The following is a 225,251-nucleotide window of genomic DNA, read 5'->3' as shown; positions in this document are numbered from 1 at the left end:
GGAGACAGCCAGGTGTTCGGCTGGCCTCACATCGACAGCTGGATCGGAATGAGGGCAGACGGATACCACCATTTCCTCACACTCTCGGGCGACCTATGGAACGACAACGGATTTGAGCGTGTGATGGTCCCCCCGGGCGCGCTTCAAACCGGCAAGTTCACCAACGTGGTATGCGAACAAGACGGCCTGCACTGATTCACTGCGGCGGGAGGGCGGAGGGCTCTATGTTGAGGGCGCCTGAGTGGAACGGCGTGACCTCGACGGGGCGGCGCCCGAACCCCGCGGTGGCCACGGCCTCTGCCAGGCCCGGCAACGCCATGACCGCTCGCACGGCCGCGGCGTCCACCTCGACGCGCACAGCGTCGCCGAGATCGCGGACACGGAGATCAGAGGTTCGCAGGCCCGTACGGTGGAGCAGCGCTCGTATCGCGGTCTCGGCGCGATCGACGCGGGCCAGCCGGTAGGAGCTGACCTCGATGCCGTAACGGATGCGACTCGCCAGGCACGGCGTCGCGGGCTTGTCCCAGGTGGGCAGGCCCCACCGTCGGCTGACCAGGCGGACGTCACGCTTGGTGAAGCTGGCGTCGCGCAGAGGCGTGTGGACGCCGCGCTCGGCACCGGCCTGGATGCCGGGGCGGAACGGGTCGGCGGCGTCGTCCGCGTTGGTGCCCGTGGCCATCTGGTCGAACCCGTGGGCGGCGGCCACATCCGCGATCACGTCCAGCACCTCCGACTTGCAGAAGTAGCAGCGGTCGCGGCCGTTGGCCCGGTATCCGGGACGGCTCAATTCATGCGTGCGCGGCGTCAGATGGCGGACTCCCAGGGATGCCGCGAGCTCCGCGGCGGGGGCGAGCTCGGCGGCGGCCAGGCTCTCGGACAGGGCTGTGATGGCGAGCACCCGTTCCGGGTCGAGGGCACGCACCGCGGCAGCCAGAACGAGTGCGGAATCGGCCCCGCCGGAATAGGCGACGGCGATCGGACCGATGGTCCGTACGCGCGCCAGAAGGGTCTCCTCCAGCCCTGGGCCGGCGGACTGCTCGGGAACCTTCCCGGTCGGTTTGGCGGCGCTCACCGGGCTTCCCCCTCGTCGTCCGCAACCCCGGCGCACGCCTGCAGGGCGTGCCGGGCGACGGTCCTCAGCGGCAGGCCGAGGCGGGTGGACGCCGCGGCGACATCGTCGTGTTCGGGCTTGGCGCCGTAGGGCCCGCACTTGACCCGGACGGCGCACCCGTTCACGTCGACAGTGCGGGTCGTCCGGGGGAGCACCACCCGGCCGGCCGCGGTCTGGCGGATCCCGAGGCTGCCGGTCTCAGCAAGGACGAGCCGACTGAGCTGGTCGGCGGCCTCCGGCGGCGCCATGACGTGCAGCACGTGCGCGGGACGGCCCTTCTTCATCACCGCGGGCGTCGCCCACGCGTCGAGCGCGCCGGCTTCCAGCGCCCGGGAGATCGTGTGGCCCAGCACTTCGCCGGTGACGTCGTCGAGGTTGGTAGACAGGACCACGACATGCTCGGCGGCTCCCTGCTGGGACTCGGCGGGGTGACCGATCGTCACGGCGGTGACGTTCGGACGGTCCGCCAGGCGCCGTGTGCCTGCGCCGTAGCCGGTCGCGGCAACCGTCATCAGCGGAGGTGGCCCGTACCGCGTGCGGGCCGCGACGAGCAGGGCTGCACCGGTGGGGGTGACGGTCTCCCCTGGGATGGCGGTGCCGGTGACGGCGGCTCCGCTGAGCAGCGCGAGGGTGGCGGGGGCCGGGCAGGGAATCACCCCGTGGGCGGAGCGGACCGAACCGGTGCCGAGCGGGAGCGGCGCGCAGACGACCTCGGGCGCGGCGACCTGCTGGGGCTGCGCTCGCGCGGCCGACTCGATGAGTTCGGCCGCGCGGCGTTCGGAGCGGTCGTCGGTAACGTCGACGTGAACGCGGGTGGCGGCCAGGCCGTGCTCGACCACGCGTGCGGCGGTCAGTTCGAAGCCGGTGAGGCCGGTGGACTCGACGGCGGCGCGCATCCGGTGCAGCGGCGCCCCGGCGTCGATGAGCGCCCCGAGCAGCATGTCGCCGGCCAGCCCTGTGAAGGGGTTGATCCAGCAGATCACCGGCGTCCTCCCGAGGCCAGGGCGATCCGGTGGACGGCGATGGCGGCGCCGAACCCGGAGTCGATGTTGACCACGGTCACACCGGCGGCGCAGGAGGCAAGCATGGCGAGAAGAGCCGTGACCCCTTCCAGGGACGCTCCGTAGCCCACGGAAGTGGGCACGGCGACGACCGGCGAGCGGACCATGCCTCCAACGACACTGGCGAGGGCCCCCTCCATGCCGGCGACGACGATGACGGCGTCCGCGGCCCGGAGTCTTTCCCGCACCTGCAGGACGCGTTCGATCCCGGCGACGCCCACGTCGTGGACGGCGGCGGTGTCGAGGCCCACGGCCGCGCACACGGTGGCCGCCTCGGCGGCCACCGGACGGTCGGAGGTACCGGCCGCCACCACCATGACCTTGAAACTCCCGATGGCCGTCGGCCGCCACAGCAGCAGCCGCGCCTCAGAGTCGTACGTGCCGCCCGGACTACAGGTGAGGATCTCGAGAGCCGCCTCAGGGGCCACGCGTGTGACCATGACCGGACCGGTGTTGTGCGCGAGCAGGCCGGTGACGATGGCCTTCACCTGCTCCGCCGTCTTGCCAGGCCCGTAGACGACCTCTGGAAGCCCTTGTCTCGCCTCCCTGCCGACGTCGACTCTGGCGAATCCGAGATCGAGCACGGTGGGTTCGTTCGTCGGGAGGGTCATGACGCCCCCGCGAGATAGGGAATCGTCTGTGGCCCCTCCGGGAGAACGCACGCGCGTGCCCCCGGCCCAGCCGCCGCCAGCGCGGCGGCGAGCGCGGTGGAGACGTCGCCTGTCTGTTCCAGATGCGCGGTGGCAAGGTCGGCGTCGCTCAGATACGACGTATGCATGATGACCCGGCTGCCGCACTGGATGCGGGCCTGGATCTGGACCTGCCACTGGTCGGGTACGGTGCCGGCCCGGGCCTGGATCTCGTTCAGCAGTGCGCGGGGCGATGGCGCGGAGGCCAGCACCTCGCGATAGGAGCCGTGGTCGGGGAACCCGTCGCGGCACTCGGCGGCGCAGATGACGGTGCCGCCCGGGCGGACCACCTGGTAGGCGGCGGACATGCCCTTGACGGCCTGGTAGAGGTTCTGGTCCAGCGGGAACCCGGAGTTGGTGGTCACCACCACGTCGAAGGGCTCCGGGACCGGTCGCATCGCCATGCGCTTGGCGGTCGCGGTCGCGGCGGCGTGCATCGGCAGCAGGTCGCCTCCGAAGGCCGCGACGATGTCCTTGTCGCGGTTGAGTATCACGTCGCAGGCGAAGGTGACCCCCGTGGCCGCCGCGATGGCCCGTACGTCGTCATGGACAGGGTTTCCGTGAGTGATCCCCCAGGTGGCTCGGGGGTTCCCGATGCGGCTCGCGTCGTGCAGGACCAGCACGGTCTCCAGGGCGGCGAGTCCGGGCGCCACGAGTTTGGGACCGCCCGAGAAACCGGCGAAAAAGTGTGGTTCGACGAAACCGGTGGTGATCCGCACGTCGGCCTCGACCCACTCGCGGTTGAGCCAGACGGGCACCCCGTCGCCGTGAGTGCCGAGCCAGGTGAGCCGCCCCGGATCGCGGGCGTCGTGGTTGACCACCCTGACGGAGTCGACGACGTCGTCTCCGAACATCTGGCGCAGCTCGGTGGCGCTGTTGCCCCGGTGGGTGCCGGTGGCGACCAGGACCACCACGTCGTCGAGATCGACGATCCCGTCGAGTTCCGCGAGGATCGCCGGAATCATCAGCTGCCGCGGCTGCGGCCTGGTGCCGTCGCAGGCCGAGATGGCCACCGTTTGCCCGGGGCGTACCCGCTCGCGCAGGGGCGGCCCGGACACCGGCTCGCGCAGCGCCCGCACCAGCATGGCCATCTGGTCGGGTGCCGCGTCGTGGTGCACGGGCTCGACCACCGTGGTCACCGCGGGGTCGACGTCGATATCGAGCCCGGATTCGCCGTAGGCGAGGCGGACCTTCATCCGTTCCTCCGTTTCGCGCCGTGGCGGCGCCGGGTGCCGAATCCGTAGACGCGGCCCCATGTGTCGAGCTCGTCCCACAGCGGCTCGGGAACGGTCGTAGAGGCGTGGGCGACGTTCTCCATGACCTCGGCGGGGGTCCGGGCACCCACCACCACCCCAGTAACGGCTGGGTGGCGCAGTGGGAACAGCAATGCGGCGGCCGCCAGCGGGACTCCGTGGGAGCGGCAGCACTCCGCCAGTTCCATGGCGCGCCGCAGGACGGCCTGCGAGGCGGGAGTGTAGTCATAGGTGGCGCCCGGACGCGGGTCCGCGAGCACGCCGCTGTTGAACACGCCCGCGACCAGTACGGAGACCCCGCGCGCCAGGCAGAGTGGCAGGAGTTCGTCCGCCGCGCCGCGGTCGAGGAGGGAGTAGCGACCGGCCACCATCACACAGTCGACGTCGGTCTCGGCGACGAAGCGGGTGAGCATCTCGCTCTGGTTCATGCCCACGCCTATCGCCTTGATCATCCCTTCGTCGCGGAGCCGGGCGAGCGCGGGGAACGCCTGGCCCACGGCCTGCTCCCAGTGGTCGTCCGGATCATGGATCAGCACCAGATCGAAGGCGTCGAGACCGGAGCGCTCCAGGCTCTCGGCGAGCGACCTGCGGACTCCGGTCGAGCTGTAGTCGGGTGTCCTGATCATGTCGGGGACGCCGAAGAACCCCTCGTCGCCGGACGTGTCCGGGCCTGGGTCGAGCAGCCTGCCGACCTTGGTGGACACGACGGCCTCAGCGCGGGGCCGGTCGGTGAGGAAGGCGCCGAGACGCCGCTCGGCGAGCCCCGCACCGTAGTGAGGTGCGGTGTCGAAGAACCGGATTCCGGCGTCCCAGGCCGCCGCCAGCGTCGCGGCCGCCTCATATTCGGACACGGGAGCGAACAGGCCGCCCAGCGGTGCGGTGCCGAGTCCGATGCGGCTCACGGTGACCTCGGTGCGGCCGAGCGGGACACACCCGGCCGCGCTCGTGCCCAGAGCCGACATCAGGCCTGTCCCACAATGTGGCGCTGGCGGCCGAGCCGGTCTATCTCGGCTTCGACGACATCGCCCGGACGCAGATAGGGAAAGTCGTTGGCCCCGAACGCCACGCCCGCCGGAGTGCCGGTGTTGATCACATCCCCTGGGTCGAGGACCATGAACTGACTGAGGTACCAGACGAGGTGGCGGGCCCCGAACACCATGTTCTTGGTGTGACCGTCCTGGCGGAGCCGCCCGTTGACCCACAGGCGCATGCCGAGCGCCTGCGGGTCGCCGACTTCGTCCGGCGTGACGAGCCAGGGGCCGAGCGGGTTGAACGTCTCGCAGGACTTGCCCTTGTCCCACTGTCCGCCGCGCTCGTGCTGGAAGGCCCGCTCGCTGACGTCGTCGGCGATCGTGTACCCCGCTATGACCGCGTCGGAGTCCTCCGGCGAGTCCAGGTAACGCGCGGTGCCGCCGATGATCACCGCCAGTTCGATCTCGTAGTCGGTCTTGACGCTGGTACGCGGCACGAGCACGGTGTCGTCCGGGCCGATCACGGTGTTCGCGGCCTTCATGAACACCACGGGCTCGCCGGGGACCGGTGTCGCGGTCTCGGCCGCGTGGTCGCTGTAGTTGAGCCCGATGCAGACCACCTTGCCGGGGCGCGCGACCGGTGCGCCGATCCGCTGCCCGCTGAGCTCGATCGGTGGCAGCTCGTCGGCCGCCAAGGCCGCGCGGGTGCGTTCGACGCCGTCACCCGACAGGAATCGGCCGTCGATGTCGGAGGCCAGCCGGGACAGGTCGCGGGGTCTGCCATCGGTGTCGAGAACGGCGGGACGCTCGGCGCCCGCAGGTCCCACACGCAGGAATCTCATCGTCTCTCCTGGGAGGTATATCAGGCAGTCACGGCCGACAAGGCTGTCGCGGCCGGTCCGGGAGTGTCGTATCGGTCTTGTGTCAGGGCCGGTCGGGCGTCGGGGTGGGTAATCATGAGGACGCTGTCAGGACGTCCGCGCGCCGCCGCCGACGGTCGACGTCTCGCTCTGCTGGAGGTATGCGCGCAGCCAACGCTCCGTTGTGCTGACGTGCATGCGCGCCGCGGCCTCGGCCAGCGCGGCGTCCCCTTCAACCAGCGCTTCGTAGATGGCCTCGTGTTCGGCGAGCGTGCGGGCGCCGGCGTTGCCGTCCACCAATCCGCGCCACACTCGGGCCCGCAGCGTACGGCTGGCGATGCCCTTGAGAAGGGTCGCCAGGGTCTGGTTGCCTGTGGCGGCGATGACCGCCTGGTGGAACGCGGCGTCGTGCCTGTTCAGCAGTTCGACGTCGTCGCGCGCCTCGCGCATGGCGTCGAGATGCCGCTCGACCTCGCCGAGCTGCTGGGCGGAAATCCGCATTGCGGCCAGCCCGGTGGCCACGGGCTCGAACAGCCGCCGCACCTCGGTGACCTCCAGAAGCGTGTCGCCCTGGAGCAGTTCGACCGCGCCGACGAGCCCTCCGAGCAGCAGGCTCGGTTCGAGGCTGGTGACATAGGTGCCGTCACCTCGACGTATCTCCAGGACCTGGGTGACGACCAGCGCTTTGACGGCCTCGCGCATGAGGTTGCGCGACAGGCCCAGTTCGGCGGCTAGCTGCTGCTCGGGCGGCAGCTTGGAACCGGGCGGCAGCTCTCCGGACTGGATGAGCTCGCGAATACGCGCGATGGCCTTGTCGGTCAATGACATCGACGGTCCCCCGGGGGCGGTCCGGCCTTCACAGGAGGAGATCCGGACATTGTGATCGGTTCGTCCCCGCAGCGTAGCAGCGACATCCCATGTCTGGAAAGCAGTAATCCCATGTCTTGCTGGGAGGACGGCACTGAAGGTTTCACCGTACCAACGGGATGAGCTGTGATGATGTCAAAAATCATGAGGCAAGCCTAGACACGGCATTCCCTGGCGCGTTTAAATCCATCCCATGTCGAAGCACCGACCTAACGCAACGTTCACGCAAACGAAACGCATTGGGAGTCCGGCACCGATGACCGTCGCGACCCATAGAGGTCGCTGGGAAGGCGTCGGCCGCCGTGACTGAAGTCATCAGCGCCGTCGAGGCGGTGGACGTCCGGTTTCCCACCTCACGCGATCTCGACGGCTCCGACGCGATGAACCCCGAACCGGACTACTCCGCCGCCTACGTGGTGGTCCGCACCAGCACGGGTGGCGAGGGCTACGGACTGGCGTTCACCGTGGGCCGCGGCAACGACCTCGAGGTCGCCGCCGTGAAGGCACTGGCGCCGCTGGTGGTCGGCCTGCCGGTGGAGGAGGTGCTCGCCGACCTCGGCGCGTTCTCCCGCAGGCTCACCGGTGACAGCCAGCTGCGGTGGCTCGGCCCGGAGAAGGGCACCATCCACATGGCGGCGGCGGCCATCGACAACGCCATATGGGATCTTTATGGCCGCCGTGAAGGCAAGCCGGTATGGCGCCTGCTGGCGGAGATGTCCCCGGAGCGGATCGTCGACCTGGTCGACTTCCGATACCTGCAGGACGCGCTGACGCGCGAGGAGGCTCTGGCCATCCTCCGGAGTGCTGAACCTGGCCGGGCCGAGCGGACGCGCCACCTGCTCGCGCACGGGTACCCCGCCTACACCACCACCCCAGGCTGGCTCGGCTACACCGACGAAAAACTCGTCCATCTGGCCAAACAGGCGGTCGCCGACGGCTTCACCCAGATCAAACTGAAGGTCGGCGCCGATCAGGAGACCGATCTGCGTCGCCTCGCACTGGCCCGCTCGGCCGTCGGTCCCGACATCCGCATCGCCATCGACGCCAACCAGGCGTGGGGCGTTCCCCAGGCCATCGAATGGCTTCGGCCGCTCGCGCCGTACGATCCGTACTGGATCGAGGAGCCCACCTCGCCCGACGACATTCTCGGCCACGCGGCGATCCGCCAGGCCGTGGCGCCGATGAAGGTGGCGACCGGCGAGCACACCCACAACAAGGTGATGTTCAAGCAATTGCTCCAGGCCGGCGCGATCGACATCCTGCAGATGGACGCGAGCAGGGTGGCGGGCGTCACCGAGAACGTCGCCATCTTGCTGCTCGCCGCCAAGTTCGGCGTCCCGGTCTGCCCGCACGCCGGCGGCGTCGGACTGTGCGAGATGGTCCAGCACCTCGCCATGTTCGACTACGTCGCGGTGAGCGGCAGCACCGAGGACCGGGTGATCGAGTACGTCGACCACCTGCACGAACACTTCACCGACCCGGTCCGGATCCGTGAAGGCCACTACCGCGCCCCGGTGACTCCGGGGATCGGTGCCCAGCTCCACCCGGAGTCCGTCGCCCGCCACCGCTATCCGGACGGCCCGGAATGGGCGACCACCGGATGAACGGCCCGCAGGAATTCGCGGGCCTGGCCGCGATCGTCACCGGCGGCGCCTCCGGCATAGGGCTGGCGACCGCGACGCTCCTCGCCGAGCGGGGCGCACGCGTCGCCTGCCTCGACCTGAACCCTGACGTGGTCGAACCGCTCGCCGGGCTCCACGCGGACGTCGCCGACGACGACTCGGTGCGCGGGGCCGTCGGCAGAGCCGCCGAGCTCCTCGGCGGGATCGACATCCTGATCAACAACGCGGGAATCGGCGCCCAGGGCGCGATCGAGGACAACGACGACGAGGAGTGGCGCCGGGTCTTCGAGATCAACGTGTTCGGGATCGTCCGGGTCACCCGTGCCGTGCTCCCCCACCTGCGCCGCTCCGCACAGACCCGGCCGGGAAAGGCCGCGATCGTCAACACCTGCTCCATCGCGGCAACGGCAGGACTGCCGAACCGAGCTCTGTACTCATCCACCAAAGGCGCCGTGCTATCGCTGACCCGCGCGAGCGCGGCCGACCTGGTGCACGCCGGTATCCGCGTCAACTGCGTCAATCCCGGCACCGTCGACACCCCGTGGGTCGGCCGGTTGCTGGAGGCGGCGCCGGACCCGGCCGCGGAACGCCGCGCCTTGGAAGCACGTCAACCCACCGGCCGGCTCGTGACCGCCGAGGAAGTCGCCGCGGCCATCACGTATCTGGCGAGTCCGCTCGCCGGGGCCACAACAGGAACCGATCTTGCCGTGGACGGCGGCATGAGCGGCCTGCGAATCCGTCCACGCAACTGACTCAGCACCGACTTCGTCCCTCGGCGAGACCGAGGTCAGCGGCAAGGAGAACACATGAAACTCAGGTCGGCAACCGTGGCTGGCATCGGCTCCTGCCTGGCCGTCTCCCTCCTCTCGGCCTGCGGTGGCGGCGGCTCCGGCACCGCGGCGACCAACGGCGGCGGCTCCCCCGTGGTGGGTGTCGACTACCCGCGCTCCGACACCGACTTCTGGAATTCCTACATCAAGTACACCCCCGAGTACGCCAAGCAGCTCGGCCTGGACATCAAGACCACCAACTCCCAGAACGACGTCGCCAAGCTGACCGCCAACGCGCAGACGTTCATGAGTCAGGGCGTGAAGGGCGTCGCGATGGCACCTCAGGACACCGCCGCCATCGCCCCGACCCTCCAGCAACTCGCCGCGAAGAAGATCCCCGTCGTCACCGTCGACACCCGACCCGACACCGGAGACGTCTACATGGTCGTCCGGGCCGACAACCGCGCGTACGGCGAGAAGGCCTGCCAGTTCCTCGGCACCAAGCTCAGCGGCAAGGGCAAAGTCGTCATGCTGCAGGGCGACCTCGCCTCGGTCAACGGCCGCGACCGCACCGAGGCCTTCAACGACTGCATGAAGAAGAACTACCCCGGCATCAAGGTCTTCGGGGAGGCCACGAACTGGGACGGCGCGATCGCCGCGCAGAAGCTGCAGACGGATCTGATCGCCAACCCCGACATCAAGGGCGTCTACATGCAGTCGAGCTTCGCGCTCGCCGGGACGCTGCAGGTGCTGCAACAGCGAGGCCTGCTGGTGAAGCCGGATGACCCCAAGCACGTCTACGTCGTCTCCAACGACGGCATCCCAGAGGAGCTCAAGGCCATCGCCGAGGGCAAGGTCGACGCGACCGTCTCGCAGCCGGCCGACCTCTACGCCAAGTACGCCCTGCACTACCTCAAAGCCGCGATCGACGGCAAGACGTTCCAGCCGGGCCCGACCGACCACGACAGCACCATCATCCAGGTCCGCCCGGGCCTGCTGGAGGACCAGCTCTCGGCCCCGCTAGTCACCTCAGACGGCGAAACCTACGGCGGCGTCAAGAGCCTGAAGAGCGACGACAAGTCCCTGTGGGGCAACAACCTCGGCTGATCGGAAGCCGGCGAGAGAAGGAAGGCGGCTGATATGGGCGATCGGGAGCCGGCGACGAGCTCCGGTCCAGCCCCGAGCGGCGGCGGGTGGCCCCCGGCTGGGCCACCCGTCGCCGAGGCGGCGGAGATCACCAAGCGGTTCGGTTCGACGTTGGCGCTCGACGGCGCCGGGATCACGATCATGCCGGGTGAGACACACGCGCTCGTGGGGCGCAATGGAGCCGGCAAGTCGACCCTGGTGTCGATCCTGACCGGTCTGCAGGCACCGGATGAAGGGGCGCTGACCTTCGGCGGGCAGCCCGCGCCACGGCTCGCCGACCGCGACGCCTGGCGGCAGCGAGTGGCCTGCGTTTACCAGAAATCGACGATCATCCCCGAGCTGACGGTCGCCGAGAACCTGTGCCTCAACCGGTACAGCCGGGGCCGCGCCGGACTGATCAGCTGGCGCATGCTCCGCCGCCAAGCCCGGGAACTGCTGGAGAGCTGGTCGGTGGACGTGAGCGCCGGAACCAGGGCGGGAGACCTCACCATCGAGCAACGGCAGTTCGTCGAGATCGCCAGAGCGCTGTCGTTCGGCGCGCGCTTCATCATCCTCGACGAGCCGACGGCCCAACTGGACGCCGCTGCGATCGCCCGGCTCTTCGACCGTATCCGTGATCTCCAGCAGCAGGGCGTCACCTTCCTCTTCATCAGTCACCACCTGCAGGAGATCTATGAAATCTGCGACATGGTGACGGTCTTCCGGGACGCGCGCCACATCCTCACCGCGCCCGTGGAGCGGCTGCCGCGCGCGGAATTGGTCGCGGCGATGACCGGCGAGGCCGCTGCGGCCGCGGCACAGCACGGGCATGAAGCCGCGCACCGGCCCGGCGGGGAGCACGTGCTCAGGGTCGATGCCCTGTCCGCGGAGGGCGCGTACGACGATGTGTCGTTCCAGGTCCGCGTGGGTGAGATCGTCGGTCTGGCCGGCGCGGCGGGCAGTGGCCGTACCGAGGTGGCCGAGACGGTCGTCGGCCTGCGCACTGCCGGCGCGGGCGCCGTAGAGATCGCCGGACAGCGCCCACGGCCCGGCAGCGTGTCCGCCGCCCTGGCGGCCGGAGCCGGGTTCGTCCCGCAGGACCGCCATGACCAGGGCTTCGTGCCCGAGATGTCCATCGCGGACAACAGCACGCTGACGATTCCCGAGCGGCTCGGACCGTCGGGATTCATCAGCGGGCCTCGCCGGGACGCCCTCGCCCGCTCCATGATCAAGCGGCTGGCGATCAAAACTCCCGGGCACGAGGTGCCGGTCTCCGGACTCTCGGGAGGCAACCAGCAGAAAGTCGTCATGGCTCGGGCGATGGCCAACGACCCACGGCTGCTTGTCCTCATCAACCCGACCGCCGGCGTCGACGTGCGGTCCAAGGAATTCCTCCTCGGCAAGGTCGAGGAGATCGTCCAGTCGGGCACGGGCGCGCTCATCGCGTCCGACGAGCTGGACGACCTGCGAATGTGCGACCGCGTCCTGGTGATGTTCAAGGGCCGCGTGGTCGCCGAGATGGCCAGTGGCTGGCACGACCACGACCTCGTGGCCGCGATGGAAGGAGTGGACCTCGATGCATGAGACCGCGACCGCGAACGCGGACGCCACCCCCGGCACACCGGGAGCCGACTCGCCCTCGGCCGACGGCACCCGGCGCCGGATCGCCTTCGCCCGCTTGCGCGATCTGGCGCTCATCCCCGCGATCATCGTCATCGGGGTAGTAGGACAGTTCGTCAGCCCGGTATTCCTGCAACCCGACAACATCGTCAACATCCTGCAGACCATGTCGGAGATCGCGATACTCGTCCTCGCGCAGACCATGGTGCTGATCGTCAAGAAGATGGACCTCTCGCTCGAGTCCACCATGGGGCTGGCGCCCGGGGTCGCCGCCTGGCTCACCGTCTCCGCCGGGGCGGGCCACGGTCTCGGCCTCCTTCCGGGTGCCTGGGCGGTTCCCGTCACCATCGCCGTCGGTCTGCTGGTGGGCGCCGCCAACGCGCTGCTCATCATCCGGTTCGGGCTCAACGGCTTCATCGTCACGCTCGGCATGCTCATCGTGCTGCGAGGCATTCTGACCGGGATTTCCGGTGGGCAGACGTTCTTCCAACTGCCCGAATCGATGATGTACCTCGGTACGACCCAGTGGCTCGGCGTCCCCGCCTCCATCTGGATCTGCCTGGCGCTGTTCGCGATCGGGATCGTGGTACTCGGCTTCACCGGCTTCGGCCGGTCGCTGTACGCCATCGGCGGCAACGTGAACGCCGCGAAGGCGGCCGGCATCCGCACCGACCGCGTGCTGTGGATCGTCATCGTCACGGCGAGCGTTCTGGCCGCGCTCAGCGGGTTGCTGCTGTCCGGCCGGCTGGCCTCTGTCGCCTCCGCCCAGGGCAACGGCTACATCTTCACGGTCTTCGCCGCTGCCGTCATCGGCGGCATCAGCCTGAACGGCGGCAAGGGGACGATCTTCGGGGCCTTCACCGGCGTTCTGCTCCTCTACCTGATCCAGAACGTGCTCACCCTCGCGGGCGTCCCCGCCCAGTGGATCGGCGCACTCAACGGCGCGATCATCATCATCGCTCTGGTCATCTCCCGCATCACCGGAGGAAAGGTCCAAGAATGACCAGGGGGATGGTTCAGCGCATCACCGGTGGCGGTTCGGCTCGATGCGCTTTTGCGGCGCCTGCCGCCCTCAAGGGTGCTGAACGTGCAAGATGTCGATGAGCAGTGGCTTCAGATGGGAGGGGCAACGAGGAATGACGGATTTCCTGTTGCGTCGCGAGGTCATCAGGTACGGGTGAGGGCGCTGCAGTCGGATCCCACTACGCCTTTCTGACTTGACCTGGAGTTCGCTCCAGCACCCAGGCTCTCTCTCGGGCCCGGATACGGCGGGCCGGACTGGAGAGACGGCATGAAATATCGAACGATAGGCACCGACTCAACGACTCGCCGTGAGGTGAGCGTGCTCGCCCTCGGCGCGATGCTGTTCGGCTCGGTGACCGATGAGAAGACGTCCTTCGCCATCCTTGACCGCTATGTCGAGGCCGGCGGGACGTTCATCGACACATCAAACAATTACGCCTTCTGGGTCGACGGCGGCCAAGGCGGCCAGAGCGAGGAACTCCTCGGGCGCTGGCGTCGCAGCCGGGGCATCGGCGACGAGATCGTGATCGCCACCAAGCTGGGGGCGAGGCCGCTCGCGCCCGGCACCAGCTATGCCGGCAACGCCGAGGGGTTGTCCGCCATGGCGATCCGGGAGTCGGCCGAGCGCAGCCGGGAACGGCTCGGCGTGGACAAGATCGACCTACTCTATGCGCACATCGAGGATCGGACAGTGCCGCTCAGCGACACCGTCGAGGGCTTCGGCGAGTTGGTGGCGGAGGGCACGGTTGGGCTGCTCGGCGTGAGCAACCATGCGATCTGGCGGGTGGAGCGGGCCCGCGCCCTCGCCGCTGCGGCGGGGGTTGCGGGGTACGAGGTGCTGCAGTACCAGCACAGCCATCTGCGCCCTCGCTTCGACGTACCCGAATCGATCTTCGAGGACGGTAGCCTCGGGCATGCCGGAGCCGAACTGCTGAGCTACCTACGCGCTGAGCCTGGCCTGACCCTGGTCGCCTACTCGCCGCTGCTAGGTGGCGCTTACACCAGGGAGGATAAGCCGGTGCCGCCGGACTACGACCACCCTGGAACTCCGGCCCGGATGGCGGTGCTGCGCCAGGTCGCCAATGAGAGCGGGGCGAGCGTGAACCAGGTGGTGCTGGCCTGGCAGATCGGCGGCCGGTTCCCGATCATCCCGCTGGCTGGTGCGTCGTCGGTGGCGCAGTTGGAGGAGAACCTCGCCGCGGTGGACCTGGAACTGACCGAGGACCAGCGGGCCCGTCTGGACGCGGTCCACTAATAGAGCACCGTCACCAGCCGAGGACCGCCGGCCTCCTGTATCCGCCGCTGCTCCGCGAGGAACTGGTGTGGTCAGCTTTCGGGGCTCGGCTGGGCGTCAAGCTCGGGCAATGATCGCAGGTCATGAGGCTTTATCAGGCCGACTACGTCCCGCGATGCATGGGACACGAATTGAGTAAGCAGGTAGTCGCTCTCCTTGGCCTTTGCGTCGAACTCCGGTCGTGACAGAGTGGGACGCATTTCATCGATCGTCGCCAGCACGCTTTGGGCGCAGGCCGTCACGGTGTTGTCGCCGGCGATGATCTGGGCGCGGAACAGGGCGTGCCGGGCTGTTCCTTGGGCGCGGTCGCTTTCGGCGCGAGCTTCGTGATAGGTCGGCCCTTGTGGGTCGTCCTGTTGTCTGTACCAACGCGTGATCCGCGCCTGTCTGTACGTGGTTGACGCGACGGCGAAGGCTCCATATGCCTCGATTCGCTCTTGCCGGAGGTTGCGCTCTCGGGACCGCATCTCCATCTGATCTGTCGTGCGGCGTTGTAACCAGTGCGTGACGATGGACCCCAGGAGAGTTCCTACTACGGCGACGGCTCCTGCCAGCACAGCTTCCATGGCCTCATGGCATCACATTCAGTCTCGTCGGTCTGCCGAATGTGCAGGGCTGGGTTACGAGGTGGGTGTACACAGCGTCGATCGCCGCGAGGCATGCCCTTTCACTCCGGGTGTGCCTGGCGGGGCTGCCCCTCCACCACAGGGCGTCCGAGCAGCTTGTCGATGCTGCGGCGTTCGCGTTTGGTGGGACGGCCCGCGCCACGAGCCCGGACGGCCACCGTCACGGCCTCCTCGCGGGGAGGAGGCGGAGGGCTCTTGTCGACGTAGCACTCGGTGGCCACGGCAGCGCCTACGCGCTTGGTGATGACGCGGGAGACGACCACGATGCGTTCGTGCCCATCGTGCCGCAGCCGGACCTCGTCGCCGACCCGTACGGCGTGCGCGGGCTTGACCCGCACCCCGTTGACCCGGACGTGACCGCCTCGGCAGGCGTCGGACGCGATCGAACGAGTCCTGGTGAGCCGCACTGACCAGATCCAGGTGTCCACTCGCGCACTCAGTTGCTCACCTGTCACCCCGCCACTGTACTGAGGCTGCCGCGCCGCCAGCAGGCCAGCACGTCACCGGTGGCGGTTTGGCTCGATGCGCTTTCGTGGCGCTTGCTGCATCCACATGGCGTCGCGGGCCAGGCGGGAGAGGAGGCGTTTGAGCGTGGTGGTGTCCTCCTCGCTCCAGTCGGCGAGCATCGTGTCGACATGCTGCTGGGCCTGCAGCATGATCCGCTCTCCGATCTCCCGGCCTCGGGGAGTCAGCGCGAGCAGTGTGCTGCGTTCGTCGGAGGGCTCGCGCACCCGTACGATGAGGCCCGCCTCGTCCAGGCGGTGGGCGATCTTGGAGAGGTTCGCCCGTCCTGTGCCCAGGGCCTCCGCCAGTTCGCTGGGGCGCATCGCCCCTCGATAACTGAGCTGGTTGACGACGAGGAACATCGACACGTCGTTCACGGGGAAGTCGACAGCGGCCATGACGGTCAGCCGCAGGGTGAGACTGTCGGCCCAGTGGATGATCGAAGCCAAGGAGACCCGCAGGTCGAGAGGGTCCGGCGCGATGGCGGGTGACAGGTCGATGTCCGGATCGTCCAGCTCGTAGCGTTGTACGCGCGCCACGATGTGCCTCCCCTATGGCGTTTGCAAAGTTCGTACTCGGCGAAAGCCTATGTGCTGGCGGTGCAGGCGCGGGCGACCGGTCAGGGCACGTGGTTGCCTGTGACGCGTCCGGTCGCCGCGCGGCCGGCTCAGCTTGTCGTCGCTTCCGGTGTCGCTTCCTGCAGCAGCCGCACCGGTCCGAGCAGCCCGTGGCCGTGCACCGTCGTCTGCTGCGTCTCGTTGCCGCCGGTGAAGCCCGCGATCACGTCACGGATGGCGTCGTAGTAGCCACGGGCGAGCAGCCGGTTGTTCAGCGAGCTGGAAACGCGGACCGTCACCCGGTTCTGGCCCGGCTGCAGGTCGCCGGTGACGTCCACCTGCGGGCAGGACGTGTCGAAGCCCTTGACCGCGCCCTGGTTGACCTGGACACAGCCCAAGGCGCCTGCAGTCGATCCGAGGTCGAGCAGGTACCTGGTTCCTTCGGCCGGGGCCTGGTCGAGAGCGAAAGTGGTGGTGTACTCGCCGACGCCGCTGACCTCGGGCCCCACCTCGGGGAGGTCTTTCCATGGCCGCAGGGGGCCGTGGCCGGCGTCGAGGCGGGTGATGGCCGTGGTGGGGCGCTCCTCGCGGGTCTCATAGCCGAGCCCGCGGTCCTCGGAGATCACTTCCAGGCCGCCGGCGTCCCAGCTCTCGACCGCGATCGTCCACTGGGGGATCTCCTGCGACGGCTCGGCCGTGACGGGATCGGATCCCGTCGGCTGCGACGCTGCGCGGTCGAGAGTGAACAGCGCCGTCTCACCTGGGGCCAGGGTTACGGTGACGATCGTCCGGCCCGCTTCGTGCCGTACGCCGCGATGGGGCCGGATGTCGCCGGTCCAGGCGTCGATCCGGTGTACGGCCGCGGTACCCGGAAGAGCGACCTCGACGGTGGTCGGCTCGCCGGTCTCGTAGAGGAAGTGGTAGAGGTACAGGTGCAGCAGGTCACCGTCCTCGCGCAGGTGGCTCAGGACATTGTGGTTGCCGGTGGCGAACTCGGCGCGTCCGGAGATGCCGAGGTCACGCAACGCCTGGAGGCTATGGGCGGGATCGTGCACCTCGGCGACGTTCGGGCACGCGCGCAGGTGCGCCATCGTCTGGGCGAGTTCCTCATCGCGGCCGTTCAGGCCCGGGGTGCGGGCCGCCGCCTGGTGATGGGTGGTGTGCTGGCCGGCGGTGAGCCATTTGAGTTCGCGGGCGCCGTTGACGATGACAAGCTTCAGACCCTGGCGCGCCCACTCCAGAAGCTCGGCCGCAACGTCCGCGTCCAGCGTCTCCTGGTAGACGATGAGCGCCTGGTAGCCGGGTCCGTCGGGCTGGACGAGCCCGCCGGTGAACGACACCTCATCGCGCAGCAGCAGCGATCCGTCGAAGAACTCGTACGTCCATCCGGCGTCCTGCATGCCCAGGTCCTGCCACCAGTGGTTCTGGCGGTCGCGCATCCACATGCGCCCGTAGGCGTCCTCGTCCGGGATACGACGGCCCTCCGAGTCCACCAGGGCCAGGCCGCTGGTGTTGTCGGTGAAGTGGTCGGTACGCAGGATCCCGACGTCGATCCGCGGCCTGCCCTGACGCAGGACGGCCTGGAATCGGCCGATCGCCTTGTTCCACAGGGGATAGAACTCGGCCGCGGGCTGCCGGGTGTCAAACCGCTCGGAGAACATCGGCCACATGCCCTCGTGCCCCGGCCACTGGGTGACGCCCTCGGCGCCGGCCGTGCTCGCCCAGCCGTGCAGCACGGTCTTGGTGATCCCGGCCGCCAGCTGGGTGGCGATGATCTGGTCGTAGAAGCGGTGGTCGAGGATGTGGTTGCGGGTGGTCGCGCCGGTCTCGGAGGAGTACTGCTTGCCGAACAGGTGGGCCGGCCCCGCCATCAGCCGGTACGCGTCGATCTGCGCCCCGAACTCCAGGGACTCGGTCTCGATGCCGTCCACCTCCGGCCCCGGCCGGGTGAGCTCGAACGGCAGCCCGTAGCTGATCTCGGAGCGCAGCGTGATCCCATTGTCGTGCAGGAATGTGGCGAACGGGCGCAGCATGTTCTCGATGTAGAGGTCGGTGAGCGTACGCACGTAGTCGAAGCGCACCTTCTCGACGGTGACGCGGTGCTCCTCGCGTACGTCGTAGTGATATGCCGTACTGACCGCCATGAACGGCACACTGCGCAGCAGGAAGGGCAGCCAGACCGTGATGTCGTAGCCGCGGCGGGCACGGAACTCCTCGGCGAAGGTACGCCCCCAGAACAGGCCGCCGGCGCCGTAGGTCGACAGCTCCAGGGAGTCCATGTACATCTGCACCCGCGGGTTGCGGCTGATCTGCTCGCGCAGCTCGGGGGTGAGCACGACCGAGGTCCAGTAGTCGATGACCGCCTCGACGCCGTCCCGGTCCAGGTAGTTGACGGTGTAGTTGACCGACGCCGAGGGCGAGGCGGTCTGCCCGGTGCCGTGCATCCACAAGACGAACAGTCGCCACGGGCCGTCGTCCGGGGCGCGCCACTCCAGCGTCTCGTCCCGTACCTGGTCGGTGAGGTCGACGACGGATTGAAGGTCGAGCGTGGTGGCTTCCAACACCCGCGCGGCCACGACGGCCACCAGATGCTGCTCGGTCACCTTGCCGCGATGACCGGGCAGCACAGTCACGGGCGCCTCGGCGTCGAGATCCACGCGGGGGAGCAGGCCGCTGCGCGAGCCGGCGGGCCCGAGGTCCTCGGTCACCACGTCGAGCTCCTGCGCCGCGGCCGGGTGATCGGGGGTGATGGTGGGCAGGTTGGCGTTCGCCCAGTTCGTACCGGAGGTGAAGCTCACCGCCATGTTCCGCCTGGTCGTCTCCTCCACCACCACATGGGAGTCGTGCGTCCACTCCTCCGAGCCCCAGCCGTAACGGGCATGGTCGATGCCGGCCTCGTCCATGGCCAGGAACTCCATCCCGCCGAACCCGAGGCGGTGCGCGGTGTCGACCTCGCGCAACAGCGTCTCGTCGGTGTGCAGGCCTTCTGCCAGCCACCATCGGACCTCAGGCCGGAACTCGATGGGCGGGTCGGTGACCAGGCGGGTGAGGTCGTCAAGTGACATGAGTACCCCTTCAAGATTGCATCGATTTAACTCGTTCTGCGGGCGCCGTTGGGTCCGACACTAGGCCCGTGCTGCGCGCAAAAGCAATGTCGTGAGGAAACTATAAATGTTGGCGTGGGCGGCTTCCTGCCGTGACTGGGTCCGGCGAGCCTCGCGACCCCTGTGCGATAGCCTCAGGCGCCAGGCGCCGCCATGCCTCGCACCCTCGCCCGTGATCGCCCCTTTTCGCGCATTGAGTTTAAAACGATTCACATCTTCGGGGCTCCCGAGCTTCCGATTCTCTTGGCCGAACGAGGCCGCCAGCGAGCTGCCCGACAGCGCTCGCCTTTTGTCCTGCCATGCCCCTCCGTCGCGCGACGGAGGGCGGTCGCGGACGGCGCCGGCCACCCCGTCCGGCCTCCGAACCTTCTTGCATGTTCTATGACATACGGCATAAGTTACTCATCGGTAGCGTCGAATGAAGGTCGGTGGCGGTGTGAGTCCCCGTAAGAGCGACAGCCGGGAGCGGATGGTCCTCAGCGCCGCCACCCTGCTGCGCGAGTACGGCGCCGGCGCGACGAGCATCGACCGTGTCCTCGCGCACAGCGGCGCTCCGCGCGGGTCGGTCTACCACCACTTCCCAGGCGGACGCGCCCAGTTGATCGACGAGGCGGTGACGCTGGCCGGCGACTACGTCGCGGGCCTCATCGACGCCGCAACGCGGGCCGACGACGTACTGGAGGCCCTCGACACGTTCTTCGCCCTGTGGCGGGACCGGCTGGTGGAGAGCGACTTCCGGGCGGGCTGCCCGATCGTGGCGGTAGCCGTGGAGACCAACGACGACGCCCCGCAACTCGCCCGCTCCGCCGCCGAGGTCTTCGCCCGCTGGCGAGAGGCACTGACCGGCCTGTTCCTCCAGAACGGCCTGCCCGAGGGGCGAAGCAGGAGGCTGGCCGCCTTCGTCATCGCCGCGGTCGAGGGCGCCGTGATCATGTGCCGAGCCGAACGCGGCACCGCCCCTCTGGACGACGCCGCCGCCGAGATCCACGACCTGCTGGTCCACGCCCTGAGGGACCGGCCCGACCCTGACCCCGGTCACGGCACCCGTCCGTGACCGCCCAACTCCGGTCACGGCACCCGTCCGTGACCGCCCAGCCCGAGGGAGCCGCGCCATGCCCGTACTCGACCGCCAGGACGACGTCTTCGTCCTCGACCTCGGCGACGGCGAGAACCGATTCCACCCCGACTGGATAGCCGCCGTCGACGCCGCCCTGGACGAGGTGGAGAAGGCGGACGGGCCGCGCGCCCTGGTGACCGCCGCGACGGGAAAGTTCTACTCCACCGGGCTCGACCTGGACTGGTACTTCGCCCATCCGGACCAGCACCAGGATTACGTGACCTCGGTGCACGCGCTCTTCGCGCGGCTGCTGTCCCTGCCGGTGCCCACCGTGGCGGCGCTGCAGGGGCACACCTTCGCCGCCGCCGCCATGTTCTCGCTGGCCCACGACTTCCGCGTGATGCGGGCCGACCGCGGCTTCTGGTGCTTGCCCGAGGCCAGTATCAACATTCCCTTCACGCCCGGCATGTCCGCCCTCATCCAATCCCGTCTGACGCCGCAGACCGCCCACGAGGCCATGCTCACCGCCCGCCGCTACGGCGGCCATGACGCCGTGGCCGCCGGCATCGTCGACCACGCCGTCGACGAGAACGCCGTACGGACGACCGCCGTCGAGATCGCGCGGGCCCAGGAGCCCAAGGCGGGCGACACCCTCGCCACCATCAGAACCCGCATGTACGCACCCGTCCTCGCCACCCTGCGCGACACGACCAGCCTCATGGGCTGACGTCGTATCCGCCACGGCCGACGAGGCGACGAGGGCATGACCCACTCGGCCAGCACCACACCCACCTGGCACAAGCCCGCGCCCTCCCGCATCGAAAGCCTCCGGGACTGACCGTCACCCGACGGCTCTATTAGCACCACCGCAAGGAGTAATCCGTGTCCACGACCGACTTCACCGCTCTGTCGGGCCTCGAACTGATGCGCTGGGTACAGTCCGTGCGCCCGACCGAAACCGACATCCCTTCGATCGGCAGGCTGCTCGGCATGCGGTTCGACGAAGTGGAGCATGGGCGCATCGTCATCTCGCTCGACACCCGGCCCGACTTCGCCAACCCCCTCGGTACCGTCCACGGCGGCATCGCGGCCACCCTCCTGGACTCCGTCATGGGGTGCGCGGTCCACACGACCCTCCCCGCGGGTGTCGGCTACACGACCCTCGAACTCAAGGTCAACTACATCCGGGCAGCCCACACCGGCGGCCAGACGCTCACCGCCGAGGGGAACGTCATCCACGCCGGCCGCCGTACCGCCACAGCAGAAGGCAAGGTCCTGGACGACCAGGGGAAACTGGTCGCCCACGCCACCACCACCTGTCTCATTATCGGAGGCAGCGACTGACCGTGGTTCGGAGCCTTGGTTCGGAGCCTTGGTTCACGCCGCAGGGCGAGCGTGCCGGAGGACACCGCTGCCGTACACGACCCGCACGGTGATCGTCAGGACGGTGACCGCGAGCGGTACCAGAGCCGCCGTGGGGGAGAAGAGGAGCGCCGCCACGATGCCGCTGTACCCCTGCTGCGGCGCCTGACCCCGAACATGGGGTTCTCGTTAAGAGTCGTACGGCGATGCGGGAAGTCTTCGCGACAGCGCGCGAGGGCTTCCCGGTGATCAGACGTCGAACTCGCCGTGGGTCGCTCCGTGCAGGAACGCCGTCCACTCATCGCGCGTGAAGATCAATGCAGGCCCGGTTGGGTTCTTGCTGTCACGCACGGCTACGACGTTCGGGATATTGGTTGCCACTTCGACGCACTGGCCGGTATCGCCACTGGCGGTCGCCTTACGCCACTCCGCTTGCTCCAGGTTCACTTCGACCATTTCCTTATCGCATCCCCTATTGCCCGTTGTGACACTGTTTGTGAGTGAGCATCCGCTCTAATGGTGTCATATCTCACCTTGATTTGCGCTACGGCGTCATGATCCCCAGTGACATGGCCGGACAGGATCGAGTCCGCCGACACCACCTCGGTTCCGTCATGGAGACGTGCCAGGGCGAATGCGCTCACCATGCCAACCACGCAGCCTGCTGCGACTGGCACCAATTGGATGGTGATTCGCGGGTGCTGCGTCAGTTCGTGCAGGTAGTGGAGCTGGCTCAGGAGGACTGCCGGCCCTCCAATGGGGCGATCGAGCACACTCTCGTCGACCAGGGCCAGAAACGTCGGAGGCGTCGGACCTTCGAAGATCTGCATGCGTCGCGTGCGCGCTTGAACCCGTTCCTCCACTCGGTCGGGAGGAGACGTTGTGGAGAAGAGCGCTCGCGCGTACTCCGGGGTCTGGAGTAGCCCTGGCACCAGGAGCGGATCCCACGACTGAAGGATGACCGCCTGCGGCTCTATCTCCTCCACCCAGCGTGCAAACCAACCGAGGGCGGGTGAATGGGCGATTTGCCTATATAGCTTTGCGAAATGCCCGTCAAGCCCGAAAGCCTGATCGGCCGCTTCGGCGAACTCCAGTGTGGGCGTCCGGCGCCCTCGTTCAACGTGGCTGATGAGGGAGGTATGGCATCGCATACGGGCGCTTAGTGATATTTGGGAAAGCTTCGCCTTCTTCCGGTAGTGCTCCAGATTGGAGGCGAAGCGCGCCCGCGGTGACATCTGATCGCTGTTGCCGGTATCCACCCTGCCCTCCGATCATCACGCTCTGCCGCTCATGGAATATCCAGGGCCGCAGCAATAGAACGACGGATGTGCGACAGATAATACAGGCTTTGCGTCTTCTTTTGTCATCCAGTTTCGTGAAGTGGAGGCTCTACCGGCCGCCAATATTGCTCATGCTTGGGTTCCACGCAACAGCGAAAGACGGAGCTTTCGTCGCATGCGGTGAACGGATTTCCAGGCCCATGGAGGTGGTCGACGAGATGGACGCGCATTGCTCAGCTCGTGGAGAGGTCGTCCGGCCCGTACATCCGGATCTTGATCGGCAAGAGAAAGGGGGCGCAGGCCATGAGCGGGAGATGTTGCCGACGCCGACCCAAGCGGGTGTGGATCCACACGACCGTCTCCGGGAGCGCGATATGGACGGAGCGGCGAAGGAAATGGCGAATCGACACAACTGCATAGAGCTACCCGCTTTTCCGGTATCTGTGTCGATTGCGCGTAGACATGTTGTGCGTGTGCTGAAGGGGTGGGGTCGCGAAGAGCTGGTTGACGACGCCCAGCTCATCATCAGCGAGCTCGTGACAAACGGCATAAAAGCCGTCGAGCCAAGCGAACATTCCCATGGAGAAGAAATCGGGATGTTCGCCTGGTGTGATCGACACGTGTGGATCGGCCTCCATCGGACGGTCCATGACGTGGTCATAGAGGTGTGGGATCCCAGTCGCAAGCCGCCGAAAATCAGCCACCCCAACGCGTCGGAAGAGGGCGGACGAGGGCTGCAGGTGGTCGACAAGACAGCCGCATGCTGGGGTTATCGATGGCCGAGCACAGGCGGGAGGATCGTCTGGGCCGCACTGAAGACCAACCAAGGGTCTGGAGCGCTGGATGAGCCGCGTTGAGGCCGTGGCCAACGAGAAGCGCGCGGCTGACGCCCCGGCTCCCCCCGAATGTCTGGAGACGAAGACATGGCCCTGCCCTGGACTCTCTCCACACCCACCCCACCGGACAGACAGCCCGAAGACCCTCCTGGAGTGGACCACGGATAAGCCGTCCCGCTACCGGATCCTCGACTACACCTGCTCATGCGGCGCGGTCGTTTACGAACTCCTGGCCTGCGGCGGCAACTATCGGATCCGCCGCACGAACCAGGCATTATCTCCTGGTGAGACATACGCCGGCCCGTGGCGCCGCCAGGTAGCGGAACGCACGTGGGCGCTGATCCTCTCGGGCGAGGCCAGCTTATGTTCGTGTCTCACCTCCGAAGCGTCCAGTAAGGCCGGTGAACGCCACCACGCCCCCTTTGGTATTCGCAGAGCAACCCCGCTACGGGGAACCTATGGTCGCTCGGGCCGTTTCGATGAAGCTCTTCAGCCGGTCACGGAACACCTGATGGGCGGTGTCGAAGCGTGAACGCGCTTCAGGGGCGCCTTGTGCGATGTACTACAGCGCTCCGTTGGCGTCCGTGGCCGCATGTTTGACGGCTTCTGCCTTCGCAGCGACGGCTTCTGGCCCTTCGAGGAGAACCACCCTGGCGCATCGTGCCAGCGGGTCGTAGGCGTTCCGCAGGGCAGTACGTAAATCCTGAATCTTCTCCAACTGCTCGTCCTGCTGCGTCAGTTGCATGTAGACGTCGCCGAGCCTGTAGCAGAACTCGCCCGTGATGTGGGCCTGCTCCAGGAACTCGAGGTAGGCCGTCCGACGTGCTTCACGAATCTGAGCATGCTGTTGAGCCTTAGCGGACGCCTCGGCTTGGATTCGTACTGAGCGAGCATTCCCCAAGCTGGTCACCCATCCCGCCAGGATCGCCGTTCCACCCGTTAAGATCGCAACCCACGCCGTGCTGTCCACACGATCTCCTGGTCAAGGTCGGCGGGTTCACTCGAAGGCTGCTGCGCCTACTCACGAAACGGCCTGTACAAGGACTCTTGCTCCGGTCTCGTCACCTCTGTGCATCCACCATCGCTGTTCGGCAGTGTCCAAACCAGGCCAATCTCAAGCGGAGGTCTTATCGAAGTCGAAGAGAGCCAGAGCGGCGGCTTGTACGTGTTCTTCCTGAAGGGGCGTCTCAGTCGCAACCCCGGCAGGGCACCGGTGCTCGTGCTGGGCACACTGTGGCCCGAGCACTGGGCCACCCTGACGGCCACGCCTTCTCCCGGTGCCGCTGATCCGCACGCCCACAGCAGAGCTCTGTTGAGCGGCATGGGAATCTCCATGCCCGAGTCGTTCCCCGACCAGGACCTCGACGCTCTACAGGCGATCTCTGATCCTCCACTGGAACTGGCCGGGCGACAAGCTTCCAATGGCCAAATCCCCCAGTTCCTCGCCGGTGTTCCCGTCCTAATGGAGCGATACCGCAACGCGCCGCCAAGGCACTGCGCCATGCGGCCATGGACGTCCGGCGGCTGGGACTCACCTTTCCGCTGTCTTACGAACTGCTCCACGACGCGGCACCGGGCTACCTTACAGGCCAGCGGTGGGACGAGGCCGGTGACGTCCAGAGTCTCGTGGCTCGCCCGGGATGAGATCGCGGACTCGACTCCGCGGCTCGACTGGCTCCCAGTCACAGCTCAGTGCGTACAGCTGCGCGCTCGTGGAGCTCGCGCACTCCACTCGGTTGGCGCGGTAGATCACCGGCTCATAGTCGAGTGGATGGTGGTGGGTGAGGTTACAGATTACGAGTTCACTGGATTCAAGCGGTCGCAGTTCCAGTTCCACCTCTGAACGCGCAAGCTCAGGATCGCCGCAAAGTGGGTTCTCGATGACAATTCCAGTAACCCACTCCCGCACTCGTATGTTGGCGATTGGCTCTGCATCTTCGTCGTCAAGATCGAAGTCTAAGTCGAACACATCGGGCTGAACGATGTAGGCCACTTCCCTGATATCGATATGCGTTCCCGAAGAGAAGCTCCGGGATTGGGTGATCGATCGGCCTTCCAAGGGCCGGAAGTACACCGCCTCATGAAGTCCGATGGCCTTACACAGTTGCATCAGCGGAGCTAGGTCCAGCGGGATACCTTGTAGCTGAAACGACAGATTGACTATCGACGCGAGCCGCGATTTGTGAGCGGCGAGTTTAGCCGTGAGGGTATAGAACCCGCCGTCGCACACATCGGTGTAGCAGAGCTCCTCAGAATGGTGAGAATCCTCGGACTCGGCTCGCTCTGCCCACCGGGGAAGCACTGTGGCGAACTCGTCTGTGCCAAGGCCGTGCCAGTTCTGGGAGGACTGCTGGATGCTCCAGCGCGCTTGCCCGGTCGCCCAGCCGAGGCTCGCGAGCGTGTCGATCAAATTTAGGATTGCCTGCTCGCTGAAGATCTCCGGGTACAGATCAAGTGTCACGCCGACGCCGGCAGCCGGTACCCAGTCGATGTCCGGGATCTCCTGGGTGAACACGAACTGCCCGAACCCGCCACGACAGTCCAGCACGCGGCTGCGATGACCGTCAGGCCACACGAACTCCGCAGGTGACACGGGCAGCGCCGTGGCCGACTTCTTGCGCCTCGCTGGCTTGGGTTGCACGAGCGGCGCGTCCAGCAGCACCTCGCCGTGGGTAAGCAGGGCATCCTTCTTCCGATGCAGGAGCCGCAGCAGCGACTCGCGATCGAGCAGGATTCGCTCAAGTTCGCCACCGGACAGAAGAATGACTGGTTGGGCGGCGTTCGCCACCACGTCTGCGATCACGGACTCAGAGAATCCCTCAATGCTGACCAGGAGCCCGGCTACATGCGCAGGTACTCGGCGTAGCCGCGACCGCAGACCATCGATATCACTGATGTCCAACTTGTCGCTTCGCCACTTTGTTTCGATCAGGTAGCTCTCCGCGTCTCGTGTCGCGAAGAGATCCACCTGTCGAGGCTTGGCAGCTCCAGCGTTCGGCGTAGTTTGAAAGTGATGAGCGCGGAACAGATCGACCATAAACCGTTCGAGGGCGTAACCACGCTGCGCGGGCCGTTTGATCGACGTGATAGCCCGGAACTCCTGCAATAGCCCACGTTTGGTCATAGGGCGATCATGCCAGGCTCATGTGACTGAATACAGCGGACCCGAGCGCCGCCAGCTACAGAAGCCGCGTCGCCAGCTTGAACGGCGAAGGAACGATCATTGCTCGCAAAGACGGTCGCTATGAGGCGAAGGTCCTCGTCCCGACCATGGCAGGGACGATCAAGCGCGTCAGCGTGTACGTCAAGACGCGCAAAGAATGCCACGCGAAGTTCGTCCGACTCAAGCGGCACGCCGACCGAGGCCCCTGTCACAGCTGATAGCCTTTCGCCCCCGCCCGACAAATGTCCGGCTGCTGTCCGGTTGCTGCCCTTCTGGTCTTACTGTCCCCGTGAAATGGTGACGTCGGAGAACTCGCCCGATATATGGAAGACAAGCAGTAGGAGCTGGCCTCCCAACTGCAGTCCGAGGGGGCTCCGAGCGACCCGCTGTTCGAGGTGTACGCGGCCAGCCCGATCAGCGACTTCGCCGGCCACGAGGCCTGCGGGAGCGGGTCCTGGATCAACCCCATCATGATCAACCCCAACGGTGAGGGCGACTTCCACGCCGGGGACGACCCGGCGACCTGCATTCCCTACCCGACCAACCCCTCCAACCCGCTTTGTCTGAGCCGGGAGTCATTCCACCCGAACGACACCGGGACGTCCGCGTACGCGGGGGTGCTAGCTCGGACCCTGTCCCAGATCGGATACCAGGGCGGTTAACGCTCATCCGTCCGTAATGAGAGGAACTCTTGCAGTGCTTACGAAGTTAGGCCTGCTGGCAACCCTGATCGGGCTGCCTCTGGCCATCACCCCCGCTGTCCCGCACGAGGCGCCGACCCCGCGCTCCGTGTACGTCACGAACATCCTGTCCAACAACATCACCAGGTTCGCGATCCAGCAGGATGGTGGCCTGACGGCGGACACCAAGCTGACGGCGACCGACGCGGCTCCCCGTGGAATCGTGATCTCACCCGACGCGCGCACGGTCTATGTCGCCAACGGCACGGCCGGCACGATCACGACTTACCGGGTCGGCGCTGACGGCGGCCTCACCGCACTGTCGCCGTCCACCCCCACCCCAGCGGACCCGGACGACGCCGTCGTCTCCCCCGACGGGCAGCGGCTGTATGTCATCAGCCGCAGCGCCGCGATGGTGACGATGTTCCCCATCGCGAGCGACGGCAGGCTCACCACGCCCGGAACATCCGTCCCGGTCCTGGGCGAAAATCCTCGGGGGATAGCCATGACTCCCGACGGTCGCAACCTGTACGTGACCACCGGCGACCCGGTGGCGGACACCGAACCGGATGTGCTGGTCAGATTCGCCGTCCAAGAAAAGGGCACGCTCAAGCGACTCGGCACGACGCCGATCGGCGCGGCGGGCGGCGCGATGGCCCTCACGCCCGACGGCAGGTTCCTCTTCGTGCCGTGCGCGGCGCGGCACGAGGGCGAGGCGTCGCACGAAGTGTTCGTCTTCCGCGTCGACTCGGACGGCGCCCTGACGCCGGTGCCCGACTCGCCGTTCCCCGCGCCCGACGTCCCGATCGCGGCCGCCGTCACCCCCGACGGTCGCAACCTGTACGTGACGGACGGCGGGCTGATCGGCAGCGGAAGCAGGCTGGTGTCGGCCTACACCATCCGCGCCAACGGCTCTCTTGACCACATCGCAGACGTCAAGGCGGGCAAGAGCCCGGTGGCGCTGGCGCCCGCGCCGGACGCCCGGTGGCTGTACGTGTCGAACCTCGACTCCAACGACGCCTCGGCATTCCGCATCAAACCGGGCGGCGAGCTGGAGGAACTCGACGGCAGCCCGTACCCCACCGGAGGCATGCGGCCCGCGTTCCAGTCGATCGCCGTACTGCCGAACCAAGGCCCTCAGGCGGCACTGGCCGTCGGTGAGACGACCGGACTCGAGGCCCGCTTCGACGCCTCGACCTCGTCGGATCCGGACGGCAACGTCGTCCGCTACGACTGGGCCTTCGGCGACGGAACCGTGCTCAGGGACGGAGGGCCGCGGCCCACGCACCGATTCCCCGCGCCCGGCACGTACCAGGTCACCCTGGTCATCACCGACGACCAGGGCTGCTCGACCGGCCTGATCTTCACCGGAACCTCGACCCAGTGCAACGGCTCCGCCCGGGCGAGCGCCCAGCAAGCCGTCACCGTCACGTCGGGCCTCGGAGGAGATCCTCAAGGAAGCCCCACGGGTAAGTGATCGTTGTAAAGATGGAGCATGAGGCTTCGCCGGTTCCGTCCGCTGTCGCGCCGCGTATCTTGGCCCAAGCGCTCCTTAGGGCGGTGGATCGTGGTCGCGCTCGGTCTGAGCGTGCTCGTGGTGGCCCTCGCCGGCGCTGCCGGCCCGTACCGGCAGACCAGGGAGTTCCGCGAGGTCGTGGCGTGCGATCGGGGCGTCGGCAACTGTTTCGGCAACGAGGCGGGATCCGTTGCCGGCCGGCGCACCTACACCACGACCTCGACGACGACGTCCACCGACGCCAACGGCCAAACACACACGAGCACCACCACGACCACCCACTACGAGGTCACCTGGCAGCGGGCCAACGGTGCCCGGCAGGCCCGCGACGTGTCCCCGAGCTTCTACGCCAAGGCCAAACAGGGACAACCGGCCACACTGCGGCTCTGGCACGACGAAGTCGTAGGGGTGGAGGTGATGGGCGGTGAGCAGTGGTTCCTGCCGAAGTCCGGCACAACGCTCGGCGGCTGGCTGTACCTGGCCTTCTTCGGCCTCGGGGTCCTGCTGTGGGGACTGCTGTTCGGCTGGTGGGACGGGCTCTTCATGCTCGCCTTCCGGACATTCGCCTGGATGTTCATGAGCTTCATGCCCGTGGACATCACGACGGACGCCCTGGCCTATGGCCTGGCCACCGGGACCGATCTCGTCGTGCAGATCGCGTTCGCCCTCTTCTTCACCGGGATCGCCGGCGCGTTACTCTTCGGCTCACTCGGCGGCTGATCTCAATCGTCGTGGGCGATGAGCATGAGCTGCCGCCACAGCAGCACCACGAACACCGCGGAGCCAGCGAAGGCGAACCAGCAGGGCGCCGCGACACCGAAGCGGGTGGCCAGGACACCGCCGATCAACGAGCCGACCACCAGACCGGCGTAAACACAGACGGTGTTGACACTGCTCACCCGGCCGCGCGCTGGCGGACGGTGACCGAGGTCGTGCCCCATATGAAGGCGTGCGCGCCGAAGGCCAGGAAGATGCTCCCGGCGACCCACGGCGAATGGGTCAGGGCCAGGCCCAGAAACGTCGCGATCAGCAGTGGGCCCGCGGTGGCCGCGACCCCGTCACCGAGATTCGTCAGCCAGCTCGAGGCCAGCAACCACCGAAATCCGGTCCCCAGCCGGGCAGGCAGGACTCGCTCCACCAGTGTGATCACGAGCGCAAAACCATACGTTTTGCGAGCATCTACGGCAACGCGTTTTCGCGTGGACGCGCTATGCGGCGACCTTGCTCAATGGCGACAACGTGAGCCGGGGTGATGGTCAGTGAGGCGGTCGAGGGCGGCGGCGGTGGCCTCGTCGGAGGCGAGGTAGACGAGCAGCCGCAGCTCGTCGGGGTCGGGCAGTTCGAGGCTCTCGTACGCCAGCCGCAGCTCTCCCACCTCCGGGTGCGACCATTGCTCGACACCGGTGCGCGCGGGCAGTGCGGCCGAGCCCTCGAACCGGTCGCGGAAGCGGGCGTCGGCGATGATCGTCAGCTCCTCGGCGAGCAGCGCCGCGTGCGCGTCGCCGAGCGCGGCCGCGGCCCGCAGCGCGGCGGCCCGCTCGCCGGCGACCGTGCCCCAGTCCGGGTGGGCGTCGTGCGCCCGCGGGTCGGTGAACGCGTACCGGACCAGGTTCGGTGGCTCGGCCTCCAGCAGCCCGGTCGGGCCGGCGAGCCGCGCGAACCCGGCCGTCCACGCGAGCAGGTCGCCGGGCCGGTTGACGACCAGCGCCGGCGCGGGCTCGAGCCGGTCCAGCAGCGCCTGTACGGTCGGGCGCACCGTCCGGGCCCGCGTTGCGGCGGCCCCGTCGCACGTGCCGCCGCCTGTGGTCTTCGCCAGCCGGTGCAGGTGAATCCGCTCGTCACGGGAGAGACCCAGCGTCTCAGAGAGCGCGGCGAGTATCTGGGCGGACGGGCTGCGGTCGCGCCCCTGCTCCAGCCGGGTGAGATACTCCACGCTGACGCCCGCGAGCGTGGCCAGCTCGGCCCGGCGCAGGCCGGGTGTGCGGCGCCGGTTCCCGTTCGGGAGCCCGACCGCGGCCGGCGGGACCGCCTCGCGGTGTGCGCGTAGAAACGCGCCCAGCTCTGTCTCCCTCATCGACTGCGATTGTATTCGCGGCGAGCCTGGCCTTGCCAGGGCTAGGAAAACCGCAGCCTGGCCCGACACGCCCAGCGTCGGGACGCTGAGCAAGCATGAGCACATTCACCGACGGTTAGGAGAAGGCCCATGATCCAGATCGCGATCATTTTGGGCAGCACCCGCCCGGGGCGCCGCGTTGAGGACGTGACTCGGTGGGTCGCCGAGGCCGCCGGCCGACACCCCGCCGTCACGGCCGGGGAGGCCGACCTCGAACTCGTCGACATAGCCGACTACGAGCTGCCGCTGCTGGACGAGCCCGCGCCCGCGGTCATCGGTTACTACCAGAACGCACATACCAAGCGGTGGGCGGCCACGATCGACAGGTTCGACGGGTTCGTGTTCGTCACCCCGGAGTACAACAGCGCCATCCCCGCCGCGCTGAAAAACGCCATCGACTACCTGTACGCGGAATGGAACGACAAGGCGGCCGGGATCGTCAGCTACGGGGTCTACGGCGGCACCCGCGCCGCCGAACAACTACGGCAGACCATGGGCGAGATCAAAATCGCCGACGTACACGCCCAAGTCGCGATCAACCCGTACTACGACTTCGACTTCGCCGACTCCAAGGCCGGCGTGTGTGCCCCCGGCGAACGTCAGGAAGCCGCCCTGACCCTCATGCTGGATGAAGTCCTCGCATGGTCCCATGCCCTCCGAGCGCTGCGGAACCCCACCGCGAGCGCCGATCCCCGGCCCGGTGGCGACCTCCACACAAGAAAGGACCCTGGATGAAGGTAGAGGTATACGGCGATATCGCGTGCCCGTGGTGCCGCCTCGGCACGCACCAGTTCCACCGCGCGGTGGCCGCGGCCGGTGCGGAACCGGACGTCGAACTCGTCCATCGTCCGTACCAGCTGATTCCTGACGCGCCCGAGGAGCCCCGGCCACTGGTGGACACGGTGGCTGAGATGTTCGGTCCGGAACAAGCGGAGGCGATGCTCGCGGAGATGACACGGCTCGGTGCCAGCGAAGGAATCGAGTACCGATTCGACCGTGCGATGGCGGTCAACACCTTGACCGCGCACCGGCTGCTGTGGCTCGCCCTGGACGAGTACGGTGCCGGGGTACAGGCCGCGTTGGCGACCGCCCTTTACGACGCGTACTTCCGCGACGGCGTGAACGTCGCCGACCACCCGCAACTCACCGAGTTGGCCGAGCGGGTCGGCTTGGCCAGCGACCGGGTGCGGAACTTTCTTGCCTCCGGGGAGGGGGTCGCCGAGGTACGTGAGCACGTGGCCGCGGCGCGGCGGGAGGGCGTCACCACCGTGCCGAGATTCGTCTTCGAGAACGGCGCGCTGATCGTCGGTGTGACCAGCACCGAGGCGCTCCGAGACGCGCTTCGGAAGGCCAGCACCGTTGGGGCCGACCCCGCCCAAGAGTCGCGTGATCAAACCCGGTGAGTGTTCGGGGTGGACTGCCGTCGTCGTCGGCGCGTCTGCTTCTGCGGAGCCGGGTCCTGCTTCGACGTTTCCGGACGTTCGATACGGGTGGGGTTGCCGCGTACGAGCTCATCGTGGATGCGCCAGCGGGCGGTGGTCACGGCGCGTCCTGCCGCCTCGTCGCCGTGCTCGATGCGCTGTCGCAGCAGCCGCATGGCGATGCGGCGGTTGAGGCTGAGCTGCCGCTCGGTGTCGACCACGACGACGAGCCCCGTGGGCCGGTGGATCGCCCGTACGGCCGTGCTGGCCTTGTTTCGATGTTGACCGCCGGGGCCGCCGGTGCGGCAGGCGACGATGTCGACGTCTGCTTCCGCGAAGGTCGTGTGCGGGGTGTCGACCTGGCACGGTTGGGCGATGACGTACCAGTTCTTTCGGCTGGTGTTGGCCCGGTATGGGCTGGGGGCCTGCCAGCACAGGGTTCCGGTCCACGAGGCGGCGAATGCCTCGGCGTCGTCTCCTGCGATCTGGATGAGGACCGATCGGTAGGTACCGGGCCGGTCACCGGGAACGGTCTGGGCTCGATGAGTCTCCAGGCTCTGCCGGGTGGCGTCGGCTTCCAGGCGGTGTAGCAGTTGGGCCAGTGCCCAGGTGCACTCCTGCGGGCCGCGCCCGGCCGACAGGAGCAGGTGAACGTTCATAGCCGGCCTCGCTTGCGGCGGTGGTCTCTCCCGAGGTCGGGTGTCTTGTAGGTGACCAGAGGGATCGTGGTGGCCACAGGCGTGGCCAGGTCATGGTCGACGAGGTCGGCGATCACCTGCTCGATGCGCTTGTAGGCCGTTGGCGCCTCCTCGAAGAGCAGTTGGCGGTCGCCACACACCACCAGCGATCCCACCGGTGTGCGGCGCAGCTCCTCGACCGTGTGCTTGGCCCGGCCCCGGCGCAGGGCGTCGGCACGCGACATCTTGCGGCCCGCGCCGTGCGCCACGGAATGGTTGGCGTCCGGCCCGGCGTGACCGGCCACGAGATAGGAAGGGGTGCCTCGCGTACCGGCGATGAGCACGTCACGGCCGTCGCCCGGCGCCGCCCCCTTGCGGTGCAGGTAGCTCCCGTCGCGGATCTCGACCAGGTTGTGGCACTGGTCGACGATCGGTTCGGTGGGCTCGGTACCCAGGGCATGAGCGACCCGGGCGGCCAGCAGCCGCCGGTTGAGCGATCCCCAGCGTACGGCGTCGTCATGCATTGCCAGGTAGGCGCCGGGATCAGGGGCGGGGCCCGCGCCGTTGACCTCGGTGTGCGCCCGCAGGATCCGCTCGCCCAGCCCGCGGGAACCGCTGTGGACGATGAGAACCAGATCCCCGGCGGCGAGCCCGAGACGGCTCGCGTGCTCCGGCTCGAAGACGGTCCCGATCCGCGCCAGCTCGACGAAGTGGTTGCCCCGGCCGACCGTCCCGAGGCCCTCGACGTGGCCTGCGGGAATATCGCCCTTGACCACGGCCCAGGCGGGATCGTCGGCATCCTGCTCGGGGTCCAGCGCGCGATCGAGATCGGGGAACCGGGCGGCGAGCTTCTCGGGTACGGCGCGCTTCAGCTTGACGGGGAACACGGCGATGCCACAACCGATGTCGGAGCCCACCAGGAACGGGTACAAGACGGTCGACGCCATGGCGGCGCCGATGGGGGCGCCCTTGCCGGGGTGCAGGTCCGGCATGGCGGCGACGTGCGTCATTCCGTCGAGGGCGGCCACCTGGTGGCATTGCGCGACGGCATCGGACTCGATCCAGCTTGTGGGGGAGGCGAACACGGTGACGGTGGCCGGGGTGGACAGCTCCTGCCGGGAGTGTTGCTGAGACAAAGACGCTCTCTTCGCTGAACAGGGTATGGGCGGGCGGCATTACGGAGTAGCGAGGGGGGCTGTCCGTCAAAGCATCATGGACATCAGATTCTCTGAGCCCGCCATTCGAGGCAAGCGGTTTTCGGTCGTACGGGCTTGCCTGCCTGCCGCCACCCTCACTCAACGACATGCGGGTGCGCTGTGGGGACGTTCGCCTGTTCTGGAGCGTTGTAGGGGAAGGCCATGGAGATGGAGCGCAGGTGTCCCTCTACGGAAGTCGTCACGTCACCGCGGTCAGTTTGACCGCCCTTTGTCTGGGGCTGCCGGTCGGTGCGGTCGTTCAGATCGCCGAGGAGGATGTCGCACTTCCGGCCGTCATCGGCGCCGTCCTTGTCTGGTGCCTGTCGGCTTGGGCGGGACGGTGGATTCTCAATAGGAAGGCCGCGTCGGCCGAGCCTGTCGAGTGGCTGGTGCGTGCGCATGTCGCGACCCGTAAAGGGCTGGTCCGGTGCCCCATGCTCAGGCTTACTCCGCTGGACGGCGGCAGAGGTTATTGGCAGCGGATCATGTGGCATCCGTGGCTGGACGACATGCCCGACGACGAGATCCTCTTGGTGCGGATCGGCGAGGGTCTCGCGCGGCGCGCGATCGTGGAATTTCCTGAAGGCACGCGCATCCTTCCCGCGGGACGCCTGCGTCGGTGGTCCTATCTCGGCTGGCCTGTCAGAGACGGCGCACCGGAGCGGGTCGATGGTTTCCCGTTCCCTCCGTGGTTCTGCATCGGCCTTCCGGTTTTCGGCGGGTTGCTCGGCGGATTCCAGATGTCGCCGGGAGAGTGGAGCGGGGCCGCGACGATGGTGCCGGTCATGCTGGGGGTTATTCTGCATTTTTGGGGATGGGTCGGAGGGTTGCCCCAGTCACCGGGCAATCGCCTATGAAGCGGAACCTCATCGCCGAGCGCTCCCGGACCATCCTGACATTGACCGAGAGGCCGGGAGCATCCCCGCGGGTGTGTAGGGGGCACCACAACTCCGGCGGGATGGACCGCATGCGCGGCGCCGGCGATCTTTCCTGATGCCTCGAGTGGCCCGTGTTCCCTTGGTGATAATCAGGAATGTGGACTGCCCCAGCCACAAAGCCGGACACGGCGTATCATTTCAGCCCGAATCGGAATCACTTTTGGACTTGACGCGCAACCCGTATCACGGTGGCCGGAAATTTTCTTTCTGGTGTTCCTGCCAGAACGGAAGTTAGCATGCGGTGACTCTGGCCATTCATTCGCTAAGGACAGATATGGCGTCGGAATCGGAGAACGGATCCGCTCGTCGCTTCGACGACATGGCTCACGCCATTGTCGCCGAGGTCGCCCCCAAAGAGGCGGAATACTTCCCGGCGATCGCCCAGGCCACCCGGAGAAACCCTCGGCGAGCCTTCCGCGGCGGCGGTGACGACCTTCTCGGGTTCTCGCTCGCGGACGCGGTGACACTCCTGACTCCCATCGTCCTGACCGTCCTGACCGGCGCGGCGACCAACACGCTCACCCAGGCCGTCGAACGTACCTCGAAACAGGTCTCCAAGAGCGTGTGGGACAGGCTCTTCCCGTCGCGCCCGGCGCCCATTGCCGGCTCAGAGACGTCGTTCCCGTTCTCGATCCCGCTCAGGTGAAGGAGACCGCGCAGGCGGTCGAGGAGATCGCACTCGCGCTGGGCGTGGACAAGTCCACCGCCCTCCGCCTGCGACAGGCGACCTTCGGGCACTTGTCGGGCGAGAGGTGACCGCGGCGGGCGAGATGGTGTCAGGCCGCAGGCTGAACCCGTTCGCGCTGCCGTCATCGACGACGTCCCGGTTCCTCATCCTGATCACCGCGACGATCGCCTGCTCCCTCTACCTTGCCCTGTTCCTGTTCGAGCTCCGGCTGCGCGTCGCCTATCTGCCCGAGCACGTCCGGCACGCGGAGTGCCTGTCATCGCTGCGTTTCGGCGTGCGCTCGGTCGAACCGACCCTGCTCGTGGACAGGTACGGCGAGTGCACCGCGGGAGTGACGGCGGGCGAGGCACTCCTGCCGATCGGGTCGCTCGTCGTGCCCGCGCTGTTCGCCCTGCTGCTCTACGCGTTTCACCCGCTGTGGGCGTTCCGCCGCGGACTCATGGCCCTCGCGGAGGTGAGCGGCGGCGAAGCCCACGCGGACCTGGTACGCAGGTTCACCTCCATCGCCGAGCAGGAGGCTCCCGGCAAGAACGTCAGGTTGCTGGTGGATCCGGGAAGGGGAGAAGTCACCGGGCGCGCGCTCGGCCTGCCCCGACGCCACATCGTGGTGCTGAGCATGGGGCTGGTCCTCGCGCACGCGCCGACGCCCGCCATGACCGAGGCGGTCCTGCGGCACGAACTGGCGCACATTCGCAACCGTGACGTCGGTATCGCGCACTTCACGGTGGCGATCTGGTGGTCGTTCCTGCTGACGGCCTGCGTGCCCGCGCTGGTCGCCACGGCGATCTGGATTCCCGGCGGCCTGCTTCCGCAGTGCGCCAGGCTGGCGGTGATGACCCTGGTGCTGTGGCTGGCCAGGACCGCGGTGTTTCGCGCCCGCGAGCACCACGCGGATGTCAGGGCGGGCGACACCGCCGAACGGCAGAAGACGATGGCCGCGGCGATCGAGACCGCCTCGTCGAACCGGCGTTACCCGGGGCCGCTGCGCTTCTTCAGCGGTCATCCCGCCCGGCGGTATCGCCTGGCCGTACTGAACGAGCCGGGCAGGCTCCTGCGCCTGGACCAGTGGGAGATGTTCAGCGCGGGGTCGCTGGCGGGCCTGGGTTTCGCACCCGTATACCACTCCTATTCCCAACTCGACACCGAGGGGGTGATCGACGCCCGCTACTTCGCGCCCGGGCTCATGTTCGGGCTGCTCATCTCAGGCGTCCTTGTCGTGGCCGTCTGGAGGGCGAGCATCGGGCGGCTCGCGGGACATGGTTCGCGGATGAGTCTGTGGTGGGCCTCGGCCAGCTTCACGGTGGGCGTCATCGCCGGCCAGTACGCGGCCATGATCCGCGCGGAGGTGTGGATCTGGACCCTCGCCTCCGTGAACCCGCTGGTCGGACTCACCTACTGTGTCGTGCTTCTGCTGATCATCAGGGCATTCCTCTCCTGGGCCAAAGCCTGCTCCTCGGCGTGGCTGGCCGTCTCCACCCACCCTCGGACGATCGCCTTGGCGACCGTTGCGGTGTCGGCGGTGGTGATCGGCCCGTGGCTGGGTTTCTGGTTCTATGGCATCGCCACCGTCGTCCAGGCCGGTGTCACGTGGGACCTGCTGGTGGTGACACTGGTGGCGATGGCCAGGTACACCCCACTGGTGCTCACCATCGCACTGGCCTGTGCCTACCTTGTGGCGGCCGGGACGCGAGCGCGGCCGGCACCGGGGAGCGGCCTGCGGCTTCATCTCGACGACGATGCCGCGCCCGTCCCGCTCCAGCGTCTGCCCGCCCAGCTTGTCCGGGCCTCCCTGCCGTTCGCCGTGGCCTGCTGCCTCATGGCGGTGGGCGGTTTCGCGCTGCAACCCATGCTCACCGCGGGCAGCAGACAGGTGGGTACGGGTCAGTTCCTCGAGGCCGTCTACGTGACCATGGGCGTGGCCGTGGGCCTGCTGGCGCTGGCGGCGCTGGCGGCCGGGATCCTGGTCGGCGGCCGCGGCTCGGGAACGTGGGCCGTCGCTCATGCGGGGATCATGCTCCTGACGGCGGCCGTTCCGATGGCCCTAGTGATCCTCGGCCACGTCGCCGTGGCCGAATGCGGGTGGGAGCGGGCCGGCGCCTGCTTCGCACAGGGCGCGCCGCTCCAGGTGGCGATCGGCAACTACGCCACGCTCACGTACGCGTACGCGATCTACCCCTCTCTTCTGCTCGCCGGGTGCGGCAGCCTCATCAAAGCTCGGAGGCGACCGCCCGTCCCCGAACCGCGTCGGGGCGTCAACCGCCCGGTCGTGGCGAGCGCGACGATCGTGATAACGCTCGCCTTGGCGGCCGGCATCTACGGCGCCCTGCTGAACTGGCGGCTGGCCGTCGGGGCCATCCCCGCGGCGCGCATGACCTGGCAGCGGCCGGTCATGGAGGCGGCCAACCAGCCGATCAAACCGGGCTCGGTTCCGCAGCTCGACGCCTGCAGCCACGCAGTGGGCGTGTTCGCCAGCCCGGGAGTGCGCGACGCGCTCAACACCGACCAGCGCTACTACGTGCTGGCGGCCGGGCTCATCAACCATGTCGCCTCGTCCGACGACCCCGCCCTGCGGGCGATGGCCCAGGCCGGATACGTCTGGCTGGACAGGGGTCGCGCGGACATGGTCACCAAAGTGGTCAGCAGAGTGCTGCACTACTGCATTCTCGTCGGGGGCGAACGCCAGGTCGATCTGCAGGCGAGCTAGGCCAGGCACGCCCTGACGCCGTACTGGACGCCGGTGTTGAACGCGTTGATCCGTTCGGTGGCGCTGCCGTGATCGCGCGGGTTCGTCCACGGCGTGTCACCCGACAGCCCCCGCAGCGTCGCCGCGATCTCTCGGTTGTCGCCCCGCTCCCACGTGAGCGTGCCGTCTCTCGACGCCCCCGCGAGTGCCGCCCCTCCCATGCAGTCAGCCTGCAGTTCGACCTGCGCCGCCAGATATCTGAACGGCATACGGTTCTGGACGGTGTGGCTCCATTCATGTGAGATGACCTGGTACACGAGCCCGTCGCCGTAGCTGTAGCTCATCCTCATCAGATTGATGTCCCAGGCGATGAAATGCTGGGTCATGCAGTAGGAGGCGTTGTAGGGCAGCATCTTGTGTCCCGAGCACGCAGGCCGGTTCGGGTTCCGCCCGTCGTAGGAACCCAGGACGCGGGGCGGCGAATATCCCCCAGGGAAGTAATCCGACCAGTGATCTGACCAGAATCGATGGACCGCGTAGACGGCCGTCCGGATGTCCTGCTGGAGGCTGTCGGCTTTCACTGCCGCCTCGGCTCCGCTCATGCCGCCTCCGTCGATCCACGTGACGGCGAGAATGGCCACCACGGCGCTGACATGGAGCCCTCATTTGTTGGTTGTTCGCTTCCGGCAGGCTCCGAACGATAAACGAGCGCATTCGCTGTGAATAGTCACCGCTATAGAAACATCACCGCCGCCCTCGCAGGCGAGCGAGCGTCAAAGGAAATGCAGAGCGCCATCACTGTGTGCGTGGCCGAGCAGACGCCAGCCTCCTGTCGAGGCACCGACAACGGGCGTCACGACTTCCTCTATGGTGCGGGGCTCAGCTGCTGGGTTCTGCGAGCCAGGTTTCGGGTTCGGCGACCCAGCCGGCGGTCAGGATGAGGCGGCTTCGACGGTCAACAGTGAGGAATCCGAAGGGATGGCTGAAGTCGAGGTCGATGTGCCTGACGCGGTAGGGAGGTGGCGGGGCTATTCCGCTTGCGACGGCGCCGATGGCGGTGATCGCGGCGGACTCGAAGCCGGTGGCTTGGAAGGTGGCGACGGCGTTCTGCTGGGCCTGGGTGACGGCGAGCGGTTGGGTGCTGATGCCGGGGAAGTGCCCGCGGCTCGGGTCCGTCACTGTTGACAGGCCGAAGACTTCGGGCAGGTTCAGCAGGTCGTGCGTGGAAGTGATGGTGAAGCGCGGGACCCTGACGTTCAGTACATCGTCAGGGGCGTGGTCGCGGACGTGGCGGATGGTCATTCCGGGGCCTGGGCTGCCCGCGCGCAGGAGGCCGGCTGGGGTGGCGGGGTGGAGTCCGGCCAGTACGTCGATGCCGGCCGTGAGGACGTGGCCAGGTTTCATCGAGTCGTCACCGAGAACGAGGTGGACGTCGATTCCACCGGTACCCATGACGCGAAGCAAGGTGAGCGGACCGGCGGGTGTGTCGGCGACTCTGGCGCGGTCGAGTACGTGGGTGCTGCGGCGTAGGACATGGATGTCCCGTCCGGCCCACGGGCCGGCTTCGAACAGGTCGATGCCGTCGGTGAACGGGCGTAGCCACGTGGTGCGAACGGTCAGCGCCATGGCCAGGACAAGGAGCACACGGTCGGTCAGCTGGAGGGGCATGGCGGGGATGAGCCCGCCGGTCTGCTCTTTGGCCCAGGTGTCGAGTCGGAGTTGGTCGGCTGTGGAGTCTGAGGTCAGTTCGCCGTACATGCCTGCGGGAAGCGTGGTGATCCGCAGGGGCAGGTTCGGCCGGGACCACAAGCCCAGTGCCGACCGGATCGCCGTGGATCCGTTCATGATCGACAGTACGGCTCGGGCCGCCTGGGAGGCGGTAGCGGCGTCTAGCCCGACGGCCTCCTGCAGTTCTTTGCGCCCTCGTCCCTCGGCGGCTGATGCCAGGTGGGCCAGCAGTGGCCAGGCGCCTGCGCCGGCCATCACGACCGATTCACCCGAACAGGTCTTCACCCATCGGGCGGTCATTGCGTTCACCGCGGTCACCGAGTCGTGCCAGGGCTTCCCGTTCATGCGGGTGACCGTACAAGGGTCAAAAGTTTTGGGCGAGGACATTTCTGGTGGCCGTCGTGCGGCCGATTCGGTGGCTCAGGCCTGTCGGGGGGAGCGGATCAGTAGGGTGGCCAGTGCTTCGTCTGGGCCGACAGTGCTGTAGATGTGTGGGACGTCGGCCTGCCAGGAGATGTGCTCGCCTGGCGCAGCCAGCAGAGGGGCGTCGGCCGGGCCGGCGCGCAGCACACCCGCGTGGACCGTGACGTGTTCGGTCACGCCGGGGGCGTGGGCTGGCGAGTGCTGCACGATGCCGGGGCGGACGCTCATCCGCAGCAACTCGAACGTCGCGGTCGGCTCCTCGAAGACCTCCAGCAGAGTGGCCGTTACGGCGGCGCCGGGCACGCTGACGGCCTCCGTGGGCGGTGCGCCGGGCTCCAGAACCAGCGTCGTCAACGGTATGCCCAAGGCTCCTGCCACCGCGTAGAGCGTCTCCAGCGTCGGGTTGCGGGTGCCCAGTTCCAGGCCGGACAGGGTGGCCTTGCCGATGCCGGCGCTGCGGGCCAGCGCCGACAGGGAGATGCCGCGGGCCTCCCGCAATCGCCGCAGTCGGCTCCCGATATCCGTGTCTCGGCTGTCCACCCGGCAATCCTTGCATTCCGCCGCCGGGCTTGTCCCGCGGTGGCCACGTGGCTATGGTTCGTTCCGTAGACGGAACGATTGCGAGTCTGAGGGGTTGGCGTGCGGGTGCAGGCTGTCATGGCGGGGCTGGTCAGCGCGGTGGTCGGCTACGCCAGTTCGTTCACCGTCGTGCTCGCCGGGCTGCGTGCCGTCGGGGCGACGCCAGGGCAGGCCGCGTCCGGGCTGCTCGCCCTCTGCTGCGGCATCGGGGCGGCGGCGCTCTTCCTTGGGCTGCGGTACCGCATGCCGATCAGTATCGCCTGGTCGACCCCCGGCGCGGCGCTGCTGGTGGCGACCGGTCCCGTGCCCGGTGGCTTCCCGGCCGCGGTCGGCGCGTTCATCGTCTGCGCCGGGCTCATCGTCCTCGCCGGCCTGTCGCCCTGGCCGGCTCGGGCGATCGCCGCCATCCCGCGTCCGATCGCCGGTGCCATGCTGGCGGGCGTCATCCTCAGCCTGTGCACCGCACCGGTCCGTGCCGTCGTCGACATCCCGCTGTTGGCTGTGCCCGTCGTCCTGACCTGGGCGGTGTTACAGCGGTACCTGCGGAAGTGGGCAGTTCCGGGCGCGCTCGTCGTGGCGATCATCGCCATCGCGGTGCACGGGCCCGGCACCGGCCTGTCCGGCGCGGCGCTGCGGCCCGCGGTCGAGCTGACCACTCCGACGCTGAACCCGTCCGTAGTGGTGAGCATCGCCATCCCGCTGTTTCTCGTCACCATGGCCGCGCAGAACGTCCCCGGTATGGCGGTCATGGCGACATACGGGTACACGCCGCCCCTACGCCCGGTCCTCGTCGCGACCGGCCTGGCAAGCGCGGCGGCGGCGCCGTTCGGCGGCCACGCCGTCAACCTGGCCGCGATCACCGCAGCGCTGACCGCTGGCCCGGACACCCACCCTGACCCCGGCCGCCGGTGGATCGCGACGGTGGCCCTCGGCGCCGGGCAACTGACGCTCGGCCTCGGCGCCGGCCTGGCCATGGCTCTGGTGCTGCTGTCCCCACCCGTACTGGTCACCGCGGTGGCCGGCCTCGCGTTGCTGTCGGCGCTCGGCTCGTCGCTGGCCAGCGCGGTGACCGAGCCGGAGGGACGGGAGGCCGCAGTGGTCACGTTCGTGGTCACCGCGTCGGGGATGACGATCCTGAGCATCGGGGCGGCGTTCTGGGGCCTGGTCGCGGGCGGCCTGACCGCGCTACTGCTGCACAGGCCGTTGGAACAGCAATCGTCATCCACCGCGGAAGCCGGGACGGAACGTCCCGAGGGCCGGGTGGCTGCTATGTCGGCTGATCAGCCGTCGTAGCGGAAGTGGTGGCGTTCTCCAAGACGGCCGAGCCTCGAAACGACGTCTCGTACGGCATCGTGGTCACCCGCACCCCGGGTGGTGGTTGCCCTCCGGTGCGGCCGAACATCGAAATCCAAGCTGGGCGTCGAGACAGGCCAGCGGGCATTCGCCGCGCCCAGGCTCGTGCGCTTAGCGTCGCGCGCCCGGGCTAGAAAGCGGTGGCCGCGCGGGCTTGGGGCCACATACGTTCGCCTCCATGGTTGACGCAACTTTCGGGCATCCGCGCCTCGCCGCCATCTACGACCCACTCGATCCGGACCGCAGCGATCTCGACGCGTATCTCGCGATGGCGGAGGAGTTCGGCGCGCGGTCCGTGCTGGACATCGGGTGCGGTACGGGCGTGTTCGCGCTGCTACTCGCCGAGCGCGGGATTACGGTCACCGGGATCGATCCCGCGCGGGCGTCCGTCGACGTTGCGCGTGGCAAGCCGGGCGCGGAGCGGGTGCGCTGGCTCGACGGCGACGCGGGGGACCTGCCGCCCATGCAGATCGACCTGGTGACGATGACCGGGAACGTCGCCCAGGCGATCGTCGATCCGCAGGCATGGCGTACGACGCTGCGCGGCGCGTACGAGGCGCTGCGGCCCGGTGGGCGGCTTGTCTTCGAGACTCGCGATCCGGCGCAGCGCGTGTGGGAGGAGTGGGCGGAGTGGACGCGCGAGACCACGTACTGCATGACGGACATCCCGGGCGTCGGCCACGTCGAGACCTGGGCCGAGCTGACGGACGTGAGCCTGCCGTTGGTGAGCTTCCGGGGTACGCACGTGTTCGCTGCGGACGGGGGAGTACTGACCTCGGAATCGACACTTCGCTTCCGCGAACGTACGGAGATCGAGCGGGACTTGCACGAGCACGGCTTCGTCGTCGAGGACGTACGCGACGCACCCGACCGGCCGGGCATGGAGTTCGTGTTCGTGGCGCGGCGCGGTACCGCGGAGCCCGTTCCTCCCGAAATGCCCTAGGGAGCGTGCGCACCCATCATCCAGGCAAAGCGTTGCAGCAAGGCCGTCGGCATCGAGGCCGTGCGTGCTCTGGCAGGGGTCATGGAAGACAAGCGTGCGACGAAGGGCATCCTTGTCACCACCTCATGGGTGGGTAACGACAGCCGCGATTTCGCCGCTCGTCATGGACGCATGCAGATAATCGAGTGTGAGGAGCTCAAGTTCCTCTGCAAGGAGCACCTTGACCTCGATGTGCTCATCAGCCTTCCTAAGTCGCCTCCAAAGCGTTCTTGACCAGCGGGATCGCTGGTCAAGCGCCCTGGCGCATGTCGACACCACCCGACGACTGCACGCCCTGCTGCGCACCTCCGGACGCCAGCGCAACATCGACACCTGGACCGAGCGGCTCCAGACGCTGTTCCGCTAGGAACACCTCCGCCGGCTGCCGCTGGTCGAGCAAGCCCTCGGCCGCCAGGCCCAGGCCCTACTGCTGCAGCTGGACGCGGCCTGCCGCGCCGCCGACGAACTCGCCGACGCCACCAGCCAGGCCTTCGGCCAGCACCCCTACGCCACCATCATCACCAGCTTCCCGGGCCTGGCCGACCTCACCGGTGCCCGGGTGCTGGCCGAACTCGGCGACGACCGCACCCGCTTCGCCGACGCACGAGCGCTCAAGGCCTACGCCGGCGCGGCCCCCATCACCAGCGCCTCCGGCAAAAGCCTGATCGTCCATCACCGCAAGGTGAAGAACCAGCGCCTGGCCGCCGCCGGCTACGTCTGGGCCTTCGCCTCCCTCCGAGCACCAGGCCTGCCCCAGAGTCCACTACGATCGGCGACGCGCCGAAGGCGATCGACACTCCAGCGCGCTACGCAACGCCTTCAATCGGATGCTCGGCTGCCTGCACCACTGCCTACACAAAGGCGTGACCTACAACGAACACGTGGCATTCCCGCCGCGGTCGAAGGCAACGGCTTGACAACTTAGGCAGATCGGATGTCTGCGGCACCCGCTTTAGAAGAGTGGGGGTTGTACGGCCAGCACACGCGGCCTGAGCTGCGCAGATGGTCCGAACCACCCGCATCCTAGAAAAGATCATCCCGCATATGTCCCTGCCATTCGGCGAGGCTGGCCACTGAATCGCCTCTGACTTGGATGGATACCCCGGGTGCCTATATCCGCTCCGAAGACGAGGCCGGCCAAGGGCTGATGCCGCCGAAGGGACGCACCTGGGCGCCGGTCCGCACTCGCCCGGTGGTGGCGGTGCGCGGCAAGGGCTCGGGCCGGGTGAACATGGCCGGCGTCGTGGCCTACCGAGACGGCGAGCGACCGCACCTGTTTCTACGAACTACACATCTACCGGGGCCGCGAGGGCGAGCCCAAGTCCTTCTGGATCGACTACCGAGACCTGATCGTGGCCATCCACCAGCAGCTGGGTACTCCGGTGGTGTGGTGCTTGGACAATTTGAACGTGCATCTGGTCGGCCAACTCGCCGACTTCGCCGCCGAGCACGCCGACTGGCTGCGCATCGTCCAACTGCCCGCCTACGCTCCGGAGTTGAATCCCGTCGGTCACGCACCTCCCTCCGAGTGAGTGAGCCCCGGCCTGGCGCAGCTTTCAGTTGAAATGTCCTAGGACCTCGATGGCCGTAAGTCAGCGTGTGCCGTCGAGAGGTGAGGTGCTCGTGACGTCCTGTGACCGGAGCTTGCTGTACACCGCATCGAAGGTGAGCCCTGCAGTGAAGGCGACCGGGATAACGAAGAACAGCAGGCGGCGCGCACCGGCTCCTTCCAGCAAGTCGGGAGTCGTCGCCAGTTGCGCGGCCACAAACAGCACGAAGGCGATAGCGCCTGCGGTGGCACCGAGGACGGTGGTCCTGATCCAGTCGCTGGCCTGGTCTGAGGCGTTACGGATGATCGCCCCGCAGGTGGCGGCGAACAGCGGCGCTATGAAGAGGGCGGCGAGCCCGGGCCCGCTGCCTGGCATCCACGAATACGACAAGGGAATCGTGCCCAGAGCCAGCAGAAGCAGGCCGAAGGCGATGATCAGGCTTTGGCTGGTGCGCCGGTGCGCACGCATGCGCTCCTGTTCGGCGAGCCGATGGGCGGACAGGCGGCGGGCGTGCTGATCGATCAGAGAACCGGTGATCGCTGTGGCCGATCTGGGATGCCAGGGCTCCGCCATGGTGGCTAGCTCAGCGGGGGTGGCGTGGTTGGGCTCCCGGTTCGCGTACGCCCAGACCTTCTCTCCGCCGCCACCGAAATGGGCGACAGCCACGATCGGGATGCGCCGTGACAGAGTGATCAGTCCGGCAATGAATGTCGACCGGCCACCACCGAGAAGGAGCACCCCGTCGGCGACGAGGATTGAGCGGTAGAAACTGACCTCCCAGTCCACGGCGGCGTCTGGTTGCATGTCGAACAGCTCGCGGTGATCGGCGACCTCGGGGAAGTGGCCGTCTTTGTGGCCGTAGCGCCCCCATGCGTGAATTGATCTGGGCGTCGCCTGGCCGGAGGCCACGTACCCGCGGACCACATGCCGCTCAATGAAGTCGTCCTGGCTCGAATGCACGATGATCGGGCAGCCGCGTACAGCCAATTCCCTGCCGATCTCGAAGGCGGCTTCCTCGGCTTTCTCGGTGTCTCGGATCGTCGCGGCGAAATCGGGGCTTGTGCGACTCCCGGTACTCCCGATGATGGCGATCTTGGGATTCATTTGCGAGCTACTCCTGGGGGATGAATCGAGCCATGATACGAAAGTGAACACGTGTGTTTTCGGTAGCGGTCAGGGATGTCTGGCATCGGCACCATTTTGAAGCGAAACTGGTGCCTGTGCAGTCGACGCCTATTCGAATCTTCATCAGCTACGCGCGCGCCGATTCATCACACGCATCGACATTTCGGACATATGCCGCGGCCCTGTTCTGCGAGCCTGATGTTGAAGCGTTTCAGGACGTTGATATCAAGCCTGGCCAGGACTGGGAACGCGTTCTTCTCGAGCAGATGGACACGGCCGACATCGTGGTCCTGCTGATCACGCAGGAATTCGTCGCGTCGGAGTTCTGTATGCGCCATGAGCTGCCGCGGGCGATGCAGCGCTCGCGAGACGGCCTGTGCCTGCTGCTGCCGGTGAACGTCGCGCCGTTTGTACCCGGACGCACGCCGCTCGCGGAGCTGCAGTGGGTGCCCAGCGGCCCGCCGATCACGACCAGCCCAGGTGCCCAACAGGCGTGGATACGCGCGGTCAAAGAGCTCGCCAAGCAGGTTCGCGCGCGCAGAGCCCTTGACCCGGCCGGTTCCGGCGGCGAACTCGAACTGTCCGTGCCGGTTACCGTGCCGCTGGGAACGCGGATTGCGCACGCGCTCTCCGGTCTGGGGCTCTTGGACTGGCTGGCGGGCGGCGCGACCAAGCGACTGCTGCGGGCGCAGGCGAATCTAGAACATGCCTTCGCCGACCCGCTGAACGTGCTGTCGCTTGACGACGCTGCCCGGGTGTACCGGCGCTCGGTCCGGCTGGCTCTGCGGCTGGGGCGGCAAACGGCCCTCGACTGGGTCCGTTCCTTCGACGAGCTCATCCCGTTGGATTGCTACGAGCTGGCGTTTCGCACAGCCGACGAGGGCTGGCTGGCTCAGGTGGTCCGTCAGGGCAACCGGCACTCCGTCGCCGCCGTGTTCGAGCTGGCCACCAGGCTGTCATCGAGGCCACTGCAGTTGTTTGCACGCGACCGGCTCGCCCACCTGCTCGCGACCGCGCGGGCCCCGGAGGCTTTGACTGCTCAGCTGCGCCGCTGGTACGAATTGGGCCTGCTCGACCGCCGGACGCTGGCGGACTCGGTCCGTACACACCTGACGCACACGCCACTCAGCACGCATGAGCGGTTGTGGACGGATCTGCTGGATGATCTACCCGAGGCGCTGCTGCCTGAGCTGTTCGAGGTGCACTGTCTGCTTGGCCGATGTCAGGCTGCGGCACCACTGGCCGACACGCGCGCCAAGGAAGCCAGCCTCCTCCGGCGCGCGGTGCATGTGCCCCGGCTTTCGGACGTGCTCGCGACGCTCCGGCTGCCGCAACGCCCAGAGCATGTCGAGATGTTTCGCGTCTTGAACGAACATGCCGGCGATCTCTATGTCGCTGCCGGACGAGACAATGAAGCACTCCAGCGCTATCAGGAGGCAAATCGGCACGACCGCGTCAGCGAGTGCCACGAGCGTCTTGGCGACGTCTCCCGTGCGCTGGCCACCTGCCCGGCGGTGCTGCCGGACCGGATGGCCCGGCTCGCAGGAGCCTGCCTGCCCGAAGTGGACGCCAGGGTCGAACGCGGGGAACTGACTGTGGCGGCCGCACGCACCCAGGACCTCCTCGCGCACCTGGAACGCGCCACGGAGATCACCGCGGCGCTCTCGGCTCGTCGCACGGAGATCACCGGAAGAAGGAAGGCCATCCTGGCCACCGGACGCCGGTATTTCGGTGACCTCATCCAGCGGCAGCCGGCCGCCGCCACCGAGCACTACAAGCGGTGGAGCCGCTTGGAGGAGGCGGCCGGCGAGATCGTCCCGGCGGCTCACCGCGCCGAGGACGGTAACGAGCCCGTCCGCGCCCACACCCTCTACTTCCAGGCCGGTAGAAACGGCGACGCCGAGCGAGTCCTCAAAAACGACGATTCCCCCGCCGGATTCAGCGCCCGCGCCCAGGCCCGCGAGGCCGGCGGCGACGTCTTCGGCGCCGCCAGGCACTATGAGTCAGCCAAGCAGTGGGAGCGGGCCAGCTCGCTGTACGCCCAAGACGGCTGGTACCACGACGCCGCACGCTGCCTGATCACCGCGCTGGGCGAAGACGCCATCGAGGATCCCCGAGTGGTCGACTACCTGCGGCGCGCCGGCGAGTTCGAGCAACTGGTCCGCCTGTGCCGTCAGGCCGTGGACCGTACGGGCGGCAACACCAACGCCGTCGCCGAGCTTCGCCACTTGCAGAAGGAACGATCCCTCTCGCCGCGGCTAAAAGGCAAGGTGGACCGGACGCTGAAGGCCGTGGACGGCCGTGCACGGCACGTCTTCGAAGAACGCGCGCAATCCTGGGTGAAACAAGCCAAGACCGAGATCGACCAGCGGTTCGCCGACACATGGGGGCTCGACCTCGGCACCACCACCTGCGTGGCCGCCATCTACGACACCCGCATCGAAGCCCCCGTCCTGTGCCCCTCTGCGGGCCAGGACCACTTTGTCTCCACCCTCAGCATCGACACACAGGGCAGCGAGCTAGTCGGAATAACCGGGGAGCACATAGCGAGCAACCGCATCCAGACTCACATCAGCGGCGCCAAACGCCACATGGGCACCGACCAATCCCTGCCCGAGCTCGGCACCGGGTCCTATCGCCCTGAGGAGGTCGCGGCCCGGCTGATCCAGCACGCCCGGCACCTGGTGGAGACCTTCCTCAAAGGCCAGGTACGCGAGCGCGTAGGCGAACTGGCCCGCATCGAGCTCGGCGAAGTGCGCCAAGAATGGCTGGCATGGACCGAACATCACCACGACCTGCGGGTCAACCGTCCCCGCGTGATCGTGACAACGCCGGCGTACTTCCCGCTCAAGGCCAACAACGCCACCCGTGACGCTTGCGTGATCGCCGGAGTGGAGGCTGTCCGCCTGATCCACGAACCGACCGCCGCCTGCATCGCCACCGCCCGCGAGAGGGACCTTCTCGGCGAGGTCCTCGTCGTCGACCTGGGCGCCGGCACTCTGGATCTCAGCCTGCTGGAAATCGAAGACGGGCAGGACGAAGACGGGCAGGACATCGATAAGCAGACCTTCCATGTCCAGCAGGTAGATGGCAATCACCAGTACGGCGGCAAAGACTTCGACGCGGCCATCAGCCATGCGCTTCGCCAACGGCTGCACAGCGACGGCGTGGAAATATCGGATGAGGAAACGCGCCAACGGCTTGACCTGGCGGCGGAATGGCTCAAGATCTCCCTGTCCGGCCAGTCCGAGGCCGAATACGAGCTCATCGGCTTTGCCGGTTACCGGAACGTCGTCCGGCTGCGGCTGACCCGGACGGAACTGGCCAGCATCCTGGCCCAGTCATTCAAGGTCCTTCGCGAGGTCTGTCAGGAGTTCGCCGAGAAGATCTCCCACACTCCTGAGCACCTGGTCCTGGTCGGCGGCCCCATGCTTTCACCGCTAGTCAGCGACCTGGTAGAGGAGATCTTCGAGGTCGAACGGACCCGAGTGGCCAATCCACGGACCGCCGTGGCCTACGGCGCCGCCCTGCAGGGGGCCGTTCTCGACAAGAAGCTCAAAAAAGCAGTACTGCTGGACGTGACCCCCTTCGCCTTGGGCATCGCGACCAGCAGCAGGGGAGGCGAGAAGGAGTTCACGCAGCTGATCGAAAGGAACAGCCTGATTCCATCCGTGCGCAAGAAGATCTGCACCACCTATAAGGACAACCAGCAGAATGTGCACATCCAGATCTTCAGCGGAGAGCTCGACCCGAAGTCGCGAATAGGTCAGTTCGTGCTGGGGGACATCCCGCCCGCTCCACACGGCATCCCAAAAATCGAGGTCACATTCTCCATCGATGAGAATTGCGTGCTCGAGGTCACAGCCCGCGATCTCGGCACCGAGAATGCCCGGTCGGTGAAGATCAGCGACACCACCATGCTGTCTCCAGAGGAAATCCGCCAGATGACCGAGCGGCATCGTCAGCTGGCGCGTCGGCGGCGGCAGCAGGCCGAACGGGACGCATATCGGGCGGAGATCGCCGAACTCGTCGACCTCGATCTCGGCGAGGAGACATGGCGAGAGTACTCCGGACGGCTTGCCACCTACCGGCCGGCCGGAGCACCGCACGATGACCAGACCGAACAGACTTTGCTGGAGATGTTCCGCACGGCCGATCAGGTAGAGGTGGAGCTCTCCCTGATTCAGGGGCCGCTGCGTGACCTGGTGGCGCTGGGGCGGGCCTATCTGCAGGAGGACGGTGGCTCAGATCTCGAACGCGACCTTGAACAGGCCGCTTACCTGGCGGCTAAGCTGCGTAACCAGGCAGACCTCCTTCAGCCCGTCGCCGCGAGGGTGGCCGAGTGGAACGACCTGCTCGCCTGGATCCATCCCGACGATCCCGAACGCCTGCGCCGCTTTCGCGCCCACCATCACAAGGGCGAACATCGGCGGGCCGTAGACGCGATCAGCCAACGAACCGCCCGGCTGAACGAGCCCGCCGACATCGAACGCTACCTGTGTTCACTGGCCGAGATCGGCGACACCGCCCGCTACCGGAGCACACTCACCGCCAACACCGCCCTGCTGGGCGTGTCCTTCCTCGATCCCGAAGATCCTGAGGCATTCGTCCGCCGGATGAGCTCGTCCCTCATTACGGTCAAGGTCTCCCATCCCGGCGGAGGACGCGCGCTGGCCACCGGGTTTCTTGTCAGGGACCAGCTGGTGGCGACGAACCGGCGCTGGTTGGTCGACAGCGATCCCCCCCTCCCGATCGATCTGGCCAGAATCCAAGTCGCCCCCTATGGGCGGGTCTCGGCCGTGCACCTGCCCCCACAGGCGATCGACCTGGCCCTGATCGAGCTGGCCGAGCCCGTTGCCGCACCCTTGCCGCGCCTTGGCTACTCCAGCACTGTTCGGGTGGGCGACAGGGTGTGGATCGCCGCCCCCAATCCGAAGGCCGAAGCAGGATGGAAGCTCGGCTTCGGCACGGTGGACACGTTCGCTTCGTCTCGCGAGCACGGGTTCCGCCTGTTCAAGTGCGGCATGCAGGTCAAGCCCAGGGCCTATGGCGGCCCGCTGTTCAACGACCTCGGCGAGGTCGTAGGTGTGCTGATGGCCGACCACCACCAAGCAGACAAACCCCTGCCCGCCACATTCGCACTGTCGGTGGACGCGGTAGACCAACTGCTGGCGGGACACCTTGATTGAGCTGAGGCATCGTGGCCGGGAGAGCGACTGGACCTGCCGATGGCACCTCGTGAAGATCATCCTGTGCACTCACAACTTGCTCACGATCCGTGACAGCATCACAGGCTAGAGCCAAAATCACAGAGCGCCATCACATCGGGTGCCGGGACGGCTGTCGACGGCGAGAACGGTCCGAGATCTGATTCGATCGGCCAAGGAGAGCCCGAACTGGAGCTATCAGCGAATCCACGGCGAACACAAGCAGCTGGGACAACACATGTCGGCCACCACGGTACGCGTGATCCTCGCCAAGGCCAGCCTTGGCTCTCGGCGACGCGCCCCGATGCTCGGGCCTGACCTGGAAACAGGTTCTCACTGTCCAGAACACGGGCATTTATCGCCGAAGCCCGCCGCTACAAGGTCGAGACATCCTCACCAAGGGCCGCGTCCGGCTCATCGGAGGCAGCACACTGGCCCAGAACGCACTTCCGCAGATGCTTACCTTCGTGATCACTTTCCTGAAGCTCGCACCTTGCTACTCACGGCGGCCGGCCCAAGCTGGAGACCTGTTGCTAGATGCTGCGGATCACGTGGGACCTTCATGAAGCCACGCACGATCAGGAACCGCAGCACCTGCTGTAGGAGAGCGTGGCGAGTACCGTTCCGCCACCTGTCCTGACCTGGGCAAACAACCCCTACCAGTGCCACTCCTTGCTTGATCATCCCGTGCATGTCCCGCAGCGCGCCATCGCCGCCCATGCGCGCTAAGAGGCTCTCAAGCGATCTCTAACCCCAGGTCCACCCTCTGGATCCCGGCAGACTCACAGGTCATCGGGCTAGGGGTGGAGTTGCCCCGGTTCGATAGACACATCAGGGCTTGCGACTACGCGGCAGCATAGTCGGGGTCTTGAGCGTTCTTGAGCGCGTGTCGGCGTTCGTATTCGGCGGGGCTGAGCTGGCCGTTGGCGGAGTGACGGCGGCGCGGGTTGTAGAAGCCCTCGATGTAGCTGAAGAGAGCCCGTTCGGCTTCTGACCTGGTGCGGAAGGTCCGCTGGTCAATCAGCTCGCACTCCAGCGAGGCGAAGAAGCTCTCGGTGATCGCATTGTCGAAGCACGTCCCGGTCCGGCCCGTCGACGGACGAACGCCCGCCTGCTCACAGCGCTGGCCGAAGGCAAGCGAGGTGTATTGACCCCCCTTGTCGCTGTGGTGAATCACCCCGGCCTCGGGGCGACGCTGGTGCAGCGCCATCGCCAGCGCATCGGTCACCAACTCGGTGCGCATGTGCTCGGCCATCGCCCAGCCCACGATCCGGCGGGAGAAGACATCCAGCACCACCGCCAGATAGACGAAGCCCTGCCAGGTCGGCACATACGTGATGTCGGCGGTCCAGATCCGGTTCGGCTCCTCGGCCGAGAAGTTGCGCCGAACCAGGTCGGATGCAGATCCGGCGCGCGGATCGGTGATAGTGGTGCGGACGCCCTTACGCCTGCTCACCCCGGCCAGCCCGGCGGCGCGCATCAGCCGGGCCACCCGCTTGCGGCCCACCCGGACCCCATCCAGCTCACGCAGGTCGGCGTGGATGCGCGGCGCCCCGTAGATCTGATCGGAGGCCTGATGATGCGCTCGGATCTGCTCGGTCAGCTCGGCGTCGCGGCGAGCTCGCGCCGACAGGCCGCGCCGCTGCCTGGCCACCCAGGCGTAGTAGCCCTGGCGCGACACACCCAGCACCCGGGCCAGCAGGAAGACCTCGTGGTGGTCCTTCTCCGCATCGATCAGCCGATACCTCATCTCGGCAGATCCGTCTCCCGCGCGAAGAAAACCGCGGCCTTCCGCAAGATCTCCTTCTCCTCCCGGAGAATCTTGTTCTCACGACGCAACCGGGCCAGCTCGTCCTTCTCGGCGCTGGTCAGCCCGTCCTGGCGGCGGCCGTCATCCAGATCGGCCTGGCGCACCCAGGTACGGATCGACTGCGCGGAGGGCTGGAACTCCTTGGCCAACTCCTCCGGCGACCGTCCCGCGCGCACCAGTTCCACCATCTGCCGGCGAAGCTCCGGCGGATAGTTGTTCGGCACAGCAGACTCCTTCTTCCGGGAACCAGGGTTCCCCAGAGATCAGGTGTCCACCAAACCGGGCCAACTCCAGGAAGCCGCTTCAAGATCCACTACTAGCACCCTGACCAAAGAGCTGATCGATAAATGGAGTTGAGGTCTGCGGCTCAGCGTGTGAGGCAACGAGATTCGGCCCGCAAATGCCAGGTCGGCGACTCCTCCTGTACCTCCACTGTCACGGTGATGCCAAGCGCCTCCTTCGTCCCGTGAATGGTCCGGCCGGTATGCCGGTCCACTTGCGCGGGATCGAACGTCACGTCATAGCCGAAGCGAGGCAGCCGCAGAGTGTCCTCCATCAGGCGTTGAGCTTGGTCCAGATAGTTATCAACTGGTTGGTTGGCGCGGGACTGTACGGTTTTCGGCTCTGTCGCCATTTCGGTGGTAACCGATAGTGACCGCAGGCTTTGAAGGCGTATCCGAGGCGAACCCGCTGGTGAGCGGTGTGTATAGGTGACCGCCAACGCAAGTTCTCAAGGAGGGTAGGCCGCGACCGTAGGGGCGCGCAAACATCCGTTGGAGGCAGATGCTCCAGCTCAGCGGCATCCTCTCGGTGAACTCACGCTCCGTCACCACCGGATTCGCGACAGAGCCCGGTTTTCGGTGTAACTCCTGATCAAGGAGAACACACCTGATGAGTACTGTGATCCAGGCATCGACGGAGATCGACCTGGAGGACACCGCGGTGGCGCGTAAGGAGCCTAAGGACTCGGATCGCGAGCTCGTCGGCCGGCTGGTCGAGCAGGCCCGCGCCGAGGGCATGGAGCTGGTGGGTGAGAACGGGCTGCTGGGGCGGCTGACCAAGCTGGTGCTGGTTTCAAGGGTGAGAGCTGGCCCCATCTACGGGTGAGTGTTGGCCCCACTGCGTGATCGGTTGATTGCGTTCTGGTGAGTTTTGGCCCCACCCGCAGGCTTGTGGTGAGACTCTCGATGTGCCCGATGGCGAGGGGGCACGTGGTGGGTCTGAAGACCAAGGTCGAGTTGTATGCGGCGATCCGCCGAGATGCCCGGGCTGAGGGCCTGTCGATCCGCAAACTCGCAGACAAGTACGAGGTGCACCGCCGCACCGTGCGGGACGCGCTGGGCTCGGCATGGCCGTCACCGAGGAAGAAGATGCTCCCGCGCCGATCACGGCTGGACCCCTACAAGCAGGTGATCGATGAGATCCTGCGGGCTGACCTGGACGCGCCCCGTAAGCAGCGGCATACCTCTCAGCGCATCTTCGACCGACTGGTCGCCGAACACGAGATGGAAGGCGTGTCCTATTCCACGCTGTGCGAATACGTCCACGACCGGCGCCCGAAGATCCGCATTGAGGCGGGCCGGGCGGCTCCTGAGGTGTTCATCTCCCAGTCGAAACGGCCCGGAGTCGAGGCCGAGGTCGACTTCGGCGAGGTGTGGGTGAATCTGGCCGGGACGATGACCGTGTGCTACATGTTCGTGTTCCGGATGTCGTACTCGGGCAAGGCGGTGCACCGCGTGACCGCTTCCTGCGGCCAAGAAGCGTTCCTGGAAGGACACGAACACGCCTTCAACGTGCTCGGGGGCCTGCCGACGGGCCAAGTCCGCTACGACAACCTGACCTCCGCGGTGGCCCAGGTGCTTGGCTTCACCCGCGGCCGGGTGGAAAACGAGCGCTGGACCGCCTTCCGCTCGCACCACGGCCTGGAAGTTTTCTACTGCCGCCCCGGCCTGAGCGGAGCCCATGAGAAGGGCGGGGTCGAGGGCGAGGTGGGCCGATTCCGCCGCAACCACCTGGTCCCGGTCCCGGTGGTGGCCACGCTCGCGGAGCTGAATGCCACCATCGATGAGTGGGACACCGTCGATGACCAGCGGCGGATCGGCTCGCGTGCGCACACTGTGAGCGAGAGTTTCGCCATCGAGCGCCCCCTGCTGCGGCCGCTGCCCGACGATCGATTCGAGACGGGCCGCGTCTTCCATCCCCATGTGAACCGTCATTCGCTGGTCTGCGTCCGGATGAACTACTACTCGGTGCCAGTACGGCTGGTGGGCCGCAAAGTCCGGGTACTGCTACACGCCTCGGAACTGGTCATTTTCGACGGCAAGACCGAAGTCGCCCGCCACGAGCGGCTGATCGCCCGGGGTAAGCCCCGGCTGAGGCTGGATCACTATCTGGAGATTCTGCTGCGCAAACCAGGCGCGCTGGCCGGGTCAACGGCGCTGGAGCAGGCCCGCCAGCTGGGAACCTTCACCACCGTCCATGACGCCTGGTGGGCTGCGGTCCGCAAGGCCCACGGCGAGGCCGAGGGCACCCGCGCGCTGATCGAGGTGCTACTCCTCCATCGCGGCATGGCCCACCGGCACGTCGTCGACGGCATCGCCACCGCGCTGTCGGTCGGCGCATTGACCAGTGACGTCGTCGCGATCGAGGCCCGCAAGGCTGCCCACGCCGAGACCGGAATGGCCTCCGCCACTACCTCCTCGCCGACCGGCCCGGTGGGCCAACCGGCCGAGTTGCCGCCGCTGCCCTCGCTGACCGAGCGGCGCCTGGCCGCGCTCCCACCCGACAGCCGACCGCTGCCGTCGGTGGCCGCCTACGACCAGCTCCTGCGCTTTCGTCCACCCGCTACCGGCCAGGGAGATACCCCATGACGATTCACCAGCGTGGTCTCACCGAGCCGGCCGCCGAGACCGCGATCGACCAGGCCTGCAAGATGCTGCGCCTGCCCACCATGCGCAGCCAGTTCGTGGCCATCGCCGACGCCGCCGAGCGCGAACAACTCACCTACCGCGGCTTCCTCGCCGAGCTGCTGATGGGCGAGTGCGAGGACCGAGAGCGCCGCCGCTCCGAGCGGCGCATCAAAGCCGCCGGATTCCCCCGCCAAAAATGGCTGTCCGACTTCGACTTCGAGGCCAACCCCGACATCCCCGCAGCGACCATTCACACCCTGGCCAAATGCGAATGGGTCAAGAACGGGCACCCGTTGTGTCTGATCGGCGACTCCGGCACCGGCAAGTCACACCTACTCATCGCCCTGGGCACCGAGGCCGCCATGGCCGGATACCGCGTCAAGTACGTCCTGGCCGCCAAACTCGTCAACGAACTGGTCGAAGCCGCCGACGAGATGATCCTCAACAAGACCATCGCCCGCTACAGCCGCTACGAACTGCTCTGCATTGACGAACTCGGCTACATGGAACTCGACAAACGCGGCGCCCAGCTGCTCTTCCAGGTCCTGACCGAACGCGAAGAGACCGCCAGCGTCGCCATCGCCTCCAACGACAGCTTCGGCGGCTGGACCAAAACCTTCACCGAACCCCGCCTCTGCGCCGCGATCGTCGACCGGCTCACCTTCAACGGCTCCATCATCGAGACCGGCACCAGCTCCTACCGACTCGCACAGACACGCGCACGCCAGGCAAGCGGAGCCTGAGTCCCAGCCTCCGACCATCCACGCCACCCGATGCCATCGACGGCCGTGCGTTTGGTTTCGTTCGTGAGAAGTGACCGCATTTGTTCGTGAGTTCTGACCGCACTTGAGGGCTGGAACCATGATCAATGTTCGGGAGAGCCGACCGCACCAATGGGATGGAGGTCGCGGGGACAGGGGGGCTGGTTTGTCAGTGCTCGGCCCTACCATGCGGAGCATGAAACGATATGTCGACGAGGACCTGCACGGTGCAGAGTTCCGCGAGTGCGATCTGACCGGGGCACGCCTGATCGGCGTGGTCATGCAGGACGCCGTGATCGACGGGCTCATCACCAACCTCGTGGTGAACGGGGTCGAGGTCACCGAGTACGTCGAGGCAGAGCTCGACCGGCGTAATCCGGTGCGGCTGCTGATCCGCTCCGAGGACCCTGCCGATCTGCGCGAGGCAGCGCGTCAGCTCCATGCCGGCTGGGCCGCCACGATCGAGCGAATCCGTCGTACGCCCGGCATCGAGCGCCGCAGCGTGAATGACGAGTGGTCGGCTGTGCAGACGATGCGCCACCTGGTCTTCGTCCACGACTCGTGGTTCCGCCGTTGCTGCCTGGGCTCGACGGAGCTGTTCACGCCGATGGGCATCGGGACGACCGTTGAGCCCTACCGTGGAGCGCACGGGCTTGACCTCTCGCTCGATCCGTCCCTCGACGAGATCGTGAGCGTGCGTGAGGCACAGGCCGCCGAGCTTGAGGCCTGGCTCGACGGGGTCACCGCTGGGCAGCTCGCCGGGCGAGCGCCGGTGCCCGACGACGATGTCTGGCCGTCGTACGCCCGGGGCCGCTCGGTGCGGCGGTGCCTCGGCACGGTGCTCAACGAGACCTTCGAGCACCACGGCTTCTGCGTCCGCGACCTCGACCTGATCGAGGCGCAGGACGCTGAGTAGGACCGGCCACGGACTCACGCGGTACTTCTCGAGCATCCGGCGGTACTTGCCTCACATGCCTGATGCTCCGCAGGCACCTTTGATAACGGGCGGCCGCCCGGAGGTCGGCGAGCTCGTAGAGGTGCGTGTAGGATCCGCGTTCTTCTGTCGAAATCCGCACCTCCGTGTCAGTTGGTTGTCGGATTCGACATGCCGAGGCGGACCGGCAGATCAGGGTTTCAGTCCACTCGACTCAAGCTTCCAAGCGAGCCGACATGACGGGAGGATTCGACACGCCTGCGCGGACCAGCACAGCCGACAGATCACGCGGACTGTCCACCAAGCGCAGGTCCAGACGTTGCCATCCGACACGAAACTGCGGATCTTACAGTGCGCCGCCCTGGAGGCCGGCGATGCGGTCCATGAGTGCGGTCGAATCCCACGAACAACGACTTCGCCCAACCATGCCCGCGGTCACAGCCGACGAACAACCGCGGTCAGGTCACGCGAACGAAACCAGCGGGACGAGCCCACTGCCCAACATGACCACCGAAGCCGATCCGGGCAGCCTACTTGCCTAACATGACTGACAGCCCCTCAAACAGCTGACCAGCAAGTTCGCTTGAGAACCCAGATAACAATCGGCCTCGTAGGTGGTGGCGCGGTGCATGTCCTTCATCGCGGTCATCGCCGTTCGGGCGGCCGACATGGACCTGGCCGGGGAACCTGTGCCGCCAGCTTCTTCGGCGCCCGCAGGCAGTAGCTCTCGATGAGCAGCTCGGCGATCTCGTCCCAGTCCGCGTCCGGTTCGATCACCATGCCCACGACCTGCGGGTGCCACCTCGGTTTGTAGAACGGGTGGCCGGTGCCGACGAGCGCGGCGAGCTCGGCACCGTCGGAGCGGAAGGTCAGGACGGTGGCATCCCCGACGAACGGCGCGTCGCGGGTGTAGGCGGGCGGGTACTCGTCGCTGATGCCGAGGACGTGGGCGAAGGTCTTCTTGCGGACCAGCCAGCGGGTGCCGACCCAGGCCTGTTCCTCGTAGACGCCGGGGAGTGCGAGGCACAGCGCGCGGAGGCGGTCGAGGACGTCGTCCGGCACGTCGGGGCTGTCCGGCATCGGCGTCTCCCAAAATTGTCGGTGCTCTCGTGCATGATGCCCCGCCATGAGCCTGAACCACGTCGACATCGTCCTGGCGGCTGACCCACTTGCCTGACATGCCTTACCGATCATCAACCGCTGAATAGCCGGAACGCTCAAGACCCTGAGGCAGGCGGCGGAGACCTTCAGTGATGCATCAGCGTCAGGTGGCACTCTCGCTGACTTGATCAACACCTGAGCGAACGCCACTCGCCATGACCTTAGAGCCCGGGTGAGGCACGTGGCGGCCTCTTGGAACGCCACTCGACAGCGGCCGAGATCGGTCCACTTGCCTTACAGCGCTGCAGACCACTGACCAGCGAAGTCGCTCGAGAACCCAAGATAACCATCGAGCCGACGAAGGAGGCCCTGCGGCGCCGATCGCCCCCGGCAACCCCCCGGCCATCAGCCACAGCCAGCGATCGTCACGGGCTCAACCCGCCATCAAGGCCTCAGCTATGCCTCGGGTGGGGCCAAAACTCACCCGTGATCAAGACCCCCAAGATCGCTAAATGGGGCCAAAACTCGCCGGTAGGTGGAGCCAGCTCTCACCCCTGAAATCAACCAGGTAACGCACCGTGCGAGCCTGGGCTCAGGCGGCTCCATTACGCGCCGTCCTGGATCCAATTACCGATCCAGCCGGATGGGTCAACCTCAACGTAGGCCGAGGGACCGGCTCGGCGGAGTCCTCCACGAATACCTACACGCCGCTTGACCTGTAGGGATGAGGTTTCCGGCAGGCGCAGAGTCACGCGCAGGGCGCGGTGTAGGGGACCTCGCTGCCGACGTAACTCTGCCACTCCTTTCGGGAAAAAACGTTCTTGGTAAAGGCGCAGATTCGTTGGATGGCGGTGTCCACGTTCAAATTCCACAGACGTACTGACCCGTCACTGCCAGCGCTCGCCAGCACGTGTCCGTCCATGCTGAAGGCCACTGCGCTGACCTCATAGGCGTGGCCGGGCAGCGGTTGGCCGAGGGGCTGTGGGTGGGTCGGGTCGGTGAGGTTCCATAACCGCACCGAGGCGTCGCCGCCGCTGGCCAGCGTGTTGCCGTTGGGGCTAAAGGCCACAGCGTTGACGGGGTCGGTGTGACCGAGAAGGGGTCGGCTCAGGGATTGTGGGTGGGCTGGGTCGGTGATGTTCCATAGTCGCACCGACCTGTCTCTGCCAGCGCTTGCCAGGGTTCGCCCATTGGGGCTGAAGGCCACTGCATTGATTCTGCCGTCGTGGTCAAGGAGGTCGGCTAGATGCTTTGGGTGGGCCGGATCGGTGATGTTCCAGAGATACACGTCACCACCGGCGATCGCCAGCGTGCCGCTGTTTGGGCTGAACGCCACTGAATACGCTGGGATGCCATCGTGGGTCAGAGGGCCGCCCAGGTGTTTCGGGTGAGCAGGGTCGGTGATGTCCCATAACCATACGAGCCCCCTGTCGTCGGCATTGGCCAGCGTGCGCCCATCGAGGCTGAAGGCCACGGCCAAGAACGGCGTCGTGAGAAGGCGATCGCTGCGGGGTTGACTGCGGGGCTGCGGATGGGTCGGGTCAGTGATGTCCCAGGCCAGCACCGAGTGGCCGCCGCTCTTGCTGCCACTATCGACACTCACCAAGGTGCGTCCGTTTGGGCTGAGCGCCATCGAGGCGGCTGTACCCTCATCGACGAGGGAGTGGCCCAGGCGTTCGGGGTGGGCTATGCGGGTGACGTTCCACAGTTGCACGTCGCCGCCGGCGCTGGCCAGGGTGTGCCCGTCGGGCGTGAAGGCCATCGAACTAACCCTGTTGAGGTGGCCCGTCAGCCGGGAGTGGGCTAGATCCCAGGACCTCACGGAGTTGTCACCAGCGCTTGCAAGGGTGTAGCCGTCGGGGCTGAAAGCGACCGCGTTGACCATGCCGGTATGGCCAGTCAGGGGCTGGTCCACGGGCTCGTGGTCGATACTGGAGACGTTCCACAGCCGCACTGTTTTATCGCTGCCGGCGCTGGCTAGGGTGAGTCCATCAGGGCTGAAGGCGATCGCGTTGACATCGCCGATGTGGCCGGTTATGGGTGGGTACACGCCCTCCGGGTGACCCGGGTCGGTCAGGTTCCATTGCTGTATCGCCCCTCCAAGTCCAGCAGCGGCCAGGATATGTCCATCGGGGCTGAATGCCACCGATAAGACGGATCCGCCGTTATAGGTAAGTGGCCTGTCCCGACGTTTTGGATGGGCAGGGTCGGCGATGTTCCACAGCCAGATCGATCCCTCAACGTCGGTGCTCGCCAGGGTGCGTCCATCGGGGTGGAAGGCCACCGAATAGATGGAGTCCACGTCCATGAAGGAGCGGTCTGGTCGTATGACGGCCTTGGGGTGGCGCAAGGGGAGACCTAAGGGCCTTGCTCGGGTCGGGGCGGACGCGTTCCACAGTCGCACCGTTCTGTCATCCCCGGCACTGGCCAGAATGTGTCCATCGTGGCTGAACGCAACTGACATAACGGTGCCGTGGCCGATGAGAGGTTGGCCTAGGGACTGAGGGCGGCCCGGGTCGGAGATGTCCCATAACCGGACGTTGTCGCTGCCGGTGGCTAGGGTGTTCCCGTTGGGGCTGATCGCTAGAGCGTTGACAAAGTTGATCTTTTTGGCGTCGTGGTCGGTGAGGAACCAACCACGGGAACGTGGGCGAGCCGGATCGGTCATGTCCCACAACCACACGCTCTCGTCCTTGCCGGCGCTGGCTAGGATGCGCCCATCGCGGCTGAAGGCCACTGCCTTGACAGTGTCAGTGTGGCCGGTCAGCGGTGTGGACAGGGCGGTGTGCTGAGTGGCGAGCAGCCGGGTGTAGGAGTCATTGCTGGGTCTCATGCGGTGTGCGATCAGGGTCAGCTGGGCTGCCCGCGTCACGTCGGTGCTCTGCACCCGGTCCGCCTCGGCCAGGACACGGTTGTAGATGGCTAAGTCGCGCTGCCATACGGTTTCGCTTTGCTGCTGCAAAGCCATGATCGCGGCGGTGGTGGCGAGCATGGTTAGCATGGTCAACGCGGAGGTGACTCCCATGCGCAGTCGTGCGGTGCAGCGCTGTTGGCGGGTGCAGGCGGTCAGGAAGGCCCGCACGGCAGGGCTGAGATCCTCGGGTGGTGCCGTCGCGGCCCATGCCTGAGCAATGCTCAGGCGGCTGTTCCGATACAGCAGGGCAGAATCTAGGCCCGTGCGCTGCCACGTGGTCGCGGTCTCTTCGACATCTTGGCGAGTTAACCGGCCGGCACGGTCGCTGTCAATCCAGCGACGCAGCTGAGGCCAGCCGCGGATCAGGGCCTCATGGGTGATCTCCACGGTGTCTTGTCGCTTGGTGAGCAGCCGCGCCCGGGTGAACGCGTCCACAACTGCCGCGGCCATAGGCGGATCGCCGCCGACCTCAACCAACTCGGCATACGACCGGCGCCACCGGGTGTCCTCGGCCCCGTCTCCGCTCTTTACCAGTCGTAGGAACACCGCTCGGGTCATCCTCCGCTCGGCGGCGTGCAGGCCGGCCAGGGCCCGATCGGCCGCGGTGGCGATGGTTTTCTCGATGCCGCCAGTGGTTTGGTAACCCGCCACGGTCAATGTGGCGCCTTCCCGCTGCTGCCAGATGGCGCGCAGTGAGTGCGCCAGGAATGGAAGCCGGCCCGCCTCATAACCGCTCGCCTCTTCGTCATCGGTTCCGGCCATGACCCCCAGATCGCGCAGCAACAGCGCGACCAGCCCCGGCTCGATGTCCAGCCCGACATCCTGGGCGGGATAGACGATCGCCTCGCGCACTTGCGCCGGTGACATTGCCCCGACCAGCAGCGGACTGTCCTGCAACGCCGCTCGCAAGTGCGTGTCGCTGGTGCAGGCCGCGTAATAGTCGGCCCGCAGCCCCGCCACCACCAGCCCCACAGGCGGCGTCGAGCCGGCGTCAAGCGGACCCGCCAGCCGGGCGAGCAGATCGATGAACACCCGCCGCTGCCGCTGGTCGGTGCACAAGGTGAATAGCTCCTCCAACTGGTCAGCCACCACCACGACCCGCGCTCTGGGATCCTCACCGTCGATCCGCTCGTGTAACGCCTCGCGCAGCATGACCGCGCACCGATCCGGGTCGGTCGCGAACTGATCGGCTACCTGAGCGGAGCTGGTGCCGAGCAGCGGACAGATCTGCGTGGCCAAGGCGTGTACCGGGTCGGCAGTGGGTGTGAACACCAACGACGGCCAGCGGTTTGAGCCCGGCAGAGCACCTTGAGCGAGCCTGGGCAGCAGACCGGCGCGCAGGAGCGAGGACTTTCCCGCGCCCGACGGTGCCACGACTACCTGTATCCCTCCCCTCAGCAGACGTTCATCCAGGCGGGCGACCAGTTCGGCGATCAGCCCATCCCGGCCGAAGAACCACCGCGCCTGCTCACGCCCGAACGCGGACAGCCCCGGGTAGGGGCATTCCTCTACCACCGCACCCGGTGTCGTACGCCGCCGCTCGTGCGAGCGATCGCCAAAGTAAAAATGCTGATCACGGCCCGCCTGGTGAATGCGGGCCTGACCGGCGGCATGCGCCTCCAGGTGAACATCCCCAGTATCAGAGACCGGCACCTGCGGCTCATCCGGCATGCTCATCGAACCATCCCTCTCATGGAGGACGGCTGTTCCGCCGTGACGCTTACCGCTCGGTGATGTGCTGGTCGCGACCCGCCTGGTAGATCCGGCCTTGATCGCTGGCCGTCGCGCTCATAGTGATTGAGCCGATCCGCGCCCGCTCGTCAGCGGGCAATGCGGGAGTGAGGTCCTCATCCAAGACCCGCCGTAGCTCTTCGGCCAGCGCGGGTTCCGCTCGCACCAGCTGAGCCAGCCGAACCTGCCAGGATCCGGCCAACGCCTGCTCGGTGTCGGAGTCGCCATCGCGGCGAGCAGTCAGTACCAGAGCCCGGACTTCGGCCAACTCGTTCTCGACAGCGTCGGCCTGCTCGGGACGCACCCGCTGCCACAGTGCGACTGCCGCCCGACGGGCCTGTTGCCACGTATCGGTAGCCATCGCAGTCACCAGCGCCGTTCCCGCAGCTAGCACGATCGGATCCACGGCCCACCCCTTACGCGACGTTTGTCGGCCTCTCATCACCGTAAAGCGTGACGCCAGGCTCTGCTGCGTGAAGTGCAGACCTCGCGCCGCATCCGCCGACCTCGTTATGGGGCTGCTGGCGTTGGCGCAGATCAGACAGAAAGTCGTGGGACTGCATGTGTCACGATCAGCATTGGTGGTCACCGTGCACGAAGCAGTGCGTCTCTGGCGTCCATTGCTGCCACCGGTGCCGTGTTCAATGCCGTGGGTATCTTCCAGCATCGCCATTCTGCGGCTGACCTCGGGAAATGCAATCAAGATCATCCCCCGCATGTCCCCCGATCAAGGTCCTACGGCTGCATTCGGGTGCTGTCGGCGACCTATCAAGGGTCTGGCAAGCAAAAGACCTGCGGTGGAGAAACCGCAGGTCAGCGTACGAAAGGCCCGGTAGTGAAGAGTGCCCCCGGCAGGATTCGAACCTGCGGCACCCGCTTTAGGAGAGCGGGGGCGATTGGCCGCGGCTATGTGTGCTGAGCTGGAAAAACGCAGTATTACGCCTCGGTCTACTCATGATCATCCCCGGTATCTCCCCGAGCTGTTGATCTGAACCTTGGTCGCGTCTCATGCCTCCGCCAAGTCCTCTGCTATGGCGCACACGTTGCGGCGACGGGACTACGCTCACAACATCATCAACCTCGTGCCTGGAGCGGTTTGATGGCTGATCTATCCCCTATCCTCGCCGCACCTGCGGACCTCGACTTCCAGTTCCACGTCGGTGCGAGCCTGCTCACCGAGTTCGCGCGCAGCCATACCCCGGCGGACGTTCTGCGGGAGCTGGTGCAGAACGAGTACGACGCAGGAGGAACCGAACTGTCCATCGAGTTCGGCTCGGATGCTGTCATCATCCGTGGCAGCGGAAAGACCATCGACCGTGCGGGGTGGAAACGGCTGAGCGTAATGCTCGGCCACGGTCTGATACCGGGTGCAGGTGACCGCGTCGAGCCGAAGACCAACGGTATCGGGTCGAAGAACTTCGGTCTCCGATCTCTGTTCTTGTTCGGGGACCGTATCGACATCATGTCTGGGGGATGGCGCACGATCCTTGACCGCTCAAAGGGGGCGCTGGCCGCACCGCTGGTCCATCCGGGATCGCAGGCCCAGCCAGGTGTGACGCTTATGGTCCCGTACCGTCAGGCTGACGACGGGCCGCTGCGGGCCTTTGACGAGCATCGTGAGGCCGAGGCGCTGAAGACCATTGCTGGCGAGCTCGCGCCTACGCTCATCAAGCTGGCGCATCCCGGGCGGGGAAAGAACCTGCAGGCCGTGGTGCTTCGCTCCGCACGTCTTGGACACGAGTTGCGGTGGCGGCAGTCTGCCCGCGCCGAGGCGTCCGGCCCGAATCTGATAAGGCGGACTGCCCGCCTGCAGGAGCGTGGCCCTTCGCTGGGCCACTCGCTCGGACCGATCACTGAGCTGGAGTATCAGCATGTCCTGATGCCGCCAGCCGGGCTCCACAGGCCGAATGTGCCCGGCTATTTCCGGGTCCCTGGAGGCCGAGTCCGGTTAGGCGTCTCAGTCCGGACTTGGCGCGGTCGCTTGGACCTGCATACGCCCGGGATTTTCTACTACCCGATCGGTGCCACGCGGTCGCGGACCGGATTCGCATTCAGCATCAGCGCCCCGTTCGAGATGACCGAGGACCGCAGCCAGCTTGTCGATCCGCAGAACAGCGAGTGGAACGCCTGGCTTCTCCAGCAATCCGCCGCGTTCGCCGTTCGGCTGCTTCCCGAACGCCTGTTCGCCGAATTCGGCGCCCAGGCTTTCCTCGCCTTCGACCCGGAGTCTGCCGACTCGTCCACAGCGTCTCTCCTGAGCGAGGAGATTGACCGGCTGCTTCGCAGCGAACCGTGCTGGCCGACTCAGGCGACAGGCCGCGCAAAGCGATCAGTGTGCTCCACGGTCGGGTCGTTGGCGATCCCGATCAGCCCCGCGCTCGGGACCTTCGCTGCCGACGCCTTGCACGCGAAGGACCTCCTGCACTCCAGCTTCGCCTCGCGGCCAGACACCCGGGCGATGGCGATCAAACTGGGAGGCAAGGCGTTCAACGTCAACACGCTGATCCGCCTGCGCTGCGCCGGCGCGGGTGCGACGGGACTGGCGACCAAGGTCGATACAGCTACCGAGGTGTCACGCCATTACCCGGGCTTCCCCGAAACGCTGCGCAGCTTGTCGCTCCAGCAGAAGTTCGCGGCCGCCCTAGATGCGTGCAGGACCGAACTCAACGCCGGCCATAGGAAAGACCTGTCCACGTCGCCCACAACGCTGACCGGCGCGAACACGCTCGGTGCGCCGAACGAGCTTTGGCTGGTTCACGAGGCGGTTGTCGACGTGATTCCCCAGGACCAGACCCTGCATCCTGACTTGGTCGACTCTACTGTCCTCGCCAAACTGTGCAGATCATTCAATTTCTCGGAATGGGTGATCGAGGCGGCGAGACGTATCGAGGATGGGACCGCCTCCGAGCAGGAGCGTGATGCTCTCGGACGCTATATCCGTGACCGACCGACTCTGACGCGGAAGGCATGGGCTGCCGTCCGCCGCTCCCCAGTGCTCCAAGAGGAACGCGGAGAGTGGGTCGCTCCGGTGGACATGGTGAGCCGATCGGCGAGCGGAGCATCACTGTTAGCGCCGGCACTGCACCTACCCACCAGCGCTGACGAGGCGAACGTGTCACTCAAGCAACTGCGGTTTCGGCGCACAGTTCTCGGCAGCGACCTTGTGGCGCTGGCGCGGTTGGTGGAGCAGGGCTTTGTGCCTCCGGCGGTCATGCGACAGGCTGCGACGCGGCTGCGAAGACTGCTTACCCCCTCCGTGCTCGGCCAGCTGAAAACGATCAAATTCCTCGAGACCGGACCGGGCGCGGTCTCGGCTCCTTGCGACACCTACATACGGTCCGAGCAGCTGGTCGCCGTGCTGGGGGAGGACGCCCCGTACACCGTGGGCATGTCATCGGCCATGCTGCGGCAGCTGGGATGCCGTACCGAACCGCGAGCAAATGACATCCTCGCAACGCTCACGAAACTACGCGAGGCCGGTGGCCGCGTGAACAGGTCCGATCTTGTCTACCAGGCGCTGGTGTCGGCGTTGCGCCGGGAAAAGCGACTGCCCGGGGAACTGCGCAATCGACCGGTCATCTGGACGGACAGCAGATGGGAGGCAGCAGGCGACTGCCTCATCGGCAGGGACAACCGCAGTAGGTTTCTCGACGCCGTCACGGTGCTTCCGGAGAGGCTGCACGATGCTTGGGCCTTCCTGGGTGCTCCCCGGCGCCCTACCGACGCGCATTGGCGGCGTCTGTTCGAGCGCATCGGCGAACGCTACCGGGCGCAGCAGCCGATCCCCAAGCGTGTGGCCGAAACGTTGCGGCGGGCCTACCGCGACCTCGACAAGTCTCCAGAAGGGTTGCACCCTGGCACACCCTGTCTCCTGGACGACCAGGGCGGCCTGCACTCTGTAGAAGAGGCGCTTGCGGGAAGCTTCCTCATCAACGACGACCCGGCGCTGGCATCCGCAGCGCTGGCCGCGCGCGTGCCCGTTTCCTTCGCCGAGAGTTCCGACGGCGCGATCGGGTTCCTCAAAGCTGCTGGAGCCAAACCACTGTCGGGAGCAGCGGTCCTCGCGAGTGTCGAGTACGGGCCCGAAGCCGAGCAGGATCAGACAGGGCGAACAGGCAGCATGCTCACCCGGCTCCGCGACCCGAATTTCGCGTCCGCGGTTGCCGCCCTCGCCTCTACAGTTTCGGGGCCAGACCAATCACGTACCGCTGCCGGCCTCACGGCCCAGCTCGCTCAGATCACGCATATCACCGTCGTCAACGGGATACAGCGCAGGTACCGCATCGGCGGACATGACGTCACCGTGGACGCGGACTACGACGTACGCGACGATCGGATCATCCTCGCCCGGGTTGTTGGCGCTCATGAGCTGCGCCGTTCGGTGGCCAGTGCGGTCGCGGTCTTGGCTGACCCAGGGCCGCGCGGCGAACAGGTCCTCGGCGACCCCATCTACTTCTTGCTGCGCTGCCGATCTGCGCTGGAAATCCAGCGCGAGCTGAAGCGCCGCAAGATCCCTTGGCAGCCCAGGCTGGTACCGGACACCGAACACATGGAGGACGCTGACGACGAGGGCATGGCATCGCTCGCAGACGCCATCAGCCAGCATGTCATCCAGGAGGCCATGTCGCCGCCGCCGCCTGAAACCAGCGGTACGCGACAGTTGCCGGCACCAAGGCCGACCCGCGCCCCGCGGCCTTCACTGTCTGACCTAAGCCGTGTCCAGCCCTGGGAGGCAGCGGGAACAGGCACGCCACTGCGCCGACAGGCGGCCTCAGGTAGGGGTGTTTCCAGCAATTGGTCGCCACGCAGCTATCAGGAATCTGAGGATGACCGGGAGGTGGGCCGACGGGGAGAGGAAATTGTCCTCTGCATCGAGCGAGAGCGAGTCAGGCAACTTGGCTATGCCCCAGATCGTGTCAAGTGGATCGCGGACTCCGTTTCCGGCGCTGACCATGACATCGTCTCAGTGGACGACGATGGCGCCGACTTGTGGGTCGAGGTCAAGTCCACGACAGGCCGGCAGGGCAAGTTCAGCTGGCCCGCCTCGGAGTTCCGGCTCGCGGTACGCGCCCGCCGACGCTATGTCCTCTACCGGGTTTACGAGGCTCATACGACAGCGCCGTCATGGTGCCGCATCCGTGATCCAATCGGTTCCTTCGACGCCGGTGACCTGCGCCTCGACCTCAACAGCCTCACCGGAGACGTTGGACCTCTGCGAGAGTCCTCCAATCCGGACACCTAGTTGATCTGCGGTGCAGGGTCACTGCGGCCGTGCTCGATTGCTGCTTCGAATACGTCCGTGCCACCGGCGGTCTCGATGGCACGCTCCAGGTTGACTGGTCCAGGGTCATCGCGTTGGTTCTCATCTACGTGTCACTTGACAGGTTTCAGGCAGAGACTCACGCGATGGCCCGCCCGTCGTTGAAGGCGACGCGCCGTCCAGGGCCGGTTCTACACCAACCGACCGGGATGTAACCGATCGAACTGCGGCAGCCGCTGTTGGAGAGCGGAGGTTAATCCGTCCCTTCAGGCAGCTTGAGCTGGGCAGATAGCCGACTCGGCGCATTTGCCGAGCAAGATTAGCCCGCGTACCCAAGCGACGGGTGCAGTCTAGAGGATCGGTTGCCTACCGGCTTTCCGTATGGGTCCACCAAGCGAGTTCACATTGCCTGACCTCTTCCCCCATCCAGGTTACTAGCTAGATTAATAAACGAGGCATCATCAAAAATCCAGGCCATACCATCGGGCGCGCTGCTGTAGTTCACGTATGGACTGATCGATAAACTCATGGTCATTGCTATGAAAAGCTATATAGTCTAGCTCGCTACGGATCAGCTGGTCCGCGTGCGGAATGACCTCTCTCTGCACGTCACTGGTTCTCAACTCGACGCTCACACTTTCATAGGCATCGAGATCGCCGAGATTTCTGATTCCGCGAACACCAAGCCGTAGAAGTGAATCAACAGACGATCGAACACGATCTGGTTCATTGGCTGGCATGGAGGACAGCCAGCCAGCGAGGCTGAAGAAATCACACGATGGAGCACGGGGTGTATTCTGAATATCCCCAATGAGTCCTTCAACGTCCTCTAGAATCCAATTATTGCTTGCCGCAGTTCCGAAGATGCACAGGACACGCACAGCGTGCAGAAGCGCTCTGACCCGGCCAGCGTCGTCGGCGATACCCAGTTCATAAGACGTAAGTCTTCGCACAATGCGCTCAAGCTCATCTTGAGAATCTTTTAGGACTTCCATCAGAAGCGGGCGGCATTCTTGACTCGACCCTCCTGGTTCAGGCGGAAGAAGACCAGAGTGCGTTCCAAGAAACACAAGCTGCTCAAGTCGAGCTACCTTGCCAAGCCATTCGCGAGTTATGTTCGACTCATCAAACAACGTTAATAGAAAGTCACGACAGCTTGGATTGGAAAGAACAATGGATTGCTTGATGCCGATGCCAAGCACTCTTACCCAAGTTGGCTCTAGCGCGCGAAGAGCTGAGACCCAGATGTGAGCTGAAGACGGCCGAACATATGTCTTAACTGCTTCGAGCGGCCAAGGGCGCGGCGGCAAGGTCGCCAAGTGCAGCAAAATGTCAACGGCTATGCCGCGGTGCCAAATCAATTCAAAGCTAGCTGCCCAAAGATCATCTGGATTGTCTAAGGCCCATTGGAGCCTCCTGAATACCTCCTCGGCGTCGACATTAGCAAGTGGTCGTTCAATAGCATAACGTATGAGGCGAGGGCTAAAAGCGGAATGCTCAAGGACGCTCAGGAGCCTGTTGTCGAGCCTTAGTCTACTCTGCTCCTCCCGTGGGAGGTCTGAATAGTCTACGTGATTATATAGGATGTTTTTCCGGAGTGTTGTATCGGCAGGCGCTAGTGCAAGCGTATGTCGAGCAGATTGCTTTGATACACGCCTTAAGCGATCGTCCGAGCTCGATATCGCTCTACTAAGCTCATAGTCTCGCGTGGTCATAATCAGACGCTTGCGAGGTCGCCTAGCCTCCACAAAGGCGACGAATTGTGCTAGGCGGGATGACTCATTCTTGCGGAGATCAAGCGCGCCTTGACCAAGAAAATCATCGTAGTAAAAAAGCTGACGGGAGTCGTCGTCGCGAATCGATGCCCACGCCTCCTCTATATCATCGGAGACGTGAATAATTTGCCAATTATCAGCCAAACTAGATAGTACGATCGCGTCGGCTATTGACGTCTTGCCCGATCCGGGCGGGCCGCAAACAATACACACTCCTCTATCGCTAAGAAGGTTCTGGACCTCGAAAAAACTGGGGGTTTGTACCCAGACGCGAGCTCGCTGGGCGAGGTCCTGGAGGAGCGCCTCACTTCTTTGCCATATCCCAGCCTCGATCACCGTTTGCAGAACCCCGACTGATGTCAGCCATAGCTTGAAGTGTCGCCGCTCAACATGCTGAACCCGTCCAAGCGCAGCATTAAGGCTTTCGCGTCCCCAAATATCATCACGCTTGATATTTACACTTTGCAGAGCTTCAAATATTTTATCTTGCAGCTGGGGTGACATCCGGCGCGCCACAACCAATATGTAGCGTACCTGTCCAAGAGCAATCGCCTTTCCTGCCTCTTGCTGAAGGGCGTTAATGAACGTGCTATCGGATGAGTCGATGTAGCGTTTACACTGAACAACAATCGTTTCACCGGTTAACGGATCTTCGCCGCGAAGATCGATACCTTGATCGGGACCGGCCCGGTAGCTATGTAGTCTCAGGCCAAGATCTTCATTGAGTACATCCCTTACGAGATCCTCAAAATCAAGAGGCGACAAGGTCGAAAAGTCATAGGCTGGCATGCGATGTCTGCCCTTCACTCACAGTAGCGAGACTTGCTTGCAACTCGGGTTCTGTTGGCAACCCACTTCCAGGACGTTGGATCCACATGTCTCAGATGGCGCGGGATACATGATAATGGTATCTCTATGCCCTAGGGAGGCTCCATGCATCGAATCACTCACATGACGTACGCTATGGTCGCCCATCACGCTGCCCCTGGTTACCCACGCCTTCGTGGGTCTGATGCGGGCGTCAATGCCTTCCTCGGCGGACATGCGCAGGCACTCCAGGATCTCACTGCTAGACGACAGTTCCCCCCGGGTAGGTTCACCGACCATGAGACCAGGGCGTTGTTCCATAACATCTACGCAGGGACGGATACGCAGTTTCTTGATGCCGCGGACGTGCTGACGAAGCGGCTGATCAGTCGTATGGACCGGCGCACCACGCCCGGCTTGCTCGTAGCGATACGGGCCAACTATGGAGACACTGAGCGAGTGGCGGGGGTACTGAAGTTTGAAGTGGTTGCAGAGCATGCCGCCGTCCTACGTGAGTTGGAGTCAGGTGCGCTAGAACTTTCAGCTGCGCGGAACATGCTGGATGCGCCCGGAGATCTCCAAAAAGGAGCCCTAATCGCTTCTTGGCTGGCGGACGACAGAGCCATGATTGGTGAGCGCCTGACTCAAGGATCCGCGTACTTTCCGGGTGCTCTAGGTATCCAAATCTACCAATCCCCCTTGCATACTATGTCGAACTTCATCGACGTCATTGCTGAGGTCGCTCCCGAGATCGTCGACCGGGTGATCGAAGCGTTGCCGACGGTTCCTTCAGGAGAACCAGCAGAGGTGCTCGGCCATCTAGAGAACAAGGTAGATGAACTGGATGAAGTCCTACAGATAGAGATCACGCATCGGCTTGAGAATCTGCCAAGACCTGTGGGGCGTATTGAAACTGGGCAGCGCTTGAGCCGCGTTATCGAGGCCGGTCCGATCCGAATATCAGGGCCAGTTTCTGAGATGCTGGCGAAAGTAGATGTTCGTGAGGCTCTCGATGAGGGCTGGCGCGTGGTGATCAGGGCCGATGCGGAGCCTAGAATCGTTCATCGCCGATGACTCCAGCAGATGTGCGAATCACTGTAAAGGTCTGTTTACCCGTGTAGTGGGTTAGGTCTCGTCCGCAGGAGGTGAGTGATGAATCATGTTTACCGTACATGAATAGGGCCATCACAACGAGGTGGGCTGGGAGGATACAACAGTCGTCAGATCCCGATGGAGGGCGCCATGGTGACGCCTTGTGCCTGTCATTGTTGGGCATTGCCGCGATCCGGGTCGTCGGCTGCGGATCATCACCACCACCACTACGGGGCGGCATCTGGTCACCACGCTGATCAACGACCGTCAGCCGGCCGGCGAACTGATCAGGCTGCATCACGATCGCTGGGGGCCGCTTGGAGGGGGAATCCATCATGGCGGGTGGCCAGGTACTACGGGCCACGCAGCCCGTCCGGACTCGCCCAGGAGGTCTCGCCGTGCTGGTCTCCTGTGAAGTCCTGCGCCTGGCCATGGCTTACGCTAACGGCATTTGGCCGCGGATCCACCCCCGACCGGCCAGCTTCGTCATCGTCCTACACACTGCCCGTGACCAGGCCATGCAAAGCAGCGGCATCATCCCCTGGCCTAGCGACCTCATTAGCACTATCGGCCGAGAGGTCATGGCCGCCCTGCTGCCAGAACGCCGCGTCCAAATTCGGCGCTCCGGCGACGCCAATCGCGCTATCTCCAGGTAGACGCCAAAGACGATGTTGCGCGGGCCAGTTGAAGGTCACCTTAGATATCCCGGTTGAGCCGCGTCTGGGACATCCGGCCTAGGATTCAATCACACGGCATTGCTGCTAGAAGTCCTCGTCGATCTCGGTCCAAGATGCAGAAGCATCAACAGCCTTCTGATGAAAACTGTCAAGACCGCCCGTAGCAGCATTTATGTCGATAGATGCACTAATTACTTGGACGTCGACTCCGCTGGCCGGATCCAGCACGTCAGCGAGTTCAGTGAACAGCTTCCACATAAGTTCACGCATATCAGGGTCCACGATGCTTCGGTTACTAACGGTCACCCGATGTATCCGATAGGCAACACTAGTGGCTTCGTCGCGTGGTGGCATTGGGTCACTGGGGCCTGGTCTATGGTCTACGGGCCGCCCGTGGCCACCGGATGACGATTCCTTTGTAGAGCTCGCAGACTCGTCATCCGTCTCGTCTGCCTTGGAGCGCCCGAGTTGATCGAAAGGTGCGGAAACAACCCTTAGGATCTGGTCAGAACTTCCGATGAGCAGCAACTCAGGTGAAGCCACTTCGATCGGCAGCCCGGCATGGGTAACGAGTGCCCAGGCTATGCCGTCCGAGTCAGGTCGAAGGGCGTCGAAAATTGCTCGACGAGCCTCGTTCATGCTTGGAACCATTGGGAAGGAGGGATCGCGCCAGAACTTGTCGATCACTTCGACGAGGGTATAACTTCGCTCGGATAAGTCGAGCAATTGATGCAAATAGGAGCCGGATAGCTGGCCTGACGTGACTGCGTCTCCCTTTCGGACGAGTTCACCCCATACATCATTTCCAGACAAGGAGCTCTTCGCATCGCTCTCAAAGCGAGCGAACGCTACGTGGAGCCCATCCTGGTCGCGAACGAGATAGGCGAAATGCTGAAATGCCCTCCGTACGTCGGTGTCGAGCTCCTTTAGCGCCTTAGTATACTCGTCCTCGACGTTCAGATAGAGATCACTGTCGGGGTCTACATCGTTGGCCGCCAGCCGCCACGCTACAGCATGGCGGGCACGTTTAACTAGCGTATCGCGGCGTTGCGTATTTACACATGCGAGTACGCAGGAAGCTGCAAAATCCACGCTCAGATGATTCTGGCCGAGGCCTAGCACGGCGTTGATATCGGCCCGTGTCTCTGAATCTTTGCCATTAAGCAGCATCCACCGACGGGGATCCAGGATCACCAATCGATTGCTACGTCTCTGATCGACGTTCTCGAATAGGTCGCGGAGAGTATCAGGCTCCTCATCTGCGGGAACGCTTATGTACTGAATATCATCAAATCCTGACCCAGGCGTAGCATTCTTCCGGGCGCGCTCCCAGATGAGCTCCCAAGAAGAGACTGGAGTTGTGCGCCCGAGCGCGGACCTATGGAACATTCGCAACGTTTTGGTCGTGGAGAATTGATACCTGGTGGGGCTCGTGCCTCCGGTGCCCGGTATGATGTCGAAGGCGCCAAGCCCTTCCTCTGGGTCAGCTAGCGCATTGAAAATCTCCTCGCCATCGGCGAACGCGAACTCAATATTAGGGACGAAGACGCTCGCCAGCAGCTCAGGTTTGGTCGCACCGCGCTTACCCTGCGCCCTGGCCGCGACAGAATAGAGCCAAAGTGCTGTCGCCATTCTTACCGCCGGCAGTGGTTGTGCGCTAGACCATGGACGCCCGTTCGAGATCTCCTGATCAATCAGAAGCGAGCGCCCTTGACGCCTATCTGAGGAGATAACGTCAGTCTGCGCAACCTGTCGAAGCGCGACAATGGTTCTGTCATTTCCGTGGAGTACTCCCGAGCTGAGGACGTTGTCGGCAGTGAGGTGAAGAGGTATGTCTCCCACGCCGATCAGCGCAGGAACCCATGCCTGAGCTGCGTGTTGGCTGACCCACCAATAGGCGGTGGCGGAAAAGACTTCGACCGTCGATCGGACTTGCTGAAATCCGGCGTGTTGAGTCCAATCGTTCTCAACCAGATCAAGCAGGTCTGGATGGAAGGGATAGCTCTGCGCGAGTCGGTCAGCGAAACCACCCAGCTGTCGCGGTCCAGGCAAACGCGAAAACACTTGGTCGTTCCACGATTCGGCGGAGAGTGATCGCCAAACTTGTGCTAGGTCCTCAACAGGCAGTGGTCTGTCAGATTGACGGAAAATACGCCGCCTGATTATAGCTCCGAAGTCTTGAGGCTCGTTAACCGCGATATCGACTCCGTTGCGCTCTAGGCGCCGGGACAGATAACTTCTGAAGTCCGCGGCCGCTCCTTCGTAGCCCTGTTCGTCTAGATCAGATCTAATCATTACGATGACCATCGCTACATGAGGTAAGTCATCGACAGCGTCGCAGAGCGCATTGAGGAAGGCCTGCTCGCCAGGCATGTCCGCAACATGTTCGCGATCAGCGAGGGCAAGGGCGTAGTCCATAATCTCGTCAAGCAAGATAAGAACCGGTTGGCTGGCTGCGCTTAACGCATCCTTTAGCGCCGCCTTATCTATACCTTTAGAGACATGCTCATCATAAGCCGACCGGTCGCCATCAAAGAGGCTCCACAGGAAGCGTTCGTGAAGGTTGGTCGCAGGTCCGAACTCTGGACGTGCGACACCGGGGGAGAAGTGATCTGCGCACAGTACGATTGTTCTAACCTGCGGAATTACTACTGTCTCGTTGCTGCGAGACTCGGCCTCGCGCTTTACCGCGATTCCAACATCCGTTGCGAAGAAGGCCTCGGTATTTGTAGCCATGTGCCAACAGCCCACAAGGGCGTGGCTCTTGCCGCCGCCCATCCCCTGATCGAGCTGGTATAGAGCCTTGATGTCGGCCGGCGTCGCGAGACGCCTTGCGATGTCGGCGAGGAAGCCGACGAGGCGAGGCGTGGGCTCTGTGATATCGCACCAGTATGTAGCGTCCCTATAAGGAACCTCATACGTTTGATATACGGCTGCGTAGAGGGACATCTGGAGTCCCTCTGCGTGCCCCTGACGCTCGATAACCTCTGAGCGAAGGTCAAGGATGTCCGCCCAATGCGGGATGGTCGTCATCCACTTGCTCCCTACTACTCATCGAACGGCAGTTCAAGCACCGACTGGCTTGGGTGTCGTCTCTTTAGGCCGCTTCTGGCCATAGCGACAATGGGACGCCGATTGCGTTGGCATGCAGTAAGCGCCTTAGCGATCTTATCCGAATCAGGCAGCTGTTGAACAAGATCGGAGATAGTGGCCCAAATGTGAGCATCGTCCGGATCTCTTACGGCGTCGGCTAGAACGGTGGCCGCCTCCTCGGTGCCACCCGTCGGCCAAGCAGCTGCGAGGGCGCGAACTATGTGGATGACGCTAGACCGTTCTGTGATAGATGGCGGCGCGTCGAGGGTAATCACGTAACCACTCTTAGTTTCCACAAGAAGGTGCCCGCGTAGATCGGCAAGGCTGAGCTCGCTAGCTTGGGAATGAAAGACTGCCTCACCCTTGTTTACCGGCGTCCGACCAAAGGCGCGAATCCAGAAAATAGCGAAACGGGTAAACTTGTCGAAGGTTTCGAGAGGAAGCTTCTCGATTTGAATCGCCATTGTGTCTTCAGCGGCCCTTCGGCCGATGCTAAGGAAGTGATTCAAATCTGGCTCGCTTCCGTCAGCACTAAGCACTCTTCTGTAGCGGCCAACTACCTCCATGGCGGGACCATATGACGCCATAAGCTGATCAGACACGGCGAGGTGATCATCGTCCCACTTAGGCTGGCGGTCACGTATTAGTTCTACGATCTCTCTTTCCACGTGATTCGCGAGTGCTGTAGGGCGTTCGGAAGGTGCAGGTCGGCATCCGATAGTTACAGTAACCTTAATTGAGGCCACTCCTGTTTCGCCAGACTCAGTCCTAGCCGGCCATGCAGAAGTGACTACAAAGCCAGCATCACGGACGGCTCCGAGCAGGCGGCGCCAAGCCGCTGGATCAGAATGGCCAAAGACTACAAGAAGCCTTCCCTCTGGTTTGAGCACGCGTCGCATCTCACCGAATGCAACTGAGAGTTCCTTTTCGTACCAGGCAGCATCTCTTGGATCGCTGTCTCCGCTCCTACGGCTTACTATGATTTCCTGATCCGTGTTCTGAAGATGATCTCTGTTCCCGAACAGCTCAGGTAGAATGTCAAACAAACACCGTTTAAGCCAGACATAGAACAGATCGCTCGCATCTGCGTACTCAATCATTGAGTAGTAGGGGGGGTCAGTGACAACGACATCCACAGTCGAATCCCGATAGGGAAGGGCTGTCGCGGATGAGATTCGGAACTTGCCGGCCTGCGCCAGAGCCGTAATACGTTCGAGGTGCGCCTCTAGCGGGCGCAGCATAGTTTCAGCTCTAGATGACCATGTGCCAGGGCCAGTCCCGACGCCCACTTCGAAGAAGTCAAGACCGTAGCCAATCGAGCTCTGGTTAACGAATATGTCGCCGACTTTATTGCGGTTTTGCTCAGATCCGTTGGTCTTTCCGACAGCTTGAAGTCGAACTCCTCGAGTGGCGGCTCGTAGACAGCGCACTAGATTAGCGCAAGCGTATGAGGTCAGTGCCTTAGCATATTCGGGTGACACATTCGGCAAGAGCTCAGCATGACACTCCCGAATCGCTCGGACTGTCTCGGCAAATAGTCGAGCTTGACGCCTATTCATCAAACTGCCGAAGTCGAGGAATCCATACCCAAGCGCACGAATAGTGTCATTGCTTCCAGAAGGGATGCGCTCATTGGGTACGGGCGTCAAATCACCGAACGATTCCAGGTCATCGAGAATACTAGGATCAGTGGCGGCCTCTATTTCTCGTTCATCGAGAGTGCGAAAAACCTTCCTTTCGATAGGCTTTTTGCGTCCAGGGACAAGTATCTGCACAATATCTGCGGTGGCTATCGGTGCGTCTTGATACTGCTTTGCGAATCCCTTCGACTTTACGGCATCCAAGCTGTGCACGTGGTGGCAGCCGGCGAACGGGCATCGGGCGGACTTTCCTCGTCTACCCGCTGATGCTGTAAAGGTGGGTTGATCCGTAGGGATCCCCTCGAACACCTCAACATGCCAGGTACCGGACTCGGTGTCTGCATGAATGCGAAGCGCTTGGCCGGGGTCATAGGTTCTCTTATATGGGTTCCGCAATACGAGAGATCCTATGAGTGGAAAACGTCGCTTACACGCGTCACACGGGATAGTTGTCGCCCACAGGGTTCCCCAGGGGTAGTTGCCCAGTTGATTTTTAGGGTAATAGCGAGACATTTTCTTTTCGACGCGTATGCCAACTTCGTGTAGGAGCGAACGAACGTCAACGAGCAGTCTCGCCTCTGGTGAAACGAATAGAGCTTCACTGCCTTGATCTGACGATATATGTTTGAATGGCAGAGAAGGCTCTCTATCCCAATTTTGGAGAGGCCAATCTGCAAGTAGACGGCTTGCCAATACTGCCACGGGGGAGAGATCTACGCCTACTGCGCGGAGACCGAGACGCGCTGCTTCAAGCGGAATGATGCCTCGTCCGGAGAAGCAATCCAGCACCACCGGTTTTTTGGAGTGGTTGTTAACGATCTGCTTCGAGAGATTCTCGATGACGTCTGTGTCGCCGGTGCGGACAGCTGTATTGACCGCCGTCCGCGACTCCGGACTGTCCTCAAGTAACGAGCAGAGTACTGCCGCTCGTGCTTGAGCAATAGGTCGTGATGCGAACCACGTGAAGATGGCTTTTTCATTCTGGCCAGATCCCTCAGGCGTACGACATGCATCGTCGACAGCCGCAACTGGGAACCAACGGTCGATCATTCGGCTTTCATCGATGTCTTTCATACATCTCCTTCGATAAAGCGGCGTAGTTCGGAAACTGGGATACGGAAACGCTGGATGCGGATGGGAGCATCTGATAGCGCGCCCGCCGGGTCTTGTAAGCGGACGGCGATCTGACCGCCGCTGACGCAGTTAATTACTATGTAGAGCCAGTAATCCGCGCCGCGTTGCATAGCTTGACCCCATTCATGTGATTCTAAGGTCACACTCGTGAGTGTATCTAGCTGACCTTTCACCTCCACGAGACGCTGTTCGCGTGTAACTCGATGGCGTGCGAAGAGGTCATAGCCTAGCCGTGCCGATTGCCGATCGTCCACTTCGAAGCCGGCCCGATCGAGCTCTGCAGCAACGCGAGCGATAGCGACTGCCTCACTATTTGGGTCATAACCCAAATCAGCTGTCTGCCCGCCGCCGGATACATGCAGCCATCCGACCAGGTGTGGTGCAGAGATGGTTACGCGTTCAGCCTCAGCTAGATCGCGAGCCCTTTGAGTTTTGTCCAGTTCGAAACGTTCCCGCGCTGCGCGTCGTTCTTCAAGAGGTAGATCCCGTATCTGGCGACTCCAGCGTGCGGCAACTTCGTCGAGATCGCTACGAGCTCTTGCAATCCACCGGCTTTGAATAGATTGCTCCTTACCCGCCTCTGCGTTGAGGTAAGCGCACGCCGCCTCCTCTGCGGACAGGCGCGCTGCTGGTGTCGGAGGGTGGGCGCTGTCTGTGGAGGTTCGTAAGTTAGCAATTGACTCCCACGCAATATGGAAGGCTGTCTTGGCGGAGTATCGAATCAGGAAGGGGAGAGAGCGACGGGTTCGAACGACACCGTCGGATCTCTCAATGTTTGCGTCGAAGATAAATAGCTCATAGTCAGTTAGGCTCGCTGGGTCATAAGCAGCTCCGCCTCGCCTGACCTCTGACTCGAACTTGTCGCAGGCATACCGGGTAAGTTGCCTAAATGGTTTTTCGCTCGGTCCGATCGTAACGATGCCTCGAATCTCAGCGCCATGTCGTCGAGCGTTTTCTGTTGCGTTGCCATCGACAGACACCAAGCATGTCATGCCCTCTCCTAGTGGCTCGGGGAGAAGGGTTTCTGAAGTGATGGTGACTATTTTGTCGGCGGGTCCCGGACTGACTGACCATCCTGAGGCATCCGCCAACGATCGTAGGAAGCCTTCGACCATTATGGGATTTACCGCCTCAAGGCGGTCCTGAGCAAATCGGGCTTGCGCTTCGTGTAGATCTGTCGGGCTTCGCAGCACGTCTTCGTCATTGGCAAGCTCCCGTGCTTTTGCTATAAGGACCTCGGTTGACGGAACTTGATCCATGACTAGCCTGGATTGGCCTGCCTGGGCATCGGCAAGCGCTGCGGTGAAGTTGAAGCCGGTGCGCTCAGCTGTGGCATCGAGTAGGTCAAAGATTCGCCCGTTGAGGGCTTTGGATGCTTCGCATAGATTGTTAAGAAGGACCTGCTGAACTCGTCCTTCTCTTGTTGCGGGTGCGACTAAGTGATATACGTCGACTGTGTTGGCCTGCCCTATTCGGTGGAGTCGGCCCATGCGTTGCTCGAGACGCACCAATGACCAAGGGATGTCCCAATCCACCATTACATGAGCGGACTGGAGGTCAATGCCTTCACCTCCGGCGTCTGTAGATATTAGCACTTGAAAGTCGCCCGCTATGAAACGCTGCTGTAAAATGTCGCGTTCTTCGTGAGTGCTCTGCCCGGATAGAAGGCCTGTAGAATAGCCAGTGTTGTCGAATAGTGTCCGTAGCCAGACCGCGGTATCGGTGAATTCTGTAAAGACGAGTAGCTGGCCACCTGCTGGCCCAGGCCGTAGGTTGTGGGTACTGCATATGTCAAGTATGTGTTGCCACTTTGCCGGTTCAGTAGCTGAGGCGAGCCATTGCTCTATCCGATTAAGCGTGTTCTCTACATCAGCCAATTCGGCTCGGCGATCTCGGCTTCGCTCGGATATAATCGACGTTTCCGCCTGATCCCATGCTTCATCATCCTCAACTGCAGCCCCGAAAAATGTCTCGCTTTCGAAGCCAGTTGGGGTTGGGGCAATAACCTGAGTGACCTGAGATTGGACTAGAGCAGTACGTCTGCGGGACAGAGTGGCTGCCGCAGCTGCTAACGATGATGCTGCGCGCTTCCCGTAAATCGATCGGGCGAGGATTGAGCGTTGATCATACCATGTGTCAACGTAAGTCATCACTGCGTCATAACAGTTGAGCTCTTCTCCTGTAAGGTCAACCTGTTTTGTTTCTGCCTGGCGGGGTTTGAATAGGAGCTCCCCATTAAGTCCGCGCAGATCTTCCTTCATTCGTCGTAGGAAATGAAGTCGGCCTGGCCGTGCAGGCGTCGTGACATCGGTTGCGCGTCTCGGTTTCGTGGGGAGGTGATAGTAACTGGGATCAAGTAGGTTCAGTAGGGATTGAAAATACCACTCTTTTCCGCGATGCGGAGTGGCTGTGAGGAGAAGGAGGTGATGGGTAACTTTGGAGATATGACGAGCGGCGCCAAGATATTGAGATGTAGGGGTAAGTCGGTGGGCCTCGTCGAAAACGACAAGAGACCACGAGGCTTCTGGGCCCGCCACTTTGCGAAGTACGTCGGTATTGTGGGTGAAAAGATCTACAGAGACCAGCCATACATCGACGTCTGGGCGAAGTGTACGGGGCTCGCGCGCTATAGCGCTAGTGATTCGCTCTGCGTCGATGCCAAAGTAACGACGTAGATCGTCTATCCATTTTGATACTAGATGGGCTGGTGGAATGATTAGAATTTTTCCAGGAACCACCCCCCGCCTTTTGCCTTCGGCAATGTACATTCCGGTCATTATTGTTTTACCCGTACCCGGCTCGTCAGCAAGGATGAAACGCAGACGGGGTTGAGGCAGCATGTGAACGAATACTGCTTCATCTTGGTGGGGGAAGGGATGAAGCGGCTTTGTTGCGATGGCCGCTGCACGAATACGCGGTGTTGCCCACTCCATCCATTTGCCCCAGAGATAGGCGATCGTGGCGACACTGGATCCGGTGCCATCATTTGCAGGTAGATGTCCAGCTTCAATCTCCGACGGAGTTAGGGTTGCTTTGCGTAGGTTCCCGGCCGCGTCCTCAACGATCAGATCCAGGTAGTCCCCCCGGTTGGCGATGATTGCGGCTATTGTCACGGACTCGTCGACCCATTTGAATCGATCGCCAACGCTGAGTTCCACTATGCCTGCCTACTAGGTGATTAAGTTGATCGATCTGGTGCTTCTGGCTTTTCCCTCACATCCCCCCGACGGTCCCATGTGTAGGCTCGGGGTTGGCGAGACAGAGTTAAGCGTAGCTTTGTTCACTTGATGTGTGTCAGTCAATCGTGCGGTTCCGGCGCTATTTGCTTCCCCATCGGCAGCTTTGATCTCAGGGCCCGAGGGGCGTCTTGGAGCCCAGGGGGACATGCGAGTGGTCACAACGTGATGGGGCTGGTGAGAGGAATGCGCGAGGGTGGCTGATGGACAGGCGGAGCCACCCTGCGAGTTCGATGGCAAGCCCCGACGAAGGAGGGGCGCGGCAGCCGATTGCCCCGGCCATGCACCACGATCAGCCGAAGTGGGCAATCGTCACGGCCTTAGCTGAGGGACTCCTCGCCCTCACGTGGCCTGTGTCGGGACTTCGTGCGCGGGGCGGCGTTGGCCGCGATCGGCCGAAGAGCCGCAGCGCGGCCAGCGACCGCCCGGCGGTCCGCCAGGGGCGGACCGCCCTTGAAAACCGTAGAGAAAAGTCTCATCCGGCTGTTCAATCATGCCTGTGAACTGCGGTTATGCTGTCTGATGGCCTACTGTTCCGCAGCAGTTGATGCTTGACACTGTTGGCTGCGATTGCTTCAGCCGATGTGCGGGCTCCCGCCTTGAAGGTAGTGGCTGATCCTCAGTCGCATCGACCGATGCATGCCGTAGTCCTCAAACTCGTCCCGCGGCACCCAGCGCACTTCCCTAGATTCAACACTCGGAGTCGGTCGGCCACTGACCGCGCGGGCGGTGAGGACGATGGAGAACTCCTGCCGGACCTCGTCGTTGCTGGTGTAGTGGATGACGTGGCGAGGATCGCTATAGGTGCCAACCAGCCCAGTGATCTCGCAAGTGATCCCAGTCTCTTCGAGAGTCTCCCGAATGGCCGCCTGGGGGATGGACTCGCCGAGGTCGATGGCTCCGCCGGGCACGGCCCAGTTGCCGTTGTCAGAGCGTCGGATCAGCAGCACCTCGCCGGCGTCGTTGGTGACCACGACGTTCACGGACGGGACGAGGCTGTTTGGGGCAGGCGCGTTCGGGTCGTCGAAGTAGTCGATCCGCTGGCTCACGTCGCAGGAGCCTACTCCGCTGGAGGCTTGTGTCTGGGTTCGTCGGCGTCGTTGTTCTTCACGCCTCGCTGTCGGCGTTGACGAAGCTGCCCAGGTTGGGGACGGTGTAGATCTTGTCTGCGGCCCTGAGGCGTTCCATGGCCTTCCGTATGGTGGGGCGGGCGACTCCGAACTCTTCCATGAGCTTGACCTCGGAGATCTTGAACTTGGGTCCCCATTCACGGGTGTCGATCCGCTCCAGGAGGACTTCGAGGATCTGTTCCCAGCGGGAACGGTCCTCGTCGAACTCCCAGGTGCGCGTGTGCTCGACATATCTGGCCACGGTATGAGAGTAGGAGGGCGTTTCACGGCCCTTCACACCGGATCGTGAAGCTCCATGGAGCTTCACGGAGTAGACAGGGACTTACAGGCTTGCTAGCTTTGAGGTGTGGCGTTGGTGAGCGCAGATCCAGAGCCCCTCCGGGTGGGGCTCCGCTTGTGCGCTCCGGCGGGCCGCCCCCGTGAGGGCGCGCCATGCGGTTTGAGCTGGTTGCTCGCTCACCAACGCCCATTCATCGACCGTGCTCTTCGGGCGTCGCCAGCCCGACATGGGCACTCGTGCGCTCTGAGGGACGGTGAGCCTGTGGCTGCGTTCGGCGATTTTCACAGCATGCATCCCACCTCGCCTCGGCCAGACGCCACATCGGTGGCATGGTCACCCGTCGAGCGGCGTACGGATCGTGTCCGCATCCGGGCCCACACCTGCGAGTGCCTGCCTCTGGTCTTCGAACAGTGCAGGGCCGGCGGACTGGGATTCGTACGGCGGCATGACCGGTCCGTCTCCCCGTGGATCGTCGTCGATAGTCCATGGATGAAGGTCGGTGATGCGGAAACGCTGTGGCAGCGCATCATGCGCGGCGAAGCGAGGTGATGACACGCCGAACCCATAGCTCGCGCACGTAGCGTCACGATTCGCAACCGATCTGTGACGGCCGTTTCCGCAGGTCGAAGCCCGACCTGCGGTTTCGCATGCCTGCCGACTGGCAGTTTTTCTGCCAGTCGGGCAGGTCCTCCGCCTTATCGTCGAAGCAGGCGACGACGAGAAGGAGGGGCGGCGACGTGGCAACAGAGTACGTGACGCAGGGCCAGCGGATCGCGCGGGCTCGTCACCGCAAGGGATGGGATCAAGCGACCCTCGCCGAGAAGGTCGGCAGGTCCGTCTCCTGGCTGTCCAAGGTGGAGAACGGACGGATGCCGCTCGACCGGATGAGCGTCGTCGGCCAGCTTGCCGAGGTCCTCGGGGTGGAGGTCGCCGAGCTGACCGGCCAGCCGTACCAGCACGAGACGGCGGAACTCGACTCCGGGCACGCCGCGGTTCCCGGGCTGCGGCTCGCGCTTCAGCAAGCCTCCCTGCCCAGTGGGGTGGTGCTGCCGGCCCCGGGGGAGCCGCGGACGCTTCAGGAACTGGAGGCCAATGTCCGGCTCGCCGAGCAGCTTCGCCAGGACGCCAAGTTCACCGCGCTGGGCGAGGTGTTGCCCAGGATTCTTACCGACCTGATCGCGATCACGAGCAGCTCCTCAGCCGATCGCGATCGAGCCGAGGGGCTGATGCTGCGGGCCTGCCACATGGCGCGAGTGTCGTCTAACCTCCTCGGGCATCACGACCTGGGCTGGACCGCTGTACAGCGGGAACTCGTCGCCGCGCAACGGGTCGGCTCGCCGGATCTGATCGCGGCGGCAAGCTGGGATCTGTGCGGGGTGTGGCTGCACGAAGCGCAACTCGATCCGGCCAAGGGCGCGGCGCTGTCGGCGCTCGATCAGATCGAACCTCATGTAGGGGCGGACGACACGATCAAGGCGATGTGGGGCGCGCTGCATCTGCGGGCCGCGGTGGCGTACTCCCGGCTGTGGGATCAGAGAGAGGCGGAAAGCCACCTTGAGGAGGCTCGCCGCGTCGCCGAAGTCCTCCCTCGGGACGGCAACGTTTTTCAGACCCAGTTCAACCGGGTCAACACCACCATCCACGCTGTCGAGGTCAGCATGGAGCTGGGCCGGCCTCGCGATGTCATCACCCGGGCCGAACACGTCGAGATCGCCGAAATCGCCTCGTCGGAGCGGCAGGCGCACTACTGGACGTGCACCGCAGCGGGCTACCACATGAACAGGAAGGAGAACGAAGCGGCGGACGCCCTGCTCCGGGCCGACCGCATCGCGCCTCAGCACGTCCGTAACCGCCCGTTGGTCCGCAACATCGTGCGTGACCTTCGTGGCAGCGAGCGGCTGCATCGGCAGCGCGAGGTGCTCAACCTCGCCAAGGTGATGCGGCTGCTCTAGTCCCAACAACGGTGGGCCTATCCGCGCATTGGCTCCCCACCCGTCAGGTAACCCGGGGACGCTTCGGCGTCCTACCTACACGAATGGGGCAGTACTCGTGGGTCTCAGTGAGATCGAACGACAGATCTTGCTTCGTGAGCTGGCAGAGATCACGGTTGACCTGGCCGATCTCCAGCGTCGCGCGGTGAGGATCACTTCTCGGCTTGATCAGGACGAGTCCGAGCATCTAGCTCGTCCAGCCTGACCGTCAGCTTCTGCATGTGCTGGCGGATCTCGCCTAGTTGCTCGGAGATGATGCGAAACTCTTCGCTGTGCTCGCCGGGGGCGGGGGCGGCCTCGACGTCGTCGGGGGTACGGGTGACGAAGCTGCCCGACCCCTGGCGGGTCTCGATCAGTCCTTCATCTCGAAGTACGGCCAGCGCGTTGCCGATGGTCATCATGGCCACGCCGTACTGTTCGGACAGCTCGCGTGCTACGGGGAGCTGCTCCCCAACGGCATACCGGCCTGATGCGATGTCGCGCCGGATGTCCTCGGCAATCCTCAGGTACGGCCGACGCCGGTCGGTGGCTGCCATGACTCAACAGTAGCGGTTCTAGATGCCTAGGTCTCTGGGCAACCTGTAAGGAATTTCGAAGCAACTTAGCTATCTCGGTTTACAGCGCTAGATACCTAGGTATCTTTGTATCTAGAACATCACCTCAGAAGGAGACCAGCTCTCATGCGCACCATCCCCATCCCTGTCGACACCAGCAAACTCGTGATCACCTGCGTGAAGGCGCCCAAGCCGCGCCTTCTCAACAAGGACACCGGCGAGATCAAGACCGACAAGAACGGCAACACCGTCTTCGAGGTCACCGTTTCCGTGGAGGACGAGTTCGGCCGGATCGAACTCGTCAAGATCGGCACCTCGGGAGAGCCTCCGATCAGCGCCGGTCAGCAGATCAACCCCACGGGCCTGATCGGCTACGTGTGGGAGATCTCCGGCCGATGGGGGATCTCCTACCGCGCCGCCGCGCTCCTACCGGCCGCGGGGGAGCCGCTCAGTGTCTGACACCCGCCTCCTACTGCTCGGAGTCCTGGCCGCTGCGGCGGCCGGGCTCTGGGCCTGGCGCCGCTGGCACTACCCGTCGTTCTGGCTCGTGGCCGCCTTTCCGCTGACCGCGATCGGCGTACGGGCCACCTGGCGCAAGGTCGCCCTCGGCTGCAACCTCACCAAGAAGCGACAGCGCTTCTGGTTCACCACCGTCCCCGGCTTGGTCGCCTCGACCGGCCTCGTCCGCGTCAGGCGCAAGTGGCAGCGCATCGCCGTGGACACCAAGCCGTTCATGTGGTGGCCCAAGCCCACCCGCTACGGCTGGCGCGTCACCCTGCACACCCTTGAGGGCCAGATCCCCGCCGACTACTCCGACGTCGCTGAACGGCTCGCCCACTCCTGGGGCGTGCACGCGATCCGCGTCTCGTCCCCTCGTCCCGGACGGGTCGTCCTGTCCGCCACCGTCCGCGATCCACTCGTCCGGGTCGAGACCCTGCCCTCCTCGCCCGACCTCCTCAAGGTCATCGTGGGCCGTCTGGAGACCGGCGGGCCGTGGATCATCGACTTCAAGACCGTCCCGCACTACATCAACGCCGGAGCGACACAGTCCGGCAAGTCCAACCTCGCCAACGCCCTCGTACAAGGGCTGGCCCCGCAACCGGTCGCCCTGGTTGGCTTCGACCTCAAGGGCGGCGTGGAATTCACCCCGTACAGCCCGCGGCTGTCGGCGTTGAGCACCACACGGTCCGAATGCGTCGCCCTGCTGGATGACCTCGTCACGCTGATGACCAATCGCATGGCCCAGTGCCGAGAGGCCGGCGCCCGCAACATCTGGCAACTGCCGGATGACCAGCGGCCCGTGCCCGTCGTCGTCCTGGTCGACGAACTGGCCGAGCTGTACCTGATGGCCGACAAGAGCGAGAAAGACGAGATCGCCAAGACCTCGACAGCGCTCCTGCGGGTCGCCCAGCTCGGACGAGCCTTCGGCATCTACCTGTTCTGCTGCGGCCAACGGATCGGCTCCGACCTCGGACCCGGCGTCACCGCTCTACGAGCCCAGTGCTCAGGACGGATCTGCCACCGAGTGAACGACCCCGAGACCGCCACCATGACCCTCGGCGATCTCGACCCCGCCGCTCTCGCTTCGGCACGCGCCATCCCCGCCGAGACACCCGGCGTCGCCATCGTCGCCTCCCAGGACGGCCAGTGGTACCGCGCCCGCTCCTTCTACGTCAGTGAACAAGCCGCCGAACTCGCAGCCACCACCTACGCCGACCGCTCACCGGCCTGGGCGGACGTCATCTCCGGCCACAACACGCAGATGAGCGACGCCGACCTCGCCGAGCTCCTCGACTCCATCCCGGACCCGAGAAAGGCCTGACCCGATGCGACGCCTGGCCCGCTGGCTGCTCGGCACCGGCCCCGTCCTCGTCCTGGCCCTCATCGCCGGAGCTGGGTCCTTCACCCACATCCGCGACACCGCCAGCGAACACGGACAGTCCGGCTGGATGGCTTGGGCCGTGGCCGTCTGCATCGACCTCACCTGTGTTATGGCCGCCCGCGAACGCCAACGCGACAAGAAGACCGGCCGCCAACGGCACGGCCTGATCTCCTGGCCCGTCCTCGTCCTGACCGGCGGCATCGTCCTGTCCCTGGCCGCCAACCTCCAACAAGCCGACCCGACCGTGTGGGGAAGGATCACCGCCGCCACTCCGGCCACCGCCTTCCTCGTCGCCGTCTCCATGCTCGAACGTCGGGCATCCGGCCTCCTTCCCACCCCGTCCCCGGACGTCTCCGAGACGTCCCCGGCAGACGTCTCAGTGTCCCGTCCGCGTTCCGACGAATCCTCTGCCGTCCCGCCAATTGATCGTCCCGCTCTCGTCCCCGCCCAGGACGGTCAGGACGGACAACCAGGACCGTCCCCGGCGCTCGTCGACTACGCCCGCCGCGTGGCCGACGAACACCACGCCAGACACGGCAAGCCCATCACCCGCGACGTTCTCCGCGCCCGCCTGGGCGTGTCCAATCAACTCGCCTCTGACCTGCTCCGCACCATGCGGACCGTCCCGGAAACCACTTGAAAGGCATCACCATGCACGACGATCGAGCCGCCCTCATCGCCGGACTCATCGCCCTGGCCGGATTCCTCAAAGCCATCCCTGAGGTACCGGTCTCGCCGGCGCCCGTGACCGTCCGCGCCTTCCCCGACAACGGCCCCGACGACCAGATGCGTGCCGAGGTCGACAAGGTCGCCGACCTGCTCGGCACCGAGATCGACCCCGCTCACCTGCCACACGGCCACTACATGACCGGCATCGACTTCGGACCGGTCCGCTACGAGTTCACCGCCATCCTCGCCGCCGCCCGTGCCCGCCACGCCGCCGAAGACAGCTACCGCGGCTGCATCACACCCAACAACACCTAGGAGGTCCCACCATGCGTATCCGCCTCGAAGGCAACCGCGCCGAACTCACGCTCGGCATGATCCACCTACGCCAGATCTTCACCGTCACCTCGATGTCGCAGGCCTTCCCCGACCGGAACCGGCCCCGCAACTACCGGCTCTACGTCACGATCACGCCGCGCAAGGGCCACTGACCATGACCGCCGAAGAGTCCTGGGCCGACTGGCCCGCCATCCTCGCCGCCGTCCCGTTTGCTCACGGCCGCTGCTGCACCTGCAACGGCACGGGCCTCGACGCAGACAGCCGGACCTGCCGCGACTGCGACGGCACCGGCATCGACAACCACGGCGCATAGCCGAGATCCCCTCACCTGGCCACACAACCGCCAAGTTCCGCGCCAGGTGAGGGGCCATCCCACCCCAGATCACATCCGGATAGGACGGATCCCATCTTGCATCACCCACACGCAATAGCCGGGATGATCGCCCGACTCCACGACCCGAACTACAACCGCTGGGCCTGCCAGATCAAGCGCGCTGGCGGCTGCCGACAGCCCATCCACCTGCGCGGCAAGGTCGAGCACTACGACCAGGCCACCGGCCAACTTCTCCACCGTTACAGCACGATCAGAGAGCCAGACGGCATCCTGCGCGTGCCCTGCAAGACCCGCCGTGCCACCCGTTGCCCGGCCTGTGCCGAGGTCTACCGCGCCGACACTTACCAGCTCGTCCGCGCGGGCCTGGTCGGCGGCAAGGGCGTGCCCGAGACGGTCAGCTCGCATCCGTGCCTGTTCGTCACCCTGACCGCACCCTCGTTCGGAGCTGTACATGTTCGGCGGGAGAAGAACGGCAAGGTCCTGCCCTGCCACGCCCGCCGCGACGCCACCACCTGCCCACACGGACAAGTCATGTCCTGCACTGACCGGCACAGCGTCGACGATCCACGGTTGGGGGAGCCGCTGTGCCCGGACTGCTACGACTACGAGGGCTCGGTCTTGTTCAACGCCATCAGCCCGGAGCTTTGGCGGCGGTTCACCGAGGCCCTTCGTCGGCGCTTCGCCAAACTCTCCGGCCTCACCCTCAAGGCCCTGCGTGAGCAGGCCACGATCTCCTTCGCCAAGGTCGCCGAGTACCAGCGGCGCGGAGTCGTCCACTTTCACGCCGTGATCCGTCTCGACGGACCGGACGGCCCTACCTCACCGCCTCCGTCCTGGGCGACCGCCGACGCCCTGGGCCAAGCCGTCCACCACGCGGCGGCCGTGGTGACTGCAGAGGTCAAACCGCTGAGCCGTACCTTCCGGTGGGGCACGCAACTCGACGTTCGCCGCATCACCATGGACGGCGAGCTGACTGAGCAAGCTGTAGCGGCGTATATCGCCAAGTACGCGACCAAGGCCGCCGAGTGCGTCGGCACCCTGGACCGCCGCATCCAACCTCTCGACGACCTGGCCGCCCTGCCGATTCGTGAACACGCTCGGCGCCTGATCGCCGAGTGCATGCGCCTGGGTGCCCTCGACGCCCTGACCGATCTCCGGCTGATCCAGTGGGCCCACATGCTGGGCTTCCGTGGCCACTTCTCCACCAAGAGTCGTCGTTACTCCACCACCCTCGGCGCCCTGCGAGCCGCCCGCGAAGAACACATGCGCGCTGAGGAGATCACCACCGGCCGCTTGCCACTGTTCGACGAGGACACCGTCCTCGTTATCGCCCACTGGCAGTACGCCGGTCAGGGGCTCTCTATCGGAGAACAGGTCCTCGCGGCGGCGCTCACCGGCACCCGTCTTGCAGGTGTGGATGGTGATCATCGATGAGCAGGAAGGACGAACTGCTGACCGTTCCACAGGTCCTCGCCGAACTGGGCGGAGTCTCCCGCCGCACCTTCTACCGCTGGCGCGAGCTCGGCCGTGCGCCGGTCTGCGTCCAGTTGCCGAACCTCGAACTCCGCGTCTGGCGGAGCGACTTCATGGCCTGGCTCAACTCGCGACGGGAGGCAGCGTGAACACCACCTACTACGTGCAGCTCGGCCAGATCCAGCAGCGCTCCAACCGCGGCACGCCCGCCTACATCGCCCGCTGGCGAGTGGCCGGCAAGGACAAGTCCAAGACCTTCCGGACCAAAGGGCTGGCCAACGCCTTTATGTCCGACCTGCGCCAGGCGACCAAGATGGGGGAGGAGTTCGACATCGCCACTGGCCTGCCGGTGTCGATGCTCGCGCGTGAGTCCTCCGGACCGTCGTTCCTGGAGTTCGCTCAGGCGTACGTTCTCCGGCGTTGGAACACCTCGGCGGCCCGGACCCGCGAAACGGACGCGTACGCGCTCCTGACGTTGGTGCCTGCCTTGGTGGCCGACGCGCCCCGTCGTCCCACTACGGAGGACCTGCGCGAGATCCTCAAGATTCACGTTCTGCTCCCAGAGAGCAGGCGTGCCGACCTGACGACGGCTCAAGCCGCGGCGTTGAGCTGGTTGGAGAGGGCATCCCTTCCGCTGTCGGTCCTGGGAGAGGCGCATGTCCTGCGTACGGCTCTCGACGCCATCTCGGTCACTTTTGCCGGTGCTCCGGCCGGCGCGAACACGGTACGGCGTAAGCGCGCCGTCTTCCATCACATGCTGGAGCACGCGGTAGAGCAAAAGGTGTTCAGCAGTAACCCGCTGGACGAGATCAAATGGACGGTGCCAAGGGCTGTCACGGTCGTCGATCCGCGGACGGTAGTCAATCCGGCCCAAGCGCGGCAGCTCCTCGACGCCGTGCCCAAGGTGGGTCGCAAGCGCGGTCCCCGGCTCAAGGCGCTGTTCGCCTGCATCTACTACGCCGCGCTCCGGCCGGAGGAGGCCGCGGACCTGCGGCTGAGGAACTGCACCTTGCCTGAGACGGGCTGGGGCCTGATCGTCCTGGAAAAGGCGCGGCCCCAGGCAACGAAGCGCTGGACCAACTCCGGCGAGACCCACGAGTCGCGCAGCCTGAAGCACCGCGCAGACAAAGAGACACGAGAGATCCCGATCCCACCCGTCCTGGTCGCCATGCTCCGAGAGCACATCGCAGAGTTCGGCGCAGCCAAGGACGGCAGAATCTTCAGCACAGGCACCGGTGGCAGCTACTCCAGCTCGGCACACTCCTACGTCTGGCAGGAAGCCCGCAAGCTCGCCCTCACCCCAGCGCAGGTCGTCTCATCGCTGGCTGCTCGACCCTACGACCTTCGCCACGCGGCGGTCTCGCTCTGGCTGAATGTGGGGGTCCCGGCTCCCGAGGTCGCCAAGCGGGCCGGTCACAGCGTTGACGTCCTGCTGCGGGTCTACGCCAAGTGCATCGACGGCCAGCAAGAGCAGGTCAACAGCAAAATCAACAACGCCTTGGACCTATAGCCCACATTCATCCATCTCCGGCCCTGGCTGTTCCAGGGCCGGTTCGCCTTGCACACTCTGGCCCGCATGCCTGAGACGACGCTTACGTCCTCACTGGCCGCATCAAGTTGGCGAGGTGATCCCGCAGCTCAGGGTTCACGGCGTAGATCACCGTTCCTCGCATTCCCCGTGTCAGCAGGACCTTGTACACGTTGCGCACGAGCTGGTCGAAGTCGCTGTCGGGGACGGACTTGCGGCTCCTGAAAGCGGGGTCTCGGTTCTCTTCGCGCACGGTGGCCAGTTGCCCGTCACGGACGGTCAGATCGGGCCCCAGGATGACGCCGTTCCAGTCGTACTCGAACCCCTGGGCGGTGTAGACGCAGCCAACCTGTCCGAACCCGTTCGGCTCGCTGGCCCACAGCATGCTCGGCGGATAGTCCCCGACGGCGCGGTCTTTCTTGACGTTCCACGGTCGTGCCCAGTCGCCGATGACGACGTCGTTGACGAGAGTGTCATCGGGGCGTGGGTCACTCCATGGCCAGCAGTAGCCAGCGGTCATGCGGGCGGTGCCGGGCTTGGCTCGCAGGAACGCCTCGAGCTCATGTGGCGAGTCGGCCAGTTGGACCTCGAAGTCCTCATCTCCGTCCCACTCCATCGGCCCGCCGTCCGCCAGGCCGAGCAGACGAAGGACCCATTGCTCGTACTTCCGGCTGCCGCCGCAGCGGAACTGCTCGTCGAGCGACACGAACCGCACGTCGTAGCCCTTGGTACGGGCGTAGTGCTCGATGCCGGCCACAGTGCCGAGTTCGCCGGGCCGTACCACCTGATGCTGGTCGAGGAGGAAGACCGGGACCCGCGCTGCGGCCAGCAGCTCGTCGAGCTGGCTGCGTCCGGTCCTTTTGACCGCCGGGGTGAAGCGGTTGGTGGACGTCTCGCGGATGCGGTGTGCTTCGTCGCAGATCAGCACGTCCATGCCGTTTTGCTCGGCGTCGGTGAAGCTGTTGAAGTACATGAAGAGGTTCTTGATCCGAGTGCTGCCGCGACCGGGGTAACGACGCATGGTCTGGGTGAAGGACTGCGAGCCGGTGGCGTGGAGCGCCGAACGACCCTGCCTGAACAACTCGCCGAGGAGCGACAGGGCGATGACGCTCTTGCCGCTGCCGGGACCGCCGGTGACGATGACCACCTGCTTGAAGTCCGCCCGCCGAGCCCTGTCGACGGCTCCCATGACCAGTTCGTACGCGACCTGCTGCTCGTCCAGCAACGTGAACTGCTCGCGCTCGCGAATCTCTTTCGAGGCGTAGGCCATGAGCTGTTTGCTGGGAGCGACTGCGCTGGACAGGAGCCGGTCTGCGGCGTCGGCGCCTGGCTTGTCGGATAGCCGTTCGCTCAGGTATCGGAGGAACTCGCCGCGCCGTTGCTTGGTGAACAGGCGGCTGCGTTCGTCGCGGACCTGCTCCGCCAGGCCGTCGATGTCCAGGTCCATGGCGTTGTGCAGGTACGCGGCTCCGTAAACGGCGTTCGCCTTGCCTTTGAGCACCCCGAGAAAGTCGGACATGTACTCGCAGTACCGGCGCACCTGCTCAGTCGGGTGCAGCATCTCGCCGCCCGGCATGCCGTCCACGATGACCAACTGCTCGCCTGACTCGGACGGCTCCGCACGGCTCCACTGCTTGAGCTCAATGACGACGTACGAGTCTTCGCCGGTCCGCGGATGTACGCCGGCGAGGACTACGTCGGCCCGTCGGCTGGTCAGCGGAAGTTTGTACTCCACGAGCATCTCGACCCTGTGCAACCCGGCGTCGGCCAGGTCGCGAGCGAGCACGGGCAAGCTGCGCTGCCAGGACCTGACCTCGGCAGGGGAGGAGCGGCGTCCGGTGGTCGCGTGCACGTGTTCGGCGATGGCTTCCGCCAGAGCGGCCTCGTTGGGCGAGGTGAGCAGGTTGTCGACAGACAGCCGCAGAGCCGTCACGGATTGACCCCCAGGCAGCACGAATGAACTCGTGCGGGTGGGGGCCTATCCGCTCCGACCGGAGTCATACAACCGCGAAAGCCCGTCGGGCCGCACCACATGGTCGCGAAAAGCGTAGCGGGGGCGCGTCGGCTTCGGAACCGTACGGCTTTCGGACCGAGAGAGGCACGCTTCTCACTGGTGGGGCTGGAGTCGGTGTACATCACTCTTCGAGGACCGGGACGCCGAGATCGATCAGCAACTGGTTGGTGGCCGGATCGGTCGCGTACAGGACCGCACCGCGCATGCCACGGGTGGCCAGAACTCGATAGGTATTGCGGATCACCGTGCTGAACTGCGGGGCTAGCTTCTGGTCGCGGTCCACGTTGCAGCTGCGTTCGCTCTGCCAGCCGTTCCGCCACACCAGGTCGGGGCCAATGATGACGCCGGCGTACGCGTACTCGAAGCCTTGGGCGCTGTAGATGCAGCCAATCTGGCCGAAACCGGCCGGGTCGGTGGCCCACAGCGGAGACGGTGGAATGTTTCCCAGGTAGTCGTCGGCTTGTGAGTTCCATGGGCGGTGCCAGTCACCGATGCCTACATCGTTCGGGAGGGTGCCGTCGTCGTTCGGCTCACCCCATGGCCAGCAGAATCCCGCAGCGATCCGGGCCGTGCAATCCTCCTCTACCCGGGCCTTGAGGTAGTTCTCCATCGCCAGCGGAGTACGGGCGACGTAGAGGGTGAAGTTCTCCAGTGGCTGCCAGTCCGGTCGCCCGTTGCCGCGGCGGAGCATGAGCAACCGTTCGACCCAGTCGATGTACTCCGGAGAGCCAGCACATCGGAACTGGCGACGTAGGTTGATCTCGCGGATCCCATAGCCGAGTTGTTCGGCCCTGTTGCGAATGAGGTCAAGCGATCCCACTTCACCGCGGCGCACGACTTGATGCTCGTCCAGCAGGAACACCGGAACGCGAGCGGCGTGGATCAACTCGTCGATCTGCGGTGGCGGCTCCCGCAGATCTTTCTTGTCCCTTCGGTTGTGCGAGGTCTTCCGTATGCGGTGCGCCTCGTCTGCGATGATCACGTCGAGGTCGTTTGGGGTGGCGTCAGAGAAGCTGTTGAAGTAGGTGAAAAGTCCTCGCTGCTTACCGGGCAGACCCGCGTACTTCCACAAGGTCCGCGTGAAGGATCGGCTGCCGGTCGCATGGACGGCATTGATCTTCTGGCGGGCCAGCGTGCCGAGCAGTTCGACGGCGATCACGCTCTTGCCGGTGCCGGGACCGCCGAGGATGGCGACGATCTCCTTGCGCGCACCTTGCTTGCTCGCACTCACCAGGTGGCGGACGTAGTCGTAGGCTTCGCGCTGCTCGTCCAGCAGTGGGAAGACTGTGCGTTCGCGTACGCACTCGGCGACACGCGTCATCAGGCCTTGGCCGGGCTTGACCGGTGCTTGCAGTAACATCTCGGCCTGCTGTGCGGCGTTCTTGCCAGACAATCGCCGGCGAAGCACGTCCTTGAATTCCTCGCGGTGAGCCTCTGCGCCGTACATCGCCACCCACTCCTGCACCAGCTTCTCCAAGCCCTGATCCTTCGGCCTTACGGCCTGGACCATGTGGGCGGGGGCGTTGTGCAGGTTGACGACGCCGCATAATTTCTCATCAAGCATCATGGGCACGTAGCCGCGTAATACTTGTAGATAGCCCCATAACTGGTTAGCCGGATGCAGTCGAGGTATCCCGTCACGGCTGAGCCGCACCATCTTTCCGTCCGGCTTCAACCAGGACCACTGCTTGTTCTCCACGACCACGACCGACCCGAGATCCGTCCCGGGGAAGGTGCCGACGAGAACCATGTCCATGCGTACGTCGGTGATGGGAGCCTTCAGCTCCAACAGCACCTGCACCTCTTCGAGGCCTGCCTCGACAAGCAGCTGAATGACGGTGGGGATGCTGTTTTTCCAGGAACGGACTTCCCGCTCATCCGGATCTTGCCAATGAGCGTCCCGGAAGCGTTTCTTCAGCTCGTCGATGAAGTCGTCGCGAGCGATCGCTGCAGCTAACGCGCCGACACTGCCCTGGTAGAGACACTGCAACCCCACGGAAGCACTCCTTCGAACCGACTCTGACGATGAGCCGGCAGACGCGGACAGGGAAGAGCGGGGAGATGCGAGCGGTATGTCAACCGTGCTGCTGACCAACACATCGAAGTCGTAGCTCTGAGTGCACGAACCACCCCCTATGACGCATTTCTAGCGTAATTGTCGGTCTTATGCGCAAAGATCAGGCTAAATGGGCTTCGCCACCCCACTAGCTGGCTTGCAGTGCCCTGCGAAGTGTGACGGCGATGCGTTCGTTCGCCTGCCGGCTCCGGCATCTCGACGCGACCACATGATGCAGGTGTGGGCGAGTTCTTAATGCCTTGATCCAGTTGGGATGGCCTGCATCAGAAGGAAGCTGTGGGGACGCCCGTATGCTCCGGCAATCCCAAGCAGGCGGCCCGGTCCGTACGGCACATGTGTTTGATGTCGAGCGCCGATGATCATCGGAGTCCGTCGCTGCCAGTTCGCCTGAGCCTCAGTGAGTAAATACCGCTCGGTTGGCGTGCGGCGCTCTCGCGGACGGTGTTGGGAGTCCGGCTTATGCTCCTCACGTACCCGGCTGGGCAATGCCTGTACGGGATACCCACCCCGAAGGCCGAGCTTGTGGGTATGCGCCTTGCGCACCTTCACAGGTCGTAGCGGCGGATCAGTTGCAAGGCGTTCTTCTCAGTGACCATGTCGGCGGTGCGGGTGATCTGCAGGCGGAGGTCGTTCAGGATGGCTTCGCCGGCATGTACGACGCGGCCGGTGTGCCGGTCGAGTTCGCCATCGAAGTCCTTGGCCACCGGGCCGGTCCAGATGCGGCCGGAGTGGAAGTCCTTGGCGCGGTTGGTGAGCGCCTGCTGCATGTCGTGGATCAGCGGCTCGATCATGCGCAGGGTTTGCTGTAAGGCGGGGAGCAGGGGGTTGGGGACCATGTCGTCGGCCATGGCTCAGTCTTTCGTGTCGGGGGGAGGGGTGCCTGTGCCCATGATGAGCTTGGGGGCGATCAGTTTCATCAACGCCACTACGTCGGCCTCGTTGTCGCGGCCCTTGACGCCGCGCACGAGTTCTATGCCTAGCCGCACCTTGCCGCGTACCAGCACGGAACCCACTCGGGTCTCCATGTTGGTGTCCTTCACGTAGTAACCGAATCCGTCGGGAACTATCGCGGGCAGCTGTTTTGAGCCGTCCCGGAGTTGTTCGTCGATCTGCCCACGAGATCCGGCAGTATCGAGCATGATCCGAAGGATGGAAGGCTTGTCGCCGCTGTTCTGGAAGATGGAGCAGGCGCCGATGGCAGGTCGGTCCTTTGCTGCCAGATTCAGTGAGCCGGTTATCAGCGGATCACGGACGCCGGTCATTTGCTCCACGGCCGCCTTGGGAACGTAGTTGCAGATGAAGGGGGGTGCGTATGCCGTCGAAAGCGGGGATGTGTCGACCTTCTCGGCAGCCTTTCCGGCGCAGGCGCTCATCCCGGTCACCGCGATCACGGTCACCATCGTCCAGAAGAATAAGCTCCTCATGGTCACCCGTATTTCGATATGCCGAGATCGTAGCCCTCATTGAGCCGGCTCTGAACCCCCAGCTCCAGCCACGGGTTGTTTTTCGTCTGCCGGTAAAGCCAGCTCTGATAGGCGTTCAACCGTTTCCCGGTGCCTTCGCTCATCTCATCCGGGGTCATCAGTCGGCCGTCTTCCTTTAGGAAGTTGTTGGGGGCCTTGAGCGGGTCATCTCCGGGTTGGAGGTCGCTGAGCGAGGCCCACGGATGGGTTTTGGCGGGAGGGTCGGATGAGCCGAACATACCGTGGTCGAGCATGGCCTGAGCGCCGAGCTGATGAAGGAGTGATCGAGTTTGCTCCAGGGCGGTGTTGGCCTCGAACACAGCGGTTTTCTCGGCGGTGCCCTTGACGCTGTCCTCGATCATGCCTGTCCACGATCCGAGGATCGTTGACCCGATCGGCCAGGCCGCACGTTGCGGGAAGGCGAGTCCGGTGTTGACGACGGCCAGGAGGGCCTGCACATTGCGCTTCTGTGTCTCGTCCATTTCCTTGGCCAGGTCGATTTTGGCGATGTTGCCCGCGTCCATGATGAGGCCAAAGCCGGCGCCGGCCTCTTGGGCTGCGTTAGTCAGGCTTCCGGTGCCATGCTTGGCCGCCAGCACGCCGACGCCACGGTCGAGCAGCCTGGACGCCCAAGCCGTCTGAGCCGCGGTGACGATCGCGAGGGACTTGCTGTCGGCTTTGAACGCCTCAGTCATGACGAGGCGTAGCTCTTCCTTAGAGAATTGTGCGCCCCACTCCTCCCGGCCGGGCAGGTTGGGATTGTCCTCCATGTACACGCCTGGTTTCTCGATGCCCGGCATCGCTGCGACTCGCGACACGTCGGGAATGTAAGCAGCCAAGATGCGCCCTAAGGAGAAGGGATCCACCAGTGATTTCGCGGGTTGGCCTGCCTTGATGCGCTCGTATTCGTGATGGATGAGATACGAGGCCAGTTTGGCCGACACATATCCCGAGGACGGGCGCGTCTCTGACCCGCTGTGGTCCCGGAACGTGATCGTGGCCGCCTCCAGCGCCTTGCCCACCGCCTTGCCGCCGTCGCCCAGGTCGTGCACGGTCGTGTAGTACTTCAGAGTGTCGCCGCTGCTGAAGAAGTCCTGGGCGGCCGCTGGGTTCTTGCGCAGTGCCTCCATCACGTCCGCCATCGGGTGCGGCCGGTGAGCGCCAGAGTGGATGGAACCCCGTTCAGCGGCGTCCAGTTTCCTGGCCACCTCCAGTAGGAACGTGCTGTTGTAGGTCCCGTGGGTGAGCACCCGGGCGAGTCCCCGATGCGGGCCCAGTTGCTGGTTCGCGCTCAGCCGTTGCCGCCAGTCGGAGCCGAGTTGTGCGCTGGCCGCACCCAGCGCCGTGCCGAGGGCGGCCAGCAGGCGCTGTGCGTCTTTGTCGCCCTCATTGAGCACGGCCGCAGCGGCTACTTCCTTGAACTTCTCCGGCCCCAGCGCGTTCAAGAGCTTGAGGGCGAACTGGGGGTCCTTCGCCTGTTTCTCAAGCTGGGCGAGAGCCTGCTTGTTTACCGGGGAACCTTTCGCTGATTCCCGAAGGTAGATCGCCGCCGCGTACGCATCCGGGTCGTGGGAGACCTTCTTGTGCAACTCCTCGTCGAATCCGATCAGACCGCTCCCGGACGACACCCTCCACGTCTCGTTCATCGCCTTGATCGTGTCGTTGCGCCGCCGCAGCTCAGGCTCCTTGCCGCGGGTCCAGATGTCCGCCTCCCGCATCGCGCTCAGTCCGGAGGCGTCCAGCTCCAGCTTCTCCAGGGCGCGCCGCACCGCAGGCTCGTTCCGCCGCAGCACGTCACCGGCTCGGGAGAACAGAAGCTCGAACCGGTCCATTACGTCCGGGTTGATTCCGGAGTACTGGCTGTCGAACGGCTTGGGTTGGAGCTCAAGGGGCGGCTCGGTCATGAGCGGCCTCCGGCATCTTCCGAGGACATGCGCAGGCTATCTTCCGTCCGGCTCAACCCGGAGGTGTCCTGCCCGACGGATATGGGCGGGGGTTCGATGATATGTACGCACATCGCCCTGGGGGCGGTTCAACCCGATAGTGCTTCCGATTACGGTCTACCTGTGTGCCCGTTCCACCGCAGGCGGCCGGTCAAGGAGTGACCGTGAGCGTCGCGGCCCTTAGATGGCCTCGTATCTCTGTCTGAACTGAGGAAACGTCTCCAAGATCATCCCGGCCATATCCCTGGATCATGGTCCTACGGCTGCACGTGGGTGCCCTCGGCGGCCTAGCAAGGGCCTGGAAAGCAGAAGACCTGCGGCTAAGAAACCACAGGTCAGAGGGCGAAAAGCCTGGTGGAGAAGAGTGCCCCCGGCAGGATTCGAACCTGCGGCACCCGCTTTAGGAGAGCGGTGCTCTATCCCCTGAGCTACGGAGGCGGACTCCGTAAGCCTAGCGAAACTACGGCAGTGCGTGGGACGTCGGGCGGGGGTGAGTTTGGTGGGGTTGGTCATGGGTGCTCTGAGCTGCAGTAAAGGCGTGGCAAGCGATCAGGTTGTTGCTCGTCCCGCGTGGATAGCGTCAGGTCCGTGACCAGAAGGCGACGTAGTCAGGTGCGTAGGCGGCCTGTTGTGTTGATTGCGGCTGTGTCGGCGCCGGGGATCCTCGCTGGGGGGTTGTTGGCGGGGGAGCTCACCGGGTACGAGCGGGCGGCGGCGCAGCAGGGGATGACGGTTGATGTCGTGGCTCGGATGGCGTTTGAGCCGGTTTTGGTGCCTGCGCCTGCTCGGCCTCAGCGGTGGTACGAGGGGGTGGTGCCGGCGGTTGTACGGGTTGTCGCGCCTGCGCCGGAGCCGCCGAAGCAGGCGGAGGTGGTGGTGCCTTCTGCGCCTGTTGTTGTGGAGCGGCGTGCGGCCGAGCCTGTGCATAAGGAGCGGGTGTGTGCGGGGGAGTGGGTGGATACGTGGCTTTGGGAGGTGTGTCGGGAGCATAAGCGGCGGCCCGGGCGGGAGATGGATGAGGGGGAGGAGATGGCCGGGAGGCAGGAGGTAATTGAGGGAGGAGATGCGGGCCCGTGGGAGGGGTGGCCTGCTTGATGTGTTCGCTGACGATGGTGCTTGTCAGGTCCGGCTGCCGTCTATGAGGCGTGCCTACGAAGTCGAGTGCGCGTTGATGCGGGTGTGAGTTGTGCGGTAGTTGCTTGCCTGGGGGACTGCCGCAGCGTCCGTCTGGATGTCGAACGGGCGCTCCACGGTAGATCACGCGTCCCGGCGCCCGCCGTATGGGTTGAATGTCCGTTCAGATGGGTCTGGCGGAAGGGTGTGGTTGTCTGTCTGAGATGTACCTGTCGTACCTGGGGTGACAAGCGTATGAAGGCAGGCGGGAGGGGTGGTGGGCGTACAAAGTGGTTCTTACACGTCATAACAGCTCTTCGGAGTTCGGTCCGGGCACTCCAGGGGCTGTAGTAACGTGCGTGCCGGACCCTGGTAACAGAGTTGCAAACGGAGGAGTCGACGGTGCCATCCCCTCGGTCAGCGGGTCTGATCGCGGTTGTCATGGCCATGACTTCCCTGGTCGTGCTACCTGTGGCCACTCCCGCACACGCTGATCGGCGGGATCCGGCGGGCCTTACCGAGCTCCGTAAGGAGGCCGAGAAGTCGGCCAAGGAGCTTGAGGACGCGACCAAGGCGCTGGAGAAGCGTCGTAATGACATCGCCACCTCTGAGAAGACACTGACGGGCAAGCTGAACGCCCTGCAGGAGGCGGAGAGGAAGCTTGCCGTGATTCGGCAGCCGGTGTCGCAGATGGCCGAGTCGCTGTATGAGCAGCCGGTCGGGGGCGATGGGATCGCGCCGTTTCTGTCTGGTGATGCTGATGCGGGGACGTTGCGGGCCATGGCCAGCACTTCTCATATCGTGGCGAATCGGCAGCAGGTGGTTGAGCAGACCAGCACGCTCTACAAGGAGACCGAGCGGCTGGCCGGCGAGGCGCAGGAGCTGCGGGCGTCGAATCTGCTGGCTGAGGCGCAGATGGCGGTGGAGATCGACACGCTCAGGCAGCGGTCCGACAAGATCGTGAAGTCGTTGACCGCGGCGCTGGTGAAGTTGGGCATCAAGGTTGACAAGGTAGGGCGGGCGGCGCTGGGGTGCAATCCCTTGCGGGCGGCTACAGCCAACTCGTATCCGAATGGGTTGATCCCGAAGGCGATGTTGTGTCCGTTGCAGCAGAAGGGGATGAGCCTCAGGGCTGATGCGACGATCGCCTTCGTCAGCTTGAATGAGGCCTACCGGCGGCGGTTCGGTAAGCAGATGTGCGTGACTGACGCGTACCGCAGCCTGGCTGAGCAGCAGTCTGTTTACTATCGGCGGCCGGGGTTCGCGGCGGTGCCGGGGCGGAGCAACCACGGTCTCGGGCTGGCCGTTGACCTCTGTGGCGGGGTGGAGCGGTTCAAGTCGGTGGAGTTCGTGTGGATGGAGACCAACTCCAAGAAGTATGGGTGGTTCCATCCGTCGTGGGCGTACAGCAGTCCGTTCGAGCCGTGGCATTGGGAGTACGACCCGAAGATGGACTCGGTTCTTTAGGCGGGGGCGATCTCGGCGCAGCAGTGGGCGCAGCGAGTGGCGGCGCTCGGGATCTCGGATAGGCACTCGGGGCAGTCCCGATGGGTGATCTCCGCTCTGGTGGCGGCGCGGTTTCTGTGGTGGTTGTACGGCTTGACGACCAGGAAGAAGACGACTGCCGCGATCAGCAGGAACGAGATCACGGCATTGATGAACTCGCCGTACATGAAGTTGGCGTGGCCGACGGTGACCTTCAGGGTTGAGAAGTCGGGTAGCCCGCCGAAGGCGGAGATCAGCGGGGTGAGCAGGTGGCTCACGAAGGAACTCACGATGGAGTTGAAGGCCGCGCCGATGACCACTGCTACGGCCAGGTCGATGACGTTCCCCTGCATGAGGAACTTCTTGAATCCACTCATGGTCTGAAAGTGTAGTTGAGCGATTACTACGAGTGATGGTTGATGGTGATGGACAGCCGGCCCCCTGCCTGGGCGGCGGCCAGCTGGGTTGCTTGGGACGGGGTGGTGGCCAGGACGATCAGGGCGCCGTGGTCGTTGTCGGCCTTGGGGATGGTCACGACGGTGACGTTGTCGGCTATCAGCTGGGCCGGCTGGCCTTCCCAGGCCGCCAGGACACCGATCGTCGAGCCTGGGGTGATCAGCTGGGCGGTGTCGGGGTCGGCGAGGCGTACTGGGGTGGCCACCGTGCCGGGTGGCAGGGGGAGAGAGTGGAGGAGGCGTACGTCGGTGAGGGGCTCGCCTCGGCGCATGGCGCCGGCCAGCACGCGGCCGACTGCGCCCGAACGGACCGCGCCGGCTGGGGGTGGGTTGAGGGCGGCTGGGCGGAGGTCGCCGGGCTTGAGGACGCCGGGGGAGAGGTCGTGGGTCGCGACCAGTACTGAGGGGGAGTGGGTGGGGCGTAGGGCGAGATATGCGGATAGGACGCCGACGCCTGCGACGACTGCGGCGACCAGCCGACGACGACGCCCGAGTCGCCCGAGCCCCCCAAAGAGGCCTAGTTGGCCAGGCTGTCCGGACCACCCCGGCGGTTGGCGACGGGCGAGCCGCGTCCACCCGGCTCCGGCCGCAGCGGCGTCCGCGCCGTTCCCGGTCATGGCAGTTCGAACGGAAGCTTGATGCCGTCGAGTGCCGACCCGCACGCGCACGTTCGCTCCCCCGGCAGTGCCTGAACAGCCTCGGCCACCAGAGTCCGCATCCGTGTCACATTCTGCGCGAAGAACTCCATCACCTCCTCGTGCGTCACGCCCTCCCCGGCCTCGACCCCGGCGTCGTGGTCGGTCACCAGGGACAGCGACGTGTAGCAGAGCGCCAGCTCGCGGGCCAGCACGGCCTCCGGGAAGCCGGTCATGCCGACGATCGTCCATCCGTTGTCCGCGAACCATCGTGACTCCGCCCGGGTGGAGAAGCGGGGGCCCTCGATCACCACGAGTGTGCCGCCGTCGACGGTGTCCCAGCCGCCCTCCTGCGCGGCCGTCACGGCCACGGAGCGGCCCGAAGGGCAGTAGGGGTCGGCGAACGACACGTGGACCGCGCCGTCGATGTCGTAGTACGTCTGGACTCGTCCTGACGTACGGTCGACGAGCTGATCGGGGATCACGATCGCCCCAGGTCCGTGCTCGAGCCGGAGCGAGCCCACAGCGCTGGGCGCGAGCACCTGGCGGACGCCGAGTGAGCGCAATGCCCAGAGGTTGGCTCGGTAGGGGATGCGATGGGGCGGGAAGCGGTGATCCCGCCCGTGCCTGGGGATGAACGCCACGGTGCGCGCGCCGATGCGTCCGACCGTGACCGCGTCGCTGGGTGGCCCATAGGGGGTGGCGACCTCTATCTCCTCCGCGTCGTCGAGCAGGGAGTAAAAGCCCGAACCGCCGATGACGCCGATGTCTGCACGAGTGACCATGGCGCAGAGATTAGCGGCATCGATTGAGGGGGAGCAGGGCCTGAATGGCGTTCTGTGGATAACTTGCTTCACTGCGTTAGTACACGTGTGCGAAGAGTAGTATCTTCGCATGCGGCAACGGGGCCTCGGGCTGATCATCGTCGCGCTCATGCTCGGCATGCTGCTGGCGGCGCTCGACCAGACGATCGTGTCCACCGCCCTGCCGCGGATCGTCAGTGACCTCGGCGGCCTTGAGCAGCTTTCGTGGGTGGTGACGGGCTACCTGCTCGCTTCGACGGTCTCCACGCCCCTCTGGGGGAAGCTGGGCGACCAGTTCGGCCGTAAAAGGCTGTTCCTCGCGGCGATCGTCATCTTTCTCATCGGATCGGCGCTCTGCGGTCTGAGCCAGAACATGGGCGAGCTCATCCTGTTCCGCTCGATCCAGGGTCTGGGCGGCGGTGGCCTCATGGTGCTGGCCCAGGCGATCGTCGGCGATGTCGTTTCGCCCCGCGACAGGGGGAAATATCAGGGGTTCTTCGGCGGGGTCTTCGCGCTCGCCAGCATCGTGGGGCCGCTGCTCGGCGGCCTGTTCGTCGACCATCTCAGCTGGCACTGGGTCTTCTACATCAACCTGCCCCTCGGGGCGGTCGCGCTGTTCGTGATCGCCGCCGTGCTGCCCGGAGACAGTACGCGGACCAAGCACAAGATCGACTATGTGGGCATCGTGCTGCTCGGCGGTGCCACGTCCTGCCTGGTCCTGATCGCCACTTGGGGCGGCACCATCTATCCGTGGGCGGACCCGTTGATCATCGGGCTCGGGGTGGCGGCCGTCGCCCTGCTCGCCGGGTGGTGGTTCGCTGAACGACGAGCGGTAGAGCCGGTGCTGCCGCTCGGGCTGTTCGGGCTCAGGGCGTTCTCGATGTCGTCGCTCGTCGCGTTCGTGGTGGGGTTCGGGATGTTCGGGGCCCTTATCTACCTGCCGCTGTATTTGCAGGTGGTTCACGGGGTCAGTGCGACACTGTCCGGGGTCTATCTGCTGCCGATGATGGCTGGCATGTTCACGATGTCCATCGTGAGCGGTCAGATCATCGCCAGGACCGGCAAATACCGCTTCCTGCCCATCGCGGGCACGGGTGTCGCCACGGTCGGGTTGGTCCTGCTCTCCACGCTGACCGAGCACACCACCCTGCTGAGGCTGGGGCTGTTCCTGCTGGTCCTGGGTGTGGGGCTGGGGATGACCATGCAGGTGCTGGTGATCATCGTGCAGAACGCGGTGCGCTTCAAGGATCTCGGCGTGGCCACCTCGGGCGCCACGTTCTTCCGGATGATCGGCGGGTCGTTCGGCGTCGCCACGCTCGGCTCGGTCTTCACCGCGCGGCTCGACTCCGACCTGCGGGCGCTGCTGGCCACGACCCGGTTGCCGGCGGGCTTCGATCCGGCGCGGGTCCAGCAGGATCCCACGACCATCCAGCGGTTGCCGCCGGTGCTCGTGGCTGACTTCCTGCACGTGTACGCCGACGCGATCGCCGCTGTCTTCCGGGTGGCGGCGCCGGTCATGTTCGTCGCGTTCTTGATCAGCTGGCTGATCCCGCAGCAACGCCTCAGGGAGACGACCAAGGCGACGGACCTGGGCGAGGTCATGGGGGCCACCTCGGCGGAGCGGTCATCGCTGGCGGAGGTCGAGAGAGGTCTCGTACGACTGGCGGACGCCGACCTGCGCAGGGGCTTCTACGATCGATTGGGCGACTTGGCCGGATTGACCGACGTGCCGCCGCAAGGCGTCTGGATCGTGGCGCGGCTCGGCGGGGAGGGCTGGGTAAAGGCCGCCGACCTGGCGGCGCGCGCGAACGTCAGCAGGGAGCAGGGCCGCCCCTTCGCTGACCAGCTGATAGCCCGCGGCCTCGTCGAACGGTCGCCGGACGGGGATTCGCTCCGGCTGACGGAGGCGGGGCAGCGGGCCGCGCTGAGGATGTTGCGGTGCTCGTCCGAGGGCTTGAGCAGGCTCGTCGCAGACTGGGGCCCAAACTCTCAACTGGAGCAACTCGTCGAAAGGGTCGCCTCGGCCCTGCTCGGCGCCAACACCGACTGCCCGCGAGAGGCAGGGCAGCGCAGAGCTCCACAGGGTAGGGCCTGACGGCGAGTGCTACGTGGTGGCGGATGCGGCCGCGGGGGCGGGAGACGTCGTGGACTTCGACTCCGACGACTTGGCGGACTCGGACGGCTTCGAGTCGGCGGACTTGCTCTCGCTCGACTTCCCGTTGGAGGACGAAGAAGAAGCGGTCGACGAGGCCCGGTTGTCCGTGCGGTAGAAGCCCGAGCCCTTGAACACGATCCCGACGGCGGAGAACACCTTACGCAGGTTCCCCTGGCAGGCCGGGCACACGGTCAGCGCATCGTCGGTAAATTTCTGAACGACCTCGAGCTGGTCACCGCAGTCGTTGCAGGCGTACTGGTAGGTCGGCACGCGCTCCTCCTTCAAGTTCTGGCACTCGAGCGATGCGACTGCTAATGGTAACCGATTGGGTCAAACGTCTATTCCGAACCGCGTTCTCCGTACCACCCAGCGAGCTTGCCCCGGCGGCTGACGGCCCGCATGCGGCGTTCGACCTCGTCGCGGCAGGCCGCCGTGGCGACCACGAGGAGCTGGTCGTCGGCCCTGACCCGGGTGGTGCCCGCGGGGACGAACGATTTGCCGTCGCGGACGATCAGTGTGACGGCGGCCCCGGCCGGCAGGCGCAGTTCGAAGATCTCGACGCCGTGCAGCTTGGAGCTGGGCGGCACCTTGATCTGCAGCAGGTCGGCCTTCAGCTCTTCCAGCGGTGCCGACTCCACCTCCAGGTCGTGCGCCTCTCCGGGGGTGGCCACGCCGAGGAGCCTGGCCATGAACGGCAGCGTCGGCCCCTGTACCAGCGTGAACACCATCACGATCACGAAGACCTCGTTGAAGATCTCCTTCGAGCCCTCGACGCCGGCCGCCCACGGGATGGTCGCCAGCACGATGGGGACCGCTCCCCGCAGGCCGGCCCAGGACAGGAACGTCTGCTCGCGCCAGTTCGTCCGGCCGAGGCGCAGCAGCCGGGCCGCCTGCGCGCTGATCATCACCGACAGCGGCCTGGCCAGGAGCACCAGGACCGTTCCCGCGATGAGGCCCGGCACGATCGCCGACGGCAGCTCCTTGGGGCTGGCCAGCAGCCCGAGCATCACGAACAGCCCGATCTGCGCCAGCCAGGCGGCCCCTTCCGCGAAGCCCCTGGTCGCCGCCCGGTGCGGCAGCCGCGAATTGCCCAGGATCAGTGCCGTCAGGTAAACGGCCAGGAAGCCCGAGCCGTGCAGCAGCACCGCACCGCCGTACGAGACGAAGGTCAGCGCCAGGACCGCGATCGGGTACAGGCCCGAGGCGGGCAGGGCGACGCGGCGCAGGGCGTACGCGCCGGCGGGCCCGATGGCCAGGCCGACCGCCGCGCCGATGAGCAGCTCCGTCCCGGTCCGCAGCAGGAACGAGCCGATCGTCGGCGACGAGTGCGTGGCGCTGCTCAGCAGCATGACCGCGATCACCGTGGGCGCGTCGTTGAAGCCCGACTCCGCCTCCAGCACACCGGCCAGGCGTGATGGCAGCGGCAACCGCCGCAGCACCGAGAACACGGCGGCGGCGTCGGTGGAGGCCAGCACCGCGCCGAGGATCAGCGCGGCGTTCTGGTCGAGCCCCAGCAGCCCTTGTACGGCCAGCGCCACCACCACGATGCTGACCGCCACGCCCAGGGTGGCCAGGATCAGGGCCAGCGGCACCGAGCGGCGCACATGGCTCCAGTTGGTGGTCAGACCGCCTTCCGCCAGGATCACCGCCAGCGCGCTCAGGCCGATCTGCTGGGCCAGCTCCGGGTTGTTGAACAGGATGCCGACCCCGGAATCGCCCAGGACCAGGCCCAGACCGAGGAACAGCAGGAGGCTGGGTAGACCGGTGCGATGCGCGATGCGGACGGAGGCGATGGCCGCGATGACGATGGCGGCACCCAGAAGAAGCCAGACATCCAGTGTCATCTGGCCCCCTCCTGTGTGTTTCGTTCACATAAGCCTAGTGAGTTCTCTGGGTGTAACCGCCCAGCGCACCCGTTGATCGTGTGGTTCGGCCGGGACGTCGTCGATCAGCTCGCCGTCGTGGAGGAGGGCGACCGTGGGGACGTTCGGTCCCACCCTGGCCAGGGCGCGGTCGTACGAGCCGCCGCCGCGGCCGAGCCGTACCCCTGACTTTCTGTCCACGGCGAGAGCGGGGATGATCACGAGGGCGGCTGTGCGGATCGCGTCGACGCCGCGCCGGGTGTCGACCGGCTCCATGATCCCGAAGCGGCCCGGCGCCAGTGTGTCGGGACCGTCGTAAACCGCCCAGTCGAGGTCGTTGTCCTCCCGCAGCACGGGCAGGATCACGGTCGCGCCGTGCTTCCAGAGCGCGAACACCAGCCCGTGCGTCTCCGGCTCCGCCCCCGTGGACCAGTAGCAGGCCACCAGGCCGGCCATCTGCACCCACGGCTGATCGAGCAGCGTTTCGCGAACCTTCACGGCGTTTGCCCGCAATTGCTCGGGGGAGAGATTCCCACGTGCCGATAGCAGCTCGCGGCGCAGTTTCATCTTGTCCACAGATACCTCCACTAGGGTCTACTCATGGCTGACTTCGACCCTGTGACGAAAGCCGTCGTGCCCGCCGCAGGTCTGGGCACCCGATTCCTTCCGGCGACCAAGGCGACACCCAAGGAGATGTTGCCCATCGTCGACAAGCCCGCGATCCAGTATGTCGTCGAGGAGGCGGCCTCCGCCGGGCTCCTCGACCTCCTCATGGTCACCGGCAAGAACAAACGGTCGATCGAGGACCACTTCGACCGTGCCTTCGAGCTGGAGGAGGCACTGGAGGCGAAGGGCGACGAACATCGGCTGTCCCAGGTCCGCGACCCGGCCTCCCTCGCGACCCTGCATTACGTACGGCAGGGCGAGCCGAAGGGGCTCGGGCACGCGGTGCTCTGCGCCAAGCAGCACGTCGGCGACCACCCGTTCGCCTGCCTGCTCGGCGACGACCTCATCGACTACCGTGACAAGCTGCTCGAACGCATGATCCAGGTGCGCCAAACCTACGGCGGCAGCGTGATCGCGCTGATGGAGGTGCCCAAGGAGCAGGTCTCGCAGTACGGCGTGGCCACGATCGAGCCCACCTCCGAGGCGGACGTCGTACGGGTGACCGACCTCGTCGAGAAGCCGCCGGTGGACGAGGCGCCCTCCAACTGGGCGATCATCGGCCGCTACGTGATCGACCCGGCCGTCTTCGAGGTCCTCGAGAACACCCCGCCGGGCCGCGGCGACGAGATCCAGCTCACCGACGCGCTCCGCACGCTCGCCGCGCGTGGCTCCGAGGAGGGCGGGCCGGTCCATGGCCTGCTGTTCCGCGGCCGCCGCTACGACACCGGCGACAAACTCGACTATCTGCGTACGGTCGTGAAGTTCGCGGCCGACCGGCCCGACCTCGCGCCTGAGTTCGTGCCGTGGTTGCGGGAGTTCCTCGATGAAATCAGTTGACGCGCATCTGGCCCAGATCCTGGCCACCGTGCGTCCACTAGCTCCCCTCGAACTCGACCTGGAACAGGCCCTGGGCACGACGCTGGCCGAGGAGGTCTCCTCGCCGGTGCCGCTGCCGCCGTTCGACAACTCGGCCATGGATGGCTATGCCGTACGGGCGCGTGATGTCGTCGATGTCCCGGTCACGCTGGCGGTGATCGACGACGTGGCCGCCGGATCGAGCGAGCTGCGGGCGGTCGGTCCCGGACATGCCGTACGCATCATGACAGGGGCGCCCCTGCCCGCCGGCGCCGACGCCGTGGTGCCGGTGGAGTGGACGAACGGCGGGACCGTCTCCGTCACGATCGACCGCGCCGCCGTCCTCGGCAACGCCATCCGCCGGGCGGGCGAAGACGTCCAAGCCGGTGAAATCGTCCTCAAACCGGGCACGGTCATCGGGCCCGCGCAGCTCGGCATCATCGCCGGAGTGGGCCGCCGCCGCGTCCTGGTACGTCCGCGTCCGCGCGTCGTGGTGCTCTCGACCGGCGCCGAACTGGTCGAACCCGGCCTGCCCCTCGGACCGGGACAGATCTGGGATTCCAACAGCGTGACCCTGACCGCCGCCGTACGCGAGTCCGGCGCCGAGGGCTTCCGCGCGCCCACCGTCGGCGACGATCCCGCCGCCTTCCTCGACCAGCTCGACGCGCAGCTCGTACGCGCCGACGCGATCGTCACCAGCGGTGGCGTCTCGATGGGCGCCTACGAGCCGGTCAAGGAGGCGCTCACGCCGCTCGGCACGGTCGACTTCGAGAAGGTCGCGATGCAGCCCGGCATGCCGCAGGGCTTCGGCGTCGTGGGCGAGGACCAGGTGCCGATCTTCGCGCTGCCCGGCAATCCGGTCTCGTCGTTCGTCTCGTTCATGCTCTTCGTACGCCCGGCGCTGGCGAAGATGCGCGGCCTGCCCGCGGGACCGCCGGAAACGTTGTCCGCCCAGGTCGCCGCGCCGTTGCGGTCACCGGCTGGGCGGCGGTCGTTCCTGCGTGGCGTGTTGTCGTCCGACGGAACGGTCTCGCCGGTGCGCGGGCAGGGCTCGCACCAGCTGGCCGCGCTGGCCTCGGCCAACGCGTTGATCGTCGTACCGGAGGACGTGACCGAGGTGCCTTCCGGGGCTGTTGTGGAGGTGATCCGGCTTTGAGCGAGTTCACCCATCTTGACGAGACCGGCGCCGCGCGCATGGTCGACGTGTCCGGCAAGGAGGTCGGGGCGCGTTCGGCCACGGCCACCGGGCGGGTGCTGCTGTCGTCCGCGGTGGTGGAGCTGCTGCGGTCGGGAGAGGTGCCCAAGGGCGACGCGCTCGGGGTGGCGAGGATCGCCGGCATCATGGGCGCCAAGCGGACGCCCGACCTGATCCCGCTCTGCCATCCGATCGCGTTGCACGGGGTCAAGGTGTCGCTCGATGTCGAGGATTGGGGGGTCGCCATCACCTGCCGGGTGAAGACGGCCGACCGTACCGGCGTCGAGATGGAGGCGTTGACGGCGGTGTCCGTGGCGGCGCTCGCGTTGATCGACATGGTCAAGGCGGTCGATCCCGCCGCGGTGATCACTGATGTGCGGGTGGAGGAGAAGGTGGGCGGCAAGACCGGGTTGTGGACGCGGTGATCCGCGCGCTCGTGGTGACCGTGTCCAACCGCGCATCAGCCGGGATTTACGCCGATAAATCGGGACCGCTCCTGGTTTCGTTGCTCTCGGCGGCCGGGTGCGCCGTGGAGGGGCCCGTCGTGGTGCCCGATGGGGAGCCGGTCGAGGCCGCGCTCCGTGACGGCGTTTCGGAGGGGTACGCGGTGATTGTGACGACCGGGGGGACCGGGCTGACGCCGACCGATCTGACGCCGGAGATGACGGCCCGGGTGATCACCCGCGAGGTTCCCGGAATCGCGGAGGCCATCCGGCAGGCGAACCGCGACAAAGTCCCCACCTCGATCCTGTCCCGTGGTCTCGCGGGCCAGGCCGGTGACACGTTGATCGTCAATCTGCCCGGATCCTCCGGGGGCGTACGGGATGGCGTGGCCGTACTGGCTCCTGTCCTCCAGCACGCGGTCGACCAGATTCGCGGCGGCGATCACCCGCGCTCTTAGCGTGCGGAGAGTCACCACTACTGATCCGTGGCGACATCGTGCCCGATAGGGGGATGATAAGAGATGTGGATCGACTTCGTGGCTGGCCGGCGGTTCTCAACGAGGGCCCGGTAGGCCTGCGACCGCTGCGGCTGGCCGACGTACGTGTGTGGCGAGAGACGCGGTTGCGCAACGCCGAGTGGCTGCGTCCCTGGGAGCCCAGTAATCCGGAGACTCCCCTGTTCAGAACGGGTCTCGGCCCGTACATCTCCATGGTCGGCACCCTGCGCCGCGAGGCCAGGCAGGGCCTCGCACTGCCCTGGGTCGTCACGTACGGTGGCCGCTTCGCGGGGCAGCTCACCATCGGCGCGATCGTCTGGGGCTCGGCCCGCTCCGCACAGGTGGGCTACTGGATCGACGGCGCGCTGGCCGGCCAGGGCATCACCCCGACCGCACTCGCGATGGCCGTCGACCACTGCTTCTTCACCACCGGCCTGCACCGCCTGGAGGCGAACATCCGCCCCGAGAATCAAGCCAGCCGCAGGGTGGTTGAGAAGCTCGGATTCCGGGAAGAAGGTATTCGGCGTCGTCAACTTCACATCGATGGAGCCTGGCGCGACCACATTTGCTACGCGTTGACCGTCGAGGACGCACCCGGCGGGCTGCTCGTACAGTGGCGTCGCGCGCGTGAGGCAGCTGCTCATGGTGGGTCTCCAGTAGAAGAGGTTTGACGATCTCGCGACACACCGCACCGAATGCTCGTCAATTAGTGACACGCGGTCTTACGGTGCGTGACGTGAGCACATCGAAGACGCCAGCAGCACCCAGGCGTTTTTGTGGTGCCCGGAGGTCGCCGTGAGCATCCTCCTCTACTTGGCCATCGTCGTCATGTGGCTGTGTGTCCTGGTCCCGATGTGGTTGCGCAGGGACAAGACGAACCTCGCCGAGCTGGTCGAGCTCGAGGAGTACTACACCGGCGAACACCAGCTGCCGGACCTCTCGCAGCAGCCCGCCGATCCGGAGGAGCAGACCGACGAGGACGCGCCTGAGTTCGAGCGGGTCGATCCACGGCAGTTCCGGGCCAGGCGCCGCGCGATCATCGTGGCCCGGCGCCGGCGGCTCCTCTTCTTCACCGCCCTGCTCGTGATCGCCTCGGTGGTCACCGCCGCGGTCAAGGTGATCCCGTGGTGGAGCGTCGCGCCCGCCGGAGTCATCATGCTGGCCTACATGACGTTCCTCCGGATCGCGGTGCAGGTCGACCGCGAACGGCGCGATCGCGTGCTCCAGGCTCGCGCGGACCGCGCCCGACGGCTGCGCGAGCAGCGACGGGTGGCGGAGCTGGCCGCCGAACAAGCCCAGGCCGAGATCATCGACCTCGCGGCTCGGCAGGGGGATGTGCTGTTCGATCAGTACGCGGAGCCGCCTCGGCGGGCGGTCGGGGACTGAGCGGGGAGTGAATGGATGGCGCGAGGACTGCCAGGAGTTTGCTAATCTGGTCGAGTCCACGGGGATGTAGCGCAGTCCGGTAGCGCACTTCGTTCGCATCGAAGGGGTCAGGGGTTCGAATCCCCTCATCTCCACCCAGGTCAAAGGCCACTTCCAGAGTTCGGAAGTGGCCTTTTTGATCTTCTGAGTGACAAACTGAGTGACATGCTGACGAGCCGCTAGACGTCCGTGAGGTCGTCGAAGATGCGATCCATGGCTAGAGCGCCGGTTTGGATGACGGGCCGGATCTGGTGTCGGTAGACGGTCTCGGTCACGGTTGTGCTGGCGTGTCCGCACAGTTTTGCGATCTCGTCTATGGATAGGCCGCCGTCGTCGGAGAGCAGTGATACGAAGCTGTGTCGTAGCTCACGTGGCGTCCACGCGTCGGCGTAGATGCCCTTGATACCTCTGATGGCATTGCGGAACTCACGCCGTACGTTGTGAGCGTCAAGCGGTGTGCCGATGCGACTGGTGAAGACGAGCCCGTGTTCCTTCCAGCGCTGGCCGGCCGCCTTGCGTTCGTTGGCTTGCTGGCGTTTTTGCTGCTGGAGCGCTTCCACAGCCCGCATGGGTACGGCGAGGGTGCGTCGTGATTTCTTGGTTTTGGTGTCGCCTCCTGCTCTGACTGACCGCCATACAGCGATGGGCTCTGTCCCGTAATCGGTGGTGGCGTTGAGTGATCTTCATTGCAGCAGGATGCGGTGGCGGATTCTCTGAACTTTTTGTTGATCTTGATGGGGCGGCTTCTAGGAGTCAGTTCTCGCGCCGGATGGTGGGGGTTGGAAGGTCCACGACGGCGGATGCGCGGCGGCGGTCGATCTGGGCGAGCTTGTCGTTGGCGCCGGCCAGGCTGATGCGGAGTCCTTCGACTTCGCCGAGCCATCCTTCTCGCTCGGCTTCGGTGATCCGGGCGATGAGGTTGTCGCGGATGTCGACGATGCGTGGTCGCTGTGCGGGGTCCGGCCAGTGCATGGGGCAGCGCAAGCAGGCGTGTTCATGGACGCAGGGTGTTGAGTAGGCTCGGGCGCAGATGCCGGTGGAGACCTTGCGTCGCTCGAAGTGGCCGAGGAATTCGGCCCATTCCTCGTCGGTAGGGACTCGATACTCCTCGCTGGGGCGTAGGCTGCGGCGCCGGGCCAGGAATGCCAGGTGCGCTTGGATCGATTCCTCGGGATAGATCGCCTTATAGCCCATCGTGACGTTGATGTCGCGGTGCCCGGCGATGACTTGGGCGATATGCGGTGGCAGGCCGTTGAGGATGGCGTCGGTGATGAACAGTCTGCGGAAGTCGTGGGGCGTGTAGTTGAGTGGCCCGCCATCGATCGGGTCGGTCAGGCCGGTGTCGGCCAGTGCTGCCTGGATCATCTTGCGGATCGTGCCGTGGCTGATCGCCCGGTTTTCGGTGCCGAATCTGCGCTGGAACAGCACTGGGGCGGGTGGCCTCCAGACGCACTCGTGCCAGTCGTAGGCCGGGACCAGTGGAACGGTGCCAGTCTCGTCGCGGACGCGGACGATGATGGCGGACAGCACGTCGGCCAGCTCAGGGCTGACGACCAGCAGCCGTTCGGCGTCGGTCTTGGACGGCGCGATCTGCAGCAGCGGCACGAGCTCGCCGGTCGTGGGCAGGCGGTATTGGAGCAGGCTGTGATGGGTGGCCTCCATCAATTCTTCAATCCGGATCCCGGTCAGGCGTAGCACATTGACGGCGGCGGCCCATGCCCAGAAGGCGTATTCCTCCTCGCGTCGCAGGTCGCGCCGGTGGTCGGCAGTGTCTGCCACCAGCAGCTTTCCCGCCCAGGGCCGCAGGCGGGTCAGCTGCTGACCGGCGACGGCGAAGCTCTGTCCCGGCTCTGTCCTCTGTGCCGCCGCCAGCAGCTCCGCGGACGCCAGTCGTCGCTGCTCGACCGTGGCGACCAGCACCGGCAGAACAGGCAGACGCTCACGGGTGCGGGCGTCCATGCGTGCCTTATGGCGGCGCTTGGCCTTGCGATGCTCGACGTCGTCTCGTCCGACCGGACACGGCGCGACCCACGGCGCCCAGCGCGCAGGATCCTCCAGCGCCCACTGGGACAGATCGAGGTAGAACGCCCGGACCTTGACCAGGCATTCGCGGTAGGAGATCCGGGGGATCGGCTCACCGGCGTCGCTGCCGGGCGGCGGCTTGGTCAGCAGCCGCTCCCGCCAGGCGGCGGCGACCTCCGGCGCCAGGCGCAGCGAGTCGATACCCGGATGGTGCACTTCGAGATCTCGCCAGAAGCGCCGGGCCAGGAAGTAAGCCAGGTCTCTCAAGCTGTTGTAATCCAGGCTCGGCTGGCGTTCGCGGAGATAGGCGACCAGCAGGTCCCGGATCGGACGGCACTGGAGCCCGTAGCGGTCAACCAACTGCTCAGGCGTGAGCTGGCCGCCGGTGCGCAGTTGCCGGAACCGCAGCGGAGCGTGCTCACCAAAAATCCCGAGGTCGCGAAGCACTTGATAGAACACCGGAACGGCGCGCGGCCAGGCCGCCAGCATCTCGGTCTCGGTGTCCACCAACTCCAGTACGTCACCAACGGTTATGTCGGCCAGGGTTTCGCCTTTAGCAGCGACGATCACCGCCGCGCGCTGTGTTGTGAGTCGCGCTGCCTGCTGGGTGATCCCCGAGTGTGTCTGGCAGTGCTCGCGCAGCCGAGCGAATCCGCCGGAATCACGTTCCAGGGCCAAGCCGTCGGCCAGTTCGGATTTGATCGAGGGCACGCAGACGAGCCAGCGCAGCGCTGGTCGCACCACATCGGCGAAGATCAACGCCAGCAGCGCCGAGGACAGCTCCGATGGCAGCCAGCCCGATCGCTGCCCCCGTTCTGCCAGCCAGGTAACGGGCTTCTGCCTCCACCCCGGGCCCAGAGTCTCGGCGCCGCTGTTGGTCCACCGCTGCTGCCAGGTGTCGCCGGGCTGGTCGGCGAGCCAGTCCAGCAGGTGCCGCAGGCCCCGGACACGCTTGGCCTGGACCACTGGGTTGCTGATCACGAACGGCGCAGCAGTCGCCCACCGAATCGCCGTCTCGCGGTCGCATTGCGTGGTCAGCCAGGTTGCGTCGATGGGACGGGGCGGGAATCGCGTGCGCATCGCCTCACGGCCCAGCCTCGGCCCGGTTGAGCGCGTCGGTGACGCCGAGACGGTCGCGGCCGCGGTCACCATGCCCTGGAGCCGAACAGCACGTCCAGGGACTCGGGCCGATAGCCCGGCGCGGGAGGCGCCAGCGTGCGCGCTGCCGCCTGCCGGGTTTGCTCGGCGTGATGGGCCAGCACCCTGCGGATCACATCCTCCTTGCGGGGCGTCAGGTAGATCTGTGTGGTCGTCAAGTGAGCGTGTCCCAGGACGAACTGGACGTCGGTCAGCGGCAGTCCCGGGTCCTCGGCCATCCGATAGGCCGCGGTATGCCGCAGGGCGTGGAGTGTCGCCGAGGTCCCCGCCGCATCGTTGACCCGCTCGAACATGCGGTGCGCCGCGTGGTAGGCCAACGGGCGGAACGGCCGGCGCAGCGTCCACCACAATGGCAGCCGTCTCCCCTTCGGGGTCAGGCCATCCATCTCGACCTGGTAGAGCCGCAACCACACGAACGCATCCGTGGAAGCCGGCAGCGCCTGGACCTCGCCGGTGCCCTTGCGAACCACCGAGATCAGCTGCCGTCCTGGATCGACACCGCCCTGCATCGTCGACAGCAGCTCCGACGCCCTTGCCCCGGTTGAGACGTAGAACGCGACCAGCGCCCGATCCCGATGCGACGGCAGCCGAGCGAAGATCTCGTTGAACTCCTCATCCGGGATGGAGCGCGGGACCCGCTTCGGAACCCGCGGCCGATAAAGCCCGGTCCGCTCGTTGGGGAACGGCTCCATCGGGTTGTGGTGCGCATTGGCCCGGCCGCCGCGCTGTGAACGATCCAGCGGAAACGGGTTCATCAGAATCCGGCTGCCATCGATGCCCAGGTGGAAGCCATAGAAGCAGCGCAACACCGTCTCGCTATGTGCCCGCACCGACGCCGCGTACGGCTCCTCCGACGAGGTCTGCGACGAGGAGTCCCCACTCCGCCAGTGCGGGCGTGTCGGCTTCCCAGCGACCAGCAGCCAGCGACAGAAATCCCGCGCCTCCACCCGCGTGGCCCGCTCCCAGGACACGTCGATCGCCCACAGAAACCGAAACCAGCGCAGAAGGTCCAGCCCGTAGGAGCGAACGGTTGCCTGGCTGCGTCCGGCCGCCTGCAAGTCGCGGAAATACGAAGCCACCGCCTCGACCGGCATCCCGTCGGGATCGATCAAGCGATACGGCTCCCACTGGCTGCCGGTCGCCACCAGCGCCCCCACCGCCGGAACACTCAGAGACGCTAAATCCCGCTGCGCTTCCTCATCTGAGACCACGGGCAGCGACCGTAGACCCACAAGCTTCGATCTGTCTCCTGAACTGCTAAAACACCCCTCGTAGTTCAGTCAATAAGTAGCAGGTCGAATCCGGCACGGCCGTGCATCTGGCGCATGATCCTCTTTGTGAGGGTGTTGACGCCTTCGGTTCGGCCGTTGTGGTGCGGAAGAGTGAGGGCGGCGTTCACCGCGCCACGGTCGAGTTCGAGGCCGTTGGCGTAGCCGTGCAGGTGGGGCAGGTCAGCGGCGCGGAGCGTGGTGATCCAGGCGGTGAGCTTGGCGTCGTTGCCTTCGGCCGGGGTGAGGAGTTCGGCGAAGCTGCGGACATGGCGGGCGAGTTCGGCCAGTTCGGGGCAGGCGGTCGTGAGCTCCTGCAACAGTTGGGTGTCGCTGTCGCGTAGCCGGTCGGGGTGGGTGAGCAGGAGGCGTGCCAGTCGGCGCGGGGTGATGACGGGTCGCTCTCCTTCGGCTCTGCCTTGGGTGATGTAGCGATAGAGCAGGTTGAGGCTGCCGGTGTAGCCGAGCTCTTTGATCTCGCGGAACAACTGCAGGACGGCAACGGCCGGGTCGGCGGCGCGCCGTTCGCGCAGGTGATCGCGGTAGGGATCGACGAGAGTGGGCCGGTAGCGGGGAGCGCGGCGCAGGGTGTCGGGTTCGCGGTTGCGGGCGTAGCGCTTGACGGTGTTGAGGGACAGGTTCAGGCGGCGGGCGCATTCCAGGAGGCCGACGCCCTTGTTCAGCAGGTCGTGGATCTGCCGCCAACGCTCGCGGGTGGTCTGTTCGCGGACGCCGGCGGGCCGGGGCGGGTTGACCGTGGCCCAGCAGGCGCTGTGGGAACGAACCTCAGCGAGGGTCTTGTCGCACAGGTTCGCCCACAAGTGCCACCTGTCACTGACCTGCACCGCATCCGGCAGGGCGCGTCGAATCGCCTCACCGTAGGCGCCAGACCCGTCGCGGCAGACGATCTCCACCCCGCAGTGGGATCGCAGCCACGTCTCCAGCACGTCGGCACTGCGGCCGGGCAGGACGTCGATCCGCTCGCCGGTCTCGGCGTCGATGAGGATGGTGGCATAACGGTGACGGCGCTTGAGAGCGAAATCATCGACGCCCAGCACTCTGGGAACCCGCAATGGTGGCAGCGGCAGCCGCATGAGCAGGCGCAGTGCCGTCGATCTGGACACCGCGACGGCCAGGACCGCCGAGAGCCGCGCACCCGCCCGGCCAGCCAGTTCCTTAATCACCGCGCCCAGTTGACCGGCGAGCCTGCTCGTTCGACGCTGGTAACGCTCGAGCAGCCCGGGCACCTGCTCACGGAACGTCTGCCGAGGGCATCCCCACGCCGGGCAAACCAAACGCCGCACCTGCAGCGACACCACCACCCGCCGCCCGTCGACCGGAACATCCGCGACCGTCCGGCTGCAATAGCCGTGCACCCGACCCGTCGGCACCCCGCACACCGGGCACGGCACCGGCTTGTCACGAGTACGAGCCATCACACGAATGAGGTCGTACTCGTCCCTGACATCCTCGATGATCAGGGCAGACAGCCCCCCAAACACGACACCCATAAGATCGTCGATCTTCAGCACGGCCCAGCCTGGCAGGTGCGCACTCAACGCCACCACCGATTACGGGACAGAGCCGATCGCTGGACAGACCCCCTTTTCGGCGGCGCCCTCGGCGACCGCTTCTCTCGACGCAACGTCATGCTGGTCGCCGACCTGATACGCATGTTCGCCCAGGCAGCCACTGCGGCCCTCCTTGCCCTTCGGGATCTCGCACAGGAGCACGACGTTGCGCTTCACCTTGTCGCGGGCCTGAGCCCTTGAGATCGAGCGGACGAGGATGGAACGCAGTTCAGTGTCACATTCGCCGTGTCTGAGGGTTCACCTCTGTGAGCTCTGGCGATGGGATGGTGTGACAGATGGACGAGAACGAGTGGCTGGCCGCGCGCTTCGAGCAGCACCGACCCCGGCTGCGGGCGGTGGCCTATCGAATGCTCGGCTCGCTGGCTGACGCCGACGACGCTGTTCAGGATGCCTGGCTGCGGCTGAGCCGGTCCGACGCGGAGCGGATCGACAACCTCGACGGATGGTTGACCACCGTCGTCGCCAGGGAGTGCCTGCATATGTTGCGCTCCCGCCGACGCCGCCGGGAGGATCCCTTCGCCTCCCACCTGCCCGACCTGGTTGTCATCCCAGACGGGGACCTCGACCCCGAGCAGGAGGCGTTGCTGGCCGACTCGGTGAGCTTGGCCCTGCTCGTCGTGCTCGACCAGCTCACTCCTGCTGAGCGGTTGGCGTTCGTACTGCACGACCTGTTCAAACTGCCCTTCGAGGAGATCGCCGGCATCGTCGGCCGCACCCCGGCCGCCGCACGGCAACTGGCCAGCCGGGCACGACGCCGGGTGCACGACGCCAAGATCCCATCACACGATCCGGATCTAGCGCGCCAGCGGCAGGTCGTCCGCGCCTTCTACGCGGCCGCGTGGAACGGCGACTTCGACGCCCTCGTCCAGGTCCTCGACCCCGACGTCGTCCTGCGCACCGACTTCGGCACCACCCGGCCGCCAACCGTCGTCCGCGGCGCGCCGGCCGTGGCCAAGCAGGCCCACGCCCCACGTGGTGGCCAACTGCGCCCCGCCCTGGTCAACGGCGCGATCGGAACGTTGATCACCCGCGACGGGCGGCCGTTCTCCGTTATGGCCTTCACCGTCGCGGGCGACAAGATCGTCAGGATCGACATTGTCCGCGACCCCGACCGCGTCCACCGCCTCGCGTCCGCCCTCCTCAACCGGACATAGCGAACACGGCGAGCCCTACTTCGACGAGCTGAGGGCCGGATGCCGCGTAACCGGACGGCGCGGCATCAGGCCAGGGATTCGAGATATTTCTGGGTTTCCCGCTTCTTGAAGTACTGCGCCCAGCCTGCCGGCTGCGCGTTGAATCCGGGTTCGCGGGCGGTGTGGTCGGCACCGTGCTCGACCAGCAGGCGCGCGATCGGCAGCTCACCAGCTGCCGCCGCATAGTGCAAGGCGGTAGCGCCCGCGGCGGTGACATCGTTGACGCCGAAGCCAAGATCGATCAGCAGCCGGACCGTTGACCAGTTGCGTGCCTCGGCCATCCGCGCAACCAGGTCTGCGTACCGATCGCGCAGCCCAGGATCGGTGGCCAGCATCGACCGCATCGTCGCTTCGTCGGCAGCCTCGGCGGCTTCTACGAACTGCATTGTGTCCTCCTCGCGTGTTGCATTCGTACCTATGAGCCCAGACAACGAACCGATGTGACAGGGAGTACCCAAGTGCCTGTCGGCCGGCGTCAGCGGGGGCGAGGACGGCAGCGGCATGGTGCTGATCTTCCAGTGCTGAATCACCATCACCACAACCCGCGGGCCGCCTCGCGGTCCTCAGCCGGGCCGACCTCGCACGGGAAACGATCACTCCCGGCTCGGGAAGCGATCTTCTATATACCTACTTCACCCCAGGCGAGCGCTATTCGTGAACGCCTCACCTGAGACGGCTGGACTGAAGTTGACGGGATCCCGTCTGATCATCGGAATCAGGCGGGATCTTGTCGTTTCAGAGGTTTCCGACCGGGTTCGTTTGCCTCGGCCGTGGTGGCGGTGAGCCAGACGAATCCGGTCACCTCGTCAGCTGAGGGCGGTAAACATGAACCGTTCCGGGCTTGGTGGAGACTATGTGACAGCGCCTATGCTCGCCCTTGGCGCGGACGCTCTGGTGCCGTCTGCTTGCCGTTGCAGTTCCACGACCATCTCCAGGGACGCGCGTGCCTGCTTGGCCTCGTCTCCAGAGACCGAGCCCGCACCCCGGTTCCACGTACTGTGCAACTCCTCCTCAAGCGAGCGGAGGTCGGTGACGTGTTCCTCGTACAGGACCGCGAGCATGGACTCGCCGCAGCGCACCGCCTCACCCCCACACACCTCCACGCTGGGGTAGGGCTCTGCGCCAAGGCAGAAGACCGTCGGACGGCCCGCCCGGAGCTCCTTCAGCCGATAGCACACGATACGGTCGTTCCCGCCAGCCCTAGCAGCGGGAATCTGCAGGAGCGGCACCAGATCGGGGTCGCGCGCCAAAATGAGCGACTCGGTGTCGGCCATAGCGTCAGGCGTCTCCGCCGGGCCGCCCCGGTCGGGTGGGACGGCCAACTCCCAGGGCTGGTTGGTGAAGTACGCCAGCAGGTCCAGGGACCACAACCCGGCGTCGACGACAACGAAGAGCTCCTCAGGAAACATGACGCCGTAGCATTCGCGCAGCACCTCGCGCGGGCCGAGCCCAGTCTCGTACAGCACCCGTGCCAGCCGGGCCATCGACGCGTAGTCCTCGCGGGACGCCTCCGCCCGCAGCCGATCGACGGCCTCCAAGTTCATCGCCGCTCCCTACGCTCGACGGTGCATCCGTCATGACCTATATCCCCAACGTATGCGGTGTTTCCCAGAGACCGTGGAGCTGTGTGGTAGTCATCGCTGTGGAGATTTCTTGAACATCGCCGAGCCTGGGAAACGATCATTGCGAACTTGGGAAGCGATCACAGACATCACCCGATCGTCCCTGATCCGACCCACTCAAGAACGCTCCACTCCAGGTCAGAGGCCGTTTTCCAGTTATGGGGAGCGGCCTTTCCGGCTGCTGAGTGACTACGCGTTCTGATCATCGCCATCCCGGCGGCAAAGCGAGGTGCGGGTTCCGCACTGCACCGCTGATAATCGGTCAATGCCGGAATGGGAAGCCGCCAAGCGGCGGATGTACGAAGTCTTCGGACACGTTCCGCGACCCGAGCGCATGGTCGGTTGCCCGCATTGCGTCGAGCCAGGTGAGGAACTGTGCATTCTGGTTGGGCCAGTCAGGTCGGTGAAGGCTGAGTTGCTGGCCCGCTACGCCGCTAAGGCCCTTACCACGTGGGGTGGCGTCGCTGAGTTCCGCTACTTTCTACCGCGCCTGCTCGAATGCGCGGCAGCGGACGCCTTCACCTATCCAGACCCCGAGATCGTTTTTGGCAAGCTCGCCTCGGCCGAGTGGTGGACCTGGCCGATCGACGAGCGAGATGCCATAGCAGCGTTCCTGAGTGAATGGTGGCGCGAAACGCTGCGCAACTATCCGGTCCACCCCTCGGTCTCCACTGTGCTGTGCGCTCTGGGCGCCACAGGCATGGATCTGACACCCTGCCTCAGCGCTTGGAGCAAGCTCGACACCGACGCCGCAATCAGGCACCTACACGACTTCGTCCTGACCGGCTTGTCGGGCGAGCGCCTGACCAACGCCTTCTGGAACCGCCGAAGCCCTGCTTACCAGCAGGTACTTGCCTGGCTCACAGGCGGGCCCGCTGCCGCAGCCGTGGAGGCGACTTTTGCTGAACAGACACAAGAACCCATGCTTGAACTGCTCGCCATCATTGAACCGGCCTTGCATCCGTCTCGCGGAGATGTTGATAGGCCGCCTTGAGCGTGTCTACCTCCCGCAGCGGACCTGTGGCCCTCCACTTGCAGGCAGCGCTTAGGATCCGTAACCCGGGGCGGCAAGGCTGCCGAACACCATCGGTATCTCCGCCACCAGGTCCCAGCGCGACACCCGGGAAACGATCACGTTCTGGACGGGAAGCGATCAATACACCCCCTCTGCCGCCGCAGGTCACACCCACTCGTGAACACCCCACCAGGATAGTTGCAGGTGACAAGGGGTTTCGGAGTTGATCCGGAGCCCCTTTTCCCTTGTCTGGGAGTCGATGGGAGCCAATCGGGGAGCCATCTCACTCGGACTCTCTGCCCGTGTCGGCTCTCGCCGAAGATGGTGTTCATCGTTTGGGCGCCTTTGGTGATCACCGGTCTGAGCTGGTGCCGGTAGACCGCTTCCGTGACGCTGGTGCCCGCGTGCCCGACGAGATCGGCGATGGTCTCGATGGGTACGCCCTGGTCACTCATGATGGAGACGAACGAGTGCCGCAGTTCGCGGGGACTCCAGGCGGTTCGATCTCCGCTTCCTTGGTGATCTTGCGGAACGCTCGCCGCACGTTGGCGCAGTCCAGTTGGGTTCCGACGCTGGTTCAAGAACACCAGGTTGTGATCTTGCCATGCCTCGCCGCCTTGAGCCCCTCGAGCTCTGGCACTCCTGGACACTTCCCTATAGTCGCCAGCCCGCCGAGGAGCAGGCCGACGTGCAGCGCCGTTCGCCGAGTCAGCGTCGGCGACGGAAGGCGTCGGCGGTGGACTTGTCGATGATCGCCAGCTGGGTGTGGATCTGGTTAGTGGAGGGGTCGTGGTCGCCGAGGAGGGTGTGGGCGTGGCGCCACTGCTCGTGGGCGGCCGCGTGATCTCCGGCGAGGTAATGGCAGGCGCCCAGGTGGGCTAGGGTGCTGGCCTCGGCGTATGGATCGCCGAATTCCCGGAACAGGTCCAGGGCCCGGCGGTAGCAGGGGACGGCCCCGGCCGGATCGCCCAGTTGGAGGCGGGTGTCGGCCAGGCACGACCAGGTATGGGCCTCGTGGGGGCGGTTGCCGAGCTTCTGGTGCAGGATCAGGGCCTGCTCGCACAACTCAAGGGCCTGGGCGTGGTTTCCCAAGCGGCCGTGGTGAAAGCCGAGGTCGGTGAGCGCGATGGCCCGGCCGACCTGGTCGCCCAGTTGGTCGAACAGGTCGTGGGCGCGGCGGGCGGCGTCGAGTGCGTCGGCCTCCCGGCCCTGGAGGGCGTACACGATGTCGCGGTGGTAGTGCGTCCACGCCTGACCTGCGGGGTCGTCATGTGCTCGTTCCAGGGCGGCGTCGAGGTTGCGGTGGGCGTCGTCGAAGCGGCCCAGGTCGGCCAGCGCGAAGGCCAGGTTGCGGTACGCGCGAGACTCTTCCACCGGGTCGCCCAGCCGCCGGGCGGCGGCCACAGCGGCCTGCTGGGTCTCGGCCCGGTCGTGCCAGAAGCCCTGCCCATGCAGGAAGACGAACAACGCCCGCGCCAGGTAGCAGACCTGCCGGTCGAGGCCCAGATCGGCGGCGAGCTCCAGGGCGGCGAGCAGGGCAGGACGCTCGGCCGCGAACCAGGCCATCGGCGCGTCGCGTCCGGCGAGGTCGGTGACGCAGACGCCCGGGCCCGGCGCGGCGGAGGCGACGGTCTCGACGTCCCCCTCCATGTCGCCGCCAAGCAGCCGCTGGGCGGCGTACGCGGTATGGACGTAGTGGTCCACGATGCGGCGCCGAGCGGCGTCCCGGTCCGGGTCGCGGGCCTGGCAGAGTTCGGAGGCGTAGGCGCGTAGCAGGTCGTGGCAGGAGTAGCGGCCCGGGGCGTGTTCGGTGAGCAGGTTGGCGCGGGTCAGCTCGGCCAGCGGCGCCCGTACCTGGGGGACCGGGACGCCCGCCAGGCTGGCGGCGGCGGTGACCGTGCTGTCCGGGCCGGGATGTAGCCCGGCGACCAGCCGGAACAGCCGCGCCGCCGCCTCGTTGCCGAGCGACTCGTACGACCACGAGAAGATCGCCCGTACGTTGACGGCACGGTCCAGCGCACCGAGGGCGTCCCGGAGCTCGGCGGCGAGCGTGCCGAGCGGATGCGTGGGATGGATCGCGGCGCGGGCGGCGACGATCGCCAGCGCCAGCGGTAGCCCGGCGCAGCGGCGGACGATCTCTTCGACGGCGGCGGGCTGGGCAGCCATCCTGTCCTGGCCGAGCCGGGCGGCCAGCAGCCGCTTTGCCTCGTCCGGCGGCAGCAGGCCGATGGGGAGCGGATGCGCACCGTACGTCATGACCAGCCTGGTGAGATGATCCCGGCTGGTGACCACCACCAGGCAGCCGGGCGCTCCGGGCAGCAGTGGGGCGACCTGGTCGGCGTCGCGGGCGTTGTCGAGTAGCACCAGCATGCGCCGTCCGGCCAGCAGGCTGCGGTAGAGCCCGGCTTGCGCGTCCAGGCCGTCCGGGATCCGGTGCGGCGGCACTTCCAGCGCGCCGAGGAACTCGCGAATGGCCGCCGCCGGTCGTACGGCCTCCCCCGAGGGGTCGTATCCGCGCAGGTTGACGTAGAGCTGGCCGTCCGGGAAGCGCCCGGCGACCCGGTGCGCCCAGTGCACCGCGAGTGTGGTCTTCCCGACGCCGGCCGTGCCGGAGATTACCGTGATCAGCGGCGACCGGGACCTCGTCTCGTCCGGCCGGATCTCGTCCGGCGGGACGAGCAGCGCGTCCAGCGCCGCCAGCTCGGTCTCCCGCCCGGCGAACCCGTTGACGGTGGCGGGCAACTGCCTGGGCACCGCGCGCCCGGCCGGCGGGGCGCCGACGACGAGCAGATCGGCATGAACCTGCCGCAGCTCAGGGCTGGGATCGGCGCCGAGCTCCTCGGCGAGCCGGCGCCGGATCGTCTCGTACCGCTCCAGCGCCTCGGCAGGACGACCGGCCGACTCCAGCACCCGCAGCAGCCGCGCCCACAGCGATTCCCGCAGCGGATGCCGCTCGGCGGCCTTGGCCAGTTGGGCCGGGTCCGGCTGCGCTCCGTGTGCCAGGTCCAGGTCGACCCGGCGCTCCAGCGCGGTCAGGTACCGATCCTGCAGCGCCGGGGCCACGAAGTGCTCCAGCCAGTCCGATCGGATCCCGTCGAAGGGGGTGCCGCGCCACAGCGCCAGCGCCTCGGCCAGCCGGGACCGCTCGGCCGCCGGGTCCGGCGCCGCCGCGGCCCCATCGAGCAGGAGGCCGAAGCACAGGGCGTCGACCTGGTCCGGCTCGGCCGCCAGCAGGTAGCCGCCCGACCGGGACACGATCAGCTCGACGGTTCCCAGGGCGCGGCGTACGCGCTTGACGGTGGTACGGAGGTTGACCCGCGGGTCGCCGCGCGGATCGGTGCCCCACACCGCGGTCGCCAGCCTGTCCGTCGGGACGGTACGGCCCGCTGACATCGCCAGCACCGCCATCAACACGCGCTGCCGCCCCGGGGGCAGTTCGACCGGCCTCCCGGCCACGGAAACGCGCAGCGGCCCGAGCAACTCGACGGCCAGCACGCGCATCACCCCCTCTCGCCCGCCCGGGTCCTACGGTGAGTGCCACCGGACTGACACCACTTTGCCACCCGGGGTCCGCCAAACTGGCGATCATCTCGCGCGAGCGTGATCCACCGAGGAGCCCCGTCGGCATGTGATCTTCGTTATGAGGCATGTCGCTGGACGGGCTCGTCGGCCCCGCCGCTCGGGTCAGGCTCATGAGCATGGGGGCCGGGCAGCCGCTTTCGCCGAAACCAGTTTGGATCGAGACCACAGGAGACCGAAGTGTCCATATCAGTGCTCGACATGTCAGTGTCCCTCGACGGGTACATCGCCGATACCGACGATTTCCTCGGCGGCGACGACGGCGAGCGGTTGCACAAGTGGGCGGACGTGAAGGGGGAGTCCGGCCAGCCGTCCGTGCCGGTCGGGCAATTCCAGGACGAATGGAAGGCTGCTGGTGCGGTCCTCGCGGGACGGCGGACTGCCGAGCTCATGGATCATTGGGGTGGTGATCACAACGGTCTCCCGATCTTCGTACCCAGCCACCGGCCGCCCGGCCCGGCCGCTCGCTGGGGCTATCCGTTGGTGACGTACGTGACCGACGGGATCGAAAGCGCGATGGCGCAGGCGAAGGCTGCCGCCGGGGACCGGGACGTGCAGGTGCGTGGCGCCTACACGGGGCAACGGGCGCTCGAGGCTGGGGTGCTGGACGAGGTGCAGATCCATCTGATCCCGGTGCTGCTCGGTCGTGGCCGCCGGCTGTTCGATGTCTTGCCGTCGGAGATCGAGTTGGAGATCGTCCGGGTGATCGATACGCCGGAGGCCACCCACATCCGCTACCGTGTCCGTCGCTGAGCCGATCGACCAGCGCCGACCAGCCGGGACGTGCCACCGCGGACCCTGCATGAGGTATTCGGCGGCCGGTATCTCAGCCATCCCTGAGCCGCCATTACCCCTTTTCGTCCCATCAGTCCCACCAGGGCGCGTCCGTGAACACCCCACGCCGAACTCGTGCATTACAGCTTCGACGATCTACCGCTGTCCGCGCCCTCCCTGCGAGGATCTCGAATATCTGTTCGCCATTAATCGAAGGGTCACGCGTGGACGCTGGACAGCCAACGACTACCAACCTGCGCGAGCACTACGGGCACCTCGCCCGTTCACGAGGACTGGACGTGGCCATGTGCTGGACGGTCGTCATCCCGCACAACGCAAAACCCCTTAACCTTCAGCAGATCGCCACCCGCCTGGGCGGAGACACCCCCGGCCGACTCCATCCCCCAGCCCCACTCAGCGCCCTGGTGCCCTTCGCCAGCGACGCATATCCCGTGCTCATCGACCAACACGGCTCCACTATCGCGCTCTGGGAGTACGACTATCTCGGAGCCATGCCCGCTGTCCTTCGGCGCCTGAGTCACGGAGCCCGGGTCTACAGCGCCTGGTGGAACGTCAACGCCCACAACCAGCTGAGTTTCGCCGCCGACGGCGAGCTCATCCTGCAGATCGACGCGCTCTTTCCCGGCCGCCCCGAAGACCACCCCGGCATTGACCGGTGGCCACAGCTGGAAGCGATGCAAGATTTCTTCGTCGATTTCGAAGAACGCGACGACGACTACGACTGGAGGGCGGCCTGGCTTGCCCTCATCGACCAAACCACTGGCGCAAAACTGACGAGCGCGTGGTTCGACCAGACGCACCCGTACGTCATGGTTCATGTGCCTGACGCCATACGCTGAACGATCAGGGAAACGATCAAGAGTCGCGTGGGAAGCGGTCTATCTGTCCTTCTTCTTCGCGCTGCTCAACCCCACTCGTGAACACCCCACCAGGGGCCGTTCTTGAAACGGCTGGACTGAAGTTGACGAGATCCCGTCTGATCATCGCGATCGGGCGGGATCTCGTCGTTTCAGGGGGTTCCGAGTCGCGTTCGTGTGGGTTCGGGGCCTGCGGGGCGGGTGCCCTGCTCCAGATGCACCGCGTCGGAGGAGATCGTCTCGTCAGATCACGCCACCGCCGTGATCCTTCCACAGCAAGGGGGGCACCCCTTGCCAAACCCGCTGGAAGGCCACCTCAGCAGCCTTCACCCTACGGCGAGCGCAGCTCGAACGCCCGTAGCGCCCCCTCGGCTCCAGGCCGCGGCGTGAAGTGGACGCCGCGGTCTCCGGGGTATTCGTGCCGGTGGTCGAAGCCGCCCCCATAGATCTGCGCCGGGATGCCGTCAGGGAAGGCCTCGCAGAAGGGGACGTACCGGCCGGGCGCCTGCGGATCCACCCGTTGCCGGAGCCTGGCACACGCGTCGCAGATCCCGGGTCGCCGCCGCGTCACAGCCCCGCCTCGTAAGCTTCCGCCGCAGCCTCGCCGGTGTACATGGAGTCGAACTCCATCAGTCCGCTGTCGGCCCGCCGCACCAGTACCGGCCCCAGCCCGGCGTACGCGGTGCCGGGGTCGCCCGTCTCGACGAACTCAGCCGTGGTGATCGTGAAGAACCACCCGTACGGCCGTTCCACCGTCTCCGCGTTGTGCACGACCAGGCTCTCCCCCACGGCGCTCAGTTCCTCCTTGATGTACGCGCGCACGAGCTGCTCGGCCTCCTCCTTGCCGATCATGTTGCGGTCCGTCCTTTCTCAGCGGGTCTGGAAGAAGTCGTACTCGCGGTATCGGCCTTCCATGGGGTGCCGGTCGATGTATACCCGCTGGTGCTGGCCGTCCGCGTAGTAGATGTGGCCGTTGACGTTGAGGACGTTGCACACGTGCCCGATGCCGGAGCCGCTGTAGCCGATCACCACGCCGCGTGATCCTGGCCCCTCGTCGAGGAGGATCTTCGCCACCTTCTTGAGGTTGCTGAGCCGCATGTACTTCTCGATCGCGCGTTTGCCCAGCGTACCGCGGATGACCGGGACCGGCGCGGCGTTGAGCGGCCCGGCCACGGCCGGTTTGCCGCGCAGGATGTCGTCGATGGCCAGGCTGGTCTCGGGGCAGTTCCTGTTGTGCCCGGTGGGGTTGACCTTGTTGATGATCGCGAGCAGGTCGCCGAACCTGACCTGCCTGGCGCCGAGGTTCTCGATGAACTTCCGCAGTTCCTCGTAGGCCTGCCGCATGGCCTCCTTGTGCTCCTCGCTGAGGGGGTTGGAGGCGTTGGGGTAGTCCTCGACCTGTTGCGGGCGCAGTCCGGCGAGGGGCACCTTGACCCGGCGCTCGACGTTGACCTTGCCGAAGTCGTCGTGGTCAAGAATGGGGGGCTCGTACCCCTTTGTTCCACTCTGACCGGTGGCTCCTGTGCCGTTCAGGTCGTCTGGCTCGAGGTCGAAGTCGTACAGCAGGATCTCGCTCATGAAGCCGATGCCGGTGCTGGTGTCCTGCGTCTCGCGGAAGGCCATCCAGTCGTCCATCTGCGCCGCGCCCTTGAACTTGTACCAAGGCGTCCGGTCCGCGTCGGCCAGGCCGTGACGGCGGACGAACGCCTGGGCGTTGTCGATGGCGTCCTGGAACGCGTCGGCGTCCTGGTTGCGGTCGGCGGCGGTGTACTCGTGGGCGAGATGGTCGGCCTCCCGCATGACCTCCCTCCAGTGGCTCCGGTCGGCCTGGGAATCGTAGAGGCTCTCGGCCTGGTAGGCGGCCTCCTGTTCCTGGCCGGCCTGGCTCGGGGTCCGGGATGTCTGCCGGTCACCGGCCGGCTCTCCCACGCCGTGCTGGCGGGCTGCCCAGGCGATGCCGTCGCGTACGTACGGGGAACGCGCCTGGAACCTGTCCAGCAGCCACTGGGCACCATCGCGGCCCCAGGTGTTCGCGATGCGCTGAAGGATCTTGCCGGCTTGGCGTTCGGCGTCCTCATCCCGATAGCGGGATTCGCTCATCCGCTTGTCCATGGCCCGCAGTGCCCACAGGTCGGGATCGGCTTCCGGGTCGTCTGCGGGGCCGCGCCTGCGGGCGTACACCTCCTCGCGCGTACGCGCCGTGGCCTCCTCACGAGGGCGTGTAGTCGGCGTGGCCTCCTCACGAGGGCGTGTAGTCGGCGTGGTCTCTTGTGCTCGGGCGCTATAGAGCCGGTTGATCAGCTCGCCGACCGCCCTGGCCAGGGGGCGGGGCTGCGCCGAGGCCCTGTACTCGGTGAACGCCTCGGAGATCAGTTCGCGGGGAGTGCTGGCCCCGTAGGTGGACAGCCGGGATTCGACGGCGGTCATGGTTTCGGGGTCGTGTACGCCCATGATGTCGTACGGGCGGCCGAGCACGGTGGAGACGGTGGCGTTCAGGATGGTGCGTGCGTCCGGGTCGCGCATGATGCCGTCGGCGATGTGCTCGCCCACCTCGTGATAGAGCACGCCGCGCACCGAGCCGCCGCCCGGCACCGTCCAGCCGGTCGCCTCTTCCACCTGTCCGGCGCGCGCCTGATCGACCATGGCGGCGGGGTTGAGGTGGATGCCCCGCTCGTCAGCGTCCATGACCGCATAGGCGACCAGGTTCGGCTGGGTGGCGAAGTTCCCGTGGGGGTCTGTCGTACTGACGGTGCCGAGGGTACGCGTCAGGTCCGGGTAGTCATGAGCCAGCTCCCGCATCGTCTGATGGATGTCCCGGGCGACGTCGGGCTCGATGCCCTCGAGCGCCGGTACGGAGGGTGTGACTGGTCCGCTGAGCGCCAGAGCCAGCGCCTCTTTGGAGGGAACCAGATCTCGCCTTCCTGCGGCCGCCTCATGTCCTGTCAGGTTCGGCACAGTGGGCGCCGTCCCGCTGGTGGCGGTCTGACCAGTGAGGCCCGCCTCAGGTACAGGGGCGGTGGTCACTCCAGGTCCCGGTAAGGCAGTGGCCGTCGCGTTCACCCCGGCAACCGCAGTTGTAGGACTGTTCATCGGAGCGGCCGCGGTGGGGAGACCGTTGGCAGCGGCGGTGAGACTGGTCGCTGGGGTGGCCGGAGACGCCGGCGCAGGGCCGCTGGCAGCGGTCGGCGGGGCCGCGGTGGTGGGACCGGTCGCGGCAGCGGCCGGAGCGGCGGGGCCGCTCGTCGCTGTGGCCGGGGTGGCCGGGGTGGCCGGGGTGGCCGGGGCGACCGGGGTGGCAGGGGCCGCGCCGATCGGGTTGGCGTGCGCCGGTTGGCCGCTCGGTACCGCACTGGGATGCACCGTCCCGCCGGGTGCTGTGCTCGGTGCCGGAGCATTCGGCACCGCTCGGGGCTGCGCCGACGCGGTGGGGGCGTTTGCGGGGGCGCTCTGTGCCGGGGCGGGGCCGTTGCGTGGGGGCGTACCTGTCGGGTTGTTCCCGTGTCCGGTTCCGTCGCCGACCGGTGCGGGGGAAGCGGCCGTTGTCTGCGCGGCCCCCCCGGCTTCTTGGGCGCCGGCGCCTGTGAGGGCCGGGGCCGAGGGGGACGGCGGCAGGGTGGATGAGGGGGTGGATGAGGGGGTGGATGAGGGGTCGGGGGTGCGGGCGAGCGCCGTGGTCTCCGCGCGGGCGAGTGCGGTCGCCGGGTCGGCGACGGCGGACAGGACGTCGGTGCTGAGCGGGCTGATGGTGCCCACTCTTCCTGCGCCCGCCGCCATGCTGCCCACCAGCCCTTCCATGGTGGGCAGCTCCCATTTGCCGTACACGACCCCGTTGGCGATCATCCCGGCCGGGGCCGAGACGACCGCGTTGGTTGCCGCCGCGCTCACGGCCTTGGTCGGGTACCGCAAGAGCGCGTTCGCCACACCGCCGGCGTCCCCGGCCGCGGCGTCGAGCCGCCGCAGGCCGGGCAGGCCGGAGACGTACCTGGAGACCGCGGGCGCGATCCGGGTCGCCAGCAGGGCGCCGGTGGCGTCGCCCAGCACGTTCGCGGCCGTCATGCGGGTGTCCCAGCGTGTGCGGGTGCCGAGATCCTTTTGCCGTTGCTGGGCGAGCCCGTCCATCAGCAGGCCTTCACCCACCTCCTCGGGCAGTTCGCGCAGCATATGGCTGGTGACCGCCCTGGCCAGCAGTCCCTGGCCCAGTTGCCGCCCGCTGAGCTGCGCGGTCTGGACGGCGGCGAGCTTCGGCGCGACGGCGGTGAGCCCGCGCCCGGCGCTCGCTGCCCGTTCCAGGGTGCCGAACACCCCGTTGAGGAAGGTACGCAGCCGCTGCGCGTACGCGGCGAGCAGCGGCGTGGTCGCGCCCGCGGTGAGGAAGCTCGACATGAGCCCGACGGCGGCCGCGCTGACCGTGATCCAGTAGCCGACATTGATGGACAGTTTGCCGTACTGCGTCGCGCGCGCGTAGGAGTCCTGCTGCAGCGCGTACGCCCCAGCGGCTTGTGCCAGCCCTGCCAGCCCCGTCTGCCCTGAGGCGAGTCTGTCGGTGTGTCCTCGGAAGGCGTCGGCGGACGCGCCCGACCACCCGTCCAGTATCCCGGCCTGCAACGACCCGCTCACGTCCTGGCCGGCCAGCGCCGCTCGCGCCACGTCGTCGAAGGCCACGGCGAGTTCCGCCAGGCCCTTCTCGCTGCCCTCGGGCCACATTTGCCCGGCCGCCACCATCGAGATCAGGACGTTCACCCACTCGGGCGCGCCTTCCCCCCAGGCCGGCGTGACGTCGCTCGCGTAGCCGCTGCTGCCGATCGTGTCGTCGTCGCCGCCCGGCGCTCTGGTGACCGGTGTGCTGCGGTTGTGCTCCGCCCCCGAATGGATGCTCATACCTGGTCGCTCTTCGGCACCGAGGCAGCCTGGCTCGTGGTCTCCACTGTCTGTCGTACGCCGTCGCCGGCGGCCTCGTGGGTCCTCATGAGCTGCCTGGCCCAGGCGATGAGCGTGTCTGGCCCGCCCCCGGCCGAGTAGGCCCGGTAGAACTCCTGCCCGGCCGAGTCGCCACCCCAGGGGGCGGCGGCGTTCAGCCGCTCGATGCGGGCGGTGGCCTCGCGCAGGGCGTCACCGAGTACGGCGGTGTGGCCTTGCCACCCCTTCAATCCGGCCTCGACCTCAGAACGTTCCATCCATACGTGCTCGGCCATCCGCTAGCCGATTTCGCGCAGCTGGTCGTCCACGTGCCCCAGCACACTGTCCAGGTCGCCGTTCAGGTGGGCCCGCATCTGCTCGGGCGGGATGAGGGGTTCGAACATCCGCAGGATCTCGTCCTGGGCCATCACCGCCGCCTGATGCGCTGTGGCGGTAATGATGTCGGCCAGCTTGCCGCTGTCGCTCAGTCGGGAGACCCGGGGGTCGAGCTGGAGCCGGATCAGGTCACCACGGGCGCCCACGGTGACGGTGACAAGACCGTCGGGCGAGGTGTGGGTGACCTGCAGGGCTCGGGAACGTTGGTGCAGTTCCAGGGATTGATCCTGCAGCCGCAAGAAATTGTCACGCAACTGGTTCGCGTATTCATGCAACTGGTCAGCGTTCATTCGCCGCACCATAACGGGGGAGACTCGCCTCTTTGCCCATTTCATGATTTGTCGAAGTGGGTGGCCGGTGGTCATGAGGAGTGCGGCCACAGGTCCCTGCGGGTACGCGGGCGCGGCCGTCCCGCCATCTGGTGCTCCCGGCAAGCGTCCTGCACCTCGAAGGATCGGACCGAACCTCCCGGCTCAGCGATGTAGCGGACGCTCCTGCCGCCGTTCGATCGCTCCTATGGATTAACTGATCAAGTTTCTGATCGCCGCAGTGACGGCGTCGGGCTGAGTCTCCGGCAGAAAGTGCCCACCCGGCAGCATCAAGGTGCGGACATCCGGCGCCCATCCGTGCCAGACCGCCGAGGGGTCAAACGGCAGCACCATGTCGCCGGGGTCCTGCCAGATCGCCAGGGTAGGGGCCTTGATGTGCCGGCCGTCCTGCTGATCCTCGCTGTCGTGGGCGGCGTCGACGAAGGCGCTGGCCCGGTGCCGCCAGCTTGGGCAGTTCCAGCGTGCGACGCGACTTGCGTGTCTTGGTGTCCCCTCCTTCTCGGTCGGCACGCCATACGTAGATGGGTAACTTCTTGTGCTGAAATCCCACCTCCGTCACCGGATGCCAGGTCTTGAGGCTGGGGATCCATGCTCTGGGCGGCCTGGCATGTCGGCATCCAAGGCACGGGACACCTTCCCACAGACCTCTCCTCGGCCATCGTCAATCAAGGAGTGCAGGGGTTTTCGGCTATCTGTGGAGCCGATACCGACTGATGTGGCCCATCCTCGTTGTCCACGGCGCCATGAACGCCGCCCCCATTCTGCTGGGCATGTTGTAACGCCTGTCGCTCGAGTCCCATCGTCGCGACGCCTTCCAGCCTGGGAAACGATCTCTTTCATTCTGGAAGCGATCTTCCTGCCCATCACTTCGTCCCAGGCCGGACACATTCGTGAACACCCCACCAGGATAGTTGCAGGTGACAAGGGGTTTCGGAGTTGATCCGAAGCCCCTTTTCCCTCGTCTGGGAGTCGATGGGAGCCAATCGGGGAGCCATCTCACTCGGACTCTCTACCCGTGTCGGCTGTCGCCGAAGATGATGTGATCACTGGCCTGAGCTGGTGCCGGTAGACCGCTTCCGTCGTCTACTGCGCTGGTGACCTGAGTGCGGGAGAGAACTTCGCCGGGTCCATCTGGATGGTGAGCCGCCTTGTTCTTTTCCCGGTGGTCTCGGTGGTGTCGGCGCTCATCTCGCTGGCCTTCCAGCTACTCGCGCCCGACTGCCACGCCTGGCCGGCCGCATGTGGCTGGAACTCCGTTCTGGGTCAGACCAGCTCGTGAACACCCCACACCAAGGGCCGTTCTTGAAACGGCCTGAAGGAAGTTGACGGGATCCCGTCCGATCATCTTGGTCGGACCGGATGCCGTGTTTTCCGGGGCTTGAGGCCGCTTGGTGGAGGGCGGCGTTACGGAAGTGCCGCGAGCATGCGCTCTCCCGCCGCCCGCAAGTGGGCGGTCATCGCGTCCGCCGCGGCCGGGCCGTCGCCCGCCACGACTGCCCGCACGATGGCTTCGTGCTCGTCCCGGGTGAGTTCGGCGGCGCCTTCCCGGGTGTAGAAGATCCGGAAAGCGCGTGAACGGACGAACAACCGCTCCAGCGTTTCGGCCACGATCAGGTTCCCGGACATCTTGGCGAGTTCGCCGTGCAGCAGCTCGTCGGCCTTGGCCAGCAGGGTGAGATCGCCGCCGGGCACGTCGACCTGCTGGCGCAGGAACGCCCCGTCCTCCGTGCGGAACTCCTGGGCGGCGCGGGCGGCCGTGGGAGGTTCGAGCAGCAACCTGCACTCGTACAGGTCGGAGATCGTTTTGCGGTCGGGCAGGTCGGCGGCGACGAAGCCGCGGTAGGGATGCTTGCTGACCAGGCCGTCGGCCTCCAGCCGCCCCAGGGCCTGGCGGATCGGTGTGTTGGAGATCTTCAGCTGCGCCGCCAGAGCGTCGATCTTGACCCGGCTGCCGTGTGGGATGTGACCGCTGAGCAGCATTTCCCGCAACACGTCGTACACGTCGTCGGCCAGCACCTGCCGCCGGGGGAGCGCCGGTGCCGGCGCGGGGGTGTCGGTCATCCAAACCTCCTGTGTTCACAACATAGCGGCAAGTGGGGGTTGACGTCTTCGTAACGTGCATGCAACATCTGACTGAAGACATCGTACACGATTTTGCCGAGGCAGCTGTGATCAGATTTCGCATCCCCCTGACGGCGTGCCTCGCAGGCGCCCTCCTCGTCGCATGTTCGTCCAACACGCCCACAGCCGTCAGCGGGGCCATTACCGAGGACCGCGACGCGACGTTGCTGGTGTGGAGTGACCCCACCCGGCTGGCCGGGTTCGAGCAGTTCAAGAAGGCGCATCCCAACCTCAAGACGAAGGTCGAGACCTACGACGGGCAAAGCCTGCTGACGAAGATTCAGCTGTTCAACCGCACGGGCAAGGGCTGGCCGGACGTCATCTTCGCGGGGCAGCCCAACGTGGTCTCGCAGTTCGCCGGGAAGCTGAACTACGCGCAGCCCCTCGACTCGCTGGTGCCACAGCAGATCCGGAAGGGCTTCGGTACGGCCAACGCGCCCTGCGAGGTCGGCGGCAAGCTGTACTGCCTGCGCAACGATCTGGCCCAGACCGTGCTGTGGTACAACAAGCCGCTCATGGAGCGCTTCGGCTACCAGCTTCCCAAGACCTGGAACGACTACCGGGCGTTGGGTGAGCGAGTGGCCAAGGAGCACCCCGGGTACGTCATCGGCAGCGCGGGCAGCTTCTTCACCTACTACGACTACTTCTGGTCCAGCGGCTGCCCGATCCAGCAGGTGACCGGGCCGGACAAGGCGCACATCGACCTGAAGGACGCCAAGTGCACCCGGGTCGCGGACGTACTCGACCCTCTGATCAAGAACGGCTCGGTCACCAAGGCGGGACTCTTCGACCCGGAGATGGCCAAGCTGGGCAAAGAGGGCAAGGTTCTCATGCTGCCCGGTGCCTCCTGGCTCGGCGATTACCTGTTCAAGCCCAAGGACCTGTTCGCCACGCCCAACGGGCAGATCGCCGCGGCGGCGTACCCAACGTGGGACGGCGAGACGACCAACTGGTCCGGCAGCGCGGGCGGCGGCGTCTACCTGCTCTCGCGCCACTCCAAGAACATGAAGGGCGCCGCCGAGATCATCCAGTGGATGACCACTGACGCCGGCTACCAGAAGGACGCGCCGACCTACCCTGCCTACGGCCCCTCGGCCGACGCGTGGGCCAAGCGGCTGGCCGGTGACCCGTTCTACGCCGAAGATCCGTTCCCGGTGATGCGGGAGCAGGCGGCCAAGGTCAACCCCGTGCAGCAGCCCACCCGCTACGACGTCGAGGGGGCGTTCACCCAGACGGTGGTGCCGGCGATCCGCTCCGGCGGCACCGTCGCCGCCAGCCTGGACGCGCTGCAGACCGAGCTGGTGAACCTGGCAAAGGCCCAAGGCTATGACGTCGGGTAAGTTTTTCGGCTGGCTGTGTGTGGCCCCGTACCTGGTCCTGCTCGCGGTTTTCGGGATCGGCCCCGTTCTGTACGCCCTCTACGAGTCCCTGAGCGACCCCCGTGCCTACGTACACGCGGTCGCCGACTTCCGCTTCCTGCCCGCGGTCGGCAACGTGTCGCTGTTCATGGCGCTGTACCTGCCGGTCATGGTGATCGGCGTGCTGCTGCTGGCGCTGTTCGTCCAGGACCAGCGTCCCCTGTACGGCACGGCGCTGCGCCTGGTCTACATGCTGCCGGGCGCGGTCACCGGCTCGGCCAGCGTGCTGCTCTGGTACGTCATGCTCCAGCCCGCGCTCAGCCCCTTCGCCCCACTGCTGCACGGCCTGGGCATGCGGACCGGCAACGACGTGCTGAAACCGTCGTACCTGGTGGTGATCTTCGCGTTGATGGCCTTCGCCACCGGGTTCGGCCAGTGGGTGGTCATCATGTACGGCGCCCTGCAGGGAGTGCCGCGCGACGTGCTGGAGGCGTCCAGGATGGACGGCTGCTCCTGGTGGCAGACGGCAGTGCGGATCAAGCTGCCGCTCATCTCCAAGTACGTGGTCTACATGGTCATCCTGGCCTTCACCGCCGGGCTGCAGATCTTCATCGAGCCGCAACTGCTGTACGGCGTCGCCTTCACCGGCTCCAAGTCGTGGTCGCTGAACCAGCTCGGCCTGCTGTTCGCCTTCGACAACGGAGACTTCGCCGCGGCCGCCGCGCTGTGCCTGATGCTGCTGGCCGTCTGCACCGTCGCCGCTTGCTTCCTGGTGTTCAAGGCCAAGTTCTTCGAGACGGAGGTCGACCGATGACCGAGCGGCTCGGCGGGGCGTGGGTCTGGCGGATGTCCGTGGCCGTCGTCCTCGGCCTGGTGGCCCTGGCCTGCGCGCTGCCGCTGGTGTGGCTGGTGCTGGCGCCGACCAAGTCCGACGCCCAGATCACCGGCGGGCACCCCTTGTCCTTCGGCTCGCTCGGCGGCTACCTGACCGCCTGGCGGAACCTGATCACCTTCAACGACGGCGTCATCTACCAGTGGATCGTCAACTCGGCGCTCTACACCGGCGGCGCGGTGCTGTTGTCGGTGACCACCTCCCTGCTGGCCGGGTACGCGCTGGCGGCGACGAGGATCGCCGGGCGGCGAGTCATCCTCATCGCCACGCTGCTGGCGATGATCGTGCCACCCGCCGCGCTTGTGCTCCCGCTCTTCCTGGAGGTGAACGCGGTCCAGCTCACCGGCACCGCTTGGTCGGTGATCCTGCCCGCCAGTCTCTATCCGTTCGGGGTCTACCTCGCCTTCATCTACTTCTCCACCATGCTGCCGCGCGAGGTGCTGGAGGCGGCCAGGATCGACGGCTGCTCGGAGGCCGCGTTGTTCGGCAGGGTCGCCCTGCCGCTGGGCAAGCCGCTGATCGCGCTGCTGACCTTCTTCGCCTTCATCGGCAACTGGAACAACTACTTCCTGCCGTTCGTGATGCTCGGCGACGACGAGACCTTCAACCTCCCGGTCGGGCTCGGCGTGCTCATCTCCGGCTCACCGGCGCTCAATCCGGCACTGGGAGGCAGCGATCTCCCCATCCACCGGCCGGAAGCGGCGATCACAGGTGTGCTCACCGTGGTGCCCGTGGCGCTCGTCTTCCTGTTCGCCCAGCGCCACCTGGTGCGCGGGCTGCTCGACGGCGCCGTCAAGAACTGAACCGCAACGGAGTGAATGTGAAGATCACCGCTGTCGACGTCGTCCTGTGCGCGCAGCCCGCCGTCACGCCTGTCTTCCGCTGGCGCGACGGCCTGCCGGGGTCCGAGCCCGCGCACACCGGCGGCTGGCTCGTGCTGTCCACAGACGACGGGCACACCGGCTACGCCTACAGCCAGCGCGGCACCATCCTGGCCGACATCGCCGACCGGCGGTTGCGTTCCGAACTGCTGGGCGCCGACCCGCTGCGGCGCGAATGGCTGTGGCACCGCGTCTGGGAACTGGACCGCATCGAGGAGATGCCGCTCTACATCCACGGCCTGGTGGATGTGGCGCTGTGGGACATCGCGGGCAAGGCGGCCGGGCTCCCGGTGCACGAACTGCTCGGCGGGTACCGCTCCGCCATCCCCGCGTACGCCTCCACCGCGACCTTCGCCACCATCAGTGAGTACCTGGATGTCGCCGACCAGTGCCTGGAGCTGGGCTATCCGGCCATCAAGCTGCACGCCTGGGGAGACGTCGACCGCGACATCGCCCTGTGCGCGGCCCTGCGTGAGCACGTCGGGGACTCGGTGCCGCTGATGTACGACGGATCCGCCGGGTTCGACCTGCTCGACTCGATCAAGCTGGGCAGGGTTCTGTCCGAGGCGAAATATCTCTGGTACGAGGAGCCGATGCGCGAGTTCAGCGCGACCGCCTACCAGCGCCTGGCCGAGAAGGTGGATGTGCCGCTGATCGTCGCCGAGACCAGCGACGGCGCCCACATGAACACCGCCGACTTCATCGCCAACGGCTCCGCCACCGCGGTACGCACCAGCGCGGGTCTGCGTGGCGGCATCACCGGGGCCATGCGCATCGCGCATCTGGCCGACGCCTACCGGATGCGCGCCGAGGTCCACGGCGGCGGCATCGTGCACACCCATCTGTGCATGGCCATCCCGAACACCACCTACTACGAGTCGTTCGTCCCCGCCAACCCTGTGACGAGGGAGGAAGCGGTCGACGCCGAAGGGCTCGTTCACGCGGGAACGGCGCCCGGCATCGGATACGAGGCCGAATGGGAGCGCACGTCCGTACCGGCCGGGCTGGAACCCTACTCCTCCTGAAACCCCCCACAAAGGAGATAAACCGACATGAGCGACAAGCGGAGCACCGGCCCGAGCAGGCGGGCCGTCCTGGCGACCGCCGCCGCGCTACCCCTGATCGCGGCGACGCCCGCCCAGGCGAAGGCCAAGGGCTGGTCGTGGAAGCTGCTGTCCGACGGCACCGACGTGTGGCAGCGCAACTACTGGAACGGCGGGGAGCAGTTCGACTTCCGGCTCGGTGGTGGTGGCTCCATCCCGCAGATGCGGCACTGCCCGACCGGCTACCGGCCGTTGCTCTCGCCCACCTACGAGGGCGAGGAGACCGACCGGGTCATGCAGGCCGTCCTGTGGGGCCTGAACGTCGAGGCCGCGACCAACGTCCTCGACCGGCGCTGGAACGTCAACCAGGCGGGCACCCGTCCCGGCGCCTACCAGCGCACGGTGCGCGTCGAGCGGACCAACTCCACCACCACCGACGTGTGGACCATCGCCGACAGGCAGTGGTACGCCGAACTCGTCGCCGACTTCGCGGGATCGGACGCCGTCCCGCAGCTCACCCGTTACACGAGGCTGTCCAACGGTGCGCTGGAGATCCGCCGCGTCATCCGGTTGCCCAAGGTCGTCAACGCCGGGGCGACGGTCGCCAACGTCGAGTTCTACCTGGAGAACTGGCTGCCGTTCCTGCGCTCCGCCGACGCCTTCACCGCCCTGGCCCTGCGGCTCGACGCCAACGGCGACCCAAGCGAGTGGTATCGGGCCGGCGACAACATCCCTTATTACCCGTGGACACCGACCGGCGGCACCAGCGGCTATGCCATGGTCTACAAGGAAGGCGCGCACCGGACCACGCCCAACGTGGCCGTGGTCTTCTCCAAGAACGCAGGCACGAAGTACGCCACCTCGGCCGTGTTCGAGAACGTGCGCAACTCGATGGACTGGGACACCGGCATCGGCATCCTGCCCGGCGCCCACATCACCGGTGGGGAGGCGAACAGCATTCTGGACTACACGATCCGCATCGTGCCCAACGGTGGCACCAGCGCCGGCCTGGTCACCAACCTCAACACACAGGTCGCCGCGATCCGGCCACCCGCCCTGTACGGCCCGGCGTACGCGCTGTCCGGCGAACTGGGCACCATCGCGGCGCGGCTACGCGGCTACCTGACCTCCGCCGAGGGAACGCGAACCAACCACCTCGCCCCGCTCCTTGCCTGAGCCGGGCCATCTCGGCCGCACGTAGGGTTGTCGGCCCGAAAAGGGGGCGCCCTGAAGTGCGGCGCAGACCTCCACCACGGCTGAACTGAAGTTGACGGGATCCCGGCTGATCGTGGTGATCGGGCGGGATCTTGTCGTTTCAGGGGCTTCGAGTCGTTGGTCGGCACGAAGTCGGGGATACGCGGTCAGGTGGACCGTTGTTCGGCCAGGGTATCGCGCAGCACGTCGGCGATCGTGGTTGTGGCGAGTTCCTGCTGCACTACGTCGTCCAGTCGGCCATAGACACGATGCAGAGTTGGCTGGATGCCGAAGCCCACGGGGCAGGAGCTGTTGGGTGGGGTCTGGTGCATAGCGAACAGGGTCTGGTTCTGGTCCTCGACCGCGTGGTAGACGTCCAGCAAACTGATCGTCTGGGGCTCGCGGGCGAGGCTCCACCCGGCTCCGGCGCCGCGCTTGGCCTGGACGAGGCCGGCCTTACGGAGGTCGCCCAGGCAGCGGCGGATGACGACGGGGTTGGTGTTGACGCTGCCGGCGATACGCTGCGAGGTGGCGATCTCTTGACCGTTGCGTCGGTCGAGCGTCATCCATGTCAGGACGTGCACGGCGATGCTCATCCTGCTGTTCGCGCTCATCTGCCTCCCGGCCCTTTCCTCTGCTGTAACCCTTCATGTTACATCTCTTGACCTGCGGGTGGTTGGTTTGCCACGCAATTGTAACTGCTATGGTTACAACAACATCCCCTCAGTAACCATGCCGACGCGACGTCTCTCGGCTTAGTTGTAACCAAAAAAGTTACTTCAATCGACGAAGAGGAAATGATCATGGGACAGCTTGATGGCAAGACTGCTGTTGTCACTGGCGCCAACAGCGGGATCGGCCTGGCATCCGCGCGGCGATTCGCGGCCGAGGGTGCGCATGTGTTCATCACCGGCCGCCGCCAGGAGGCGCTCGACGCCGCGGTGGCCGAGATCGGCGCGAACGCCGTCGGCGTCCGCGGCGACATCGCCGACCTCGCCGATCTCGACCGGCTCTATGAGGCCGTCGCCCAGCGGGGCCGCCGCATCGACGTACTGTTCGCCAACGCCGGCGGCGGCGCGTTCTCCACCCTGGAACAGGTAACCGAGCAGCACTACGACCAGACCTTCGACACCAACGTCAAGGGAATGTTGTTCACCGTCCAGAAGGCGCTGCCACTACTCAACGGCGGCGCCTCGGTGATCCTCACCGGGTCCACCGCCGCCGCCAAGGGCGAGGAGGCGTTCGGCGTCTACGCCGCTTCCAAGGCCGCCGTCCGCTCCTTCGCCCGCACCTGGGCCAACGAGCTGAGGAGCCGGGCGATCAGGGTCAACACCCTCACGCCCGGACCCATCGACACCCCCGGCATCACCGGCCTGGCCGCCGACCAGGAGCAGGCCGCCCAGCTCAAGGGCCACCTCGCGAGCCAGGTGCCCCTGGGCCGCATGGGCCATCCCGACGAGGCCGCCTCCGCCGCCCTCTTCCTCGCCTCCGACCAAAGCAGCTTCATCACTGGCATCGAGCTGTATGTCGACGGCGGCCTCAACCAGATCTGACCACCCGCCGAGCTCTCCGCGTCGCCGGCAGCCACCGTCCGGCGGTCAGTACGACGGCCCTGCGCACAGTCTGGTCCGCGGCGGGCGAGTGCCATCAATGCCAGCGCGTCGTCTCGGGCCTGGCCGACCAGGCGTTCGGCCTAGCCGCGAAGGCGGCCGAGCTGGGCCGGCGAGTATGGCGGGCTGACCTTCTTGGGGGCTTCGTCGGCGGCGGCACCTGCTCGCCGCGTTCCAGCCAGGCCGGCGTCGCGCGCATGTTCCGCAGCCAGCTGCGGTAGGACGGTGAGGGACGGGAGGTCACGCTCTTTCAGACGTTGCCGCCGCACCCGCACCTGGCAGATGCCACGGCAGCGTGATCGGCTGAGCTGCGAAACTGTCCACCACTCGAAACGGTCAGTCACCCGCCGTTCCTCATCGTCCATGCCGGAGGTATCCACCTCCAGTCCGCTGACGCGAAGGAAGAAGTAGGAATCCACTGAGCTGAACGTCTCACCGCCTAGTGCCCATGTTCCCGAACTGATCGCGACGACCGGCCCGAGAGCCGAGGGGGCGATGACATGCCCCAGTTCCTCTCGAAGCTCGCGTGCGGCGGCCTGATGCAGGTTTTCGCCAGGATCAACGGCGCCCCCGGCGTGAACCAGGCATAGAAAGGCTCCTCAACCTGAAGCAACAGCCTGCGGTAGACCAGGAGCCGATCGGCGGCATCTACCAGCAGCACACGAGCGGTAGACCGGAAGATCGTTTCGCTCATGAACGAGATCATGAGGCGGTCCCAGCAACCATGGGCGTTGGGAAGCGATCTTCTCAACTCCCGCTTACCCCCAGGCCAACGTCTGATCATCGCGATCAGGCGGGATCTTGTCGTTTCAGGGGTTTCCGACCTCCAAGCGATCACCTGGCGCGTTACGTTCAGAAGGCGCGAGCCTTCAACTCGGCCAGCCAGCCATCGTCCACCAGCCGCTTGAGCCGTGCCCGCAGCGACCTGTCGGAGCTGGCCGGCAACGGAACCGCACGAAGATGACATGCCCTGCACCACACGGGATGAGGATCACCACGTCTCCCATGGCTTCTGCGGCGCAAGGCATGGCCGAAGGGGTGCCTTGAGCGGCCATCACGAGGGCCTTTGGGTCACGAACGAAGGCGCCGGCACCTTCGGCCATCTCGAAGTGATCTGCGCCGAAAGTGACATCATCTCCGCATGAGCTACGACCTTGCGGTCTGGGAGGGCGAGCGTCCCGCAAACGATCGAGAAGCGGGAGAGGCGCATACCACCCTGTACGACCTATACCTCGAAGCAGAGGTGAAGATTCCGCCGACGCCTCTGATCGTGGAGTTCGTGGAGCGGCTCCTGCAGCGCTGGCCAGAAGAGGGAGAGGCGGAGGAGGATGATGTCCCGTGGGCAGCATCTCCGCTGATCATGGGGGCAGCAGGCCCCTACATCCACGTCGCGATGGCGTGGAGCCGCGCGGAGGAGACCTCAGCGTACGCCGTCCAAGTTGCCGCCCAACTCGGCCTGAACTACTTCGACCCTCAAGAAGATCGACTTCGGACCTCGTAACCACCGTCGAGCCTGCTGCGCCAAGACAAGCGCCCCATCCAACCTGGGCATGATCACGTCGATCTCGGGAAGCGATCTTCCAGGCCCCTTCTGCATCCCAAGTCACACCCACTCGTGAACGCCGCACCCTTGAAACGGCTGGACTGAAGTTGACGGGATCCCGTCTGATCATCGAGATCGGGCGGGATATTGTCGTTTCAGGGGTTTCCGAATCTGGTTCGTCCTGGTTTGGGGACAGCAGGGCGGGTGTCTGGGAAGGCCCGGGTGGTGTCAGGCCGCTGATGGAGGTCCGAGTTCGCGTCGTTGGGCATAGCGAAGCCGACGCCGGGCTGAGTGCTGCGACACGGTGATCTGAAATGTGCGTTATGGGACGGGTGGCGGCCTGCTCCGGCCCGCGAGCGGCGTGCGGTCGCTGTGCTCTGCTGGGATCTCGGGGACGTCGGCAGATGCTTGTCGAGGTGGCCGAGGTCGTCCTTGTGGACGGTGATGGTGTGCTGGTGGCAGATCGTCGGCAGTTCGCCGGTCTTGTGGTCGGGCTGTGGGGGAAGGACGCGAGGTTTGGCCGCGGGGTGGGCGGCTCGTTGCCGGGTGTCGGTGAGGTCGACCGCGGTGGGCCGGTTGGGTCCGCGCTGGTCGAGGCGGTCGAAGCGGGGGCAAGGCAGCGATGGGCCTGCTGCCGGGCAGTGGAAGCAGACGGTGCCGCCTGCGTTCGGGCTCTGTTTGAGGCGCAGCAAGTACGGCTCTCGCGCGCTGATGAGCGCGGTGAGTTCTTCCGATGGGGTGCCTCGTATTCGCCCCCAAGAGACTCAGCCTCATGCTCGTCATCCTGGGCCGACAGAGCCAGCAGCGTTTCGCGGGTAATGGACAAGCGGCGGAGCTCTTCCTCCGCTGCAATGAGTCGTTCGCGCAGCTCGGCCGTCCTCTCGGCGGCAGCCGCCTCAGCCAAGGCCGCGTTCCAGCAGCGACGTCACATCCGCCTCCACGCAGACACAGATGCGCCCACCCGATCCGCTTCACGCCATGTGGTCCGAAAACTCCACACTGTAAGCGGAGAAGTGCTGGCAGTCACCACCACAACCAAGATCAACACCTGTGTGGGTGATCCTCCACCCAAACTGGGACGCTCGTCGGAGTGCAGGGCTGGCAAGATCTTGAACCCTGTCGCGACCTCCATGCGCCGAACAGGACAAGGAGCAACCAGATGAAGATCCGACGAGGTGCTCGCGTCGTATTGTTAGATCACGATGACCGGCTCCTCATGATGCAGGTCCGCAATGATGGCAACATCGTCGTCCCCGGTCATCCCGTGCCGGAGCTGTTCTGGATCCTGCCCGGCGGCGGCGTTGAGCCCGCTGAGAGCCTCCTTCAGGCCGCCCGTAGAGAGCTTTTCGAGGAGACCGGCCTGACCGACGTCGACTGGGGGCCATGCCTGTGGACCCTCGACTTGGACGCCTTCTGGGCCGGCTACCCGCTGCACATGCACGAGAGCTACTTCCTCGCCCGAGTCCGTAACAGTCAAGACATCAGCAGAAACCATCTAGAACCCGGAGAACACGAAGCGATCGCCGAACACCGATGGTGGTCGCTCGCCGACCTGGTCACCGCACAGATCAGTCACACCCTCCGGCCTCCAGGGCTGCCTCTTCTGCTCGCTGACGTCCTGAGCGGGAAGGGGTTGCCGAGCGAACCGCTCGCCTTGGATATGTAAGCCGGCCAACTCGGGAAACGATCATCTGGGAAGCGATCTTCAGGCGGCCCCTTTCTCGCCAGGTCGCCGCCTCTCGTGAACACCCCGGATTGGCCGTGGGGGCCGGTATAAGCGAGCGACTGCCCGTCCAGGGCAAGAACAAAGGCAGACTCACCCTCAAGCGCCGGAGCGGGCAGGTGGCGGTCCACGTTCCTTTGCGCTTCCGGTCACGATCTTCCGTTTTGATGGTCACGCCGGGTTTGCGTTCGAGCGCGCTCGAAGGCATAGCGTCCCCGCCATGACGACACAGACCTGGATCATCACTGGCGCGTCCCGCGGGTTCGGACGCGCACTGGCGGAGTCGGCGCTCGCGGCGGGCGACCACGTGGTGGCGGCGGTGCGCCGGCCCGAGAGTGTGGCCGATCTGGAGGCCAAGTACCCGGACAACTGCCTGATCGCGAAGTTCGATGCCCGGGACATCGCCGCGGCCGCGGACCTCGTGCGCGACACCCTCGACCGCTTCGGTCAGCTCGATGTGCTGGTCAACAACGCGGGCCGGGCCGTGGTTGGAGCGGTCGAGGAGGTCAGCGACGCGCAGTTGCGCGAGTTGATGGATCTGCACCTGTTCGGCCCCGCCGCGCTCGTCCGGGCGGCGCTGCCCACGATGCGTGAGCGGGGCACCGGGACGATCGTGCAGATGAGCAGCCAGGGTGGGCGGACGTCGTTCCCCGGCGTGTCGGCGTACTCCGCGTCGAAGTTCGCCCTCGAAGGCTGGTCCGAGGCCCTGGCCGGGGAGGTCGCGCCGTTCGGGATCCGGGTGATGCTCGTCGAGCCCAGCCGGTTCAGGACTGGCTTCAACGGGGGCGACGTGCTCGAGTTCGTCGAGCCGTCCGCGACCTACCGTGACTTGCTCGCCAACGTCCGTGCGGACATGGCCGGGACCGACGGCCGCCAGGAAGGTGACCCGGCGCGGGCGGCCGAGATCATCGTGTCGCTCGCGCACGGCGACGAGGTGCCGCTGCGGCTGCCGCTCGGGCGCGAGGCGGTCGAGCGTATCTCGCGTGCCTACCGGCGCGGCCTGGACGAGGTCGAGCAGTGGGCCGAGACCGCCCGCAGCGCCGACTTCGAGGGTGTCTCCGCATCGGTACGGCCCATCTAGGCTCGTGGTGATGGCCACCGACGATCTGGTGACCAGGGCGCTCGAAGCGCTTGGGGACGACGACGGTCCGCTGTCGGTCGAGGCGATCCACCGCCTCGCCGACCTGGCCGATCTGCCCGAGACGATGACGATCGCCGAGGTTTCCTCGACGTCTCGCCCCACACGCTTCGCTATTACGAGCGGGCCGGGCTGGTCGAGGTGGCCCGCGACGGTAATGGTCATCGCGTCTACGACGCCGAAGCGGTTCGGCGCCTGGTGTTCCTCACCCGGATGTGGCTGTCCGGTATGCCGAGCGTGACCTGCAGCACTACATCTCGCTCGTCGATGCCGGAGGGCACACGGTGCCGGCGCGGCTCGATGCGCTGGTCGAACATCGCGACACCATCCGCCGCCGGATCCGTGAGCTGACCCTTTCCCTCACGGCGGTCGAATACAAGATCGCCACGTACGGGGGCTCGACCGGGCCGGACGTTCAGGCCCTCGGCACCACCACCGGTACCGACCGCACGGCGCTGCCGGACGAGCCGCTCCGACGGGCACTCCCGGCAGAGTGAGGGACGCCGACGCTCGCCGGGCTGCTAGCGGTAGTCCGGCCTCCCTCCAATCTCCGGCCACAGCCCCTGCGGGAAACGATCACTTCCCCGCTGGGAAACGATCTTCAAGGCCTCGCATTCTCCAAGCTCAACTGCACTCGTGAACTCCCCGCCCAGGGCCGTTCTTAAGACGGCTGGATTGAAGTTGACGGGATCCCGTCTGATCATCGCGATCAGGCGGGATCTTGTCGTTTCGGGGGTTTCCGAATTGGGTTCGTCCTGGTTTGGGAGCTGTGGGGCAGGTGCCTGGGGAGGCCCGGTAGCCGGCTCCGGCCCGCCGCATGCATGCGAGCCACGCATCTTTACGCGGCTCGCATATTTGCGCGGCTCGCAAATTTGTGTAGAGTGTTCATATGGGGCTGAGAGAGCGCAAGAAGGAAGAACTCCGGATCGCGCTGAGCTGGGCGGCGATCAAGCTGACCGTCGAGCGTGGCTTCGACAACGTCAAGGTGGAGGAGATCGCCGCCGAGGCGGGTGTCTCGCACCGCACGTTCAACAACTATTTCTCCAGCAAGGGCGAGGCGATCGCGGCCAGGCACTTCGACCGAGCGGTGCAGATCGCCGACGAGCTGAGGTCCAGGCCGGACGGCGAACCCCTGTGGGAGGCCATCACTAACGCCGTGTTCGCCCGGTTCGCGCTTGGCATGCAAGAGGCCGAGCGTCCGACCGACGAGCGCTGGATCGCCGGTGTCAAGCTGATGAGCCAGCATCCGGAGCATCGGGGCGAGTTCCTCAAGGCCCATGCGGCCGCGCAGGATGCGCTGGCCGCGGCGATCGCCGAGCGCACCGGCACCAATGCCGATCGAGATCTGTATCCGCACCTGGTCGCCGGGACGGTCGGCGCCGCCATACTCGCGGCCATCCAGCTGCGGCTCCACGGCGATGCGTCGGCGCCGTTCGAGGAACTGCTGCGTGACGCCCTCGGTCAGGTCGCCGCCGGCCTGCCCACGCCCTGACCCTTTCCATCTTTCCTAGAGAAGATCAGCCGGGCTGCCGCCGGTCGATCCGTCATGCCCGGAAGGACCACCATGATCACCGATGTCGTCATAGCCGGAGCCGGGCCCAACGGCCTGATGCTGGCCTGCGAGCTGAGCCTGGCCGGAATCCGTCCCCTGGTCCTGGAGCGCCTGCCGGAGCGCACCCAGGAAAACCGCGCCAACGGCCTGGTCGGCCAGGTGGTGCGGATGCTGGACCGGCGAGGTCTGTACGAGCGGCTCGCTGGTAACCAGGACCCACCGCGGCCCACTCCCGGATTCGTCTTCGGCGCGCTGCCCATCGACCTGAGTGTGCTGGACGACAACCCCTTCTACATCCTCCAGGTTCCGCAGCGCAGGATCGAGCAGATGCTGGAGGAACGGGCCGTCGAACTCGCCGTCGAGATCCGGCGCGGCCACGAGCTCACCGGATTCACCCAGGACGCGGATGGCGTGACCCTCCAGGTCAGCGGGCCGGCTGGGCCGTACACGATCGAAACGCGCTACCTGATCGGTGCCGACGGCGGGCACAGCATCGTACGCAAGCTGGCCGGCATCACCTTCCCCGGTGTGACGACCGACCACACGATCGCGCGCACCGCGCACGCCGTCGTGCCGGCCGAGTTCGTCGATCCGGCCACCGGCGGCCTCGACATTCCCGGGTACGGACCCATCCCGCAGTTCCTGCACCACCGGACTGAGCGCGGGTTGTTCGTGTACGCGCCCCTGCCGGGCACCCCCGCACCGTTGATCTCCACCACGGAGTGGAACGGACAGGACGCCGAGGGGCCGCTCACGCTCGCGGAACTGCAGGCCAGCGCCCGCCGCGTGCTCGGTGTGAACATTGTTGTCGGCCCGCCCGACGGCCCAGGGCCGCACTTGATGCGCAAGCTCAACGGGGGCAACACCCGCCTGGCCGAGCGTTTCCGAGACGGGCGGGTGCTGCTGGTCGGCGATGCCGCTCACGTGCACTCGGCGATCGGCGGGCCCGGGCTCAACCTTGGCCTCCAGGACGCGGTCAACCTTGGCTGGAAACTCGCGGCCGACGTGCGCGGCACGGCCCCCGCCGGTCTCCTCGACACCTACGAGTCCGAACGACGCCCGGTCGCTGAGCGGGTGGTGATGTCCTCGCGCGCCCAATCCGCACTGATCGCCCCTGGCAGCGAGGTCACCGGCCTGCGCGCGCTGTTCACCGAACTGCTCGGCGACCCGCGCAACGTCCGCCGTATCGCCGACCTGATGTCAGGCGCCGACATCCGCTACGAGGTGGGCAACGACCATCCGCTGGCCGGTCGGTGGGCTCCCGACCTGGACCTCGAAGACGGTGTCCGGCTCGCCGAGCTGACCAGGGACGGCCGCCCGCACCTGATCGATTTCACCGGCGGGGACTGGGGATACCCCGCGACCGCGGGGCTGCCCGGCTCCGCCGTACCGTGCACGGCGCTGTTGCTGCGGCCCGACGGATACGTGGCATGGGCCACCGACGTCCCGCAGCCGGACGCGGAGTCCCGCGCATCGCTCAGGACGGCGATCCAACGCTGGCTGGGGTGACTGGATAGGTGCACATCGTCATTCCCCGACAACTACCGCCAGCGGCCTAACAGGACCCTCTGGTAGGGGGGAGCGACGACGGGGAGTTTGGTGAGCGAGCCGGTTCTGATATCGGCGGCGTAGTAGCCGTTGTCGGTCCTGGCCAGGAGGTGATCGGCGTCGAGCCATTGCTCGGTTGCCGGGATCGGGAAGTTTCGCACCGCTTTACCGGTTGCGAAGTCGATGAGCGTGAAGCCTTGGACCGCGATGAACTTGCCGTCGGGCGAGAGCGAAGGTTCGTCGTTGCGGTTGAGGCCCTCGAAGACGCGCGGCTTCTTGCCTGGAGAGACCCAGCGCAGGTCACTGTCGCCCTCGCAGTGTCGTGTCCCGAGTACTCCGGAAGAGGTCAAGCCGTAGAGGCGGCAGACGTTCTTGATGATCCTGGTTTCGCCGGTGTCGAAATTGGTGATCGTGGTTTCCGCCACCGCCACTGGAGAGGTGGCGAAGAACGTGCCGTCGCCCGAGATGGCCAGATGCGGCTCACCCTCGCGGACCCGGCCTACCGGCTTCGCGGTGAGCTGCCGGATCTGGCCGGTACGCAGGTCGAGCGCGACGTAGTGGCCGGAGGCGTCGTCGACGTAGACGACGCGGTGGCCATCGCGGCTCACGCCCACGATCTTCCTGACATTCTGGATCGCCACGTCCTGGCTGGATGCGAGACGGGCGATACCTGATGTGCTGATCCAGCGGACGGGGGATTGAGTGGGCGCGAACGGGCGCGGCCCCTCGGGAGCGGGGGAGGAGCAAGCCGTCAGCAGGAGTGCCGCCAGGGCGAGTGGGACCTTCATACCGCCCCGATCGTGATGTCGTCCCCGGCTACCTCCGGAGCGTAGGGCACCGGCCGGGTCGCGCCGCTGAGCACGTTCATGAGGTAGACGGCGGCTGAACGGTATCCAGGCGCGTACAGCAGCACCTCGCCAGGCCCCGTCCACCGGTAGATGCGCCTGAGCTCGGCGGTCGGTGGCAACTGCGCGTCGACCTTGCGCAGCACCCGGCCGTTCTGGCCGAGGACCAGGACACTCCGGCCGGAGGCTACGGCGATCTCCTTGCCATCCGGCGATATGGCCGGCCGCCGGTCGGATTCCAGTTCCGCGCCCTGTGCTTTGGCGATCACTGAGCCGTCCAACGCCACGATCTTGACCCCGTTGTAGGAGTGGTCCATCACCAGATGGCCGCCCGCCCATCCCCGAAGAGGCTCGTCGTCCTCGATGCGTATGACGGTGCCCGACCGCGTGTCGGTGATGGCCACTTCCTCTGCTTGTGGTTGTTCCATGGCCAGATAGCGGCTGTCGGGAGAGAAAGACAGGCGGACCTCGTAGAAGGCGGTCGGAACGGGAAGGATCGCACCGGTCGTGACGTCGTGGATCACCACCTGCATCCGGGCGAAGCTGTAATAGGCGAGTTTGCGGCCATCCGGGCTCACCTGCACGTCGGTCTGCGGCAGCGCGTCCGGTAGCCGCCAGCGCCGTCCCGACGTGTCGACCACGAGCCATCCTTCGGACGGATCCGCTGAGGCGAACGGCTCGATCCGATCGGGAAACAGCTCGTCCCGCACACGCATGCCGTACCGGATGGGCTCGGCTGCCGCGGCAGGCAGAACCGGCAGCAGCGGTGGCTTTCGAGCTGTGAGCGGGACCACGGCGGCTGAGCCGGCCACGCCGAGCAGGCAGAGGCAGGCGACGAGTTTCGGGAAGCGCGTCGGCGCCGGTCCCGGTGTCGTGGCTGCCTCCCGAAGCCGGGCGGTGAGCGCCGCCCTTTCCTGCTCCGGTACGGCAAGCGCTCGGACCTCGGCCTGGCTCAATCCGCACAACTCGGCCGTGTCCTGCTCGTCCCATCCCTCATGCAGCGTCGCTACCAGCACTGCCCGCTGCCGCCGGGACAAGCCCTGACCCCAGGTGGGCGCATCCCAGACGCGCAGCGGAGACAGGAAGCGGCGAAACATCCGGAAATAGGCGGCAGGGGTGCCGCTGCCCGTGGCGAGTCTCGCCGCCGATTGACCGGCGAGTAGGGAAGCGGCCCGTGCCTGCCGTTCAGCCAAGCCAGCCATTACCCGCCCCCCGCCACGCGATGTGAGAGATCCACTCGTCTGGCAACGCCGGGTCGCGGCGCGTGTCGCCCGTCCTCACGTCAACGAGTTGGTACGGCGAACCCTCGACGATGACCTCGTGATCATTGAACCAGGCGAAGATGCGGGGATCGTTTCTCCTGATCAATTTGATCTTCTTGCCGGACGTGGCGTCGCTGATGAGGACTCCGTCGAAGTCGTATGAGGCCACCAGCCGAAGATCGGGCGAAAGCAGCCCGCCGGTTAGTTTGCCAACGAACGCGCCCGTACCATCGCGCCGAACGGTCACGAGCCGGGCTTCCTCCAGATGGCGTGCGCAGCCGGGCACGCCCCAAACGACGGTGTCGGACAGTCCGTTCACCTTGCAGATATCGGTGATCGTGCGCCGCTCGCCGGTCCGGAGGTTCGCGATCAGCGTGCGATCCCGATAGGAGATCGTGACGGCCCGGCCGTCGAAGGAGGTGTGCAGGGCGGTGATCCGGCCCGCGTCGGCGAGGTCGTGCACCGTTTCGTCCCGCAGGTCGCGTGCTCGAATACGGCCGTCCTGAACGTAGACGATCGTGTGACCGTCGCCGCTGACGATGAGGGGGTCGTCTGCCTGGATGTCGTTGAGCGTGAGCGTCTGCCCGGATCGCAGATGAAGTGCCCAGCCCTGGTCGTCGCTGGGATCTCCGTACAGGATCGGCTCAGTCGTGAGGGCCTGCGGCCACAGGGTGTAGACGCTGTAGCCGACGATGAGTAGGGAGGCCGCGGCGAGGCGGCCTATTCGGCCGCGACGCGCGCGGCGTGCTAATCGGGTCCAGGTGCCAGGCACACGGCTGATCGTAGGGAAGGAAATGCCGTGGTGGAAGCCGGGGCAACTCATCCGGACCGCTGCTCCATGGGCCGCTATGTCGATAAGTATCGTTCTGCTGACGGAGGTATGTGACGTGGACGAACATCATTGGCTGACAGAGCGGTTCGCTGAGCATCGCTCGCATCTCCGCGCGGTGGCTTTTCGGATGCTGGGATCGCTGAGCGAGGCTGACGACGCACTTCAGGACGCCTGGCTGCGTGCCAGCCGCGCCGATGTCAGCCAGGTGCAGAACATCGCCGGATGGCTGACCACGGTGGTGGCTCGGGTGTGCCTGAACATGCTGCGCTCGCGCGGTAGTCGCCACGAGGAACCGCTGGACATCCAGGCGGCTGATCCGCTGCTGGGCCCCGCGTCCACCGGGAATCCCGAACAAGAGGTGGTGATGGCCGACTCGGTCGGGGTGGCGCTGCTGGTGGTGCTCGACACCCTGAGTCCGGCTGAGCGGCTCGCCTTCGTGTTGCACGATCTGTTCGCCGTGCCCTTCGAGGAGATCGCCCCCATGCTGGAGCGATCACCGGAGGCGACCCGGCAACTGGCCAGTCGTGCCCGCCGCCGCGTCAAGGGTGCCGCACCCGCGCCGCACGTCGATCTGACTCGCCAGCGGGGAATCGTCGAAGCCTTCCTGTCCGCCACTCGCGGCCAGGATTTCCAAGCTCTGATCACGCTGCTCCACCCCGATGTCATGCTTCGGGCGGACAAGGCCGTCATGCTGACCGCGGAGCCCGTCGTGGTCCACGGAGCCGAGCCCGTCGCCAAGGGCGCGATGGCCGCCATGCAGCGGGCCCAGTTCACCGGACTCGCCCTCATCGACGGCGCCGTTGGCCTCGTGATGGCTCCTCACAGCCACCTGCGTGTGGCGCTCACGTTCAGCATCGTCGACGGCCTCATCATCGCCATCGACGTCATCGCGGAATCCGATCGTCTCGATCGACTCAATCTGGCAGTCCTCGACTGAGGGGTTGGGAGGTGGGATCGCTTGGATTCACCTCCCAACCGCCGACCCCTCGCATATGACGCAGGTCACATTCGCCGGCGGTCGCATCGCCGTATGACGCCGGGTCAAGGCAGTGACGGACTCACCGATCACGCCGCTGCGGCCCCGGCCCAGTGTCACCGAAGCAAGGAGCGCCCCAAATGGTGCACGTTATCGTCACTATTCTCGCCGCCGCCTGGGTGGCTTTCTCCGCCTACGCCATCCTCACTCGCGCCGCGTGGGTCGTCCAACCGCTGGCGGCGTACGGTGTCCCGAGCTCCTGGTGGCCCTGGCTCGGTGCCGCCAAGGCTGCGGGGGCGGCGGGCCTGCTGGTCGGCCTGTTCGTGCCCGTGGTCGGCACCCTGGCCGGAATCGGCCTGGTTCTGTACTTCGTCGGGGCCGTCATCACTGTGCTCCGGGCACGCTCTTACGCGACTGTCGTCTACCCGCTGCTGTACCTCGTGCCGGTTGCCGCCGCCCTCATGCTGGGATCCGCCGCCTGACCGCCCATCCAGAACACCCCGGTACCCCTCGCCGCACGTGACGAGTACCGGGGCGCAGGCTTTCGAGGTCTTTTACCTGCGGCATTTCGAGGTGATGACACGGTTCGTCGCACGACGGGTGGCCGACCCGCACGCGGTTGCCGACCTGACGGCGGAGATATTCCTCGCGGCGCTGCGCTCCCGGCACACCCACCAGCCGGGATGGGGCAGCGAGACCGGATGGCTGTACGGGGTGGCGCGCAACGTGCTGTCGACCCGACGACGCCGCAGCGAGCGCGAGGCCCGCGCCGTCGAACGGGTCGTCGCGCGTCGGCTGCTGGTCCTGCGAACTCGTTCCAGCCCAGTTCAGCGGCGTGGAACGCGAGTGACTCCAGTGGAGGGCACTGCTGGTGCCGGCCGGGTGCTGTTCGTGCGTCACGGGTCAAGGAGTCCGGTGTCGTGGGCGCGGGCGACGGCCTCGGTTCGGGTGGCGACGCCGAGTTTGACGAGGATCCGTGCCACGTGTGTGGCCACGGTGTTGGCCGTGATGAACAGCTCCGTGGCGATCTGCGGATTCGACCGGCCGCGGGCGAGCACCCGCAGCACCTCGAGCTCGCGGCGGGTCAGGCCGAAGTCGTTGCGCACCGGGACCGTCGCAGCGTCGCCGAGTCGGCCGTGGGCGATGACGTCGTCGATGCGGGCCAGCAGCGGCTCGGCGGCCAGTTCGGCGGCGAGGGCGCGGGCCTCGCGTAGCCGGGAGCGGGCGCCGGGCCGGTTGTTCGAGGCGAGCGCGATGCGGGCGGCGCCGGTCAGGGCAAGTGCGGTCTCGTACCGGTTGCCGAGGTCGCGCCAGGCCGTCACGGCCGCGTCCCAGGAGGGCAGGTCGCCGGAGCCGGCCTCGGCCTGGAAAGTGAGCCGGTAGGCGGTGAGCGCGGGAGTGGCGGCGCGTACCGTGTCGGTCATGCGGGCCAGCTCTGCGAGTCGGTCGGCGCTTTCGGCGGCGACTCGCCGGTTCCGCGGGGCGGCGGTCCGCCGGGCGCGCTGGACCCGGGCTCCGAGCACCGCCAGCCGCAATACCTCGTGTGTCGGCCAGGTGGCCGGTGCCACCGACAGGAGCTCGCCGAGGATCCGGTCGGCCAGGTCTGCCTCGCCCTGCTCCAATGCCCAGGAGATGCGCTGGACGGCGAACTCGGCCTTCGCCTCGGCGGCCCCGGCGGCATGCCGCGCGAACTCGCTCACCTGGCGGAACAGCAGCTCCAACCGGTCGGTCTCGCCCCGGCAGCGGGCGATGTCGGCTGCCGCCAGGCGCAGGAACGCGGCGTACAGTGGCGGCGGCCCGTCGGCCAGGGCGTCGTCGACGACCGCTACGGCCTCGTCCCACCGGCCGAGAAAGCGCAGGTGGATGGCGCGGGCGTTGGCGAGCATGCTGCCGCGTGAGCGGGTCCGGCCGAGTCGCTCGGCGGCCAGCTGCCCGATATGGGCGAGTTCGGCGGCCTGTTCGTAGAGGCCGACGGCCTCCATGAGTCCGGCCTCCCACTGGAACGTGGTCAGGAACGTGTGCTCGTCCCCGGCCGACTCCGCCGCTCGCCGGGCCTCGGCGTAGGTGCGCCTGGCCGGCTCGAAGATGCCGTCCATGCCGTCGAGCGCGGCCAGTACCAGCAGCGCGGGAGCTCGCAGGCCGTCGTCGCCGAGCCGTTCGGCCAGGGTCAGTGCCTCGGCCGCGTACTGCCGGCTCCGCTCCAGGCGGTGCGCGGCGACTCCGATGAAGCCCAGCGCGGACAGCAGGCGGCTGCGCAGCGCGTCCGACGAGCCGGGAGGCACGAGCGCGACCGCGTGTTCCAGGTCGTCCCATCCGTTGCCGTTGACGCGGCTCTGCGACTGGCCGCGCAGGCCGAGCAGCCGGGCCGTGCGCAGCGGTTGGCTCTCCGGATCGAGCTCGGCCAGGGCAGCGGTGGCGTGCGCGACGCCCGCGGCGGATTTGCCGGCCGCGAAGGCTGCCGCCGCGGCCCGTTCCAGAACGGTCGTGCGGTCGGCGTGGATGAGGAGGGAGGGGGCGGCGACCTGAGTCCATCGTGCCAGGACCAGTTCGAGCAGGTGGAGTTGCTCGTCGTAGGCGTTCTGCCGGCCGGCACGGTCGGCTGCGCGCCACGCTGCGGGCAACGCCTGCTCGAACTCGCCGGCGGCCGTCCAGTGGTCGGCCAGGGCCGTGCTGTCGGGGGTGCGGGCGGCGAGCCCGGCGGCGTATCGAGCGTGGGTACGCCGCCGCTGTGCCGGCGGCAGCGAGGCGTAGACGGCTTCGCGGATCAGGTCGTGCCGGATCGCGTACCCTTCGTCGCCGGCCACCACGAGATCCCGCCCGGCCAGATCTTTGAGGGCGAGCAGGAGCTGCGTCTCCGGCAGGCCAGTGACCTCGCCCAAGACCTCGTCGGTCAGCCTGATGCCGGAGACGGCCAGGGCCGACAGCACCTGGTGAGTCAGATCGGGCAGGTCGGTGATCCGGTCGAGCAGCAGGGTCCGCAGGTCGGCCGCCGACGCCTCGTCCGTGGTGCTCAGCGCCTCGACGAACAGCGGATTGCCGCCGCTGCGCCGGTGAATGGCGCCGCTGCGGGAGCGGTCCGGCGGCCGGCCGTCGATGGCTTCCAGGAGCTCGGCCACGTCCCGGTGCTCCAGCGGGCCGAGACCGAGGCGTACCAGGTCTCGGCCGCGACCCAGCTCGGCGAGCAGCCGCCGGTTCGGATGGCCGGTGGCGAGCTCGCCGGTGCGGACGGTGCCGATCAACAGGACGCTGGCATCGGCCAGGTTGCGGACCAGGTAGGCGAACAGCTCACGGCTGGACGCGTCGGCCCAGTGCAGATCCTCCACGACCAGGACGACCGGCTGTGCCTGCGCGACCTGGCTGATCAGGGCCAGCATCTCCTCGAGCAGCCTGGTCCGCGTGTACCGGACGGGGGCGGGGCCGAGGTCCGGCAGCCAGTCGCCGAGCGTGGATCCGGCCGCCGGCAGGAGTGCCGCCACCCGGTCGCGGCCGAGCCGGCGTACGAGGTCGCGCAGGATGGCGACGAACGGCACATACGGGGCGCCCTCCGAGCCGAGTTCGAGGCAACCGCCCGACAGGACCAGCGGGTCATCGGGAAGCGCCCGCACCACGGTGGTGACCAGCCGGGATTTGCCGATGCCCGCCTCACCGGAGACCAACGCCGTGACGGGCCGCGCCGACCGGGCTTGTGCGTAGGCCGCCCGCAGCGCGGCGATCTCGTCCGCCCGGCCGACCATCACCGGGCTGACGGCCGACCCCACCATCACCTACCCGCCCTCCAAACCCGGACGCGATCTCACCAAGTCTGACGACGACAGCCTCCCGCCCTGGACGACACCCTGGGTCGTGTGTCCCGAACACTCCGGAAGGAAGCAAAAATGACCACTCAGCAGCGTACCGTCGTGGCCAACATCTCCCTCTCCCTCGACGGACGCGTCGTCGGCCCAGGCGGCGAGTACGACATGAGCTGGATCGTCCCCCACGCCGTCAGCGACGGCGCCCGCGCGCACATGGTGGACGTCACCCGCACGGCCACCACGGCGCTGCTCGGCCGCAAGAACTACCAGGGCTTCGCCGGCTTCTGGCCCGCTGTGGCCGACGACGACAGCGCCGACCCGAACGACCGCGCGTTCGCCCGCTGGCTCAACGACGTCGAGAAGATCGTTTTCTCCAGCAGCCTGGAGCGGGTGGACTGGGACAACGCGCGCCTGGCCACCGCTGACCCAGCCACCGTCGTCAAGCAGCTGCGGGAGCGGCCAGGGGGCGACATCATCGTCCTGGCCAGCAGCAGCGTCATTCGACAACTGCTTGACGCGGGCGAAGTGGATCGGCTCAGCATCACCCTGTGCCCGGAGCTCGTCGGCGGCGGGGCTCACCTGTTCACCGATGGCCCGGCCGGGTCCTCCTGGTCGCTCACCGCCACCAGCACGACCACCACCGGCGCGATCTGTCTCCTGTACGACCGGATCCGCGCGGACCGTCAGCGATGAACTCATCCACAACCCCTTTTGATGGGAGGACTCCATGAGTCACACACAGCCCGTAGCCGCCTCGCCGGCCCGGACACGGATCCGCGAATACGTTGCAACGGCCGGCCTATGGGTGGCGCAGGCCGTCCTGGCCGTCCAGCTCGGCCCCGCCGGCTTCCTCAAGGTCACGAGCGATCCGGCGATGGTGGAGATGTTCACCGCTGTCGGCGCCGGACAGTGGCTCCGATACGCCGTGGGCGTCCTGGAGATCGCCGCCGCACTCGGCCTCCTGACTCCCAGGCTTTGCGGGGCGGCCGCACTCGGCGTGGCAGGCCTGATGACCGGCGCGACCATCACCAACATCTTCCTTCTCGCTGCCCCGCCGTGGCTGCCCATCGGCTTGCTGGTGATGAGCGCGCTGATCGCCTGGGCACGCCGAACCCAGATCAAGGCCCTTCTGCGCCCAGTTCACTGACAAAGGAGATCCGACATGGGCAAGACAATCATGGGCTGCGCAGCGGTCTCGCTGGACGGTTACATCGCCGACGACCATGACGCGGTCGGGCCGCTCTTCGACTGCTACGGCAACGGAGACGTCAGCTGGTCCTTTGCCGACGGTGACGACAAGTTCCGGACCACGCAGGCGACGGCCGATTTCATGCGCGCCCAATACCCGGACATCGCCGTCGTCGTCATGGGCCGGCGGCTGTTCGACCTGACGAACGGCTGGAACGGCAAACCCGCCGCAGGCGAACACGTCTTCGTGGTCACCCACGAACCACCGAAGAACTGGGAGCATGCCGACACGGCGCCATTCACGTTCGTCGACGGCGTCGAGGCGGCCATCAGCGCCGCTCAGGACTACGCCGGCGATCGGATCGTCGACGTGGCAGCCGGCGAGATCGGAGCCCAGGCACTACGGCTCGGCCTCATCGACCAGATCGTCGTCAACGTCGTGCCCGTGGTGCTCGGCTCGGGCCGCCCGTTCTTCGCGACGGGTCCGCTGGCCGATCCGATCCTGCTCGACAATCCTTCGCAGGTCATCCGCGGGGACCGCGTGACGCATCTCGTGTACGACGTCGCGAAGAGGTGAGCAGTCCATCCGCGGCGAACCCCAGGTTAAGGGCCGCTTCCTGGTCATGGGAGGCGGCCTTCCGCCGTTTTTGCGGAGAATATCGTGATGAAGTAGCGTGACCTGCGTGACTGCCGGGTCGGCCTTGGGCCACGCACCAGAGAGCAGCCCGGCTGACGCTTGATCGCCGGGCGGGCCCGCGGTCCGCCGTCTTCTTCTCCATTCAGTACGGCACAGCAGGAACCCACCAATGGAGAAGAATGGATTTCAACAAGCAGGTCATCGACGAGTTCCGCGCCAACAACGGCCAAATCAATGGCTATTTCGAGGGAGCGAGGCTGCTCCTGCTCACCACCACCGGCGCCCGTTCGGGCAAGTCACACACGACCCCGCTCGCCTACCTGCCCGACGGCGCCGAGCGCATGCTGGTCATCGCCTCCGCCGGGGGAGCGCCGGACAACCCTGCCTGGTACCACAATCTGAAGGCCGACCCGCGCGCCACGGTCGAGACCGGCGTGCTCATCTTCGATGTCGAGGCGGAGGTCCTGGAGGGCGCCGAGCGTGAGGCGGCGTTCGCCCGCGCGATGGAGGGCGACCCTGGCTGGGCCGACTACCAGGCCAAGACGGCGCGCACCATCCCGGTCGTCGCACTTCGCGTGACCGGTCCGCCCCGGGACAGCGCACCGTCGGTCGGTGCGTACCTCAAGCTGGTGCACGACGGCTTCCGCCGCGAACTCGCGCTGATCCGCAAGGAGCTGTCCGATTCAGGACGGCCGGGCCTGGGCGTGCAGCTCAGGATCAACTGCTTGACCGTCTGCCAGGGACTGCACCATCACCACACGGGCGAGGACACCATGATGTTCCCCGGCCTGGCCGAGCGGCATCCCTCGCTCGCTCCGACCTTGGAGCGGCTGGCCGAGGAGCACGAGCGCATCACCGTACTCCTGGAAGAGCTGACGCAGGCCCTTTCCGGTGGGGATCCGCTGAAGGTACGGGCCGAGATCGAACGGCTCGTCGATGAGCTTGAGGCTCACCTGACGTATGAGGAGGAGCAACTGGTACCGGTTCTCGACCTCGCCTGATCAAAGGCCGTTCCCAGTTGTGGGGAGCGGCCTTTTCGGCTTCCGATCATCCACTTGGCGTGCCGTGATGTTCTTCGAGCACCGTGACGCCGACCACACGCAGGGCCGCGATGAACGGTATGACGCGGTCGAGAACGTGGAAGTGAAGCACATGACCACTGTCCAGCCCGACGAAGGCCAACGCGCCCGGGCGGAGGCCGCCGCGGCGGCTCAGGACGATGGTGTGGATGCCTGTCAGCGGGAGGGAGCCGAAACGCCGGTAGTCGCCGGGATTGAGCGGCCAGAACGCGACCGCGAAGGCTGAAGGATCGCGGAAGGCGGCACGCATCCGATCAGCGGAGATCTTCCGGGTAGCCGCGGTGACCGAGAGCACGATCACACCGATGCCGAGTATGCATACGGGGCCCAGCCAGCCCAACTGCAATGTCCCTTTGATCCCAGCGATTGTGAGGCCGATCAACGGGCCCACCATGAACGCCCGGTGACGCTTCCGGTGCTCGAGCGCCACTTGTTGCGCGGTTCCCGGGAGAGGGGGCAACGAGTGTGATTCAGCGATTTCATCGGACACGCGAGCCCCCGTGCGGGATCATGACGCGGCGCAGAGGAAGCCCAGTGTAAACGCGGCGGACAGATACGGCGGAGTCACGTCGTATCGGATCCTGGGCGCGCTTCTTGATGTTGCTCGGCTGAGCGGGAGCGTCGATGCGCTTTGACCCGTTCGCGGGTCGCGCAGCGGCGTGAGCAGTAATGGCGTTCTGGGCCGCTGCCGTGGGAGATGAAGACGTTCTGGCAGTCGGGTGATGCGCAGATTCTGCCGGGCGGGCGTTGGTGGTCCCAGAGGAGGACCGTCAGCGCCATGCAGGACGAGGCCAGGAGCCATTCTTCCCAGGGGGCGTCGTCCTCATGATCGAGGTGTGGGTGCCAGGGGGTGCTGCCGCCGTGCGAGGTGAGGCGGAGCGGTCCGGTGTGCTCCCGCAGGAGGTGGTTGAGGGTGGTGGCGGCTTCGGTGGCGCTGTCGGCGGCGAAGACCTCCCGCAGCTGAGCGGCGGCCGAGCGCATCGCGGCGACGTCCCGGGGGGTCAGGTCGATGGGGTCCATCTCGCCGTACGCGCGGAGTACCTCGGCGACGGCGCCGGGGTCGGCGTGGTCGTCGGCGACGGCGTTGATGAGGGCGGCGGTGCGTCGCGCCGTGGTCAGCACGGAGTGCCGGGTGGACCAGTCGTCGGCGGTGGAGGGCATCCACGAAATGTAACGCATATTGCAGTGTTTTGCGTTACTTCCGTAACGTCTCCCGGGTGAAAAGACTGAGGCCCTATCTCGCCGGCGCTGTGGCAGCTCGTGCCGGGGATGAAATGTCGGGACCGGCGCTGATGCTGGCGGGATTCGCTCTTGCCGGATCGACCACGGAAGCCTCATCGCTGCTCGCGGGTATCACGGTCGCTGCGGCAGCCGGTGGGCCTGTGCTGGGTGCGCTTCTCGACAGAGCGGCGCGACCGGGTCGGCTGCTGGCCGGCGCGCTCGTGCTCTACGCGGCGGGTCTGGGGATGATCCTGGTGGGGCTCGGCCACCTTCCGATCGCTGTCAACGTCTTGATCGCGGTGTTCACCGGGCTGCTGGGACCTGCGCTGTCGGGTGGGTGGACGGCTCAATTGCCTCGGGTGGTGTCGCGCGCCGAGCTGCCCCGGGCGAACGCACTCGATGCGATGACGTTCAGCATCGCGAGCCTGGCCGGACCGGCTCTGGCCGGCGGCGTCGCCGAGCTACTGGGGGCGCCGATGGCTGTGACGGTCTCCGTGGTGCTCATCGGCCTGGCAGTGGCCGCCGCGTGGACGCTGCCCGCACGTTCCGGTTCAGCGCGAGACTCGCAACCGAACTCGATGGTCGGCGACCTCGCCGCCGGAGTGCGGGTCATCGTCAGAAACGCGGGTCTGGCCCGCGCGACACTTACCTCGGTCATCTCCTGCGTTGCCCAAGGAATGCTGACGGCCTGTATCCCGCTCCTCGGCGAACGTGTCCTCGGTGGTGCCGGCCGCGGCGCGTTGCTGCTTTCGTGTGCGGCGATCTCCGCCTTGGTGGCCAATGCGGTGCTCGCCCGGTTGCCCCGTTCCGCCACCCCCGACACGATCATCTGGGTCGGTGCCCTGGTCCAGGCTGCCGCGTTGGCGCTGGCCGCGATGGGTCAACCGGCCGTACTCGTCGTCGCCATGCTCATCGCCGGAATCGGCCAGGGACCTCAGCTCACCGCCTTGTTCGCGGTGCGCCATCGGGAGGCACCGGAAAACCTGCGCGGCCAGATCTTCACCACCGGCGCCAGCCTGAAGATCACCGGCTTCGCCCTGGGGGCGGCCGCCGCGGGGCCGATCGCCACCTGGTCACTTCCCGGTGCCCTGGGGTTGGCGGCCACTCTGGCGGTCCTCGCGGCACTCGCTTTCCGGATCGTCCCACCTACTCTCTGACACAGTTCTCCACGTCCTCGGGCAACACCGGCATCGGCCAAGACTCGTGCGGTGGCGGTGACCAGTCGTGCGCGAACGGTCCCTGGCGCGTCTCGATGAGCCCGATGACTGCCTCTCTGGCCGCGGTCACGTGCTGGTGCACCTGGTCATCGATCAAGCCAAGACGCCTGCCTTGCTGATATTCGTCCTCGTCTTTCCACTGGTAGTGGGAAAGGTTGGGTTCGGCGACGAGGTCCAGCAACAGGTCGAACGTGTCGATACCCAGGTGGGTGCGCTGTTTCGGCAGGTCGAAGTCGACGTACCAGGCCAGGGGCTGTTGCTGGGCATCAAAGTATTGCCGCACGGTGAAGTAGGCGTCGATGCCGTACCAACTGCGCACTGTGGTGTCCCGCCAGTCCCACCAGCCCAGTTCCCACTGGCCCGAGGCCAGTTCGCGGATGGTCCTGTCGCGGTGGGTTCGGCCGTTGACATAGGAAGTGATCCATGTGGTCGACATCAGGCTGCGCAGCCCGGGCCAGTTGACCACCTCCAGGCAGTCTTCCGTGTCGTGGAGAACGCGGTAGGGCGCCGCTGACCAGACCTTGCCCTGCCACACGTGGCGGCGCACCACTGTCGATCCCGCCTCGAAGAACGTGTTGATCGTCATGCGCCTGATCCTGTATCACCTGGGTCAACACGCCAATCGGAAGCCCATCGCGTAGATCGGTCTTTCGAACCAGCCGTGGCGGCGCCGGGTCCTGGCCAGGTCTCCGTATCTCGTGAAGCTTCCGCCGCGGGCGATGCGGTATTGAGGGGCCGCTGTCGTCAGGTCATCCAGGACCACGTTGCCGCCGGGGTACGGGCGGTACAGGTCTGACACGTACTCCTCGACATTGCCCCCCATGTCGTCCACGCCGAACGGTGATCTGCCGTGGGGGAAGACGCCGACCGGGGTGGTGTCGAGAATGCCGCCTTCGATCGTGTTGAGCCGGGTCGGGTCGAAGTCGTCGCCCCACGGGAACTCCCGCCCGTCCTGGCCGGCGGCGGCGTACTCCCATTCGGCCTCGGTGGGCAGGCGGAACGCGCGGCCGGTCCGATGCGCGAGCCAGGTCGCGTACGCGTCAGCGGCCGCCGGTGGCACCGTCCACACCGGATGGTTGGCGTGGTGGTGTGGATAGGTCCCGAAGCGCCAGGACGTCGGCAGCCAGCGGGCTCCGGTGTCCACCAGGAATTCACGGTATTCCTGGTTGGTGACGGGAAAGCGGGCCAGCCGGAACGCGGCGACGTACGTCTCATGGTCCGGGCACTCCTTCTCGATCCACTCGGCACGGACTCCGACCGCGCGCCATGTGTCCACAACGGCGCTGACCCGATCTGGTCGCAATCCGAGGCGCACCCGGCCGTCCGGGATGTCGATCATGAGCGGCTCGAACGTGCTGATTCTGGGATCACCGACCAGCCCGAGGATCGTCGCCGCGGCGACCCGCCGCGGCAACGGAACCTCGTGGTCGTGCGCGAGCTCGACGAGCGTCGCCGGTGCCGCGCCGACCAGAGCGGCATTGGCCGTGAACAGGTCGGCGGGCAGCCCGTCGACGAACCCGCCCGGTAGGCCCATGGCCTCGCGATCGGACATGTGGTTGGGATTGCGCACCAGATCCGCCGTCACGGTGCGGGCACCTCATAGACGGCGCCGTCATAGGAGCCGGCGAGGAAGACATCCCGCTTGACGTCGAAGGCCATGGAGGATATCCCCGACGCGGTCGGACGGACGGTCACGGGCCACGTGCCCGTCAGCAGGTCGTACACCGCGATCGAACCGTCGTAGCTGCCGGTCGCGACGAACCGTCCGGTCCCGTCGGCGGACACGCACTTGATCGAGTGGCGATGCGGGGTCTTCACCACGGTGACGGTGCGGTCGGCGTCCCAGATCCGCAGGATGAGATCTCTGCTGATACTGGCGAACCTGGATCGTCCCAGATGGACACAGCCGTTGGCGATCTTGCTGTGCGCTTTGGGCTGATGGTGGATCAGTTCGAGAGTGGCGACCGAATGCCAGGCGGCGCTGCCGTCGGCACACACTGAGAAGATCACGTCGTCGGACGCGGCCACTCCCTTGATCGCGTTGGCGTGCATCGGAAACGTGCTGACCTGCTCGGCCCAGCCCTCGGTGCCGGTGCGCAGCAGGATGCCCTCGCCCGTGTAGGCGCCGACCAGCACGTGCTCCGCGCCGTCGCGGTGGAGGATCGTGGCGGTGTTCAGCGGCGAGTGATGCTGGTGGAGCCGGCGCCCGCTGAGCGCGTCGAAGACCGTGCCGAGCTGCCCGCCGGTGATGACGACGCTGGTGGCCGGCGTGAGGAAGTTGCACAGGCTGCCGGGCCGGGACTGCTCGTCGTGGACCCCGCCGAGCGTCCGCCAGACGATGCCGGCATCGCCGACCGAGAGCACCGCGTCCCCGTGGGCGCACGCCGCGTTGACGCCGCGGGTGGTCGGCACGACCTCGTCGAGCCACCGGTGCTCCTGGTAGTCGTAGGTACGGTACGACGCGCCGAAGGTGCCGAACACCAGGCGCGACGAGCCGGTGAACGCGGCGGACCGCGGCCACACGTCAGTCGGGAGGTCGGCGGTGCTCAGGCGGGTCAGCTCGCCGGTGTCACCGATGCGCCACAGCGCCATCGTGCGGTCGTAACTCAGGCTGGCCAGCAGCCCGAGCTCGGTGTTGAGCACCAGTCGTTTCACGCCCGCCTTGTGCGCGCTGGTCACGGTCCGCGTGCCGTTGCCGACCATCAGGATCTCGCCGGAGTCGTTGCCAGCGAAAATGATCTCGTCCTCACCGACCACGATCGTGTCGGTCTCCACCCCACCGAGATCGATGTCGTCCACCAGTCCCTCGTGCGCCATGGACCACCGCTTGACCGTGCCGTCGTCGCTGGACGTCACCAACCCGTCGCCGTCGCGGGCCCATTCGACGGAGATCACGTCAGCGGTGTGGCCGGCGAACCGGTGCCGCAGGCGGCCGTCGAAGTCGAACACCCGCACAAGGCTGTCCCGGGACGCGGTCGCGACCAGTTGCCTGGTCGGATGGAAGACCGCCATCTCCACGTCGTCGTCGTGATCGCCGAGCACCGCGGTCAGCCGAAGGTCGGGTATGGACCAGAGCCGGGCGCTGTAGTCGCTGGACGACGTGACCAGGCGGGTGCCGTCCGGGCTGAACGAGCACTGATTGACCAGATGGTCATGGAACGCGCGGCTGATCGGCGTGCGCTGCGGCAGCTCCCACAGCACGATCTGGTTGTCGTAGCCCGCGGTGGCGATCATCTGGTCCTGGAAGGCCGCGATTCCACTGATAGGCGCTGTGTGCGTGATCACGCGTTTCTCCTGAGGTTCTCGTCGAGATCGATCAGATGTCCGGCGTACCGGATCTTGGTGCGGAGGTACTCGCGATTCGCCTCGGTCACGAATGCGGTGGTCGGTGTGACGTTGCGAACCGTGATGCCGTTGGCGGCCAGCTGCGCGGCTTTGTCCGGGCTGTTGGAGAGCAGGCGGATCTCGCTCACGCCGATGGCCGTCAGCATCTGCGCCGCGACGCCGAAGTTGCGCAGGTCAGCAGGGAAGCCGAGCTTCCGGTTGGCCTCGAACGTGTCGTAGCCGAGTTCCTGGAGCCGGTAGGCGTCGATCTTGTTGTACAGCCCGATGCCGCGGCCTTCCTGACGCAGGTAGAGGATGATGCCGCCGGCCGAGCGCATGAGGTCGATCGAATGGCGCAGCTGCGGACCGCAGTCGCACCTGGCTGAGCCGAACACGTCCCCGGTCAGGCATTCGGAGTGCAGTCGTACGAGTGGCGAGTCCTGGGCGGCCGGGTCGCCGAAGAGGACCGCGAGGTGCTCCAACCCGTCGACCAGCCCGCTGAAGGTGACCATGGTGGTGTCGAGCGCCACGTTCTCCGTCGCCGCCAGCGGGACCAGGACGCTGCTCCGCACGGTCACCCGTTCGCCCGCGTCAGGGGCTGTCTCACGCCACATGAGGCGGGTGCGGTGCAGCCACACGGCCGCCGCCAGGCCGATCGCACCCAGCAGCGCGAACGTCGGCTGAGCGCCGATCGCGGCGACGCCGACGGGGACGAGCAAGGGTGCGACGAACGCCGGAATGCCCCCCAAGAGCCGGAGGATCCCGCTGACCCGGCCGATGCCCGCCTGAGGCACATGCTTGACGATCATCATCTCCAGCGAGGCGGCGAGCATCCCGTTCACCGCGGTCAGCAGCACCATGGCCGCGATGAGGGCGGCCAGGACCGGCACCGCCATCGCGAACAGCGCGACGGTGAGCCCGGCCGCGCCGGCGATCAGGCTCGGGTAGAGCCGGAACTCGCGCCGCTGCGACAGGGCGAGCGAGCCGGCCAGACCGCCGACCGCACAGCCGGTCATGATAAGTCCGACCTTGTCGGCCGGGATCTTCCAGCGGTCCTGGAGGATGAACAGCGCCAGCGTCATCGTGCCGGACGACCCGATGAACACCAGCGGGAACTTGATCACCGTGGCGATCATGACCGCGCGGTCGGCGCGGAAGATCCGCCAGCCGTCCACCAGATCCGCGCCGAGCGCCCGCACCCCGGCCGGCGCCTGCCGTACCAATCGCGGAGGCTTGATCCGCATCGCCCACACGAGGATGGGCACCACGCAGGTCACGACGTTGAACCACAGCAGCCCCAGGTAGCCGACCACCGGCAGCAGGAGCCCGACCAGCAGCGGACCGATCACCAGAGTGGCGAGGAACAGGCTCTTCAGCGTTCCCCGCGACCGGACCGGGCACTCCGGGAACATGGTCGGCACGCCGGCCATCCAGCCGGCCCGGTACGCGGCACCGGCGAGCTGGATGATGCCGCCCAGGACGAACAGCAGGACGATCGGCGCGCCGTCGGCGAGCGCGAACACGTTGAGTGCCGATGCGGCCATGATCTGCACCACAAGACCCGGCACGACCAGCACCCGCGGACCCCACCGGTCGACCACGACGCCGAACAACGGCCCGAGCAGCAAGCCGATCGGGACCAACGCGGCCAGCAGCGACATCAACACCACTGAGCCGGTCAGGTCGAACGCCAGCAGCGGCAGCGCCGCGGTGTAGACGCCCTCGCCGACGTTGTTGACGGTGTTGCCGGTGGCGAACAAGACGAACCGCCGGGACCGCCAGGGTGACGGCTCCTGGACGGACGCGCCATCCTGACCGGCCTGGCGGGTGCCCGGCGGGCTCACAGCGCGTCAGCCCGTTCGATGTCCAGTGGTCGCAGCACGATGTCGCCGACCCCGGACCGGGGCAGGTACACGTCCTTGACCTTGGCGAAGGTGCCCTTGCTCGGGCCCATGTCGAGCCGGTACAGCCCGAGGTAGCCGCCGCGCCCGCCGACGATCACCAAAGGCCGGCCGTCCGCGGTCCGCAGGCTCGCCAGTCCCTTGGGGAAGTCGGCGAGATCTTCGACGAGCCCGACGATCTCCCCGGTGAGGTAGTCGTAGGCGGCCATCTGCATGCCGTAGCAGACGGCGACCATGAGGTTGTCGACGAGCAGGCCGTTCTCGACGGTGTTGTCCAGCAGCTCGTACCACTGCCGCGCGATCTTCCGCGACTCGAACGGGATCTCCTTGACTCCCCAGCCGCCGCTCACGTACAGGGCCGTGTCCGTCGCCCACATGCGCTTCGGGTAGTAGTCGCTGCCCATGTCGAGGCCCCACCGGATCTCGTGCGAGTCCGCCGCGTGCACCCGGATCCGTCCGTCCCGGCTGGCCAGGACCCGCTCGCCGCCGGCGAGGTAGGTGCACGCCCAGCCGAGTGTGCCCTCGACCTCGATCCGGTCCACCAGCTCGCCGGAGGCGAGATCGAACTCCAGCCCGCCCGCGTTGCTCGCCACCAGTACCCGGCGGTGATCGGGGGAGACGGCGAGGGCGTGCCCGAACGCCGGGAGGTCGCGCACCCAGCGCTGCCGTCCGTCCGCGTCGGCCACGTACACCTTCCGGTCCCAGGTGACCGCGGCGAAGCCGTGCGGAAGCGCGACGACCCGGCGGGTGAAGCCGAACCCGGCGACGTGATGCGCGACGACGTCGAGAGTGAGGTCGCCCGCGGTCTCGGTGAAGTCGACGACCGTCACCCCGTCGTCGGTCGCGACGTAGAGCCGTTCGCTCCGCTCCAGCGAGTGCTGGATGTCCCAGACGCACTGGCGCCGGAAGTCCGCCCTGGCCAGGAAGGCGCCGTCCCGGTCGACCTTGACCAGCTCGCCGTCCTGGGACAGCAGATAAACCGACCCGTCAACGCCGACGGTCGCGTCGACGAGCTGGTGGGTGAAGCCTGACACGGTCGCGATGATCCGAGCCTTCGACTCGGTGTTGTCGAAGATCTGCAACTCACCGTCGAACCCGCCGGCGTACGCCCGGTCGTAGTCCGGCGAGAACGTCAGCATCTCGACGTCATTGCGGGCGAACGCGATGCTCTGCAGCTCCGCTCCGTCCAGTCCGAGCAGCATCACGCCGTTGGCGATGCCGTCGCTGGCGCCCGTACCGCGGTCCTGGATCGCCCAGAAGCGATCGTGCCGGACGTCGTACCGGATCCGGTGCACGTTGCTGCTGTCCAGCTGCAGTGCGGTGGGGAATTCGAGGGTCGCCAGCGAGCCGATGTAGACCCGGCCCGTCTTGTCCGACGCGGCGTGTACGGTCGGGTGCTCGGCGCAGATCCAGTCGAGCGGGTCGTCCCCGCTGAACGATTCGACGACCCGCTCGACCTTGAACGTCTCCAGGTCGATGATCGCCAACTGCCGGAAGCCGTTGTTGACGTACACCTTGCCGTCGAACACGGCGATGCCGCGGCTGGCGGTCTGCGACGGCTGCTCATCCTCAAGCAGGGGGTCGGGATCGCGGTAGGCCGCGGCGGGCAGGACGTCGAGGACGTCGAGAGTGTCGAGGTCCCACCGGCTGATGTTGCCCAGCTTGTCCTTCCCGATGATCCAGCGGTCGGCGACCGCCAGCGTCAGGAGCGGACGACCGCTGGTCTGGGTCGAGTCACCCACAACGGGTGACGAACGGACGATGTTGAGGTCATCGTCGAAGAGGTGGACCCTGCCGACGAGATCGCTCACCACTAAACCGACACCATCGACGTACAGCACCCGCACGAGTCGATTGGTGATCTCCATTTGACGGGCTTCCTTTCGCTTCTGAGCAGATCTCGCTTCCACGCGGATCCGATCCACGATGTCGTTCGCTGAGGGGAGTTCCGCGCCGGCCCAGCCACGACCGGGCCGGCGCGGAACCGGAGAGTTAGTTGATCGGACGGGCGAACCTGCGAACCGGCTTGCGGAACATGAGCCCTCACCTCCTCCCAGCTCTTGGTACGGGGGTCTGGTTCGCCAGGAGCGGTGGCGAACAGGTCCTGGTCCCGCTGTCAGCGGTGACGGGTCCGAACAGGGCCGAGATCCACCCATCGACCTCTGCGACGACAGCTGGATGGGTGATCTCGCCCGCGTCGTCGAGATGGTCGTCGGCGTCGAAAGCCAGCGCGAGGTCGGGGTTCAGCACGTGCGCGCCACAATGCACCAGCGTCTCGCGCAGCCGCGTCAGAGCCAGCCGCCCGCCATGATCCCCGGGCGCCACACTCGCGATGCCGACGGCCTTGTCCGTGAGTACGCTGTGGCGGTACGGCCGGGACAGCCAATCGAGCGCGTTCTTGAGCACCCCCGACGGACCGCCGTTGTATTCCGGCGTGCTGACCACGACCGCATCCACCGCGGCCACTGCCTTTTTGGCGGCACGCACCGCCGCCGGAATTCCGGCGATCTCCACATCGCTGTCATACGGCGGGAACTCCCGCAGCCCAAGGGTCGACACGTGAAGGCCCCGGCGTTCGATGAGCGTCCCCGCGGCGCGGATCATGGCCGAATTGAATGACCCCTGGCGAAGGCTCCCCGAAATCAACATGACGCGAAACTCAGACATGAAAACCCCCGGCGAATTGCGGCGCATCCCCCGCGACGCAGTCCTGCCTTTGAGGCGTTCCGCTCCGTTCCATCCCCGTTCCGGGTGACTAACCGCTGGGGAAATGGAGACGGATGTTAGTCGGGTTTACTTGAGCGCACCCAGAGTGATGCCGCTCGTGACATACCGCTGGAAGATCAGGAAGAGGATGACGATCGGGAACGTCGCGATGACGAGGCCGGCGAAGAAGGCTCCCTGGTCGCTGACGAACTGGCCCTGGAAGGAGAGCAGGCCGACCGACAGCGTGCGGTTCTGCGGGCGGGTCAGCAGGACGACGCCGAACTGGACCTCGCTCCACACGAAGATGAGCCCGAGCAACGTGACCGAGACGAAACCACCCTTGCTGATCGGCAGGACCACGCGGAGCAGCGCGGCCAACTCCCCATAACCGTCGATCTTGGCTGCTTCGAGCAGTTCCCTCGGTACGGCGGCGAACACCGACCGCATGATGAGGGCGATGGTGGGCGTCATGAACGCCGCGTAGACCAGCGAGACGCCCGCCACGCTGTTGAGCATCTGATACCTGCCCAGCAGCTCGAACGTCGGGATCAGCGCGACGACCAGCGGGACGCTCAGGGCGAGGACCATGACGCGGCTGACCGCGTTCGACAGCCCCCTGGTCGCGCGGGCCAGGCCGTAACCGGCGAGGCTGCCGCAGGTCACGCCGATGGCCAGGCTGCAGAGCGCCACCAGCAGGCTGTTGATGATGTATGTCGATAGCGGCGCGCCACCGACCACGCCCCGCCAGGCGTCGGCGTAGTTCGACAGCACCCACTGGCCGCCCAGCCCCAACGGGTGGGCGTAGATGTCGCTGGTCGAGTGCAGCGACAGCAGCAGCATCGACACGAACGGCACGACCGTGATCGCCGTCCAGACCAGCAGGAGTGTGTAGCCGACGTACCAGAGCGGGCCGTGTCGCCAGACCGATCGTCGTCGTACGGCCGGGCGCGTTCCGCCCCGCGCCCTCATCGCGCGTCCAGGGTCTGCTGGCGGAAGATCCGCATGACCATGATCCCGATGACGGCGACGATCAGCGTCGTGATGACCGCGGTGGCCGAGCCGTAGCCGTAGTCCTGGTCGACGAAGGACTGTTTGTAGACCAGCACCGGGAGGATGCTCGTGGAGTTGCCCGGGCCGCCTCGGGTCATCGCGTAGATGATGCCGAAGGCGTTGAACGAGAACACCGAGGTCAACGTTGTGATCGTGCCCAGCATCGGCACGATGTTCGGCAAGGTGATCCGGAACAGCCGGCCGGCCGCGCCGACGCCGTCGAGCGTGGCCGCCTCGTGCACCTCCTGGGGGATGGCCTCCATGGCGCCGAGAAGGATGAGCATCGCGTACCCCGTCTGTGTCCACACCGCTACGAAGATGGCGGCGTACAGTGCCGTCGAGGACGACGCCAGCCAGGCGTGATCGTCCCCGAGCCCGATCAGGCCGAGCAGTGAGTTCACCACGCCGGTCGTCGGCTGGAACGCGTTCGACCAGAAGATGCCGGCGATGCTGACCGGGATGATCACCGGCAGGAACCAGACGACCTTGAAGATCCGGGCACCCGGGACCTTCCGGCTGATCGCGTTGGCCAGGAGAACGCCGAAGGTCACCGTGAACACCACAGTCCCGATGAAGAACTGCAGGCTGGTCCCGATGGACTCCCAGACCAGCGCATCGTGCAGCAGCCGCCGGTAGTTGTCCAGGCCGTGGTAGGCGACCGCGCCGATGCCGTCCCAGGTACCGAGGCTGATGCGCACGGATCCGGCGATCGGGTAGGCGACGAGCACGAGCAGCAGCACCAAGGCCGGGAGCATCACCGCGATCGGGAAGACCCGTGCCCTCTGGCGGGGCGGCCGCGCCACTACGGCTTTGTCGGCGGTCATCAGTCCGACGCCCCCGACACCTTGCCGGACTGCAGGTCCTCCAGCGCGGACTGGAACTGCTGCGCCGCCTGCTGCGGGGTCAGCTTGCCGGCCACGAGCTTCTGCAGCACCGGTACCGAGAACGCCTGCCCGAGGGTGGACGGCACGGTGGAGTCCCAGATGTTGACCAATCCGACGGACTGCGACAGCTCGAACTGCTGCTGCACCAGGTCGCCGAGGTTCGACAGGCTCGATGCGGGGATCGAGCTGAACACCGGCAGCGACCCGGTGGCGGCCACGACGCTGACCTGGTACTTGTCGGTCATGAAGAACTGAAGGAACTTCTTGGCCAGCTCCGGGTTCGCCGCCTTGACCGGGACCACCAGGGTGTCACCGTTGAAGGCGTCGAACGGCGTCTTCCGGCCCGGGGTGAGCGGCGGCAGCAGGAACCAACCCATCTCGAACGACGGCTTGGCCTCCTTCAGGCTCGCGTAGGAGTAGTTGCCGCCCTGCAGCATCGCGAGTTTTCCGCTGGTGAACAGCCCCTGGGCCTGGTCGGTGTCCATGCCGAGCATCCCGTTCTGGTAGATGCCCTTCTTCTGCCAGTCCTGGATCGTCTGGAGCACCTTCACGAAGCCGGGGTCGGTGTACTTGACGTTCGTGGGGGATCCGGGCTTGAAGTTGGTGAGCAGGGCGGCGTAGTCGTCGGCCGACACCGCGGTGGGCAGCAGCGCGTCCAGCGTGTGCCCCAGGTCGTACGGGCTCGAACCGCCCACGCCGAATCCTTGGTAACCGGCGGCCTTGACCTTGCCCACCATCGACTCGAAGTCGGCGACGGAGGCGACCTGGTGGTCGGCCGGGTCGGGGATGCCGGCCTTCGCGAAGGCCGCCTTGTTGTAGTAGACGGGGTTGATCAGCAGTTGCTCGTAGAGGACGCCGTAGTGCTGCCCGTTGGTCGTGTAGTAGTCGACCTGGCTCTTGGAGTACTTGTCCGCCAGGCCGGCGGCCTTCCAGACATCGTCCAGCGGGGTCAGCTGCTTGTTCTTCAGCAGTGCCGACCAGACACCCGTGCTGCGCTGGAGGTAGCCGATGTCCGGGGTGCCGGTCGAGCTGAGCAGTGCCACATTGGGGCCGCGGGAGCTGCCGGAGTCAACGCCTTCGAAGGTGACCACCGTGCCGGGATTGGCCTTCTCGAAGTCCTTGCCGACCTGCTGCATGGCGCTGGCCAGCGGTCCGGTGGGGATCTGGATCCGGAGCGTCTTGCCGTCGCCGCCGCCTGGTCCGGTACCGGTGCCGCACGCGACGACGGCGGCCGCGAGCAGGACGCCGGCGAGGGCCGGCCTGGCCGCTCCGAGAGTTCTAGAGAGTCGCATGGGGGACGTCCTTCCAGGGGGCTGACAGCTCTATGGCGATCACGTCGATGAGGGCGCCGGTCGGTGGTGGCACGGTGATGAACAGTTCGCCGAGTGGCTCGTCGTCCGCGCCGTTCGCCTTGTGCACTTCCTCGTTGACGCTGTACGGCAGCGGTTGCTCGGTGCCGAGCAGGCGAACGCCGACGACCGAGCCGATGGGAACGTTCCTGACGACGAGCACGTCCTGTGGCCGCAGCAGCAGGTGCAGGTAGATGGTGTTGCCGCGCTGCGTGGCCGGGCCGTAGAAGTCGAGGCGTTCCGGCGCGGGCGTGGCCCCGACGATGCTCTCGCCGTGGCCGGCCAGCCAGCCGCCGAGCTGCTTGAGCGTGGCGACCTCGGTCGGCACCAGCGACCCGTCACCCCGCGGCCCGATGTTGAGCAGGAGGTTGCCGCCTCGGGAGACGACCTCGCTCAGGTAGGAGGCGAGCAGCCGCGGGCTCTTGTAGTCGAGGTCGTCGGGGCGGTAGGCCCAGCTCTCACTCATCGTGAGACACAGCTCCCACGGTCCGCCCGGTGGCCGGCGCGGCATGCCCTGCTCGGGGGTCGCGTAGTCGCCCTGGCCCGGCAGCCGGTCATTGATGATCACGTCCGGCTGCAGGGACTTGATCAGCTCACGGAGCTCGGCGGCGTGCCATTCCTCGGCGGTGCGTTCCCACTCCCCGTCGAACCACAGCAGGTCGATGGTCCCGTACTCGGTGAGCAGTTCGGTGAGCTGTCCCTTGACGTAGTCGAGGTATCGCGCCCACTGTTCCGGGGAGGGCCGCCGGTGATGGTCCTGCGAGTAGGGACGATCGGCGTCCGTGAACGCCGGGTAGTCGGGATGGTTCCAGTCGAGCAGCGAGTAGTAGACGCCGACGCGCAGGCCCTCGGCGCGCAGCGCGTCGAAGAACTCGCGGGTGATGTCCCGCCCGTACGGCGATGCCGCGACGGAGAACTCGGACTGCCTCGTGTGGTACATCGAGTACCCGGCGTGATGGCGGACGGTGAAGACCACATAGCGGGCACCCGCGTCGCGGGCGAGCCGCGCGACGCCTCGCGGATCCCAGCGGCGCGGGTCGAACGTGGCCGCGCTCGACTGGTACTGCGTGCTCGACATGTCGGCTTCGGGTTCTGTCCGGCCCGGAAGGATCGAATGGCCGACCAGGGGCCAGCCGATCTCCACGCCTTGCTGACTCGCATGGTCCCAGTGCACGAACAGGCCGAAACCCGCGTCACCGAACCAGCCGGGAAAGGTCACGAGCTCATCCTTCTGCGTCGGGCGGGCTTGCCCAGATCGGATACGATACGATTTGCATGAGAATGCAGGGAGTTTTGGGCATGTGTCAACCACAATGTGTTCGTGGTGGCCTCAGATGGAGGGACGATGAGCGAGGCAGGCACGTCCGGCGGCTCGGGTTCCGGCGAGCCGGTCAAGATCAGCGTCCGCGAATCGGTCTTCCAGGCGCTGAAGGCCCGGCTCATGGATCACGACCTGGAGCCCGGGGCGAAGCTGTCGATCGACGGGCTCTCCCGCGAACTCGACGTGTCGCAGACGCCGGTCCGCGAAGCGCTCGCGCGCTGCGAGTCGGAGGGGCTCGTCGTCCGCCGGCCGAACACCGGCTATCTGGTGGCCCCCCTGCTCGACCGGGCCGCCCTTGATGACCTGTACGACGTCCGCTTGCTCCTCGAACCGTCCGCCGCCGCGCGTGCCGCACGGTATGCCACGGCCGCCGAGGTGAGCGCCATGCGGGAGTCGCTGGAGCAGATGATGTCACCGCTGCTGGGCGACACCTACGAGGCGTACCGCGGCTTCGCGGAGCTGGACGCCCTGTTTCACAACGCGATCGCCGAGGCCAGCCGCAGCCCGCTCATCGCCGACACGCTGCGCAGGTTCCGCGCGCACACCCATGGTTATCGCCTCTACTTCCGCCACGGGATCGCCACGCACGCCGCCGATGAGCACCGCGCGGTGCTCGACGCCATCTGCCGCAAGGATCCCGAGGCGGCGGCGAGTGCCATGACCGCCCACCTCGAGGCGTCGCGGTCACGCCTGACGAGCGCCTACGAAGCTTGAGCATGCGGCGTCAGTAGTGTCATCAGTAGCGTCAAAGGGCGGATAGCTCTCGGCGGCCACTCGATCGGCCGCGTCGATGTAGTCGGCGAGAGCGTCGCGGGATCGGGCGAGCCGGTCCATCTGATCGTCCAGTCGCCGCAGCCGTGACCGCATCGCGGCCAGCAACTCGGGACATCCGAGCAGTTCCGGGGCCTCTCCGACCGCACAGGGCAGCAGGTACGCGATGTCCTCAGAGGACAGACCCGCACCAAGCAGGTGCCGGATCTGCTTCACCCGCAGCACGGCGTTTTCGTCGTACTCGCGGTAACCGTTCGTGCCGCGCTCTGCCTCCAGCAGGCCCTGGGCTTCGTAGTAGCGCAACTGGTGGGCGTTCACGCCCGTCCGACGACTCAGTTCCCCGATCAGCATCGGAACCTCACTTGACCTTCATACCGGTATCAACGTTGACGATGCTGCCATGAACCGCAAAACCGACACACCTGTGACAGTCATCGGACTCGGACTGATGGGCCGGGCGCTCGCCGGCGCGTTCCTGAAAGCCGGACATCCCACAACCGTGTGGAATCGTACGATCTCCAAGGCCGACGAGCTGGTGGCCGAGGGCGCACGGCCGGCGCCAACGGTTGGCGACGCGCTCAAGGCAAGTCCCCTGACGATCATCTGCGTCACCGATTACCAGGCCATGCGCGAGCTGCTCGGCGCGAGCGACGGCGAGTTGGACGGCAAGACGTTGATCAACCTGACCTCGGGCGACTCGGCCCAGGCCCGGGAAGCCGCCCGATGGGCCGAGCAGCGCGGCGCCCGTTACCTGGACGGCGCCATCATGGCCATCCCGTCGGGGATCGGGACCGCCGAAGCGGTGATTCTGCACAGCGGGCCGCAGCCGGACTTCGAGGCGCACAAGTCAACGCTCGACGCGCTCGGCACCGTCACCTACCTGGGTGCTGACCATGGGCTGGCGTCGCTGTACGACGTGGCCGGCCTCGCCATGATGTGGAGCGTCCTGAACGCCTGGCTCCAGGGCACCGCCCTGCTCCGGACGGCCGGTGTGGACGCCGCGACGTATGCGCCGTTCGCGCGGCAGATCGCTGCCGGGGTGGCCGAATGGCTGCCTGGGTACGCCGAGCAGATCGACAGCGGCTCCTTCCCGGCCGAGGTGTCGGCGCTGGAGACCGACGCGCGGGCGATGGCACACCTGATCGAGGCGAGCGAGGCGGTGGGAGTCAACGCCGAACTGCCGAAGTTGATCAAGGCGATGGCCGACCGCTCGATCGCCGCCGGACACGGTGGGGAGCAGTATCCCGTACTGATCGAAGAATTCAGCAGACCCCGCAACGATTGACCCAATTCGGCGCTTTGCCCGGTGGTGGTAGCGTCCGGGCACTCCTGGCCGTCGCGTTCGTCTGACCGCGGCTCAGGAGTGTCCGTCACTCGACCATCCCACGCCGTCCGACAGCGTCTACTGGGCCGCCGGGGCCGATCCCGCTTACCTGCGCGAGCTGGTGCGCCCGCGCCTCTGCCGCTGATCCTCACCCACGGCTGGCCGAGCAGCTTCGTGGAGATGCTGCCGCTCGCCGACCGGCTGACCGTCTCCTTCTTCGCCTCTCTCCGTCGCTTCTAACAATTAAGGGTGGCGGTGGTCCGGGGTCGGCCCGAGGCGGGGTCCAAGGCCACGGGGAACGTTCGGCCGTCGGCCACCCGGATCTCCACCGAACTCGGCCCCGTCCACTTGACCGAGTCGAAGGTGTCGTCGGGGACGTCGTCGTTGAAGCAGCCGAGATCCCACTCCCTGCTGAGCAACCCGCCGTCCCTGTGGACACTGAGCCACGTCACCATGTCCGGCCCGAGACCCGCCATCGACTGCTGGAGCCGGATACTGTACGGGGCCGGTCCGTCGACGAAGCCGATTTCCTCGGTAGAGGAGAACGCAACGGTGAGCAACCCCCCGAACAGCGCGACACTCGCGCCCAGCCCGGCAACGACGACGATCACGACACGTAGCCACATCCACCGCAGCCCGACGGCGGCCAACGCCACCAGGACGCAGGCCACCACACCGAGCGCGAACGGATGGTTCAGATGTTCCCTCAACAGCACCAGGTCGGAGTCGTGGAAATACACCAGAGCCGCGAGGCCGCCCGCACAGAGCGAGGCGGCCAGCAGCACGAGTGAGCGAGGAGGCATCGCGGATCCCATCGGTGAGGTGCCTCCGAGATCATGACAGCACCGCGGTGCCGTAACCGCTAAGTGCACGGAATCTCGACAAACGGGGTTTTCGCCGGATGCGGGGTCATTGCTGTGGAGTGCCGTACACGCTGACCTCCGTGAGATGGAACGACAGGTTGGCGCTGTTGTGGGTGCCGACCACCCGGACGTACCGGGCCTTCGCCTCAGTGGTCATGGTGTCTCCGGCGTCGGTCGTGGCCCGGGTGCCGCGGCGGCCGCCGAGGGTGTACCAGGTGGTGCCGTCGAGGCTTCCCTCCAGCCGGTACTCGTAGTAGCGCCCGCCCCCGACATAGTTGCGGACATTGACGCGGGAGATGTCGTTGACCGTACCCAGGTCGACCTGCCACCAGGTGGTGTCCCAGGTCAGCTGGCTGGCGAAGTACGGCGAGTTGGCGCGGTTGCCGTCGTTCGCGTGTTCCGGGCCGCGGCTCTGCTCCCAGCTCAGTGCGGTGACCGGTTTGCGGAGGCTTTGCAGCGTGTCCTGCGCGCCGTCGCGGGCGGTCGACGGGGTCGATACGGGATCGGTCAGCATGGCGATCGCCTGCTGGCCGGTGTTGCGGTTGGCCGCGCTGACGAACAGGCCGACGTCGAGCGTGGCGCCGGTGCCCGGGACGCCGGCCGACCCGATCAGCGACCAGTTCTTGCCGTCGCTGCTGCATGAGCCGGTGAGCCGGTCACCGGACCTGCCGATGCGCACCCGCACGGGTGGACTGAACCCGCCCACTTCCGTGTACGAGTCGAGCTGCCCGTTGCCGTCGGAATCCCAGCTGAACAGGCAGCCGTGACCGGGCGTGATGGCGATGTTCGCGTAGCCGGTGGAACCGGGGGTGGCCAGGTCGTTGCTCACCACCAGCCCGGCCCGGGTGTAGTCCGACGAGCCGTCCTGCCGCAGCACCGTGCTCGCGAGCTGCTGCCCGTCGGCCAGGGCGCCCTTGCGGTAGGCGGTGGCCAGTTCGTTGGTCTCCCGCCACAGGTCCGCACCACTCGCCGCGATCGCGATCCCGCCGTCGATGGGGGCGAATTCGGCCTGCGTGTTGCTCATCGTCTGGTACGACGCGGGCACGGCTCCGGCGATCAGCAGGCGGGTCGAGGCCCGGTCCTGCCGGGCGACGTCGTCGGATCGCCAGGAGGCGGTGATGTCCAGTGCCGGCGTACTGCCTGGGGCGCTGCCGGCGGGAACGGTCACCGTCCACGTCGCGGTGAGCTTCTCGCGCGGGGCGATGTGGTCGGCGCGGGTCGGGGAGGTCGCCCGCACCTGGTATCCGCGTGGGGCATCGAGCTGGAGCGTGGCCTTGCCGGTGGGCCGCAGGGCGTTGTCGTTGGTGAACACGGCGGTGATCTGCACTGTCTCACCCGGCTTGACGCCCTTGCGGTCGACCCCGACGGTCACCGCGCCGTCCGGCAGCGCGGCCACCCGGCTCGCTTCGAGGTAGGAGTTGCCGCGTGGCTCGGCGGTCAGCTGGGTGCCGGCTCTGGCCCAGTCCTGGGCGACGGACAGCCAGTCGATCGGCTCGGGGTACTCCTTGCCCGAGCGCAGCGCGGTCTTCAGGCTGTCGAAGAAGAGCTGCCACCGCTTGACGTAGTACTGCCCGACGAGGCCGTTCATCTCCCTGCGGGCGTAGTCCTGCAGCCGGGCGCCGGTGGCCCAGAGCGTGACCAGCGACTTGAGGTTGTAGTCCAGGGTCGCCGCTTCGGCCGGTGTGGCGGCCTGGCGGCGGGCCTCCTTCTGCCACGCCCCGAGCAGGAAGTTCTCATCGGTGCCGAGCAGCCGATCCATCAGCCGCATCTGGTCCGTCCACTGGCCGGTGAGGCGCTCGAAGCGTTCGAGATTCTTGGCGCGGTAGGCGGCGCGGATCTTGGGCAGCTGCAGCCGGCTGTGGTTGGCCAGCACCTGCCGGGCGACGTCGACAAGGTCGTAGCGGTAGGCGCCGGAACCGCGTAGGCGCCGGTCGATCTGGAGCAGCTCGTCGAGCGCTTTGTCGAAGGTGGCGATGTCGTACTGCAGGGGGTAGCCGGTGTTCGCCAGGCCGGGCTCGTCGTCGTACAGGCCGGTGACGTGCCGGGAGTCGGCGCCGGCGGGCCAGCTGTAGACGGTGTCGAGGAGGATCTGCCAGGCCGCCTTGGCGTGCGGATCCTCGCCGCCGTATCGGGCGGTGGCGTAGTCGCTGAACCACTGCCGCATGTCGACCGGGCCGTCCTGCCACGGCAGGTCGGCGAAGAACGCGACCGCGGCCGGGTTGTTGTCGATGGCCTCGGGCATCAGCGCGATGCCGTTCATCGCCGTGCCGGGCTTGCCGCGCCATGCGTGGAACTTTTCGTTCCACAGCGTCAACCGGGCGCCGAGGTTGAAATGTCCGCCGAAGTTCCAGATGGTGCCGAACGCGTATCCGGTGCCCAAGAAGTCCTTGTCCCGGTCGGTGATGCCGGATTCCTCGCTGATGCCGTCGACGATGAACATCTTGGTGCGGTCGATGGCCTGGAGCGTCGCCGGCAGCGGGTTGCTCTGCCAGCCCAGGATCGTCCACAGCGCATCGGGATGGGCGGTGTTCAACGCCCGCTGCACCGCTTGGGAGGCCTGCGCGACATTGACCTTTCCTGCTGTGCCACCCTCGTGCAGCAGGTCCATCTTGTACATCGTGCTGGCACCGAACAGTTCGGTCTGCACCCGATAGAACGTGGCCGCGACGCGGTCGAAGATGGGGTTTGTCGGGTCGAGCCAGTGTGGGCGTTCGAGCTGGTTCCAGGTGCCCTGCGGGACCGTGTTGGCTTCCGGGTTGCGGACCTTGAAGTCGGTCGGCACGGTGCCGAAATAGCCGGGCAGCACGGGGACCATGCCCAATGACCGTAGGCGGTCGGCCATCCTGCGGCCGAGTTCGATCCGTTGATCGATGAGTCGCTGGGAGATCGGGCTGTCAGTGCAGCACATGTTCTGCAGCAGCCACCAGGACTGGTGGCCCGGCTGCGGGATCCACTGGCGCGTCTCCTGGTCGGAGTAGCCGAACTCCTTGAGAGTGCGCTGGTAGACCGCCTCCTGGCCCTCGTAGACGAGCACCTCGTTGATGCCGCGCAGCGCCAGGACGTCGATCCGCCGCTGCCACTCTTGCCAGCTCAGGTACGCGCCCGCGTAGCCCTGGTTGGTGTCGTTGAGGGCGAAGCGATGATCCACTGAGGAGGTCTTGGCGATGGGGGCCGCGGGTAGTGGAAGGCGCTGGGGCAGGTCGACCTGGGAGCCGTTGATCGAGATGTCGGCGTGTGCCACCTGGCGCAGGTAGTAGCCGAAGCCGGTCAGCTGGGCCGCGGGTGTCGTACCGGCGACGACAAGGCGACCGTTGTCGGCCTGTACCTGGAACCGGTCCCGGCCCGTGCCCTTGTCGATCGTGCGCAGGGTGACCTGCTTGGCGCGGGATGTCCCGATCAGCCGTTCCAGAGCCTGCGCCGCCGGGCTGTCGGGCCGGGCGGGCGCCGGCTGTGCGGGTACGTCGGCCACCGCCGTGGGCTGGGAGACGAACGGCGCGGCGAGCGTCGTGAGCAGGACGGCGAGCACCATCAGGCGCGGTCGCCGTCGTCGCGATAATTGGGCGGCGCGCGGGTCGCGGGAACGGGTCATCGGGTGGCCACCTCCGGAGGGGGCGAGCAGACCATTTATGCAGCGACTTTTCGTAAGCTCGCTGCGAAATATACTCAGCCACAGGTGCCAGGAGGTCAAGATCTCGGACGGCATGAGGGAGCGCCGATGAATGAGGAACGGCCGGCGGGCACGCCGGTGCTGCGCAGGATGAACCGGGCCGCGGTGCTCGACGCCGTCCGGCAGTGCGCGCCCGAGCCGGTGCGGTTGGCCGAACTCGCCCGGCTGACCGAGCTCACCCGCCCGACGGTCACCCAAGCTGTAGAGGATCTGCTGGCCGCCGACTGGCTGCGGCAGCACGCACCCCAGCCGGCCACGGTGGGCAGACCGGCGACGCGGTTCTCACTGAACGGCCGGGCCGCACCAGTGCTCGCCCTGGACGTCGGGCCGCACACCGTGACGGCGGGGATCGCCGACCTCGCCGGTGCGCACCTCGCGGTGATCCGCCGGGCGGTCCGTCGTCGCGACGCCCAGCACCTGCTCGACGCCGTCGACGAGACAGCGGGTGAGGCGCTGGCGACGGCCGGCCTGACCGCTGAGCAGATCTCGGCCGTCACCGCGGGGACCCCGGGCATCGTTGAGGCGACCACCGGCCGGGTGCTGTTCGCCCCGAGCATGCCGGGCTGGTCGGAGATCGACCTTGTCGGCCACCTGCGGGCCCATTTCAGGTGTCCGGTCACGGTGGAGAACGATGCGAACCTGGCCGCCCTGGCGGCGGCCCATCAGCGCACCGGCTCGGGCACCCTGCTCGCGGTTCAGTGGGGCGAGCGGCTCGGAGCCGGTGTCGTCATCGACGGGCGACTGCATCGGGGCGCGGGACAGGCCGGGGAGATCGGCTTCATCCGTGCGGCCGGTGGCCTTCCCGACGCGGCCGGGGACGGCCGCGGGCCGTTGGAGCGTGCGATCGGCGCTGAGGCGATCGTCGAGCTCGCCCGCCGCAGGGCCGCGGCGCATCCGGGGTCCAGGCTCGCCGGTGCGACGGACGCGGCCGCCGTCTTCGCGGCCGCCGGGGATGATCCGATCGCCGCCGAGGTCGTGGACCAGGTCGCCGCCATCTTCGCCGAGGCGATCGCGCCCGTCGTCCTCGTACTGTCGCCGCACGCGATCGTGATCGGTGGTGGCATCGCCCGAGCCGGCGCGGTCCTGCTGGACGCGATCGCACGGCACCTCGAAGACCTGACCCTCACCCCGCCAGGCGTGGAACTGTCGGAGCTGGCCGAGAACACCGTGCTCACCGGCGCGATCCAGCTGGCCCTGGACGAGGTGTGGCGCAACACCTTGGCTGCCTGCTAGTTCGTGTGTAGCGCCGCGTCGAGGATCGAGTCCAGGATCCCCTGCGAACTCTGGAGCTGAGCGATCATCTTGGCGATGTGAGCGCGTTCGCGCCGTAAGTCGTCGATGAAGGTCGGACAGCCGGAAGGCACCATCAGTCCGTCATCTCCGTGCACGCAGTGCAGGACCCGGGCGATGACAGTGGTGGAAAGCCCGGCGGCGAGCAGGGCGCGGATATGACGCACTGCCGCGATGTCCGCCTTGGTGTACTCGCGGTAGCCGTTGTCCAGGCGGACCGGCTTGAGGAGACCCTGCTCCTCGTAGTAGCGCAGCAGTCGCCTGTTCACCCCGGTCTCGTGAGCCAGGTCGCCGATCCGCATCCGGTTCCTTCCCTTGACCTTCACATGGATGTGATGCCTTACCGTCGCGAGTATCGCTGATCCAGAAGTAAGGAGTACGTCAATGCCGGGTGCTGTGATCATTGGTGCAGGTCCGGGGATCGGGCAGGCGGTGGCTCGGAGGTTCGCCAGGGAGGGGCTGCCCATAGCGCTGATCGCCCGGAGCGACCAGACGTTGCGTGCCGCGGCCGAGGCGGTTGCTCCCAGCGGCGTCCCGGTTGTCACGTTGGAGGCCGACAGTACAGACCAGGCCGGGCTGAACGCCGCGCTCGACGCGGCTGTCCGCGAGCACGGCGTACCGGACGTCGTGGTGTACAACGCCGCGATCATCCAGGCGGACGCGCCGGGCGAGCTGTCGGTACGCGGTCACATGGAGGCCTGGGCGGTGAACGTGGTCGGCGCGCTCAACGCCGCGGCCCACGTCGCGCCCGCCATGGCGGCCCGCGGCCATGGCACGATCCTCATCACGGGCGGCATGCCCGAGCCCAAGCCGCAGTACGTGAGCCTCTCCCTGGGCAAGGCAGGCGTCCGCACCCTGGTCACGCTGCTCGACCAGGAGTACGGCCCTGCCGGGGTGCACGTGGCGAGCGTCACTGTGGCCGGTCCTGTCGCCCCAGGTACCGACTTCGACCCGGACGACATCGCCGAGCACTACTGGCAGCTGCACACGCAGCCACGAGACCAGTGGACGCGGGAAGCCCTGCACGCGGGTTCCCCGGGATGACCAGCCGGGTCAGGCTTACCGGAGCTCGTACACCAGCGAAGTGATCTTGTCGTCACGCTGGTGTTCGGTTCGGACCCAGAGCCGTGTCGTGCCCGGCGCGGGGGCGATGTCGATGATGCGGTCCGCCGGGCCGGCCCCCGGCAAGGTCGATCTGGTCCAGCTGCCGTCGCGAAGGTTGAGCACATAGGGCGCGCCGGAGCTGGGGTTGGCGGCGATCCACAGGCCGCTCGCCGGGTCGGTGCGCACCGCGGTCAAGCCGGTCCGCACCACGTTCAGGCTCACCTGCTTCCATTGGGTACGGTCCCAGTGCAGCACGATCGGGCTGCCACCGTCCGCCCAGGCCGGACCGACCGCCCAGATCGTCTCGCCGGAGGGGGAGCCGCCGACCTCGAGCCGCGAAACCTTGTCGAACTGTGTGGGCAGCTCGGCGCTTTTCCAGGAGCTCCCATCCCAGCGCAACATCGACCAGCCAGGCCGTCGCCCCTCCGTGGTGAACAGCAACGCCCCGCCGCCCGCCGTCGGGACCACCCGTAGACCGCCTTGGGCGGTGTATCTCACCGTCCAGCGCGACGCCGACTCGACAGCGTCATCAGCCGTCCGCCCAACCCTGCCCAGGGCCGTATCGGCAGCCAGCACGCACGCGCCGGCAAGGACCAGGGCAGCGAGCACACATGTAGCCTTACGCATCTCACAAAGGATCACACAACCTGCGAATCCGTTCCCGCCGAGTAAAAGGGCTGTGCGTGAACCAGCTCGCTGCCCGGGTCTACAGCGCCTGGTGGAACGTCAACTCCCACAACCGGCTGAGCTTCGCGGCAAGCGAGTGGCTGGAGCGACCACATCCGTACATAACGGTCCGCATGCCCGACGCGGCACGCTGAGCCCGCGATCGGAATTGAGATGTAAGAAAGCCCTCCTTCGGACCACATGCTCCATGGACAACGTGCCTCCCGACCGAAGGAACCGGCTTGCCCAACCCCCACGAGCGCTTCACCACGCTCTACAACACCTACCAAGCGCGGGTGTACGGCTATGCGGTGAGTCGAGCCGGACATCAACTCGCGGAGGAAGTGGTCAGCGAGACCTTCCTCGTCGCCTGGCGTCGACTCGACGACATCCCCGACGAAGCGCAGGTCCAGTGGCTCTTCCGCGTCGCCCGGAACATCCTGCGGGACAACTTCCGGCAGCTCGCCCGTCGTGAATCCTTGGCGGCCGACCTGCGTACGTGGATGGAGCAGGCCGTCGCCGACGTGGGCGAACACGCCACCGAACGACTCACCATACTTCGCGCGCTGGCCACCCTTTCCGAAGACGACAAAGAGATTCTGACCCTCACCACCTGGCACGGCCTGTCCGCCGCGGAAGCGGCCGAAGTGCTGGGCTGTACGAAGGCCACCTTCTTCGTCCGGCTGCATCGCGCACGCCGTCGGCTGCAAGCGTTCATCGACACCGCGGACACCGCCCCGTCTCCGAAGCCCGTGATCGTCCCCGGAGGGAAACTTCGATGAGCCGCAAGCCCGACGCGATGCGCCTACTCGCCATGGCTCGTCCGGACTCCTTGGATCGCGGATCGCGCCTTTCCGCCGATGACCTGCTGATCAAGGCCGGCGACGAGCCGGAGAGCAGACCGGCTCGCCGGCCGGCACGGCCGAGATCGAACGTCATAACCGTCATTCGCCTCGCCGCCGTCGCGATGGCCGTCACGGTCGTGACGGCCATGCTGGTCCGGAGCACGGGCACTGAGCCCCTGGAGTCTCACCCGGTATCCGCTCGTACCGTCCTCCTTGCCGCCGCGGATCGGATCGAGACCACCAGCGCGACGACGGGTCGCTACTGGCACTCTGTCGGCCGGAGCATGGCGACGGGAAAGGAAGGACGCGCACCCACCGGCATGACATCCAAGCTGATCGAATATCAGGTGACCTGCACGCATGAAGTGTGGATGGCCAAGTCGGAGCGGGAGCCGAGCTGGCTTCTGGTCACCGCTCAGTCAGGCAGGCCGTTCGCCGAGGCCGATGCGGTGATCTGGCGCCAACAGGGTGCTTACCGGCTCGGCGCCTGTGAGGGGCCTGGCGTTCCCGGCATCGGTGGTGTGGTGCCGCAACCGCCGTTCGCCTTGCGAATCGACGACCAGCATGCCGCCGAGGTTTCGTATCCCCAGGTGGGACCTGTGCACGTCACGACAGAAGAGGTCATGGCCTTGCCTGCGGACCCGGTGCGACTCAGGGAAGTCCTCCAGGAGTGGGCTCGGCGAGGTGGTTACCGGGCCGATGAGGAATTTCTGTACGCCGGGGTCACCAGCCTGCTCACCCAACTGCCGACGACTCCTCAAGTGCGCGCCGCGCTCTACCGCGTGCTCGCGAGTCTTTCGCGAGTCAAGAACATCGGGACCATCGCTGATCCCCTGGGGCGGGTCGGAAGCGGGATCGAATTCGCTGGGACACAGCAGATCATCATCGATGAGTACTCAGGCCGGCTGCTCGCCGTACAAGAACGCTCCTATGACCGTACGGGAACGCTGACCTCGTGGACCGCTGTGACCGCGTCCGGCTGGACGGACGCACGCCCGAGGCTGCCCAGCACGATCGTGGGCGGCGACTGAAGGCGGCCGGCGGTCCCGAGTGTGGCAACGGTGTAGAGATAACGGGCGGGTACCGTGCAGACGGTCGCGTGGGTGGGGTGCCGCTCCTACCGTCGGAGAGTATGCGGACCGTGGATGTACTGGTCGTGGGTGCGGGCCTGGCCGGCCTGCGCACAGCCCGCCTGCTCGCCGAACGGGAGCTGGAGGTGCTGGTCGTCGACCGCCGCAGGTCGCTGTCGACGGGCATCCGGACGACGGGCATCTTCGTGCGGCGCACGCTCGACGACTTCGAGTTGCCGGACCACCTGCTCGGGCCCGGTATTCGGGACGTGCTGCTGTATCCGCCGTCGCGGCGGGCGCCGATCCGGCTCACCAGTGACCGGGACGAGTATCGCGTGGCGGACATGGCGGCCGTCTACGAGCACGCGCACCGCGCGGCGGAGTCGGCCGGGGCACAGGTCCTCTTGGGCGTACGGTATGTCGGCGCGTCGATGGGTTTGGTGCGGTTCTCGGGGGCGGAACCGGTGAGGGCCCGGTTCATCGTCGGCGCGGATGGCGCCCGCTCCCACGTGGCCCGTGATCTCGGCCTCGACGTCAACCGGCGCTTCCTGGTCGGTGCCGAGATCGTCCATCCGGTCGCGTCGGGCACGACCACCCCGGTGTTCCACTGCGTGCTGGATCCCCGGGTCGCTCCGGGGTACCTGGGGTGGGTCATCGACGACGGCCGGCATGCGCATGTCGGCGTCGCGGGATATCCGGGCGCGATGCGCACCGGCATCCGCCATCTGCTGGACGCTTTCGCCGCGGACGCGCCCGGCCGCGCGGTGCCGACCGGGCCGGTCGAGCGTCGAGGGGGTCCGATCCCGGTCGGCGGTGTGCTGCGACGGTTGGCGTGCCCCGCCGGGCTGCTCGTCGGCGACGCGGCGGGCGCGGTGTCGCCGCTGACGGCCGGCGGGCTGGACCCCTGCTTACGCATGTCCGAACTGGCCGCGGCGCTCGCCGCCAGGTACCTGCGTACTGGTGACCAGCGCATATTGCGTCAGTACGACGGGAAGGCGTTGCGGATCCGGTTCCGAGGACGGCTGTTGCTGCGCCGCGTGTTCGCCGGCATCCGATCCCCGGCCGCGGCGGAGGCGGCGGTGACCGTGCTACGTGGTCGTGCCGGTCGTGCTCTGGCGGCGCGCGTCCTGTTCGGTGACGGCTCGTTTCCCGACGTCGGCTCGCGGCTCGCGGACCCGGCGATCGACCGCCCCTGTCAGTGACGGCCTCAGCAGGATGTGGGCCTCTTCGCGTCCTGCGGGACCTCCGGCATGGAGTCCACGACCTTGGTCTCCAGCACCGCCGTGGCGTTGGTCATGATCTGCTTCATGGTCCCGTCCGCCTGCTTGTCCTCTATCCAACTCCGCCAGCCGAGGAACGCGTACGTCTTCGGCTCGAAGATCAGCTCCTCGTGCTCCCAGCCGTCGGGCCCCTGATACCGGATCGAGGCGCCCACGCCCCGCCGGCCGGTCGGGTCGCTGAGGCCGGGAACCACGGTCGCGGTCGGCATCCTGGACAGGGCGTTGAACACCGTGGCGCGCGTGTCGGCATCGATCAGCGGGGTGTCCGCCAGCAGGAAGAGCCGCGTGACGACGGTCCGCTCGATCATGCGGTTGATCTCGTCGTCGCTCGGCGGGGTAGCCCCAGTGGCTCGGTCGTCCCCGTGGACGGCCGCCTCCGCGTCCGCGCGGACTTTTCTCAGGAGCCCATCGGGGTCGGTGGGGAGAGCACCGAGATCCTGTGCGGGCACACGTAGTGCGTCGTCCCCCGAAGGGCATTGGCCGGCACGCTGGTATTCCACCGTTCCCTCAGCCGGCAGGCTCATTTGTCCGCTGTCTCCGCTGATCGGGACGAGCTTGGCGAACGTGGACCGCGCCAGCGCCTTACCTGGATCGGCCGCGGGGATCCAGACCTCGCGGCGGACCTCCTGACTGTTTACCCACTCGTTTCCGCCGCGGCTCATGCCAAAGCGGTAGAGGTAATCGATGCGGCGGACGTACGTGAACTGGCCCTGGCGCGGTTCGTCGGTCCGGGCCGACGCCGCGGCCGCGTTCCGAAGCAGCTCGGCGGCGCTCGCGGGCGGCGTGCCGAGCGGGTACGAGGCGTCGTCCTGTCGCAGGACGATCACACCGGCGGTCATCGCGGCGGCGAGAGCGACCACGAGGCCGCCCCTGAAGGCGGCCCTGGACCGCCGCGGTGCACTGGGCAGGGACGCCGCCGCCTCCGCCTCGACCGCCTCGGCCAGCAGGGTCCGGGCCCGCGCGTTCGCCTGGGAGGTGGGGGCGGGGAGGTTGTCGTGGTGCGTCTTGAGCGTTTCGAAGAGGTTCATTGCAGCGTTTCCTCGTAGGGGCCGATGTTTTCGCGGAGCTTGGTGCGGGCGCGGTTGAGCCGGGAGCCGACCGTTCCGGTGGGGATGCCGAGGGCCTCGGCGACCTCCTCGTAGCTCAGTTGCGCGCAGGCGACCAGCAGCAGTACGTCGCGGTCACCCGGCAACAGCCGTGCCAGGCCGGCGGCCAATTGGGGCTGCATGACGGCCGCCGAGACCCGCTGCACGACGCGCTCGTCATGGCTGGCGACGTGCGTGGGCGGCACGCTCCTGGTGAGGGCCCGGTACCAGCGGGCCTGGGCGCGGGTGTGGTCGGCGACCAGGTTGGCGGCGATGCCGTAGAGCCACGCGCGGGCGCTGGGGCGGGCGGTGTCGTACCGCTTGCGGGAGCGGAAGGCGCGCAGAAATGTTTCCGCCGCGATGTCGTCGGCGGCCGACTCGTCCAGGCGCAGGTGGACGTAGCGGTGGATGGTGTCGAAGTAGCGGTCGAAGACGGCGCCGAACCGTTCGGGGTGGCGCCAGGACTGCTCTATCAGGCAGGCGTCGGTCACCTCGATCGGCGGCGCCGAATCTTGTGGGGGAGCTGGCATGCAGGCAGATCCTTTGCGGCTTACGTTTCCGGACATGACTAGTTCGGCGTAAGCCCGATTTGTCTTCACGGGACTCGGTGGTGGTGACAATAGCTCGCCACTCGATATATCGTGCCGCGTATGGTCAAAGACGCACCTGTGATGAGCGAGCCGGCCTACTTCGTGCTGGCCGCGCTGCTCGATGGTCCCCTGCATGGCTACGGGATCATCAAACGGACCAAGGAGTTGTCCGACGGGAGGGTGCGACTCGCCGTCGGCACCCTCTACGGCGCGCTCAACCGCATGTCGGGCAACCAGCTTGTCGCCGTGGACCGGGAGGAGACCGTACAGGGACGACCCCGCCGCTACTACCGCCTCACCGAGGAGGGCCACCGGGCCCTGGCTGAGGAGGCGGCGCGGATGGAACGGGCGGCCAGAGTCGTCACCCACCGCGCGGCGCCCTGGGCCAGGACGGCGCAGGCATGAGCCGCTCGCTCGCGGAGCGCTGGTATGAGCTCGTCCTGCTGACGTACCCCAAGGGCTATCGCGCGGAGTACGGCGCCGACATCATGGGGGCGCTCATGGAGGCCCGCCGGCTTCCCTCCATCAGGGAGACGGTTGTCCTGATCCGGGAGGGTGTGGCCGAGCGCGCGAGGGGGGCGGCCGCGGATCGCGTGCCGTGGTGGGCCGATGGCGTGCACCTCGGCGTCACGGTCATCGCCGTGGCGAACCTGACCTACGCCCTCATGGATCGCGCCGGCCCGGCGTGGATCGCCGTCTCCACGGCGCTGATGCTGACCCTGATGCGCGGCTGGGCACGGGTGTCCCTGCTGCTCGCCGTGGCCGTCGCGGTGTCGACGGGCCGCGTCATGCTGTTCGGCGGGGACGTGACCGCGTGGGGCTCCGGCCTGCTCGGCCCGTCCTACGGCAACTGGGTGTCCTTGATCCCGTACGGGCTGCTGGCGGCCGGTGCGGCCGTCCTCGCCGTCCGCCGGCCGCGCGGCCTCCGGCGACGCTCGTGGTTCTGGCCCGCGATCCCGGCCGCCGCCGTACTCGTCGCCTACGTTTTCGACGGGCCGTACGGCGAGCTGTGGTCGCTCGTGCGGGCGGGGCTGGAAGCCGGTCTCCTGCTCGTGGCGGTGTGGGCCACGGCCGTCGCCCGCAGCCCGCGCTGGATCATGGCCGCCGCGATGTACGTGCTGCCGATCCAGGTCACCGCCGCCGTCTATACGCGGTCGAGTACGCAGGCTTACCACGTCGTCCTCGCGGTCCTCCTTCTGTCCGTCATCGCGGCGCTCTGGCTGGGGAGTCGCGGCCGGTGGGACGCCCGCGGCCGGCAAGCGTGACCCGGCCGGGTTCCAGGCTCAGTCGTCGTTCGGGATCCTGGCCTCGCCTGCCGGTCGGCGGACCGCGGTCTCGATGAGCTTGCCGACCTGCGCCGCCGGAACGACGATGCCGGGTGTCTGGAGAGTCCACTCGAAGAACGCCTCAACGCTCATGGCGGGCATTTCGCCGAGATAGGGCTGGACGTATACCGGAGTGTTCGGCTCGCTGCGCCAGCTTTCGGCGAGCGGGCCGATGTCCACCGCGTCATAACCGAGGACGTCCAGCAGCCGGGTGGCCGCTGCCTTGGCCTCCGGGTCGTCGCCGGCGATGGGCAGGGCGCTGCGGTCCGGCGCGCCCGTGGGCCGGGCGAGGGAGAACAGCTGGTGCGGGGTGATGTTGTTGAACGCCTTGACCACCCGGGAGGCCGCGAGGTGGCGTTGCAGCAGAGCGCTGGAGGTCAGTTCGCCCGTGTCGAGTTCGGCCAGGTGGCCGTCCCGCTCGGGGTAGTAGTTCGCCGTGTCCAGCACCGTCTTGCCGGCCAGCGCTTCGGCGGGGAGGTGTCCGCAGGCGTTCAGCGGGATGGCCGCCACCACCAGGTCTCCGGCGCGTGCCGCTTCCGCCGGGGTGGCCGCTCGGGCCTGCTCGCCCAGGTCGGTGACGAGATCGGCGAGCGTCTCGGGGCCGCGCGAATTACTGAGGACAACCTTGAGGCCGGCCGCGACGGCCAGGCGGGCAACGGAAGAACCGATCATTCCGCTGCCGATGAGTCCGAGTGTTAGGGGCATGGCTTTTCTCCGTTCGTGGGTGGCTCGCCTGACAGCGTGGAGCCGTCGCGGTCGCCCGAACAGGCCCCTGCTCTGCGTACTCACGGCGTGATCACTAGGGTTGGCGCGTGGACGACAGGACCGAGCTGAGCGGGTTCCTCAAGTCACGCCGTGCCCGCCTGCGCCCGGAGGACGTCGGGCTGCGCGACTACGGCGGAATGCGCCGGGTCGCGGGTCTGAGGCGTGAGGAACTGGCCCGGCTGGCGGGCGTGAGCATCGCCCACTACACGCGGCTGGAACAGGGCAAGGGCGACAGCGTCTCCGACGAGGTCTTGGACGCCATCGGCGTGGCGCTGCGCCTGGACACGGACGAACTGGCTTACCTGCATCGCATCGCACGACGTCCCCAGGCGTGCGCGGGGGCCGCGGCTTCGTCGGGTGTGCCCGTGGGCCTGCGCTACCTGCTGGAGTCGTTCGTGATGACGCCGGCGCTGGTGGTCGGCCGGCACACCCAGATCGTCGGCTGGAACCAGCTCGCCGTGGCGGTGTTCGGCGACTTCCCCCGGCTGCCGGAGGGCCGCCGCACGCTCTCGCACCTGCTGTTCACCGAGCCCTATCTGCGTGAGCTGCACCGTACCGGCTGGGAGCGGGCGGCACGCGAGCACGTGGCGCATCTACGCGTCCTGCTCGGGCGCTATCGCGGGGACCCCGGACTCGCGGCGCACATCGACCACCTGCGGGAGCTGAGTGCGGACTTCGCCCGGATATGGGCGGAGCACCCGGTCGCGCAGGTCCGGTCCCGGGTGTACGTGCTGCACCACCCGGTCGTGGGCGAGCTGACCCTGCACGGCGAGCTCGTCGCGCTGCCCGACGAGCCAGCGTGCTGCGGGCTGGACCTGTTCGCCGCCGAGCCGGGCTCGGCATCTGAGCAGGCACTGCGGAAACTCGGGAGCTCGTCGTAATCTAGCTGCATCGCTAAGTATCTGATCCGCGAAGGTAAATGGAGTCCCGCATGCCCGTCAAACCGCACGACGACCTCGCGGACCGGATCGTCGCCTCCATGACGGACCTCGCCGGTGCCCTCGGACGTCTGAACGACCTGATCGCCCAGCACCTCGGCATCGCCCAGACCGACCTGCTCTGCCTGCACGCACTCAACCGCGCGGGAGCCTCCACGGCCGGCGCGCTCAGTTCGCAGCTCGGGCGGACTACCGGCGCGGTCACGCACATGATCGACCGCCTGGAGAAGGCGGGCTACGTCCGGCGCCAACCTGACCCGCGGGACCGCCGCCGCGTACTCGTCGAGGCTTCGGCCCCGGGGCTCGAACGAATCGCTTCGTTCTACGAGGGGCTCGATGCCCGCAGCCGCCGATTGATGGCCACCTTCTCCGGCGAGCAGCTGGCGACGATCCACACGTTCCTGCTGAGCAGCTACGAAGACGCCACCGAGGAGTGTGATCACCTGATCCAGCAGCGAGGGTGAACAGGGGTCGCTTGGGCAGCCTCAGCCACTCAGCTGAAGCCGTTGGGGCAGAGGAAGGTTCTGATGCTGGCCGGTGCGTTCGCGAGGAGTGCCGAGCCGTTCTCCAGTGAGCAGAAGTTGCTGCCGATCTCGGCGTTGACGAATCGGTCCGCGTTCCGCTTCGCGATCAGGTCGACGCCGCCGACACTCGGGGAGTCGAGCTTGGCCGCGACCCAGTAGCCCACGCACCGTTTGCGCGCGACCACCGCGTCCTCCGGCAGGCCGCCCTGGTTCAGTGCCGCGGCCTGCCGAAGGATCGAGGCCTCGGACGCGCACGGCACGCCGGTGGCGGAGCGGCGCGGGCTCGGGCGCGCGCTCGCCTTCTTCGTGGTGGGCGTCTCCTTTGGGGTCTTCTTCGTGCTCGGCCTTTCGTCGGGGGTGCTGGGTGTTGCCTCGGGGGTATCGCTCTCCGTTGTCGCCTCGTCCGGGTCCTCGCTCGTCTGGGTTTCCGTGTGCGTGGACGAGGGAGAGTCGCTCGGGCTCTGGAGTGCCTCTGGCGTTCCGGCCGAGTTCGCCACGAAGACCGCGCCGACGGCGACGACCGCCGCTATGACGGCCGCGGCCGACCACAGCGGCACCACCAGGCGCTTGTCGGGCGGCGGCAGGGGGATCGTGGCGCCCGCCCTGAGCGCGGTGACGCGGGCGAGCAACTCGCTCGTGGCGGGCCGGGCCGCCCGATCCTTGGCGAGCGCGCTCCGTACGAGGTCGCGGATCCTCGCGGGAACCCCGGACAGGTCGGGATCGACGCTCATGACGCGGTAGGCGAGGACGTCGGGGGCTCCGGTGCCGAACGGCGGGCGGCCCGTCGAGGCGTACGCCATCAGCGCGCCCCAGGCGAAGACGTCGGCGGCGGCGTCCGCCTGGTCGCCCCGGTACTGCTCGGGACTGATCCAGCCGGGCGTCCCGATCAGCGCTCCGGTGCCCGTGAGCCCGCTCTCGTCGAGGGCCCGGGCGATGCCGAAGTCCAGGACCTTCGCGCCGGAGGCGGAGAGGATCACGTTCCCGGGCTTGAGGTCGCGGTGCACGATGCCGGCCCGGTGGATGTCGGTGAGCGCCTCGGCGATGTCCACGCCGAACGAGAGCAGCTCGTCCGCCCCCAGCGGCGCGTTGTCCCGTACGTACGTGCTGAGCGTCGGGCCGGGGACGAACTCGGTGGCCAGCCAGGGAGGCATCGCGGAGGTGTCGGAGGCCAGCACCGAGACCGTGCAGCGCCCGCGTACCCTGGACAGGAGATCGACCTCCCGGACGAAGCGGTCGCGGAACTGCGGATCGGCGGCTAACCCCGGATGGATGACCTTGACCGCGACCTGGGCGCCGTCGTCCGCGATCCCCGCGTAGACCACCCCCATGCCCCCGGCGCCCATCCGGCCCACGATCCGGTAGGGGCCGATCGCCTCGCACTCGTCCATCGTCAGGGGGCCGAAGCCGCCGGGGTCGGTCATCGAGGCTCCCGATCGCCAGATCATCACAAACAGCAACGATCTTATTGACGAGTGCTCCGGTCCGCTGTCAGTGAACCGGGTCCGCTGTCGGTGAACCCGTCTGGGCGATCGGTGTTCGTGGTGCTTGGGTGTCGGGATGGAGATATTGGTTCTGGGCGGAACGGCTTGGGTGGGCAGGGAGCTGTCGCGGCAGGCGATCGAGCGTGGCCATCGGGTGACGTGCCTGGCTCGCGGCGAAAGCGGGGAAGTCGCGGACGGAGCGACGCTGGTGGCCGCCGACCGGCGCGATCCTTCGGCGTACGGACCGCTGCTCGACCGCGAATGGGATGCGGTCATAGAGGTGTCCTGGCAGCCGGGATTCGTCCGGGAGGCGCTTGACGCACTGGGCGGCAGGGCCAGGCACTGGGCTTATGTCTCCTCCGTCAGCGCCTACGCCTCTCATGCCGTGCTGGACGCGGACGAGTCCACGGCCCTGCTGGCTCCGACCGACCGGAGCGAGGTCGACCGGGAGACGTACGGCGAGGCGAAGGTCGCCTGCGAGCAGGCGTCGGCGGCCGTCGTGGGCGACCGGCTCCTCATCGCACGCGCGGGTCTCATCGGCGGCCCGGGCGATCACAGCGGACGCTCCGGTTACTGGGTGGCCCGTGCCGCACGCGATCCGCACGGGCCGATGCTGGTTCCCGACGTGCCGGCCAGGCCGACGCAGGCGGTCGACGTCCGGGACCTCGCCGCCTGGCTGCTCGACGCCGCGGAGGCGGGGACCATCGGCACGTACGACGCCGTCGGTCCGGTCGTGTCGTTCGGGGAGTGGATCGAGCTGTCCCGGGGCATCGGTGGGCACACCGGTTCGATGGTCACCGCCGACTCGGCATGGCTGCTCGCGAACGGTGTGGCCGAGTACATGGGGGCCGAGTCACTGCCGATGTGGTTGGTCGAGCCGGGTTGGGAAGGGTGGTCGGCCCGGAGCGGCGCTGCGGCGCGCGCGGCGGGGCTGCGTCATCGGCCGCGGGCGGAGCTGCTGGCCGACACCCTGCTCTGGGAACGAGAGCAGGGTCTCGACCGGCCAAGACGCGCCGGGCTGAGCGCCGAGCGCGAGCGCGAACTGCTCGACGCTCTTGGCTGACGGCCTCCTGCTCAGCCGATCACCACGCAATGGGGCCAAGGCGATCGAGGAAGATCCCGCTCGGCCCGTCGGCGTCGATCATCGCGAGTTTGACGATCGGGTCGGTGCCCTCGGTGACCGTCAGCTGGCCGGTGTGATGGTTCATGTCGGTGGCGGCGAAGGTGCGGTTGGCGACTTCTCCGGGAGTGACGAGATTGAATTTGATCTTCGGGAGCGCCTGGGCGTACCGAACGGTGATCATGTTCAGCGCCGCTTTCGATGAGCTGTAGGCGAGTTCGTGCATTTTCGAGGCCGGCTGCTCCGGATCGGTCACGACCGCGAAGGTGCCGACCGCGCTGGACACCATCACCACCCGCGGATTGTCCGCCGCCTGCAGCAAGGGGAGGAACGCGTGCGTGACCCTGATCGGTCCGTACACGTTGGTGTCGTAGACGGAATGAATGTCATCGACCGTCGCCTCTGCCGGCGCGACGGCCTTTCCTGGCGCGCCGGCGTTGTTGATCAACACATCCAGCCGGTCTGTGTGCTTCCGGACGAGCCGTACGGCCTCGCTCACGGACTCGTCCGAGGTCACGTCCAGCGGGACCATGACCACGTTCGCGCCGCCGTCGGCCAATTTGTCGGCAGCCGCCCGGCCTCGACCTTCGTCGCGCGAGCCGAGAAAGATCGTCCAACCCTGTTCCCCGAGCCGCCGCGCCGCCTCGAAGCCGAGTCCCTTGTTGCCTCCGGTGATCAGCACCGAGGTCTGTTCCGCGTTTGTCATGCTCTCTATGACGAGGTGCCCCGTTCGGTTGTGACACGGTGCGGCTGCGCTACCCTCGTGCCGCCGGGGCTTCAAGGACGGGTGGGGATGACGCGAGAGCAGGAATTCGAGGCACTGCGGCCGCTGCTGTTCTCGATCTCCTACCGGATCCTGGGCAGCGTGACCGAGGCCGAGGACGCCGTCCAGGAGACCTGGCTGCGTTACGCGACGGCCTCGACGCAACCGCGATCCACCAGGCCCTTCCTCTCGACGACGGTCACCAGGATCTCGATCGACGTGCTGCGCTCCGCCCGGGTTCGCCGGGAGGAGTACATCGGGCCGTGGTTCCCCGAACCGCTGCTCGCCGACCCCTACCAGGACCCGGAACGCGCCGCGGAGCTGACCGAGTCGCTGTCGATGGCGGCACTCCTGCTGCTGGAGCGACTCAGCCCGCTCGAACGCGCCGTCTTCGTGCTCCGAGAGGTGTTCGACTTCGGCTTTCCCGAGGTCGCGTCGGCGGTGGGGCGTTCGGAGGCGGCCTGCCGCCAGCTCGCGTCACGGGCACGCCGCCACATGCGGGATGACCGGCCCCGGTTCGAGACCGACCGCGGGAAACGCGAGGAACTCGCCGGGCGGTTCCTCGACGCGCTCAAGGAAGGGGACGTCGACGGGCTGCGCGAGCTCCTCGCCGCCGACGCTCAACTGGTCAGTGACGGCGGCGGCAAGGTCGGGGGTACGATCCCCGTCTACGGCGTCGAGAGGGTGGCCCGCGTACTGGCCGCCAACATCCCTCCGCTCACCCGGATCGGTGCCGTGCTGGAGGCACACGAGGTGAACGGCCAGCCGGGCGCGATCGTTCGCGACCGCGATGGCAGGGTGGTCAACGCCTGGACGCTCGACATCATCGATGGACGCGTCCAGACCATCCGCTCGGTGATCAACCCCGACAAGCTCGGGCACCTGGGCCCCGTCGCGGACGCCCACGCGGTCATCCACGAGAAGAACCAGGCGCGCCGGCGACCGACCTGACCTCTGGCGTGGCCTCGGCAAATGGTAAGAAGATCACTTCATGCACTTACGCCCGCGCGTCACCATGACGGCCCTGCTCGTGCTCGCACTGGTCGGCGCCTGCGGAGATCCGGCCGCCGATCGGGTCTCGCTCAAGGGCGAGACGACAGCCGTACCCTCACTGTCGGGGCCCTCCCCTTCCATGCCCTCAGGTCCGATCGCGCCGCCATCGCTCACCGCGGCCCTTCCGTCGCCGCGTCCGATGGCGACCTCCCTGGCCGCCCCCATGGCGACCGCTGCGCCCCTGCCCGCGACCGGTTCACCGCGCCTCTTCGTCACCGCGAGAACCCCGCTCGCGTACTTCCCGGACAGGTCCAAGACGGCGATCATGACTCCGGTACGGCCCGCCGTACACGACGCCACCACCGGAGCATTCGTGGCGACCATCCCGCTTCCGCAGGGAGTGCGTTCCTCCTGGCACGTCGTGGCCGCCGCACCGGACAACCGGACGTTCGTGCTGGCCGGCTGGACCGGGGAGGACGACGAGCCCTTCCGGTTCTTCCGCGTCCGCCTTGCCGATGATGGGCAACCGGGCGATCCGATACCCGTTCCGAAGCTTGAGATCGAGGACGCGGTCGCGATCGACGCTGCCGCCCTGAGCGCGGACGCCACCAGGCTGGCCTATGCCACTGCGCTCATCGGCGGTGGGGCCAAGATCTCCATCCTCGATCTCGCCACCGGGCGGCGCCGCGACTGGAGCGCTCGCGCGCAGTCAATGGTGGGCGGCCTGGCCTGGGCGCCGGATGGCCGACGGCTCGCCTGGGTGGGCGGTATGAAGATCATCGGCATCCTCGACCTCGCCAGGCCGGAATCCGACCTGATGGCCGCCACCAGTTTCGTCAAGCAAAAGGAAGGCCTGCCACTGCTGGACTCCGTGGCGTACACACCCGATGGCAGCGCCTTGATCTACTCGGCCGCGCACACCATCGAGCGAGTGCCGGTCGACGGCCGGCAGGAGCCGCGGGTCCTCGCGCGATTGACGCTGCCCTCCGACGCGTCGCTGAGCCTCCATTTCAGCCTCGACGGAACCGGCCGATACCTGATGTACGTCCACCAATGGCGAGCCTTTCGAGTGGATCTCAACGATGGCTCGACCACCTCGGTGCCCATCACGGTGAAGGAGCACCCGGGTGAGGGTGATCCGCCACGCGCCGCTTGGTGAAGATCGTCACGGGCTGGACTCGATGACCACGACCGGGATCTCCCTCGGCGCCTTCCGCTGATAGCCCGCGTACTGCGGCCATACTCCGGTCATGGTCTCCCACAGGCGGGGTCGCTCGTCGGCGGTCGCCGGGCGGGCCACCGCGTCGAACACGTCGGCGCCGACCTGCACCCGGACCCGCGGTTCCGCGAGCAGGTTGTGGAACCAGAGCGGATGGTCGGCGGCGCCGCCGTTGGAGGCGACCACGAGGTAGTGCTCGCCGTCGCGGCCGTAGATGAGCGCGGTACGGCGGGGGAGTCCCGAGCGGCGGCCGGTCGTGGTGATCAGCAGGGTCGGCGCGCCATGAAAGAGGTGGCCACGGGCGCCCCCGGACTCGACGTATTTCTTGACGTGGCCGGCGACCCACTTGGTCGGGCTGTCGATCGGCTCCTGGCTCATCGGGCTCCTTCGCAGAGGGATAACCAAATTTGGTTAACCAAATTTGGGTATCGAACTATGGCCCACCCGCCCTCTCACCGTCAAACCGGCGGGCGACCGGTCAGGCCGGCACCTCACCCCGTTCGAGCCGGACGATCAGCCCCCGAGTCCATGTCGCGTCGCCCGCGGCCTGCTTCGCGCGCAGGTCGAACAGCTCCGTCAGGTGTCCCGGCCTCGGACTCTCGCGCATCACGGCCTCGATCCGCGCCCGCTCGTCTTCCATGGCGCGCAACCGCTCCTTGAGCAGCGCGATCGCTTCCTCTTTCGGCAGCGCCGGCAGCAGCGCGATGGCCGCGTCGAACATCTCCGGACGCCGGTCGGGCACGCTCAAAGCGGTCCGAAGCAGCCGCAGGAACTCCGACTCACCCTTGTCGTTGATGGCGTAGTCGACACGGCCCGGCCATTCGTGCACCTCGGTGGCGTCCAGCAGTCCGTCCTTGGCCAGTTGGCGGAGGGCGTGGTAGATCGATCCCGACCTGAGCCCTGCCCACTGCCCGGCCTCCCACGACTCCAGTTCGGCGCCGACGAGATAGCCGTGTGCCTGGCTGAGCCGCCGTACCACGCCCAGGACCAGCAGTCGCGTCGCCGACATCGTCTCCCTCATTCGCCGAACGCGGCCCCACCGCGTGACCGCGCGCCCGATCCAGGCTAGACGGGTTCCCAACTCGTTCTGCTGCGGAAGCCCTGGTGTGGCCAGGTGGCGCCCCGCGTGTCACCATTCGCAGATGATCGAATCACTACCGGATTTATCCCTGCCAGGTGAGAGACCTGGTAGGCAGATGGTCTTGGCCTGGGCGGTGGGGATCATCCTCACTGTCGGTCTCATCGCGGGGACCGTGCTGACGATCACGCTCTTCCCTGACTCCCCGTATTGCGGGGAGTACACCGGGTGTCTCGGCCTGCTCGTGCACGCGTGGGAGGTCGGGCGCTGGGTCGTGATCGTCCTGGCCTGGCCGTTGCTGTACCTCCTGCGCGTACGACCGTCCTTGCCCGCCGCCGCTCTGGCCGCGCTCCTCCTGATGGCGATCTGGCAGTTCGCCGAAGCGCGGTTGCGTACCTCGTTCGGCGACTCCGTCCTTCTCATCTTTTTCAGCGGCGTGATCTCGTATCCGGCTGCGGCCTGGTTGGCCGGGACCCGAATCGCCCGGCCAACGCTCGTCCTGTCCGTCGCCTCGTTGCTCGCGTTCTACCTTCTGGCCGCCGCACTCCTGCCTGACTGACGTCAACGAAGGTGGTGTCTGTCCGCCCACGCCGAGATGGCCGTGGCGATCGCGACGGGGTGGTCCTCTGGTGTGTGGTGCCCGGCGACGGCCTCGGAGTGTTCGATCTCCAGGCCGGCCATGTTGGCCGCGCACCACGCTACGAGGCCTTCGTGCATCATCGCCCCCGGACCGGGGGCGAACGTGAGCAGCAGCTTGGGCACGTCCGCACTGGCCGCCAGCCACCGGTCGTACGCCTCGATCCTGGCCACGACGTCGGCGGGCTCGCCGCCCAGCGGCATGGCGCGCGGCCACTGCAGGAGCGGCAGCCTGCTTTCGCGCGTCGGATACGGCTTGCGGTAGACGTCGAGGTCCCCCTGGGAGATCGGGGTGGCCGTGGTGCCCGGCAGGCCCTGCTCGATGAAGGCGTTGTCATCGAGGATCATGCCCTCGCCGACCCCCTCGGTCTTGATCGCCCGGAACAGCTCACGGCCGCCCTCCGGGAACTCCTCCCAGGCCATCGGCTTGACGATGGTCTCGGTGAACGCGATGCCGCGCACCCGATCCGGGTGGCGCGTGGCCCAGTCGAAGGCCAGGGCGCCACCCCAGTCATGCCCCACCAGCACCACGTCCTGGAGGTCCAGCGCGTCGAACCAGGCGTCCAGGTAGCGCGCCTGGTCGGCGAAGGTGTAGGCGATATCCGGTTTGCCCGAGTCGCCCATGCCGATGAGGTCGGGGGCCAGGAGCCGTCCGGGTCCCACGCCCGGCATCACATCACGCCACAGGTAGGACGAGGTCGGGTTGCCGTGCAGGAAGACGATCGGCGCCCCGGCGCCGGACTCCCGGTAGTACATGGTCGAGTCAAGAACGTGCTGAACAGGCATGATCTACTCCTTATCGAAGGTTGAGCTGGGTGATGCGGTCGACCGCGATCTCGATGACCACGCGACCGGGCGGATTCGGGGGCGGCGTCCCATAGCGCGCGAGGTAATGACGTACGCCCTCGGCCACCCGCTTGGTGTCGTCGTGCACGGTGGCGACGCCCTCGAGCGTCACCCACCGGAACCCCACCGGTTGGCAGAGCGCCACGCGCCCGCCCGGCCCGGCGATGAGGTTTCTGGCCTTTCTGGTGGTGCCGATGGTCAGGACCCGGGCCAGCCCCGCCTCGCCGTCCCAGGTGAAGCGCACCGCGACCACATGAGGCGAGCCGTCGGGACGCAAGGTGGTCAGGGTGGCCACCTGAGGCTCGGCGAGGAAGCGCTCAAGGATCGGGTTCACCGGAAGGCGGGGAGGTTGCGCGCGGCCCACTCGTCGAAGGTGCGCGGCGCACGCCCGAGGATGCGCTCGACGTCGGGGCTGACGGCCTGCTCACCCGCGGTCGGCGCGCCGAGGATGGCCAGCGTGCCCTCGACGACGGGCTCGGGCATCACCTGGAGCATCTGCGCGCGCGCCTCATCGCGGGTCTGCTCCACGAACCGCACGGGCTCGCCGAGTGCCCGGCCGATCGCCGCCGCCCGCTCGCGCGGGGTGACGAGCACGGGTCCGGTCAGTTCATAGGTACGCCCGGAGTGCCCGGACTCACGCAGAACCGCGGCCGCGACCTCGGCGATGTCGGCCGGGTCGATGGTCGGCAGCCCGACGTCCCCGAAGGGCGCGGCGGCGGTACGCCGGGTACGGACGGATTCGGCCCAGGCATAGGCGTTGGAGGCGAAGCCGCCCGGCCGCAGGATCGTGAAGTCCAGCCCCGACTCGCGTACGACCTGCTCGAACAGGGCCGGGTGCCGGTAGACCTCGGGACGGGTGCCCGCTCCCTGCGAGGACAGCAGGACGATCCGCTTGACGTTCGCGGCCTCCTTCAGGATCCCGTGCGGGTCGTCTCCGGCGACGAGCAGGAAGAGCGCGTCGGCGCCGTCCAGCGCGGGGCGGAGGCTCGCGGGGTCGTTCAGGTCGCCCTGGCTGTGCCGTACTCCCTCGGCGAACTCGGCCGGCTGGCGGGACACTGCCGTGACCTGTTCCCCTGCGGCGGCGAGCGTGTTGACGAGCTCGCGCCCGACGTTACCCGTGGCGCCGGTGACAACGATCATGATTGCTCCTCAGAAAGTTAGTCAGTTAGTTGGCTGACTGAGAAGAACCATAGCGGGTCCGCGCGACGCTTGTCGATAGTTAGTTGGATGACTGACTCAGATAAAGATCGGAATATTTCCGTACACGATCAGGCTGGCCTGGGCGTGAACAGGATCCTTGTGACCGGCGCGACCGGCAATGTCGGTCGGCAGGTTGTTGCCCAGCTCGTGTCCACCGGCACCCCTGTGCGCGCGCTGGTGAGAGACGCCCAGCGACCCCCCGAACGGGCCGAGGCAGTCGAAGGAGACCTGGCCAGGCCGGGCACACTGGAGCGCGCGCTGGCGGAGATCGAGACGGTGTTCCTGATCTGGCCCTTCCTCACCACCGAAGGCGCCCCGGCCGTCCTCGACGTGATCGCCGCCCATGCCCGCCGCGTCGTCTACCTGTCGTCGTCGGGCGTGAATGACGAGGCCGAACGGCAGACCGACCCGATCAACCAGCTCCACGCCGATATGGAGCGCCTGATCGAGCAGTCCGGCCTGCGGTGGACCACCCTGCGGTCGAACACGATCGCCTCCAACGCGCGCGGCTGGGCCGAACAGATCCGGAGCGTGGGAGTCGTCCGGGGTCCCGACATCGCCGCCACCGCGGTGATCGACCCGAGGGACATCGCGGCGGTGGCGGCACGGGTGCTGATCGACGAGGGACATGAGCGTGCGACGTACGTGCTGACCGGTCCACAGGTGGTGAGCAGGGCCCAGCAGGTACACGCGATCGGGGAGGCGATCGGCCGCCCGTTGCGCTTCGAGGAGGTGCCCCTGGAAGCCGCGCGAAAGCAGCTGCTCGCGGACGGTCGGCCTCCTGCCCTGGTAGAGGCCCTGCTGGCCAGCGCCGAAACGCGACCTCACTCCGGATTGATCACCTCCACGGTGGAAGAGATCACCGGAGCGCCGGCACGTACGTTCCGCGAATGGGCCACCGACCACGCCGGCGACTTTCGCTGAACAGGGCCGGCCGGCCGGTCAGGCCGCGTCGGCGCTGAGGGTATGTGCCACGGGACGGCGGGCCGCGAAACGTGCGGGTACGGAGGCGAGGGCCACCGTCGCCAGGAGGGTCGCGAGTGCGGCCGCGAGGACCCACCCGATGGACGGCAGGACCAGCTCTCCGACGCTGAAGGCCCAGTACAGGACGATGCCCATGGGCGCTCCGACGACAGCGCCGGGCAGGGCGGGCAGCAGCTGGGCGACGGCCAGCCCGGCTGAGACCTGCCCGGGGGTGGCGCCGAGCGCACGAGTGATCGCCATGTTCACCCTGGCCTCCACCGCCAGGGTCCAGGTGAGCGTGATGATGTTCACCGCGGCGAGTGCGATCAGGACGGCGGTGACCGCCAGCAGCAGCTCGCGCGCTTGATCGTCTCGCAGGTTGCTCAGCGTGGGGCCGTACCCCTTCGAGGGCTGGGCATTCAAGGTCAGCCCCGCAGTGAGCATGGTGACGGTGGTGGCGGTGCCGCACGCGTGCAGCACGGCGCGGCCCGGTCGGCGGGCGATCAGGCGCAGCCCGAGCATGACCGGAGTGGGCAGCCACGCGGACAGTGGGGTCGACAGGGCCCGGCGGCGCGGACGCTGGGCGATGTCGGCCAGCGCGGGGACGGTCGCGGTGCGCAGGGCCCGTACGGTGGGACCGAGCGTGGACAGCGCCGCCACCAGCAGGGCGAAGACGGTCGTCGCGATGATCGTGCCGCGGGTCGGCCCGGAGGCGGCGGAGATCAGGCTGGCGGTGGGGTTGGAGACGGCGGGTGCGGCCAGGCGGGCGACCACGAGTCCCAGGGCGTCGGCCAGGAGCGCCAGGGTCAGATATTCGGCGAACAGGACGACGGCGACCAGTCCTGGCGTGGCGCCGACGGCTTTGAGCAGTCCGACCCGCCGCGTCTGCTTGGCGGCACGTCCGGCCGCCAGTGCGGCCACACCGGTGATGGCCAGGAAGCCGAGCAGCCAACTGCCGACGACCAGGATCGGCTGGCTGGTCCTGAGCATGTGCGAATCCTGCTCGATCATGAACTGCCAGGTGAAGAAGTTCACCGGGAAAGCCGGGTCCCGGTAGGAGTCCACGAACGCCGAGGTCGCCTCGGGGTCGCGTAGCTTCAGGTCCAGGGCGGTGGTCACCGGGAGGTCTCGTGATGCCACTGCCCGGGCATCACGTTCGGCCAGCCAGACCAGACCGCTGTAGTCGGTCGGCCCGCCGCCCGGGCCGTTCAACTGCGCCCACGGATAGACGGGGACGGCCGCGGTGACGGCGATCCCGGCGATGGTGAACGTCCGGCCGGAGATGGTGACGCGGTCACCGACGTGGACGCCGAGAGCGGCGGCGAAGCCGCGTTCGACCACCACGGCTCCGCCGTGTACCCAACCGCCCGAGGTCACCAACGGGCGGTTCACCGGCCCCGGTTTCGCGCTGGCGACGTGCACTACCGCACCCGCCTTGACGTCACCCGCGGTGAGCGACGCGTACACGATGCGGTACGGCCCGTTGCGGGCGGAGACCTCGGGATCGTCCTTCAACGACGCCAGAGCCGAGAGGTCGGAGCCTGCGGACACCGCCACCAGGTCCGGGCCGCCCGTGGCCTGCCGAGTCTGGTGGTACATCGCCTCGGTCACCCCGCTCAGCGACAGCCCCAGGGCCAGAGCCGCGGTGGCGGCGGTTATCGAGAGCAGGAGCATCGCGGACTGGACCCCGTGCCGGCGGATGTCGGCGATGACGAGGCGGGCGACGAGTACGGCGCGGCCCACGGCGGTCAGCCCTCCAGCCCGATCAGGCCGCCGAGCCACCCCGTGGTGCCACCGGCCATCCGGGTGTCATCGACGAACATCCCGTCGCGCATGGAGATCAGCCGATCCGCGATGGCCGCGACCCGCTCGTCGTGCGTGACGATCACGAGAGTCTGCCCGGCGGAGCGCAGTTCGTCGAAGATGCTCAGCATGTCGCGGGTCGCCGCGGTGTCGAGGTTGCCGGTCGGCTCGTCGGCCAGCATGAGCAGCGGCTCGTTGATCAGGGCGCGGGCGATGGCGACACGCTGACGCTGCCCGCCGGACAGCTCCGAAGGCAGATGCCGGGCGCGGCCGGCGAGCCCGACCCGGTCCAGCAGGAGGCGCCCGCGCCGCCTGGCCTCGCGTGGTGAACTCCCGGCCAGCAGCGCGGGCAGCTCCACGTTCTCCGCCGCCGACAGCTCCTCCATCAGATGGAAGGCCTGGAAGATGAATCCCACCGACCGGCGCCGCAGTTGAGCCAGAGCCCGCTCGCTCAGGGTGTCGATGCGTCGGCCGGCCAGCCAGATCTGCCCACCGTTGGGCCGCTCCAGCCCGCCCAGCAGATGCAGCAGGGTGGATTTCCCGCAGCCGCTGGGCCCCATCACCGCCAGCATCTCCCCATCGGGTACGTCCAGGTCGACCTCGTCAACCGCGCGGACCCGGCTCTGCCCCTGACCATGCTCCTTTACCAGGCTGCGGACCCGCACCACAGCACTCGACTCGGCCATGCACCCTCCCCCCTAACGGTTAGCCAATAGATAGCGGTTAGCCACAAGAGGTGTCAAACGCCACATCCCTCCACGCGAATACCTGGCCGGCCCATTTCGGGCCGCCCTTTACGTCAAATCTGTCGGTTTTTTCCGATCATGTGTTTGTTTGTCGGTTTCCGGGCAGGTGGAGACCGGTTGTTCGAGCGCAAGGAGCGCTGGTCATGAAAGACAAAATCCAGATAGGGCTGGCTATCGCCGCGGGGTACTACCTCGGCCGACGCCACAAGCTACGTTGGGCGACCACACTGGCGGCCGCCGGACTGGCCAGTCGACTGCGGGGCCAGGGGGGCCTGCTACAGCAGGGGATCAAGGCGCTCGGTACGTCGCCCGAGCTGGAGAAGATCACCGGCCGCCTGCGCGGCGAGCTGATGGAGGTCGGCAAGGCCGCGGCGGTGGCCATGACGAGCAGGCAGATCGAATCGCTGACCACGAGACTGCACGAGCGGGCCGAGGGGTTGCGCCTGCCGACCGCGCCCAAGGACACGGACGAAGAAGAGGACTACGAGGAGGACGAGTACGAGGAGGAAGAGCCTGAAGAGGAAGAGCCGCCCCCGAAGCCGGCGCCGCGAAGAAGAAGGCCCAAGGCCGAACCCGCACGGGCCACGCGGCCCGTCCGCAGAGCACGGGGGTGAGCTCGATGGCTCAAGCACCGAAGACTCAGCCCCTCAAGAAGGTCACGGAGGCGCTGCCGACGAACGAGCTCACCCAAGAGCTCAAGAACCTCGGCCAAGCCTTGGCTGAGCGAGGCCTGCAGTCCCTGGCCGACAGAGTCGAAGGGATGACCGGCCGGCTTACCGAGTACGCGGCGGGCGACGGCGGAGGCGGACTGATAAGCGCGATCACCGGATCGAAGAAGTCGGATGGCTCGCCCTCCAAAGGTTCGATCCTGGGCTCTGCCGGCCTGGGTGCTGTCAAAGGCGCCTTCTCGGGCCTGATGGGCGGCCTGACCAAGGGGAACAAGAAGCTGCGGTTCGTCAACATCAGTGAAGCGCTCGACATCGGCGCTCCTGTGCGGGTCGTCTACAACCAATGGACGCAGTTCCAGGAGTTTCCCACCTTCATGAAGAAGGTGGAGCACGTAGGGAACGAGTCCGAGGAGAAGCTCGACTGGAAGGCGCAGATTTTCTGGTCCCATCGGAACTGGGAGTCGCAGATCGTCGAGCAGGTGCCCGACGAACGGATCATCTGGCGGTCTAAGGGGCCCAAGGGCTACGTCGACGGCGCCGTCAGCTTCCACGCCCTCACACCCAACCTGACCCGGGTCCTGCTCGTACTCGAGTACCACCCGAAGGGGCTGGTGGAGCACGTCGGCAATATCTGGCGCGCGCAGGGCAGGCGGGTACGACTGGAGTTCAAGCACTTCAGGCGGCATGTCATGACGCAGACCATGCTGCATCCCGAGGAGATCGAGGAGGCCGGTTGGCGCGGCGTGATCCACGACGGCGAAGTCGTCAAGGACCACGAGACGGCTCTCGAGGAGGAACGGGCCGCAAAGGAAGAGGAACCAGAAGAGGGCGAGCGCGCGGAAGCGGAAGAGGAGGAGCCGGAAGAGGGCGAGCGCGCGGAAGCGGAAGAGGAAGAGGAAGAGCCGGAAGAGGAAGAAGAAGCGCCGGAGGAAGAAGAAGACGAGCTAGAAGAAGAGGAACCAGAGGAGGAGGAAGAAGAAGAGGAAGAGGAGCCGGAGGAAGAGGAAGAGCCGGAAGAGAAGCCGCGTGCCGCCCAAAGGCGTCCGAGGAGAGCACCGCAGGCTCCCGCCAAGGAGCGGCCGGTTCGCCGCAGGACCAGTGGCCGGAGTGCGTGACGCGGGGCCACGTCACGAAGATCGAGGGGAACAGTAATGACCGTCCAACCCGCGTCAGGCGGAGTAGCCGCCGGTCCATCTCCGTCAGGCTTGGCCGATGTCATCGACACGATCCTCGACAAGGGGCTTGTCATCGACGCGTACGTCCGGGTCTCACTCGTCGGCATCGAGCTCCTGACGATCGATGCCCGGATCGTCGTGGCCAGTGTCGATACCTACTTGCGCTTCGCCGAGGCCGTGAATCGGACGGATCTTTCGGAGTCCGGCGGGGAGGGCCTGCCCGAGCTCATGAAGGACATGTCGCAGGGCCAGATCAGCGGTAAGAGCAAGGACGTCGCCCAAGGGGTGCTGGAAGCGGCGGGGGAGAAGCTGGGTGACTTCGTCGGCGGTGACCGTGGCGAGAAAAGCGAAGAGAAGCGCAGTCGGCGGCACGACCGAGAGGAGCGCTGAAATGGCGCAATCTGCGAAAGCCGCGGATGCCGCTGGGCCCGAGCAGCGTGCCCAGACCACCGGTGTCTACATCTACGGTCTCGTACCCGAGGACGTCGAGGTGTCCAGCGACGCGCGGGGCGTAGGGGACGAACCTGGAGAGATCAAGCTGGTCCGGCATGGCGAGATCGCTGCTCTGGTGAGCGAGGTCGCGCTCGATCGCCCGCTGGGCACCCCCGACGACCTGTTCCGGCACGAGGCCCTGCTCGACGCCACCGCCGCCGAGGTTCCGGTGCTTCCGATCCGCTTCGGTGCGGTGATGACGAACACGGAAGCCGTCGTCGACGAGCTGTTGACGCCCCACCACGATGAGTTCCGCAGCGCGCTGGACGAACTGGAGGGGCGGGCCGAATACGTCGTCAAAGGGCGCTACGTCGAGCAGACGCTGTTCCGCGAGGTGCTGAGAGAGCTCCCAGAGGTCGCCCAGTTGCGTGAGGAGATCCAGGGAAAGCCCGAGGACCTGACGCGGGATGCGCGGATCCGGCTCGGGGAGCTGGTGAACCAGGCGGTCGCGGCCAAACGCGAAGCCGACACGCAGACCCTGGTCGAGGCCGTGGCTCCCCTCGCCGTCTTCACCGTCATCCGGGAGCCATCGCATGAACAGGACGCCGTTCATGTGGCCGTGCTCATGGAGACGGACCGGCAGGGCGAGCTGGAGGAGGTCGTGAACGGGTTCGCCGATCAATGGGCCGACCGGGTCGAGATGCGCCTGCTCGGTCCGCTGGCACCGTACGACTTCATCACCGCGCGGACCGGGGAGTGATGAGGGATGGGACTGATCGGCCTCATTTTCGGCTGGCCGCTCGCACCGGTCAAGGCGGTGATCAGGCTCGGCGAGCTGATCCAGGAGCAGGCGGAGCAGGAATTGCACGACCCGGCGGCGATCCGGCGTCGGCTGGAGGAGGTCGAGCGGTCCAGAGCCGCCGGCCTGATCTCCGAAGAGGAAGAGGCTCAGGAGATGCAGGAGACTCTTGAGCCGTTGACCGGCGGACCCGACTAGGTCGAGGCCGCCACGCCGCCGGATGACGAACAAGGGGGGTGATCGTGTGCCTGTCAGGCGCACTGCCCGCGAAGAGCGGGCGGCCGACATCCGGGCGGAGAAAGGCTCGCGGGAAGAAAGCGACGACGTCAACGACGAGAGGCGGACGGAGCCGCGTCCCAAACGCCGTTCACGCGGGCTGTCGGTGCCGGCGGCCGGCGAAGCGGGGCTGCGTCACATCGCCGATCTGGCCGGGGGGGACCCGGAAGGCATCACACTGGTGGAGCCGGTCGAGGGTGGCTGGGTGGTGAATGTCGAGGTATTGGAAGATCACCGCATTCCATCCTCTGGCGACATCCTCGCGCTGTACGAGGCGGAGTTGGATCCGGAGGGAAAACTGCTGTCCTACCGGAGGCTCCAGCGTTACAGGCGGGGCAGCGGCCCCACCGAGGAGGGCGGTCCGCGATGACCGAGCCGGGTGGCGTCGTACGCCAGCCCACCTCTTCCCTGTCCTCCGGCCACGAGCCGGCGAACCTCGGCGACATCCTGGAACGGGTCCTGGACCGAGGCATCATCATCGCGGGAGACATCCGCGTGAACCTCCTGGACATCGAGCTGCTGACCATCAAACTCCGATTGATCATCGCCTCGGTCGACACCGCCAGGGAGATGGGTATCGACTGGTGGGAGCACGATCCCTGGCTCTCCGGCAAGGACCAGGAGCTGGTCGAGGAGAACCGCAGGCTCCGAGCCCGCCTCGCCGCGGTGGAGGAGGGCACCGCCCTGCCCCGCGGGCGGACCGCCGAGGTCGAGCCCGCGCGCAGGCGAACAGTTGAAGCTGAAGTGGAAGAGCAAGATGAATAACGCGGGCACCTATCTGTACGCCGTCACGGGCGCCGAGGGCTCCGCACCTGCTGAAAACCTGAAGGGTGTGGCCGGCGAGGCGGTCCGCGCGATCACGCATGCCGGTCTCGTCGCCTACGTGAGCACGGTCCCGCTGGATCGGTTCGGCGAAGAGCCGCTGCGGCGGTCCATGGAAGACCTGGACTGGCTGAGTGAGACCGCCCGCGCGCACCATCACGTGGTCGAGGCGGTCGCGCGGACGACCCCGACGGCCCCGGTACGGCTGGTCACGGTCTACAGCGGCGAAGACCAGATCCGGGAACTCCTGGACCGGCGCCATGACGATTTCACCGCGACACTCGCGCGGATCACCGGCCGGCAGGAATGGGGGGTGAAGGCGTACGTCGATCCGACTGCTCCGCCTTCCGGCGAAGGCGGCGAGAAAGACGAGGGGGCGACCAGTCCGGGACTGGCCTACCTCAAGAAACGTCAGGCGAGTCTGCGTAGCCGCGAGGAGAACTGGCGCCAAGCCGCCGTACGCGGCGAACACATCCATGACGTCCTCAAGTCCGTGGCGGTCGCGAGCCAGCGCCATCGCCCCCAGGACCCTCAGCTTTCGGGTCGTGCGGAGTGGATGGTTCTCAACGGCGCCTACCTCGTCGATCTCGACCGCGGTGCGGAATTCGCGCGGCTCGTCAGCGGGCTGCGCGGCCCGGGAATCGATGTGCAGCTCACCGGCCCATGGGCGCCGTACTCCTTCGCCGCCTTCGCCGAGCCGTCCAGAGGGGAGACAGGCGATGACGCTTGACCAGCCCCGCGGTGCCGTGCTCGCCGAGGAGGGCCGGCTGCCGCCCGAGCGGGTGGCGCTGGTGGACCTCCTGGACCGGCTGCTGGCGGGCGGGGTCGTCGTGAGCGGCGACCTCGTCCTGTCCATCGCGGACATCGACCTGGTGCGCATCTCGATACGCGCACTGATCATGTCGGTACGGGGCGCCGATGAAGAATAGGCCCGCTTCATCGGAGCAGAAGGTGCCGTCGAGACGGCTACGCATCGAGACCGACGCCGAGGCGGTGGAACGCGACCTGTCGCGCCTCGTGCTCACCCTAGTCGAGCTGGTACGCCAGCTCGTCGAGCGTCAATGCGTACGACGGATGGAGCAAGGAGACCTGTCGGACGAACAGATCGAGGCGCTGGGCCTGACCTTGATGCGCCTGGAAGAAGCGATGACCGAGCTGTGCGACCGTTTCGGCCTTTCCCCATCCGATCTCAATCTCGACCTCGGACCACTGGGGACGCTGCTTCCCCCAGAATGAGACAGCGGAAGCCGGCTGGCTTCCGCTGTTCAGCTCACTTCTTGAAGGCGTCCTTCACCTTTTCGCCCGCCTGCTTGAGGTTGCCCTTGGCCTTCTCGGTCTTCCCCCTGGCCTGCAGCGATGTATCGTCGGCGGCGTCTCCGACACGCTCTTTGGCCGTGCCCTTCACTTCCTGCGCCTTGGCCTTGATCTTGTCTGCCTTGCTCATGTTCAGCCCCCTTGTGGTTCTCAGGAGCAGCTACCCAGATCACAGAAGTTAAGCGGGGGTGAGCACCGCTTCGTTCTCCTTGGCGGCGGGCTGCCGCAGTACGGTGAGCGCGACGATGAAGGCGGCCACGAGCAGCGCGGCGGAGATGGTGAAGGCCACGGTGTAGCCACCGGTCAGCGCGACCGCCTGGCTCTGGCCGGCGGACAGCAGGTCCTCGGTGCGCGAGGCGGCCAGCGTGGACAGCACCGCGACGCCGATGGCCATGCCGACCTGCTGGGTGGTGTTGAACAGCCCGGAGGCCAGGCCCGCGTCGTCGGCCTTGGCGCCGGACATGCCGAGCGTGGTCAGCGCCGGGAGCACCAGGCCGCCACCCGCGATGAGCAGCATGACCGGGAGCAGGTCGGTGACGTAGTCCGCGCTCACCGGTACGCGGGTGAGCCAGCCCATCGCGCCGAGCAGGAGCGCCAGGCCCGCCAGCAGGACGGGGCGCTCGCCGAAGCGGGTGTTGAGCCGGGCGGAGACGAACAGGGAGATGCCGCCGATGGCCACCGCCGCGGGGAGCATCGCCAGGCCGGTCTGGAGCGCGCTGTAGCCGAGGACCTTCTGCATGAAGAGCGCGACGATGATCTGGAAGGAGAACATGGCCGACAGCGCCAGCATCTGGACCAGGTTGGCGCCGGACACATTGCGCGAGTGGAAGATCCGCAGCGGCATGAGCGGGGTTCTGGCGGTCGACTGACGGACGACGAACGCGGCCAGCAGGGCGAGTGACACCGCGCCGAGACCGAGGGTGTGTGCCGCGAGCCAGCCGTACTGCTCGATCTTGACCACCGTGTAGATGCCCAGCATCAGGCCGCTGGTGACCAGCACGGCGCCGATGACGTCGGCCCCGGCGGCCAGTCCGGCCCCGCGCTCGCCCGGCAGCGCCCAGATCGCCAGCCCGATCGTGGCCAGGCCGATCGGCAGGTTGATGAAGAAGATCCAGTGCCAGCTGAGCGCGTCGGTGATGACCCCGCCCAGGACCTGGCCGATCGCGGCGCCGGCGGCGCCGGTGAAGCTGAAGACGCCGATCGCCTTGGCCCGCTCCCTGGGCACGGTGAACAACGTCACCAGGATGCCCAGCACGACCGCGGAGGCCATGGCGCTGCCGATGCCCTGAAGGAATCGGGCGCCGATCAGCATGCCGGGCCCGGTCGCGGCGCCGGCCAGCAGCGACGCGGCGGTGAAGACCGCGTTTCCGGCCAGGAACATGGTTTTGCGGCCGATGAGGTCGCCCAACCGGCCGGCCAGGAGGAGCAGCCCGCCGAAGGCGATCCCGTACGCGTTGACGATCCAGCTCAGCCCGGCGGGCGAGAAGCCCAGATCCCGTTGGATGGCCGGCATCGCGACGGTCACGATGCTGCCGTCCAGGACCGTCATCAGCATCGCGGCGGACAGCACCGCGAGTGCCAGCCAGCGGGAAGGGGTGGTATTTGACATGGCCATCTCCTGCTCAAAGGGACAACAAGAGAGACCATAGCAGATAGTTTTGTTAGAGACGATCTGCTTCAGGACTTCTGTCGGGCCCGCCTGACGCCTTGCGGGGCCTCGGCGGGGGCGGCCAGATGCTCCGTCACCAGGCGGTTCAGGGCTCGCAGGAGCACCTCGGCCTCATCCTTGGGCAGCGCGTCCAGGGCCGTCCGGTGCACGCTGTCGACGATCGCCTGGCTCTGCTTGGCGACCTCGGCGCCCTTCTCGGTGATCGCGATGATCCGGGCACGCCGGTCCGTGCTGGAGGGGCGGCGCTCGGCGAGGCCCGCCTTCTCCAGGGCGTCGACGGTGACCACCATCGTGGTCTTGTCCATGTCGCCGAGCTCCGCGAGCTGGATCTGCGTGCGCTCCTCCTGCAGGGCGTGCACGAGCACGCAGTGCATCCGCGCCGTCAGCCCGATCTCGGCCAGCGCCGCCGCCATCCGGGTTCTCAGGACGTGGCTGGTGTGGTCCAGCAGGTACGACAGGTCCGGCGCTGAGCGGGTAGGGGCCATGGCAGTCATGCCCCTAGTCTACCAATTAGTTTCGTTCTGGATTATCTACATGGACCCGGACCCGGCGCGCCCCACGTGCCGCCGGGGGATCGGGTGAGCGGCTGCCTGACCGGCGGGCCGGCTACTCGCTCGTCTTCACCTCGCCCTTCCTGGCGGCCTCGGCCACCCGGAGGACGGCGCTCTTCGCGGTCTCACGAGCGGATCGCGCCTCCGCTCCGGAGGGGGTGAATCGGTGCGCATCGCTGAGGCCCGGGTCCTGCTGGAGGATGCGCTGGTGGAGGTCCTCGATGTCCGGGCCCGGGTCGGCCCCGAGCTCGTCGGCCAGCCGTTTCCGCAGTTCGGCGAACGCGCCGAGGGCTTCGGCCGACCGGCCGGCTCGATGACAGGCCAGCATGAGCAGGCCGGTGAGCTGCTCGTCGGGCGCCCCGGCGCTGGCGAGATCCAGGATTTCCGGGACGAGCCGCGCGTGGTGCCCGAGCCGTAGCTCGGCCTCCAGGCAGTCGATCACCGCGGCGCGGTGTTCCGCCTGCAGCTTGGTCCGGGCGTTCGCCGCGGACTGACCGGTCAGGCCGCTGAGCGGCTCGCCGGCCCGCAGGCCGCGGGTGCCCCACTGCCGAAGGGCGTCACGCAGGATCCGTACGGCCTGCTCGTCGTCCCGGCAGATCAGCGGCTGGGCGTCGTTCACCAGATCGCGGAAGCGGTACACGTCGACCTGGTTCCGGTCGGCCAGCAACCGGTAACCGCCCTGGTACTTGGGCAGCATGTCACCCAACCCCGGCCCGCTGGAATGGCCCAGATGAGCACGCAGGTCACTCGCATAGTGCTGGATGACCTTGCGCGCGCTGCTTATCGGCTCCGCGCCCCAGATCTTGTCGATCAGCTCCTCCATGGTGACCGGCCGCGCCCCCGCCAGCAGGAGTAAAGCCAGCATCAAACGTTGTTTTCGGTCCCCGACATAAACCCGCACACCGTCCCGGTACGCCTCCACACCGTTCAACAATCGAAACTGCATCGCCCAACTCCTTCGTCGTGCGCGTATTGGATATGACTAAAAGCATTCATAGAATTCCTCTGGCAGCCCTGGGGGGCCCAAGGCTCCCCGAAACGAACAGGGGAGAAATAATGGGCACTGCCAAGGAAATCCGGTCGGCGCGCACCGCATGGTTCAAGGCGACCTTCAGTGACAACGGCGGCGGCTGCGTGGAGGTCGCTTTGGGTGAAGACGAGGTCGCGGTCCGCGATTCCAAGGACCCCGAGGGGCCCGTCCTCTACTTCAGTGGCGCGGAGTGGGGCGCGTTTCTCGCCGGGGTGCACGCCGGCGAGTTCGACCTGAGGTGAGGGCCGAGCTCCGCGGCGGACGCGGCGAGGCACGGGTCACCGGGCCGTGGCGCGGACGTCGGCGCTGACCCCGGCGAGGAACTCCCGCGCCTCGTCGTCGAAGATGGCCATCTCGCTCAGCAGGGACCACTGCCGCTGATAGACCGCGATGTCGTCGGCGTGTCCGGCGGTCAATCTCACATGCGCCGTCTCTATCTCCACAAAAGTATCCGCCGCGCTGCCGTCGCTCTCGTAGACGGTGAAACCATGCGGTGGGCAGACAAGTGCTTCTGTGTTGTGCGGTATCAACCCGATGCTGACGTTCTCCAGGGTGCTGAGTGAGGCTATCCGGTCCAATTGGGCCAGGAGGAGTTTGGGCGGTCCCGGGCGGCACCTCAGGGCCGCCTCGGTAATGAGGAATTCGAAACTCCGGCTTTCCTCATAGAGTGCGAGCTGTCGTTGCAAACGAGCCGAGACGGCCATGGACAGTGCGCTCTCGGAGTACGGCGGGTCGAACAGCGAGAAGACGCGCCGGGCGTACTCGGCGGTCTGCAACAGCCCCGGGACGAGGGTGGGCTGGAATCCGCGTATCAGTTGCGCCTGGTCTTCCTGCTCCCGGATCTCGTCCTGCAGGTGCGCCTGCCGCTGTAGCGCGGCCCGCCAGGTGTGCATCTCGGTGAACGCCGCTTCGGTGAGATCGGTCAGCCATTCCCTGGTCTGCGTCGAGGCCTCCACCGCCGCGCCCCATGCCGTCACTTCCGGCAGTGAAGGGATCACGGTCCCGGACTCGATGCGTGACACCTTGGACTGGCTGATGCCGACCCGGTGCGCCAGGTCTCGCCCGGAGATCCCGGCCTGGTCGCGCAGGCGCCGCAGCTCCGTCGCGAGACGCTCGCGCTTGGTGCGGTGTTCGGCGCCGTCACTCGCGACTGTGTTCATCCGCTCAGCACCCTCGACAGCATCCGGCGCACCCATTCCCTACGAACCAGTTTGATGCCAATTGATGAAGCACTAAATCAGCTAATGTCGCATACGTCAAACCAGGGCGCGCTGCTGCGTTGCCCTGGTCGTAGCGAGGATCCCTGGTCCAGGCGTCGCCGCCGCAAGTCCGATGATTCAGAATGATTCAGCGCCAAGCGGCGGGAGGGGTAGTCAACGAACGAGTACGCGACGCCACTGCGTCGTTCTGCGCGGAGCGCCACCGGCGGGTGCATCACAGTGATGCGGGGCTCGGAACACACATCGAGGGGAAACACAGATGTTCAGCAGAAACACTCTGCTCCGCAACACGGGCATGGCCCTGGGGTTCGTCACCGTGCTGTTCGCCGGCGCCACAGCGCTGGCCGGTCCGGCGTCGGCGGCGACGGTCAACGCGCAGGTGGACGGGACCAGGATCCTCGTCAACGGCAGCGCGGTGGCCGACGGGATCGACGTCAGCTCCCTCGGCGGTTTCATCACCGTCGGCAACACGCTGGGATCGGTCGCCGCCGGCCCCGGCTGCCAGCAACTGGGGGCAGGGGTGCGCTGCCCGGCGAGCGGGATCACTCGCGTCGACGTGTTCGCGGGGGCCGGTAACGACGCGATCCGCAACAACACCACCCTGCCGAGCACGCTGTCCGGCGACAACGGCGCCGACACGGTCAACGGCGGCTCCAAGGCCGACCTGCTCGCGGGGGGCTTCGGTGACGACGTGATCAACGGGGGTGCGGGCGACGACCAGATCCGTGGTCTGGCCGGCAACGACCGGCTGAGCGGTGGCGCCGGGATCGACCGGATCGACGGCGGTGGCGACACCGACAGTTGCAACGGCGAAAGCGAGATCAACTGCGAGCTGTAGGCTCCGGGCCCGGCCACCGCGTTCTGCGCGCCGCGGTGGCCGGGCAGCCAGAGATACGTGCGCGGGCGATAACCGGTTCATGCCCAGTAGAACGCGCCCAACGGAAACTGACCAGACCTCAAGCCATACGGCTTAGCTCCCAGGGGTCGTGCGCGGAGAACACCGCCACTCCGTGCAGGTTCGCCAGGTCCCGCAGCCGGGCCTGGCTCGTCAGCCGCGACTCCTCGTCCACCTGCGAGTCGAGCTGCACGATGTCCATCAGCGGATGCGAGAGCGGCTCGTCGGGTGACAGCTCGCGGTGGTAGAAGTAGGCGTCACCGGCGTGCAGCAGCCACCGGTCGCCGTCCCTGACCGCCACACCCGCGTGGCCCAGGGTGTGCCCGCCGAGCGGCACCATCAGGAAGTCCGTGGAGAACGTCGAAGGCCGTACGCCCTCCACCCCGTACCAGGTGTCACCGGTGCCGGGATAGGTGACCCAGCGCGGGCCGTGCGCCCAGTGGCTGGGGCGGTAGCGGCGGTTCGGCGCCTCCGTGAGCGCCGCCTGCAGCTCGGCCGCCATGACGTGCACCTCGGCCTGCGGGAAGTCGGGCAGCCCGCCGCTGTGGTCGACGTCCAGGTGGGTCAGCAGGATGTGGCGTACGTCCGCCGGGTCGTGGCCGAGCGCGGCGATCTGCCGGACGGCGGTCTCCGCAGGCAGGAGCGCGGGCCCGACCAGCTCGACCCACTCGGTTTCGAGCGTCTCGCCGGGCCGTGTCACGTCGCCCAGCCCCAGCCCCGCCTCCACCAGCACGAGCCCCGAGTCGGGGGTCTCGACGAGCAGGGCGTGGCAGACGGCGGGCGCGGAGGGCAGGGACTCGGTCGAATCGATCTCGCGCATCGAGCCGAGGTTGAGGTGATGAATTTTCATGTGTCCTAGACTCCTACTTGAAGCGCGGTTCAAGTCAAGGAGCGAGTGTGGACGAGACGTTGCTGGACATCGGAGAGGTGGCGCGGCAGTCCGGTCTGGCGCCGTCGGCCCTGCGGTTCTACGAGCGCAAGGGGCTCATCACGGCCGTCGGACGCAACGGCCTGCGCCGCACGTACCTGCCCGCGACACTCGAACGGCTGGCGCTGGTCACCTGCGCGCGCGACGCCGGGTTCACGCTCGCCGAGATCGCCGCGTTCCTGCGCGCCGGGCCGTCCGACGCCGTGCTGCGTGAGGGGATGGCCGCCAAGGAGCGCGCGGTGGACGAGCGGATCGCGCAACTCACCCGGCTGCGTGACAGCCTGCGTCACGCGGCGGTCTGCGACCACGACCCGCTCGTCGAATGCCCCGCCTTCAAGCAGGCCATCCGCCGCGTCAGCGCCCCTTAGAAGGACCGGGTGTCAGGCCGCGCTCACATACTGCCTCGGCCGCAGCGCGTGGGCGCGGAGCGCGGCCAGGGCCGCGAGCTGACCGGGCCGGGTCACCCGTACGGCGAGATCGTCGGCGAACGCCAGGCCGAGCGCGGTCAGCTGCCCGACCAGCTCGATGACCGGTGTGGCGATGTCCTCAAGGTTCGTCGCCGGATGCCAGCCCTCGCCGCCGACCACCTCCGCCACCCGCTCGCGCAGCTCGGCCGGCGACATCAGCGCGCCGTCGGCGAGCAGCATGAGCGCGGCCTCACGCGCCGAGACCTCGAACTCGTGCTCGCCCCTGGCCAGGAGCAGCCGGGCGACCGCGTCCCACATGGCCTCGGGCGAGTCGAGCAGCCGCCTGCCGTGTTCGGTGATCGACAGCCGGGCGCCGTCGCGGCTGATCGCACCCAGGTCCCGTTCGGCCAGCTCGCGCAGCCGGAGCGCCTCCGCCGACGGGGCCAGCCGCATGGGCAGGCTCCCTTCCGAGGCGGCCAGCGACAGCAGGCCGTGGAGCCCGGGCAGCGGCTGGACCGACACCGGAGCGTGCAGTCGCACCTCGAACGGCTGGGCCAGCTCCCGCCGGGCCGGACCGCGGCCGAGCACCCAGCGGTTGAGCCGCTCACCGTGTACGCGGTGCAGCCAGCTGTCGCCGCCGAGCTCGGTCCGTGGCTCGGTCAGCCAGCGCTTGGTGAGGGCGCCGGGATCGACGCTCTCGCCCGAGATGATCGCCAGCTCCAGCGCCGCGGAGCAGGCGACGTGCGCGCCCAGCTCCTCGGGGCCCATGATCATGCTCCACTGCAGATCGGGTACGTCGGGTGGGAGCACGCCGGTGGCTTCGAGCGCCACCTGGTAAGCGCTCGTGCCCGCGTCCTCGCCCTCGCGGGCGTAGGTACGCAGGATCTGCGTCGTGGTCGTCGACTCACAGAGCGCGGCGTAGCGTTCGAGCCCGCCGAGCTGCAGCAGCCGGCCGAGGGAATGGGCCAGCCGCACGTGGTCGCCGCCGACCTTGAGCGGCAACGTGTACCAGAGGAACTCGCAGACGTCGAGCTGAGTAACCGTCTCCAGCGGCTCCCCGCCGGTCAACCACTCCACGGCGGTCCTGGCCTCTTCGGCCAGATCCGGCTCGGAGCGCTCCAACTCGGCGAGCAGGGCGGTGACGTCTGGTGCACTCATGCCTCGAAGTTTGCCGTATCGACCCCGGGCCTGACGATGACCGAAACCGGTGCGTATTGGGTCTTGCACTGCGACTACCCTATGAAATTAGTAAATATGGAACTGTAACCGGGTCATATCCACCGCTTGTCGAAGAGCATCCTTGCCTTCCACTCGGTGTAGGGGATCAGCTCGGCGGACAAAACCGGATGCAGCCACCAGAAGTTGATCAGTGCCAGAAGCGCGAACGCGCCGACGGCCGCAGCCCCGAGCGTTCGCCTCAACGGTACAGCCCCACCCGCCGTCTTCGCTGAGGGGCCTATCAGCAAACCCGCGCACAGCGTGATGGCCAGCACCATGAACGGCACCATCGGCACCGCGTAGAACAGGAACATCGTGCGGTTCTGGGCGATGGCGAAGTAGAACCAGGGCAGCCAGCCCATCGCGTAGGCCAGCAGCACCGCGCCGGCCCGCCAGTCACGCGTGGCGACGTACCAGGCGATCAGGCCGATCAGCGCGGCCAGCGCGCCGAACCAGATCACCGGGGTGCCCACGCCGAGCACGGCCTCGGAGCAGTCCTTGGCGCCGCAGCCGGTCTGTTTGCCCTCGTAGTAGAAGGCGACCGGGCGCAGCAGCAGCGGCCACTGCCACGGATCCGACATGTACGGATGCGAGGTCGCCAGCCCGTTGTGGAAGGAGAAGACCTGCCACTGGTACTGGACCCACGACCGCATCGAGTCGAAGACGAAGTAGATCGGGCCCGACGAGGTGGCCTGGTCCCAGTTGCGGCCGTAGCCGGTCGCGGTGGCGAACCAGCCGACCCAGGTGGCCATGTACGTCACGAACGGGACCAGCGCGAAGGCGGCCAGACCGGTCGGCACGTCCTTGGCGAGGGCGCCGGCATAGGGCTGGCGCAGGCCGACGGCCCGCCGCGCGCCGAAGTCCCACAGCAGCGACATGACGGCGAAGGCCACCGCGAAGAACAGCCCCGACCACTTGACCGCCATGGCTGCCCCGAGGCAGACGCCCGCGGCGATCCGCCACGGCCGCAGCCCCAGCCAGGGCCCCTGCGGCGACAGCGGCGACGTCTCGTACCAGTCGATCAGCCGCTCGCGCGCCCGGTCGCGGTCGACCACCAGGCAGGCGAACCCGGCCAGCACCCAGAACATCAGGAAGATGTCCAGCAGCGCCGTGCGCGACAGCACGAAGTGCAGCCCGTCGAGGGCGAGCAGGAGCCCGGCGAAGCAGCCGAGCAGCGTCGAGCGGGTCATCCGGCGGGCCACCCGGGCCAGGACCAGGATCGACAGCGTCCCGATGACCGCCGCGGCGAACCGCCAGCCGTAGGGGTTCATGCCGAACAGCCACTCGCCAGCGCCGATCATCCACTTGCCCAGCGGCGGGTGGACGACATAGGAAGCGCACTTGTCGAGTGTCGCCTCGGTGCACTTCTGCCAGATGTCGGTGTTGCCGGCGATGAGCGCCTTGTCGGCGTCCTTGATCGTGACCCGTTCCACGAGCCACGTGATCAGCGAATAGCCGTCCTTGGCGTAGTAGGTCTCGTCGAAGACCACGGCGTTGGGGTGGCCGAGCCCCATGAAGCGCAGCACCCCGCCGAAGACGGTGACGAACAGCGGCCCCAGCCAGCCCCACAGCACGCTGCCGCGCATCGGCGGGACCAGGCGATCTCGGATGGATCGCGTCCCGGGACTGCTCTCGTCCGCCGCCGGTTGGCCATCCGACTGGCCAAAGGTTTGGTACGGGAAATCGGTCACCGCCATTCGGACATCGTACGGGCCTCAAGCCAGTGCTTACCCAGGAAACAGGGTCTTATCGGCATGCCCTGCCACAATGGCCGGGTGACAGTAGAGGGCAAGTTGGTGCTGGCAGGGGCCCCCATCGGACAGGCGGGTGACGTTTCGCCACGGCTGCGCGAGGTGCTCGAGAAGGCGGACGTGGTGGCGGCGGAGGACACCAGACGGCTGCGGAGGCTGGCCAACGAGCTCGGCGTGGAGATCGGCGGGCGGGTGGTCTCCTACTACGACGCCAACGAGGCCGGACGCGCGGCGGAGCTCGTCGAGATCCTCAAGCAGGGGCAGACGGTGGTGGTCATCACCGACGCCGGCATGCCGGGCGTGTCGGACCCCGGATACCGCCTCACGCACCTGGCGGTCGAGGAGGGCATCACGGTCACCGCGCTGCCGGGCCCGAGCGCCGTCACCACCGCGCTGGCCGTCTCCGGCCTGGCGAGCGACCGGTTCTGCTTCGAGGGCTTCCCACCGCGCAAATCGGGCGAGCGTGGCCGCCGTCTGGCGGCGCTGGCCAAGGAGGAGCGCACGATGGTGTTCTTCGAGGCGCCCCACCGGCTCCAGAGCTCGCTGGAGGCGATGGCGGAGGCGTTCGGTCAGGAGAGGAGGGCCGCGGTCTGCCGCGAGCTCACCAAGACCTACGAGGAGGTACGGCGCGGCGGTCTGGGCGAGCTGGCCGCCTGGGCGGCGGCGGGCGTCAAGGGCGAGATCACCGTGGTCGTCGCCGGTCACGTCATGGACGACACCGAGCCCGACATCGAGTCGCTGGTCGCGGAGGTGGACCGCCGGGTGGCCGGTGGGGATCTGCGCAAGGTGGCCGTCGCCGACGTGGCCAAGGAGGCGGGTCTGCCCAAGCGGGAGCTCTACGACGCGGTTCACAGGAGATCACCCACGCCATAGGGTGCACATCGTGAAGAATTGGGGGTCTTCCGCCCACAGGCTGGTGCCGCCGATGCAGGGAACCGCCCTGTGGGGGTGGCTGGGCCCGATCGCGGTCGCCCTGTTCGGCGGGATACTCAGGTTCGTCAGGCTGAGCGAGCCGCGGGCCGTCGTCTTCGACGAGACGTACTACCTCAAGGACGCCTACTCGCTGCTCAGGTTCGGGGTGGAGCGGCTCACGCTCGGCGACAACAAGAACCCGGTGGCCGACCGCCGGCTGATGACCGGCGACCTCGACATCTTCAAGCACTGCCCCAATACGACGGACTGCGCCTCGTTCGTCGCCCATCCGCCGCTGGGCAAGTGGATGATCGGGCTGGGGGAGTGGCTGTTCGGCGTGAACCCGTTCGGCTGGCGGTTCGCCGCGGCGGTCGTGGGGACGCTGTCGATCCTCATCCTGGCCCGCGTGGCCCGCCGGATGACCCGCTCGACGCTGCTCGGCTGCCTGGGCGGGCTGCTGCTCTCGCTGGACGGGCTGCATCTGGTGCTGTCGCGGACGGCGCTGCTGGACATCTTCCTGATGTTCTGGGTGCTGGCCGGGTTCGCCTGCCTGGTGGCCGACCGCGACTGGTCACGGCGGCGCCTGGCCGACTGGTACGACAGCTCGCCGCTCACCCCGGCCGGGCCGCGGCTGGGCCTGCGGCCGTGGCGGCTGGCCGCCGGGGTCTGCCTGGGCGCGGCCTGCGCGGTGAAGTGGTCGGGGCTGTTCTTCCTGGTCGCGTTCGCGGTCATGAGCCTGCTGTGGGACATGGGGGCCAGGCGGGCCGTCGGGTTGCGCCGGCCGTACCAGGGGGCGCTCTCGCTGGACGCGCCGTCGTGGCTGGCCGCGCTCGGGCTGGTGCCCGCGCTGACCTTCGTGGCCTCGTGGACGGGGTGGTTCGTCACCGCGGGCGGCTACGGGCGTAACTGGGACCAGGCGACGTCGTCGGGGCCGATGTTCTTCGTCGTCGACTCGGTGCGGTCGTGGCTGCAGTATCAGGTGCAGGTGCTCGGCTATCACACCGGCCTGCACGACTACCACCCGTACAAGTCGGATCCGTGGACCTGGCCGATGCTGCTGCGGCCGGTCTCCTTCTTCTACCCGACGGACCTGCCGGGCTCGGCGTGCGGGGCCGACAAGTGCTCGCAGGCCGTGGTGGGGGCGGGCACGCCCGCGCTCTGGTACGCCGCCGCGCTGGCCCTGCTGGGACTCATCGCCTGGTACGTCGCCACGCGCGACTGGCGAGCCGGGGCGGTGCTGCTGGCCTACGCCGCCGGCTGGCTGCCCTGGTTCTACTACGCCATCGCCGACAAGCGGACGATGTACCTCTTCTACATGATCCCCGTGGTGCCGTTCATGGTCCTGGCGCTCGTCCTGGTCGCGGGGCTGGTGATCGGGAAGGAGAGCGCCTCACCCGCACGGCGGGCGGTGGGGGCCGCGGCCGTGGGGGCGTTCACGCTGATCGTGCTGATCAACTTCTGGTGGCTCTATCCGGTGCTGGTGGCCGAGACGCTCACGCAGGCACAGTGGTGGGCTCGGATGCTGACGCGTTCTTGGGTCGAGCGCGCACCCAAGTGACGCCGCGGC

215 protein-coding genes, 2 tRNA genes and 1 pseudogene (2 of these 218 running past the window's edge) are annotated in these 225,251 nt (G+C 66.8%); 109 read left to right on the top strand and 109 right to left on the bottom strand.

The window, feature by feature from the left end:
* Positions 1-195 carry the final stretch of a DUF1963 domain-containing protein gene (locus tag ACGFNP_RS34225; RefSeq protein WP_393325692.1) on the top strand. It extends 612 nt beyond the left edge of the window, so only the last 195 of its 807 coding nucleotides appear in the window; its start codon lies off the left edge, out of view; it ends in the stop codon at positions 193-195.
* A 1-nt stretch (position 196) separates the two neighbouring features.
* On the opposite strand, the gene larE is transcribed toward ACGFNP_RS34225, so the two are convergent.
* From larE to ACGFNP_RS34190, 7 genes are all read right to left on the bottom strand, one after another.
* Positions 197-1,072, bottom strand: a complete 876-nt coding sequence (gene larE, locus ACGFNP_RS34220; RefSeq protein WP_393325690.1) for an ATP-dependent sacrificial sulfur transferase LarE — start codon at positions 1,070-1,072, stop codon at positions 197-199.
* Positions 1,069-2,094: a LarC family nickel insertion protein gene (locus ACGFNP_RS34215; protein WP_393325688.1), complete on the bottom strand. Its 1,026-nt coding sequence runs from the start codon at positions 2,092-2,094 to the stop codon at positions 1,069-1,071. Before ACGFNP_RS34215 ends, larE begins: the two co-directional genes overlap by 4 nt.
* Positions 2,091-2,783 (bottom strand): nickel pincer cofactor biosynthesis protein LarB, encoded by a 693-nt coding sequence (larB, locus tag ACGFNP_RS34210; RefSeq protein ID WP_393325686.1) that lies wholly within the window; start codon positions 2,781-2,783, stop codon positions 2,091-2,093. The genes ACGFNP_RS34215 and larB overlap by 4 nt, the downstream gene beginning before the upstream one ends.
* The gene (gene larA / locus ACGFNP_RS34205; RefSeq protein ID WP_393325684.1) at positions 2,780-4,057 is read right to left on the bottom strand and encodes a nickel-dependent lactate racemase; all 1,278 of its coding nucleotides are present in this window, start codon (positions 4,055-4,057) and stop codon (positions 2,780-2,782) included. Before larA ends, larB begins: the two co-directional genes overlap by 4 nt.
* Positions 4,054-5,076, bottom strand: a complete 1,023-nt coding sequence (locus ACGFNP_RS34200; RefSeq protein ID WP_393325682.1) for an aldo/keto reductase — start codon at positions 5,074-5,076, stop codon at positions 4,054-4,056. Before ACGFNP_RS34200 ends, larA begins: the two co-directional genes overlap by 4 nt.
* Complete coding sequence (locus ACGFNP_RS34195) at positions 5,076-5,927, bottom strand: fumarylacetoacetate hydrolase family protein (protein WP_358331538.1); 852 nt, start codon at positions 5,925-5,927, stop codon at positions 5,076-5,078. Before ACGFNP_RS34195 ends, ACGFNP_RS34200 begins: the two co-directional genes overlap by 1 nt.
* 126 nt (positions 5,928-6,053) lie before the next feature.
* A complete protein-coding gene (locus ACGFNP_RS34190; RefSeq protein WP_358331535.1) occupies positions 6,054-6,773 on the bottom strand; it encodes a FadR/GntR family transcriptional regulator in 720 nt (239 codons plus the stop codon).
* 341 nt (positions 6,774-7,114) lie between these two features.
* Here ACGFNP_RS34190 and ACGFNP_RS34185 point away from each other — a divergent pair, with 341 nt between their 5' ends.
* The 6 genes from ACGFNP_RS34185 (at position 7,115) to ACGFNP_RS34160 (ending at position 14,227) form a co-directional block, all read left to right on the top strand.
* Entirely contained in the window at positions 7,115-8,416 is a 1,302-nt protein-coding gene (locus ACGFNP_RS34185; RefSeq protein ID WP_393325679.1) for an enolase C-terminal domain-like protein, read from the top strand.
* A complete protein-coding gene (locus tag ACGFNP_RS34180; protein WP_393325677.1) occupies positions 8,413-9,186 on the top strand; it encodes an SDR family NAD(P)-dependent oxidoreductase in 774 nt (257 codons plus the stop codon). The genes ACGFNP_RS34185 and ACGFNP_RS34180 overlap by 4 nt, the downstream gene beginning before the upstream one ends.
* A gap of 54 nt (positions 9,187-9,240) precedes the next feature.
* Positions 9,241-10,311, top strand: a complete 1,071-nt coding sequence (locus ACGFNP_RS34175) for a sugar ABC transporter substrate-binding protein (protein ID WP_393325675.1) — start codon at positions 9,241-9,243, stop codon at positions 10,309-10,311.
* Between the two features lie 33 nt (positions 10,312-10,344).
* The gene (locus ACGFNP_RS34170) at positions 10,345-11,913 is read left to right on the top strand and encodes a sugar ABC transporter ATP-binding protein (protein WP_358331524.1); all 1,569 of its coding nucleotides are present in this window, start codon (positions 10,345-10,347) and stop codon (positions 11,911-11,913) included.
* Positions 11,906-12,952: an ABC transporter permease gene (locus tag ACGFNP_RS34165; RefSeq protein ID WP_358331521.1), complete on the top strand. Its 1,047-nt coding sequence runs from the start codon at positions 11,906-11,908 to the stop codon at positions 12,950-12,952. The genes ACGFNP_RS34170 and ACGFNP_RS34165 overlap by 8 nt, the downstream gene beginning before the upstream one ends.
* A 288-nt stretch (positions 12,953-13,240) precedes the next feature.
* Complete coding sequence (locus tag ACGFNP_RS34160) at positions 13,241-14,227, top strand: aldo/keto reductase (RefSeq protein ID WP_358331518.1); 987 nt, start codon at positions 13,241-13,243, stop codon at positions 14,225-14,227.
* 71 nt (positions 14,228-14,298) lie between these two features.
* On the opposite strand, the gene ACGFNP_RS34155 is transcribed toward ACGFNP_RS34160, so the two are convergent.
* From ACGFNP_RS34155 to ACGFNP_RS34140, 4 genes are all read right to left on the bottom strand, one after another.
* Positions 14,299-14,832: a hypothetical protein gene (locus ACGFNP_RS34155; protein WP_358331515.1), complete on the bottom strand. Its 534-nt coding sequence runs from the start codon at positions 14,830-14,832 to the stop codon at positions 14,299-14,301.
* A 101-nt stretch (positions 14,833-14,933) separates the two neighbouring features.
* The gene (locus ACGFNP_RS34150) at positions 14,934-15,347 is read right to left on the bottom strand and encodes an RNA-binding S4 domain-containing protein (protein ID WP_358331512.1); all 414 of its coding nucleotides are present in this window, start codon (positions 15,345-15,347) and stop codon (positions 14,934-14,936) included.
* Between the two features lie 45 nt (positions 15,348-15,392).
* Positions 15,393-15,935, bottom strand: a complete 543-nt coding sequence (locus tag ACGFNP_RS34145) for a MarR family transcriptional regulator (RefSeq protein WP_358331509.1) — start codon at positions 15,933-15,935, stop codon at positions 15,393-15,395.
* A gap of 128 nt (positions 15,936-16,063) precedes the next feature.
* Positions 16,064-19,018 carry a glycosyl hydrolase gene (locus ACGFNP_RS34140; protein WP_393325671.1) on the bottom strand — a complete coding sequence of 985 codons (2,955 nt, stop codon included), beginning with the start codon at positions 19,016-19,018 and terminating at the stop codon, positions 16,064-16,066.
* A 475-nt stretch (positions 19,019-19,493) separates the two neighbouring features.
* Here ACGFNP_RS34140 and ACGFNP_RS34135 point away from each other — a divergent pair, with 475 nt between their 5' ends.
* The 3 genes from ACGFNP_RS34135 to ACGFNP_RS34125 all read left to right on the top strand — a co-directional run bounded on the left by ACGFNP_RS34135 (position 19,494) and on the right by ACGFNP_RS34125 (position 21,458).
* On the top strand, positions 19,494-20,111 hold the full coding sequence (locus ACGFNP_RS34135; RefSeq protein ID WP_393325669.1) for a TetR/AcrR family transcriptional regulator: 618 nt from the start codon (positions 19,494-19,496) through the stop codon (positions 20,109-20,111).
* A 58-nt stretch (positions 20,112-20,169) separates the two neighbouring features.
* Complete coding sequence (locus ACGFNP_RS34130) at positions 20,170-20,841, top strand: enoyl-CoA hydratase-related protein (RefSeq protein ID WP_393325667.1); 672 nt, start codon at positions 20,170-20,172, stop codon at positions 20,839-20,841.
* Positions 20,842-20,996: 155 nt separating this feature from the next.
* Positions 20,997-21,458, top strand: coding sequence for a PaaI family thioesterase (locus ACGFNP_RS34125; RefSeq protein ID WP_393325665.1), 462 nt, complete (start codon positions 20,997-20,999; stop codon positions 21,456-21,458).
* Between the two features lie 33 nt (positions 21,459-21,491).
* Here the strand turns inward: ACGFNP_RS34125 and ACGFNP_RS34120 are convergent, their stop codons facing one another.
* From ACGFNP_RS34120 to ACGFNP_RS34110, 3 genes are all read right to left on the bottom strand, one after another.
* A complete protein-coding gene (locus tag ACGFNP_RS34120) occupies positions 21,492-21,614 on the bottom strand; it encodes a hypothetical protein (RefSeq protein WP_358331494.1) in 123 nt (40 codons plus the stop codon).
* Between the two features lie 111 nt (positions 21,615-21,725).
* Positions 21,726-21,932 carry a DUF397 domain-containing protein gene (locus ACGFNP_RS34115; protein ID WP_393325663.1) on the bottom strand — a complete coding sequence of 69 codons (207 nt, stop codon included), beginning with the start codon at positions 21,930-21,932 and terminating at the stop codon, positions 21,726-21,728.
* Entirely contained in the window at positions 21,920-22,735 is an 816-nt protein-coding gene (locus ACGFNP_RS34110; protein WP_393325661.1) for a Scr1 family TA system antitoxin-like transcriptional regulator, read from the bottom strand. The genes ACGFNP_RS34115 and ACGFNP_RS34110 overlap by 13 nt, the downstream gene beginning before the upstream one ends.
* A gap of 221 nt (positions 22,736-22,956) precedes the next feature.
* Between ACGFNP_RS34110 and ACGFNP_RS34105 the strand changes: the two genes are divergently transcribed.
* Both ACGFNP_RS34105 and ACGFNP_RS34100 read left to right on the top strand, forming a co-directional pair.
* Positions 22,957-23,613 (top strand): ATP-binding protein, encoded by a 657-nt coding sequence (locus tag ACGFNP_RS34105; protein ID WP_393325659.1) that lies wholly within the window; start codon positions 22,957-22,959, stop codon positions 23,611-23,613.
* Complete coding sequence (locus tag ACGFNP_RS34100; protein ID WP_393325657.1) at positions 23,600-24,124, top strand: hypothetical protein; 525 nt, start codon at positions 23,600-23,602, stop codon at positions 24,122-24,124. Before ACGFNP_RS34105 ends, ACGFNP_RS34100 begins: the two co-directional genes overlap by 14 nt.
* A gap of 30 nt (positions 24,125-24,154) precedes the next feature.
* Here the strand turns inward: ACGFNP_RS34100 and ACGFNP_RS34095 are convergent, their stop codons facing one another.
* A complete protein-coding gene (locus tag ACGFNP_RS34095) occupies positions 24,155-24,562 on the bottom strand; it encodes a hypothetical protein (RefSeq protein WP_393325655.1) in 408 nt (135 codons plus the stop codon).
* A gap of 612 nt (positions 24,563-25,174) precedes the next feature.
* Complete coding sequence (locus tag ACGFNP_RS34090) at positions 25,175-26,716, bottom strand: restriction endonuclease (protein WP_358342389.1); 1,542 nt, start codon at positions 26,714-26,716, stop codon at positions 25,175-25,177.
* 434 nt (positions 26,717-27,150) lie between these two features.
* On the opposite strand from ACGFNP_RS34090, the gene ACGFNP_RS34085 reads away from it, so the two are divergent.
* The 3 genes from ACGFNP_RS34085 to ACGFNP_RS34075 all read left to right on the top strand — a co-directional run bounded on the left by ACGFNP_RS34085 (position 27,151) and on the right by ACGFNP_RS34075 (position 29,671).
* Positions 27,151-27,417, top strand: a complete 267-nt coding sequence (locus tag ACGFNP_RS34085; protein ID WP_393325653.1) for a hypothetical protein — start codon at positions 27,151-27,153, stop codon at positions 27,415-27,417.
* Positions 27,418-27,451: 34 nt separating this feature from the next.
* Complete coding sequence (locus tag ACGFNP_RS34080; RefSeq protein WP_393325651.1) at positions 27,452-28,912, top strand: beta-propeller fold lactonase family protein; 1,461 nt, start codon at positions 27,452-27,454, stop codon at positions 28,910-28,912.
* Between the two features lie 90 nt (positions 28,913-29,002).
* Positions 29,003-29,671 (top strand): hypothetical protein, encoded by a 669-nt coding sequence (locus ACGFNP_RS34075; protein WP_393325649.1) that lies wholly within the window; start codon positions 29,003-29,005, stop codon positions 29,669-29,671.
* 2 nt (positions 29,672-29,673) lie between these two features.
* On the opposite strand, the gene ACGFNP_RS34070 is transcribed toward ACGFNP_RS34075, so the two are convergent.
* The 3 genes from ACGFNP_RS34070 to ACGFNP_RS34060 form a co-directional block, all read right to left on the bottom strand.
* The gene (locus tag ACGFNP_RS34070; RefSeq protein WP_393325647.1) at positions 29,674-29,850 is read right to left on the bottom strand and encodes a hypothetical protein; all 177 of its coding nucleotides are present in this window, start codon (positions 29,848-29,850) and stop codon (positions 29,674-29,676) included.
* On the bottom strand, positions 29,847-30,101 hold the full coding sequence (locus ACGFNP_RS34065; RefSeq protein ID WP_358342398.1) for a hypothetical protein: 255 nt from the start codon (positions 30,099-30,101) through the stop codon (positions 29,847-29,849). The genes ACGFNP_RS34070 and ACGFNP_RS34065 overlap by 4 nt, the downstream gene beginning before the upstream one ends.
* A 75-nt stretch (positions 30,102-30,176) precedes the next feature.
* Complete coding sequence (locus ACGFNP_RS34060; protein WP_393325644.1) at positions 30,177-31,025, bottom strand: helix-turn-helix domain-containing protein; 849 nt, start codon at positions 31,023-31,025, stop codon at positions 30,177-30,179.
* Positions 31,026-31,154: 129 nt separating this feature from the next.
* Between ACGFNP_RS34060 and ACGFNP_RS34055 the strand changes: the two genes are divergently transcribed.
* Both ACGFNP_RS34055 and ACGFNP_RS34050 read left to right on the top strand, forming a co-directional pair.
* Complete coding sequence (locus tag ACGFNP_RS34055) at positions 31,155-31,799, top strand: NADPH-dependent FMN reductase (protein WP_393325642.1); 645 nt, start codon at positions 31,155-31,157, stop codon at positions 31,797-31,799.
* The gene (locus tag ACGFNP_RS34050; RefSeq protein WP_393325640.1) at positions 31,796-32,467 is read left to right on the top strand and encodes a DsbA family protein; all 672 of its coding nucleotides are present in this window, start codon (positions 31,796-31,798) and stop codon (positions 32,465-32,467) included. The genes ACGFNP_RS34055 and ACGFNP_RS34050 overlap by 4 nt, the downstream gene beginning before the upstream one ends.
* On the opposite strand, the gene prfH is transcribed toward ACGFNP_RS34050, so the two are convergent.
* Positions 32,455-33,144, bottom strand: a complete 690-nt coding sequence (gene prfH, locus ACGFNP_RS34045) for a peptide chain release factor H (protein WP_393325638.1) — start codon at positions 33,142-33,144, stop codon at positions 32,455-32,457. The genes ACGFNP_RS34050 and prfH overlap by 13 nt on opposite strands.
* Positions 33,141-34,298 (bottom strand): RNA ligase RtcB family protein, encoded by a 1,158-nt coding sequence (locus ACGFNP_RS34040; protein ID WP_358342408.1) that lies wholly within the window; start codon positions 34,296-34,298, stop codon positions 33,141-33,143. Before ACGFNP_RS34040 ends, prfH begins: the two co-directional genes overlap by 4 nt.
* A gap of 239 nt (positions 34,299-34,537) precedes the next feature.
* Between ACGFNP_RS34040 and ACGFNP_RS34035 the strand changes: the two genes are divergently transcribed.
* From ACGFNP_RS34035 to ACGFNP_RS34025, 3 genes are all read left to right on the top strand, one after another.
* Entirely contained in the window at positions 34,538-35,215 is a 678-nt protein-coding gene (locus ACGFNP_RS34035) for a hypothetical protein (RefSeq protein ID WP_393325635.1), read from the top strand.
* Positions 35,216-35,615: 400 nt separating this feature from the next.
* Complete coding sequence (locus ACGFNP_RS34030; protein WP_393325633.1) at positions 35,616-35,942, top strand: hypothetical protein; 327 nt, start codon at positions 35,616-35,618, stop codon at positions 35,940-35,942.
* A 106-nt stretch (positions 35,943-36,048) separates the two neighbouring features.
* Positions 36,049-38,688, top strand: a complete 2,640-nt coding sequence (locus ACGFNP_RS34025) for a M48 family metalloprotease (RefSeq protein ID WP_393325631.1) — start codon at positions 36,049-36,051, stop codon at positions 38,686-38,688.
* Here ACGFNP_RS34025 and ACGFNP_RS34020 read toward each other — a convergent pair.
* From ACGFNP_RS34020 to ACGFNP_RS34010, 3 genes are all read right to left on the bottom strand, one after another.
* Positions 38,685-39,269, bottom strand: coding sequence for a hypothetical protein (locus tag ACGFNP_RS34020; protein WP_393325629.1), 585 nt, complete (start codon positions 39,267-39,269; stop codon positions 38,685-38,687). The two genes, ACGFNP_RS34025 and ACGFNP_RS34020, sit on opposite strands and share 4 nt — an antisense overlap.
* Positions 39,270-39,546: 277 nt before the next feature.
* The gene (locus tag ACGFNP_RS34015) at positions 39,547-40,740 is read right to left on the bottom strand and encodes a serpin family protein (RefSeq protein WP_393325627.1); all 1,194 of its coding nucleotides are present in this window, start codon (positions 40,738-40,740) and stop codon (positions 39,547-39,549) included.
* Between the two features lie 75 nt (positions 40,741-40,815).
* Complete coding sequence (locus tag ACGFNP_RS34010; RefSeq protein ID WP_393325625.1) at positions 40,816-41,358, bottom strand: helix-turn-helix domain-containing protein; 543 nt, start codon at positions 41,356-41,358, stop codon at positions 40,816-40,818.
* Between the two features lie 99 nt (positions 41,359-41,457).
* On the opposite strand from ACGFNP_RS34010, the gene ACGFNP_RS34005 reads away from it, so the two are divergent.
* The 3 genes from ACGFNP_RS34005 (at position 41,458) to ACGFNP_RS33995 (ending at position 43,966) form a co-directional block, all read left to right on the top strand.
* Positions 41,458-42,690 (top strand): benzoate/H(+) symporter BenE family transporter, encoded by a 1,233-nt coding sequence (locus ACGFNP_RS34005; protein ID WP_393325623.1) that lies wholly within the window; start codon positions 41,458-41,460, stop codon positions 42,688-42,690.
* A gap of 238 nt (positions 42,691-42,928) precedes the next feature.
* Complete coding sequence (locus ACGFNP_RS34000; RefSeq protein WP_393325621.1) at positions 42,929-43,693, top strand: class I SAM-dependent methyltransferase; 765 nt, start codon at positions 42,929-42,931, stop codon at positions 43,691-43,693.
* Between the two features lie 15 nt (positions 43,694-43,708).
* Positions 43,709-43,966 (top strand): restriction endonuclease, encoded by a 258-nt coding sequence (locus ACGFNP_RS33995; RefSeq protein WP_393326273.1) that lies wholly within the window; start codon positions 43,709-43,711, stop codon positions 43,964-43,966.
* A 190-nt stretch (positions 43,967-44,156) separates the two neighbouring features.
* On the opposite strand, the gene ACGFNP_RS33990 is transcribed toward ACGFNP_RS33995, so the two are convergent.
* Positions 44,157-44,405 (bottom strand): hypothetical protein, encoded by a 249-nt coding sequence (locus ACGFNP_RS33990; RefSeq protein ID WP_393326285.1) that lies wholly within the window; start codon positions 44,403-44,405, stop codon positions 44,157-44,159.
* Here ACGFNP_RS33990 and ACGFNP_RS33985 point away from each other — a divergent pair.
* Both ACGFNP_RS33985 and ACGFNP_RS33980 read left to right on the top strand, forming a co-directional pair.
* Entirely contained in the window at positions 44,292-44,657 is a 366-nt protein-coding gene (locus tag ACGFNP_RS33985) for a transposase (protein ID WP_393325619.1), read from the top strand. The two genes, ACGFNP_RS33990 and ACGFNP_RS33985, sit on opposite strands and share 114 nt — an antisense overlap.
* 427 nt (positions 44,658-45,084) lie before the next feature.
* A complete protein-coding gene (locus ACGFNP_RS33980) occupies positions 45,085-45,264 on the top strand; it encodes a transposase (protein WP_393325617.1) in 180 nt (59 codons plus the stop codon).
* Positions 45,265-45,324: 60 nt separating this feature from the next.
* Here ACGFNP_RS33980 and ACGFNP_RS33975 read toward each other — a convergent pair whose 3' ends face one another.
* Positions 45,325-46,386, bottom strand: a complete 1,062-nt coding sequence (locus ACGFNP_RS33975) for a hypothetical protein (RefSeq protein ID WP_393325613.1) — start codon at positions 46,384-46,386, stop codon at positions 45,325-45,327.
* A 53-nt stretch (positions 46,387-46,439) separates the two neighbouring features.
* Between ACGFNP_RS33975 and ACGFNP_RS33970 the strand changes: the two genes are divergently transcribed.
* On the top strand, positions 46,440-51,596 hold the full coding sequence (locus ACGFNP_RS33970) for an Hsp70 family protein (protein WP_393325611.1): 5,157 nt from the start codon (positions 46,440-46,442) through the stop codon (positions 51,594-51,596).
* An 862-nt stretch (positions 51,597-52,458) separates the two neighbouring features.
* Here the strand turns inward: ACGFNP_RS33970 and ACGFNP_RS33965 are convergent.
* Together ACGFNP_RS33965 and ACGFNP_RS33960 are read right to left on the bottom strand one after the other, a co-directional pair.
* Positions 52,459-53,612 (bottom strand): IS3 family transposase gene (locus ACGFNP_RS33965; RefSeq protein ID WP_393326270.1). Its coding sequence is split into 2 segments (ribosomal slippage): positions 52,459-53,399 and positions 53,399-53,612, totalling 1,155 coding nucleotides; the frame shifts between segments, so codons are not numbered across the junction.
* Between the two features lie 179 nt (positions 53,613-53,791).
* Positions 53,792-54,058 carry a hypothetical protein gene (locus ACGFNP_RS33960; protein WP_393325609.1) on the bottom strand — a complete coding sequence of 89 codons (267 nt, stop codon included), beginning with the start codon at positions 54,056-54,058 and terminating at the stop codon, positions 53,792-53,794.
* Between the two features lie 257 nt (positions 54,059-54,315).
* Between ACGFNP_RS33960 and ACGFNP_RS33955 the strand changes: the two genes are divergently transcribed.
* The 4 genes from ACGFNP_RS33955 to ACGFNP_RS33940 all read left to right on the top strand — a co-directional run bounded on the left by ACGFNP_RS33955 (position 54,316) and on the right by ACGFNP_RS33940 (position 58,010).
* A complete protein-coding gene (locus ACGFNP_RS33955) occupies positions 54,316-54,531 on the top strand; it encodes a hypothetical protein (RefSeq protein ID WP_393325607.1) in 216 nt (71 codons plus the stop codon).
* Between the two features lie 113 nt (positions 54,532-54,644).
* Positions 54,645-56,294: an IS21 family transposase gene (gene istA, locus ACGFNP_RS33950; RefSeq protein ID WP_393326267.1), complete on the top strand. Its 1,650-nt coding sequence runs from the start codon at positions 54,645-54,647 to the stop codon at positions 56,292-56,294.
* Positions 56,291-57,076 (top strand): IS21-like element helper ATPase IstB, encoded by a 786-nt coding sequence (gene istB, locus ACGFNP_RS33945; RefSeq protein WP_358342804.1) that lies wholly within the window; start codon positions 56,291-56,293, stop codon positions 57,074-57,076. Before istA ends, istB begins: the two co-directional genes overlap by 4 nt.
* 214 nt (positions 57,077-57,290) lie before the next feature.
* Positions 57,291-58,010: a DinB family protein gene (locus ACGFNP_RS33940; protein ID WP_393325605.1), complete on the top strand. Its 720-nt coding sequence runs from the start codon at positions 57,291-57,293 to the stop codon at positions 58,008-58,010.
* 663 nt (positions 58,011-58,673) lie between these two features.
* Here the strand turns inward: ACGFNP_RS33940 and ACGFNP_RS33935 are convergent.
* The 3 genes from ACGFNP_RS33935 to ACGFNP_RS33925 form a co-directional block, all read right to left on the bottom strand.
* Complete coding sequence (locus tag ACGFNP_RS33935; RefSeq protein WP_066372915.1) at positions 58,674-59,108, bottom strand: MmcQ/YjbR family DNA-binding protein; 435 nt, start codon at positions 59,106-59,108, stop codon at positions 58,674-58,676.
* 769 nt (positions 59,109-59,877) lie between these two features.
* A complete protein-coding gene (locus tag ACGFNP_RS33930; protein WP_393325602.1) occupies positions 59,878-63,720 on the bottom strand; it encodes a hypothetical protein in 3,843 nt (1,280 codons plus the stop codon).
* A gap of 43 nt (positions 63,721-63,763) precedes the next feature.
* Positions 63,764-64,180, bottom strand: a complete 417-nt coding sequence (locus ACGFNP_RS33925) for a hypothetical protein (RefSeq protein WP_393325600.1) — start codon at positions 64,178-64,180, stop codon at positions 63,764-63,766.
* A 693-nt stretch (positions 64,181-64,873) separates the two neighbouring features.
* Between ACGFNP_RS33925 and ACGFNP_RS33920 the strand changes: the two genes are divergently transcribed.
* The gene (locus ACGFNP_RS33920) at positions 64,874-69,016 is read left to right on the top strand and encodes a DUF3883 domain-containing protein (RefSeq protein ID WP_393325598.1); all 4,143 of its coding nucleotides are present in this window, start codon (positions 64,874-64,876) and stop codon (positions 69,014-69,016) included.
* A 479-nt stretch (positions 69,017-69,495) separates the two neighbouring features.
* Here the strand turns inward: ACGFNP_RS33920 and ACGFNP_RS33915 are convergent, their stop codons facing one another.
* Positions 69,496-71,598: a restriction endonuclease gene (locus tag ACGFNP_RS33915; RefSeq protein WP_393325596.1), complete on the bottom strand. Its 2,103-nt coding sequence runs from the start codon at positions 71,596-71,598 to the stop codon at positions 69,496-69,498.
* Positions 71,599-71,742: 144 nt separating this feature from the next.
* Here ACGFNP_RS33915 and ACGFNP_RS33910 point away from each other — a divergent pair, with 144 nt between their 5' ends.
* Positions 71,743-72,690 (top strand): hypothetical protein, encoded by a 948-nt coding sequence (locus ACGFNP_RS33910; RefSeq protein ID WP_393325594.1) that lies wholly within the window; start codon positions 71,743-71,745, stop codon positions 72,688-72,690.
* A 779-nt stretch (positions 72,691-73,469) separates the two neighbouring features.
* Here the strand turns inward: ACGFNP_RS33910 and ACGFNP_RS33905 are convergent.
* From ACGFNP_RS33905 to ACGFNP_RS33885, 5 genes are all read right to left on the bottom strand, one after another.
* Entirely contained in the window at positions 73,470-76,418 is a 2,949-nt protein-coding gene (locus tag ACGFNP_RS33905; protein ID WP_393325592.1) for a DUF499 domain-containing protein, read from the bottom strand.
* A 14-nt stretch (positions 76,419-76,432) separates the two neighbouring features.
* Positions 76,433-79,192 (bottom strand): hypothetical protein, encoded by a 2,760-nt coding sequence (locus tag ACGFNP_RS33900; protein WP_393325590.1) that lies wholly within the window; start codon positions 79,190-79,192, stop codon positions 76,433-76,435.
* Positions 79,189-82,410 (bottom strand): helicase-related protein, encoded by a 3,222-nt coding sequence (locus tag ACGFNP_RS33895; RefSeq protein WP_393325588.1) that lies wholly within the window; start codon positions 82,408-82,410, stop codon positions 79,189-79,191. The genes ACGFNP_RS33900 and ACGFNP_RS33895 overlap by 4 nt, the downstream gene beginning before the upstream one ends.
* A gap of 653 nt (positions 82,411-83,063) precedes the next feature.
* Entirely contained in the window at positions 83,064-83,537 is a 474-nt protein-coding gene (locus tag ACGFNP_RS33890) for an NUDIX domain-containing protein (RefSeq protein WP_393325586.1), read from the bottom strand.
* A 58-nt stretch (positions 83,538-83,595) separates the two neighbouring features.
* A complete protein-coding gene (locus ACGFNP_RS33885; protein WP_393325583.1) occupies positions 83,596-83,859 on the bottom strand; it encodes a winged helix-turn-helix domain-containing protein in 264 nt (87 codons plus the stop codon).
* Positions 83,860-84,635: 776 nt separating this feature from the next.
* Between ACGFNP_RS33885 and ACGFNP_RS33880 the strand changes: the two genes are divergently transcribed.
* The gene (locus ACGFNP_RS33880; protein WP_393325581.1) at positions 84,636-85,850 is read left to right on the top strand and encodes a helix-turn-helix domain-containing protein; all 1,215 of its coding nucleotides are present in this window, start codon (positions 84,636-84,638) and stop codon (positions 85,848-85,850) included.
* Positions 85,851-86,041: 191 nt separating this feature from the next.
* On the opposite strand, the gene ACGFNP_RS33875 is transcribed toward ACGFNP_RS33880, so the two are convergent.
* On the bottom strand, positions 86,042-86,425 hold the full coding sequence (locus ACGFNP_RS33875) for a winged helix-turn-helix domain-containing protein (RefSeq protein ID WP_358341126.1): 384 nt from the start codon (positions 86,423-86,425) through the stop codon (positions 86,042-86,044).
* A gap of 144 nt (positions 86,426-86,569) precedes the next feature.
* On the opposite strand from ACGFNP_RS33875, the gene ACGFNP_RS33870 reads away from it, so the two are divergent.
* The 9 genes from ACGFNP_RS33870 (at position 86,570) to ACGFNP_RS33830 (ending at position 92,647) form a co-directional block, all read left to right on the top strand.
* On the top strand, positions 86,570-86,902 hold the full coding sequence (locus tag ACGFNP_RS33870) for a hypothetical protein (protein ID WP_358341128.1): 333 nt from the start codon (positions 86,570-86,572) through the stop codon (positions 86,900-86,902).
* Positions 86,895-88,265, top strand: coding sequence for an FtsK/SpoIIIE domain-containing protein (locus tag ACGFNP_RS33865; RefSeq protein WP_393325578.1), 1,371 nt, complete (start codon positions 86,895-86,897; stop codon positions 88,263-88,265). Before ACGFNP_RS33870 ends, ACGFNP_RS33865 begins: the two co-directional genes overlap by 8 nt.
* A 4-nt stretch (positions 88,266-88,269) precedes the next feature.
* Complete coding sequence (locus tag ACGFNP_RS33860; RefSeq protein ID WP_393325576.1) at positions 88,270-88,965, top strand: DUF2637 domain-containing protein; 696 nt, start codon at positions 88,270-88,272, stop codon at positions 88,963-88,965.
* An 11-nt stretch (positions 88,966-88,976) separates the two neighbouring features.
* Positions 88,977-89,309 (top strand): hypothetical protein, encoded by a 333-nt coding sequence (locus ACGFNP_RS33855; protein ID WP_393325574.1) that lies wholly within the window; start codon positions 88,977-88,979, stop codon positions 89,307-89,309.
* 11 nt (positions 89,310-89,320) lie between these two features.
* Positions 89,321-89,482, top strand: coding sequence for a hypothetical protein (locus ACGFNP_RS33850; RefSeq protein WP_393325572.1), 162 nt, complete (start codon positions 89,321-89,323; stop codon positions 89,480-89,482).
* Between the two features lie 2 nt (positions 89,483-89,484).
* A complete protein-coding gene (locus tag ACGFNP_RS33845; protein ID WP_393325570.1) occupies positions 89,485-89,643 on the top strand; it encodes a hypothetical protein in 159 nt (52 codons plus the stop codon).
* Positions 89,644-89,766: 123 nt separating this feature from the next.
* The gene (locus ACGFNP_RS33840; protein ID WP_393325568.1) at positions 89,767-91,098 is read left to right on the top strand and encodes a replication initiator; all 1,332 of its coding nucleotides are present in this window, start codon (positions 89,767-89,769) and stop codon (positions 91,096-91,098) included.
* Positions 91,095-91,286: a helix-turn-helix transcriptional regulator gene (locus ACGFNP_RS33835; RefSeq protein WP_393325566.1), complete on the top strand. Its 192-nt coding sequence runs from the start codon at positions 91,095-91,097 to the stop codon at positions 91,284-91,286. Before ACGFNP_RS33840 ends, ACGFNP_RS33835 begins: the two co-directional genes overlap by 4 nt.
* Positions 91,287-91,300: 14 nt before the next feature.
* Positions 91,301-92,647 carry a tyrosine-type recombinase/integrase gene (locus ACGFNP_RS33830; RefSeq protein ID WP_393325564.1) on the top strand — a complete coding sequence of 449 codons (1,347 nt, stop codon included), beginning with the start codon at positions 91,301-91,303 and terminating at the stop codon, positions 92,645-92,647.
* A gap of 82 nt (positions 92,648-92,729) precedes the next feature.
* Here ACGFNP_RS33830 and ACGFNP_RS33825 read toward each other — a convergent pair whose 3' ends face one another.
* The 6 genes from ACGFNP_RS33825 to ACGFNP_RS33800 all read right to left on the bottom strand — a co-directional run bounded on the left by ACGFNP_RS33825 (position 92,730) and on the right by ACGFNP_RS33800 (position 100,600).
* Complete coding sequence (locus tag ACGFNP_RS33825) at positions 92,730-94,598, bottom strand: DNA/RNA helicase domain-containing protein (protein ID WP_393325562.1); 1,869 nt, start codon at positions 94,596-94,598, stop codon at positions 92,730-92,732.
* Positions 94,599-94,800: 202 nt separating this feature from the next.
* Positions 94,801-96,675: a DUF2075 domain-containing protein gene (locus tag ACGFNP_RS33820; RefSeq protein ID WP_393325560.1), complete on the bottom strand. Its 1,875-nt coding sequence runs from the start codon at positions 96,673-96,675 to the stop codon at positions 94,801-94,803.
* 626 nt (positions 96,676-97,301) lie between these two features.
* Entirely contained in the window at positions 97,302-97,604 is a 303-nt protein-coding gene (locus ACGFNP_RS33815) for a hypothetical protein (protein ID WP_393325558.1), read from the bottom strand.
* Between the two features lie 3 nt (positions 97,605-97,607).
* The gene (locus ACGFNP_RS33810; RefSeq protein ID WP_393325556.1) at positions 97,608-98,156 is read right to left on the bottom strand and encodes a hypothetical protein; all 549 of its coding nucleotides are present in this window, start codon (positions 98,154-98,156) and stop codon (positions 97,608-97,610) included.
* 26 nt (positions 98,157-98,182) lie between these two features.
* A complete protein-coding gene (locus ACGFNP_RS33805) occupies positions 98,183-100,123 on the bottom strand; it encodes a hypothetical protein (RefSeq protein ID WP_358341149.1) in 1,941 nt (646 codons plus the stop codon).
* A gap of 404 nt (positions 100,124-100,527) precedes the next feature.
* A tRNA-Arg gene (locus tag ACGFNP_RS33800) sits at positions 100,528-100,600 on the bottom strand.
* 1,122 nt (positions 100,601-101,722) lie between these two features.
* On the opposite strand from ACGFNP_RS33800, the gene ACGFNP_RS33795 reads away from it, so the two are divergent.
* Positions 101,723-102,742, top strand: a complete 1,020-nt coding sequence (locus ACGFNP_RS33795) for a D-alanyl-D-alanine carboxypeptidase family protein (protein ID WP_358341207.1) — start codon at positions 101,723-101,725, stop codon at positions 102,740-102,742.
* On the opposite strand, the gene mscL is transcribed toward ACGFNP_RS33795, so the two are convergent.
* The 3 genes from mscL to ACGFNP_RS33780 form a co-directional block, all read right to left on the bottom strand.
* Positions 102,739-103,137, bottom strand: a complete 399-nt coding sequence (mscL, locus tag ACGFNP_RS33790; protein WP_393325553.1) for a large conductance mechanosensitive channel protein MscL — start codon at positions 103,135-103,137, stop codon at positions 102,739-102,741. The genes ACGFNP_RS33795 and mscL overlap by 4 nt on opposite strands.
* Positions 103,138-103,163: 26 nt before the next feature.
* Positions 103,164-103,502, bottom strand: a complete 339-nt coding sequence (locus ACGFNP_RS33785; RefSeq protein ID WP_393325551.1) for a hypothetical protein — start codon at positions 103,500-103,502, stop codon at positions 103,164-103,166.
* Positions 103,503-103,828: 326 nt separating this feature from the next.
* The gene (locus ACGFNP_RS33780; protein WP_393325549.1) at positions 103,829-104,635 is read right to left on the bottom strand and encodes an S-methyl-5'-thioadenosine phosphorylase; all 807 of its coding nucleotides are present in this window, start codon (positions 104,633-104,635) and stop codon (positions 103,829-103,831) included.
* A gap of 109 nt (positions 104,636-104,744) precedes the next feature.
* Here ACGFNP_RS33780 and ACGFNP_RS33775 point away from each other — a divergent pair, with 109 nt between their 5' ends.
* Entirely contained in the window at positions 104,745-106,748 is a 2,004-nt protein-coding gene (locus ACGFNP_RS33775; protein WP_393325547.1) for an MFS transporter, read from the top strand.
* A gap of 9 nt (positions 106,749-106,757) precedes the next feature.
* Here ACGFNP_RS33775 and ACGFNP_RS33770 read toward each other — a convergent pair whose 3' ends face one another.
* The 3 genes from ACGFNP_RS33770 to ACGFNP_RS33760 form a co-directional block, all read right to left on the bottom strand.
* Entirely contained in the window at positions 106,758-107,078 is a 321-nt protein-coding gene (locus ACGFNP_RS33770) for an FmdB family zinc ribbon protein (RefSeq protein ID WP_358341216.1), read from the bottom strand.
* Between the two features lie 68 nt (positions 107,079-107,146).
* A complete protein-coding gene (locus ACGFNP_RS33765; RefSeq protein ID WP_358341218.1) occupies positions 107,147-108,652 on the bottom strand; it encodes a potassium/proton antiporter in 1,506 nt (501 codons plus the stop codon).
* A gap of 24 nt (positions 108,653-108,676) precedes the next feature.
* Complete coding sequence (locus ACGFNP_RS33760; RefSeq protein WP_358341238.1) at positions 108,677-109,237, bottom strand: 5-formyltetrahydrofolate cyclo-ligase; 561 nt, start codon at positions 109,235-109,237, stop codon at positions 108,677-108,679.
* 33 nt (positions 109,238-109,270) lie between these two features.
* Between ACGFNP_RS33760 and galU the strand changes: the two genes are divergently transcribed.
* The 7 genes from galU to ACGFNP_RS33725 all read left to right on the top strand — a co-directional run bounded on the left by galU (position 109,271) and on the right by ACGFNP_RS33725 (position 113,846).
* Complete coding sequence (gene galU / locus ACGFNP_RS33755; protein ID WP_358032920.1) at positions 109,271-110,173, top strand: UTP--glucose-1-phosphate uridylyltransferase GalU; 903 nt, start codon at positions 109,271-109,273, stop codon at positions 110,171-110,173.
* Positions 110,160-111,347, top strand: coding sequence for a gephyrin-like molybdotransferase Glp (glp, locus tag ACGFNP_RS33750; protein WP_393325545.1), 1,188 nt, complete (start codon positions 110,160-110,162; stop codon positions 111,345-111,347). Before galU ends, glp begins: the two co-directional genes overlap by 14 nt.
* Positions 111,344-111,811, top strand: coding sequence for a cyclic pyranopterin monophosphate synthase MoaC (gene moaC / locus ACGFNP_RS33745; RefSeq protein WP_219528138.1), 468 nt, complete (start codon positions 111,344-111,346; stop codon positions 111,809-111,811). Before glp ends, moaC begins: the two co-directional genes overlap by 4 nt.
* Positions 111,808-112,287 carry a molybdenum cofactor biosynthesis protein B gene (locus tag ACGFNP_RS33740; RefSeq protein WP_219528189.1) on the top strand — a complete coding sequence of 160 codons (480 nt, stop codon included), beginning with the start codon at positions 111,808-111,810 and terminating at the stop codon, positions 112,285-112,287. Before moaC ends, ACGFNP_RS33740 begins: the two co-directional genes overlap by 4 nt.
* A gap of 53 nt (positions 112,288-112,340) precedes the next feature.
* On the top strand, positions 112,341-112,997 hold the full coding sequence (locus ACGFNP_RS33735) for a GNAT family N-acetyltransferase (protein ID WP_393325544.1): 657 nt from the start codon (positions 112,341-112,343) through the stop codon (positions 112,995-112,997).
* Positions 112,998-113,121: 124 nt separating this feature from the next.
* On the top strand, positions 113,122-113,712 hold the full coding sequence (locus tag ACGFNP_RS33730) for a hypothetical protein (protein WP_358341224.1): 591 nt from the start codon (positions 113,122-113,124) through the stop codon (positions 113,710-113,712).
* Positions 113,713-113,772: 60 nt separating this feature from the next.
* Positions 113,773-113,846: transfer RNA gene (locus ACGFNP_RS33725), tRNA-Ala, on the top strand.
* Positions 113,847-113,930: 84 nt separating this feature from the next.
* On the opposite strand, the gene ACGFNP_RS33720 is transcribed toward ACGFNP_RS33725, so the two are convergent.
* The 4 genes from ACGFNP_RS33720 to ACGFNP_RS33705 all read right to left on the bottom strand — a co-directional run bounded on the left by ACGFNP_RS33720 (position 113,931) and on the right by ACGFNP_RS33705 (position 119,701).
* The gene (locus ACGFNP_RS33720) at positions 113,931-114,395 is read right to left on the bottom strand and encodes a tyrosine-type recombinase/integrase (protein ID WP_393326263.1); all 465 of its coding nucleotides are present in this window, start codon (positions 114,393-114,395) and stop codon (positions 113,931-113,933) included.
* Positions 114,396-114,504: 109 nt separating this feature from the next.
* On the bottom strand, positions 114,505-116,925 hold the full coding sequence (locus ACGFNP_RS33715) for a tyrosine-type recombinase/integrase (RefSeq protein WP_393325541.1): 2,421 nt from the start codon (positions 116,923-116,925) through the stop codon (positions 114,505-114,507).
* Positions 116,919-118,088 carry a tyrosine-type recombinase/integrase gene (locus tag ACGFNP_RS33710; RefSeq protein WP_393325539.1) on the bottom strand — a complete coding sequence of 390 codons (1,170 nt, stop codon included), beginning with the start codon at positions 118,086-118,088 and terminating at the stop codon, positions 116,919-116,921. Before ACGFNP_RS33710 ends, ACGFNP_RS33715 begins: the two co-directional genes overlap by 7 nt.
* Before the next feature lie 119 nt (positions 118,089-118,207).
* Positions 118,208-119,701 carry an ISL3 family transposase gene (locus ACGFNP_RS33705; protein ID WP_393326260.1) on the bottom strand — a complete coding sequence of 498 codons (1,494 nt, stop codon included), beginning with the start codon at positions 119,699-119,701 and terminating at the stop codon, positions 118,208-118,210.
* A 365-nt stretch (positions 119,702-120,066) separates the two neighbouring features.
* Here ACGFNP_RS33705 and ACGFNP_RS33700 point away from each other — a divergent pair, with 365 nt between their 5' ends.
* Complete coding sequence (locus ACGFNP_RS33700) at positions 120,067-120,945, top strand: sigma-70 family RNA polymerase sigma factor (protein ID WP_393325537.1); 879 nt, start codon at positions 120,067-120,069, stop codon at positions 120,943-120,945.
* A 65-nt stretch (positions 120,946-121,010) separates the two neighbouring features.
* On the opposite strand, the gene ACGFNP_RS33695 is transcribed toward ACGFNP_RS33700, so the two are convergent.
* Together ACGFNP_RS33695 and ACGFNP_RS33690 are read right to left on the bottom strand one after the other, a co-directional pair.
* Entirely contained in the window at positions 121,011-121,370 is a 360-nt protein-coding gene (locus tag ACGFNP_RS33695; RefSeq protein WP_393325535.1) for an ankyrin repeat domain-containing protein, read from the bottom strand.
* Between the two features lie 465 nt (positions 121,371-121,835).
* Positions 121,836-122,528 (bottom strand): hypothetical protein, encoded by a 693-nt coding sequence (locus ACGFNP_RS33690; protein WP_393325533.1) that lies wholly within the window; start codon positions 122,526-122,528, stop codon positions 121,836-121,838.
* 343 nt (positions 122,529-122,871) lie between these two features.
* Between ACGFNP_RS33690 and ACGFNP_RS33685 the strand changes: the two genes are divergently transcribed.
* Positions 122,872-123,600: a hypothetical protein gene (locus ACGFNP_RS33685; protein WP_393325531.1), complete on the top strand. Its 729-nt coding sequence runs from the start codon at positions 122,872-122,874 to the stop codon at positions 123,598-123,600.
* A 137-nt stretch (positions 123,601-123,737) separates the two neighbouring features.
* Here the strand turns inward: ACGFNP_RS33685 and ACGFNP_RS33680 are convergent, their stop codons facing one another.
* The gene (locus ACGFNP_RS33680) at positions 123,738-124,208 is read right to left on the bottom strand and encodes a tyrosine-type recombinase/integrase (protein WP_393325529.1); all 471 of its coding nucleotides are present in this window, start codon (positions 124,206-124,208) and stop codon (positions 123,738-123,740) included.
* Between the two features lie 121 nt (positions 124,209-124,329).
* Positions 124,330-127,122, bottom strand: a complete 2,793-nt coding sequence (locus ACGFNP_RS33675; protein ID WP_358327951.1) for a BTAD domain-containing putative transcriptional regulator — start codon at positions 127,120-127,122, stop codon at positions 124,330-124,332.
* A gap of 279 nt (positions 127,123-127,401) precedes the next feature.
* Here ACGFNP_RS33675 and ACGFNP_RS33670 point away from each other — a divergent pair, with 279 nt between their 5' ends.
* Together ACGFNP_RS33670 and ACGFNP_RS33665 are read left to right on the top strand one after the other, a co-directional pair.
* Positions 127,402-127,953, top strand: a complete 552-nt coding sequence (locus ACGFNP_RS33670) for a dihydrofolate reductase family protein (RefSeq protein WP_219528143.1) — start codon at positions 127,402-127,404, stop codon at positions 127,951-127,953.
* A 245-nt stretch (positions 127,954-128,198) separates the two neighbouring features.
* Entirely contained in the window at positions 128,199-128,834 is a 636-nt protein-coding gene (locus ACGFNP_RS33665; protein WP_393325526.1) for a DUF6461 domain-containing protein, read from the top strand.
* Positions 128,835-129,183: 349 nt separating this feature from the next.
* Here the strand turns inward: ACGFNP_RS33665 and ACGFNP_RS33660 are convergent, their stop codons facing one another.
* The 6 genes from ACGFNP_RS33660 to ACGFNP_RS33635 form a co-directional block, all read right to left on the bottom strand.
* On the bottom strand, positions 129,184-129,423 hold the full coding sequence (locus tag ACGFNP_RS33660; RefSeq protein WP_358327957.1) for a hypothetical protein: 240 nt from the start codon (positions 129,421-129,423) through the stop codon (positions 129,184-129,186).
* Entirely contained in the window at positions 129,420-129,704 is a 285-nt protein-coding gene (locus ACGFNP_RS33655) for a YrhB domain-containing protein (RefSeq protein WP_358327959.1), read from the bottom strand. Before ACGFNP_RS33655 ends, ACGFNP_RS33660 begins: the two co-directional genes overlap by 4 nt.
* 18 nt (positions 129,705-129,722) lie before the next feature.
* The gene (locus ACGFNP_RS33650; RefSeq protein WP_393325524.1) at positions 129,723-133,730 is read right to left on the bottom strand and encodes a toxin glutamine deamidase domain-containing protein; all 4,008 of its coding nucleotides are present in this window, start codon (positions 133,728-133,730) and stop codon (positions 129,723-129,725) included.
* Positions 133,727-134,026 carry a hypothetical protein gene (locus ACGFNP_RS33645; RefSeq protein ID WP_358327963.1) on the bottom strand — a complete coding sequence of 100 codons (300 nt, stop codon included), beginning with the start codon at positions 134,024-134,026 and terminating at the stop codon, positions 133,727-133,729. Before ACGFNP_RS33645 ends, ACGFNP_RS33650 begins: the two co-directional genes overlap by 4 nt.
* 21 nt (positions 134,027-134,047) lie before the next feature.
* Positions 134,048-134,434: a YbaB/EbfC family nucleoid-associated protein gene (locus tag ACGFNP_RS33640; protein ID WP_358327965.1), complete on the bottom strand. Its 387-nt coding sequence runs from the start codon at positions 134,432-134,434 to the stop codon at positions 134,048-134,050.
* 231 nt (positions 134,435-134,665) lie between these two features.
* Positions 134,666-134,983 (bottom strand): alpha/beta fold hydrolase, encoded by a 318-nt coding sequence (locus ACGFNP_RS33635; protein ID WP_393325521.1) that lies wholly within the window; start codon positions 134,981-134,983, stop codon positions 134,666-134,668.
* Positions 134,984-135,611: 628 nt separating this feature from the next.
* Here ACGFNP_RS33635 and ACGFNP_RS33630 point away from each other — a divergent pair.
* Entirely contained in the window at positions 135,612-135,752 is a 141-nt protein-coding gene (locus tag ACGFNP_RS33630; protein WP_393325519.1) for a hypothetical protein, read from the top strand.
* Positions 135,753-135,877: 125 nt separating this feature from the next.
* Here the strand turns inward: ACGFNP_RS33630 and ACGFNP_RS33625 are convergent, their stop codons facing one another.
* Positions 135,878-136,534 (bottom strand): GntR family transcriptional regulator, encoded by a 657-nt coding sequence (locus ACGFNP_RS33625; protein WP_358327971.1) that lies wholly within the window; start codon positions 136,532-136,534, stop codon positions 135,878-135,880.
* A 107-nt stretch (positions 136,535-136,641) separates the two neighbouring features.
* Between ACGFNP_RS33625 and ACGFNP_RS33620 the strand changes: the two genes are divergently transcribed.
* From ACGFNP_RS33620 to ACGFNP_RS33600, 5 genes are read left to right on the top strand one after another with little or no spacing between them, the layout of a single operon-like run.
* On the top strand, positions 136,642-137,934 hold the full coding sequence (locus ACGFNP_RS33620; protein ID WP_393325517.1) for an ABC transporter substrate-binding protein: 1,293 nt from the start codon (positions 136,642-136,644) through the stop codon (positions 137,932-137,934).
* Positions 137,921-138,766, top strand: coding sequence for a sugar ABC transporter permease (locus tag ACGFNP_RS33615; RefSeq protein WP_358327975.1), 846 nt, complete (start codon positions 137,921-137,923; stop codon positions 138,764-138,766). Before ACGFNP_RS33620 ends, ACGFNP_RS33615 begins: the two co-directional genes overlap by 14 nt.
* Positions 138,763-139,647, top strand: a complete 885-nt coding sequence (locus ACGFNP_RS33610) for a carbohydrate ABC transporter permease (protein ID WP_358327977.1) — start codon at positions 138,763-138,765, stop codon at positions 139,645-139,647. Before ACGFNP_RS33615 ends, ACGFNP_RS33610 begins: the two co-directional genes overlap by 4 nt.
* A 17-nt stretch (positions 139,648-139,664) precedes the next feature.
* On the top strand, positions 139,665-140,750 hold the full coding sequence (locus ACGFNP_RS33605; protein WP_393325515.1) for an enolase C-terminal domain-like protein: 1,086 nt from the start codon (positions 139,665-139,667) through the stop codon (positions 140,748-140,750).
* 27 nt (positions 140,751-140,777) lie between these two features.
* Entirely contained in the window at positions 140,778-141,944 is a 1,167-nt protein-coding gene (locus ACGFNP_RS33600) for a hypothetical protein (protein ID WP_393325513.1), read from the top strand.
* Between the two features lie 185 nt (positions 141,945-142,129).
* On the opposite strand, the gene ACGFNP_RS33595 is transcribed toward ACGFNP_RS33600, so the two are convergent.
* Positions 142,130-142,576 carry an Rrf2 family transcriptional regulator gene (locus ACGFNP_RS33595; RefSeq protein WP_393325511.1) on the bottom strand — a complete coding sequence of 149 codons (447 nt, stop codon included), beginning with the start codon at positions 142,574-142,576 and terminating at the stop codon, positions 142,130-142,132.
* Between the two features lie 189 nt (positions 142,577-142,765).
* Here ACGFNP_RS33595 and ACGFNP_RS33590 point away from each other — a divergent pair, with 189 nt between their 5' ends.
* On the top strand, positions 142,766-143,515 hold the full coding sequence (locus ACGFNP_RS33590) for a glucose 1-dehydrogenase (RefSeq protein WP_393325509.1): 750 nt from the start codon (positions 142,766-142,768) through the stop codon (positions 143,513-143,515).
* A 140-nt stretch (positions 143,516-143,655) separates the two neighbouring features.
* On the opposite strand, the gene ACGFNP_RS33585 is transcribed toward ACGFNP_RS33590, so the two are convergent.
* Positions 143,656-144,117: a hypothetical protein gene (locus ACGFNP_RS33585; RefSeq protein WP_393326257.1), complete on the bottom strand. Its 462-nt coding sequence runs from the start codon at positions 144,115-144,117 to the stop codon at positions 143,656-143,658.
* A 596-nt stretch (positions 144,118-144,713) separates the two neighbouring features.
* Here ACGFNP_RS33585 and ACGFNP_RS33580 point away from each other — a divergent pair.
* The 6 genes from ACGFNP_RS33580 to ACGFNP_RS33555 all read left to right on the top strand — a co-directional run bounded on the left by ACGFNP_RS33580 (position 144,714) and on the right by ACGFNP_RS33555 (position 151,037).
* The gene (locus tag ACGFNP_RS33580; protein WP_393325507.1) at positions 144,714-145,073 is read left to right on the top strand and encodes a hypothetical protein; all 360 of its coding nucleotides are present in this window, start codon (positions 144,714-144,716) and stop codon (positions 145,071-145,073) included.
* A 1,201-nt stretch (positions 145,074-146,274) separates the two neighbouring features.
* Positions 146,275-146,781: an NUDIX hydrolase gene (locus tag ACGFNP_RS33575; RefSeq protein ID WP_393325505.1), complete on the top strand. Its 507-nt coding sequence runs from the start codon at positions 146,275-146,277 to the stop codon at positions 146,779-146,781.
* 277 nt (positions 146,782-147,058) lie between these two features.
* On the top strand, positions 147,059-147,919 hold the full coding sequence (locus ACGFNP_RS33570; RefSeq protein ID WP_358327987.1) for an SDR family NAD(P)-dependent oxidoreductase: 861 nt from the start codon (positions 147,059-147,061) through the stop codon (positions 147,917-147,919).
* Positions 147,920-148,191: 272 nt separating this feature from the next.
* Entirely contained in the window at positions 148,192-148,473 is a 282-nt protein-coding gene (locus ACGFNP_RS33565) for a hypothetical protein (RefSeq protein ID WP_393325502.1), read from the top strand.
* Positions 148,474-148,865: 392 nt separating this feature from the next.
* The gene (locus tag ACGFNP_RS33560; protein WP_393325500.1) at positions 148,866-149,468 is read left to right on the top strand and encodes a TetR family transcriptional regulator; all 603 of its coding nucleotides are present in this window, start codon (positions 148,866-148,868) and stop codon (positions 149,466-149,468) included.
* A gap of 72 nt (positions 149,469-149,540) precedes the next feature.
* Positions 149,541-151,037 carry an FAD-dependent monooxygenase gene (locus ACGFNP_RS33555; RefSeq protein WP_393325498.1) on the top strand — a complete coding sequence of 499 codons (1,497 nt, stop codon included), beginning with the start codon at positions 149,541-149,543 and terminating at the stop codon, positions 151,035-151,037.
* Between the two features lie 32 nt (positions 151,038-151,069).
* On the opposite strand, the gene ACGFNP_RS33550 is transcribed toward ACGFNP_RS33555, so the two are convergent.
* Genes ACGFNP_RS33550 through ACGFNP_RS33540 form a run of 3 tightly spaced genes read right to left on the bottom strand, consistent with a single transcriptional unit; the run spans position 151,070 to position 154,006 of the window.
* Positions 151,070-151,864: a hypothetical protein gene (locus ACGFNP_RS33550; RefSeq protein ID WP_393325496.1), complete on the bottom strand. Its 795-nt coding sequence runs from the start codon at positions 151,862-151,864 to the stop codon at positions 151,070-151,072.
* A complete protein-coding gene (locus tag ACGFNP_RS33545; protein WP_393325494.1) occupies positions 151,861-153,114 on the bottom strand; it encodes a hypothetical protein in 1,254 nt (417 codons plus the stop codon). Before ACGFNP_RS33545 ends, ACGFNP_RS33550 begins: the two co-directional genes overlap by 4 nt.
* Positions 153,107-154,006 carry a hypothetical protein gene (locus ACGFNP_RS33540; protein WP_393325492.1) on the bottom strand — a complete coding sequence of 300 codons (900 nt, stop codon included), beginning with the start codon at positions 154,004-154,006 and terminating at the stop codon, positions 153,107-153,109. Before ACGFNP_RS33540 ends, ACGFNP_RS33545 begins: the two co-directional genes overlap by 8 nt.
* Positions 154,007-154,070: 64 nt before the next feature.
* Here ACGFNP_RS33540 and ACGFNP_RS33535 point away from each other — a divergent pair, with 64 nt between their 5' ends.
* From ACGFNP_RS33535 to ACGFNP_RS33525, 3 genes and pseudogenes are all read left to right on the top strand, one after another.
* Positions 154,071-154,952 (top strand): sigma-70 family RNA polymerase sigma factor, encoded by an 882-nt coding sequence (locus ACGFNP_RS33535; RefSeq protein ID WP_393326254.1) that lies wholly within the window; start codon positions 154,071-154,073, stop codon positions 154,950-154,952.
* Positions 154,953-155,131: 179 nt separating this feature from the next.
* Complete coding sequence (locus ACGFNP_RS33530; RefSeq protein WP_393325490.1) at positions 155,132-155,473, top strand: DoxX family protein; 342 nt, start codon at positions 155,132-155,134, stop codon at positions 155,471-155,473.
* A gap of 37 nt (positions 155,474-155,510) precedes the next feature.
* Positions 155,511-155,738 (top strand): annotated as a pseudogene (locus ACGFNP_RS33525) (RNA polymerase sigma factor); the annotation flags it as partial.
* 149 nt (positions 155,739-155,887) lie between these two features.
* Here ACGFNP_RS33525 and ACGFNP_RS33520 read toward each other — a convergent pair.
* The gene (locus ACGFNP_RS33520) at positions 155,888-158,752 is read right to left on the bottom strand and encodes an AAA family ATPase (RefSeq protein ID WP_393326251.1); all 2,865 of its coding nucleotides are present in this window, start codon (positions 158,750-158,752) and stop codon (positions 155,888-155,890) included.
* 114 nt (positions 158,753-158,866) lie between these two features.
* Between ACGFNP_RS33520 and ACGFNP_RS33515 the strand changes: the two genes are divergently transcribed.
* The 4 genes from ACGFNP_RS33515 to ACGFNP_RS33500 all read left to right on the top strand — a co-directional run bounded on the left by ACGFNP_RS33515 (position 158,867) and on the right by ACGFNP_RS33500 (position 161,611).
* The gene (locus ACGFNP_RS33515; RefSeq protein ID WP_393325488.1) at positions 158,867-159,478 is read left to right on the top strand and encodes a dihydrofolate reductase family protein; all 612 of its coding nucleotides are present in this window, start codon (positions 158,867-158,869) and stop codon (positions 159,476-159,478) included.
* 34 nt (positions 159,479-159,512) lie between these two features.
* Positions 159,513-159,932 (top strand): DoxX family protein, encoded by a 420-nt coding sequence (locus tag ACGFNP_RS33510; protein ID WP_393325486.1) that lies wholly within the window; start codon positions 159,513-159,515, stop codon positions 159,930-159,932.
* Between the two features lie 15 nt (positions 159,933-159,947).
* Entirely contained in the window at positions 159,948-160,550 is a 603-nt protein-coding gene (locus ACGFNP_RS33505; RefSeq protein WP_393325484.1) for a dihydrofolate reductase family protein, read from the top strand.
* Between the two features lie 239 nt (positions 160,551-160,789).
* Positions 160,790-161,611, top strand: a complete 822-nt coding sequence (locus tag ACGFNP_RS33500) for a nitroreductase/quinone reductase family protein (RefSeq protein WP_393325482.1) — start codon at positions 160,790-160,792, stop codon at positions 161,609-161,611.
* Between the two features lie 46 nt (positions 161,612-161,657).
* Here the strand turns inward: ACGFNP_RS33500 and ACGFNP_RS33495 are convergent, their stop codons facing one another.
* A complete protein-coding gene (locus ACGFNP_RS33495) occupies positions 161,658-162,179 on the bottom strand; it encodes a hypothetical protein (RefSeq protein ID WP_393325479.1) in 522 nt (173 codons plus the stop codon).
* Between the two features lie 74 nt (positions 162,180-162,253).
* Positions 162,254-162,850 carry a CGNR zinc finger domain-containing protein gene (locus tag ACGFNP_RS33490; RefSeq protein WP_393325477.1) on the bottom strand — a complete coding sequence of 199 codons (597 nt, stop codon included), beginning with the start codon at positions 162,848-162,850 and terminating at the stop codon, positions 162,254-162,256.
* A gap of 56 nt (positions 162,851-162,906) precedes the next feature.
* On the opposite strand from ACGFNP_RS33490, the gene ACGFNP_RS33485 reads away from it, so the two are divergent.
* The gene (locus tag ACGFNP_RS33485) at positions 162,907-164,067 is read left to right on the top strand and encodes an MFS transporter (protein WP_393325475.1); all 1,161 of its coding nucleotides are present in this window, start codon (positions 162,907-162,909) and stop codon (positions 164,065-164,067) included.
* Here the strand turns inward: ACGFNP_RS33485 and ACGFNP_RS33480 are convergent.
* From ACGFNP_RS33480 to ACGFNP_RS33435, 10 genes are all read right to left on the bottom strand, one after another.
* Positions 164,057-164,713: a DUF402 domain-containing protein gene (locus ACGFNP_RS33480; protein ID WP_393325473.1), complete on the bottom strand. Its 657-nt coding sequence runs from the start codon at positions 164,711-164,713 to the stop codon at positions 164,057-164,059. The genes ACGFNP_RS33485 and ACGFNP_RS33480 overlap by 11 nt on opposite strands.
* 24 nt (positions 164,714-164,737) lie before the next feature.
* On the bottom strand, positions 164,738-165,712 hold the full coding sequence (locus ACGFNP_RS33475; RefSeq protein WP_393325471.1) for a formylglycine-generating enzyme family protein: 975 nt from the start codon (positions 165,710-165,712) through the stop codon (positions 164,738-164,740).
* Complete coding sequence (locus ACGFNP_RS33470) at positions 165,709-167,412, bottom strand: WD40 repeat domain-containing protein (RefSeq protein WP_358328023.1); 1,704 nt, start codon at positions 167,410-167,412, stop codon at positions 165,709-165,711. Before ACGFNP_RS33470 ends, ACGFNP_RS33475 begins: the two co-directional genes overlap by 4 nt.
* Positions 167,409-169,295, bottom strand: a complete 1,887-nt coding sequence (gene ribA, locus ACGFNP_RS33465; protein WP_393325468.1) for a GTP cyclohydrolase II RibA — start codon at positions 169,293-169,295, stop codon at positions 167,409-167,411. The genes ACGFNP_RS33470 and ribA overlap by 4 nt, the downstream gene beginning before the upstream one ends.
* Positions 169,292-171,220: a WD40 repeat domain-containing protein gene (locus ACGFNP_RS33460; protein WP_393325466.1), complete on the bottom strand. Its 1,929-nt coding sequence runs from the start codon at positions 171,218-171,220 to the stop codon at positions 169,292-169,294. Before ACGFNP_RS33460 ends, ribA begins: the two co-directional genes overlap by 4 nt.
* A gap of 175 nt (positions 171,221-171,395) precedes the next feature.
* Positions 171,396-172,001, bottom strand: coding sequence for an NADPH-dependent FMN reductase (locus ACGFNP_RS33455; RefSeq protein WP_393326249.1), 606 nt, complete (start codon positions 171,999-172,001; stop codon positions 171,396-171,398).
* A 144-nt stretch (positions 172,002-172,145) separates the two neighbouring features.
* Positions 172,146-173,027: a carbohydrate ABC transporter permease gene (locus ACGFNP_RS33450; protein WP_358328029.1), complete on the bottom strand. Its 882-nt coding sequence runs from the start codon at positions 173,025-173,027 to the stop codon at positions 172,146-172,148.
* Positions 173,024-173,932, bottom strand: a complete 909-nt coding sequence (locus tag ACGFNP_RS33445) for a sugar ABC transporter permease (protein WP_358328030.1) — start codon at positions 173,930-173,932, stop codon at positions 173,024-173,026. Before ACGFNP_RS33445 ends, ACGFNP_RS33450 begins: the two co-directional genes overlap by 4 nt.
* A complete protein-coding gene (locus tag ACGFNP_RS33440) occupies positions 173,932-175,284 on the bottom strand; it encodes an ABC transporter substrate-binding protein (RefSeq protein ID WP_393325463.1) in 1,353 nt (450 codons plus the stop codon). Before ACGFNP_RS33440 ends, ACGFNP_RS33445 begins: the two co-directional genes overlap by 1 nt.
* On the bottom strand, positions 175,271-176,560 hold the full coding sequence (locus ACGFNP_RS33435) for an alpha-L-fucosidase (protein ID WP_393325461.1): 1,290 nt from the start codon (positions 176,558-176,560) through the stop codon (positions 175,271-175,273). The genes ACGFNP_RS33440 and ACGFNP_RS33435 overlap by 14 nt, the downstream gene beginning before the upstream one ends.
* A gap of 126 nt (positions 176,561-176,686) precedes the next feature.
* Here ACGFNP_RS33435 and ACGFNP_RS33430 point away from each other — a divergent pair, with 126 nt between their 5' ends.
* Positions 176,687-177,376, top strand: a complete 690-nt coding sequence (locus ACGFNP_RS33430; protein ID WP_358328035.1) for a GntR family transcriptional regulator — start codon at positions 176,687-176,689, stop codon at positions 177,374-177,376.
* On the opposite strand, the gene ACGFNP_RS33425 is transcribed toward ACGFNP_RS33430, so the two are convergent.
* Complete coding sequence (locus ACGFNP_RS33425) at positions 177,347-177,784, bottom strand: MerR family transcriptional regulator (RefSeq protein ID WP_358328037.1); 438 nt, start codon at positions 177,782-177,784, stop codon at positions 177,347-177,349. The genes ACGFNP_RS33430 and ACGFNP_RS33425 overlap by 30 nt on opposite strands.
* Positions 177,785-177,833: 49 nt before the next feature.
* Here ACGFNP_RS33425 and ACGFNP_RS33420 point away from each other — a divergent pair, with 49 nt between their 5' ends.
* Positions 177,834-178,718, top strand: a complete 885-nt coding sequence (locus tag ACGFNP_RS33420) for an NAD(P)-binding domain-containing protein (RefSeq protein WP_358328039.1) — start codon at positions 177,834-177,836, stop codon at positions 178,716-178,718.
* A 21-nt stretch (positions 178,719-178,739) separates the two neighbouring features.
* The gene (locus ACGFNP_RS33415) at positions 178,740-178,997 is read left to right on the top strand and encodes an epoxide hydrolase N-terminal domain-containing protein (RefSeq protein ID WP_393325458.1); all 258 of its coding nucleotides are present in this window, start codon (positions 178,740-178,742) and stop codon (positions 178,995-178,997) included.
* On the opposite strand, the gene ACGFNP_RS33410 is transcribed toward ACGFNP_RS33415, so the two are convergent.
* Both ACGFNP_RS33410 and ACGFNP_RS33405 read right to left on the bottom strand, forming a co-directional pair.
* A complete protein-coding gene (locus ACGFNP_RS33410; RefSeq protein WP_393325456.1) occupies positions 178,994-179,560 on the bottom strand; it encodes a hypothetical protein in 567 nt (188 codons plus the stop codon). The genes ACGFNP_RS33415 and ACGFNP_RS33410 overlap by 4 nt on opposite strands.
* Before the next feature lie 106 nt (positions 179,561-179,666).
* The gene (locus tag ACGFNP_RS33405; protein ID WP_393325454.1) at positions 179,667-183,209 is read right to left on the bottom strand and encodes an alpha-N-acetylglucosaminidase TIM-barrel domain-containing protein; all 3,543 of its coding nucleotides are present in this window, start codon (positions 183,207-183,209) and stop codon (positions 179,667-179,669) included.
* A gap of 126 nt (positions 183,210-183,335) precedes the next feature.
* On the opposite strand from ACGFNP_RS33405, the gene ACGFNP_RS33400 reads away from it, so the two are divergent.
* The gene (locus ACGFNP_RS33400) at positions 183,336-184,520 is read left to right on the top strand and encodes an ROK family protein (protein WP_393325452.1); all 1,185 of its coding nucleotides are present in this window, start codon (positions 183,336-183,338) and stop codon (positions 184,518-184,520) included.
* Here the strand turns inward: ACGFNP_RS33400 and ACGFNP_RS33395 are convergent.
* Positions 184,517-184,879 (bottom strand): MerR family transcriptional regulator, encoded by a 363-nt coding sequence (locus tag ACGFNP_RS33395; protein ID WP_358328052.1) that lies wholly within the window; start codon positions 184,877-184,879, stop codon positions 184,517-184,519. The genes ACGFNP_RS33400 and ACGFNP_RS33395 overlap by 4 nt on opposite strands.
* An 82-nt stretch (positions 184,880-184,961) precedes the next feature.
* On the opposite strand from ACGFNP_RS33395, the gene ACGFNP_RS33390 reads away from it, so the two are divergent.
* Positions 184,962-185,621, top strand: coding sequence for an SDR family NAD(P)-dependent oxidoreductase (locus ACGFNP_RS33390; RefSeq protein ID WP_393325450.1), 660 nt, complete (start codon positions 184,962-184,964; stop codon positions 185,619-185,621).
* A 15-nt stretch (positions 185,622-185,636) separates the two neighbouring features.
* On the opposite strand, the gene ACGFNP_RS33385 is transcribed toward ACGFNP_RS33390, so the two are convergent.
* Positions 185,637-186,308: a hypothetical protein gene (locus ACGFNP_RS33385; protein WP_393325448.1), complete on the bottom strand. Its 672-nt coding sequence runs from the start codon at positions 186,306-186,308 to the stop codon at positions 185,637-185,639.
* Positions 186,309-186,364: 56 nt separating this feature from the next.
* Here ACGFNP_RS33385 and ACGFNP_RS33380 point away from each other — a divergent pair, with 56 nt between their 5' ends.
* From ACGFNP_RS33380 to ACGFNP_RS33365, 4 genes are all read left to right on the top strand, one after another.
* Positions 186,365-186,502, top strand: coding sequence for a hypothetical protein (locus ACGFNP_RS33380; RefSeq protein WP_358328060.1), 138 nt, complete (start codon positions 186,365-186,367; stop codon positions 186,500-186,502).
* Between the two features lie 87 nt (positions 186,503-186,589).
* Positions 186,590-187,129, top strand: coding sequence for an RNA polymerase sigma factor (locus ACGFNP_RS33375; RefSeq protein ID WP_358328063.1), 540 nt, complete (start codon positions 186,590-186,592; stop codon positions 187,127-187,129).
* Positions 187,126-188,223, top strand: coding sequence for a CU044_5270 family protein (locus ACGFNP_RS33370; RefSeq protein WP_393325445.1), 1,098 nt, complete (start codon positions 187,126-187,128; stop codon positions 188,221-188,223). Before ACGFNP_RS33375 ends, ACGFNP_RS33370 begins: the two co-directional genes overlap by 4 nt.
* Positions 188,224-188,324: 101 nt before the next feature.
* Positions 188,325-189,464 (top strand): NAD(P)/FAD-dependent oxidoreductase, encoded by a 1,140-nt coding sequence (locus ACGFNP_RS33365; protein WP_393325443.1) that lies wholly within the window; start codon positions 188,325-188,327, stop codon positions 189,462-189,464.
* Positions 189,465-189,469: 5 nt separating this feature from the next.
* On the opposite strand, the gene ACGFNP_RS33360 is transcribed toward ACGFNP_RS33365, so the two are convergent.
* Positions 189,470-190,570 (bottom strand): CU044_5270 family protein, encoded by a 1,101-nt coding sequence (locus ACGFNP_RS33360; protein WP_358328072.1) that lies wholly within the window; start codon positions 190,568-190,570, stop codon positions 189,470-189,472.
* Positions 190,567-191,157: an RNA polymerase sigma factor gene (locus ACGFNP_RS33355; protein ID WP_393325441.1), complete on the bottom strand. Its 591-nt coding sequence runs from the start codon at positions 191,155-191,157 to the stop codon at positions 190,567-190,569. The genes ACGFNP_RS33360 and ACGFNP_RS33355 overlap by 4 nt, the downstream gene beginning before the upstream one ends.
* A 120-nt stretch (positions 191,158-191,277) precedes the next feature.
* On the opposite strand from ACGFNP_RS33355, the gene ACGFNP_RS33350 reads away from it, so the two are divergent.
* Positions 191,278-191,622, top strand: a complete 345-nt coding sequence (locus ACGFNP_RS33350) for a PadR family transcriptional regulator (RefSeq protein WP_358328078.1) — start codon at positions 191,278-191,280, stop codon at positions 191,620-191,622.
* Positions 191,619-192,482 carry a hypothetical protein gene (locus ACGFNP_RS33345; RefSeq protein WP_393325439.1) on the top strand — a complete coding sequence of 288 codons (864 nt, stop codon included), beginning with the start codon at positions 191,619-191,621 and terminating at the stop codon, positions 192,480-192,482. Before ACGFNP_RS33350 ends, ACGFNP_RS33345 begins: the two co-directional genes overlap by 4 nt.
* 18 nt (positions 192,483-192,500) lie before the next feature.
* Here ACGFNP_RS33345 and ACGFNP_RS33340 read toward each other — a convergent pair whose 3' ends face one another.
* A complete protein-coding gene (locus ACGFNP_RS33340) occupies positions 192,501-193,331 on the bottom strand; it encodes an NADPH-dependent F420 reductase (protein WP_393325437.1) in 831 nt (276 codons plus the stop codon).
* 23 nt (positions 193,332-193,354) lie between these two features.
* On the opposite strand from ACGFNP_RS33340, the gene ACGFNP_RS33335 reads away from it, so the two are divergent.
* Both ACGFNP_RS33335 and ACGFNP_RS33330 read left to right on the top strand, forming a co-directional pair.
* Complete coding sequence (locus ACGFNP_RS33335; RefSeq protein ID WP_393325435.1) at positions 193,355-194,188, top strand: helix-turn-helix domain-containing protein; 834 nt, start codon at positions 193,355-193,357, stop codon at positions 194,186-194,188.
* 50 nt (positions 194,189-194,238) lie between these two features.
* Positions 194,239-194,709: a MarR family transcriptional regulator gene (locus tag ACGFNP_RS33330; RefSeq protein WP_358328090.1), complete on the top strand. Its 471-nt coding sequence runs from the start codon at positions 194,239-194,241 to the stop codon at positions 194,707-194,709.
* A gap of 29 nt (positions 194,710-194,738) precedes the next feature.
* On the opposite strand, the gene ACGFNP_RS33325 is transcribed toward ACGFNP_RS33330, so the two are convergent.
* Entirely contained in the window at positions 194,739-196,190 is a 1,452-nt protein-coding gene (locus ACGFNP_RS33325; protein ID WP_393325432.1) for a protein kinase, read from the bottom strand.
* Positions 196,191-196,326: 136 nt separating this feature from the next.
* On the opposite strand from ACGFNP_RS33325, the gene ACGFNP_RS33320 reads away from it, so the two are divergent.
* Positions 196,327-197,313, top strand: coding sequence for an NAD-dependent epimerase/dehydratase family protein (locus ACGFNP_RS33320; protein ID WP_393325430.1), 987 nt, complete (start codon positions 196,327-196,329; stop codon positions 197,311-197,313).
* A gap of 19 nt (positions 197,314-197,332) precedes the next feature.
* Here ACGFNP_RS33320 and ACGFNP_RS33315 read toward each other — a convergent pair whose 3' ends face one another.
* Positions 197,333-198,052, bottom strand: coding sequence for an SDR family NAD(P)-dependent oxidoreductase (locus ACGFNP_RS33315; protein WP_393325428.1), 720 nt, complete (start codon positions 198,050-198,052; stop codon positions 197,333-197,335).
* Between the two features lie 111 nt (positions 198,053-198,163).
* On the opposite strand from ACGFNP_RS33315, the gene ACGFNP_RS33310 reads away from it, so the two are divergent.
* Both ACGFNP_RS33310 and ACGFNP_RS33305 read left to right on the top strand, forming a co-directional pair.
* The gene (locus ACGFNP_RS33310) at positions 198,164-199,084 is read left to right on the top strand and encodes an RNA polymerase sigma-70 factor (protein WP_393325426.1); all 921 of its coding nucleotides are present in this window, start codon (positions 198,164-198,166) and stop codon (positions 199,082-199,084) included.
* A gap of 40 nt (positions 199,085-199,124) precedes the next feature.
* A complete protein-coding gene (locus ACGFNP_RS33305; RefSeq protein ID WP_393325424.1) occupies positions 199,125-200,285 on the top strand; it encodes a WD40 repeat domain-containing protein in 1,161 nt (386 codons plus the stop codon).
* Between the two features lie 6 nt (positions 200,286-200,291).
* Here ACGFNP_RS33305 and ACGFNP_RS33300 read toward each other — a convergent pair whose 3' ends face one another.
* Positions 200,292-200,723 carry a nitroreductase family deazaflavin-dependent oxidoreductase gene (locus tag ACGFNP_RS33300; RefSeq protein WP_358328110.1) on the bottom strand — a complete coding sequence of 144 codons (432 nt, stop codon included), beginning with the start codon at positions 200,721-200,723 and terminating at the stop codon, positions 200,292-200,294.
* A 100-nt stretch (positions 200,724-200,823) separates the two neighbouring features.
* Complete coding sequence (locus ACGFNP_RS33295; RefSeq protein WP_358328112.1) at positions 200,824-201,354, bottom strand: PadR family transcriptional regulator; 531 nt, start codon at positions 201,352-201,354, stop codon at positions 200,824-200,826.
* A gap of 187 nt (positions 201,355-201,541) precedes the next feature.
* Between ACGFNP_RS33295 and ACGFNP_RS33290 the strand changes: the two genes are divergently transcribed.
* On the top strand, positions 201,542-201,982 hold the full coding sequence (locus ACGFNP_RS33290; protein ID WP_393325421.1) for a hypothetical protein: 441 nt from the start codon (positions 201,542-201,544) through the stop codon (positions 201,980-201,982).
* A gap of 2 nt (positions 201,983-201,984) precedes the next feature.
* Here the strand turns inward: ACGFNP_RS33290 and ACGFNP_RS33285 are convergent, their stop codons facing one another.
* The 3 genes from ACGFNP_RS33285 to ACGFNP_RS33275 are packed head-to-tail and all read right to left on the bottom strand — an operon-like array spanning position 201,985 to position 204,045.
* Positions 201,985-202,845 (bottom strand): haloalkane dehalogenase, encoded by an 861-nt coding sequence (locus ACGFNP_RS33285; protein ID WP_393325419.1) that lies wholly within the window; start codon positions 202,843-202,845, stop codon positions 201,985-201,987.
* 10 nt (positions 202,846-202,855) lie between these two features.
* A complete protein-coding gene (locus tag ACGFNP_RS33280; RefSeq protein WP_393325417.1) occupies positions 202,856-203,239 on the bottom strand; it encodes a pyridoxamine 5'-phosphate oxidase family protein in 384 nt (127 codons plus the stop codon).
* Positions 203,236-204,045: an NAD(P)H-binding protein gene (locus ACGFNP_RS33275; protein ID WP_358328124.1), complete on the bottom strand. Its 810-nt coding sequence runs from the start codon at positions 204,043-204,045 to the stop codon at positions 203,236-203,238. The genes ACGFNP_RS33280 and ACGFNP_RS33275 overlap by 4 nt, the downstream gene beginning before the upstream one ends.
* Before the next feature lie 144 nt (positions 204,046-204,189).
* Between ACGFNP_RS33275 and ACGFNP_RS33270 the strand changes: the two genes are divergently transcribed.
* Positions 204,190-205,029, top strand: coding sequence for an NAD(P)H-binding protein (locus ACGFNP_RS33270; protein ID WP_393325415.1), 840 nt, complete (start codon positions 204,190-204,192; stop codon positions 205,027-205,029).
* A gap of 18 nt (positions 205,030-205,047) precedes the next feature.
* Here ACGFNP_RS33270 and ACGFNP_RS33265 read toward each other — a convergent pair whose 3' ends face one another.
* Positions 205,048-206,811 carry an FtsX-like permease family protein gene (locus ACGFNP_RS33265; protein ID WP_393325413.1) on the bottom strand — a complete coding sequence of 588 codons (1,764 nt, stop codon included), beginning with the start codon at positions 206,809-206,811 and terminating at the stop codon, positions 205,048-205,050.
* A 5-nt stretch (positions 206,812-206,816) separates the two neighbouring features.
* Positions 206,817-207,557 (bottom strand): ABC transporter ATP-binding protein, encoded by a 741-nt coding sequence (locus ACGFNP_RS33260; RefSeq protein ID WP_393325411.1) that lies wholly within the window; start codon positions 207,555-207,557, stop codon positions 206,817-206,819.
* A gap of 203 nt (positions 207,558-207,760) precedes the next feature.
* On the opposite strand from ACGFNP_RS33260, the gene ACGFNP_RS33255 reads away from it, so the two are divergent.
* Genes ACGFNP_RS33255 through ACGFNP_RS33210 form a run of 10 tightly spaced genes read left to right on the top strand, consistent with a single transcriptional unit; the run spans position 207,761 to position 213,025 of the window.
* The gene (locus ACGFNP_RS33255; protein ID WP_358328135.1) at positions 207,761-208,231 is read left to right on the top strand and encodes a hypothetical protein; all 471 of its coding nucleotides are present in this window, start codon (positions 207,761-207,763) and stop codon (positions 208,229-208,231) included.
* A gap of 5 nt (positions 208,232-208,236) precedes the next feature.
* Positions 208,237-209,400: an SRPBCC family protein gene (locus ACGFNP_RS33250; protein ID WP_393325408.1), complete on the top strand. Its 1,164-nt coding sequence runs from the start codon at positions 208,237-208,239 to the stop codon at positions 209,398-209,400.
* Positions 209,401-209,436: 36 nt separating this feature from the next.
* On the top strand, positions 209,437-209,850 hold the full coding sequence (gene gvpJ / locus ACGFNP_RS33245) for a gas vesicle protein GvpJ (RefSeq protein ID WP_358328141.1): 414 nt from the start codon (positions 209,437-209,439) through the stop codon (positions 209,848-209,850).
* Between the two features lies 1 nt (position 209,851).
* Entirely contained in the window at positions 209,852-210,652 is an 801-nt protein-coding gene (locus ACGFNP_RS33240) for a GvpL/GvpF family gas vesicle protein (RefSeq protein ID WP_358328144.1), read from the top strand.
* 6 nt (positions 210,653-210,658) lie between these two features.
* A complete protein-coding gene (locus tag ACGFNP_RS33235; protein ID WP_358328148.1) occupies positions 210,659-210,889 on the top strand; it encodes a gas vesicle protein GvpG in 231 nt (76 codons plus the stop codon).
* 46 nt (positions 210,890-210,935) lie between these two features.
* Positions 210,936-211,337, top strand: a complete 402-nt coding sequence (gvpO, locus tag ACGFNP_RS33230) for a gas vesicle protein GvpO (RefSeq protein WP_393325405.1) — start codon at positions 210,936-210,938, stop codon at positions 211,335-211,337.
* A complete protein-coding gene (locus ACGFNP_RS33225; RefSeq protein ID WP_393325403.1) occupies positions 211,334-211,732 on the top strand; it encodes a gas vesicle protein in 399 nt (132 codons plus the stop codon). Before gvpO ends, ACGFNP_RS33225 begins: the two co-directional genes overlap by 4 nt.
* On the top strand, positions 211,725-212,519 hold the full coding sequence (locus ACGFNP_RS33220) for a GvpL/GvpF family gas vesicle protein (protein ID WP_393325401.1): 795 nt from the start codon (positions 211,725-211,727) through the stop codon (positions 212,517-212,519). Before ACGFNP_RS33225 ends, ACGFNP_RS33220 begins: the two co-directional genes overlap by 8 nt.
* Positions 212,509-212,718, top strand: coding sequence for a gas vesicle protein (locus ACGFNP_RS33215; RefSeq protein WP_393325399.1), 210 nt, complete (start codon positions 212,509-212,511; stop codon positions 212,716-212,718). Before ACGFNP_RS33220 ends, ACGFNP_RS33215 begins: the two co-directional genes overlap by 11 nt.
* 22 nt (positions 212,719-212,740) lie before the next feature.
* Positions 212,741-213,025 carry a gas vesicle protein K gene (locus tag ACGFNP_RS33210; protein WP_358328163.1) on the top strand — a complete coding sequence of 95 codons (285 nt, stop codon included), beginning with the start codon at positions 212,741-212,743 and terminating at the stop codon, positions 213,023-213,025.
* A gap of 34 nt (positions 213,026-213,059) precedes the next feature.
* Here ACGFNP_RS33210 and ACGFNP_RS33205 read toward each other — a convergent pair whose 3' ends face one another.
* From ACGFNP_RS33205 to ACGFNP_RS33190, 4 genes are all read right to left on the bottom strand, one after another.
* Entirely contained in the window at positions 213,060-213,233 is a 174-nt protein-coding gene (locus ACGFNP_RS33205; protein WP_393325397.1) for a CsbD family protein, read from the bottom strand.
* 48 nt (positions 213,234-213,281) lie between these two features.
* Positions 213,282-214,712 (bottom strand): DHA2 family efflux MFS transporter permease subunit, encoded by a 1,431-nt coding sequence (locus ACGFNP_RS33200; RefSeq protein ID WP_393325395.1) that lies wholly within the window; start codon positions 214,710-214,712, stop codon positions 213,282-213,284.
* A gap of 68 nt (positions 214,713-214,780) precedes the next feature.
* The gene (locus tag ACGFNP_RS33195) at positions 214,781-215,266 is read right to left on the bottom strand and encodes a MarR family winged helix-turn-helix transcriptional regulator (RefSeq protein WP_358328172.1); all 486 of its coding nucleotides are present in this window, start codon (positions 215,264-215,266) and stop codon (positions 214,781-214,783) included.
* 112 nt (positions 215,267-215,378) lie between these two features.
* Positions 215,379-216,188 carry an AfsR/SARP family transcriptional regulator gene (locus ACGFNP_RS33190; RefSeq protein WP_358328175.1) on the bottom strand — a complete coding sequence of 270 codons (810 nt, stop codon included), beginning with the start codon at positions 216,186-216,188 and terminating at the stop codon, positions 215,379-215,381.
* A gap of 191 nt (positions 216,189-216,379) precedes the next feature.
* Here ACGFNP_RS33190 and ACGFNP_RS33185 point away from each other — a divergent pair, with 191 nt between their 5' ends.
* On the top strand, positions 216,380-216,595 hold the full coding sequence (locus tag ACGFNP_RS33185) for a DUF397 domain-containing protein (protein ID WP_393325392.1): 216 nt from the start codon (positions 216,380-216,382) through the stop codon (positions 216,593-216,595).
* Positions 216,596-216,631: 36 nt separating this feature from the next.
* Here ACGFNP_RS33185 and ACGFNP_RS33180 read toward each other — a convergent pair whose 3' ends face one another.
* Positions 216,632-217,513 (bottom strand): helix-turn-helix transcriptional regulator, encoded by an 882-nt coding sequence (locus ACGFNP_RS33180; protein ID WP_358328181.1) that lies wholly within the window; start codon positions 217,511-217,513, stop codon positions 216,632-216,634.
* A gap of 319 nt (positions 217,514-217,832) precedes the next feature.
* Here ACGFNP_RS33180 and ACGFNP_RS33175 point away from each other — a divergent pair, with 319 nt between their 5' ends.
* Positions 217,833-218,411 carry a calcium-binding protein gene (locus tag ACGFNP_RS33175; protein ID WP_393325389.1) on the top strand — a complete coding sequence of 193 codons (579 nt, stop codon included), beginning with the start codon at positions 217,833-217,835 and terminating at the stop codon, positions 218,409-218,411.
* 118 nt (positions 218,412-218,529) lie between these two features.
* Here ACGFNP_RS33175 and ACGFNP_RS33170 read toward each other — a convergent pair whose 3' ends face one another.
* Positions 218,530-219,318 carry an MBL fold metallo-hydrolase gene (locus ACGFNP_RS33170; protein WP_393325387.1) on the bottom strand — a complete coding sequence of 263 codons (789 nt, stop codon included), beginning with the start codon at positions 219,316-219,318 and terminating at the stop codon, positions 218,530-218,532.
* A gap of 47 nt (positions 219,319-219,365) precedes the next feature.
* On the opposite strand from ACGFNP_RS33170, the gene ACGFNP_RS33165 reads away from it, so the two are divergent.
* Positions 219,366-219,764, top strand: a complete 399-nt coding sequence (locus ACGFNP_RS33165; RefSeq protein WP_358328189.1) for a MerR family transcriptional regulator — start codon at positions 219,366-219,368, stop codon at positions 219,762-219,764.
* 12 nt (positions 219,765-219,776) lie between these two features.
* Here the strand turns inward: ACGFNP_RS33165 and ACGFNP_RS33160 are convergent, their stop codons facing one another.
* The gene (locus ACGFNP_RS33160) at positions 219,777-220,961 is read right to left on the bottom strand and encodes a hypothetical protein (protein WP_393325385.1); all 1,185 of its coding nucleotides are present in this window, start codon (positions 220,959-220,961) and stop codon (positions 219,777-219,779) included.
* Between the two features lie 113 nt (positions 220,962-221,074).
* Positions 221,075-222,607: a dolichyl-phosphate-mannose--protein mannosyltransferase gene (locus tag ACGFNP_RS33155; RefSeq protein ID WP_393325383.1), complete on the bottom strand. Its 1,533-nt coding sequence runs from the start codon at positions 222,605-222,607 to the stop codon at positions 221,075-221,077.
* A gap of 189 nt (positions 222,608-222,796) precedes the next feature.
* Here ACGFNP_RS33155 and rsmI point away from each other — a divergent pair, with 189 nt between their 5' ends.
* Both rsmI and ACGFNP_RS33145 read left to right on the top strand, forming a co-directional pair.
* Positions 222,797-223,645 (top strand): 16S rRNA (cytidine(1402)-2'-O)-methyltransferase, encoded by an 849-nt coding sequence (rsmI, locus tag ACGFNP_RS33150; RefSeq protein WP_393325381.1) that lies wholly within the window; start codon positions 222,797-222,799, stop codon positions 223,643-223,645.
* 52 nt (positions 223,646-223,697) lie between these two features.
* On the top strand, positions 223,698-225,242 hold the full coding sequence (locus ACGFNP_RS33145; protein WP_358328201.1) for a phospholipid carrier-dependent glycosyltransferase: 1,545 nt from the start codon (positions 223,698-223,700) through the stop codon (positions 225,240-225,242).
* On the opposite strand, the gene ACGFNP_RS33140 is transcribed toward ACGFNP_RS33145, so the two are convergent.
* Positions 225,178-225,251: the 3' end of a hypothetical protein gene (locus ACGFNP_RS33140; RefSeq protein ID WP_393325379.1), read on the bottom strand. 1,471 nt of this gene lie beyond the right edge of the window; 74 of the gene's 1,545 nt are visible here — the last part of the coding sequence; its start codon lies off the right edge, out of view; it ends in the stop codon at positions 225,178-225,180. The two genes, ACGFNP_RS33145 and ACGFNP_RS33140, sit on opposite strands and share 65 nt — an antisense overlap.

It is taken from the genome of Nonomuraea sp. NPDC049269 (genome assembly GCF_043197155.1).
In the GTDB taxonomy this organism is placed as follows: domain Bacteria; phylum Actinomycetota; class Actinomycetes; order Streptosporangiales; family Streptosporangiaceae; genus Nonomuraea.
The sequence above is the reverse complement of the archived record's forward strand: the minus strand, read 5'-3'. Positions and strand labels throughout refer to the sequence as shown.

Excerpts from the sequence above, each read along its gene's own strand:
- larB (WP_393325686.1), bottom strand. The coding sequence starts at position 2,783 with ATGACCCTCCCGACGAACGAACCCACCGTGCTCGATCTCGGATTCGCC.
- larA (WP_393325684.1), bottom strand. The coding sequence starts at position 4,057 with ATGAAGGTCCGCCTCGCCTACGGCGAATCCGGGCTCGATATCGACGTC.
- ACGFNP_RS34200 (WP_393325682.1), bottom strand. The coding sequence starts at position 5,076 with ATGTCGGCTCTGGGCACGAGCGCGGCCGGGTGTGTCCCGCTCGGCCGC.
- ACGFNP_RS34195 (WP_358331538.1), bottom strand. The coding sequence starts at position 5,927 with ATGAGATTCCTGCGTGTGGGACCTGCGGGCGCCGAGCGTCCCGCCGTT.
- ACGFNP_RS34190 (WP_358331535.1), bottom strand. The coding sequence starts at position 6,773 with ATGTCATTGACCGACAAGGCCATCGCGCGTATTCGCGAGCTCATCCAG.
- ACGFNP_RS34180 (WP_393325677.1), top strand. The coding sequence starts at position 8,413 with ATGAACGGCCCGCAGGAATTCGCGGGCCTGGCCGCGATCGTCACCGGC.
- ACGFNP_RS34175 (WP_393325675.1), top strand. The coding sequence starts at position 9,241 with ATGAAACTCAGGTCGGCAACCGTGGCTGGCATCGGCTCCTGCCTGGCC.
- ACGFNP_RS34170 (WP_358331524.1), top strand. The coding sequence starts at position 10,345 with ATGGGCGATCGGGAGCCGGCGACGAGCTCCGGTCCAGCCCCGAGCGGC.
- ACGFNP_RS34165 (WP_358331521.1), top strand. The coding sequence starts at position 11,906 with ATGCATGAGACCGCGACCGCGAACGCGGACGCCACCCCCGGCACACCG.
- ACGFNP_RS34160 (WP_358331518.1), top strand. The coding sequence starts at position 13,241 with ATGAAATATCGAACGATAGGCACCGACTCAACGACTCGCCGTGAGGTG.
- ACGFNP_RS34155 (WP_358331515.1), bottom strand. The coding sequence starts at position 14,832 with ATGGAAGCTGTGCTGGCAGGAGCCGTCGCCGTAGTAGGAACTCTCCTG.
- ACGFNP_RS34140 (WP_393325671.1), bottom strand. The coding sequence starts at position 19,018 with ATGTCACTTGACGACCTCACCCGCCTGGTCACCGACCCGCCCATCGAG.
- ACGFNP_RS34130 (WP_393325667.1), top strand. The coding sequence starts at position 20,170 with ATGCCCGTACTCGACCGCCAGGACGACGTCTTCGTCCTCGACCTCGGC.
- ACGFNP_RS34115 (WP_393325663.1), bottom strand. The coding sequence starts at position 21,932 with ATGGTCGAAGTGAACCTGGAGCAAGCGGAGTGGCGTAAGGCGACCGCC.
- ACGFNP_RS34105 (WP_393325659.1), top strand. The coding sequence starts at position 22,957 with ATGGAGGTGGTCGACGAGATGGACGCGCATTGCTCAGCTCGTGGAGAG.
- ACGFNP_RS34100 (WP_393325657.1), top strand. The coding sequence starts at position 23,600 with ATGAGCCGCGTTGAGGCCGTGGCCAACGAGAAGCGCGCGGCTGACGCC.
- ACGFNP_RS34090 (WP_358342389.1), bottom strand. The coding sequence starts at position 26,716 with ATGACCAAACGTGGGCTATTGCAGGAGTTCCGGGCTATCACGTCGATC.
- ACGFNP_RS34060 (WP_393325644.1), bottom strand. The coding sequence starts at position 31,025 with ATGAGGGAGACAGAGCTGGGCGCGTTTCTACGCGCACACCGCGAGGCG.
- ACGFNP_RS34055 (WP_393325642.1), top strand. The coding sequence starts at position 31,155 with ATGATCCAGATCGCGATCATTTTGGGCAGCACCCGCCCGGGGCGCCGC.
- ACGFNP_RS34050 (WP_393325640.1), top strand. The coding sequence starts at position 31,796 with ATGAAGGTAGAGGTATACGGCGATATCGCGTGCCCGTGGTGCCGCCTC.
- prfH (WP_393325638.1), bottom strand. The coding sequence starts at position 33,144 with ATGAACGTTCACCTGCTCCTGTCGGCCGGGCGCGGCCCGCAGGAGTGC.
- ACGFNP_RS34030 (WP_393325633.1), top strand. The coding sequence starts at position 35,616 with ATGGCTCACGCCATTGTCGCCGAGGTCGCCCCCAAAGAGGCGGAATAC.
- ACGFNP_RS34020 (WP_393325629.1), bottom strand. The coding sequence starts at position 39,269 with ATGAGCGGAGCCGAGGCGGCAGTGAAAGCCGACAGCCTCCAGCAGGAC.
- ACGFNP_RS34015 (WP_393325627.1), bottom strand. The coding sequence starts at position 40,740 with ATGAACGGGAAGCCCTGGCACGACTCGGTGACCGCGGTGAACGCAATG.
- ACGFNP_RS34000 (WP_393325621.1), top strand. The coding sequence starts at position 42,929 with ATGGTTGACGCAACTTTCGGGCATCCGCGCCTCGCCGCCATCTACGAC.
- ACGFNP_RS33990 (WP_393326285.1), bottom strand. The coding sequence starts at position 44,405 with ATGGACGATCAGGCTTTTGCCGGAGGCGCTGGTGATGGGGGCCGCGCC.
- ACGFNP_RS33975 (WP_393325613.1), bottom strand. The coding sequence starts at position 46,386 with ATGAATCCCAAGATCGCCATCATCGGGAGTACCGGGAGTCGCACAAGC.
- ACGFNP_RS33960 (WP_393325609.1), bottom strand. The coding sequence starts at position 54,058 with ATGGCGACAGAGCCGAAAACCGTACAGTCCCGCGCCAACCAACCAGTT.
- ACGFNP_RS33955 (WP_393325607.1), top strand. The coding sequence starts at position 54,316 with ATGAGTACTGTGATCCAGGCATCGACGGAGATCGACCTGGAGGACACC.
- istB (WP_358342804.1), top strand. The coding sequence starts at position 56,291 with ATGACGATTCACCAGCGTGGTCTCACCGAGCCGGCCGCCGAGACCGCG.
- ACGFNP_RS33940 (WP_393325605.1), top strand. The coding sequence starts at position 57,291 with ATGAAACGATATGTCGACGAGGACCTGCACGGTGCAGAGTTCCGCGAG.
- ACGFNP_RS33935 (WP_066372915.1), bottom strand. The coding sequence starts at position 59,108 with ATGCCGGACAGCCCCGACGTGCCGGACGACGTCCTCGACCGCCTCCGC.
- ACGFNP_RS33930 (WP_393325602.1), bottom strand. The coding sequence starts at position 63,720 with ATGAGCATGCCGGATGAGCCGCAGGTGCCGGTCTCTGATACTGGGGAT.
- ACGFNP_RS33920 (WP_393325598.1), top strand. The coding sequence starts at position 64,874 with ATGGCTGATCTATCCCCTATCCTCGCCGCACCTGCGGACCTCGACTTC.
- ACGFNP_RS33915 (WP_393325596.1), bottom strand. The coding sequence starts at position 71,598 with ATGCCAGCCTATGACTTTTCGACCTTGTCGCCTCTTGATTTTGAGGAT.
- ACGFNP_RS33910 (WP_393325594.1), top strand. The coding sequence starts at position 71,743 with ATGCATCGAATCACTCACATGACGTACGCTATGGTCGCCCATCACGCT.
- ACGFNP_RS33905 (WP_393325592.1), bottom strand. The coding sequence starts at position 76,418 with ATGACGACCATCCCGCATTGGGCGGACATCCTTGACCTTCGCTCAGAG.
- ACGFNP_RS33900 (WP_393325590.1), bottom strand. The coding sequence starts at position 79,192 with ATGAAAGACATCGATGAAAGCCGAATGATCGACCGTTGGTTCCCAGTT.
- ACGFNP_RS33875 (WP_358341126.1), bottom strand. The coding sequence starts at position 86,425 with ATGGCAGCCACCGACCGGCGTCGGCCGTACCTGAGGATTGCCGAGGAC.
- ACGFNP_RS33870 (WP_358341128.1), top strand. The coding sequence starts at position 86,570 with ATGCGCACCATCCCCATCCCTGTCGACACCAGCAAACTCGTGATCACC.
- ACGFNP_RS33860 (WP_393325576.1), top strand. The coding sequence starts at position 88,270 with ATGCGACGCCTGGCCCGCTGGCTGCTCGGCACCGGCCCCGTCCTCGTC.
- ACGFNP_RS33855 (WP_393325574.1), top strand. The coding sequence starts at position 88,977 with ATGCACGACGATCGAGCCGCCCTCATCGCCGGACTCATCGCCCTGGCC.
- ACGFNP_RS33850 (WP_393325572.1), top strand. The coding sequence starts at position 89,321 with ATGCGTATCCGCCTCGAAGGCAACCGCGCCGAACTCACGCTCGGCATG.
- ACGFNP_RS33845 (WP_393325570.1), top strand. The coding sequence starts at position 89,485 with ATGACCGCCGAAGAGTCCTGGGCCGACTGGCCCGCCATCCTCGCCGCC.
- ACGFNP_RS33840 (WP_393325568.1), top strand. The coding sequence starts at position 89,767 with ATGATCGCCCGACTCCACGACCCGAACTACAACCGCTGGGCCTGCCAG.
- ACGFNP_RS33835 (WP_393325566.1), top strand. The coding sequence starts at position 91,095 with ATGAGCAGGAAGGACGAACTGCTGACCGTTCCACAGGTCCTCGCCGAA.
- ACGFNP_RS33815 (WP_393325558.1), bottom strand. The coding sequence starts at position 97,604 with ATGGCCGACGACATGGTCCCCAACCCCCTGCTCCCCGCCTTACAGCAA.
- ACGFNP_RS33810 (WP_393325556.1), bottom strand. The coding sequence starts at position 98,156 with ATGGTGACCGTGATCGCGGTGACCGGGATGAGCGCCTGCGCCGGAAAG.
- ACGFNP_RS33805 (WP_358341149.1), bottom strand. The coding sequence starts at position 100,123 with ATGACCGAGCCGCCCCTTGAGCTCCAACCCAAGCCGTTCGACAGCCAG.
- ACGFNP_RS33795 (WP_358341207.1), top strand. The coding sequence starts at position 101,723 with ATGACTTCCCTGGTCGTGCTACCTGTGGCCACTCCCGCACACGCTGAT.
- mscL (WP_393325553.1), bottom strand. The coding sequence starts at position 103,137 with ATGAGTGGATTCAAGAAGTTCCTCATGCAGGGGAACGTCATCGACCTG.
- ACGFNP_RS33780 (WP_393325549.1), bottom strand. The coding sequence starts at position 104,635 with ATGGTCACTCGTGCAGACATCGGCGTCATCGGCGGTTCGGGCTTTTAC.
- ACGFNP_RS33775 (WP_393325547.1), top strand. The coding sequence starts at position 104,745 with ATGCGGCAACGGGGCCTCGGGCTGATCATCGTCGCGCTCATGCTCGGC.
- ACGFNP_RS33765 (WP_358341218.1), bottom strand. The coding sequence starts at position 108,652 with ATGACACTGGATGTCTGGCTTCTTCTGGGTGCCGCCATCGTCATCGCG.
- ACGFNP_RS33760 (WP_358341238.1), bottom strand. The coding sequence starts at position 109,237 with ATGAAACTGCGCCGCGAGCTGCTATCGGCACGTGGGAATCTCTCCCCC.
- galU (WP_358032920.1), top strand. The coding sequence starts at position 109,271 with ATGGCTGACTTCGACCCTGTGACGAAAGCCGTCGTGCCCGCCGCAGGT.
- glp (WP_393325545.1), top strand. The coding sequence starts at position 110,160 with ATGAAATCAGTTGACGCGCATCTGGCCCAGATCCTGGCCACCGTGCGT.
- ACGFNP_RS33735 (WP_393325544.1), top strand. The coding sequence starts at position 112,341 with ATGATAAGAGATGTGGATCGACTTCGTGGCTGGCCGGCGGTTCTCAAC.
- ACGFNP_RS33715 (WP_393325541.1), bottom strand. The coding sequence starts at position 116,925 with ATGGTGACCGCGGCCGCGACCGTCTCGGCGTCACCGACGCGCTCAACC.
- ACGFNP_RS33700 (WP_393325537.1), top strand. The coding sequence starts at position 120,067 with ATGGACGAGAACGAGTGGCTGGCCGCGCGCTTCGAGCAGCACCGACCC.
- ACGFNP_RS33695 (WP_393325535.1), bottom strand. The coding sequence starts at position 121,370 with ATGCAGTTCGTAGAAGCCGCCGAGGCTGCCGACGAAGCGACGATGCGG.
- ACGFNP_RS33690 (WP_393325533.1), bottom strand. The coding sequence starts at position 122,528 with ATGAACTTGGAGGCCGTCGATCGGCTGCGGGCGGAGGCGTCCCGCGAG.
- ACGFNP_RS33685 (WP_393325531.1), top strand. The coding sequence starts at position 122,872 with ATGCCGGAATGGGAAGCCGCCAAGCGGCGGATGTACGAAGTCTTCGGA.
- ACGFNP_RS33675 (WP_358327951.1), bottom strand. The coding sequence starts at position 127,122 with ATGCGCGTGCTGGCCGTCGAGTTGCTCGGGCCGCTGCGCGTTTCCGTG.
- ACGFNP_RS33670 (WP_219528143.1), top strand. The coding sequence starts at position 127,402 with ATGTCAGTGTCCCTCGACGGGTACATCGCCGATACCGACGATTTCCTC.
- ACGFNP_RS33655 (WP_358327959.1), bottom strand. The coding sequence starts at position 129,704 with ATGATCGGCAAGGAGGAGGCCGAGCAGCTCGTGCGCGCGTACATCAAG.
- ACGFNP_RS33650 (WP_393325524.1), bottom strand. The coding sequence starts at position 133,730 with ATGAGCATCCATTCGGGGGCGGAGCACAACCGCAGCACACCGGTCACC.
- ACGFNP_RS33645 (WP_358327963.1), bottom strand. The coding sequence starts at position 134,026 with ATGGAACGTTCTGAGGTCGAGGCCGGATTGAAGGGGTGGCAAGGCCAC.
- ACGFNP_RS33640 (WP_358327965.1), bottom strand. The coding sequence starts at position 134,434 with ATGAACGCTGACCAGTTGCATGAATACGCGAACCAGTTGCGTGACAAT.
- ACGFNP_RS33625 (WP_358327971.1), bottom strand. The coding sequence starts at position 136,534 with ATGACCGACACCCCCGCGCCGGCACCGGCGCTCCCCCGGCGGCAGGTG.
- ACGFNP_RS33615 (WP_358327975.1), top strand. The coding sequence starts at position 137,921 with ATGACGTCGGGTAAGTTTTTCGGCTGGCTGTGTGTGGCCCCGTACCTG.
- ACGFNP_RS33610 (WP_358327977.1), top strand. The coding sequence starts at position 138,763 with ATGACCGAGCGGCTCGGCGGGGCGTGGGTCTGGCGGATGTCCGTGGCC.
- ACGFNP_RS33600 (WP_393325513.1), top strand. The coding sequence starts at position 140,778 with ATGAGCGACAAGCGGAGCACCGGCCCGAGCAGGCGGGCCGTCCTGGCG.
- ACGFNP_RS33595 (WP_393325511.1), bottom strand. The coding sequence starts at position 142,576 with ATGAGCGCGAACAGCAGGATGAGCATCGCCGTGCACGTCCTGACATGG.
- ACGFNP_RS33590 (WP_393325509.1), top strand. The coding sequence starts at position 142,766 with ATGGGACAGCTTGATGGCAAGACTGCTGTTGTCACTGGCGCCAACAGC.
- ACGFNP_RS33580 (WP_393325507.1), top strand. The coding sequence starts at position 144,714 with ATGAGCTACGACCTTGCGGTCTGGGAGGGCGAGCGTCCCGCAAACGAT.
- ACGFNP_RS33575 (WP_393325505.1), top strand. The coding sequence starts at position 146,275 with ATGAAGATCCGACGAGGTGCTCGCGTCGTATTGTTAGATCACGATGAC.
- ACGFNP_RS33570 (WP_358327987.1), top strand. The coding sequence starts at position 147,059 with ATGACGACACAGACCTGGATCATCACTGGCGCGTCCCGCGGGTTCGGA.
- ACGFNP_RS33560 (WP_393325500.1), top strand. The coding sequence starts at position 148,866 with ATGGGGCTGAGAGAGCGCAAGAAGGAAGAACTCCGGATCGCGCTGAGC.
- ACGFNP_RS33555 (WP_393325498.1), top strand. The coding sequence starts at position 149,541 with ATGATCACCGATGTCGTCATAGCCGGAGCCGGGCCCAACGGCCTGATG.
- ACGFNP_RS33550 (WP_393325496.1), bottom strand. The coding sequence starts at position 151,864 with ATGAAGGTCCCACTCGCCCTGGCGGCACTCCTGCTGACGGCTTGCTCC.
- ACGFNP_RS33540 (WP_393325492.1), bottom strand. The coding sequence starts at position 154,006 with ATGAGTTGCCCCGGCTTCCACCACGGCATTTCCTTCCCTACGATCAGC.
- ACGFNP_RS33530 (WP_393325490.1), top strand. The coding sequence starts at position 155,132 with ATGGTGCACGTTATCGTCACTATTCTCGCCGCCGCCTGGGTGGCTTTC.
- ACGFNP_RS33520 (WP_393326251.1), bottom strand. The coding sequence starts at position 158,752 with ATGGTGGGGTCGGCCGTCAGCCCGGTGATGGTCGGCCGGGCGGACGAG.
- ACGFNP_RS33515 (WP_393325488.1), top strand. The coding sequence starts at position 158,867 with ATGACCACTCAGCAGCGTACCGTCGTGGCCAACATCTCCCTCTCCCTC.
- ACGFNP_RS33510 (WP_393325486.1), top strand. The coding sequence starts at position 159,513 with ATGAGTCACACACAGCCCGTAGCCGCCTCGCCGGCCCGGACACGGATC.
- ACGFNP_RS33505 (WP_393325484.1), top strand. The coding sequence starts at position 159,948 with ATGGGCAAGACAATCATGGGCTGCGCAGCGGTCTCGCTGGACGGTTAC.
- ACGFNP_RS33500 (WP_393325482.1), top strand. The coding sequence starts at position 160,790 with ATGGATTTCAACAAGCAGGTCATCGACGAGTTCCGCGCCAACAACGGC.
- ACGFNP_RS33490 (WP_393325477.1), bottom strand. The coding sequence starts at position 162,850 with ATGCCCTCCACCGCCGACGACTGGTCCACCCGGCACTCCGTGCTGACC.
- ACGFNP_RS33480 (WP_393325473.1), bottom strand. The coding sequence starts at position 164,713 with ATGACGATCAACACGTTCTTCGAGGCGGGATCGACAGTGGTGCGCCGC.
- ACGFNP_RS33460 (WP_393325466.1), bottom strand. The coding sequence starts at position 171,220 with ATGGAGATCACCAATCGACTCGTGCGGGTGCTGTACGTCGATGGTGTC.
- ACGFNP_RS33455 (WP_393326249.1), bottom strand. The coding sequence starts at position 172,001 with ATGTTGATTTCGGGGAGCCTTCGCCAGGGGTCATTCAATTCGGCCATG.
- ACGFNP_RS33450 (WP_358328029.1), bottom strand. The coding sequence starts at position 173,027 with ATGAGGGCGCGGGGCGGAACGCGCCCGGCCGTACGACGACGATCGGTC.
- ACGFNP_RS33445 (WP_358328030.1), bottom strand. The coding sequence starts at position 173,932 with ATGACCGCCGACAAAGCCGTAGTGGCGCGGCCGCCCCGCCAGAGGGCA.
- ACGFNP_RS33440 (WP_393325463.1), bottom strand. The coding sequence starts at position 175,284 with ATGCGACTCTCTAGAACTCTCGGAGCGGCCAGGCCGGCCCTCGCCGGC.
- ACGFNP_RS33430 (WP_358328035.1), top strand. The coding sequence starts at position 176,687 with ATGAGCGAGGCAGGCACGTCCGGCGGCTCGGGTTCCGGCGAGCCGGTC.
- ACGFNP_RS33425 (WP_358328037.1), bottom strand. The coding sequence starts at position 177,784 with ATGCTGATCGGGGAACTGAGTCGTCGGACGGGCGTGAACGCCCACCAG.
- ACGFNP_RS33420 (WP_358328039.1), top strand. The coding sequence starts at position 177,834 with ATGAACCGCAAAACCGACACACCTGTGACAGTCATCGGACTCGGACTG.
- ACGFNP_RS33410 (WP_393325456.1), bottom strand. The coding sequence starts at position 179,560 with ATGCCTCCTCGCTCACTCGTGCTGCTGGCCGCCTCGCTCTGTGCGGGC.
- ACGFNP_RS33405 (WP_393325454.1), bottom strand. The coding sequence starts at position 183,209 with ATGACCCGTTCCCGCGACCCGCGCGCCGCCCAATTATCGCGACGACGG.
- ACGFNP_RS33400 (WP_393325452.1), top strand. The coding sequence starts at position 183,336 with ATGAATGAGGAACGGCCGGCGGGCACGCCGGTGCTGCGCAGGATGAAC.
- ACGFNP_RS33395 (WP_358328052.1), bottom strand. The coding sequence starts at position 184,879 with ATGCGGATCGGCGACCTGGCTCACGAGACCGGGGTGAACAGGCGACTG.
- ACGFNP_RS33390 (WP_393325450.1), top strand. The coding sequence starts at position 184,962 with ATGCCGGGTGCTGTGATCATTGGTGCAGGTCCGGGGATCGGGCAGGCG.
- ACGFNP_RS33385 (WP_393325448.1), bottom strand. The coding sequence starts at position 186,308 with ATGCGTAAGGCTACATGTGTGCTCGCTGCCCTGGTCCTTGCCGGCGCG.
- ACGFNP_RS33370 (WP_393325445.1), top strand. The coding sequence starts at position 187,126 with ATGAGCCGCAAGCCCGACGCGATGCGCCTACTCGCCATGGCTCGTCCG.
- ACGFNP_RS33365 (WP_393325443.1), top strand. The coding sequence starts at position 188,325 with ATGCGGACCGTGGATGTACTGGTCGTGGGTGCGGGCCTGGCCGGCCTG.
- ACGFNP_RS33360 (WP_358328072.1), bottom strand. The coding sequence starts at position 190,570 with ATGAACCTCTTCGAAACGCTCAAGACGCACCACGACAACCTCCCCGCC.
- ACGFNP_RS33355 (WP_393325441.1), bottom strand. The coding sequence starts at position 191,157 with ATGCCAGCTCCCCCACAAGATTCGGCGCCGCCGATCGAGGTGACCGAC.
- ACGFNP_RS33350 (WP_358328078.1), top strand. The coding sequence starts at position 191,278 with ATGGTCAAAGACGCACCTGTGATGAGCGAGCCGGCCTACTTCGTGCTG.
- ACGFNP_RS33345 (WP_393325439.1), top strand. The coding sequence starts at position 191,619 with ATGAGCCGCTCGCTCGCGGAGCGCTGGTATGAGCTCGTCCTGCTGACG.
- ACGFNP_RS33330 (WP_358328090.1), top strand. The coding sequence starts at position 194,239 with ATGCCCGTCAAACCGCACGACGACCTCGCGGACCGGATCGTCGCCTCC.
- ACGFNP_RS33325 (WP_393325432.1), bottom strand. The coding sequence starts at position 196,190 with ATGACCGACCCCGGCGGCTTCGGCCCCCTGACGATGGACGAGTGCGAG.
- ACGFNP_RS33320 (WP_393325430.1), top strand. The coding sequence starts at position 196,327 with ATGGAGATATTGGTTCTGGGCGGAACGGCTTGGGTGGGCAGGGAGCTG.
- ACGFNP_RS33310 (WP_393325426.1), top strand. The coding sequence starts at position 198,164 with ATGACGCGAGAGCAGGAATTCGAGGCACTGCGGCCGCTGCTGTTCTCG.
- ACGFNP_RS33305 (WP_393325424.1), top strand. The coding sequence starts at position 199,125 with ATGCACTTACGCCCGCGCGTCACCATGACGGCCCTGCTCGTGCTCGCA.
- ACGFNP_RS33300 (WP_358328110.1), bottom strand. The coding sequence starts at position 200,723 with ATGAGCCAGGAGCCGATCGACAGCCCGACCAAGTGGGTCGCCGGCCAC.
- ACGFNP_RS33295 (WP_358328112.1), bottom strand. The coding sequence starts at position 201,354 with ATGTCGGCGACGCGACTGCTGGTCCTGGGCGTGGTACGGCGGCTCAGC.
- ACGFNP_RS33290 (WP_393325421.1), top strand. The coding sequence starts at position 201,542 with ATGGTCTTGGCCTGGGCGGTGGGGATCATCCTCACTGTCGGTCTCATC.
- ACGFNP_RS33285 (WP_393325419.1), bottom strand. The coding sequence starts at position 202,845 with ATGCCTGTTCAGCACGTTCTTGACTCGACCATGTACTACCGGGAGTCC.
- ACGFNP_RS33275 (WP_358328124.1), bottom strand. The coding sequence starts at position 204,045 with ATGATCGTTGTCACCGGCGCCACGGGTAACGTCGGGCGCGAGCTCGTC.
- ACGFNP_RS33260 (WP_393325411.1), bottom strand. The coding sequence starts at position 207,557 with ATGGCCGAGTCGAGTGCTGTGGTGCGGGTCCGCAGCCTGGTAAAGGAG.
- ACGFNP_RS33255 (WP_358328135.1), top strand. The coding sequence starts at position 207,761 with ATGAAAGACAAAATCCAGATAGGGCTGGCTATCGCCGCGGGGTACTAC.
- ACGFNP_RS33250 (WP_393325408.1), top strand. The coding sequence starts at position 208,237 with ATGGCTCAAGCACCGAAGACTCAGCCCCTCAAGAAGGTCACGGAGGCG.
- gvpJ (WP_358328141.1), top strand. The coding sequence starts at position 209,437 with ATGACCGTCCAACCCGCGTCAGGCGGAGTAGCCGCCGGTCCATCTCCG.
- ACGFNP_RS33240 (WP_358328144.1), top strand. The coding sequence starts at position 209,852 with ATGGCGCAATCTGCGAAAGCCGCGGATGCCGCTGGGCCCGAGCAGCGT.
- ACGFNP_RS33235 (WP_358328148.1), top strand. The coding sequence starts at position 210,659 with ATGGGACTGATCGGCCTCATTTTCGGCTGGCCGCTCGCACCGGTCAAG.
- ACGFNP_RS33225 (WP_393325403.1), top strand. The coding sequence starts at position 211,334 with ATGACCGAGCCGGGTGGCGTCGTACGCCAGCCCACCTCTTCCCTGTCC.
- ACGFNP_RS33220 (WP_393325401.1), top strand. The coding sequence starts at position 211,725 with ATGAATAACGCGGGCACCTATCTGTACGCCGTCACGGGCGCCGAGGGC.
- ACGFNP_RS33215 (WP_393325399.1), top strand. The coding sequence starts at position 212,509 with ATGACGCTTGACCAGCCCCGCGGTGCCGTGCTCGCCGAGGAGGGCCGG.
- ACGFNP_RS33205 (WP_393325397.1), bottom strand. The coding sequence starts at position 213,233 with ATGAGCAAGGCAGACAAGATCAAGGCCAAGGCGCAGGAAGTGAAGGGC.
- ACGFNP_RS33200 (WP_393325395.1), bottom strand. The coding sequence starts at position 214,712 with ATGTCAAATACCACCCCTTCCCGCTGGCTGGCACTCGCGGTGCTGTCC.
- ACGFNP_RS33195 (WP_358328172.1), bottom strand. The coding sequence starts at position 215,266 with ATGACTGCCATGGCCCCTACCCGCTCAGCGCCGGACCTGTCGTACCTG.
- ACGFNP_RS33190 (WP_358328175.1), bottom strand. The coding sequence starts at position 216,188 with ATGCTGGCTTTACTCCTGCTGGCGGGGGCGCGGCCGGTCACCATGGAG.
- ACGFNP_RS33185 (WP_393325392.1), top strand. The coding sequence starts at position 216,380 with ATGGGCACTGCCAAGGAAATCCGGTCGGCGCGCACCGCATGGTTCAAG.
- ACGFNP_RS33180 (WP_358328181.1), bottom strand. The coding sequence starts at position 217,513 with ATGAACACAGTCGCGAGTGACGGCGCCGAACACCGCACCAAGCGCGAG.
- ACGFNP_RS33175 (WP_393325389.1), top strand. The coding sequence starts at position 217,833 with ATGTTCAGCAGAAACACTCTGCTCCGCAACACGGGCATGGCCCTGGGG.
- ACGFNP_RS33170 (WP_393325387.1), bottom strand. The coding sequence starts at position 219,318 with ATGAAAATTCATCACCTCAACCTCGGCTCGATGCGCGAGATCGATTCG.
- ACGFNP_RS33160 (WP_393325385.1), bottom strand. The coding sequence starts at position 220,961 with ATGAGTGCACCAGACGTCACCGCCCTGCTCGCCGAGTTGGAGCGCTCC.
- ACGFNP_RS33155 (WP_393325383.1), bottom strand. The coding sequence starts at position 222,607 with ATGCGCGGCAGCGTGCTGTGGGGCTGGCTGGGGCCGCTGTTCGTCACC.
- ACGFNP_RS33145 (WP_358328201.1), top strand. The coding sequence starts at position 223,698 with ATGCAGGGAACCGCCCTGTGGGGGTGGCTGGGCCCGATCGCGGTCGCC.